The sequence below is a fragment of the Pseudacidovorax intermedius genome (genome assembly GCF_003350475.1).
In the GTDB taxonomy this organism is placed as follows: domain Bacteria; phylum Pseudomonadota; class Gammaproteobacteria; order Burkholderiales; family Burkholderiaceae_C; genus Xenophilus; species Xenophilus intermedius.
Genome location: NZ_QQAV01000001.1, coordinates 1,028,072 through 1,251,418, shown reverse-complemented (window position 1 = coordinate 1,251,418; position 223,347 = coordinate 1,028,072). Strand labels below are relative to the sequence as shown.

The following is a 223,347-nucleotide window of genomic DNA, read 5'->3' as shown; positions in this document are numbered from 1 at the left end:
CCTTGGCCTGGGCCAGCAGCGTCCCCGCGTCGCTCACCTCGAACTTGCCGGGACCCTCGACGTTGAGCGCCGCCACCTTGCCGTCCTTGACCAGCATCGAATAACGGTTGCTGCGCAGGCCCATGCCACGTGCGGTGAGGTCCAGCGTCAGACCCGTGGCCTTGGCGAAGTCGGCGCTGCCATCGGCCAGCATGCGCACCTTGCCGTTGGTCTTCTGGTCGCGCGCCCAGGCGCCCATCACGAAGGCATCGTTCACGCTCAGGCACCAGATCTCGTCCACGCCGGCCGCCTTGAAGGCATCGGCGCCTTCCACGTAGCCCGGCACGTGCTTGGCCGAGCAGGTGGGCGTGAAGGCCCCGGGCAGCGCGAAGAGCGCGATGGTCTTGCCGGCGCTGGCCTTGGCCACATCGACGGGGTTGGGACCGATGCTGCAGCCCTCGCCCTCGACCTCCGAATACTCGTACAGCGTGACCGCAGGAATCGTGTCGCCAACCTTGATCATGAAAGCTCCTCTGGGGATTGATGAAAAACAAAAACGGCCCACATTGTGGGCCGTTTTGCTTGCACCGCGAGGGTGGTGGGGATCAGACCGCAGCGGCCTTCTCGACCAGACGCGTGGCGATCCAGTTCTTGGATTTGGAGATCGGGCGCGACTCGGTGATCTCGATCACGTCGCCCAGGTGGAACTGGCCGTCTTCGTCGTGCGCGTGGTACTTGCTCGACTTGATCATGATCTTGTTGTAGATCGGGTGCTTGACGCGGCGCTCGACGAGCACCGTCACCGTCTTTTCGCGCTTGTCGCTGACGACCTTGCCGACCAGGGTGCGCTTGAGGGATTGCTTGGCTTCCGTCATGTTCACTCCTTACTTGGCAGCAGCGGCAGCCTGCTTCTGCGCCAGGATGGTCTTGGCTCGGGCGATGTCGCGGCGAGTCACGCGCAGGCTGGCCACGTTGGCGAGCTGTTGCGTGGCCTTCTGCATGCGCAGGCCGAAATGGGCCTTCTGCAGATCCTTGACTTCGGCCTGGAGGCCGGCGACGTCCTTCTCGCGCAGGGTAGCGGCCTTGGACACCTTGGCTGCATTCTTCTTGGTTGCCATGAGAGTTCTCCTATCAGGCGCCAAGCTGGCGAGCAACGAAGGTCGTGCGCAGCGGCAGCTTGGCTGCAGCCAGGCGGAACGCTTCACGAGCGAGTTCTTCGGGCACGCCGACGATCTCGTAGATGACCTTGCCCGGCTGGATCTCGGCCACGTAGTACTCGGGGTTGCCCTTGCCGTTACCCATCCGGACTTCGGCGGGCTTGGTCGAGATCGGCTTGTCGGGGAACACGCGGATCCAGATACGGCCACCGCGCTTCACATGGCGCGAGATGGCACGGCGAGCGGCTTCGATCTGGCGCGCCGTCAGGCGGCCGCGATCGACAGACTTCAGGCCGAAGTCACCGAAAGCCACCGAGTTGCCCCGGGTGGCGACGCCGGTGTTGCGGCCCTTTTGTTCCTTGCGGAACTTTCTGCGTGCAGGTTGCAGCATTAGATTTCTCCGTCTTTCTCAGGGCCGGGTTTATTCGGCCTTGGCGCCGTCCGCTGCTGCAGCGGGCGCGGCTTTGCGGACGCGCTTAACGGCGGGCTTGTTGGGGTCCACGGCTTCGGCGGGCTTGTCGCTGCCGTCGGCCGGGGCGGTGTTGCCACCGATCGGACCACGGGCACCGGCACGCGGGCCACCGCGGCGGTCGTTGCCGCCCGGACGGCCGTCACGGCGCGGACCACGCGGACCGCGACGCTCTTCGCCCTCAGGGCGCGGCGTGCTGTCCAGCGAGGGCGCATCGTTGCGGCCCAGGGTGTCGCCCTTGTAGACCCAGACCTTGACGCCGATCACACCGTAGGTGGTCTTGGCTTCGGAGGTGCCGTAGTCGATGTCGGCGCGCAGGGTGTGCAGCGGCACACGGCCTTCGCGGTACCACTCGGTACGAGCGATTTCGATGCCATTCAGGCGGCCGGCGGACATGATCTTGATGCCCTGGGCGCCCAGACGCATGGCGTTCTGCATCGCGCGCTTCATGGCGCGACGGAACATGATGCGCTTCTCGAGCTGCTGCGTGATGCTGTCGGCGATCAGTTGGGCATCGACTTCAGGCTTGCGCACTTCTTCGATGTTCACCGCCACCGGCACGCCCAGCTGCTTGCCCAGGTCGCGCTTCAGGTTTTCGATGTCCTCGCCCTTCTTGCCGATCACCACGCCCGGACGTGCCGAGAAGATGGTGATGCGGGCGTTCTTGGCGGGGCGCTCGATCAGCACGCGCGAAACGGACGCATTCTTGAGCTTCTTCTTCAGGTACTCGCGAACCTTGATGTCCTCGGCCAGCATGCCCGCGAAGTCGCGGTTGTTGGCGTACCAGCGGCTGGCCCAGTTGCGGCTGACCGCAAGGCGGAAGCCGGTCGGGTGGATTTTCTGTCCCATGTTTCTTCCAGACCTTAGTTGCCGACGGTCACGTACACATGGCACGTGGGCTTGCTGATGCGGTTGCCGCGGCCCTTGGCGCGCGCGGTGAAGCGCTTGAGCGTGGCGCCCTGCTCGACGTAGATCGTCTTGACGCGGAGCTCGTCGATGTCGGCTCCGTCGTTGTGCTCGGCATTGGCGATGGCCGACTCGAGCACCTTCTTGACGATCACGGCGGCCTTCTTCTGGGTGAATTCCAGAATGTTCAGCGCTTGATCGACCTTCTTGCCGCGGATCAGGTCGGCAACGAGACGGCCCTTGTCCACAGACAAGCGCACGCCGCGGAGAACTGCACGTGTTTCAGACATGTTCTCTGCTCCTTACTTCTTGGCTTTCTTGTCCGCCGGATGACCCTTGAACGTACGGGTCAGTGCGAACTCGCCCAGCTTGTGGCCGACCATCTGGTCGGTCACATAGACGGGCACATGCTGCTTGCCGTTGTGCACGGCAATGGTGAGGCCGATGAACTCGGGCAGCACCATCGAGCGGCGCGACCAGGTCTTGATCGGCTTCTTGTCCTTGGTCGCGATGGCCTTCTCGACCTTGGCGATCAGGTGGTGGTCGACGAAGGGACCTTTTTTGAGAGAGCGAGTCATGGCTGCCCCTTACTTCTTGCGACGCGACACGATGAAGACCTGCGTGCGCTTGTTGTTGCGGGTACGGTAACCCTTGGTGAGGTTGCCCCACGGGTCGACCGGATGGCGGCCTTCGCCGGTCTTGCCTTCACCACCACCATGCGGGTGGTCAACCGGGTTCATCACCACGCCGCGGACGGTCGGGCGAATACCACGATGGCGGGTCGCGCCAGCCTTGCCGTACTGGCGCAGGCTGTGTTCTTCGTTGGCCACTTCACCGATGGTGGCGCGGCACTCGATGTGGATCCGGCGCACTTCGCCCGAACGCATACGCACCTGGGCGTAGATGCCTTCGCGGGCCAGCAGCGTGGCCGAAGCACCGGCGGAGCGCGCGATCTGCGCACCCTTGCCGGGCTGCAGCTCGATGCAGTGGATCGTCGAACCGACGGGGATGTTGCGGATCGGCAGCGTGTTGCCAGCGCGGATCGGGGCTTCCGAGCCGCTCACCAGGGTCGCACCAGCTTCCACACCGCGCGGGGCGATGATGTAGCGGCGCTCGCCGTCGGCGTAGCACACCAGCGCGATGTGGGCGGAACGGTTCGGGTCGTACTCGATGCGTTCGACCTTGGCCGGGATGCCGTCCTTGTTGCGCTTGAAGTCGACCACACGGTAGTGGTGACGGTGACCACCGCCCTTGTGGCGGGTGGTGATGTGGCCGTTGTTGTTGCGGCCGGCCTTCTGGAACTGGGGTTCCAGCAGGGGCGCGTAGCCTTCACCCTTGTGCAGGTGGTCGCGCGAGATCTTGACCGCGCCACGTTGGCCCGGGGAAGTCGGCTTGAGCTTGATGACGGCCATGATTACGCGGCCTCCGAAACGAGGTTGAGCTCCTGACCGGGCTTGAGCGTCACGTAGGCCTTGCGAACGTTGTCGCGGCGACCCACCGAGCGGCCGAAGCGCTTGGTCTTGCCCTTGATGTTGGCGACGGACACGCCCTTGACCTCGACCTTGAACATCAGCTCGACTGCGGCCTTGATCTCGGGCTTGGTGGCGTCCTGGAGAACCTTGAAGGTGATGGCGTTCGACTTCTCGCCGACCATCGTGGCCTTCTCGGAGACGATCGGTGCGACCAGCACGGCCATCAGGCGGCCTTCGTCGAACTCGCGCTCCGCGGGGGTGGGATTCATGCGGCTCATGCGAACATCTCCTTGAGCTTGTCGACGGCCGCCTTGGTCACCAGCACCTTCTTGTAGTGCACGAGCGACACGGGATCGGCATAGCGCGGCTCGACCACCAGCACGTTGGCCAGGTTGCGCGAGGCGAGGTACAGGTTCTCGTCGACTTCTTCGGCGATCACGAGCACGGACTCGAGGTTCATCGCCTTGAACTTGGCAGCCAGCTGCTTGGTCTTGGGCGAGTCGACCTTGAGGGACTCGACAACGGCCAGGCGGCCTTCACGGGCCAGCTGCGAGAAGATGGACGCCATGCCGGCGCGGTACATCTTCTTGTTGATCTTCTGCGAGAAGTTTTCGTCAGGCAGGTTCGGGAAGATCCGGCCGCCCCCACGCCACAGCGGCGAAGAGGTCATACCGGCGCGGGCGCGGCCCGTACCCTTTTGCTTGAACGGCTTCTTGGTGGAGTGCTTGACCTGCTCGCGGTCCTTCTGGGCACGGGTGCCCTGACGCGCGTTGGCCTGGTAGGCGACGACGATCTGATGGATCAGGTCTTCGTTGTAGGCACGACCGAACACGGTTTCGGGCGCGTCGTACTTCGACGCGGCCTGGCCCTGCTCATTCAGGAGTTCGAGTTCCATTACTTCGCTCCTTCTGCCTGGGGCTTGGCCTTGACGGCGGGACGCACGGTCACGAAGCCGCCCTTGGCGCCGGGGATGGCACCCTTGATCAGCAGCAGCTGACGGGCTTCGTCGATGCGCACGATGTCCAGGTTCTGGGTGGTGACGGTCTCGTCGCCCATGTGGCCGGTCATCTTCTTGCCCGGGAACACGCGACCCGGATCCTGGGCCATCGAGATGGAGCCCGGGACATTGTGGGAACGGCTGTTACCGTGCGACGCGCGCTGCGACGCGAAGTTGTGGCGCTTGATGGTGCCAGCGAAGCCCTTACCGATCGAGGTGCCTTGCACGTCGACCTTTTGACCCGCGGCGAACACGGCGTTCGCGGCGATCACGCCACCGGCCTGGTGCTGCGCAGCAGCTTCGGCGGTCACGCGGAATTCGCGGATGATTTCACCGGCCTCGACGCCAGCCTTGGCCAGATGGCCAGCCTGGGGCTTGGTCACGCGGGAAGCGCGACGGGCACCGAACGTCACCTGCAGAGCGACGTAGCCGTCGTTCTCTTGGGTCTTGACCTGGGTCACGCGGTTGTTGGACACGTCCACCACGGTGACGGGCACTGCATCGCCGTCGTCCGTGAAGAGGCGCATCATGCCCACCTTGCGGCCCAGCAACCCGAGGGAGTTGCTTTGACTCATGGTTTTTCTCCAAAACTCCCGCCGCTGCCACTGCAATTGGCGACAACGTTGAACGCCCGCGGAAATGCAGGCGGATACGAGAGAAGGGTTGATGAATTTTCGTGCCGCCCGGCACCCTGAGGAACCGGTACGTAGCGAACTGCGCACTGTAGCACGAAGCAGGAGGTCGCGCAATGCGGGCCATCCACCGCCGGCAGGACGCTACTTCACTGGCATCAAGATCATCTTCTCGCCGCCCGGGGCTTCCTTGAGCTGACTCGACGGCGGCAGACTCTTCGACGGTGTGCCAATCTGGATGGGAATCGAGGCTGCCGTGGTGGCGCCACCCTGAGTGATGAATACGTTGAGATAGGCCGTCCCAGTGGCCTGAGGCGTCACGTGAACGGTCCACGAGGAACGCCCGGCGGGCAGTGACCACTCGGGAGACGGCAAATCCAGTGTCAACCCGGGCTCGGGCTGCAGCTTCACGATCGCCCCTTGGCTGCCGACGCCGGAAAACACGAGGAGAAGCGACACCGTCTCGCCGGCTCGAGACGCCGCAGCCACGCTGTGCTGCAGGATCACGCCAGAGCCGTTCATCTTGACGGGGGCCGTGACCAATCGAGGGCCAAGCGCCGTGGGCGCGGAGGTCCCGCCGCCTTGGACGCCCAACGCAAAAGCGAGAAGGGAGGCCGCACAGCCGCAGGCCTTGAATTTGTTGCGCATGCTCTTCCCTTTCAGTTGATCGTCACCGTGAAACAGGTGTTTGAGGAAGCGTTGTTGTAATCATTGATGGCCAGCACAGCCTGGCCGGCGGCCAGACCGACCGTCCCCGACTCCGTACCGGAATTCGCGTTGACGGCCTCTCCCACTTTTCCGCGCTGGTAGACGACGAAGTCGGGGTCCGAAGCCGCCGGCCCCCGGATGCTGATCGTGTAACTGCGCGCCTGTACCACCGGAAGAACCAGGAAGGCATAGCTTCCGAGCTTGTTGCCGTCCGACCCAGGGTCGGCCCGGTTGGTGACGCATGCCTGCTGAGGCGCCGCCAGACCGACGGCGGTGTACAGGGGCAAAGCAAAGGCGCCCAACCCTCCATCATTGGTTTCGTTGGGACCAAAGGCATCCGTTGGCGGGACGACGCCCTGCGCAGCAAGCAGGCCGTTCAGCGACGCGGTCTGACCGGGCGTGGCCACCGCATAGAACGCGGTCGCGAACGCATGGACAGACGTCACCGCCGCCGTGCTTTTCAATCCCTGCGTCATTGCCTGGTGAATCGGCGCCAGACCGACCCCGGCATTCAATTTCCACAGAATGGACTGCACGGACATTTCATTGAACCAGCCGGGCGAACTGGCCGCGCCGGCATCCAGGGCAAAGGCAAAACCCTGCGCTTGCCGCTGCCCCGCCGAATCCGAATAGGAGCTCCGGTCCAGCGCGATGCCAGACCAGGCATTGCCCCACCCCTCTGAAAAGGCGAGCCGCCGATCAAGAAGGTCACCAAAGCTGTGCGTACCGCCAGGAGAGTCGTCTCTGGAGAAGGCCGATTGGTAGTAGTGCCCCCACTCATGGGCGACCACCGAGCTGTCGTACTCGTCCGTGTCCACGTTCTCGCTGCCCAGGACGAAGATGGCGCGCGTCCCGCCACTGGCGGTGTAGTCGCTGAAATGCGAGGTGCCGATCTGCCCGAGGGTCACGGAGCCCGATGCAGGCCTGTTGCTGGGGCTCCAATAGACATTCAGGATGGGAAACGATGCACCCGGCGCAACGCCAAGGATCTTGGCTTGCGCCGTGTAGATTGCATCGAGCAGCGCGAAGGGCGCCGCCACCCGCTCGCTCCCATACGACGAGCCGGACCAACCCGAGGGGGCGTGAAGATCCTTTGCCTGGGCGCTATCGGTAGCGACAAAGTATCCACTTTGCATGCCGTAAAGGCCGCCGGACTGGGTATTGTCCCGAACCGCGACATCCCAACTGCCATCGGTCCCACTGTGCTGCAGCCGGGCCATGACGCGCACCGCGAGCGACGTCGCAGTCGGAATCGCGACCGAATAGCGCCCGTCGGAATCGGTCACGGTCGACGCCTTGACCGCGCCCGTGGCATCCACGACGTCGAGCAGCGCGCCCCGTACCGGCTTGGCTACGATGGCTGCATAGTTCAACGCGCCATTGAGACTGGGCACCGAGTCGAAGGTGATGCGCCCGGAAAGTGTCGCCGTGACCGCGGTGCCTGACGATCCTGCGCCACCGCTCGTGAGGGGCAATACAGCGCCGCCCCCGCCGCCTCCACCTCCGCACGAGGCCAGCAACATCGCACAGCCCAGCAACGCTGGGCCTGACCACCATCGACGAGTCATTTGGCTTCTCTCCCTGACAGCAAAGGGCAAGAAGCTTAGAGCCCACGGGCGTCAAGCCAAAGAACACAAAAGCCCGCGGCCTGAAGGCACGCGGGCTCTTTTCACGAAGCTGCCGAAAAACTTACTGCAGCTTGATCTCGACGTCCACGCCGGCCGGCAGGTCGAGCTTCATCAGCGCGTCCACCGTCTTGTCCGTGGGATCGACGATGTCCATCAGGCGCTGGTGCGTGCGGATCTCGAACTGGTCACGGCTCGACTTGTTGACGTGCGGCGAACGCAGGATGTCGAAACGCTTGAAGCGCGTCGGCAGGGGCACCGGGCCCTTGACGATGGCGCCGGTGCGCTTGGCGGTGTCGACGATCTCGGCAGCCGACTGGTCGATCAGCTTGTAGTCGAAGGCCTTGAGGCGGATGCGGATCTTCTGCTTATTGGTAGCCATGGCGGTCCCGCTCCTTACTCGATGATCTTGGCCACGACGCCGGCACCGACGGTACGGCCGCCTTCGCGGATGGCGAAGCGCAGACCTTCTTCCATGGCGATCGGAGCGATCAGCTTGACCGTGATCGACACGTTGTCGCCAGGCATGACCATTTCCTTGTCCTTCGGCAGCTCGATCGCGCCGGTCACGTCCGTCGTGCGGAAGTAGAACTGCGGGCGATAGTTGTTGAAGAACGGCGTGTGACGGCCACCTTCGTCCTTGGACAGCACATACACCTCGGCCGTGAAGTGCGTGTGCGGCTTGATCGAGCCGGGCTTGCACAGCACCTGGCCGCGCTCGACTTCTTCACGCTTCGTGCCGCGCAGCAGGATACCGACGTTGTCGCCAGCCTGACCCTGGTCCAGCAGCTTGCGGAACATTTCCACGCCGGTGCAGGTGGTCTTGATCGTGGGCTTGATGCCGACGATTTCGATTTCCTCGCCAACCTTGATCACGCCACGCTCCACGCGGCCGGTCACCACGGTGCCGCGACCGGAGATCGAGAACACGTCTTCCACGGGCATCAGGAAGGTGCCGTCCACGGCGCGCTCGGGCGTCGGGATGTAGGTGTCCAGGGCGTCGGCCAGCTTCATGATGGCTTCTTCACCCAGCTTGCCCTTGTCACCTTCCAGGGCCAGCTTGGCGCTGCCGTGGATGATGGGGGTGTCGTCGCCCGGGAAGTCGTACTTGTCCAGCAGTTCGCGCACTTCCATCTCGACGAGCTCGAGCAGCTCGGCGTCGTCGACCATGTCGCACTTGTTCAGGAAGACGATGATGTAGGGCACGCCCACCTGGCGGGCCAGCAGGATGTGCTCGCGGGTCTGGGGCATCGGGCCGTCGGCGGCCGAGCACACCAGGATGGCGCCGTCCATCTGGGCGGCACCGGTGATCATGTTCTTGACGTAGTCGGCGTGGCCGGGGCAGTCCACGTGCGCGTAGTGGCGGTTGGCCGTCTCGTACTCGACGTGGGCGGTGTTGATCGTTATGCCACGGGCCTTTTCTTCGGGCGCCGCGTCGATTTCGTCGTACTTCTTGGCTTCGCCGCCAAACTTGGCCGACAGCACCGTGGCGATGGCCGCCGTCAGCGTCGTCTTGCCATGGTCCACGTGACCGATGGTGCCCACGTTCACGTGCGGCTTCGTACGTTCGAACTTACCTTTTGCCATTTCTCAACTCCAAAAAGAGCAATGCCCGTGTGGTGGTTTTACGTCTGCACCGCATTGCTGATTCCCTCGCCACGGGCAACGAGGGGCATGCGATCGCAGACAAGATTTGCGCCTCCGCCGCTCCGCGTCTTCGACCAGTCGAAGGGCCGCGGCGCAGGCCATCCCGGCAGCACTCGCGGAACTGGCTTTGCCAGGCCGCAGAGTGCGCCCCCGGAAGGGGGGTGCCGGCGCGGACGAAGTCCGCAGAGGCTGGGGGTGAGCTTTACTTCGCCCGGGCGGCCACGATGGCTTCGGACACGTTGCGCGGAGCTTCAGCGTAGTGCTTGAACTCCATCGTGTACGTGGCGCGGCCTTGCGACATCGAACGCAGGGTGGTCGAGTAGCCGAACATTTCGGACAGCGGGACTTCGGCCTTGATGACCTTGCCGCCGCCAACCATGTCGTCCATGCCCTGCACCATGCCGCGACGGGACGACAGGTCGCCCATCACGTTGCCGGCGTAGTCCTCGGGCGTCTCGACTTCCACGGCCATCATCGGCTCGAGGATGACGGGGCTCGCCTTGCGGGCGGCTTCCTTGAAACCGAAGATGGCGGCCATCTTGAACGCCTGCTCGGACGAGTCCACGTCGTGGTACGAACCGAAGGTCAGCGCAACCTTGACGTCCACCACCGGGAAGCCGGCGAGCACACCGGTGTTCAGCGCTTCGATCACGCCCTTTTCCACGGCCGGGATGTACTCGCGCGGCACCACGCCGCCCTTGATCTCGTCCATGAACTCGAAGCCCTTGCCGGCTTCGTTGGGCTCCAGGCGGAACACCACGTGACCGTACTGGCCCTTGCCGCCCGACTGGCGAACGAACTTGCCTTCGACATCCGACACCGACTTGCGCACGGTCTCGCGGTAGGCCACCTGGGGCTTGCCCACGTTGGCTTCCACGCCGAACTCGCGCTTCATGCGGTCCACGATGATTTCGAGGTGCAGTTCGCCCATGCCGGAGATGATGGTCTGGCCAGACTCTTCGTCGGTGCGCACGCGGAACGACGGATCCTCCGACGCCAGACGCTGCAGCGCCAGGCCCATCTTCTCCTGGTCGGCCTTGGTCTTGGGTTCCACGGCCTGCGAGATCACCGGCTCGGGGAAGACCATGCGCTCCAGCGTCACGATGGAATCAGGATCGCACAGGGTTTCGCCCGTGGTCACGTCCTTCAGGCCCACGCAGGCAGCGATGTCGCCGGCGCGGATTTCTTCGACTTCCAGGCGCTCGTTGGCGTGCATCTGCACGATACGGCCGATGCGCTCCTTCTTGCCCTTGACGGGGTTGTAGACCGTGTCGCCCTTGGAGAGCACGCCCGAGTACACACGCACGAAGGTCAGCTGACCGACGAACGGGTCGGTCATCAGCTTGAACGCCAGGGCGGAGAACTTCTCGCCGTCGTCAGCCTTGCGGCTGGTTTCCTGCTCGTCCTCGTCCGTGCCGGCAACCGGGGGAATGTCCACGGGCGACGGCAGGTAGTCGATCACGGCATCCAGCATGCGCTGCACACCCTTGTTCTTGAACGCGGTGCCGCACAGCATCGGCTGGATTTCCGTGGCGATCGTGCGCTGGCGCAGGGCGAGCTTGATCTCTTCCTCGGAGAGGTCACCCTCTTCCAGGTACTTGTTCATCAGCTCTTCGTTGGCCTCGGCCGCAGCCTCGACCATCTTCTCGCGCCACTCCTTGGCGGAGGCAACGAGGTCGGCCGGGATGTCGACGTACTCGAACTTCATGCCCTGGGACGCTTCGTCCCAGAGGATGGCCTTCATCTTGAGCAGATCGACCACGCCCTTGAAGTTGTCCTCGGCGCCGATCGGGATCACGACGGGCACGGGGTTCGCCTTCAGGCGCAGCTTCATCTGGTCATAGACCTTGAAGAAGTTGGCGCCGGTGCGGTCCATCTTGTTGACGAACGCGAGGCGGGGCACCTTGTACTTGTTGGCCTGGCGCCAGACGGTTTCCGACTGGGGCTGCACGCCACCCACGGCGCAATACACCATGCAGGCGCCATCGAGCACGCGCATGGAACGCTCCACCTCGATGGTGAAGTCCACGTGGCCGGGGGTGTCGATGATGTTGAAGCGGTGCTCCGGATAGGACATGTCCATGCCCTTCCAGAAACAGGTGGTGGCGGCCGACGTGATCGTGATGCCGCGCTCCTGCTCCTGTTCCATCCAGTCCATGGTCGCCGCGCCATCGTGCACTTCGCCGATCTTGTGGTTCACGCCGGTGTAGAACAGGATGCGCTCGGTCGTGGTGGTCTTGCCGGCGTCGATGTGGGCCGAGATACCGATGTTGCGGTAGCGCTCGATGGGGGTCTTGCGTGCCATGAGAAAACTCCTTTAACGGCATAGAGCCCGCCCGCCGGTTGCGGCGGGTCGGGCTCCAAGCCTCTGAGATATGGGGACGAAAATCAGAAGCGGAAGTGGCTGAAGGCCTTGTTGGCCTCGGCCATGCGGTGCACTTCGTCGCGCTTCTTCATCGCACCGCCACGGCCTTCGGTGGCCTCGAGCAGCTCGTTGGCCAGGCGCATGGCCATCGACTTCTCGCCGCGCTTGCGGGCGGCTTCCTTGAGCCAGCGCATTGACAGGGCCAGGCGACGCACGGGACGCACTTCGACAGGCACCTGGTAGTTCGCACCACCGACGCGGCGGGACTTCACTTCGACCATCGGCTTCACGTTGTTGATGGCCGTGGTGAAGATTTCGAGCGGATCCTTGCCGCTCTTCTTTTCGATGGTGTCGAGGGCACCGTAGATGATGCGCTCGGCCACCGCCTTCTTGCCGCCTTCCATGATCACGTTCATGAACTTCGACAGCTCGACATTGCCGAACTTGGGATCCGGCAGGATTTCACGTTTGGGGACTTCGCGACGACGTGGCATGTTTCAAACCTCTTTGCTTCAGTTGGCACCGCCTTCCGGCACTGCCGCGAGAGCCAGCAGGACTCTCACTTACTCGACCCGCACAGACCTCTGCGCTTGGGGTCACTACGTCCGGACGGCCCGCCAAGGCTGCCGAACACCGAATGATCCGGAGATCAGGCCTTCTTGGGACGCTTCGCGCCGTACTTGGAGCGGGATTGCTTGCGGTCCTTGACGCCTTGCAGGTCAAGCGAGCCGCGCACGATGTGATAACGCACACCGGGCAGATCCTTCACACGGCCGCCGCGCACGAGCACCACCGAGTGCTCCTGCAGGTTGTGGCCTTCGCCGCCGATGTAGGAAATGACTTCGAAGCCGTTGGTCAGGCGCACCTTGGCGACCTTACGCAGTGCGGAGTTCGGCTTCTTGGGCGTCGTGGTGTAGACGCGGGTGCAGACACCGCGACGTTGCGGCGAGTTCTGCATGGCCGGGCTCTTCGACTTGGTCTTCTCGACCTCGCGACCCTGGCGCACCAGTTGGTTGATGGTTGGCATGGATAAATGGTCCCAAAAATCCCCTGAAGCCCCGTGACAGGCAACCCGGCTCGGCGAGCGGGTGGGGAAACGACAAAAACGTGAAACCCTTCGGAAAATTCCGAAAAGCCCTCGATTCTAGCGCGGCCCGCGAAGGCTGGCAACCTGCGGACGCGGTCATCCCGCCCAGGCCGGACGTTCAAACCCACATTAACAGGCACCTGGGCGCCCTGGCGCGCTGCCAAGCCGGAACTCCGGCGGCAGGCGCTGCGTGCGAGGCGGGTTACTTGACCCAGAGGCGGATCGCATCCCAGGCCCGGCCCAGGACACCCGCCTGCTCGACAGGCTCCAACGCCAGCAGCGGCACCTCGGTTACCGGCTGGTCCGCCAGGGATATCTTCAGCCGGCCCACCACTTGGTTCTTCGTGAAGGGCGCGACCAACGGGTCCGGACGCACCACCTCGGTCTTGACCTTGTTCGCCGATCCTGACGGCACGGCCACGACGATCGGCTCAGGACGGCCGAGCTTGAGCGTGTTTTCCTTGCCCTTCCAGACCGCCGGCGTGGCGACGGGTTGGCCGCCATCGAACAACTTGACGGCGTCATAGGCCGTGTAGCCCCAGTTCACCAGCTTCTGCGACTCGTTGGCACGAGCGTTCTCGCTGTTCGTGCCCAGCACGATGGACAGCAGCCGCCGGCCGCCCGCCAGGTTGGGGAAGTCACGCTTGGCCGTGACGATCATGCAATAGCCGGCGGCTTCGGTATGGCCGGTCTTCAGGCCGTCCACCGACGGGTCGCGGAACAGCAGCAGATTCCGGTTGGTGTCGTTGGAGGCTGGCGTGCCCGGGTAACGGTACTTCTTGATCGAGTAGTAGTGCAGGTACTCCGGGAAGTCCTTCATCAGCCGCGTCGCCAGGATGCTCAGATCGCGCGCGGTGGTGGTGTGGCCGGGCGCCGTCAGGCCTTCAGGGTTGCGGTAGCCGGTGTTCTTCATGCCCAGGGCCTTGGCCTGCTCGTTCATGAGGCGAACGAAGTTCTCGGCCGAGCCGCCCACGCCCTCGGCGAGCGCCATGGTGGCATCGTTGCCCGACTGGACAATCATGCCCTTGATCAGGTCGTCCACCGGCACCTGCATCTTGGGATCGATGAACATGCGTGAGCCGGGCATCTTCCAGGCGCGCGTACTCACAGGCAGCGTCTGGGTCAGGCTGATCTTCTTGGCCTTCAGCGCGTCGAAGACCAGGTAGGCCGTCATCAGCTTGGTGAGCGAGGCCGGCTCGACCGGCGAATCGATGTCCTTCTCGGCCAGGATCTGGTTGGCCGTCACGTCCAGCAGCAGATAGCTTTTGGCAGCGATTTCGGGCGGGATGGGAGCCTGGGCACCGGCCAGCGTGCTCACCGTGGCGGCCACGACGAGAACCAGCGATCGAAGAAAACGGATCATGCGTTGGAAATGGGAAGCGTCCGAAGACGAAGGAAACGAAGGGCGCGAAGGTGTGGGCGGTCGGTTCGGCGGGCCATGTCGCCGCACCAGGGCGCATCACGGCCGTCGCCGACGATGGCCCTCGGCATGGAAACGGCCCGCCCGTCTTCATGACACGGTGCAGGCCGATTGGTTCACATCTCAGTCTGCAGACGACAGATGCCGCACCACCAGCGACTTCAGCAGCGGCAATTGTCCGTGAAAGAAATGCCCGCCCCCGGGCACCACGGTGATCGGCAGCGCCTGCGGGCGCGCCCAGTCCATGACCGCAGCGAGCGGCACGGTGTCGTCATGCTCGCCGTGCACGACCAGCGTGCGCTCATGCAGCGCCGCCGGCAGGGTCGCGACCTCGAAGCGAGACGCGGCCGTGCCCACGAGGACCAGTCGGCGGATGTCGCGCTCGCCGTCGAGCCGGGCCGTGGCCTGGCTGGCCACGAAGGCCCCGAAGGAGAAGCCGGCGATCGCAAGCGGCCCTTGCGGCGCCAGTTCCCCCACGACCTGCAGGAAGTCGTCGGTTTCGCCCCGCCCCTCGTCGTGCACGCCGGCACTGCCACCCACGCCGCGGAAGTTGAAGCGGATGGCCGTGTGGCCGCAGGCCACGAAGGCGCGGGCCAGGGTCTGGACCACCTTGTTGTCCATCGTCCCGCCGAAGAGCGGATGGGGGTGGGCGATCACGGCGACACCGGCGTCCGGGACACCCTCGGCACCGCGGTCGCGCAGCACCTCGATGGCGCCGGCGACACCGGCAAGACTCAGTCGTTCGGTCTGTGCGTTCATGTGAGCAATCGGGCCCGGCCGGCAGACGTGCGAGCCCGGGCAGCAAGAGGAACAGGCGGCCGATGCAGGGCCGGTTCAGCGCCCCACGTCGGGCGGAAGCACTAGGCGCTCCACCACCTCGCCGCGCTTGAGGTGGGAGTCGACGATCTCGTCGATGTCGGCCTTGTCCACGAAGCTGTACCAAGTGCCTTCGGGATAGACCACCGCCACCGGGCCGCCCGCACAACGGTCGAGGCACCCCGCCTTGTTGACGCGGACCTTGCCCGGCCCGGCCAGGCCCTCCTTCTTGACGCGGGACTTGCAGTGGTCGAAGGCCGACTGCGCGTCGTGCAGGGCGCAGGAGTCTTCGCCAGCCTTGCGCTCGTTCAGACAGAAGAAGATGTGGCGGGCGTAGTACTGCGGCATGGTCGGGCGATTCTAGGAGCGGCCTCGCCGGCTCAGGGCGTGGAGCGAATAGCCCATGGCAGCAAAAGGCCAGAGCCAGCCCAGCCATTGCGCGAGGCCATGAAAGCGGATGAATCGGCCCTGCTCCCAGGTGGCCAGCGTCTGCGCGAAGTAGGCACTTTCGGGCGCCTGGTTGAGCAGGCCCAGATGCAGGCCCAGCGCGAGCAGCATCAGCCCCATGGTCAGGCGCCGGCGCGTAGCGACCAGTCCCCCGGCCAGCAGAAGGGCGAGGCCGATGCCCACCTGGACAGGCAGGCTCAGCCAGGCCCAGGCATGCTCCGGCCCATAGCTCAGCGCAGCGGAGAGCGCGCTGGCACCCACGCCCGCCACCGCGACGATGGCGAGCATCAGCAACCGGGCCGGACGCGAACGCGTGATGGAAAACGCCAACAGGCAGGGCACGAGCAGCCCCAGCATGGCGCACAGCATCTCCGCCGCAGGCACCAGCGGTTCGAGCTCGAATTCGCGCATGGGCAGCCAGTCGAGGAAGGGCGTGTCCACCAGCCAGTCGGCCACGGCCGCCTCCAGCCGCTCGAACACCTGCCCCAGCCCGAAGGGCACTGCAGCCGGAAAGAGCAAGGCGGCGGGCCACAGCGCCAGCAGCACCAGCGCCCCCCGGGCTTCGTCGATGAACCAGGCTTCGCGCAATCGGCTCCACCGCTCCAGCAGGCCGAGCCTGACCAGCGCCGCAGCGATCAGCGCGCCAAGCAGCGCGCCCACGGCGTTCAAGCTCAGGTCCACGTTGGAGGGAATGCGCGAAGGCAGGTAGCTCTGCAGCGTCTCCATGACCAGCGACAGCAGCAGTCCGGCCACGAAGGCGCGGCCGGTGGCCGTCCAGCCGCCGGTGGCCACGCCACCGCGCAGCACAGCCGTGGCCACGAGAAAGCCGAAGGGCACGTAACCCGCGACGTTGATGCCGAGGTCGAAGCCGGTCCAGTACTTCGGCCAGGGCGCGCTCAGGAAGGCCCAGGGCGCGATGCCCTGGTCACGCCACTGGTCGAAGGGATAGAGGCTCGCATAGACGATCAGCGCCGCATAGGCCAACGCCAGCGGAAGTGCCGTCGTCTTGCGCGCTGCGGCCGTCACCGGGCCGGCCGCTCAGAAGGGCTTGACCACGGCCAGCACCACGATGGCCAGCAGCAGCAGCACCGGCAGTTCGTTGAACCAGCGGAACCAGCGGTGACCCAGGCGGTTGGTGTCGGCCTCGAAGCGGCGCAGCAGGCGCGCGCACACATGGTGGTAGCCGATGACCACCAGCACCAGCGCCAGCTTGGCATGCAGCCAACCGCCGCCGATGCCGTAGCCCAGCCAAAGCCAGGCCCCGAAACCCAGCGCCGGCACTGCCAGCAAGGTGGTGAAGCGCAGCAGCTTGCGCGCCATCAGCAGCAGGCGCGCGCGTTCGGCCACCGAGGAGGCGGGCACCATCGCCAGGTTGACGAAGATACGCGGCAGGTAGAACAGGCCCGCAAACCAACTGGCCACGAAGACGATGTGAAAGGACTTCACCCAGAGCATCGGCGCAGTGTACGGAGCCCCGGCTTGACGGGGCTGCGGACAAAAAAAAGCCCGGCGTCTTTACGCCGGGCTGGGAAGCCCTTTTGCTGTCACACATCAAGGCACCCGCTCAGGGAGGAAAAGCGGGGAGCGGCAAGCCGCTCAACCGGGAATCTAACAAGATTGCCGGCCTTCTTCAACATTTGATCAAGTTTTTTTACCATCTGGTTGAGCAGTAAGAAAAAGAGCCTCATCCTGAAGCTCCCTGCCCGCCCCGCCAGGACGGCGCAGGCCTGGGGCACAATTTTCGGATGACCTTCCACGCCCCCTACCCCGCCGGACGCCCGCGCCGTCTGCGCCGCGACGGCTTTTCCCGCAACCTGGTGCGTGAGAACGTGCTCACGGCGCACGACTTCATCTACCCCGTGTTCGTGCATGAGCAGACCGGACGCGCGCCGGTACCTTCGATGCCGGGCGTGGAGCGCGTCTCGATCGAGGAACTGCTGCGCGTCGGCGAGGAGGCCCTCGAACTGGGCGTGCCGGTGCTGGACCTGTTCGGCGTGCCCGATCCCACGGCCAAGACCGCCGACGGCGCCATCGCCTGGGACGAGAACGGCATCATCCCGCGCGCCATCCGCGCGCTGAAGTCGCGCTTCCCGGAACTGGGCGTGATGACGGACCAGGCGCTGGACCCCTACACCACCCACGGCCAGGACGGCCTGATCGACGACAGCGGCTACATCCTCAACGACGAAACCATTGAGGCCCTGATCAAGCAGTCGCTTGCGCATGCGGCCGCAGGCGTGGACATCCTCTCGCCCAGCGACATGATGGACGGCCGCATCGGTGCCATCCGCTCAGCGCTGGAGGCCAACGGCTTCATCCACACGCGCATCATGGCCTACAGCGCCAAGTACGCCAGCGCCTTCTACGGCCCCTTCCGCAGTGCCGTCGGCAGCGCCGGCAACCTGGGCAAGGGCAACAAGTACACCTACCAGATGGACCCGGCCAACACCGACGAGGCCCTGCGCGAGGTGGCCATGGACATCGCCGAGGGCGCCGACATGGTGATGGTCAAGCCCGGCATGCCCTACCTGGATGTCGTGCGCCGGGTCAAGGAGACCTTCCGTGTCCCCACCTTCGCCTACCAGGTCAGCGGCGAATACGCCATGCTCAAGGCCGCCGCCCAGAACGGTTGGCTGGACCACGACGCGGTGATGATGGAAAGCCTGCTGGCCTTCAAGCGCGCCGGTGCCGATGGCGTGCTGACCTATTTCGCCCTCGACGCCGCGCGGCTGCTGCGCGCGGCCTGAGGGCGTCGCGACAGCGCTGCAATGCGGGTCCTCGACATCAACAGCGTGCAGGCGCGCGAACTGCCGCCCTGTTCCGCGCACACGCTGCCCGAGCCGCCGGCGCCCGGTCATTTCTACTGGCTCTCGGTCACCCGGGCCGAGCTGCACGAGGGCCTGCCCCCCTTGCAGACCTGGCTGCAGGCCCTGACCGGCGTGCGGCTGGTCGACCTGCATGTGAGCGACCTGCTCAACGAGCACCTGCCTTCGCACTACGACGCGACGTCCGCCTACGACGTGCTGGTCCTGCGCCGGCTGGCCAGTGCCCCGCCGGGCGAAGCCACGCCCGTGACGGCAGCGCCAGCCCTGCGCAGCGGCCCGCCGGTGCTGCGCCACATCGACACGCGGCCCGTCGGCTTCGTCGTCTTCGAGCGCCTGCTGCTGACCGTGCATCCCGAGGACGGCAGCGTGCGCGACGCCGTGGCCGAACGCCTGATGACGGCCGACGCCCAGCCGCTGGACGTGCGGGCCGTCTCCAGCCGCCTGCCCGCCGGACCTGCCGACCTGATGCTGCGCGTCGCCAACCAGATCGTGGACGGCTACCTGGCCCTGCGCCGCGAACTCACGCGCCAGCTGGACCATTGGCAGGCCGAGCTGATCGATCCCAAGACGCGCTTCACCAACTGGGGCGCCTTGATGCAGGCGCGCCAGGGTCTTCACCACCTGGACGAAATCTGCGAGGACCAGCAGACGGCGGTGCAGGACTGGATCGACACGCTGGAGGCGCTCCCCGTGCCCGACGAGGCCGGCGCGCGCCGCGACCATGAACTGCTGCTCGTGCGCAGCCGCGACGTGCTGGAACACATCGAGCGCGTGGTGCGCCATGTGCGCCGGCTCGAGCAGAACGCCGAACTGGCGGTGCAGCTGCACTTCAACGTCCAGAGCCACCGCACCAACGACATCATGCGGGTGCTCACGGTGCTGACCGCCGTCTTCCTGCCCCTGAATTTGATCGCCGGCATCTTCGGGATGAACTTCGAGTTCATCCCGCTGGTGCATGCGGCAGACGGGTTCTGGGTGGCGCTGGTGGCGATGGTGCTGATTGCCGCAGCGCTGGTGGTCGTGTTCTGGCGCAAGCGCTACCTGGCGCGCACCACGCACTGAGCAAGGCAGCATCCCTCAACGCCGAAGGGCCGGACACGCTCATCGCGCAGCCGGCCCTTCGGTGGAAGCAGCCTGCCGCGGGGGCGGCAAGCCTGTCTTGGGAGGTCTTAGAACTTGCTGGCGCCGGTGCTGCGGGCGGCGGCGTCGACCGGGTTGGCCAGCGTCGAGACGACCTTGCTGTTGAAGCGCGAGCCGCTGCTCACGTTCTGGTCGGGGGCGTAAGCGGCGCGCACGGCTTCGGCCTGCACGGTGGCACGGGGTTGCGACACGGCCACGGTTTCGGCGCCGCGCGAGCCGCGCACCACGTTTTGGTTGGCGGCCTGGGCGGCGGCAACGGCCTGGGCCTGGACGTCGGTGCGGCTCAGGGCCGACACCGGCGCTTGCACGCCTTCGTAGGTTTCGGCCTGGGCGCCGGCAATGGCGGCGAAGGACAGTGCGGCGGCGGCGAGGATCTTCGATGCGTTCATGGTTCAACTCCTGACATTTGACGGAACGCGAACGAAGCTCCTGTTTTGGAAGCACTCACCCTTTGTGGTGCCTTGCTTTCGTCCGCCGGACCCGCAAATCGCTGAGCCCGTGGAACGAATTGTGTCGTTGCGACTCCGTAGAAACCCGGCCTGTCGAGAACCACGCTGTTCGCGTATTTGAAACAATGATGGCCACTTCTTCGAACCCACTTCCGCACGCGCCATGGACAGCCTCGACCTTCTCCGCACCTTCCGTGAAGTCGCCGTGCAAGGCAGTTTCTCCAAGGCGGCCAAGCGCATGGGTCTGTCCAAGGCCACGGCCAGCAAGTACGTGGCGGAACTGGAGTCACGATTCGGCGTGCGCCTGCTCAATCGTTCCACCCGCTCCGTCAGCCTGACCGACGCAGGCTCCTTGTTGCTGGAGCGCAGTCAGCCGGTGATGGAGATGGTGGAACTCACGCAGGTCGAACTGCAGGAGCGGGCCAACCAGCCGCGCGGCCGGCTGCGCATCGCCGCGCCAGTCGGCATGGCCAGCGGCGACCTGCCCAACCTGCTGGCGGAATTCATGGGCTACTACCCCGACGTCAACATCTCGCTGCAATTGAGCAACCACGTCGACCTGGCCGAGGAAGGCATCGACGTGGGGCTGCGCTTCGGGCCCATCGAGGACGAGAACCTCATCGTGCGCCGCCTCCTGTGCATGCAGATGGTGGTGTGCGCCTCGCCGGTGTACTGGCGCAAGCACGGCATGCCGCAACGGCCGGAGGACCTGGCCGGACACACGGCGCTCACTCTAGTGCGGCAGGGCATCGATCCAACCTGGCGCTTCGAAGAGCGGGGCCGCAAGATCGATGTGCCGGTCAAGAGCCGGATGGAAGCCTCCGAGGCCGGGCCGCTCATCCATGTGGCGATGCGCGGGCTGGGCGTGATCTATGTGCCCGCCCTGGTGGTGCAGCCGCATCTGGACCACGGCGAGCTGGTGCCCGTGCTGGGGGAGTTCAGCCGCAAGGACATGTGGCTGTCCGCGGCCTACCTGCAGCGGCGCCACAACAGTGCGGCGCTGCGGGCGCTGCTGGACTTCCTCGAATCGCGCATCGGCCCCAAGAGCAACTACGCCAAGCGGCAGGCGCAATGCCAGGCCCTGCAGAAAGAGGCCGAGGGCAAGGCCACCGACAAGACCGCCAGCCCGGCCGCCCCCGCCGCCTCGGCTACCGTCTGAAGGCGTCCGCCCGGAACGCGGCTGCGCGCGGACGGAAACGGCCTTGGACCGGGGCCGCTTCCGCGGTCGTCAGCCGACGTGCTTGGCGAAGAAGGCCAGCGTGCGCTCGCGCGCCAACTTGGCCGAGGGCGCGTCGTAAGAGCCGCGCTGGTCGCAGTTGAAGCCGTGGTTGGCCTCGTAGATGTGCACTTCCACCTCGGGATGCGCCTTCTTGAAGGCTTCCACGGTCTCCAGCGGAATCCAGTGGTCCTGCTTGCCGAAGTGGGCCATGACGGGCACCTTGGGCTGGCGGGCCGATTCCTCGGGGGTGGTCATGCCGCCGCCGTAGTAGGGCACGGCGGCCGACAGGCCCGCCAGCTCGCTGGCGCCGCGCCAGGTCAGCAGGCCACCCCAGCAGTAGCCCACCAGGCCGACCTTGCCGGCACGGCCGGCGTATTCGATGGCGGCCTGGATGTCCTGCAGGACGCCGGGTGCGGGCAGCGCCTCCACGGCCGTCTTGAGCTCGAAGCCGGCCTTCATGTCCTCATCCGCGTAGCCCAGCTCCACGCCCTGCTTGACGCGGTGGAAAGTGGCCGGCGCCACGGCCAGGTAGCCCTCGGCCGCGTAGCCGTCGGCCACCGAGCGGATGTGCGAGTTCACGCCGAAGATTTCCTGCACCACCACGACGGCGCCCTTCGGCGTGCCGGCGGGTTCGGCCACGTAGGCGGGGAAGGTGAAGCCATCCTTGGCAGTCAGGTCGATGAATTGGCCCATGGGGGTCAGCTCCTTTGGGTACAAACGGGGGGGGTTGGACACGTGCGGCCGGTCAGGCGTCAGGCCGCCGGCAGGTGCTGGCGGCGCACCGCCACCAGCGGCCGGGCGCGAGTTTCACCCGAATCCTCGAACCACGTCGTCAGAGAAGGAGTCGACCTTGGAATCCGGAGTGCTCTTGGTCACCGGCGCGAGCCGCGGCATCGGTGCCGCCGTCGCGCTCGAAGCAGGTCGCCGCGGCTGGGCGGTGGCGGTCAACTACGCCAGCCAGTCGCTGGCGGCCGACGAGGTGGTGCGCCGCATCCGCGAAGCGGGCGGCCGCGCCATGGCCGTGCGGGCCGACGTGGGCGACGAGGCCCAGATCGACGCCATGTTCCGCCAGGTCGACGCCAAGTTCGGCCGCCTGACGGGCCTGGTCAACAACGCCGGCGTGGTGGACGTGCAGACCCGCGTCGACGAGATGCAGGGGGCGCGGCTGGAACGGATGTTCCGCATCAATGTGACCGGCAGCTTCCTGTGCGCGCGCGAGGCGGTTCGGCGGATGAGCACGCGCCATGGCGGCAGCGGGGGCGCCATCGTCAACCTGAGCAGCGCCGCGGCCCGCCTGGGCTCGCCTGGTCTGTACGTGGACTACGCCGCCAGCAAGGCCGCCATCGACACCATGACGCTGGGCCTGGCGCGCGAGGTGGCGGCCGAAGGCATCCGCGTCAATGCCGTTCGGCCGGGGCTGATCGACACCGACATCCATGCCTCTGGCGGCCTGCCCGACCGGGCCTTCCAGCTCGCCGGCACCGTGCCGATGCAGCGCGTGGGCACGGCCGAGGAGATCGCGGCCGCCGTGCTGTGGCTGCTCTCGCCCGAGGCCAGCTACACCACCGGCGCGCTGCTGGACGTGACGGGCGGGCGCTGAGCGATGACCGGCATGGGCCACTCGATGGACCTGATCAAGCCGCTGATCACGCTGATGGCCATCGTGAATCCGCTGGCGATCGTGCCCTTCTTCATCCACTACACGCAGGGCTACAGCGACCGCATGCGCCAGCGCACCGCCCGCGTGGCGGCCTTCAGCGCCTTCGTGGTGATCGCGGTGAGCGCGCTGATCGGGCTGCAGCTGCTGTCCTTCTTCGGCATCTCCATCGCCAGCTTCCAGGTGGGTGGCGGCATGCTGCTGCTGATGAGCGCACTGAACATGCTCAACGCGCAGCCGGCCGAGGCCAAGACCAGCCAGGAGGAGATCCGCGCGACCGAGGTGAAGGCGTCGCTGGGCGCCTCCATCGCCGTGGTTCCGCTGACCATCCCGCTGCTGACCGGCCCGGCCACCATGTCGACCATGGTGATCTATGCCGAGAAGGTGCAGCACTGGTGGCAGATGCTGGTGCTGGTGGGCTACGGCGCCGTGATCGCCCTGGCCACGCTGCTGGCGCTGCTGATGGCCGAGCCCATCGCACGCGTGCTGGGCAAAACGGGCATCAACGTGATGACGCGGTTGATGGGCCTGATCCTGGCGGCGCTGGCCGTGGAGGTGATGGCCGACGGGCTGGGCAAGCTGTTTCCGGTGCTGGCCCGCGCCATGCCCTGATCAGCGGCGGCTGTTGACCCAGCGGACCATGTCCGCGATCACTTCGTCGCTGGCGGAAGCCAGGGCCTTGGCGCCGCCGGCCGCATCTGCCGTGGCGGCCGGACGCTGAACCACGAAGACGCGCTGGCCCAGCACCCGCTCGCCGGTGGGCGACAGCGACAGCAGCGTGGCGCGCACGCGCACCAGTCCGCTGCTCAACGTGGGCGAGGCGAAGTAATGGCTGAACTCGTCGAGCGAGATGCGCAGCACCTCGCTGCTGCGGCCTTCGCGCGCCAGGTTGCCGGCTTCGAGCGTGCCGAGCACAGTGCGCTGCTCGGCGAGGGCATCACGCAGCCGTTGGCGGAAGAGCTGCAGCGGCGGCTGCGTCCAGCGCGCCGTGGCGTAGGGCCGCAGCGCCTGCGCTTCCTCGTAGCCCAGCCGATAGTTGAGAGCCGTGCCTTCCAGGCGCGAAGCGGACGTGTCCAGGTCGGCCAGCGTGATCGGTGGCAGCGCGGCCGTGGCTGCGGATGCCGTTACGGCGGGAGCCAACGGGCCGGGGCCGAAGTCGTAGCTGATGCTGCGGTGGGGTTTGTCGGGCAGCGCGCTGCAGGCGGCCAAGGCCAGCGCCGCGGCAGCGAGCAGTGCCTGGCAGGCGACGCTCGCACGACGTGCGATCCCGCCGCCAGGGCCTTGTGGCTCGGAAGCGGAGCTGCGGCGTGGCGCGACAGGCACCTCGAACAGGGAACGAGGGTGAATCAGGCGGGACATGGAAACGCTCCTTCGCATCAGCGGCCGGCCGCCGCAGGCACCGGCGCCACGAAGCCGGGCTCGCCTGGGCCGGGCGCCGGCACGCCCGTGCCATAGATCAGCGATTGCGGACTGTCGGCAATGGTGTCGGCTACGCGGCCGAGGCGGCGAGCCGCCAGCGAGGTGTCGTCGGCCGCGCGATTCAGGCGCGGCAACGTGGTGGCATTGACCGACTCCAGCGTCTGCTGCAGCGCGGCCGTGCCGCTGCCCAGTCGGGCCAGCGCGCCGTCCTCGGCATTGAGGCGCTGCAGCGTGGCGTTGAGCGACTGCGCCGCCTGGCCGAAGTTCTGCGCGGTGCCGCGCACCGTCTGCGCCAGCGGCGGAATGGCGGCCAGGGCCGGGTCCACCCGCGTGCGCAAGGTCTGGTCGAGCGTGCGGGTGAGGTCGTTGGCATGGGCCGTGACCTGCGCGATGTTCTCCAGCGCCTGGGCGATGCGCTGCTGGTTCTGGTCGCTCAGCAGGGCGTTGGCGCGGCGCGTGGCCTCTTCCACCTGGTTCAGGATCGCCTCGCCGCGGCCCTGCAGCTGCGAGAACATGGACGGGCGCAGCGGGATCTGCGGCGGGTCGTCGTTGTTGGGCAGCAGCGGCTCCTGCGACTCGCCCTTGTCGTCCAGCGCCACGAAGGCCAGGCCGGTCACGCCCTGGTAGCTCAGGCTGGCGAAGGTGGACTTGGTGAGCGGCACCCGCTCATCGATGGCCAGCCTCACCCGCACGTTGCCGCGCTTCTCGGGGTCGAAGTCGATGCTGGCCACCTTGCCGACCATGATGCCGCGGTAGCGCACCGCCGCCTGCGGCTGCAGGCCGCTCACAGGGTCGCGGGTGCTCAGCTCATAGGTGTTGCGCACCGTGCTGTCGCGGGTGAACCAGAGCACCAACGCCACCAGCAGGGCCAGCATGCCGAAGACGAAGGCGCCAGCGGCCAGGGCATGGGACTTGTTTTCCATGGTGTTCCTCTTCCCGTTCAGGATGGCAGGGCGAGCGCGGCGCGGTGGCCGCGTCCGCCCAGGAAGTACTCGCGGATGAAGGGATGGTCCACCGCCATCACCTCGCGCGCGCTGCCCAGTGCGATCACGCGCTGGTCGGCCAGCACGGCGATGCGGGTGGACAGGTCGAACAGCGTGTCCAGGTCATGGGTGACCATCACCACCGTCAGGCCCAGTTCGCGGTGCAGGCCGCGCAGCAGCTCGCAGAAGCTGTCCGAGGCCGCCGGGTCCAGCCCGGCGGTGGGCTCGTCGAGCAGCAGCAGGGGCGGGTCCATGATGAGCGCCCGCGCCAGGGCCACGCGCTTGATCATGCCGCCCGAGAGGTTGGCCGGCATCTTGTGCGCATGCTCGGGGCCCAGGCCCACCATCTGGAGCTTGACCAGCGCCGCATCGCGGATCAGCTCGTCGGGCAGCAGCTTGAGTTCGCGCAGCGGAAAGGCGATGTTCTCCAGCACGCTGAAGGCCGAGAACAGCGCGCCGTGCTGGAACAGCATGCCCACGGCTGCAGCGCCGCGCGCACTCAGCTCGGCAGGCGGGGCGCCCAGCACGCGCACCGTGCCACGCGTGAGCGCCTGCAGACCCAGGATCTGCCGCAGCAGAACCGTCTTGCCGGTACCCGAGCCGCCCACCAGCGAGAGGATCTCGCCGCGCCGGATGTCCAGATCCAGGTCGCGGTGCACCACCTGCACCTGGCCGCGCCCGCGTGGGAATTCGGTCCACAGGCCGCGGATCTCGACCATGGTGCCGCGCTCATGCAGGCGGTGGATCATCGGAAGCCCACCCCGCGGAACAGCAGGGCGAAGAGCGCGTCGACCAGGATGACCATGGTGATCGCCGCCACCACCGAGGCGGTGGTGCGCCGGCCCAGGCTCTCGGTGTTGGGCTCCACCCGCAGGCCGTGGTGGCAGGCGATGAGGGCGATCATCACGCCGAACACCGCCGACTTGGCCAGCGCGATGTAAAGGTTGACGAAGGGCACCGCCCGCGGCAGCTGCTGCATGAAAAACACGGGCGCGATGTCCAGCGCCGACCAAGCCGCGAACATGCCGCCCGCCAGTGCCGAGAGCGAGGTCCACAGCGCCACCAGCGGCATCACCACGGCCAGGGCCAGCACCCGCGGCATGACCAGGCGGTAGCCGGGCGGGATGCCCATAACGCGCATGGCGTCCAGCTCCTCGGTCACGCGCATGACGCCGATCTGCGCCGTGATGGCCGAGCCGGAGCGGCCCGCCACCAGCACCGCCGCCAGCACCGGCCCCAGCTCGCGCAGGATCGACAGGCCCAGGATGTTCACCACGAAGGATTCCGCGCCGTAGTTGCGCAGCTGGTTCGACATCAGGTAGGCCAGCACCACGCCGATCAGCAGGCCGACGAGCGCGGTGATCGGCAGGGCCGTGGCGCCAATGCGGTAAAGATGGCCCGAGAAGTCGCGCCAGGGTCCGCGCTGCGGTGCGCGTGCCAGCCGCAGCAGGTCCAGCGCCAGCTGACCGACCAGCAACAGGGTCTGGCGGCCCAGGCGCAGCAGCGCCGGGCCCTGCGCCAGCAGCCGCGCCGGCCAGGTGGCCCAGCCCTGCGCGGCGGGCGGCGGCAGCGGCACCGTGTACTGCGCGACCTGGTCGAGCACGGCCTTCTGCGAATCGCTGAGCTGGAGCTGCGCCGGCCACTGGCGGCCCCAGTGGTTCCACAGCAGCTGGGCGCCGACATGGTCGAGCTGCTCGATGCCGCGCAGATCCCAGCCGCCACCCGTGCCGGCTGCCTCGTCAAGGCAACGCTCCAGCGCCAGCCACTGCTCGCGCGAGGAAAAGGCCAGCACTGTCCACCGCCCCGTAGGCGCCCACGGCCCATGCTCCTCGGCCTGGGCGCGGTCCACGCGCGGCCATGCGTCGTCGCTCGGAAGCTGGATGTGGGAGGAAAGCATTCGTTGGCGGTGTGCCCGACCGTGGACCGGCCGGCGGCGGGCAACCGGTGAATGCTACCCGCTGACCCGCCACTGACGCTTGACCGCACGGGGCGCGATCGGCAGTGGGGCCACTCCCACAAACACTGGCGGCGCGAGGGCCGGGCAGCTCGCCCCTGTCTACCGGCGCGGCCGGTCAGACCGGGGATTCAGCAGGCACTGCGTGCACCGAGAAGCCCTCCGCAAAGACCTCCCGCAGCCAGGCGACGAAAGCCGCGACGGCCCGCGGCACATGCGGGGCGTAAGGGCGGATGGCGAACAGCTGCTCCGCGAAGGCGCCCACCGGCTGCCAGGCCGGCAGCACCTCCACCAACTGGCCGCTGCGCAGTCCGGCCTGTGCGCTGAAGTCGGGCAGCAGCGCAATACCGAGACCTGCGGCAGCGGCGTCGCGCAAGGCCTCGCTGTTGTTGGCCGCGAAAGGCCCGGCCACCGGCACGGTGATCCGCTCGGTGTCCGCCTGCGCCGGTCGGGGCAGGAAATGCCAGGCGGGCTGGTCCTGGCGCGGGTAGTACAGACAGTCATGGCTGCCCAGGTCCGCCGGCACCGCCGGCTCCCCGCGCTGGCGCAGGTAGGCGCGGCTGGCCACCAGCAGGCTGCGGGTCTGGCACAGGGGCCAGGCCACGTGCGTGTCGGGCGGCGCGGCGCTGTGGCGGATGGCGAGGTCGAAGCCTTCCATGGCCAGGGCGCTCAGGCGGTCGGAGAGCTCCAGTTCGATGCGCACCTCGGGATGGGCGCGCAGGAAGTCGGCCAGCCGCGGCACCAGTTGCTGCCGGGCCAGCGCGACCGGCGCCGTAACCCGCAGACGGCCACGCGGCACGCCCGCCAAGTCGCGCACGCCGGCAAAGCTCTGGGCGATGGCGTCGAAGGCGGTGCGCGTTTCCTCCACCAGCCGCTGGCCGGCCTCGGTCAGGCGCACGCTGCGGGTGGTGCGCTGCACCAGCGGCACGCCAGCCTTGCGCTCCAGCTCGGCGATGCGCTGGCTCATGCCGGCCTTGCTCACGCCCAGGCGGCGGGCCGCGGCGGTGTAGCTGCCCTGCTCGGCCAGCACGGTCAGCCAGTGCACATGGGCCCAGAGGCCTTCGATCTTGGAATGATCCATCGCGCCATTGTTCGTCAGATTGAACAATCAGTTCAACCGTGGCGGCTAGGCGGCCGAGGGGGGCAGTCCTAGACTGCCAGCCATCCCACCCCTTCCACCGACGAAATTTCCGATGAAGAACAGCATTGCCGCCATCGACCACTACATCCACGGCCAGGTCGTGGCCAACGCCTCGGGCCGCACGCAAGACGTGTTCAACCCCGCCACGGGCGCCCTAACCGGCCGCACCGGCCTGGCGGACGTGGACCAGGTGAACGCCGCCGTGGCCGCCGCGCAGGCCGCCTTTCCGAAGTGGGCCGACACGCCGCCGATCCGCCGCGCGCGGGTGATGTTCAAGTTCCTGGAACTGCTGAACCAGCACCGCGACGAACTGGCCCACCTGATCACCGCCGAGCACGGCAAGGTGTTCACCGACGCGCAGGGCGAGGTCACGCGCGGCATCGACATCGTGGAATTCGCCTGCGGCATTCCGCAGCTGCTCAAGGGCGACTTCACCGAGCAGGTCTCCACCGGCATCGACAACTGGACCCTGCGCCAGCCCCTGGGCGTGGTGGCGGGCATCACGCCCTTCAACTTCCCGGTGATGGTGCCGATGTGGATGTTCCCGGTGGCCATCGCCGCGGGCAACACCTTCGTGCTCAAGCCCAGCCCGACCGACCCGAGCCCCTCGCTGCGCATCGCCGAGCTGCTGAAGGAAGCAGGCCTGCCCGACGGCGTGTTCAACGTGGTGCAGGGCGACAAAGTGGCCGTGGACGCGCTGCTGACGCACCCCGACGTCAAGGCCGTGAGCTTCGTCGGCTCCACGCCCATCGCCAACTACATCTACGAGACCGGTGCCCGCCACGGCAAGCGCGTGCAGGCCCTGGGCGGCGCCAAGAACCACATGGTGGTGATGCCCGACGCCGACATCGACCAGGCCGTGGACGCGCTGATCGGCGCCGGCTACGGCTCGGCTGGCGAGCGCTGCATGGCCATCAGCGTGGCGGTGCTGGTGGGCGACGTGGCCGACAAGCTGATCCCCAAGCTGGTCGAGCGCACGAGGACGCTCAAGGTGCTGGACGGCGAGAACCTCGACGCCGAGATGGGCCCCATCGTCACCAAGGCGGCGCACGAGCGCATCCGCGGCTACATCGACCTGGGCGAGCAGGAAGGCGCGAAGCTGCTGGTGGACGGCCGCGGCTTCGACGGCAAGCAGGCCGGCGAAGGCTGCGAAGGCGGCTTCTGGCTGGGCGGCACGCTCTTCGACCATGTCACGCCCGAGATGCGGATCTACAAGGAAGAGATCTTCGGCCCGGTGCTGGGCTGCGTGCGCGTGAAGGACCTGGCCGAGGCCGTCGACCTGATCAACGCCCACGAATTCGGCAACGGCGTGGCCTGCTTCACCCGCGACGGCAACGTGGCGCGCGAATTCGGCCGCCGCATCCAGGTGGGCATGGTCGGCATCAACGTGCCGATCCCGGTTCCCATGGCCTGGCAGGGCTTCGGCGGCTGGAAGCGCTCGCTCTTCGGCGACATGCATGCCTACGGCGAGGAAGGCGTGCGCTTCTACACCAAGCAGAAGTCGATCATGCAGCGCTGGCCGGAGAGCATCGGCAAGGGCGCCGAGTTTGTGATGCCCACGGCCAAGTAAGGCCCGCGGGAGGCGGTGCTACCATGGTGTTACCCGATTGAGATCGATTGGAGAACGCGATGGGCACCACCTCCTTGAAGCTGCCTGAGGACCTCAAGCAGACGATCCAGCAGTTTGCCGAGCAGGACCGGGTCTCGGCACATGCCTTCATGCTGCGGACCCTGCAGGACGAAGTCCGGCGGCGCCAGCAGCGCGCCGAGTTTGTGGCGGATGCGATGGCGGCGGCTGCGGAGATCGACGCCGGCGGACCGGTGTATGACGCCGAGGATGTTTTCGACTGGCTGCACGCCCGGATTCGTGCTCGCGGCACGGACGAAGTGGTTCCGGAGCCGGTGCCCGTTCGGGGTCGAGGCTCGAAGCCAAAGAAAAAGGCTGCATGAGTCGGCTCACGCTGAGCCCTCGGGCGCGCCAGGATTTGCAGCGGCTGGTGGACTTCCTGTTGTCGAACGATCCCGACGCCGCGGCCGACACCGTCACCGTGATCCGTCAGGCGTTGAGCGTTCTCACCCACCAGCCGCGCATCGGCCGACCGGTGCAGGGCCGGTTGCGCGAACTGGTCATACAGCGTGGCAATACGGGCTACATAGCGCTCTACCGCGTCAGCATCGATCTGGCGGAAGTCGAAGTCCTCGCCATCCGCCATCAACGCGAATCCGGCTACCACCCGGGCGATCTGTAGCGCCCCACTCACCCCCTTTTCGCCCCCCGCACAAGGCCCGCCAGAGGCCAAGGAGACAACCGTGAGCGACACCACCTTCGACTACATCGTCATCGGCGCCGGCACCGCTGGCGCGCTGATGGCCAACCGCCTGAGCGCCGACCGCGGCAAGCGCGTGCTGCTGCTGGAGGCCGGACGCAAGGACGACTACCACTGGATCCACATCCCGGTCGGCTACCTCTACTGCATCGGCAACCCCCGCACCGACTGGCTCTACCAGACCGAGCCCGACGCCGGCCTCAACGGCCGCGTGCTGCGCTACCCGCGCGGAAAGACGCTGGGTGGCTGCTCCAGCATCAACGGCATGATCTACATGCGCGGCCAGGCCCGCGACTACGACGGCTGGGCGCAGATCACCGGCGACGACGCCTGGCGCTGGGACAGCGTTCTGCCCGCCTTCAAGCGCCACGAGGACCACTACCTGGGCGACGCCGGCCAGCCCGGCGCGGATGACCCCGAATTCGCCCGCTTCCACGGCCACGGCGGCGAATGGCGGGTGGAGAAGCAGCGGCTGCGCTGGGACATCCTCGACGCCTTCGCGCAGGCCGCGCAGGAAGCCGGGATTCCGCACTCCACCGACTTCAACCGCGGCAGCAACGAAGGCGTGGGCTACTTCCAGGTCAACCAGAAGGCCGGCTGGCGCTGGAACACGGCCAAGGCCTTCCTGCGGCCGACCTGCTTCGGGCGGCCCAACTTCGAGCTGTGGACCGGCGCCCAGGTGGCCCGCCTTCTGATCGAGCCCACGCCCGAGGGCGGCCGGCGCTGCACCGGCGCACGGGTGTGGAATGGCCGCGAGATGGTGGAGGTGCGCGCCACGCGCGAGGTGATCCTGTGCGCCGGCGCCATCGGCTCGCCGCAGATCCTGCTGCTGTCGGGCATCGGCCCGGCCGAGCTGCTGCACGCGCAGGGCATCGAGGTGCAGGCGGACCTGCCCGGCGTGGGCGCCAACCTGCAGGACCACCTGCAGATCCGCGCCGTGTTCAAGATCGACGGCGCGCCGACGCTGAACGTGCTGGCCTCCAGCCTCGTGGGCAAGGCGCGCATCGGCCTGGAATACGTGCTGCGCCGCAGCGGCCCCATGAGCATGGCGCCCTCTCAGCTGGGTGCCTTCACCCGCAGCACGCCCGACCGGCCCTGGCCCAACATCCAGTACCACGTGCAGCCGCTGTCGCTGGACGCCTTCGGCGATCCGCTGCACAGCTTCCCGGCCTTCACGGCCAGCGTGTGCAACCTCAACCCGACCAGCCGCGGCACGGTGCGGCTGAAGACGCCGCGCTTCGAGGATGCGCCGGCCATCGCGCCCAACTACCTCTCCACCGACGAGGACCGCCAGGTGGCGGCCGACTCGCTGCGCGTGACGCGCCGCATCGCCGCACAGCCGGCGCTGGCCCGCTACCAGCCGCAGGAATGGAAGCCGGGCCCGCAGTACGAGAGCGACGAGGACCTGGCCCGCCTGGCGGGCGACATCGCGACGACCATCTTCCACCCGGTGGGCACCGCGCGCATGGGCGCGGACGGCGACATGCAGGCCGTGCTGGATTCACGGCTGCGCGTGCGCGACGGCCGGGGCGGCCTCATTGCTGGGTTGCGCGTGGTGGATGCGAGCGCGATGCCCACCATCACCAGCGGCAACACCAACAGCCCGACGCTGATGATTGCCGAGAAGGCCGCGGGCTGGGTGCGGGAAGCGGCGCAGGGCTGAACGCGGCACCCGGCTCAGGCCGCCCGCGCCGCGGCCTCGCCCGCAAGATGCCCGCGGGTGAAGGCCTCCTCGAAGATCGAGTAGCCGGACCAGTCCGCATGCGCGAAGTGCAGCCGGCCGGCTTGCACTTCGCCGCCGGGCGCAGTCCGCGCCAGCCGCGCCCGCAGGCCCGGCGCGGGCACCGCCATGGCATGCCCGTAGCGCGTGATCGCCAACCGCGTCGCACGCTCCGCCAGGTCGGGATGGGGCACCGACAGCTCGGCGAGCATTTCGTCGCGCCAGGCCTCCCATGGGCGCTCGGCCAGCAGGCGGCGGCCATCGCCGCCGTCGAATTCACTCGGCCCTAAAGGGCGGTACCAGCTCAGCACCGTGGGCGCGGGCGTCGGGTCCAGCCGCTGATGTCCCGCATCCACGTAGCCCAGGCCGCGTGTGCCGTATACCACGTTGTCCCAGCTGGGCGCCGCGCCCGGCCGGTCCCGCAGCGGTGACGACAGGTGCAGGTTGGCCACCAGCCAGGGCGAATAGGTCAGGCCGGCCGCGAGCTCCGACAGGAAGGCCGACGGCGACACCACCACGCGCGCCGCGACGAAGACCGGCAGCGCGACGATGCACTGCGTGGCCTGCCAGCGCACGCGCTGCTGGGCCGCCGCGTCCCAGGCATCGACCGCCACGCCGCTGCGCGTCTGCTCGATGCGCAGCACCACCTGCCTGGTCTGCAGGCGCCCTGCCAGCGGCGCGGCCAGGCGGCGGGTGAGCCAAGCATTGCCCTCGGGCCAGGTCAGCACGGCCTCGCGCTCGGCATCGAGACCATCGCCCGGCGCATGGAAGCCGTGGCGGCTGGCGAAGTAGTGCAGCCCCGCCCAGGCCGAAACCTGCGCCAGACCCGCGCCGTAGTCATCGCGGCAGCAGTAGCCGAGGTACCAGCGCAGTTGCGGGTCATCCAAGCCCTCGGCCTCGAGCCAGGCGCCGAAGCTCAGCCGGTCCAGATCGACCAGCGGCGCCGAAGGGGCGGCCCGCAACGTGGGGATGGCGAAATGCGCCGCGCGGCGCAGCGCCTCGACCTTCTGCGCGAAGCGGCGGTATTGCGCGAGCGTGTCCGCGCCTACCCCGGTCAACGGCAGCAGCCCGTCCTGCCACTCGCCCTGGAAGAAGAGCCGCTCCTGCGGGCTGTGGCACAGGTACCGCTCGTCGTAGACCCACCGGCCGGCCTCGCGGCGGCGCAGGCCCAGTTCTTCCAGCAGGTCCTGCACCTCGCGCGCATCGTCGCCGGGCACCGGCAGGTAGTGCGCGCCCAGAGGACACGCCAGGCCGCCGAGCTGGCCGCCACGGGCATTGCCGCCGGCTTCGTCCTCCAGCTCGAGCAGGGCGAAGTCATCGATGCGGGCCTGCCGCAGCGCGCGTGCCGCCGCCAGCCCGGCGACGCCGCCGCCCGCGATCAGCACGCGGGTGCGCCGCTCCTTTGCCACGGGCTGCGACGCCCAACGGCCCTCACGCAGCGCATGGCCGCGCGCCATGTCGATGCCGGCGAAGCCGCCTTCCAGCGCAGGCGACGCGCGGCCGCAGCCCGCCAGCCACGCCGGCAGCCCGACCGTCGTCGCGCCTGCCGCGGCGACACCGACGAAGCGACGGCGTCCGCCGTTCAATGGCCGCTGACCTTGCCCCATTCCTGCTCATAGGTATGCACCAGCACCTGGTTCGACAGCCGGTTGACCTCGGCCGGCACGCGCGCCATGTCGCGCGGAAAGTCGAACAGCAGCGGCAGCGTTTCCGGCGACAGGAAGCGCAGGCCCTCGGGCAGCGCCGTCGGCATGCGCCAGGGTCGGCGACTGGCGATCACATAGCCCCATTCGCCGAAGCTGGGCACGTGCGCGTGGTACGGCGTGGCCGTGAGGCCGGCGGCCTCGATGGTCTGGACCACCGTCCAGAAGCTGCGCCGCGCCACCAGCGGCGAGGTGGTCTGCACCACCGCATAGCCGCTGGCCGACAGGCGCTGGCCCAGCAACGCATAGAAGCTCTGCGTGTAGAGCTTGCCGATGGCGAAGTTGGTGGGGTCGGGGAAGTCCACCACGATCACGTCGTAGAAGCCATCGTCGCCCGCCGGGGGCAGCTGCTGCAGCCACTGGAAGGCATCGGTATTGACGATGCGCAGCTTCGGTGAACGCAACGAATGGCCGTTGAGCACCGCCAACTGTGCGTGGTCGCGGAAGAGCGCGGTCATGTTCGGATCGAGCTCCACCAGCGTGACCTGTTCGACCGAGGGGTACTTGAGGATCTCGCGCACCGCCATGCCGTCGCCGCCACCCAGCACCGCCACCCGGCGCGGCGCGCCCTGGGCCGCCATGGCCGGATGCACCAGCGCCTCGTGGTAGCGGTATTCGTCGCGCTCGGCGAACTGCAGGTTGCCGTTGAGGAAGAGCCGGTGGCCCGCATTGCCGCGCGTGACCGCGATGCGCTGGTAGGGCGAACTGGCGGCGAAGACGATGCGCTCCTGGTAGAGCTTGTCTTCCGCCAGGCTGCTGATGCGCTCCGCCCCCACGAAGGCGCCCGCCAGCGCGGCCAGCGTCAGCACGCAGGCCATCGCATGCGCGCCGAAGCGCCGCAGCTCGTGCCGGAACAGCCACAGCGCCCACAGCCCCACGGCCCCGTTCATCAGTCCGAACAGCAGCCCCGTGCGCACCATGCCCAGCTGCGGCACCAGCACCAGCGGAAAGGCCACGGACACGGCCAGCGCACCGAGGTAATCGAAGGTGAGCACCTGCGAGACCAGGTCCTTCAGCTGGATGTCGCGCCGCAGGATGCGCATGACCAGCGGGATCTCCAGCCCCACCAGCGTGCCCACCACCAACACGCCGCCGTACAGCAGCAGGCGGAAGGCGCCCGGCACATAGGCATTGGCCAGGAAGAGCATCGCCGGCAGGCAGCCGCCGACCAGCGCCACCAGCAACTCGATGCGCAGGAAGTGCGCGGGCAGCTGCCGCTCGAAGTAGCGAGACAGCCAGGAGCCCACGCCCATCGCGAACAGGTAGGCGCCGATCACGGTGGAGAACTGCAGCACCGAGTCGCCCAGCACGTAGGAGCTGAGCGCCGCCGCGCTGAGCTCGTACACCAGCCCACAGGCGGCCACGACGAAGACGCTGGCCAGCAGCGACACCGCCACCGGCGACGGCGCGCGCGCCTCCGCCATCACGGCCGGCTTCCTTCATCGATCAAGGCAGCAAGGCTTGATGCGGCCGCCGCCGGGCCGCCCCAAGGCGGCCGCACCTCCCCCTCGGGGGGTGGCGTTACACGTCGCGGAGCGACGTGAAAAGCCGGGGGGCTCAATGGATTGCTGCCGCCACGATGATCGAGATGCCCAGGCACATCGCCGCAACCACGAGCGCCAGCGCCCGGTTCTGCTTCTCGACGATCTCTGCCCACAGGTCGTAGGGCGTGATCTTGTCGATGATGATGAAGGCCACCCAGAACACGATGATGCCGATCAGCGCATACAGCAGGGTGCCCGCGATGGACACGGGGTGGAGCCATTCGAATTTCGCCATGTGTCTCTCCGCGAAGGGATGAAGAAGGGAAAGGCGCCACCTACTTGTGGCCGCCGCCGCTGGAATAGCCGCCGTAGGAGCCGCCCGTGCTGCGCCAGCTGCTGCCCGACGAGCCCGAGCCGCCGCTGCAGGTCGACAGGATCAAGAGCAGGATGATCACCACCACCACGATCAGGATGATCGTCCCGCAGCCGAGGCCCGAGGCCGCGCTCAGCGGGGCCGCATCGGCCCGCTTGAACTGGTCCTTGCGCGCATCGAGCTTGAAGGCCTGGGCCACGGCCGCGCCGTCCAGCCGGTTGCCGAGCGACCAGGTCAGCTCCTTGTCGGCCCGCTCCAGCGACAGCACCGCGCCCTTTGGGCCGGCGTAGTCGCGGTTGCTGGTGCGCTGGCCGCGCTCGACGCGCCAGTAGAACTCGCCGGCCACGTAGGTGGTCTCGGCGTCGTAGCTGTACTGCTGGCGGTAGGTGGTGCCCAGGTAGCGCGCGCTGGCGCCGCCGCCCGACACCACCGGCGCGCCAGTGGTCGGCCGCACCAGGCTCCAGCCGTCCTCGGCGTCGACCAGGAAGCAGAAGCCCTTCTGCCGGTTGTAGAGCAGGTATTCGCTCCAGCCGAACTGCTCGTCCTCGCCGGGCGAGCGGCCCATGCGGTGCTGGAAGCCCACCACCTGCCAGTCGCTGCCCTCCAGCCGGCCCGTGCTGCCCAGCGCGATCAGCGGCTTCACCGGCTCGTCCTGCACCGCGTACTTCAGCTCGGCGCCGATGCCGGCGCTCAGGTCGATCAGGCTCTTGCAGCTGCCGCAGGTGACGCTCTTGCTGCTCTCCAACTGCGCCGTCACCGGCGCGCCGCAGTTCGGGCAGTTGAAGGCGCGGCCTTGCTCTTCCTTACCGGATTCGCTGCGCAGGCCGGTGAGCTGCAGGTCGGCCAATGCCACCTGTCGTCCCAGCCAGGCCGTGGGCGGCTGGCTGCCGTACTCCAGACTGAGCACAAGGCCCTTGTCGTTGCGCAACTCGACCACGCGGAATGGCTGGCCCATCTCGGGCAGCCGCGGCAATTCGCCCTGGGCCGAGAGCAGCGCCGCCTCTTCGTTGGAGGCCACGGTGTACGACTGACCGTTGAGGGCCGTCGTCATGCCCACGCGCAGGGCGTCGGCGGGCGGCGCCTCCTGCGTCAGCGCATAGGGCAACGAGAAGACATAGCTGCCGTTGTCCTCGCTCAGCGTGCCCTGGCGCTCGCCGTCGAGCTGGGCGATCCATTCGGTCCAGCGGCCGCCGGCATAGGCGTACTGCAGCCGGCCGACCAGGGTGAAGGGCTGGTCCTGCAGGCGGCCGGCGGCAAAGAGCTGCAGCGGACTGAAGTCCTCGAACAGCTCGGCCATCTTGCCCACGCGCGCCAGCTGCTCGCCCCGGCGGACGACCGTGCTCTGGCAGTAGGGGCAGACGGCATAGACCGACTGCGCCGACCGGAACTCTACGGGCGCGCCGCAGCCCGGACAGGGTGCGCGGTAGTGGCGCTGGGTGCCGCCGGCCTCAGCCATGGCGGGAGCGTGCGGCGCGAATCACGTCAGCTTTTTCAGCAGTTCGGTCTTCTTGGCGTCGAACTCTTCCTGGGTCAGGATGCCCTTGGTCTTGAGTTCGGCCAGCTTCTCGAGGGTGGACATCACCTCGGCGGGGCTGACGGTCGGCGCCGCAGCCGCCGCGGCAGCAGGCGCCTGGGCCGGCTGCTGCAGGCCCTGCGCCAGCGTGTTGGCCATCACCTGCCCCAGCGCGACACCCGCGCCCAGCCCCATGGCATCGCCGGCCACGCCACCGCCGTGGCCGCTGTTCTCGGCGAAGACCGGGATGGCCTGGCCCGCCTGGTACTGCATGAACTTGCCCATGTCGTTGCCGACCATGCCCATGCCGATCTTCTGGTCGAGGACCTTCTGAAGCTCCTCGGGCAGCGACAGGTTCTGCAGCGTCATCACGTCCAGGCGCAGGCCGATCTTCGCGAACTCGGGGGCGAGCTGCGCGGCCAGCGCCTGCGCAAACTGGTTCTGGTTGGCCGCCAGGTCCAGGAAGGGCACGCCGCTCGCGGCAATGGCATTGCTGATGTTCTGCAGCACCAGCCCGCGCAGTTGGCCGTCGAGGTCGGCCACCGTGTAGCGCTCGCGCGTGCCCGAGATTTCGGTGTGGAAGAGCTTGGGGTCGGCCACCCGGTAGCTGTAGTTGCCGAAGGCCCGCAGCCGCACCGCGCCGAAGTCCTTGTCGCGGATGGTGATGGGCTGGGGCGTGCCCCACTTCTGGTCCACCTGCTGGCGGGTGCTGAAGAAGTAGACGTCACTCTTGAAGGGCGACTCGAAGAGCTTGTCCCAGTTCTTCAGATAGGTCAGCACCGGCAGCGTCTGGGTTGTGAGCTTGTACATCCCCGGACCGAAGACGTCCGCCACCGTGCCCTCGTTGACGAAGACCGCCATCTGCGACTCGCGCACCGTGAGCGAGGCGCCGTTCTGGATCTCCATGCCTGCCATCGGGAAGCGCCAGGCGAGCGTGCCGTCGCCCTCTTCCGTCCATTGGATGACGTCGATGAACTGCTTCTTGATGAAATCCATCAGGGCCATGCGTTGCTCCGTGCTCGCAAAATGAGGAGCCGCAAATGTTGCCACAGCCCGCGCGGACGCCGGCCGTGGCCGCCCTGGCCATGCAGCCTATGGCAGCCGGGACAGCGACAGGGGCAGGCCTACAATCGGCGCCCTTTTCCAGTGAGCCAGGCAGCGGCGGCGCCTCGACAGCCCGCCGTTTGCGTCGAGGAGCAGCGTCCCCATGTCCGAGTCCAAACCCCTGAGCGCCGAAGACAAACGCGCGGAACTTCGCCGCGCCGCACTCGAGTACCACGAGTTTCCGGTGCCGGGCAAGCTGGCGATCAGCGCCACCAAGCAGATGACGAACCAGCGCGACCTGTCGCTGGCCTACTCGCCCGGCGTGGCTGCGCCCTGCGAGGAGATCGTCAAGGACCCGGCCGCCGCCTTCCGCTACACCTCGCGCGGCAACCTGGTGGCCGTGATCTCCAACGGCACCGCCGTGCTGGGCCTCGGCGACATCGGCCCGCTGGCCTCCAAGCCGGTGATGGAAGGCAAGGCCGTCCTGTTCAAGAAGTTCGCGGGCGTGGACGTCTTCGACATCGAGATCGACGAGAAGGACCCGGCCAAGCTGGTCGAGGTGATCGCCGCGCTGGAGCCCACCTTCGGCGCCATCAACCTCGAGGACATCAAGGCCCCCGACTGCTTCTACGTCGAGCGCGAGCTACGCAAGCGCATGAAGATTCCGGTCTTCCACGACGACCAGCACGGCACCGCCATCACCGTGGCCGCCGCCATGCTCAACGGCCTGAAGGTGGCCGGCAAGGACATCGGGCAGGTCAAGCTGGTGGCCTCGGGCGCCGGTGCCGCCGCCCTGGCCTGCCTGAACCTGCTGCTCAAGGTGGGCCTCAAACGCGAGAACGTGTTCGTCACCGACCTGGCCGGCGTGGTCTACGAAGGCCGCACCGAACTGATGGACGAGGACAAGGCCCGGTTCGCGCAGAAAACCGAGGCCCGCACGCTGGGCGAGGTGATGGAAGGCGCCGACGTCTTCCTGGGCCTGTCGGCCGGCAACGTGCTCAAGCCCGAGATGGTCGCCAAGATGGCGGCCCGGCCGGTGATCTTCGCGCTGGCCAACCCCAACCCGGAGATCCTGCCGGAGCTGGCCCACTCGGTGCGCGGCGACATCATCATGGCCACGGGCCGTACCGATTACCCGAACCAGGTCAACAACGTCCTGTGCTTCCCGTACATCTTCCGCGGAGCCCTGGACTGCGGCGCGACCACCATCACCGACGAGATGGAGATCGCCGCGGTGCGCGCCATCGCCGATCTGGCGCAGGCCGAGCAGAGCGAGCGCGTGGCCGCCGCCTATGTGGGCGAGAAGCTGAGCTTCGGCCCCGAATACCTGATCCCCAAGCCCTTCGACCCGCGCCTGATGATGAAGATCGCGCCGGCCGTGGCCAAGGCAGCGGAAGAAAGCGGCGTGGCCGCCCGTCCCATCAAGGACCTGGACGCCTACCGCGACAAGTTGCAGAGCTTCGTCTATGCCTCGGGCACGACGATGAAGCCGATCTTCGACGCCGCCAAGCGCGCGGCCAAGAAGCGCGTGGCCTATGCCGAAGGGGAAGAAGAGCGCGTGCTGCGCGCCGCCCAGATCGTGGTGGACGAAGGCATCGCACGCCCCACGCTCATCGGCCGCCCGGCCATCATCGCCCAGCGCATCGAGAAGTTCGGTCTTCGCCTGAAGGAAGGCCAGGACTACGACGTCGTCAACGTCGAGTGGGACGAGCGCTACCGCGACTTCTGGCAGACCTACCACCGCATGACCGAGCGCAAGGGCGTGACGGTGCAGGTCGCCAAGATCGAGATGCGCCGCCGCTTGGCGCTCATCGGCGCCATGCTGCTGCACAAGGGCCATGTGGACGGCATGATCTGCGGCACCTGGGGCACCACGCACGCCCACCTGCCCTACATCGACAACGTGATCGGCAAGCGCAGCGGCGCCTCGATCTATGCCTGCATGAACGCGCTGCTGCTGCCCGAGCGGCAGGTGTTCCTGGTCGACACGCACGTCAACTACGACCCCAGCGCCGAGGAACTGGCCGAGATCACCATCATGGCCGCCGAGGAAATGATGCGCTTCGGCCTCAAGCCCAAGGCCGCCCTGCTGTCGCACTCCAACTTCGGCACCAGCGCCCATCCCAGCGCGCTCAAGATGCGCCAGACGCTCGCCCTGCTGCGCGAGCAGGCGCCCTGGCTCGAAGTCGACGGCGAGATGCACGGTGACGTGGCCCTCGACGGCCGCCAGCGCATGAGCGTGATGCCTCACAGCGCGCTCGCTGGCGACGCGAACCTGCTCGTCTTCCCCAACATCGACGCCGCCAACATCTCCTACAACCTGCTCAAGACGGCCGCCGGCGGCAACATCGCCATCGGCCCGGTGCTGCTGGGCGCGGCCAAGCCGGTGCACATCCTCACCGCCAGCGCCACGGTGCGCCGTATCGTCAATATGACGGCCCTGACGGTGGCCGACGCCAACGCCGATCGCTGATCGCTGATCGCCCGGGCGGCAGGCGCGCAACGCGCCTAGCCCCGCACCATGCTGGTGCCGACTCTGCGGAGCGTCAACTTTTTGGCACGTCGCAGGGCATTCCCATTGCCCAATCCTTGGGCATTCGCTTGCTATTTAGGCAGCACTGGGGCACACTGGCGGGCTTGAATTTACGGGTTAACCCGTAAATCGCAGTCCCGTTCTTTAGCCTTCCGGTGCCTCATGGCGGTTTTCGCCTCGATTTCTTCCCCGGTTTCCAAGTTCACGCGCGTTGGCGTTCTTGCGGCAGCCTTGTGGGGAGGATTGGCGGGGATGCCCGCCGCATCCGCCCGGGAGACGACGGACCGGGGCACTTCGATCGCACTGGCGGAACTGCCTCCCCAGGGCCAGCAAACCTACCGAACCATCCTGCAAGGCGGCCCCTTCCCTCACGAGAAGGACGGCACAGTCTTCGGCAACCGCGAGCGACTCCTGCCTCGTGAACCGCGCGGCTACTACCGCGAGTACACAGTCAGGACGCCGGGCGCGAGCAACCGCGGCGCGCGCCGGATCGTGTGCGGGGGCCAGCAGCCCAGCCGACCCGATGGTTGCTGGTACACGGCCGACCACTACGCCAGTTTCAGAAAGATCGTGCCCTGATGCGCACGTCATGGATTGACGCACCAACGCGTCCGGAACAAGTCTTGACCATCATGGAAAGAACAGCGGAGATGAATGAGCAGCCTCTCAAGGGCGTGCGGCCGAACATCGTGCAGTCGATTCGCGCCTTTCGCGTGGCCGATCTGCAGCAGGCGGCGCAAGAAGCGGGCCACCACTTCCTCTATGCCAACCTGGCCGTTGCCCAGAGCAAGCAGGACGTGCTCGACCTGATCGCGCAGCAGTTCACCTTCCCGGCGCACTTCGGCAAGAACTTCGACGCCCTCTACGACTGCATGACCGACCCGCTGTACAAGTCGGGCCCGCAGCCGGGCTTCGTCGTGGTGCTGGAGCAGATCCCGGCGCATGCCAAATTCGACAAGGAAGCGCGCGAGCAACTGCTCGACATCTTCCGGGACGCCGCCGACTACTGGGGCGACCGGAAAGTGCCCTTCCGGTGCTTCTATTCTTTTCTGTAGCCCGTTCTGCACAAGCCGGCCAAGCAGAACGGGCCAGCGAGGCCCCGGTGACCACCACCGCCCCCGTCGATGGCATCGACCTGAGCGGCGAAGAGAAGATGCCCACCGACAAGCTGGTGGACGTCTCCCCGCAGGCGCTGCGCATGAGCAGCCCTTTCAACAGCAGCTACTGGCTGTCTGCCGCCTGAGCCTCCGGACCGGGCGCTGACGAACGAAGCCCGCCGAACGGCGGGCTTTTTCTTGGGCGCGACGCAAGCCTCGAGGACTACTGCGCCATGGCGCACCGAGGCGCCGGCCTTCTTTCAGGACACCGAAGGCAGCGCCTGCGCAAGCGCTACGTACTCGTCCACCGGCACCTCCTCGGCGCGGCGCTGCACGTCGAAGCGGCCCTCGAAGTGGCGCTCGTCCAGCCAGCGGCCCAGGGTATTGCGCAGCAGCTTGCGGCGCTGGCTGAAGGCCAGCTGCACGAGGCGCTCGAGCAGAGCTGGGTCCAACGCCGCCGGCGCCTCGCGCGGGACCATCCGCACCACCGCGCTGTCCACGCGGGGCGGCGGGTCGAAGCTTTCCGGTGGCACGAAGAGCACGTTCTCCATGGCGTAGCGCCACTGGAGCATCACCGACAGGCGGCCGTAGTCGGAGGTGGCAGGGTCGGCCACCATGCGGTCGATCACTTCCTTCTGCAGCATGAAATGCTGGTCGGCGATCCGATCTGCAAAGCGCAGCAGATGGAAGAGGATGGGCGTGGAAATGTTGTAGGGCAGGTTGCCCACCACCCGCAGCCGCTGGCCCGCCGTATCGGCCAAGACACCGAAATCGACCGTCAGAACATCCGCCTCGACGACGGTCAGCTGTGGATGGCTGCGCAGCCGTGCGGCCAGGTCGCGGTCCAGTTCGACCACCGTCAGGCGCCCGAGCCGCTCGACCAGGGGCTGTGTGAGCGCGGCCAGGCCCGGTCCGATCTCGACCATGGCGTCGCCGGGACGCGGCGCGATCTCGCGGACGATGCCGTCGATGATGGCATCGTCGGTCAGGAAATGCTGTCCGAAGCGCTTGCGCGGGGCGTGGGGTTTCATGCGGGCGGGGGGGCGCGGCGGCGATCACGCTCAGGAGGCCGGCGCCTCGCGCATTTCCACGTAGGCACGCTGGCGCACTTCCTGGGCCCAGGCCTCGTAGGCGTCTTCCATCTTGCGGTCGCGCAGCACATTGCGCGCCGCTTCGCGCAGTTCGGCGGGATTGAGCTTGGCCTCACGCCGGCCCTCCACCTGGATCAGGTGGATGCCGAACCGGGTGACGATGGGGTCGCTGATCTGGCCGGGCTGCAGGCGGCTCATGGCCTCTTCGAACTCCGGCACGAACTGGCCCGGCGTGGACCAGCCCAGTTCTCCGCCCTCGCGGGCGCTGACGGTGTCCTGCGAGTTCTCGCGGGCCAGCGCGGCGAAGTCGGCCGTGCCGGCCTGGATGCGCCGCTTGAAGTCAGCCATGAGTGAAACGATCTGCTCCGGCGTGCGGCGCGTGTCGGGGCGCATCAGGATATGGCGCACCTGCGTCTGCGTGACCACGGAATCCGGCGACGCGGCATTCTGCTTGGCCAGCACCTTCAGCACATGGAAGCCCGCGCCCGAGCGCACCGGTCCCACGATGCCGCCCACGGGCGTGGACTGCGTCGCCTCGACGAACAGCGGCGGATAACGGTCGGCCGCACGCAGCCCCAGCACGCCGCCGGTGCCCTTGGCATCGGGTGCGTCGGACAGCTGGGTCGCCAGCTGGGAGAAGTCCTCGCCAGCGCGGGCGCGACGGGCGATGTCCTCGGCCCGCTTCTGCGCCTCGGCGATCTGCGCCGCCGTCGCCTTTTCGGGCACCGTGACCAGCACTTGGGCGAGATTGATGTCGGGCGCGGCGCTGCTCGCGGCCGCGCGCTGCTCGCGCAGGAACTGGTCGATCTCGTCGTCGCTGACCTTCACGCGGCCTTCCAGCTCGCGCTCGCGCAGACGGGTGAGCAGCAACTGGTCGCGCAGGTTGTTGCGGAACTCGTCGCGCGAGATGCCCGCCTCGCTCACCCGGCGACGCAGCTCGGGCAGGCTGACCTGATTCTGCCGCGCGACCACTTCCTCTGCCTGGTCGATGGCCATGGCATCCACACGCACGCCCAGTTCCTTGGCCAGCTGCAACTGCGCACGCTCGGCGATGATCTGCTCGAGCACCTGGCGGTTGATCTGGTCGCGCGGGATCCGCTGCGCCTCCGGCCCGGCCTCGCGCAGGATGCGCTCGACCCGCTTCTGGACCTGGGTGTTGGTGATCGGCTCGGAATTGACCAGCGCCACGATGTATTCCGCGGCCCGCTGGCCCTGCGGCTGTGCCGCCGCAGAAACGGGCGGCGGCAACGTGGAGGTGGCAGGACCTTCACGCATGATGTCGGTGATGCCCCGACGCGGTGTGGCCGCCTGGGCACTGCGGCCTTGCTGGGCCGAGGCGCCCTGGCGTGTGGCGGCGCCACCCTGCTGGGCCTGCGCGGCCGGCGTGGCGGCCAGCAGGGCCGCGCACGACAGGGCGAAGACGGAAAGCTGGAATCTCATGGCGTTGGCCTCCTGGATCAAGCGCCACGCCCGGACAGGCGGGCGGGCTGGAGAAAGCCCCCGTCGCCGGCGAGGCGGGCGGGGTCTTGCTCACTCATAGTTGGTGAAACGGCTCGGCGCCAGCGTGGGCTCGCGCAGCGAACGGTAGCGCGGCACGTTGGTTTGAAGCGTGCGCATCGGGCTGGTTCCGAGGCTGGTGAAGCCCATGAACTCGATCTGGAACATGATGCGCTTGGTGGCCGTGGCCACCCCGGTGCTGACCTTCTCCAGCACGACGCGGCCGATGTAGCAGCAGCCGTCGTACTCGACGCCCATCACCGCATCGGTGACCACCTTGTCGCGCAGGCTGTAGTTGACGCGGCCGACGGCATACCAGCGCCCGCCGCCCAGCCCGCCGCCGGCCTTGGGCGAGCCCTTGTCGCCCCACAGGTCGTTCAGCGGCCATTGCCAGCCCAGGTCGATGGATTCGTAGCCCGAGTTGTTGACGGAGATGCGGTCGTCCTGGTAGCGGTACGAGGCACTGAGCGAGCGGTACGGGCCGGGCGTGTAGCGCGCGGTGATGGCGCGGCGCTCCGACTTGTCGATCTGCGGGTTGTACTGGACCGCGCCTTCGACACTCCATTGTGGATTGATGTTGATCTGCGCGCCCGTCACCACGTCGGATGCCCGGTCGGTGGAGGCGGTGCCGCCCGGCAGCGTCACCAGCTGGTCGGACAACCGCCGCCGCTGCGCAATGCCGAAACGGGCCCGTTCGAAGCCGGTGTCGGGGTCGATCAGCCGGGACGTCACGCCCAGGGTGACCGCCTTGGTGGCCGAGATGCGGTCATTGCCGGTGAATTCGTTCTCGGTGAAGAGCGACGCCAGGCTCAGGTCGCTCTTGGCGGTGTCGTAGACCGGCAGCGTGCTCTGGTCGCGATAGGGCGTGTTGACGAAGAAGGCGCGCGGCTCAAGCGTCTGCGTGTAGGCCTTGCCGAAGAGACTGGTCTCGCGCTCGAAGGTCATGCCCGTGTCGAGGCTGAAAGTCGGCACCGTGCGGTTGGCCGAGGTCGCGCCGTTGGACAGCGGGCCGTCGAAGCTGTAACTGGTACCCGACAGCGTGAGCTTGGGCGTGACGTAGTAGCCCGGCCGCACGAAGGGCCGCGACAGCTGCACCTGCGAGAACAGCCGGTCGGCGTTCGGCTGGCCCTGCTGGGTCGAATTGGCGCTGAAGCGCGTCAGCTCGTTGTTGAAGCTGAAGTCGAAGCCGTTCCAGTCGTACAGCGCGTAATTGGCCGTGAGCTGGGGCAGGCGGTCGTAGGCCGGCGTGATCGGCGCCTCGGTGTAGGTGAGCGTCTGCCACTTCTGGGCGAACAGGCGGCCGCTCCAGTCGCCCTTGCTCCAGTTGACCGTGCCGTCGGCCGACAGCTGACGCGAGGTCAGCGTGGGCGTGCGGGTGAAGTCGCGCCAGTAGTCGTCGTCGCTGACCCGGTCCACCGACAGATTGGCACTGAGCGTGTCCATGCCGAGGGTGCCGGCGTTGAAGTTCTGCCGGTGGCGCAGCCACAGGCCCCAGCGGTCGCGGTTGCGCAGCTGGTCGTCAGGCATGAGGTCGAAGCGCACCTCGCCGCTGTAGTCCTTCTCGAGGTAGCGGAACTCGTTCGCGATATTGATGCCCCGCTTGCTCATCACCGAGGGCGTGAAGGTGGCGTCGCGGTTGGGCGCAATGTTCCAGTAGTAGGGCAGCGTCAACTCCAGGCCGTTGACGCTGTCCATGCCGATGACCGGCGGCAGGATGCCGCTCTTGCGCTGGTCGTCCAGCGGAAAGCTCACGCTGGGCAGGGCCGGCGAACTCATGCCCATGAAGTGCAGTTGCACGTTCTCGGCGACGCCGACGCCCTCGGCGCTGTCGGTGCGGAGGTTCTCGGCACTCAGGAACCAGGCCGGCTTCCAGCCCGGCTGGTCGTCCTCGCGGCGGCAGGTGGTGTAGGTGGCCCGGCGCGCGATCGTGCGGTCGGAATCGACGAAATCGACGCGGTCCGCCGTGCCATGGGCGCCGTTGGTCAGCAGCTGATAGCGAACGCTGTCGAAGAAGCCCTCGAAGGTCTCCAGCTTGAGCTGCAGCCGCGGCCCCTCGTAGATGTTGCCGGCCTGGTTGACGCGCACCTCCCCCTCGGCGGTGGCCAGATCCTGCGGCTGGTCGTAGTTGAGACGGTCGGCGCGGATGACAGTGTCACCGCGACGCAGGGAGGCGTTGCCCTCCACGGTGGTCTCCAGGTCGGGACGGCCGGAGATGCGGTCGCCCTGGACGATGCTGGGACGCTGGCTGCGCTCTGTCGGAAGGATGTTCTCGGTGAGCTGGGGGCTGCGGCGCAGCACCAAGGGCGGCTCGTCGGGCAAGGCGGGCGCGGACTGCGCCCAGGCGCCCTGGACGGCCGCAAGCGCCAGCGTCAGCAGCGCAAGGGGCAGCGGCGGCAGGCGTCGGTGCCCGGGGGCGCGGCTGTGGTCTGGCATGGATGCGTGTGGCAAGCGTCTCGGCGCTGGAGGCGGCCGGTCCTGCGCCCGGCACGCGCCCATCTAGAGAGGGCAGATTTGTAGAATGTTGATTATCCATGACCGCTTCAGCGCCCCCTTCCGGCCCGGCTTCCATCGCCTGGGCCGATGCGTCCCGGGGCCGGGTGTTCGAGGCCTGGCTGGCCCGCATCGCGCCGGCCCACGCCCTGCAACCCGCCACCCTGCGCCCCGCCTCCGCCGACGCCAGCTTCCGCCGCTATTTCCGCATCGACGGCGCGGCGCCCGGCCTCTCCCGCATCGTGATGGATGCGCCCCCCGCCCAGGAGGATGCCCGCCCCTTCGTACAGGTCGCCGCGCTGATGCGCGAGGCCGGCGTGCGGGTGCCGCAGATCCTGGACTGGGACGAGCCCAACGGCTTCCTGCTGCTGGACGACCTGGGCACGCACACCCTGCTGGACGTGATCGACCGCGAGCAGCCCGCGGCCAACCTGCCCCGCTACCAGCAGGCGGTGGACGCGCTGGTGCGCTGGCAGCAGGCCTCCCGCCCCGGCGTGCTGCCTGCCTATGACGAAGCACTGCTGCGCCGCGAACTCGCCCTCTTCCCCGACTGGTATCTGGGGCGCCACCGGGGCGTGATGCTCGACGCGGCGCAGACGGTCACGCTGCAGCAGGCCTATGACCTGATCGTGCGCACCAACCTGGCCTCGCCTGCGGTGTATGTGCACCGGGACTTCATGCCCCGCAACCTGATGGTCGGCGCAGACCCCGACGTGCTGGGCGTGCTCGACTTCCAGGACGCGGTGCATGGCCCCATCACCTACGACATCGCCAGCCTGATGCGCGACGCCTTCCTGAGCTGGGACGAGGAATTCGTGATCGACGTGACGGTGCGCTACTGGCAGGCCGCGCGAAAGGCCGGGTTGCCGGTGGGCGACGATTTCGGCGAGTTCTACCGTGCCGTCGAATGGATGGGCCTGCAGCGCCACCTGAAGGTCGCAGGCATCTTCGCCCGCCTCACCCTGCGCGATGGCAAGCCCAAGTACCTGGCCGATGCGCCCCGCTTCATCGGCTACATCCGCACCACCGCCAGCCGCTATCGCGAGCTGACGCCGCTGCTGCGGCTCATCGACCGGATCGAGGGAACCGAAGCGCCCACGGGCTTCATGTACGGCCGGCCCTGAGGCCGGCACGGCTTGCGGCAGGATGTGCGGCCGCGCTCCGGACAACCAGGGTCCTCAGGCCGGCCCCGGCATGTGCACCGAGCGGTCGGTGTGGATCAGGTCCAGCGGATGCCGCTGACCTGACAGGTAGTCCTCCACGCACTGCAGCAGCAGCGGGCTGCGGTGGCGCTCGACACTGGCACGGATCTCCTCCGGCGTCATCCAGAGCGTGCGCACGATGCCCTCGTCCAGCGCCCGCCCGGGATCGAGCGCGCCGACCTCCCCGGCAAAGGCGAAGCGCAGATAGGTGATGTCGGTGTCGCCCTCGTCGCCGGGCGAGCGGCGCTCGAAGCGGGCCATGTAGATGCCCACGATGGACGTGGGCGTGAAGGCATGGGCCGTTTCCTCCAGGGCTTCGCGGGCGCAGCCTTCGGCGGGCGTCTCGCCGGCTTCGAGGTGGCCGGCCGGGGTGTTCAGGCGCAGGCCCCGGTCCGTGTTCTCTTCCACCAGCAGGAAGCGGCCTTCCTTCTCGATGACCGCCGCCACGGTCACATTGGGTCTCCAGCGCATGAAAAGATCTCCGGACAGGTTGCATGCCCGACGGGCGAGGCAGAGCGTCGCTCAGCAGGCCGGGCAGTGCCGCGGACGCCCGCATGAAGGGCAGCACGGCGTGGAAAAGCCGCGCACTTTAGCGCGCCTGCCCTCGCAGGCATGTCTGCCGCGGCAGGAGGTTCGCGCCGGACAACAGGCGGTCCACCTCGCAAGGCAGGGAAGCCCGCCCGTCAGCCGAATGCGCGCAGCGAGGACGGGGGCATCTCCGACGGGTCCACGGATTCGAGGCGGTAACCCATGCCGTAGGTGGCGGTCAGCATGAATCCATGTTCGGGGCGCAGCGCGAGCTTGCTGCGGACCCGGGAGATGTGGGTGTCCAGCGAGCGGGAACCGTCCTCGCGGGCACTGCCCCAGATGGTGGCGCGCAGATAGTCCCGGCTCAGCAGCCGTCCCAGGTTCTGGAACAACAGCAGGGCCAGTTCGTACTCGCGGTTCTTGAGCTCGACGGGCTGGCCGTCCATCAGCAGTTGGCGGGCGGCGGGCAGGAAGCGGTAGCGTCCATAGTCCTGAGGCTGGTCGCCGCCGACCGAGAAACGTGCCCGCCGCATCAGCGCTTCGGCGCGGGCCTGGAGTTCGGCGACGCGAAGGGGCTTGCTGATGAAGCCGTCGGCGCCGGCCCCCAGCGCCTCGACCAGGTCCGCCTCGTCGCACCGGTGCGTGAGCAGGATCACCGGCACCGAGGTGCCGAAGCTTTCCCGCACGAGCCGCAGGAGGGCGCGGATGTCGAAGTTGGGCAGGTCCCAGTCGAGGACGAGCAGATCGAACTCCTTGGCACGCAGGCCGGGCTGCAGATCGGCACTGCGGTCGAAGCAGTGGCACTCGTGGCCTGCTTCGGTCAGCGCCGCGCTGATCAGCGCCTGTTGATCCAGTTCGTCGTCCAGCACCGCAATGCGCATTCCCTCTCTCCCATTCGCCTCGGGTCTGTCGAGCATCATGTCTTCGCCCAGGCGGCGCGGCATGCTACCCACCCAGGGCCCTCCGCGTGAAGGAAGTTCCGCACGGAAATCGTCTCCTGCCGTCGGCGTGGCGGTCGGTGGCACGGCGACGGCTTGTCGCCCAGGCGCGCCGGGGCCCGTCAAGTTACTGTAAGCTTTGGCGAAGTTGGGGCGGCCGAGCCGCTGTGGTGACGAGGAGATTCCAAGATGCTGATCGGAGTGCCCGCCGAGTGCGTGGCCGGTGAATCGCGCGTGGCCGTCACGCCCGAGACCGCCAAGAAGCTGGTGGCCCAAGGCCACCAGGTGCTCATCCAGTCCGGGGCCGGCCTTGCCGCCAGCGCCCCCGACGCCGCCTATGAGGCCGCCGGGGCGCAGACCACGGATGCCGCGGGGGCGCTGGGGGCCGAACTGGTGCTCAAGGTTCGCGCGCCCACCGACATCGAATGCGCCGCCATGAAGCCCGGCACGGTCGTGGTCGGCATGCTCAATCCCCACGACGCGCCCGGCCTGCAGCGACTGGCTTCGGCCGGGCTGACCGCCTTCGCGCTGGAAGCCGCACCGCGCACCACGCGCGCGCAGAGCATGGACGTGCTCTCCAGCCAGGCCAACATCGCCGGCTACAAGGCGGTGATGATGGCCGCCAACGCCTACCAGCGCTTCTTCCCGATGCTGATGACGGCCGCAGGCACCGTGAAGGCAGCCCGCGTGGTCGTGCTGGGCGTGGGCGTCGCAGGGCTGCAGGCCATCGCCACCGCCAAACGCCTGGGCGCCGTCATCGAGGCCAGCGACGTGCGCCCCAGCGTCAAGGAGCAGGTCGAATCGCTGGGCGCCAAGTTCATCGACGTGCCCTATGAAACGCAGGAGGAGCGCGAAGCCGCCGAAGGCGTGGGCGGCTATGCCAGGCCGATGCCCGCGAGCTGGCTCATCCGCCAGCAGGCCGAGGTGGCCAAGCGCGTAGCCCAGGCCGACGTGGTGATTTCCACCGCGCTGATCCCCGGCCGGCCCGCGCCCACGCTGATCACAGAGGCCATGGTGCAGGCCATGAAGCCCGGCGCGGTGATCGTCGACATCGCCGCCGGCCGCGGTCCGGACGTGCACGGCGGCATGACCGGCGGCAACTGCCCGTTGACCGAGGCTGACCGCACGGTGGTGCGCCACGGCGTGACGCTCATCGGCGAGACCAACCTGCCGGCCCTGGTGGCCGCCGATGCCTCGGCGCTCTACGCCCGCAACGTGCTGGACTTCCTCAAGCTGATCCTGCCGAAGGAGGGCGGCCTCAAGATCGACCTCGAGGACGACATCGTCGCCGCCTGCCGCGTGGCGCAGGACGGCCAGGTCACCCGCACGGCTTGATTGAAGGAACGCGCACCATGGACATCGTCAACCCGACCCTCATCAACCTCACCATCTTCGTGCTGGCCATCTACGTCGGCTACCACGTGGTGTGGACCGTCACGCCCGCGCTTCACACGCCGCTGATGGCGGTGACCAACGCCATCTCGGCCATCGTCATCGTCGGCGCCATGCTGGCGGCGGCGCTCACCACCACGCCGCTGGGCAAGGTGATGGGCGTGGCAGCCGTGGCGCTGGCCGCGGTCAACGTCTTCGGCGGCTTCCTGGTCACGCGCCGGATGCTGGAGATGTTCAAGAAGAAGGAGCGCAAGGCGCCCGCTTCCTCCACCGGCGCCGAGGGGAAATGACACCATGTCGATGAACCTCGTCACGCTGCTCTACCTGGTGGCCAGCGTCTGCTTCATCCAGGCGCTCAAGGGCCTGTCGCACCCGACCACCTCGATCCGCGGCAACGTCTTCGGCATGGTGGGCATGACCATCGCCGTGCTGACCACGGCGGCACTGATCGTGCGCCTGGCCGGCTCGCCGCTGGGACTGGGCTGGGTCCTGGTGGGCCTGGTGATCGGCGGCGGCGCCGGCGCCTTCATGGCACAGCGGGTGGAGATGACCAAGATGCCCGAGCTGGTCGCCTTCATGCACAGCATGATCGGCCTGGCTGCGGTCTTCATCGCCGTGGCGGCGGTGGTGGAGCCCTGGGCCTTCGGCATCGTGCCTCCGCCGGCCACGGGCATGGTCACCTACACCACCCAGGCCGGCATCGTGATCACCCAGGGCGTGGCGCGGATGCCGATTCCCTACGGCAACCGGCTGGAGCTCTTCCTCGGTGCCGCCATCGGCGCCATCACCTTCAGCGGCTCGGTCATCGCCTTCGGCAAGCTGTCGGGCAAGTACAAGTTCCGCCTCTTCCAGGGCGCGCCGGTGCAGTTCAAGGGCCAGCATACGGTCAACCTGGTGCTCGGCCTGGCGACCATCGGCCTGGGCCTGGTGTACATGGCCACCGAAAGCTGGAGCGCCTTCCTGCTCATGCTGGCCCTGGCCTTCGTGATGGGCGTGCTGATCATCATCCCCATCGGCGGCGCCGACATGCCGGTGGTGGTGTCGATGCTCAACAGCTATTCGGGCTGGGCGGCGGCGGGCATCGGCTTCTCGCTCAACAACAGCATGCTGATCATTGCCGGCTCGCTGGTGGGCAGCTCGGGCGCGATCCTGAGCTACATCATGTGCAAGGCGATGAACCGCTCCTTCTTCAGCGTGATCCTGGGCGGCTTCGGCGGCGAGGCCACCGCGGCCACGGCCGGCAGCGCGGTGCAGCGCCCGGTCAAGAGCGGCAGCGCCGACGATGCCGCCTTCGTGCTGGGCAATGCCGAGACGGTGATCATCGTGCCCGGCTACGGCCTGGCCGTGGCGCGCGCCCAGCATGCCGTCAAGGAACTGGCGCAGAAGCTCACCGACAAGGGCGTCACCGTCAAGTACGCCATCCATCCGGTGGCCGGCCGCATGCCCGGCCACATGAACGTGCTGCTGGCCGAGGCCGAGGTGCCGTACGACCAGGTCTTCGAGATGGAGGACATCAACAGCGAGTTCGGCCAGGCCGACGTGGCCATCATCCTGGGCGCCAACGACGTGGTGAACCCGGCCGCGCACACCAAGGGCAGCCCGATCTACGGCATGCCGATCCTGGAGGCCTACAAGGCCAAGACGGTCATCGTCAACAAGCGCTCGATGGCGGCCGGCTACGCGGGCCTGGACAACGAGCTCTTCTACATGGACAAGACCATGATGGTCTTCGGCGACGCCAAGAAGGTGGTCGAGGACATGATGAAGGCGGTCGAATAAGGCCGCTGCCGCGCCCCCGGCAGCGGCCTCACCGCCACCGCCGCTTTGCTACGATTTCAAGAGCCCCGGCCGCCGCCGCAGCAGCGGCCGCTTTTCATTCAGGACACTGGAGACTTCGCACATGACCGACCGCCCCTGGCTCAGCAGCTATCCCCCGGGCGTGCCTGCCGACATCGACCCCGCGCAGTACGCCTCGCTGGTGGCCCTGATGGACGAGAGCTTCAGCCGCTATGCGGACCGCCCGGCCTACAGCTTCATGGGCAAGCTGGTGAGCTATGGCGAGGTGGACCACGCCAGCCAGTCCTTCGCCGGCTACCTGCAGGGACTGGGCCTGGCCAAGGGTGACCGCGTGGCGGTGATGATGCCCAACTGCCCGCAGTACCCCATCGCCGTGGCGGCCATCCTGCGCGCGGGCCTGATCCTGGTGAACGTGAATCCGCTGTACACGGCGCGCGAACTGGAGCACCAGCTCAAGGACAGCGGCGCCAAGGCCATTGTGATCATGGAGAACTTCGCGAATACGCTGCAGAAGTGCATCGCGAATTCGATGGTCAAGCATGTGGTGCTGGCTTCCATGGGCGACCGGCTGGGCCTGCTCAAGGGCGCCATCGTCAACTACGTGGTGCGCAACGTGAAGAAGCTGGTGCCGGCCTTCAGCCTGCCAGGCGCGGTGCGCTTCAACGACGCGCTGTCGCAGGGCCGCCGCCGCGGCCTGCAGGCGCCGACCATCGGCGGCGACGACGTGGCGGTGCTGCAGTACACCGGCGGCACCACCGGCGTGAGCAAGGGCGCGGTGCTCCTGCACCGCAACGTGATCGCCAACGTGCTGCAGTCCGAGGCGTGGAACAGCCCGGTGATGCAGCGCGTGCCCCAGGGCGAGCAGCCCACCACCGTGTGTGCGCTGCCGCTGTATCACATCTTCGCCTTCACGGTCGGCATGATGCTGTCGATGCGCACAGGCGGGTTGCTGATCCTCATCCCCAATCCGCGCGACCTGGCAGCCACACTCAAGGATCTCTCCAAGCACCGCATCCACAGCTTCCCGGCCGTCAACACGCTCTTCAACGGCCTGGCCAACCATCCGGACTTCAACACCGTCGACTGGAGCCATCTCAAGATCTCGGTGGGCGGCGGCATGGCGGTGCAAAGTGCCGTCGCCAAGCTGTGGCTGGACAAGACCGGCTGTCCGATCTGCGAGGGCTACGGCCTGTCCGAGACGTCGCCCTCGGCCACCTGCAACCCGACCACCAGCCAGGAATACAGCGGCACCATCGGTGTTCCGCTGCCCAGCACCGAGATCACGCTGCTGGACGACGCGGGCCAGCCGGTGCCGCTGGGTCAGGTGGGCGAAATTGCGCTTCGCGGCCCGCAGGTGATGGCGGGCTACTGGCAGCGTCCGGACGAGACGGCCAAGGTCATGACCGCGGACAGCTGGTTCAAGACCGGTGACCTGGGCGTGATGGACGAGCGCGGCTACACCAAGATCGTGGACCGCAAGAAGGACATGGTGCTGGTCAGCGGCTTTAACGTGTACCCCAACGAGGTCGAGGACGTGGTGGCCGCCCTGCCCGGCGTGCTCGAGTGCGCGGTGGTCGGCGTGCCCGACGACAAGACCGGCGAGGCCGTCAAGCTGGTGATCGTCAGGAAGGATCCGGCGCTCACCGAGGAGCAGGTGCGCAGCTTCTGCCACGACAACCTGACCGGCTACAAGCGACCCAAGATCATCGAGTTCCGCACCGACCTGCCCAAGACGCCGGTGGGCAAGATCCTGCGGCGCGAACTGCGCGACGCGCGCAAGTAGGCCGACAGCCGGAGCGGGACGGCGCGGCGCTTGCATGGCGCCCGTGCCGTCCGGCCGCCCGACGGGCATGGCCCGCACGTCCAGCGGGACGACGGCCAACCGGGTACAACAGGCGGCGGTACGTGCAACCCCCTTTCCCTCCACGGAGACACCCATGCTGGACAAAGTGCATTCCGCCGCTTCGACCCCCTCTGCTGGCCGCTTCGGTAGCGGCCAGGCCGTGCGCCGGCTGGAAGATGAAGCCCTGCTCGCCGGCCGCGGCCGCTACACCGACGACATCCGGACGCCGGACTGCGCCGCGCTGGCCTTCCAGCGCTCACCCCATCCGCATGCGCGCATCCGCAGCATCGACGCCGACGCCGCGCGGGCAATGCCGGGCGTGCTGGCCGTCTACACCGGCGCCGACCTGGTGGCCCAGGGCGTCCAGCCCATCCCCGGCGTGGCCGGCTTCGTGCGCGCCGACGGCTCGCCCGGCGTGACCGCGGCGCGGCTGCCGCTGGCGCACGAGGTGGTGCGCTTCGTCGGCGAGGCGGTGGTGGCCGTGGTCGCCACTTCGCTGCAGGCCGCCAAGGACGCCGCCGAGGCGGTGTGGGTGGACTACGAAGACCTGCCTGCCATCCCCACCCTCGATGCCGCACTGGCCGAAGGCGCGCCGGCGCTGTGCGACGCGGCCCCCGACAACATCAGCGCCGAGATGCGCCACGGCGACGCCGAGGCCACGGCTCGCGCCTTCGCCCAGGCCGCGCACGTCGTCGAACTCACCGTCGACAACCAGCGCGTCGCCGCCGTCACGCTGGAGCCGCGCGCCGTGCTGGCCGAGATCGATGCCCAGGACGGCCGCCTCAGCCTGCAGATGAGCACCCAGATGCCCACCGGCGTGCGCGGCACGCTGGCGACGGTGCTCGGCCTGCCGGCCGAGCAGATCCGCGTGCGCGTCAGCGACGTGGGCGGCGGCTTCGGCATGAAGACCGGCCTCTACCCTGAGGACGCGGTGGTGGCCTTCGCTGCCAAGGCACTCGGCCGCGGCGTCAAGTGGACCGGCGAGCGCTCCGAGGAATTCCTCACCACCACCCATGGCCGCGACGTGCGCGCCCGCGCCGCCATGGCGCTGGACGCCGACGGTCGCGTGCTCGCCCTGCGCGTGCACAGCGACGCCAACGTCGGCGCCTACCCGACGGGCACGGGCGTGGCCATCCAGCTGCTGATCGGGCCCTGGGTGCAGACGAGCGTCTACGACATCCCGGTCATCGACTTCCACTTCCGCGCGGTGATGACCAACCAGTCGCCCACCGGCGCCTACCGCGGCGCCGGCAGGCCGGAGGCCATCTTCCTCATCGAGCGGCTGATGGACGAGGCGGCGCGGCAGACGGGCATCGACCGCGTGGTGCTGCGCCGGCGCAACTTCATCCGGCCGGAGCAGATGCCCTACACCAACCCGATGCGCCAGACCTACGACACCGGCGCCTTCGAGCACATGATGGACCGCGGCCTGGCCTTCGCCGACTGGGACGGCTTCGACGCGCGCGCCGCGGAGTCGGCCGCGCGCGGGCTGTGGCGCGGCCTGGGGCTCGCCACCTTCCTCGAATGGACGGGTGGCAATGTCTTCGAGGAACGCGTGACGGTGGACGTGCAGGCCGACGGCGTGATCGAGGTCTATTCGGCCGTCAACGCCATGGGCCAGGGCATCGCCACCACGCTGGCGCAGCTGGTGGTGGACGCCTTCGGTGTGCCCATCGAGCAGGTGCGCGTGGTGCTGGGCGACACCGACCGCGGCAATGGCTTCGGCAGCGCCGGTTCGCGCTCGCTGTTCACCGGCGGTTCGGCCATGCGCACCGGCGCCGACCGCACGCTGGCCCGCGGTCGCGAACTGGCGGCCGAGGCGCTGGAGGCCGCGGCCGCCGACATCGACTACGGCCAGGGGCGCTTCACCGTGCGGGGCACCGACCTGGGCATCGGCCTGTTCGAACTGGCCGGCCGGCAGGCCGAGGGCCGCATCTTCGTGGACTCCACCAGCAAGGTGGACGGCCCCACCTGGCCCAACGGCTGCCATGTCTGCGAGGTGGAGGTCGATCCGCAGACCGGCGACGTGGCGGTGGTGGCCTATGCCTCGATGAACGACGTCGGCCGCGTGGTCAACCCGATGATCGTGCGCGGCCAGCTCGATGGTGGCGCCGTGCAGGGCATCGGCCAGGCGCTGCTGGAGCAGGTGGTCTACGACGACGCGACCGGCCAGCTGGTCACGGGCAGCCTGATGGACTACGCCCTGCCGGTGGCGGGCACGGCGCCGGACTTTCGCACCGAGATGGACGAGTCCGTGCCCTGCAAGAACAACCCGCTGGGCGTGAAGGGCGTGGGCGAGCTGGGCACCATCGGCGCCACGCCGGCGGTGGTCAATGCGGTGGCGGACGCCCTGGCGCGCAATGGGCGCGGTGCGCTGGCAGCCAGGTTGCAGATGCCGCTGACGCCGGTTCGGGTGTGGTCGCTGCTGCAGCAGGCGGATTGAGCGCGGCTGGTGCTCGGGGCGGGCTTCGACAAGCTCAGCCTGAACGGGTCGGGGGTGTGCTTGGGTTCCTGGGGCTCAGCCTGAACGGCATAGGTGTGTGTTGGGCTCCTGGGGCTCGGCCTGAGCGCTTGGTGGGCCGCAGGCTCGGCCCGAACGGTGGACGGCTCGGTGAGGCTCTGCAAGCTCCGGCCGAGGCGGCACGATCCCCTCGCCCTGCCCCGGGCACGGGCCCGGTGAGAAAATCGCTTCCATGAATGCGATCTCCACCCTCGAACTGATGAACACGCTGGGCGCTCAGGCGCGCGCGGCGTCGGCGCAGATGGCCAAGGCCGGCGCCGCGGCCAAGGCGCGTGCGCTGCGTAGCCTGGCCGAACGGCTGCGGGCGAGCGTGGGGCCATTGGCTGAACACAACGCCCGCGACCTGGAGCGTGCCCGCGCCGCGGGCCTGGCCGAGCCGATGGTGGACCGCCTCAAACTCACGCCCAAGGTCATCGCCACCTGCGCAGAAGGCTGCGAGCAGCTGGCGGCCATGCCCGATGCGATCGGCGAGATCATCGGCATGAAGCAGCAGCCCAGCGGCATCCGCGTGGGCCAGATGCGGGTGCCGATTGGCGTGTTCGGCATGATCTACGAGAGCCGGCCCAACGTGACCATCGAGGCCGCCAGCCTGGCCATCAAGAGCGGCAATGCCGCCATCCTGCGCGGCGGCTCCGAGGCCATCGACTCCAACAAGGCCCTGGCCGCCCTGGTGCGCGCCGCCCTGCTGGACGCCGGCCTGCCCGAGGATGCAGTGCAACTCGTGCCCACCACCGACCGCGACGCCGTCGGCCGCCTGGTGGCCATGCCCGAGTACGTGGACGTGATCATCCCGCGCGGCGGCAAGGGCCTGATCGAGCGCATCAGCCGCGAGGCGAAGGTGCCGGTCATCAAGCACCTGGACGGTAACTGCCACACCTTCGTCGATGCCAGTGCCGACCTGGACATGGCCGTCACCCTCGTCGACAACGCCAAGACGCAGAAGTACAGCCCCTGCAACGCGACCGAAGGCCTGCTGGTGGCCCGCGCCATCGCGCCGGCCTTTCTGCCGCGCATCGGCGCCGTGTTCGCCGCCAAGGGTGTGGAGATGCGCTGCGATGCCGAGGCCGCGGCCCTGCTGGCCGGTCAGCCCCGCGTGGTGGCCGCCACCGAACAGGACTGGTCCGAGGAATACCTGGCGCCGATCATCAGCATCAAGCTGGTGGACGGCGTGGACGAGGCCATCGACCACATCAACCGCTACTCCAGCCACCACACCGACGCCATCGTCACCAACGATCACAGCCATGCCCAGCGCTTCCTGCGCGAGGTCGACTCGGCCAGTGTGATGGTGAATGCGAGCACGCGCTTCGCAGATGGCTTCGAGTACGGGCTGGGCGCCGAAATCGGCATCAGCACGGACAAGTTCCACGCCCGCGGCCCGGTCGGCATCGAGGGGCTGACCTCGCTCAAGTACATCGTTCTGGGCCAGGGCGAGATCCGCCAGTAGCCCGGCTGCGTACCAAATACCGGCCGCTGCACTGTCACGAGGCGGCCAGGGCCGGCTGCCTACAATCGCCGGTCCGCCTCTGGCCGCAAACCCGCATAACAAGGCAGCCGCATGGTTCCGCATCTCGTCACCGCCCTGACCGGCCCGATCAACGAACTCGAGCAGCGCATCCTCGACAGCATGCCCGCCATCGAGCGCTGGTTCCGGCTCGAGTGGATGGAGCACACCCCGCCCTTCTACACAGCGGTCGACGTGCGCAACGCCGGCTTCAAGCTGGCGCCGGTTGACGCCAATTTCTTCCCCGGCGGCTGGAACTACCTGACCACCGAGATGCTGCCGCTGGCGGTGCAGGCTGCCCAGGCCGCGATCGAGAAGATCTGCCCCGAGGCCCGCAACCTGCTGGTCATCCCAGAGAACCGTGGCCGCAACACCTCGTACATGGCCAATGTGGCCCAGCTGGTGCGCATCTTCCAGATGGCCGGCCTGAACGTGCGCGTCGGCTCCATCGACCCGGCCATCAAGTCGCCCAAGAAGGTGGAGCTGCCCGACGGCAGCACCGTCTGCCTGGAGCCCGTGGTGCGCAGCAAGCGCCGCCTGGGCCTGAAGAACTTCGACCCCTGCACCATCCTGCTCAACACCGACCTGGCCGCCGGCACGCCCGGCATCCTGGAAGACCTGCATGAGCAGTACCTGCTGCCGCCGCTGCATGCCGGCTGGTCGGTGCGCCGCAAGAGCAACCACTTCCACAGCTACGAGGAAGTCTCCAAGCGCTTCGGCAAGCTGCTGGGCATCGACCCCTGGCTGATCCAGTCGATCTATGGCCGCGCCGAGGGCGTGGACCTGGCCCGCGGCAAGGGCGTCGAGGGCCTGACGGCGGCGGTCGACCAGGTGCTGACCAAGGTGCGCCGCAAGTACAAGGAATACGGCATCAACGAGAAGCCCTTCGTCATCGTCAAGAGCGAGAACGGCGCCAGCACGCTGCCGATCTCGACCATCCGCGATGTCAAGGAACTCGAGGCCCTGACCAAGAAGCCGCGCCAGAAGGCCATGGTCGGCGCCACCACCGACGACGCCGGCCCGACCGACGTGGTCGTGCAGGAAGGCGTGCTCACGCGCGAGCGCGTGCACGACGGCATGGCCGAGCCGGTGGTCTACATGATGGACCGCTACGTGGTGGGCGGCTTCTACCGCGTCCACCCCGACCGCGGCCCGGACGAGAGCCTGGCCCTGCCGGGCGCGAGCTTCGTGCCGCTGGCCTTCTCGCAGAGCGGCCATCTGCCCCAGCCGGGCGCCAAGCCGGGCGCCAGCGCGCCCAACCGCTTCTACATGTACGGCGTGATCGGTCGGCTGGCCATGGTCGCCGCCTCCTACGAACTCGAGGCCACCAACCCCGAGGCCGAGGTCTACGAGTGATCCGGCGCCGCCCGGCCGACGCCCGCGCGGGCTTGCGGCGACATGGGCGGCGCGCACAATCCACACTTCCACAGCAACGGAAAAACGAGGGCGGAGCTTGGCTCCCCGGCGCCGCCAGGCCGCCGGCGGGGTGAGGCGCGGCCCAGCCCTTTCCTCGCCACTTCGTGTCTGCCTCCAAGTCTTCCATGCCGGCGCTCGTGCTCGGCGCAATCGGCATCGTCTATGGCGACATCGGCACGAGCGTGCTGTACGCCATCAAGGAAATCTTCGGCCACGGCCACGTGCCGTTCACCATCGAGAACGTGTACGGCATGCTCTCGATGATCTTCTGGACGATGACCATCATCGTCTCGCTGAAGTACGTGGTGCTGGTGCTGCGGGCCGACAACGAGGGCGAAGGCGGCCTGGTGGCCATGCTGGCACTGGCCTCGCGCGCCGTGGCCGACAAGCCGCGCCTGCGCAACGGCATGCTGGCACTGGGCATCTTCGGCACCGCCCTCTTCTATGGCGACGGCGTGATCACGCCGGCCATCTCGGTGCTCTCCGCGGTCGAAGGCCTGGAGGTGGTGTCGCCGCACTTCACCGGCTACGTCATCCCGATCACGCTGGTGGTGCTGTTCTGCCTGTTCGCGGTGCAGAAGCGCGGCACGGCCGGCATCGGCCGTTTCTTCGGACCGATCACGCTCACCTGGTTTGGCGTGCTGGCCCTGCTGGGCGTGGCACAGATCCTGACGCACCCCGAGATTCTGAAAGCCGTCAGCCCGCACTACATGCTGCGCTTCATCTGGGACAACCCGGGCACCAGCTTCATCATCCTGGGCGCGACGGTGCTGTGCGTGACGGGCGCCGAAGCGCTGTATGCGGACATGGGCCATTTCGGCAAGGGGCCGATCCGCATCGCGTGGTTCTCGGTGGTGATGCCAGCGCTGGTACTCAACTACTTCGGCCAGGGCGCCTTGCTGCTGGGCAATCCGGCGGCGGTGAAGAACCCCTTCTTCCTGATGGCGCCCGAGTGGGCGGTGGTGCCCGTCGTGCTGCTGGCCACGGCCGCCACGGTGATCGCCTCGCAGGCCATGCTCACGGGTGCCTTCAGCGTCACGCGGCAGGTGATCCAGCTGGGCTACCTGCCGCGACTGCGCATCGAGCACACCAGCGCGCGCTCGGCCGGGCAGATCTACATCCCCTTCATCAACTGGTCGCTGTTCGTGGCCATCGTGCTGGCGGTGGTGATGTTCCGCAGCTCCAGCAACCTGGCCGCGGCCTACGGCATCGCCGTGACCACCGACATGCTGATCACGACGATGCTCACCTTCTTCGTGATCCGCTATGCGTGGAAGCTGCCGTTGCTGCTGTGCATCGGCGCGACGGCCATCTTCTTCGTCATCGACTTCGCCTTCTTCGCCTCCAACCTGCTCAAGCTGCCGCAGGGCGGCTGGTTCACGGTCATGATCGGCATGGGCGTTTTCACGTTGATGATCACCTGGAAGCGCGGACGCAGCCTCATGGGCGATGCCCAACGCGCCGACGCCATCGATCTGCGCAGCTTCCTGGAGGCGGTGTTCGTCAGCCCGCCGGCGCGCGTCGAGGGCACGGCCGTCTTCCTCACGTCAGAGGCCGGCGTGGTGCCCACGGCGCTGCTGCACAACCTCAAGCACAACAAGGTGCTGCACGAGCAGAACCTGTTCGTCACGGTGCGCAACCACGAGGTGCCCTGGGTGCCCATGGAGCGCCGGGTCGAGATGGAGCCGCTGGGCCACCACTGCTGGCAGATCACCATCCACTACGGCTTCAAGAACGACATCGACCTGCCCCGCGCGCTGGAGCAGGCCAAGCTGCGCGGCTGCCAGTTGGAGCCGATGACGACCAGCTACTTCATCTCGCGCGACACCGTGATCCCGACGCTCGGCAGCGGCATGGCACCCTGGCGCGAGAAGCTCTTTGCGCAGATGCACCACAACGCCAGCGGCGTGGCCGACTTCATGAGCCTGCCGAACAACGCGGTGGTGGAACTGGGCTCCAAGATCGAAATCTAGCCGCGCATCCGCCCCGCGCGCGCCGACGGGGATGCGTGCGCCTGGACGGCACCCCCGATGCCCACGCGCTGCCCGAATCCGGGCCACGGGTTAGTCCCAATGCACTACCGCGGTGCAGGACCTAAAGTCCTGCCACTCGCAGCAGGCACTGCCCTGCTGATGCGCGAGGGTCTGAGGAGACAAATCCAGAAAAATCAAAATTCATGAGATTCCCAAAGGCCTCCGTCCGACGAGAAGCCAGACAACTTTCAAAGCGCCGCTCAGTCGGCGCTTTTTTTTGTCCCTTCCCCGAGCAAACCCGCCCGCTTCTTGCCGAGAGCGCCATCCACCGCTCGCTGTGACGCTCCCAAAACAGGAGCAATTCCGCTGCGACAATCGCGCCCCTATGGAATGGGCATGGATGGCATTGGCCTCGCTGACGGCGGGATTCATGGATGCGATCGTCGGCGGGGGTGGGCTGGTGCTGGTGCCGGCGCTGTTCGCCGCCTTTCCCGACACCGCCGGGGCCACGCTGCTGGGCACCAACAAGAGCGCCTCGGTATGGGGCACGGCCGCCTCGGCCGCGCAGTACCTGCGGCGCGTGCGCCTGCCCTGGCGCTCGTTGTCGGTGGCGGCGGTGCTGGCCTTCGGCGGCTCGCTCACGGGCGCCTGGGTGGTCACCTGGGTGCCGACCGATGCGCTGCGCAAGGCGCTGCCCGTGGTGCTGGGGGCGCTGCTGCTCTACACCCTGGCCCGCAAGGACCTGGGCCTCACCCACCAGCCGCGCTTCACGGGCAAGGCCGAACTGGCCGCCACCGGTGCCGTGGGCCTGCTGCTGGGCTTCTACGACGGCATCTTCGGGCCGGGCACAGGCAGCTTCCTGATCTTCCTGTTCGTGCGATGGCTGGGCCACGACTTCCTGCATGCGTCGGCCAGCGCCAAGGTCATCAACATCATGACGAACCTCGGCGCGCTGCTGCTCTTTGGGCTCAAGGGCCATGTGATCTGGACGCTCGGGCTGGCGATGGCCGTGGCCAACATCAGCGGCAGCCTGATCGGCACGCGGCTCGCGCTGCGGCATGGGGCCGGCTTCGTGCGCGGCGCCTTCATCGCCGTGGTGAGCGCGCTGATCTGCAAGACGGCTTACGACGCGTTCCTGCGGTGAGCGGTGGGTGGGAGGAGTGGGCGGTCGCGCCCGCGCGTCGATGCGCACCACGGCTGAAGACGCCGGCATGGCACCGCGGGCGCGCGCCGGAAGCGCCCTGCTGCGTCGAAGGTGCCGCGCTCAGGGCGCCGTGGCGGCCGACGCGGCCGAGGACGGCAACGCCACCTCTGTCGCCGGCAGCGGCTGCCCGATGGGTGCGGCCGCCTTACCCGCGCGCACCGCGGCCATGTCCTGCTCGTTGGGGTACTGGCCCAGCAGCCAGTAGTCGAACACCCGCCGCACGATGGGCGCCGCCGCGGCGGCGCCGAAGCCGGCGTTCTCCACGATCACGGCGAGCGCGATGCGCGGGTTCTCAGCCGGCGCGAAGGCGGCGAACAGCGAGTGGTCGCGCTGGTGCTCCTCCAGCGCCTTGGCGTTGTACTTGACGTTCTGGCCCAGGCTCACCGCCTGGGCGGTGCCGGTCTTGCCGGCCGAGGTGTAGGGCGCGCCGGCAAAGATGCGCGTGCCCGTACCGGCCTTGTTCACGGCCACCAGGCCCGCCCGCACGATGTCGATGTTCTTCGCCTTGAAGCCGAGGTTCTCGCCCGGCGGCTGGATCTCTTCCTGCACCTGCCCGGTCACGGTGTTCTTGATGGCCTTGACCAGATGCGGCCGGAACTTGGTGCCGCCGTTGGCGAGCGTCGCCTCGGCGGAGGCCAGTTGCAGCATGGTGAAGTTGTTGTAGCCCTGGCCGATGCCCAGCGACACCGTCTCGCCCGAGTACCAGCGCCGGGCCTCCGGCCGCTTGTTGACGCTGCGCTTCCACTCGGTGCTAGGCAGCACGCCGCGCACCTCGCCGGGCAGGTCGATGCCCGTGATCTGGCCAAAGCCCAGCGGCTTCATGAAGTCGTGGATGGTGTCCACGCCCATGTCCACCGCCAGCGAATAGAAGTAGGTGTTGCTGGAGAACTGGAGGGCCCGCACCATGTCCACGCCGCCCAGGCCACCCTCGTGGCTGCGGAAGGTGTGGCCACCATAGGTGTAGTAGCCAGGATCGTTGATCACCAGCGTGGGCGAGCGCTTGCCCAGCTCCAGCGCGCCCAGCGCCATGAAGGGCTTGTAGGTGGAGCCGGGCGGATAGGTGCCGCGCAGGGCGCGGTTGAGCAGCGGCTTGTCGATGGACTCGTTGAGCGCGGCCCAGCTCTCGCTGTCGATGCCCTCGACGAAGAGATTCGGGTTGAAGGTGGGCTTGCTGACGAAGGCCAGCACCTCGCCGTTGCGCGGATCGAGCGCCACCAGCGCGCCGCGCCGGTCGCCGAACATGTCTTCCACCAGCTTCTGCAGCTTGATGTCCAGCGACAGCATGACCGTGTTGCCCGGCGTGGCCGGATGGCTGGCCAGCCGCCGCACCGCCCGACCACCCGCCGAGGTCTCCATCTGCTCGACGCCCGTCTGCCCGTGCAGCACCTTCTCGTAGCTCTGCTCGATGCCCAGCTTGCCGATGTAGTCGGTGCCCTTGTAGTTGGCCTGGTCCTCTTCGGGCCAGTCCTCCATGGCTGCCTTCTCGCGCTGGTTGATGCGGCCGATGTAGCCCAGCACATGGCTGGCCAGCTCGCCCATCGGGTAGCTGCGGAAGAGCCGCGCCTTGATCTCCACACCCGGGAAGCGGTAGCGCTGCGCGGCGAAGCGGGCGACCTCCTCGTCGCTCAGCCGGGTACGGATGGGAATGGAGTCGAAGCTGCGCGAGTCCTCGCGCAGCCGCTTGAAGCGGCGGCGGTCGCGCGGCTGGATCTCGACGATCTTGGCCAGTTCGTCGATGGTCTGCTCCAGGTCGCCCGCCTTGGAGGGCGTGATCTCCAGCGTGTAGGCCGAGTAGTTGGAGGCCAGGACCACGCCGTTGCGGTCGAGGATCAAGCCGCGGTTGGGCACCACCGGCACCACGGCCGTGCGGTTGCTCTCGGCGCGCTCGGCCAGTTCCTCGTGGCGCGTGACCTGCAGGTGGAACAGGCGCAGGCCCAGCAGGACGAAGGCCGTCAGCACCACCAGCCCGATCACCAGCACGCGGCGCTTGAAGCGCGCGAGGTCGGCGGCGACGTTGCGGATCTCGGTCATGGCAGGCGCAGGGCGGGCAGGCGCGCGAAGCTTAGGGCTGCAGAGAGGGCATGCATAGCAAGACCCGCACTCACAGAGGGCGGTTCTCGTCCTGCTCGGGCGGCCGGCGCTGCGGGATCAGCAGCAGCCAGGTCACCACCGGCCACAGCATCGCCTCGATGGCCGCGCCCAGCAGCGTGATCCAGCCCGGAAAGATGCCCCCGCCGATCAGCCGCACGCCCAGCTCGATCAGCCGCGACAGCGCAAAGAGCGGCACCAGCTGCAGCGCCTGGGCCGAGAGCCGATACCACAGCAGCCGCCGGTGGATGATGATGGCGAAGAAGCTCAGCGTGGCATAGGACAGCGCATGCTGGCCCAGCAGCGAGGACTCGTGCACGTCCATGGCCAGACCGAACACGAACGCGGCGCCCAGCCCGATGCGGGCGGGCTGGTGCACGCCCCAGAACACCAGCACCACGGCCAGCAGGTCCGGCATCCAGGGCAGGCGGCCCAGGGGCAGCATGTTCAGCAGCAGCGCGACGAACAGGCTGCCCCAGATGAAGAGCGGCCGCACGGGCAGCAGCAACTGCTCCTGGCCAGGGCGCATGATCATGGCGCGGCGCCTCCTGCCGCCGGTGGGCGGCTCGTCGACGCGCGCGGCGTCTGGGCAGGCGCCGCCGGCGCGGGGGACACCGCCGGCGTACCGGGCCGGCTGGCCGGGGCGGGCAAGGTGGAGGCCGGCGTGTCGTTCCTGCGGCCCGGCCGGTCGGACTTGCGCGCGTCGCCCGTCGCGGCCGCAGGGCTGGGCCGGACCACGGGCGGCGCCTCGCCAACGGGCGTGAGCACCATCACGTAGCGCGCCGCGCCAACGCGGGCCAGCGGCACACAGTGGATGCGCGCGAAGGCGGTGTCGGCCCGGCGGTCGATGCGGTCCACGCGCGCCACCGGCAGGCCGGCGGGGTAGACACCGTCCACGCCGCTGGTGGAGAGCATGTCGCCCTCGCGCACATCGGCGTTGGCGGCGGTGAAGCGCAGTTCCATGCCCGCGCTGTGCGGACCGGCATCGCCGAAGGCCACGCTGCGCGCACCGGTGCGCGTGTTCTGCACGGGAATGGACAGGTCACGGTCGATCACCAGGGTCACCTCGCTGGAAAACGCCATCACCCGCGTCACCTGGCCCAGCACGCCCTGCTCGTCGATCACCGGCGAGCCCGCGGCAATGCCATGCACCTGACCCTGGTCGATGACCACCTTGCGGGTGTACGGGTCGGCGGCGTCATACAGCACCTCGGCAGCGCGGCCGGGGGTGGGTGCGTTCTGCCGCAACTCCAGCAGCGTGCGCAGGCGGGCGTTCTCGCGCGCGAGCGCATCGGCCTGGCTGGCGCGCTCGGACTGCAGCACCAGTCGGCGCCGCGCATCGGCCTCGTTGCGCTGGGCGGTGGCCAGGTCCTCGAACTGCCGATTGGCGGCCGATACCCACTGCACCGGCTTGAGCACCGCCCACTGCAGGGGAAACAGCAGCGTGCCCAGCGCCGTGCGCACCGGCGCCACCACGTCGAAGCGCGCATCGGCCACCATCAGGAAGACCGCCAGCGCGCTGCAGAAGACGAAGCGCGACAACGCCGACGGCCCCTGGTTGAACAGAGGCGGCGCGGAGCGGTCGAGCGTGCCGAGCGGCATGGGGTCGGACCTTGCGGAATGGCTGGGCGTCTATATGGCAAAAAGGCCGGCCCGTACAACCGGGCCGGCCTGTGGATGCAGTCCTGGCTTACTCGCTGGTGAAGATGCTGCCCAGGCGGTCCATGCGCTCCAGGGCGATGCCGCAGCCGCGCACCACGCAGGTCAGCGGATCCTCGGCCACCAGCACCGGCAGGCCGGTCTCCTCGGCGAGCAGACGGTCCAGGTCGCGAAGCAGCGCGCCGCCACCGGTCAGCATCATGCCGCGCTCGGCAATGTCGGCGCCCAGCTCGGGCGGCGTCTGCTCCAGCGCGTTCTTGACGGCCGACACGATGTTGTTGAGCGGATCGGTCAGGGCCTCCAGCACCTCGTTGGAGCTGATGGTGAAGCTGCGCGGCACGCCTTCGGAGAGGTTGCGGCCCTTGACTTCCATCTCCTTGACCTCGGAGCCCGGGAAGGCCGAGCCGATGTTCTTCTTGATGGTCTCGGCCGTGGGCTCGCCGATCAGCATGCCGTAGTTGCGGCGGATGTAGTTGATGATGGCGTCGTCGAAGCGGTCGCCGCCCACGCGCACGGAGCCCTTGTAGACCATGCCGCCCAGCGAGATCACGCCCACCTCGGTGGTGCCGCCGCCGATGTCGACCACCATGGAGCCCGAGGCTTCGGACACCGGCAGACCGGCGCCGATGGCGGCGGCCATGGGTTCCTCGATCAGGTAGACCGAGGTGGCGCCCGCGGCCTCGGCGGCGTCCTTGATGGCGCGGCGCTCGACCTGGGTGGAGCCGCAAGGCACGCAGATGATGATGCGCGGGCTGGGCGTGAGCAGCGTGCGCGGGTGCACCATCTTGATGAACTGCTTGATCATCTGCTCGGTGATCACGAAGTCGGCGATCACGCCGTCCTTCATCGGGCGGATGGCCTCGATGTTGCCGGGCACCTTGCCCAGCATGGCCTTGGCTTCGGCGCCCACCGCCTGGATGACCTTCTTGCCGTGCGGACCACCCTCGTGGCGGATGGCGACGACCGAGGGCTCGTCCAGCACGATGCCCTTGTTGCGGGCGAAGATCAGGGTGTTGGCGGTGCCGAGGTCGATCGCGAGGTCGGTCGAGAAATACCGACGGAATGCTCCAAACATGGGCGATGTCCTTGCGGAGGGGCACGGCGGGCGCTTCGGACCGGCGTCGCCCCTGAGGTGAAGAGAGAAAAGGGAGAAGTTGGGTGGCTTTGCCGCTCGCCGTGGCGGCCATGCCGGCACATTGGCGGCAGTTGCGGCAAAGGCGGGATAATACCCGATTCCCCCTGGCGCTTTCCCTACTTGCAGGCCCTTCTGCACGCAAACGGGGCGCCTGCTCTCTGGGTTTTTCCGATGTCTCTCTCCACCACCGATACCGCGCGCATCGCGTCGCTGGCGCGGCTGGCGCTGGCGCCCGACGAAAGCGAACGCCTGCGCGGCCAGATCAACGGTTTCTTCGACCTCGTCGAGCGCATGCGCGCCGTGGACACCACCGGGGTCGAGCCGCTGTCGCACCCCGTCTCCGCCATCGAGGACATCGTCCTTCGCCTGCGCGAGGACGCGGCCACCGAGCCGAACCAGCGCGAGGCCAACCAGAAGAGCGCCCCCGCCGTCGAGAACGGCCTGTTCCTCGTGCCGAAGGTGATCGAATGAGCGCGCCAGACCTGCACCACCGTGGTGTGGCCGACCTGGCCCGCGCCCTGGCCGCCCGCGAAGTCTCGGCCGTGGAGACCGCCCAGCACTTCCTGGGCCGCATGGCCACCCGGCAAGACCTGGGCGCCTTCGTGGCCGTCGATGAAGACGCGACGCTCGCCCAGGCCCGCGCCGCCGACGCCGCCCTGGCCGCCGGCAGCGCCGGTGCGCTGGCCGGCGTGCCCATCGCCCACAAGGACATCTTCGTGACCACCGGCTGGCCCAGCACCGCCGGCTCGCGCATGCTGGCGGGCTACCAGTCGCCCTTCGACGCCACCGTGGTGCGCAAGCTGGGCGAGGCCGGCATGGTCACGCTGGGCAAGCTCAGCTGCGACGAATTCGCGATGGGCTCGTCCAACCAGAACGTGGCCGTGCCCGCCGTTGGCGCCGACCAGCCCGTGCCCGTGCGCAACCCCTGGGACACGGCACGCGTGCCCGGCGGCTCTTCCGGCGGCAGCGCGGTGGCCGTGGCCGCGGGCCTGGCGCCCGCCTCCACCGGCACCGACACCGGCGGCTCGATCCGCCAGCCGGCCAGCTTCTGCGGCATCACCGGCATCAAGCCGACCTACGGCCGCGCCAGCCGCTACGGCATGATCGCCTTCGCCTCCAGCCTGGACCAGGCCGGCCCCATGGCCCGCTCGGCCGAGGACTGCGCGTTGCTGCTGTCGGCCATGTGCGGGCCCGATCCCGACCGCGATTCCACCTCGCTGGACCGCCCGGCCGAGGACTTTTCCCAAGGCCTGGCCGGCTCGCTCGGCGGCCTGCGCATCGGCGTGCCGAAGGAGTTCCTGGGCGACGGCGTGGCCCCCGGCGTGCGCGCCGCCATCGACGCCGCGCTGGCCGAGTACGAAAAGCTCGGTGCAAAGCGCGTCGAAGTGAGCCTGCCGCGCACCGAGCTGGCCATCCCTGTGTACTACATCATTGCCGCCGCCGAGGCCAGCTCCAACCTCAGCCGCTTCGACGGCGTGAAGTTCGGCCACCGCGCCAGCCAGTACAAGGACCTGGCCGAGATGTACATGAAGACCCGCGCCGAAGGCTTCGGCGACGAGGTCAAGCGCCGCATCATGATCGGCACCTACGTGCTCTCGCACGGCTACTACGACGCCTACTACCTGCAGGCGCAGAAGGTGCGCCGCATGATCGCGGACGATTTCCAGGTCGCCTTCCGCGACTGCGACGTGATCGCCGGCCCCGCCGCGCCCACCGTGGCCTGGGCCCTCGGCGCGCACAGCGACGACCCCGTGGCCGACTACCTGGCCGACGTCTTCACCCTGCCCGGCTCGCTGGCCGGCCTGCCGGGCATGAGCCTGCCCTGCGGCTTCGACGGCGGCATGCCCGTGGGCCTGCAGCTGATCGGCAACTACTTCGCCGAAGGCCGGCTGCTGAACGCCGCGCACCGCTTCCAGCAGGCCACCGACTGGCACCAACGCACGCCCACCGGCTTCTGAGATGAGCACCGAGACCAACACCTTCGCCGCCGCCCAGGAGGGCCGCCCCACCGGCCCGCTGGTGCAGGGCTATGAAGTCGTCATCGGCTTCGAGACGCATGCCCAGCTCTCCACCGAGAGCAAGATCTTCAGCCGCGCGCCCACCGCCTTCGGCGCCGAGCCCAACACGCAGGCCTGCGCGGTGGACCTGGCCCTGCCAGGCACGCTGCCGGTGATGAACCGCGGCGCGGTCGAGCGCGCCATCCGCCTGGGCCTGGCGCTGGGCAGCACCATCGCGCCGCGCAGCATCTTCGCGCGCAAGAACTACTTCTACCCCGACCTGCCCAAGGGCTACCAGATCAGCCAGTACGAGATTCCGGTCGTGCAGGGCGGCTCGGTCAGCTTCTGGCTGGGCGAGGAACGCAAGACGGTGCGCCTGGTGCGCGCCCACCTCGAGGAAGACGCCGGCAAGTCGCTGCACGAGGACTTCGTCGGCCAGTCGGGCATCGACCTCAACCGCGCCGGCACGCCCCTGCTCGAGATCGTGACCGAGCCCGACATCCGCTCCAGCGCCGAGGCCGTGGCCTATGCGCGCGAGCTGCACAAGATCGTCACCTGGATCGGCATCTGCGACGGCAACATGCAGGAAGGCTCCTTCCGCTGCGACGCCAACGTGTCGGTGCGCCGGCCGGGCCAGCCGCTGGGCACGCGCCGCGAGATCAAGAACCTCAACAGCTTCCGCTTCATGCAGCAGGCGATCGACTTCGAGATCCGCTGGCAGATCGAGCAGATCGAGGACGGCCACGCCATCCAGCAGGCCACGGTGCTGTTCGACCCCGACACGGGCGAGACACGCGCCATGCGCACCAAGGAAGACGCGGCCGACTACCGCTACTTCCCCGACCCCGACCTGCCGCCGCTGGTGATCGGCCGCGACTGGGTGGATGCGGTGAAGGCGCAGATGCCCGAGTTGCCGCGCGCCATGGCCGAGCGCTACGTGCGCGACTTCGGCCTGACCGACTACGACGCGACGCAGCTCACGCAGAGTCCGGCGCATGCCGCCTACTTCGACGCCGCCGTGGCCGCCGGCGCCACGCCCAAGCTGGCCAGCAACTGGCTGTCGGGCGAGATCGCCAAGCGCCTGAACACGCAGGAGACGGCCATCGACGCCGCGCCGGTCAAGCCCGCGCAGCTGGCGCAGCTGATCGGCCGCATCGGCGACGGCACCATCTCCAACAACGCCGCCCGCCAGGTCTTCGACGCACTCTGGAGCGGCGAGGGCGAGTCGGTCGATGCCCTCATCGAGGCCAAGGGCCTCAAACAGATGAACGACACCGGCGCGCTGGAGAAGATCGTCGACGACGTGCTCGCGAAGAATGAGAAGAACATCGCCGAATACCGCGCCGGCAAGGAAAAGGCCTTCAACGCCCTGGTCGGCCAGGTGATGAAGGAGAGCAAGGGCAAGGCCAACCCGGCCCAGGTCAACGCACTCTTGAAGGCACGGCTGGGCGGCTGACGCCCCACAGCTGGTCCAGGCGCTGGCGCTCCTCGTCGAAGCGGGCGTCGATGCGCTGCCTTTCGCTGACCTGCTCCTTCAGCAGCCGCTCCTGCAGCGCGACGGCCGACGTGTTCTCGGCGAGGCGCGCCTTCAGGGCCGCCGGGACCGGGGACGGGTCCTTGCTGTAGAACTCCAGCTCGCCGTCCAGCTTGCGGCGCGCCTCGGCCAGTTCGGCCAACCGCTTGCGCGCCGCCCCGATCTCGGCCTCGGCGTGGGCCAGTGCCTCCGCGCGGCGACGGTCGTGCGCCGCGGCATCGGGATAGCGCGCGACAAGGGCCAGGTCGCGCCGACGCTCGTCCCTGCGCTGGGCCTCGGCCCGCTCTTCGTCCTTGCGGCGCTGGTCGCGCTCTGCCTGCTGCTGCGGCGACAACGCAGGCTCGATACGGCGCCGCACGCTGCCGCCAGGCGACAGCTCCAGCTGCAGCCGGTCGGCGCATTCGGGGATGAATCGGTCGGAGGTCAGGCGCCGGCCGCTCGCATCGGTGCAGGTGTAGATGCTTCCTGGCGACCCCGCGGCGGGAGCCTGGGCCTGAGAAAGCCCGCCGAAGGCGAGCGATGCAAGGCCTGCCAGCGTGCGCAGCGCCCGCGCAATGGCGGGGCTGCGCGGATCAGGCACCGTAGCGCTCGCGGTAGGCCTGCACGCTGGCACGGTGGGCGCGCAATTCGGCACCGGCACGCTGGTCCAGGTAGGCCAGCAGGTCGTCGAGCGTCGCGATGGCCACCACGGCCATGCCCAGCTGATCGCGCACGTACTGCACGGCGCTGTGGGGCACGTCCTGACCGTTCTCGGTGGCCTGCTCCTGGCGGTCCAGCGCGATGGCCACCGCATGCGGCGTGGCGCCGGCGGCGCGAATGGTGGCGATGGACTCGCGCACGGCAGTGCCGGCGGACATGACGTCGTCCACGATCAGCACGCGGCCGGCCAGCGGTGCGCCCACCAGCGAGCCGCCTTCGCCGTGGTCCTTGGCTTCCTTGCGGTTGTAGGCGAAAGGCACGTTGCGGCCACGGCGCGCCAGCTCGGCCGCCACCGTTGCGCCCAGCGGGATGCCCTTGTAGGCGGGGCCGAAGATCATGTCGAACTCCAGGCCGGAGTCGATCAGGCGCGCTGCATAGAATTCTGCGAGCCGCGCGATGCGGGCGCCGTCATTGAACAGGCCCGCGTTGAAGAAGTAGGGACTCAGGCGCCCGGCCTTGGTCTTGAACTCGCCGAAGCGCAGCACGCCAGCCTCGATCGCGAACGCCACGAAGTCCTGCGCCAGGCGCGCGTTCTGATGCTGCTGCTTCTCGTCCACTGCCATCCGGATTCCTCGAAACGTGTTCAAACTCACCAGCCTCAACCTCAACGGCCTGCGTTCCGCCTCGACAAAAGGGGTCGCCGACTGGGTGGCCGAAGCGGCGCCGGATTGTATTTGTATGCAGGAGATCCGCGTCCAGGCCAGCGACGTGCAGGGCCGCTTCGAAAAAATGGCCGGACTGCAGGGTCACTTCCACTTCGCCGAGAAGAAGGGCTACGCCGGCACCGCCATCTACACGAAGCACGAGCCCACCGACATCGTGATCGGCTGGGGCAACACCGAGTTCGACGCCGAGGGCCGCTACCTGGAACTGCGCTTCGACACGCCGGCGCGCAAGCTGTCGATCATCAGCTGCTACTTCCCGAGCGGCAGCTCGGGCGAGGAGCGGCAGGCAGCCAAGTTCCGATTCCTCGAAGGCTTCATGCCCTACCTGGTGGAACTGAAGCGCACCCGCGAATTCATCCTGTGCGGCGACATCAACATCGCCCACAAGGAAGCCGACCTGAAGAACTGGAAAGGCAACCTCAAGAACAGCGGCTTCCTGCCCGAGGAGCGCGCCTGGATGACGCGCCTGCTCGACGCCGGGGCCGAGGGCGCGGGCCTGGTGGACGTCTACCGCCACCTGCAGCCCGACACCACCGACGCCTGCTACACATGGTGGAGCAACCGCGGACAGGCTTACGCGAAGAACGTGGGCTGGCGGCTGGACTACCACCTGGCCACGCCGGCCATGGCACACCTCGCGCGCAGCGAGCACATCTTCAAGACGATCAAGTTCAGCGACCACGCGCCGATCACGATCGACTACGACTTCACGCTCTGAGCGGCCCCGACCCGGCCGCAAGGCGACGGACTTGCAGCGGCCGGCTCAGCCCAGGCTGAACACCACGTCCTGCGCCCCCTCCCACAGCACGCGGCGGCCCAGCTCGGGCAGGTGCTCGCGGCCTTCGACGATGGTGAGGAAGTGGTTGCCGGCCAGCGTGCCCATGCGGCTGGCGAAGCTGCAGGCGCCGTAGGCCAGGATGATCTCGGTCTCGCTGTAGCCGCCGGGGTAGAACAGCACGTCGCCGCGCGAGGGATGGCTGGTGTGGTTCTCGAAGCCCACCGGCGCGCCGTCGTTCGTCAGGCGGAACTCGCCCAGCGGGACCCAGCAGCCCTCGCCGCTCCAGCGGACGTGGATGAGCTTCTGCCGGTAGGGCAGCAGCTGCAGGAAGGCGGCCACGGTCTGCGGTGCGTCGGGATGGGTCTCGGCGACGAAGTCGAAGCCGGCGGCCTGGATGCGGATACGGGTCATGGAGAAGGATCGCGGAAGAAGGGAAGGATCAACAGCAGCCGCCCAGAAAGCGGCCGTCGCGGCAGAAGGGGGCCATGTCCTCGGCGAAGGCCTGGACCGTCCGCCGCCAGCCGGCATGGCGAGTGTCGGCGACCAGGGCCGAGCGCATGCGCGCGCGCAGCTCGACCTGCAGGGCCACCTCGTCCACGCCCAGGACGCGCCCCGCCAGCACCACCGTGCGGCCACCGGCGATGACGGTGTGCACATGCCGGCCGCTGCCGCGGGCGAGCAGCAGCTGCAGCGGGTCGACGTCGTCGAACAGGGCGTCGTCGTCCAGCGCGTCCCAGTCGAGCAGCACGAGATCTGCCCGCTCGCCCGGTGCGATGCGGCCGCGCGAGGCGAAGCGCCAGAGCTGCGCCGGCGTCATGGTGCTGTCGTAGCCCCAGCCGCGATGCAGCGCATAGGCAAGGCGGGCCTCGCGCAGGGCGTCGTCATCCTCGTCGAAGGCCATGCCGTCCAGCCCCATGGCCACGCGGCAGCCCTGCGCCAGCATCTGCGCGAGCGGGGCGATGCCCGATTTCAGGCCCAGGTTGGAGCTGGTGTTGACCGCGATGGTCGCGCCGCGCTCGGCGATCAGGGCCAGCTCCTCCGGCCGCGCCCAGGTGCAATGCGCCAGCGTGAGCCGCGGGCCGAGCAGGCCGATGTCGTCCAGGAAGCGCACGATGCCGCCCGGGTGCGCGGCATCGGCCCAGGCGCGCTGGTACTGCGTTTCCAGCAGGTGCATGTGCACGCGGCGGCCGGTGTCCGCCGAGGCCTGGGCGATGGCTTCGAGCAGCGGCGTGCTGCACCACTGCACGCCGGTGGGGCCGTACTGCAGGTCCGCGTGGGCATCCAGCCCTTCGGCGGCGAAGCGCTGCGCCACCTCTTCCACCAGCGCAAGCTGCAGCGCAGGCGGCACGGAGGGGGCAGACAGCCGGCGGGCGATGTCGTCGCGGATAGCCGGGCGCAGCGCAGCCAGCACCGTCGCGTCATCCGCGTAGCCCAGCCCGTGGCGGTCGCGCAGGGCGACGGCAAAGCCGATGCGCACGCCCACGTCGCGCGCGGCCCGGCCCACGGCTTCTGCCTCGTCGACATAGGGCAGGCCGCCCTGCAAGCGGGTGTAGTGCACCATCAGGTCCACCACGCCGTTGCGCAGCGAGCGGGCGAAGGACGTCGCAGCGCACAGGTACGGGTCCATGCCCGGCACCACGCCCAGGAAGGGCAGCCAGCTTTCGAGCGGCTGCCCGAAGGCGCCCAGCGTGGCGCTGCGCACGGTGCGCGCATGGTCGTGCGCATTGGCCAGCGCCGGCAGCGCCAGACGGCGACGGCCGGGCACCGGGTCGGGCAGCGCTTCGATGGCGGCCACGCGCCCGCCTTCGAGGTGGATGCGCCGGTCGCGCTGCGCGGGCGCAGCACCGGGCTCGCCCAGCAGCCAGGCGCAGTCGATGGCGGTGGGGGCGGCGGCGCTCATCGCCTGGCGACCGTGCGCTCGGCCAAGGGCGGCAGGAAGCGGCGGTCGAACACCTCGGCGGCCGTCGGCACGCGCGGCAGGTCGAAGGCCTCCTTGAGCTGCAGGAAGGCGCGGGCGAAGCGGGCATCGCCGATGTCGCCCAGGCCCTGCGTCGCCACCTCGGGCGTGAGCATGACGGTCTTGAGCGTGTAGAGCAGACGGCGCTTCTCCAGGTCCTTGTTGAGCAGCGGTTCGCGCTTGACCAGGGCTGCGATGGCGACGTCAGGATCGGCGATGGTGTCGCGCACCGCGTGGTTGATCGCCCGCACCAGGCCGGCCACGGCCTCGGGCCGCTCGCGCAGCAGCTGCTGCGACACCATCACGCCGTTGCCATACAGCTCGACGCCATAGTCGCCGTAATGGAACCAGCGGATGTCCTTGTCCGGGTCGATGCCCTGCGCCACCAGGTTCATGTAGCTGGTGACCGAGAACACCGCCGCGGCGTCCACATGGTCCTTGAGCAACAGCTGCTCCTGCAGGTTGGGCGCGACGTTGGTCCAGGCGACCTTGGTGGCATCGATGCCGGTGCGCGCCGCGATCACCGGGAACATGCGGGCCGCGGCGCCCCCGGCCGGCGTGCCGACGGTGCGGCCCTGCAGGTCCTTGGGCGTGCGGATGGGCCCGCTGGCCTTGGCGATGAGCGCGAAGGGCGCGCGGTTGTAGAGCATGTAGACCATCACTGGCGCCTGGCCCGGCTTGGCGGCGGCGTTCTGCACGATGGCGTTCACATCGCCGAAGCCGGCCTGGTAGGCGCCGGCCATGATCTTGGTGACGGTGGCGGCCGAACCCTCGCCCTGGTCGATGGTCACGGCCAGCTTTTCGCGGGCGAAATAGCCGCGGTCCTGCGCGAGGTAGTACCAGGCGTGCACGCCTTGCAGCTTCCAGTCGAGCACGAACTTGATCGGGGTCTCGGTCTGTGCGGCGGCCGGTGCGGGTGCCAGTGTGGCGCCGAATGCCATCAGGATGGACAAGGCCGACAGCGCCAGGCTGGCGGCGCGACGAGAGAGGTAGCGGGACATGGAAGCTCCTTGCAAGGCGAAAGAAGAGGGGCCCCGCATCTCAGGCGCCCGTGGCCGCCAGGTCGGTCTTGCGCTGCGACCAGCCGGTCACGCGCCGCTCCACCAGCGCCGACAGCGCATAGAGCACCACGCCCATGGCCGCCAGCAGGAAGAGACCGGCGAACACCATCGGCACGTCGAAGTTGCCGCTGGCGATCATCATCACGGTGCCGATGCCGCGGTTGGAGGCCACGGTTTCGGACAGCACCGTGCCCACGAAGGACAGCGTGATGGCGATCTTGAGCGAGGCGAACAGGTAGGGCATGGCGCGCGGCAGGCCCACGTTCCAGAGGATGTCGCGCTTGCGCGCGCCCAGCACGCGCAGCACGTCCTCCAGCTCGGGCTCGGTGCTCGCCAGCCCGGTGGCCACGTTGACCACCACCGGGAAGATGCTGATGACCATCGAGGTCAGCACCGCCGGCACGGTGCCGGCCCCGAACCACACGACGAACAGCGGCACCACCGCCACCTTCGGAATGCTGGAGAAGCCCACCAGCAGCGGATAGGTGACGTCATAGGCCAGCCGCGACGAGCCGATGCCCACGCCGATGACGATGCCCGCGGCCACGCCCAGCGCAAAGCCGAGCAGCGTGGTGTAGAGCGTCTGCACCGTGTGCGGCCACAGCAGCGGCATGCGCTCGATGAGCACGCGGGCGATCTGGCTGGGCCGGGGCAGCACCAGGTCCGAGATGCCGCTGGCCAGGCAGATGAGCTCCCAGGCCAGGAAGAAGCCGATCAGGGCCAGCGCGGAGAGCAGACGCTGGCGCGCCAGGGGAGACAGCCGCGGCGTGGCGAGGCCTGTGGGTTCGCCTGCGGATGCGGATGCGGATGCGGACATGGGTTCGGCCGCGTCCGCGATGTTCACGCGGGCGTTCATGCGGCCACCCCCTGCAGTGCAGGCACCGACACGGGTGAGGGCGTGGCGTCGCCCTCGCAGCGCGCCTCCGCGATGCGCATGCGCAGCTGCTGCACCAGCGCGCCGAAGGCCGGGTCGTAGCTGGACTGCAGCGTGCGCGGCCGTGCGAAGTCCACGTCGCGCGTCTCCAGGATGCGGCCGGGCCGCGCGCTCATCACGCAGATCCGGTTGGCCAGGTAGGCCGACTCGCGCAGGTCGTGCGTGACCAGCAGCACGGTGGGCCGCTGGGTCATCCACAGCGTCTGCATGATGTCCCACAGCTCCTCGCGGGTGAACTGGTCGAGGGCGCCGAAGGGCTCGTCCAGCAGCAGCAGCTCGGGCTGGTGCACCAGCGCGCGGCACAGCGAGGCGCGCTGCAGCATGCCGCCCGACAGCTGCCAGGGCCGCTTGTCGCCGAAGCCGCGCAGGCCCACCTGAGCCAGCAGCGCGTCGGCGCGCTCGGCGTATTCGCCGCGCTTCTTGCGCGCGTAGTCCTGGCGGAAGGGCTCGACGATCTTCAGCGGGATCATCACGTTCTCGCGGATCGTCAGCCACGGCAGCATGGTCGGGTTCTGGAAGGCCAGGCCGATGCGCAGTGCCGGCCGGCCGGCCGCCGTGGGGCGTGCACCCGCCGGCCCGACCTCGCGGCCGCCGGCGATCACCGCACCCGAGGTGGGCCGCAGCAGTCCGGCCAGCAGCTTGAGGATGGTGGACTTGCCGCAGCCGCTGGGGCCGACCAGCGCGACGAAGTCGCCGCGGTCGATGCCCAGCGTGGTGTGGTCCAGGGCGATGGTGCCGCCGCCGTAGCGCAGCATCACGTCGGAGAGTTGGATGAAGCTCTGGCTCATGAGGTGTTCCTGCAGAAAAGAGGACGTTCAGGCCACGCGCACCAGCGCCGCCACCGGGCCGCCGCCGGGCGGGCCCTGGTGCTCGGCACCGCCGGAGACGTAGAGCGCCGTGCGGCCGACCACCGAGGCCAGCACGGCCCCGACGGCGGCACGCGCATGGCGCGTCGAGTGGATGTCCGAGTCGTTCAGCATGGTGTGGCGCGCCTCGCGCACCCGGCCGTCGGGGCTGGCCTCGGCCTTGGCCAGCAGGTTGACCAGCCGCTGCGCGATGAGGGCCGCGTCGGCTTCCGGATCCAGGCCGAAATGCTCGCGCAGCAGCGTGCGCAGGCCGGCGGTGTCCACCGCGTCGCGCATCAGCGCATGGCCGATGCGCAGCGGCGAGGCGCTGCCCGCCGCCTCGCCCAGCACGATGACCACGTTGCCTTCCAGCTCGATGCCGGCCGACACGGAGGCGCGGGCCGAATGAAGGCTGAGGTCGTGCAGCACGGCGGCGTCGGTGGCGCGCGCCGGGTCGATCTCGCCCAGGGCCACGCCCACGCCCAGGGCCGAGGCGGCGCGCGAGTAGCCCATCGACTCGTAGGTGTCGCGCGTGACCGTGTCCTGCCCGCGGCCGAGCGCGTCGTCTACTTTGGCCGAAGTGAGCAGCGGGCACTTGACCTGCACGAAGTGGACGTCGGCGGCGCTGTCGATGCCGGCGTCGCGCATGGCGGCCTGCACCGCCTCGGCCGTGGCGGCGATCTGCGCCTGGCGGCCCATCTCCTCCGGCGCGAAGTCGCGCGTGTGGGCAATGCCGACCACCAGACGCTTCTCGCCTTCGACCACCTCGTGCGGCAATGCCGCGCGGCGGGTGAACACGGTGAAGTGCGGCGACAGCACGCCCTCGGTGCCGCCGGACATCACCAGTGCGACCTGCGCATGCACCGCCTGCGGCGTGCAGCCGCGGTGCGGCGCCAGGTAATGGCACCAGGCCATGGCGGCGAAGTCGCGGGTGTGGTCGTTGACGCAGCCGTTGCCCTCGGTCTTGCCCATCACAGCCACGATGTGGCGCGGATCGAGCGTGCCGGCCTCGACCAGGGCCTGCACGCCGCTCAGGTCGCCGGGGCCGCGGCAGGGCACCACGTGCGCGTCCACATGCTGGGGGACGGTGCCGCTCATCTCGCGCTCCAGTCCACCTCGCCCACCGGCACCGCGGTTGGCGGCACGCCGGGCGGCGTCTCCAGGATGGCGCGGCTGTAGTGCTCGGTGTTGCGCGGCCGGGGCGTGGGCATCTTCTGCACCGCCTTGACCGAACGGCCCCAGCCCACGGCGTCTTCCACGAGGCGACCCTCGCGCATGACGAAGCGCCCGCGCAGCAGCGTGTGCAGCGGATAGCCCTGCACAGGCCGCCCGTGCCAGGGCGAGATGCGGCTGATGCTCTGCAGCCGGTTCTGCGACAGCACGCCCTGGCGCGCCATGTCGACGATGGCGATGTCGGCATGGGCGCCGGGCGCGATCACGCCCTTGGTGCCGTACAGGCCCCAGGCCCTGGCCGGGGCGACGGCGCTCCAGCGCACGTAGTCCATGAGCGTGGCGCGGCCGCGGTTGACTTCGGTGAGCATCAGCGGCATCTGCGTCTCCACCCCCGGGAAGCCGCAGTCGCAGTCCCAGATGCTCTCGCGCGTCTTCTCCTCGGGCGCATGCGGCGCATGGTCGGTGGCGATCATGTCCAGCGTGCCGTCCATCAGCGCGTCCCACAGGGGCTGGTTGTGACGCGGCTCGCGGATGGGCGGGTTCAGCCGCATCACGCCGCCGAGCTTCGACATGTGCCCGGTGTTGAGCAGCAGGTACTGCGGGCAGGTCTCGGCCGTCACGTCCACGCCGCGGCGCTTGGCCTCGCGCAGCAGGAAGAGCGAATCGGCCGCGCTGTGGTGGGCGATGTGCACCCGCGCGCCGGTCCATTCGGCCAGCGTGAGCACGCGGCCGATGGCCTCGATCTCGGCCACGGCGGGCCGCGCCGCCAGGTGGGCCATGGCGTCGATGCGGCCGGCCTCCTGCATCTTCTTCTGGCGGCGGAACAGGATGGACGAGTTCTCGGCATGCACCACCGTGCGGATGCCCAGCGGCGCCAGCGTCTCGAAGCCCTCCAGCAGCGCACCGTCGGTGGGCGCGGGCAGGTTGCCGAAGGTGTTGCCGACGAAGGCCTTGAAGCTGGTGACGCCGGCCTCCAGCAGCTCTTCCAGCCGCTCGATGGTGTCGTCGCCCAGCAGGCCGTGGATGCCGAAGTCGCAGTACGAGGCCTCGGCCGCCTTCTGCTTGAGCCGCAGCGCCTCCACGGTGCCCGTGGCCGGCGAGGTGTTGGGCATGTCGAAGACGGTGGTCACGCCGCCGAGCGCGGCGGCGGCCGAGCCGGTGCGCCAGGTCTCCTTGTGCGGATAGCCCGGATCGCGGAAGTGCACATGGCTGTCGATGGCCCCGGGCAGCAGGAACAGGCCGTCGGCGCGCAGTTCTTCGCGTGCGGGCGGCATGGTGTCGTCGTGGCCCACGGCCACGATCTGCTCGCCGGCGATGGCCACGCTGGCGGGCACGATGGCGTCGGGCGAGACCACGCTTGCGCCGCGGATGACAAGGTCGACGTCGGGTCGCATGCTGCTCACTCCCCGGCTCACAGCGCGGCCCAGCCGCCGTCCACCGGCAGGTCGGCGCCGGTGATCTGCCGCGACACCTCGCTGGCCATGAACAGGCAGGCGTTGGCGATGTCTGTGTCGGTGGAGACGCGGCGCAGCGCGTAGTCGGCCGCGTGGCGCTGCATCGCCTCTTCCCGCGTGATGCCCAGGCGCTGGGCCATGTTGGCGCACACCTTCTCGCGGAAGCGCGGGCCGTCCACCATGCCCGGCGCGACGTTGTTGACGTTGATGTTGTGCGGCCCGGCCTCCAGCGCAAAGCTCTTGGTGATGCCGCGCAGGCCCCACTTGGAGGCCGAATAGGCCATGCGCCCGGCACGCCCGCGCAGGCCGAAGGTGCCGCCCACGTTCACGATCTTGCCGCTGCGCTGCTCCACCATCGCGGGCATCACGGCGCGGATGGTGTTGAAGCAGCCGGTCATGTTCAGGCGCACGATCTCGTCGAACTCTTCCGTCGTCGTCTCCCAGCCGGTCTTGCCGATGGGGCCCGAGCCGCCGGCCACGTTGACCAGGATGTCGATGCGGCCGAAGGCGGCCAGCGCCGCCGTGGCCAGCGCCTCGGTCTGGCTGGAGACGGTGAGGTCGCAGGCCACCACCTGCGCCGCCACGCCCAGCGCGCGGGCCTCGGCGGCCACGGGTTCGATGGCGGCAGTGTCGCGGCCGGCCAGCACCAGCTTCGCGCCTTCGCGGGCGAAGGCCAGCGTGATGGCGGCGCCCATGCCCTTGGCCGGGCCGGTGATGATGGCGACCTTGTCGCGCAGTTGCAGATCCATGGCGGTCTCTTCTTTCTTCAGAGGGGCTTGTCGGTGATGTTCAGGGCGCGACGGTGCTGGACGGGCGCTCGGCGCGCGCCGGCAGGAAGCGGCGGTCGAAGACCTCGCCCACCTCGGGCTGGCGCGGCAGCTGGTTGGCCTCGGCCACGATGCCGATGGACTTCTTGAGCCGCTCGTCGTCCACGTCGCCCAGGCCGATGCGGGCGATCTCGGGGTGGCTCATGTCGTTCTTGAGCGTGGCCAGGAGCTTCTCTTTCTCGACGTCGCGCTTGAGCAGCGGCTCGCGCTTCATCACGGCGTCGATGCCGGCATCGGGGTTGGCCAGCACGTCCTTGATGGCGCGGTTGAGCGCCTTGACGAAGCCGGCCACGGCCTGGGGCTTGTCCTGCACGAAGCTGCGCGAGAAGAAGACGGTGTTGGCATAGAGGTCCATGCCGTGGTCGCCGTAGCGGATGAAGCGCAGGTCCTTGGCCGGGTCCAGCCCCATGCCGCGGGCGCTGAAGCTCACGGTGGTGACATAGCCGAAGGCGCCGTCGATCTGGCCGCGCACCAGCATCTGCTCGCGCAGGTTGGGCGCCATGTTGGAGATGGTCACCTTGGCGGCGTCGATCTTGGCCAGCTTGGCGAAGGCCGGGAAGAGCTTGAGCGCGCCATCGTTGGCCGGGCCGCCGATGGTCTTGCCTTCGAGGTCCCTGGGGCTTTTGATCGGGCTGTCGCTGCGCACCACCACCGCGAAGGGCGGCGTGTTGTAGAGCATGTACACGCCCACCGGCGCATCGGCCGGCCGCTTGGAGGCCAGGTCGATCAGCGCATTCATGTCGCCGAAGCCGGCCTGGTAGGTGCCCGCGGCCACCTTCGGGATCGAGGCGGCCGAGCCCTCGCCCTGGTCGATGGTGACGTCCAGTCCTTCCTGCTTGAAATAGCCGCGGTCCTGCGCCAGGAAGAACCAGGCCTGCGGGCCTTCGTACTTCCAGTTGAGCACCAGCTTGATCGGCGTCTGCGCGGCGGCGGGCAGCGCAGCCAGCGCCAGGGCCGCAGCGCCGATGAGCGGCCGCGTCCAGCGTGCGAGAAGGGAGAGGGTCGAGGTCATGGCGAAGGTTCCTCAGTCGGGTTGGGAAGGAAGGTCGGTGAGCGCCGCGCCCAGGTCGGCCGCGGTCGCGGTGAAGCCGTGCAGCAGGCGCACGAGGTAGAGCACGCCGTCGGTCACGTAGTCGGGTGACGAGGTGCTGCAGGCGTCCTCCAGCAGCACGCAGTCGTAGCCCAGGAAGGCCGCGTCCTGCAGGGTGGAGAACACGCAGCGGTCGGTGTTGATGCCGGCGAACAGCAGGGTGGTGATGCCGGCGTTGCGCAGCACGCTGTCGAGCTCGCTGTCCCAGAAGCCCGAGAGCCGGTGCTTGTGCGCCAGGATGTCGCCGGGCTCGGCTGCGAGTTCCTCGACCAGCGCCGCGCCCCAGCTGCCCTGCACCAGCGACGGACCGTGGTCGATGGGCGAGCGCTCGCCATAACCCACGCCCTCGGCCGTCCGCTTGCCCTTGAACTGCACCGTGGGGCCGAGGTTGCGCCGGTCGGCGCGGATGCCCCAGTTGCACCAGACGAGCGGGCTGCCCGCGCGGCGCCAGGCGGGCAGCAGCGCCTGCAGCACCGGGATGGGCCGCCGCGCGGCCTGCACGTCCAGGCCCTTCTGGCCGAACCAGCCTTCGGGATGGCAGAAGTCGTTCTGCATGTCGACCACCACCAGCGCGGTGCGGGCCAGGTCGATCACGAGCGATTCGGGCTGTGCCGGCAGCGCCAGCGGCCGCGGGGCCGGCGGCGTGCGGACCAGGCTCAGGCGCCCGTCCTGCAGCTGCCAGCGGTTGCCGGCCGCGGGGCCGAAGCCGGGGGCGTCACCGGGGGTCGTGTCCAACTTGGTGCCGGGAATGCGTTCATCGCTGTGCATGCGTCAGTGGCACGCATCGCCCGTGCCACGGGCGCTCACTTTCCGGCGCTTTATCGCGGGTGCGCCGTTGCCGGATTGGCAACGGTCCGGGCATGCGGCTTGCACGGCACAGGCATGCGCCATTGCCCTTCACCCCGCCTGCCATGAACCACCTGCGCCTGCTGCGCTACGTCGACGAGGTCGCGCGCATCGGATCCATCCGCCAGGCGGCCGAGCGGCTGCATGTGGCGCCCTCGGCGGTCAACCGCCGCATCCAGGACATCGAGGAGGAGCTGGGCACGCCGCTGTTCGAGCGGCTGCCGCGGGGCATGCGGCTCACGGCGGCGGGCGAGCTGTTCGTGCGCTATGTCCGCGACCGGGGCGCCGAGCTGGAGCGCGTGCGCTCCGAGATCGAGGAGCTGCAGGGCCTGCGCCGCGGCCGGGTGCGGCTGGTGGCCAGCCAGGCACTGGCGCCGCGCTTCCTGCCCGCGGCCATCGCGGCCTTCCGCGAGACGCATCCACTGGTGGCCTTCGACGCCCGCATCGGCGACCACGTGCAGGCGGCCGAGGCCCTGCGCAGCCTGGACACCGACCTGGCCCTGGTGTTCAACCTGCCGGCCGAATCGGACATCCAGCGCCTGGACGTGGCCGGCCAGCGGCTCATGGCCATGATGCATGCCGAGCATCCGCTGGCCGGTCGCAGCGCGCTGCGCCTGCGCGATTGCGCCGACTATCCCCTGGTGCTGCCCAACCGCGACATCGGCGGGCGTCAGCTGCTGGAGCGCTTTCTTTCGCGCAGTTCCATCCGCTTCCAGCCCATGGTGGAAAGCAACAGCTTCGAGTTCCTGCTCGGCTGCCTGGCCGACCGGCAGTCCATCACCTTTCAGATGGCCATCGGCACCGACCTGGCGACGCCCGACCTCGTGGCCCGCGCCATCGAGGACCGGGCCTTTCCCCAGGGCGAACTGGTGCTGGGCTGCCTCCGGGGGCGGCAGCTGCCGGTGATCGCCTACGCCTTCGCCGAGTTCCTGCGCGAGCGGCTGACCGCGCTCGGCGCCGACGGCTGAGGGCCGGCGCGCACTGCGCGGCCTTGGCCGTCCTCGGGGAAGGCGCCCGCGTCTGGCTGCTCACCGGGGCGCGTGCCGCCGCAGGCACAAGGCCGTCAACGCCGCCGTGACGGCCGCCGTGGCGGCCAGCGTGCCCAGCGACATCGACCGCGCCATGGCCGAGGCAAGCTCGCCGGTGCGTGGCACCAGCAGCTCCATGCGCCGCTTGGTCATGGCCAAGCCGAGTTCGCCCAGGCGATCGTGCAGCCGACGCTCGGCCAGCGGCAGCAGGATGGTCTCTTCGTCCGCCACATGGTGCAGCACGTCGCGCAGCAGTTCCATGAAGGTGTCGTCGAAGGCCGCATCGTCGGCCGCCATGCCGCGCAGGCGACCGATCAGGCGCTTCATCTCGTCGTGCTCGGGCACGCTCTTCTGCAGAGCCTCCTCGTCGCCCGCGACGGCGCGCAGCGCGGGATAGAAGATCTCTTCCTCCAGCTGCGCATGCACCTCCAGCGCCAGGCAGACCTGGTCGACCAGCCCGCGCTTGACGCGCGGGCTGTCGGTGGTGCGGTACTGGTGGAAGGCGGTGACCAAGTGCGTGTGGTCGAGCCGGATCATGTTTGTGGCGTGGGGCGCGAGGTATTCGGTGGCGGTTCGCATCATGGGAGGCTTTCGTTCTTGAAGGATCGTCTTCCTGGGGAGCGCGGCGAGGTCCCGCGCGGCTACTCAGCGCATCCGCCGGTTGCTGCGCTTGCGGCCCATCAGCCAGCACAGCAATACGGCGCTGCCGGCGGTCCAGGCCAGCTTGCGCACCAGCCTCGGCCGGTCGTGTTTCCAGGCGGCGCCCAGGCCCATCTCGGCCACCACGTTGGGTACATGACCACGGCGCAGGTCGTCGATCACGCCTTCGACCATGTCGGTGCGGTCGGCCAACAGCAGGATCAGCCAGTGGCGCAGGTCGTTCTCGCTGAAGCGGAAGGCCGCGCGCCGAAGCCCGCCGCTGGCGCCCTGCGGCGGCAGCGTGCTGCCGAAGATGGGCGTGATCGTGCTGTCGCGCTCGGTGGAGCACAGCACCTCCACCCTCTGCGGCTGCTGCGCGGGCTGCGTCCAGTGCACGCCCTCCAGCCGGGGCGGTGTGCGCTCCATGGGCACGGCGGGACGGCTGTTGCGGTCGCGGTCCACGCCCCAGCCGGGGATGTGGGCATGGCGCGTGGACGGCTCCGCGGAAGAAGACGTCGGGTCGGTGTTAGCGGTGTTCGTGATGTCTGCCATGGGGCCTCCGTGTCCGTTCGTCAGGCGCGCGCCGAGGGCGGCAGAAGCACGACCTTGATGCAGTCGTCCAGCTTGCTGCTGAACAGGTGGTAGCCCTCGGCCACCTCCTCCAGCGGCAGGCGGTGGGTGATGATGTCGCTGGGCCGGATGCGGCCGGCCTGGATGTGCTCGATGAGCTTGGGCAGGTGGCGCTTGACCGAGGCCTGGTTCATGCGCAGCGTCAGGCCCTTGTTGACCGCATTGCCGATGGGCAGCGCGTTGAAGGTGGGGCCGTATACGCCCACGATGGACACATGCCCGCCCTTGCGCACCGAGTTGATGGCCCAGTGCAGCACCGTGGCGGCGCCGCCCTGCAGTTTGAGCTTCACGCCCGTCAGCGTCTGCGCGAAGCTGCCGGCCGCCTCGGCGCCCACGCAGTCGATGCAGACGTCGGCGCCCAGCCCATCGGTCATCTTCTTGATGTGGATGGCCATGTCGCGCACCGACTTGAAGTCGACCGTCTCGCAATGGGCGAACTCGCGCGCGAAGGCCAGGCGGTATTCGACGTGGTCCACCACGATCACCCGGCCCGCGCCCATGAACCAGGCCGAGCGGGCAGCGAACAGGCCCACCGGCCCGGCACCGAACACCACCACCGTGTCGCCCTCGCGGATGCTGCCCATTTCCGCCGCCTGGTAGCCGGTGGGAAAGACGTCGGTCAGCAGCACGGCGTCGTCCTCGTCCAGGCCCTCCGGCAGTACCGTGGGGCCGATGTCGGCCATGGGCACGCGCACGTATTCCGCCTGGCCGCCGGCATAGCCGCCGGTGGTGTGCGAGTAGCCGTAGATGCCGCCCACCGCCGTCGCCTCGGGGTTGACGTTGTGGCAGTTGCTGAACAGCTCGCGGCTGCAGAAGAAGCAGGTGCCGCAGAAGATGTTGAAGGGCACGAGCACCCGATCGCCGGGTTTGAGGCGCTGCACGTCGGGCCCCACACGTTCGACCACGCCAGTGAACTCGTGGCCGAAGGTCGTCCCCACGCGCGTGTCGGGCACCAGCCCGTGGTAGAGGTGCAGGTCCGAGCCGCAGATGCAGCTGCGGGTGACGCGCACGATGGCGTCGCCCGGGTGCTCGATCTCGGGCTCGGCGCGTTCGTCGATGCGCACCCGGTAGGGGCCGCGGTAGTTCATGGCAAGCATGGGGTCGGGGTCCTTCGCGTGAGGGAAAGGTCGACACCCATGGTTGCGGGGCCTGGGGCGGGCCTTGTAGGAAGCCGGCGAGGCGCCGGTAGGCGGCCGCACTCGCCGCACGCCGGGCGCGAAGCCGGGCCCGCGTGGCTGCTCAGTCGGTGCCGCGCGCCGCGCGCCGCACCACCTGCGGTGGCACGCCGAAGCCGCGCAGGAACACCTCGCGCAGATGGCGCGCGTCGCGAAAGCCCGTCTCGCGCGCCACCACCTCCAGCGGATGGCGGCTGCGTTCCACCATCAGCCGCGCCGACTCCAGCCGCAACTGCTCAACCGCCTTGGCGGGCGACTGGCCCGTCTCCGCCGCGAAAACGCGGCTGAACTGCCGCGGGCTGAGGTGCGCCACTTCGGCCAGCTGCTCGACGCCCAGGGGCGCGGCCAGGTGCGCACGGGCGTATTCCAGCGCCTGCTGGATGCGATCGGACTTGGGCGCGAGGCGCAGCAGTTCCGAATGCTGCGATTGCCCGCCCGAGCGCCGCTGCGGCATCACCAGGCCACGGGCCACGCTGCCAGCGACATCGCTGCCCAGGTCCTTCTCGACCAGGCCCAGGGCCAGGTCCAGCTCGGCGGTCATGCCGGCCGAGGTCCAGAGGGCCCCGTCGGTGATGAAGATGCGGTCGGGCTCGACCTGGATCGAGGGATGGCGCTTCTGCAGCGCATCGGTCCAGGCCCAGTGGGTGGTGGCACGGCGCTGGTCCAGCAGGCCGGCGTCGGCCAGCAGGAAGGCGCCGGTGCACAGGCCCGCCGTGCGGCGCGCGCGGCCGGCGGCGCGGCCGAGCGCCCGCACCAGCGCGGGCGCCGCCCCCGCGTCGACCGGATCGCGCGTGCCGGCCACCAGCCAGGTGTCGACGGCGGTGCGTGCGGACAGCGGCCGGCTCAGCACGCGCGTGCCTGCGGAGGTCCGCACCTCGCCGCCGGCCAGCGAATAGTTCTCGACGCTGTAGACCCGCTCTCGCGCGGCCAGGTTGGCGAACTCGAACACGGCCTGGGTGGCCAGGGCCATGACCTGGAAGCCTTCTGGCAGCAGGTAGCCGATGCGCAGCATGGTGTCACCTCATTGATGTCTTGAATCATGTCTTTATACGTCATTTGAGACATCGACTGCCGGTCGCATCATTCGTCCATGCCGCCGCATCCGGCGGCCTCACGGGACCCAGACCATGACTTCCATCGCTTCCGGCACCGCCCTCGTCACCGGTGCTTCCTCCGGCATCGGCGCCCTCTATGCCGACCGCCTGGCCCGCCGCGGCCACGACCTGATCCTCGTCGCCCGCGACCGCGAGCGGCTCAACGCACTGGCACGCGACATCACCAGCCGCACCGGCCGCAATGTCGAGGTGCTGGCCGCCGACCTGACCGACGCGGCCTCGCTGGCCACCGTGGAGGCCAAGCTGCGCCAGGACGCCAGCATCCGCCTGCTGGTCAACAACGCCGGCATCGGCACCCACACGCCGCTGCTGGACAGCGATGTGGAGGCCATGACGCGCATGGTGGCGCTCAACGTCACGGCGCCGATGCGCCTGGCCTATGCGGCGGTGCCCGGCTTCGTGGCGCGCGGGGGCGGTACCGTGGTCAACATCGCCTCCATCGTGGCGCTGGCGCCCGAGATCCTCAACGGCGTGTACGGCGGCACCAAGGCCTTCGTGCTGGCCTTCAGCCAGTCGCTGCAGCACGAGCTGGGCGCCAAGGGCCTGCGGGTGCAGGCGGTGCTGCCCGGCGCCACCGCCACCGACTTCTGGGCCACCGGCGGCCTGCCGGTCGAGAACCTGGACGCCCGCATCGTGATGCGCGCCGAAGACATGGTCGACGCCGCCCTCGTCGGCCTGGACCGCGGCGAGACCGTCACCCTGCCCTCGCTGCACGCCGCAGAGGCCTGGGACGCCTACGAAACCGCCCGCCGCGCGCTGGCCCCGCAGCTGTCGAGCAACACGCCAGCGCCGCGCTACCTCGCGCTGCACTGAAACCCGACCCGAGACAGGAGACCCACCATGCAGATGCAGCCACTCACCTTCGGCCGCACCGGACTGCGGCTTTCCCGGCTGGCGCTGGGCACCGCCAACTTCGGCCAGCGCTGGGGCCACGGCGCGGACGCCGAGCAGAGCGCCGCCCTGCTCGACGCCTATGCAGAGGCCGGCGGCAACGTCATCGACACGGCCGACGTCTACCAGTTCGGCCAGTCCGAGGAGATCCTGGGCGGCCTGCTGGCCGGCCGCCGCGACGACTTCTTCCTGGCCACCAAGTTCAGCAATGGCGCATCGCCGAAGGCCGGCCCGCTGGTCACCGGCAACAGCCGGCGCGCCATGGTGGCGTCGGTGGAAGCCAGCCTGCGTCGGCTGAAGACCGACCGCATCGACCTGTACTGGGTGCACCACCCCGACGGCGTCACGCCGTCGGAGGAGATCGTGCGTGGCCTGGACGACCTGGCGCGCGCCGGCAAGATCGTCTACGCGGGCCTGTCCAACTTTCCCGCCTGGCGCGTGGGGCGCGCCGTGACGCTGGCCGAGCTGACCGGTGCCGTGCCGATTGCCGCGCTGCAGTTCGAGTACAGCCTGGTGCACCGCGCGCCCGAGTCCGACCTGCTGCCCGCCGCCCAGGCGCTGGGCCTGGCCGCCGTCACCTGGTCGCCGCTGGGCGGCGGCATGCTCACCGGCAAGTACCGCCAGGGTGAGCGGGGACGCGCCGAGGCGCTGGGCGGCAAGGTGTTCCAGGCCGAGAACTCCGCCGAGCGCACTGCCCTGCTCGATGCCGTGCTGGCCGTGGCCGCCGAGTTGGGGGCCACGCCCGACCAGGTCGCCATCGCCTGGCTGCTGACCCGGGACGTGCAGCCGCTGCTGGGGCCGCGCACCCTGGCCCAGCTGCAGTCCAACCTGGGCGCGCTGCAGATCACGCTCTCGGCGGAGCAGCGCGGCCGGCTCGACGCCGCCAGCGCGCCGCACACCGCCGCATCCGCCCCCGCGGCGGCAGCGGCCTTCACGCCGCCCGCCACGCCGGTGGCCTGAACGCCAACACGCCCCAAAACCGACAGGCCAGGAGATCCCATGAAAGCCGTCATCGCCGCCTACGCGCGCTCCCCCTTCCACTTCGCCCGCAAGGGCCGCCTGGCCGAGGTGCGGCCGGACACGCTCGCCGCCACCGTGGTGCAGGGCCTGCTGCAACGCACCGGGCTGGACCCGGCGCTGCTGGAGGACGTGATCCTCGGCTGTGCCTATCCCGAGGCCGCGCAGGGCAACAACCTCGCGCGCATCGTCGGCCTGCTGGCCGGCCTGCCACACGAGGTCGGCGGCATGACGGTCAACCGCTTCTGCGGCTCGTCGATGCAGGCGGTGCACATCGCCGCCGCGCAGATCGAGGCCGGTATCGGCGACGCCTACCTGTGCGTGGGTGTGGAGTCGATGACCATGGTGCCGCAGGGCGGCTTCAACTTCTCGGCCCATCCCGGTCTGCTGACGGACACCGACGCCTACATCTCCATGGGCGAGACGGCCGAGAACGTGGCCGAGCGCTGGGCCGTGAGCCGCGCCGACCAGGAGGCGCTGGCCGTGCAGTCGCACCGCAAGGCCGCCGAGGCGCGCGAGGGCGGCCGGCTGGCCCAGGAAATCGTGCCCATCGCGCTGCCCGACGGCAGCTGGGTCGACAGCGACGGCTGCATCCGCCCGGCCACCTCGGCCGAGGCGCTGGCGGCGCTCAAGCCGGCCTTCCGGCCCGATGGCGTGGTGACGGCGGGCACCTCCTCGCCGCTCACCGACGGCGCCGCGGCGGTGCTGGTCACGCGCGACGACTTCGCCGAGCGCCACGGCCTGGCCGCGCTCGCGCGCATCCGCAGCTTCGCCACCGTGGGCGTGGACCCGGCCATCATGGGCATCGGCCCGATCCCCGCCACGCGCAAGGCGCTGGCCCGCGCCGGCCTGTCGGTGGCCGACCTGGACGTGGTGGAGATCAACGAAGCCTTCTCCTCGCAGGCGCTGGCCTGCATCCGTGACCTGCGGCTGGACATGGGGACGGTCAACATCGACGGCGGCGGCCTGGCCATTGGCCACCCGCTGGGCGCAACGGGGGCGCGCATCACCGGCAAGGCGGCATCGCTGCTGGCGCGCGAGCGTGGCCGCTGTGCGCTGGCGACGCAGTGCATCGGCGGCGGGCAGGGCATCGCGACCGTGCTGGAACGCGTCTGAGGAGAGGGGTCGGAGGTTCGCGGGGCGCCGCTGCGGCGGCGCTCAGCCGCCCTGCTGCCGCGCCAGGTAGACCTGGTGCAGCGTGATCTTGCGCACTTCGGACTGGCTGGTCTCGATGTGGGCGCGCAGCATCATGGCGGCCTGATCGCCGCGGTTGGCGCGCACGGCCTTGAGGATCTTGGCGTGCTCTTCGTAGGTGGCGTCGATGCGCGGCTGCTGGGTGAAGTCGAGCCGGCGGATGATGCGGATGCGGTCGGTCACCTCGCGGTGCACGCGCGCCATCTCGGCATTGCCGGCGGCGGCCACCAGCTGGCAATGGAAGTCCTCGTCCCAGCCCGCGACCTGCGCCGCATCGCTGCTGCGCTGGTCGACCGGCACCAGCCAGATGGCGGCCAGCGCATCGAGCTGGGCGCGGTCCACGGCGCGGCCCGACTCGCACAGGCGGTGCACGGCGGTGGTCTCCAGCACCATGCGCAGGTCGTAGAGCTGCTCGAACTGCTGGAAGTCGAAGGGCAGCACGCGCCAGCCGGCGCGGAACAGCACCTCGACATAGCCTTCCTGCTGCAGCCGGATCAGCGCCTGACGCACCGGCGTGCGCGAGACGCCCAGGCGATCGCAGATCTCGTTCTCGGTGAAGCGGTCGCCGGGCACCAGGCGGAAGTCGGCGATGTCGCGCTTGAGCTGGTCGTAGACCTCGTCGGCGCGCGAGCGGAAGGGAAGCTCCGCCTCGGCAGGAGCGGCTTTCTTGGAACGGGCGGGAGCAGCGACAGGCACCATCGGATCGTAGCGGGCCGCTCAGCCCCCTGCCGCTGTCAGGGCCGCCATCAGCTGCGGCCCGGTCGCGGTCCAGCCGACGATGGCGCCCTGCGCGCGGATCATCTCCACCGCCGCGGCCTTGAACTGCGGGAAGTAGCTCTCGGTGCAGTCTTCCAGCAGCAGGCAGTCGTAGCCGCGGTCGTTGGCCTCGCGCATGCTCGTCTGGACGCAGACCTCGGTGGTCACGCCGCCGAAGACGAGGTGCGTGATGCCGCGGGCCTGCAGCCGCTCGTGCAGGCCGGTGGCATAGAAGGCGCCCTTGCCGGGCTTGTCGATGACCCACTCGCCCTCGATGGGCGCGAGCGCGTCGATGATCTGGTTGCCCGGCTCGCCGGCCACCAGGATGCGGCCCATCGGGCCTTCGTCGCCGATGCGAAGCGACGGGGCGCCCCGCAGTCGCTTGGCAGGCGGGCAGTCCGACAGGTCGGGCCGGTGCGCCTCGCGCGTGTGGACCACCAGGCCGCCGGCCTGGCGCCAGGCGGCCAGCACGGCCTGCGTGGCCGGGACGATGGCCGCCAGCAGCGACACGTCGTTGCCCAGCGTCTCGCCGAAGCCGCCGGGCTCGATGAAGTCGCGCTGCATGTCGATCAGCACCAGGGCCGTGCGGTCCAGGTCGAAGTCGTAGGCGAAGGGGCGGGCGTCGTTCAGGCGCATGAGGGTCTCTCCTTGCTCAATGCCCGCCGCCCATGTGGGCGCCCAGGACGTGTCTGTCGGCTGATGCGGCAGGCGTCTCGTACACGATGCGGCCTTCGCTCATCACCACGATGCGGTCCGACAGGGCCAGCAGCTCGTCCAGGTCCTCGCTCACCAGCAGCACGGCGCCGCCGCGCTCGCGCACCTGCACGATGCGGGCATGGATCTCAGCCACGGCCGCGAAGTCCAGGCCGAAGACGGGGTTGGCGGCGATCAGCACCTGGATGTCGCCGGCCAGCTCGCGCGCCAGCACGGCCCGCTGCACATTGCCGCCCGACAGGCTGCCGATGGGCGCACGCTCGCCGCGGGTCTTGATGCCGTACTCGGCGATCCACTGCCGCGCCCGGGCGCGCCAGCGGCCGAAGCGCAGCAGGCCGCCGGCCGCCAGCGGCGGCTGGTCGAAGTCGCGCAGGGCCATGTTCTCGGCCACGCTCAGGCCTGCGACGCAGGCATTGCGCAGCGGCTCCTCGGGCAGGCTGCGCACGCGCAGCCGGCGGTTGTCGCCGCGGCTGGCGCGGTAGGGCTGGCCGCCCACACGCACGCGGCCGGCGCTGCGCGGCCGCTGGCCCACCAGGGCCTCGACCAGCTCGCGCTGGCCGTTGCCCGAGACGCCGGCCACGCCCAGGATCTCGCCCGGGCGCACCTGCAGGCTGAGCGACTGCACGGCGGGCGTGCCGCGGTCGCCCGGCGCGGACAGCGCCTCGACCGCCAGCGCCGGCGCGGCACTGGCCACGACGGGCGTGCGCGGGGTGGCATCGCTCGCGCCCTCGCTCGCCTCGTCGGGTGTGGCGCCTGCACCCATCATGGCCTGGGCCAGGCGCGTCGGGTCGGTGTCGCGCACCGCGGCATGGTGCACCGCGCGGCCGCGGCGCAGCACGGTCACGGCGTCGGCATAGGCCATCACCTCGCGGAACTTGTGGGTGATGATGAGCACGGTGCAATGGCCGCCCTGCGCAAAGGCGCGCACATGGCCCAGCACCTCGTCGGCCTCCTGCGGCGTGAGCACCGAGGTGGGCTCGTCCAGGATCAAGAGGCGCGGCTTGAGGTAGAGCTGCTTGAGCAGCTCCAGCTTCTGCTTCTCGCCCGCGGCCAGCTGCGAGGGCCGCGCGTCCAGGTCCAGCCGGAAGGGCGTGGTCGCCAGGAAGGCCTGCAGCTCGGCGCGCTTGGCCTTCCAGTCGATCAGCGTGGGCACCTGGCCGCCGGCCAGCAGCAGGTTCTCGGCCACCGTCATGCCAGGCGCCAGCGTGAAGTGCTGGTAGACCATGCCGATGCCCAGCTGCCGCGCCACCACCGGGTTGGCGATGGCCTGCTCGCGGCCATCGATGAGGATGCTGCCTTCCTCGGGCCGCTGGAAGCCGGCCACGCACTTGACCAGCGTGCTCTTGCCGGCACCGTTCTCGCCCAGCAGCGCATGCACGCTGCCGGGCGCGACCTGCATGCTCACGCGGTCCATGGCGGTGAAGTCGCCGAAGCGCTTGGTGAGCTCCAGCGTGTCCAACGCCAGCGCGCCCTGGGCGCGCGGATGGGGGGTGACGGGCGCGATCATGACGCCAGCGCCTTGATCAGCGCGGTCGACGGCGCATGCGCACCGAACACCCCGCCCTGCATGGTGATCATCTTGAGTGCCGCCGCATGGTTGCCCGGATCGGTGGCGGCCGTGCAGTCCGACAGCAGCAGGCATTCGAAGCCGCGGTCGTTGGCGTCGCGCATGGTGGTGTGCACGCACACGTCGGTGGTGATGCCGGCCAGCACCAGGTTCCGGATGCCCCGCGTGCGCAGGATCATCTCCAGGTCGGTGGCATAGAAGGAGCCCTTGCCGGGCTTGTCGATCACCACCTCGCCCGGCAGCGGCGCCAGCTCGGGAATGATCTCCCAGCCCGGCTCGCCGCGGATCAGGATGCGGCCGCACGGCCCGTCGTCGCCGATGCCCACGCCGCCCTCACCGATCTGGCGCGAGCGCCAGCGCTTGTTGGCCGGCAGGTCCGACAGGTCGGGCCGATGGCCTTCGCGGGTGTGGATGATGGTGTAGCCCAGCGGACGCATCACGGCCAGCAGGCGGCGGATGGGTTCGATGGGTGCCTGCGTGAGCGAGATGTCGTAGCCCATCACGTCCACGTAGCCGCCCTTGCCGCAGAAGTCGGTCTGCATGTCGATGACGATGAGCGCCGTGTTGTCGGGGCGCAGGTCGCCGTCGTAGGGCCAGCGGTAGGGTTCGGCGGCCGCGAAGCGCGCCGCGGCGGCAGCGGAGGAGGTCGTGGCGTCCATGGTGTCAGTCCAGGGTCTTGAGTCGCTCTTTGTCGGGCACCGGCGGTGTGGGCGCGGGCACCAGCGGATGGCTGCCGGCGCCGCCGTAGAAGCGCACCGGCGGCGCGAAGCCGAAGCCGCTGCCGTCGGTCACCTGCACCTGGTCGCTCCAGGGCAGGCGGTAGCGGCCGGCGGCCATGTCGTGCATGTAGGTGTAGGGGCAGTCCTGCGCGCCCCCCTTCACCGCCACGTAGCCGCGGTGATAAAGCTGGTAGATGTTGTTCTCCACGCCCCAGCCGGTGCGTGCCTCGCGCACCAGGTCGGGCCGCAGCTCGGCGGTGATGATCTCGTCGGGGCGGCCGCCGCCTTCCACCATCACGGTGCCGTCGAAGCTGCAGAACATGCCCTCGCCCATGGAGTCGAAGGTGCCGTCGCTGCCGCACATGCAGACGCTGGCGGTGTAGGCCAGGTTGCAGAAGGCGTTGGCCTGGTTGGTGATCTTCCAGGCATGGCGGATCGGCGCGGTGTAGCCGGCCGTGCGCAGGATGATCTCGGCGCCCTTGTAGGCCGCCTCGCGCGCCATCTCCGGGAACATGCCGTCGTGGCAGATGATGAGCGCCAGCTTGCTGCCGTTGGGGCCGTCGCACACGGGCACGCCCAGGTTGCCCGGCTCCCAGGGCTCCACCGGCACCCAGGGATGCAGCTTGCGGTAGTACAGGCGGATGGCGCCCTGGTCGTCGATGATCAGCCCGCTGTTGTACGGGTTGCCCTCGGGATTGGCCTCCATGATGGAGAAGCAGCCCCAGATGCGGTGTTCCACGCAGGCAGCGCGGAAGGCCGCCACCTCGGGGCCGTCGAGCGTGCACATGATCTCGGGGTTGGTGTCCATCGAGAGCCCGTGCAGCGCGTACTCCGGGAACACCACCAGGTCCATGGTCTGCTGGTTGCGGCGGGCCTTGCCCACCAGATCGCAGATGCGCTGCGTCTGCGCCGCCAGTTGCTCGCGCGTGGCGACCACCGGCAGCTGCAGCTGCACCAGGCCCACCACCACGCCGTTGGCCGATTTGTTCAGGCCGCCCAGTCCGCTCATGGATGACTCCTTTTATTTGGATGAAAGCTCGCCCGGACTGCCCGCCGCCACCTGCCCGGGCCGGCACGAGGCCACCAGGATGAGCAGCGTGAGCACATAGGGCACGGTGTTGAAGAGGTGGTAGCCCCAGCCGATGCCGATGGACTGCAGCGCCGGCCCCACGGCCCCGGCACCGCCGAAGAGCAGCGCCGCGCCCACGCAGCGCAGCGGGCTCCAGCGCGCGAAGATCACCAGCGCCACGGCGATCAGGCCCTGGCCGCTGGAGATGCCTTCGTTCCAGCTGCCCGGGTAGAACAGCGTGAGCGAGGCGCCGCCCAGCCCCGCGATGGCGCCACCCGCCGTGGTGGCCGCGATGCGCAGCGCCGACACCGAGTAGCCCAGCGCCCGCGCCGCATCGGCCGAGTCGCCGGCCAGCCGCACCAGCAGCCCAGCGCGCGTGCGTGCAAAGCCCCACCACAGCAGGCCGGCGAGCAGCAGGCCCAGCGGCACGAGCGCATTCACCTGGAGGGCCGCGCGCACCGCCGAATTGCTGCTCCAGTCGCCCAGCGGCAGCGCCGGGATCTGCGGCGCCTGCGGCTGGATCAGCGGCTTGCCCAGGTAGAAGGCCAGGCCGGTGCCGAGCAGCATCAGCGCGATGCCGGTGGCCACGTCGTTGACGCCGCGCAGCGAGCACAGCAGCCCGTGCAGCAGCGCCAGCAGCGCGCCGGCCACGGCGCCGGCCAGCACGCCCAGCCAGGCCGAGCCGGTGAGGTACGCGCCGCCGAAGGCCGCCATGGCCGAGAGCACCAGCACGCCTTCCAGGCCCAGGTTGATGCGGCCCGACTTCTCGGTCAGGCACTCGCCCAGGCTCACGAAGAGGAAAGGCGTGCCCACGCGCAGCGCCCCGCCCACGATGGCGGCGACGAAGGCGGTCATCATCTCGGCGGTCATGGCTGCACCTCCTTGAGGGCCGGCGCCGGCTTGTCGCTGCGCAGCCGGCGCAAGGGTGTGAGCCAGTCGCGCCCGCGCAGCGCCTCGCTGGCCAGGATGAGCACGAAGGCGATGCCCTGCAGCACCAGCACCGACGCATCGGGCAGGCCCAGCCGGCGCTGCAGCAGGCTGCCCGCCGCACCAAAGCCGCCGAAGAGGATGGCCACCGGGATCACCGCCAGCGGGTTCTGCCGCGCGATGAAGGCCACCAGGATGCCCGCGTAGCCGTAGCCCGCGATCAGCGAGGCATTGGCGCTGGTATGCACCGCCGCCACCTCCACCGCGCCGGCCAGACCTGCGCAGGCGCCGCCCAGCGCACAGGCCAGCAGCACCAGCCGCGTGGCCGGCAGGCCCACCAGCTGGGCCGCGCGTGGGTTGCCGCCCACCACCCGCACCGAGAAGCCGGTGGGCGTCCAGCGCAGCCACAGCGCCAGCAGCACGCAGGCCGCCACGCCAAGGGCCAGGCCCCAGTGCACGTCGCTGCCCGCGATGCCGCCGATGCGCAGGCCCTCGGCCAGCGTGTTCGTCGAGGGCTTGTTCAGGCTGGCCGGATCGCGCAGCGGCCCTTCGACCAGATGCTTGAACAGGCCGATCGCCACATAGGCCAGCAGCAGGCTGCTGATGGTCTCGTTGATGCCGCGGTACTGCCGCAGCGCCCCCGCCAGCATGATCCACAGCGCGCCGGCCACCATGCCGGCCAGGCAGATCGCCACGGTGCCGGCGATGTTCTCGGGCAGCGCCACCGCATAGGGCAGCGCCGCCGCGGCCAAGCCGCCCAGCACCAGCGCGCCTTCGCCGCCGATGATGACCAGGCCGGCGCGTGCCGGCAGTGCCACGCACAGCGCGGTGAGCATCAGCGGCGCCGCGCGCTGCAGCGTGTTCTGCCACGAGAACCAGCTGCCGAAGGCGCCCTGGTAGAGCACCGCCCACACCTCGGGCGGTGAGCTGCCGGCCGCCACGGCCGCAAAGACGCCGAACAGCGCCACCGCGGCCGCGATGCTGAGCACCGGCAGCGCCAAGTCCTGGCCCATGGATCGCATGGCAGGTCTTCCTTGCAACGAAGGGCCGGCCTCAGACCGAGCCGACCACGCCGTCGACCAGGTAGTTCATCTGCTCGAGCTTGAGGTCCGTCTGCTTCTGCACCTGGCCGGCGGCGATGACTTGATTGCCCTTGTTGTCCTTGAGCGGGCCCTTGAAGATGTCGAAGCTGCCCGCGACCATCTTGGCCTTGATGTCGTCGGCCTGCTTCTTGGCGGCGTCGGTCACCATGGGGCCATAGGCCGAGGTCTTGACGTAGCCTTCCTTGAGGCCGCCGCGCAGGAAGTTGGGATGCGGCTTGCCGGCCTGGGCGGCTTCGAGGATGGTCTTGTAGGCGGTGAGCCAGTTCCATTCGGCGCCGGTGAGGTAGGCATTGGGCGCCAGCTTGGCCTGGCTGGCGTGGTAACCGCAGACCATCTTGCCGCGCTTGGCGGCGGTCTCCACCACCACCTTGGGGCCGTCCACGTGCATGGTGAACACATCGCAGCCCTGGTCGGCCAGGCTGTTGGTGGCCTCGGCCTCCTTCACGGCCATGGACCAGTCGCCGGTGAAGATCACATGGCAGGTGATGTTCGGCTTGACCGAGCGCGCACCCAGCGTGAAGGCGTTGATGTTGCGCAGCACCTGCGGGATGGGCTTGGCGGCCACGAAGGCGATCTTGCCGCTCTTGCTCATGTGGCCGGCGATCACGCCGTTGAGGAACTGGCATTCGTCGATGTAGCCGAAGAAGCTGCCCACGTTCTTGGGGTTCTTCTCGGTCCACAGGCCGCCGCAGTGCGAGAAGCGCACGTCGGGGTACTTGGGCGCCAGCGCCAGGATGTGCGGGTCGAAGTAGCCGAAGGAGGTGGGGAAGAGCAGCGAGGCGCCGTCCTGCTGGATCATGCCGGTCATGGTCTTCTGCACGGCGGCGGTCTCGGGCACGTTCTCCTCTTCGACCACCTTCACGCCGGGCAGCTTCTTGAGCTCGGCGGCGGCCTGGGCATGGGCCTGGTTGTAGCCATAGTCGTCGCGCGGGCCGACGTAGATCACGCCCACGGTCAGCGGCTTCTGGGCCCAGGCCAGGGGGCCCAGGCTGCCGGCGGCGCCGAGGGCGGCCAGGGTCTTGAGGGATTCGCGGCGATTGAAGGCGGTCATGCGAAAAGCTCCAGCGGAAGGTTGGGTGAGGGAAGGGGGGACAACGAAATCAGGGCAGCAGGGCCACGGGCGCCTGCGTGATGCCGGTGGCTTCCAGGGCGGCGGCGGCGCGCAGGGCGAGGTCTTCGCGCCAGGGCGCCGCGATCAGTTGCACGCCAACCGGCAGCGCCGCATGGGCGCCCCACACGGGCACGGCGCACACCGGCAGGCCGATGCAGGAAATGGGCTGCGTGAGCGCACCGAAGCTGGGCCGCAGCGGCTGGCGGCGGCCGTCGAGCTCCAGCCATTCGGTGCCGATGGGCGTGGCCGAACAGGGCGTGGCCGGCGCGAGCAGCAGGTCGAAGTCCTGCATCACCGCGGCCACGGCCTCGGCATAGCGGCGGCGCACCCGCTGGGCGCGCATGACCCAGGCCGCGGGCAGCAGCGCGCCGGCCAGGAAGCGGTCGCGCGACAGCGGCTCGAAGTCCTGCGCACGGCGGCGCAGGTCCGGCAGATGCAGGGCCGCGCCTTCGGCATTGCTGATCAGGAAGGCGGCGGCGCGGCCGGCCTCGACCAGCGGCAGTTCGACGGTGCGCGTGGCACCCAGGGCCTCGGCCACGCGGGCGACGGCAGCCTGCGCCTCCGGCAGCGCATTGCGCGCGAACCAGCCGCCCAGCACGCCGATGCGCAGGCCGGCGATGCCCTGTGGCAACGTGCCGATCACCGGCTCGACGGGGCGCTGGGCGCAGCCCGGATCGCCGGGGGCGCCGTCTTCCGGGCCCTGCATCGCGTCGTAGGCCAGGGCCAGGTCGCGCACCGAGCGGGCGAAGGGGCCCAGGTGGTCCAGGCTGCTGACGAAGGGATAACTGCCGGTGCGCGGCAGCCGGCCGAAGGTGGGCTTGAGGCCGTACACACCGCACAGCGAGGCCGGCACGCGGATGGAGCCGTTGGTGTCCGAGCCCAGCGTGATCGGCACCTGCCCGGCCGCCACCGCGGCACCGCTGCCGCCGGAGGAGCCGCCGGCGATGCGCGACAGGTCGTGCGGATTGCGCGTGGGGCCCTCGTGCGAGTTCTCGGTGGTGAAGCCGTAGGCGTACTCGTCCATGTTGAGTGCGCCCACCAGCACGGCACCGGCCGCTTCGAGCCGGCGCAGCAGCAGGGCGTCGTTGGTGGCCGGCGGCGCTTCGCGCTCGATCTTCGAGCCGGCCAGTGTGGGCAGGCCGGCGACGTCGAACAGGTTCTTCACCGCCACCGGCACGCCGGCCAGCGGCAGCGCGGCGCGGGCCTCGGCCGGCAGGGCATCGAGCGCAGCGGCCCGCTGCAGGGCACGCTCGCCCGTCACGGCGGTGAAGGCGTTGACGCGGCCATCGGTGGCGGCGATGCGGTCCAGTGCGGACTGCACCACGACAGTGGCGCTGGCCGTGCCCCCATGCACCGCGGCGGCGATGGTGGCGGCGTCTGCCTCGAACCAGGGCTGGGCAGCGCTCATGAATGCCTCCCCGGCGCCACCGGCTCAAAGCGCAGCGCGGACTCGTCGTGCGGCGCCAGCGCCACGGCCTCGGTCAGCGCCGCCATGTCGGCAGCGAGCGCGAAGTAGCGCAGCACGCCCGGCCGGTGCTCGGGCGCAATCGGCAGGTCCAGCGCCGCGGAGGCGGCGTCCACGTAGGCTTCGATCTGTTGAGGCGTCATGGGCAGTTCGGTGGCGGTGGGTCAGCGGCGCACTTCGCGCTGGAAGATTTCGAGGCTCTGCTTCTTGGTCGCGACGAAGCTCGGCTGGCTCAGCGTCTCCACGGTGCGCGGCCGCGGATCGTCGTAACGCAAGATCTCGGCCACCCGCGTCGGCCGCTTGGTGAGCAGCAGCACCTCGTCGGCCAGGTACACCGCCTCTTCCAGGTCATGCGAGACCAGCAGCATGGTGGTGCCCGTCTGCATGAACACCTCCTGCAGCTTCTCGCGGATGAACAGCGTCATCTCGAAGTCCAGCGCCGAGAAGGGCTCGTCCAGGAACAGCACCTCGGGCCCGGGCGCCAGCGCCCGCATGATCGAGGCCGTCTGCTGCTGGCCGCCGGAGAGCTCGTAGGGGAAGCGGTGGAGGTCGAACTTGACGTCGAAGCTGGCCACCAGCTCCTCCATGCGGCGGTCCACCTCGGCCTTGCTGCGGCCTTCGAGCTTGAGCGGGTAGGCGATGTTGTCGATGGTGCGCATCCACGGGAACATCGCTTCGCGGTAGTTCTGGAACACGTAGCCGATCTTGGTGTCCTTGAGCGACTTGCCGTCGAACAGGATCTCGCCGCGGTCGATGGGAATGAGTCCCGCGATCATGTTGATCAGCGTGCTCTTGCCGCAGCCGTTGGGCCCGAAGACCGAGACGATCTTGTGCTTGGGGATGTCGAGGTCGAAGTCCTCGTACAGCGGCCAGCCGGCGAAGTACTTCGTCAGCCCGCGGATGGTGATGTGCGTGCCGGCCGGGCCGGGGCGGAACTTCGGTGCCGGGACATCGGCGACCACGGGGGCGTTGATCACAGCACTCACTTCAGACCTCCATGGAATCGGACAGCTGGCCGCGGAGCAGGCCATGCGGGAGCACCCGCGGAACTGGCTTTGCCAGGCCGCTGGGTGCGCCCCCTTGAGGGGGTTGGCGAAGCGCGGAGCGCGCAGCCTGGGGGTGGGCCATTACCTTCCACTCCAGTGCACGATGCGGCGTTCGATGACCAGGAACAAGACGTTGAGCGCATAGCCCAGCGCACCCGCCGCCAGGATGCTGGCGTACATGCTCTTGACGTTCAGCACCTGCTGCGAATTGATGATCCGGTTGCCCAGGCCGCTGTCGGCGCCGATGAACATCTCGGCCACGATGACGATCACCAGCGCCATCGACACCGCCGAGCGCAGGCCCACGAAGCTGGGCTGTAGGCTTTCCCACAGCAGCACGTCCTTGAAAATCTGCCAGCGTGTGGCCCCCATCACCTTGGCCGCCATCACCCGCTGCTTGCGGGCGTTGATGACGCCATAGGCGCTGTTGAACACCACGATCAGCATGGCGCCGAAGGCCGCGATGGCGACCTTGTTGATGTCCGAGGTGCCGAAGATCATCAGGAACAGCGGGATCAGCGCCGACGAGGGCGTGGAGCGGAAGAAGTCGATCAGGAACTCCACGCTGCGGTACGCCTTCTCGTTGCTGCCCAGAAGCACGCCCAGCGGCATGCCGACCGCCGCGGCAATCAGGAAGGCCTGCAGCGTGCGCCACACCGTGACCAGGAAGTCGTTCAGCAGCGGCCCGCCCGCCAGGCCCGTGATCAGCGTCTGGAAGGTGGCCAGTGGCGGCGGCAGCAGGATGGGCTTGATGAAGCCCAGCCGCACCACCAGGTCCCACAGCACGAAGAGCGCGATGGGCCCGATGGCCGGCAGCAGCTTGTTCCATACCGGCGGACGGGGCAGCGCGGGCGCGACGTCAGTGGCGGGCGGCTTCCAGGCGCCCGCCGTGGCGGAGGATGGCGCGTTCATGGCGCTCAGCCCCGGTAGAGCAGCCCGTCCACGCCCACCTTCTTCTCGAAGATGCCCTTCTCGGTGAACAGGTCGAAGAACTTCTGGAAGTAGGCGATGTCGGCGGGCTTGAACTCGTCGTGCAGCATGTACGAGGCCAGCGGCACCTCGTTGGTGAGCGCGCCCTCGATGGCGGTGTAGCCCTTCATGTACTGGCGCGCGTCGGCCGGGTTGTTGCGCACCAGCTCGATGCCGCGCTTGTAGGCGGCGATGTACTTCTTCGCGACCTCGGGGTTCTTCTTGATGAACTCGGTGGTCAGGCTGGCCGAGCCGCCGTGCCACGGGGCCATCGGGTCGCCCAGGATGTAGTGGGCCACCACGCCCGCCTCCAGCACGCGCGTTGTGCCGTTGAGCCGGCCCACGGTGCCGGTGGGCTCCAGGGTGTAGACGGCGTCGATCTGGCCGGCGGCCAGGGCCGCGACGTGCTGGCCGATGGGCAGCTCGGTGACGTTGATGACGCCCGCGCCGGCACGCTCCAGCATGGTCTTGGCCAGCGTCACGTTCTGGATGCCGGGGCCCGAGGCCACGCGCTTGCCCTTGAGCTCGGCCACGCTCTTGACGGGGCTGTCCTTGGGCACCAGGAACTCCTCCAGCACGTACTTGGCGTTGCTGGGGTTGGTGCAGAAGATCTTGAAGAGGCCCGGCTGCGCGATCTCGCCGATGGCCAGGTTGGCGCTGCCGGTGCCGTTGGCACTGCCGTCGGAGCGGCCGGAGAGCATGGCCTCCATCACCTGCTGGGCGCCGGCGAACTTGAGCGGCTCCACGTCCAGGCCGGCTTCCTTGAAGTAGCCCTTCTCGACCGCCGCGAAGAAGGGCAGGCCCGCGGCCACCGGCCAGTAGCCGATGCGCAGCTTGGGGCCGCCCTGCGCCCGCACGATGGCGGGCGCGGCCAGCGCGCCGAGGGCGGCACCGCCGGCCTGCAGCACATGGCGGCGGGAGGGACGGAAGGACGACGATGGGCTCATGCGAAGACTCCTGCGGACGAACGAAAGGAAGGACGGAATGAGAAAGACGGTGCGCGAGGGCGCAGTGGGTTCAGGCGCTGCGCGAAGCGATGTAGGCGCGCCAGCCGCCATGCGCGCTGACGTCCTCGGCGCCCTGCAGCGCATGGGCCTCGCAGATGAAGCTGTGCACCCAGCGGCCATCGGCCAGCTCGACGCTGCCCAGGCCCAGCGGCGGCGGAATCTGCGCCAGGAAGGCGCCGACCTCGGCGCGCGGCACGTTCCAGACCTCCAGCGCGATGGGCACGCCCTGCCCCGGCTCGCGCTGCAGGCCCGGCTTGGGCGGCGTGGTGCCCGGCAGCGCGTAAAGGCGGTAGTGGGGCGCGGTGGCGGTGGCTTCGACCAGGGTGGCGCCGCGCGCGATGAGCTGATGATTGAGCGGCATGCCGGTGAGGTGCGCGCCGACCACGGCGATGGGCATGCCTTCGCCTTCGGCCAGCGGCGGCCAGACCGGCGCCTCGGGCGGGGGCAGCGGCCCGCCGGTGGCGCCCATGGGCAGGTCCGTGGCGTGGTGGAAGCGCTGGCCCAGCTCGGCCAGGCGGAAGTCGCTGCCGCAGGGCCCGATGAAGGTCACGCCGAAGGGCAGGCCATCGGGCCGCAGGCTGGCCGGCACCGACAGGGCCGCGTAGTCCAGCAGGTTGACGAAGTTGGTGTAGTGGCCCAGCTCGCTGTTGCGCCGCACCGGCTCGGCGCGCATGGCGTCCAGCGTGCAGTGCGTGGGCGCGGTGGGCACCAGCAGCACGTCGATGCCAGCCCACAGGGCGGCGGCCTGCTGGCCGAGCGCATGCAGCTGGCTCTGCGCATCGACCAGGTCGGCGGCATCGAAGCTGCGGCCCCGCGCCAGGATGCCGCGCACGGGCTCGATCACCGCGTCCTCGTGTTCGTCGAAGAAGGGCCGCACGGCGGCATAGCGCTCGGCCACCAGCGCGCTGTCGTAGAGCAGACCGGCGGCGCGGGCCAGGGGCGCGTAGTCGACGGGCACCGGCTCGCCACCCAGCTCGCGCAGCTGCGCGATGGCGCGCTCGAAGGCGGCGGCGGCCAGGGCATCGCCGTGGAATTCCAGCGGCTGCGGCACGCCGAAGCGGAAGCGCGCGGGCAGCGGCGTGCGCGCGAGCTCGAGTCGGCGCGAGTACGGATCGCCCGCGTCCGGCCCCATGGCGCAGGCCAGCACCCGCGCGGCCAGCGCCACGGTGGACGCGAAGATGGAGACGCAGTCCACGCTCTGCGCCGCCGGCACCACGCCCTTCGCGCTGATGAGGCCCTTGCTGGGCTTGAGGCCCACGATGTTGTTGAGCCCCGCCGGCACGCGGCCGGAGCCGGCGGTGTCGGTGCCCAGCGAGAAGTCCACCTGCCCCGTGGCCACCGCATAGGCCGAGCCCGAGCTGGAGCCGCCCGACACGTAGCGCGCATCGAAGCTGTTGGGCACCGCGCCGTAGGGCGAGCGGCTGCCGTTGAGCCCGCAGGCGAACTGGTCGAGGTTGGTCTTGCCCGCCACCGACGCACCGGCCGCGAGCAGGCGCTGCACCACGGTGGCGTGCGCTTCGGGCGCATAGGCGAAGGCCGGGCAGGCGGCGGTGGTGGGCAGGCCGGCGACGTCGATGTTGTCCTTGACCGCGAAGCGCAGGCCGGCGAGCGGGCCGGTGGCCGCACCGGCGATGGGCGTGGCCGGGCGGCTGATCCAGGCCGCTTCGGGCCGGCCATCCGGGGCAGGCTGCGGCGCGGGCACCTGGGCGGAACCCGCGGCCGCGAAGGGGCGGGTCAGGGCGTCGGGGGTAGAGGCTTCGTGCACCATGTTCAGGCATCCATTCTTGGATACATGATGTGATGCAAGCGGCGTGCCAGCGCCAGATCCCCTGCGGGAGCGGGTCGCGCCGAAGTGGCAGTGCGGCAGATTGGCGGCCGCTCAGCCCAGCGGGAATGGAAGGGCCAAGCGTGCGCAGGGGTTCAGCGCGGCACCTCCAGCACCAGCTTGCCCATGGCCTGCCCCGATTCGAGGCGGGCATGGGCCTGCGCCGCCTCGGCGAGCGGGAAGACCTCGCTCACCCAGGGCCGAACGCGGCCGGCCGCCACCAGCGGAAGGGCCACAGCACGCAGGCGATCGGCGATCAGCGCTTTCTCGGCCAAGGGCAGCGGGCGCAGCAGCGAGCCGGTGATGCGCAGTTCCTTGGCCAGGATGGGCCGCAGCGGCGCCACGAAGTCGGCGCCATCGCCGGGCGACAGGTGCACCAGCCGGCCGCGGCGCGCCAGCACCTGCACGTTGCGGGCGGCGTGGGCAGCGGCGGCCATGTCCAGCACCACGTCCACGCCCCGCCCGTCGGTCCCATCCAGCACAGCCTGCACCCAGTCCTGCGTGCGGTAGTCGAATGCCGCCGCGGCGCCCAGGGTCCGTGCCTCGGCAACCTTGGCCGCGCTGCCGCAGGTGACGGCCACGCGGTGGCCCAGCGCGCCCAGCAGCTGGAGGGCCAGGCTGCCGACGCCGCTGGTGCCGCCATGGATCAGCACGGTCTCGCCCGGCCCCAGCGCCGCCACGCCGAAGAAGTTGTGCCAGACGGTGAACAGCGCCTCGGGCAGCGCCGCCGCCTCGCGCAAAGCCAAGCCCGGCGGCACGGCGAAGGTGAGCGCGGCGGGCGCCACCACCCGCGTGGCATAGCCGCCCCCATCGACCAGGGCACACACCGCATCGCCCACGCGCAGGTGACCCGCCCGGGCGCCGGCCCAGCGCACGGTGCCGCTCACCTCCAGGCCCGGCACGTCGCTGTGCGCGGGCGTGGGGCCGCGGCGGCGCTGGTTGCAGTCGTGCCGGTTGACGCCAGCCCAGGCCACGTCGATCAGCACCTCGTCGGGCGCCGGCGCAGGCAGGGCCAGGCCGGGCGTCCAGCGCAGCACCTCGGGGCCGCCCGGCGCGCTGATGACGAGGCCGTCGGCGCACAGATCGGACAGATTCGTTGCGTCCATGCTCACCACACGCCGATGTGGATGCCGTGGCGCTTCACGGCCTCGGTTCGCTGGGCGACGTCGCTGTCGGGCACCGTCGTGCGGTTCTTGCGGCGCAGGCTCCATTGCAGCAGGCGCTCGCGCATCTCGCGCTCCACGGCGGCCGGCGGATCGGCCCCCAGATCATGCAGTTCGTCCGGATCGTTGTGCAGGTCGAAGAGCTGGGGGCGGAAGCCCTCCCAGTCCACGTACTTCCAGCGCCCGGTGCGCACCATGGTGCCGCGGCACTCGCCAGGTGCGCGGCCCAGCGTCCACCGCGCGGCGCGGTAGGCGTAGTCGGCCTCGGAGAACACGGCATCGCGCCAGGGCGCGGTCCGGCCGTGCAGCAACGGCAGCAGTGAACGGCCTTCCACGCAGTGCTGCCAACCGTCGGGGTCGGCGCCCAGCGCCTCCAGCAGCGTGGGCAGCACGTCGATGGCCTCCACCAGCGGGTCCAGCACCTGCCCGCGGGTGGCATCCGCCTCGGGCCGCGGATCGACCACGATCAGGGGCACACGTACTGCGGCCTCATAGAACAGTTCCTTCTCGCCCAGCCAGTGGTCGCCCAGCATGTCGCCATGGTCGGCGCACAGCACCACCAGGGTGTGCGGCGCCTGGCCGCTGGCCTCCAGCGCAGCCATCACGCGGCCGATCTCCTCGTCCAGCTGCGCCACCAGCCCCATGTAGGTGGGCTTGACGTGCGCGGCAATGGCGTCCTGCCCGAAGTTGAGGCTCTCCTCGTGCTGCTGGAAGGCCCGCACCACGGGGTGGGCCTCGGTGCGCTCGTGCGGCGCCTTGACCACCGGGGACTGCGGTGCGCCACGGAACATCGCGTGGTAAGGCGCCGGCGCCACGTAGGGCCAGTGCGGCTTCACATAGGACAGGTGCAGGCACCAGCGCTTCTCGTCCTGCGCCTGGATGAAGTCGATGGCGCGATCGCTGAGATAGGCGGTCTCGGAATGCTCGGCCCGCACGCGCGCCGGCAGGTGGGCGTGACGCATCGACCAGCCGGAGTGCACGCTGCCGTCCGGCGCCTGCACCGAAATGGCGTGCGCGCTCCACGGGTCCTCGCCCGCATAGCCGGCCGCCCGCAGGAAGTCGGCATAGCCGCTGCGCCCGTCGGGGCGACTGTGGCCGTCGAAGCGCTCGATGGGCGTGAAGCCGCCCTCGCGCAGCAGGGCACCGCGCTCGGACTCGATCTCGATGCCTGCGCGGTCCAGGGCATCGGTGTCGGGCAGGACATGCGACTTGCCGGCCAGCGTGGCGCGCACGCCCAGCGGGCGCAGGTAGTCGCCCAGCGTCTTCTCGGCGCTGGACAGCGGCACGCGGTTCCAGCGGGCACCGTGGCTGAGCACATAGCGGCCGGTGTAGTAGGACATGCGCGAGGGCCCGCACACCGGCCCCTGCACGAAGGCATGGCGCATCAGCGCGCCGCGCCGGGCCAGCGCGTCCATGTGCGGCGTGGGCACGGAAGAAACGCCATAGGCGCCCACATGGTCCCAGCGCAGTTGGTCGACCATGATGAACAGCGCATTGCGCAGGACGGTCATGGCGCTCACTCCAGCCGGATGCCGGCGCGGCGCACCACCTCGGCCCACTTCGGCAGCTCGGCGCGGATCAGCGCCTGGAACTGCTCGGCGCTGCCGGTGTGCAGGTAGGTGCCCATGCGGGCAAAGCGCTCGGGCACCCCGGGCTCTGCCAGGGCCTGCACGATGGCCTCGTTGAGCGGGCCGATGCGCTCGGCCGGCACCGACCGGCTGGCGACGATGCCGGCCCAGTCGCGCACGTCGAAGTTGGCAAAGCCCTGGGCCGCGAAGGTGGGCACGCCGGGCAGGGCCTCCAGCGGCTCGCGCGACGTCACCGCCAGGGCTTTGAGCCGGCCGCTCTGCACATGCGGCACCGCGGCGGCCACCGACGCGAACATCAGGTCGGACTGGCCGCCCACCAGGTCCTGCAGCGCCGCCACCGGCCCGCGGTAGGGCACGTGCAGGATATAGGTGCCGGTGAGCTGCTTGAAGGACTCGCCCATCACATGCGCGGGCGAGCCGTTGCCGCCCGAGCTGTAGCTGAACTTGCCTGGGTTGGCACGCACCTTGTCGACCAGCGCACGCACGCTGTCGACGCCCATCGATGGGCGGGTGACGAGCACGTTGTAGGTCCACTGGGTCTGGGCCACGGGCGCCAGGTCGCCCAGGGTGTCGTAGGGCATGCGCGCGTGCAGCGCGGGCAGCAGCGCATGCGGCATGAACATGACGCCCAGCGTATGTCCGTCGGTGGCCTTGGCCACCAGGTCCATGCCGATCAGCCCGGTGGCGCCGCCGCGGTTGTCGACGACGAAGGGCTGACCGAACTTCTGCGCCAGCCGGTCGGCCAGGTGACGGGCCACTGGATCCCAGGGACTGCCGGCGATGGAGGGAATGATGAGCCGGACCGGGCGGTTGGGCCAGGCCGGCGCCTGGGCGCGTGCGGCACCGACCACGGCGGCCGCGCCCGCGCACGTCCAGCGCAGCACGTCGCGGCGTCGGGCACGGGCGGGTAGGGCAATGTTCGAACAGACAGAAACGAGCATGCGGCCGCCCCTCAGTCCAGCTTCACGCCCGCGGCGCGCACGACCTTGCCCCACATCGCGCGGTCGGCCTGGATGAAGGCGGTGAACTCGGCCGGCGTGTTGCAGCGCAGCTCGCCGCCATAGTCGCGCCACTTCTTGGCCAGCTCGGGCGACTGGCAGACCTTGCCCATGGCCGCGCTCAGCTTCTCCAGGATGGCCGGCGCCGTGCCGGCCGGCGCCAGCAGGCCCTGCCAGGCGATGGGCGTGTAGTCGGGCAGGCCCTGCTCGGCGAAGGTGGGCACGTTGGGAAAGCTGGGATGCCGCTCGCGGCCGGTGATGGCCAGCAGCTTGAGCTTGCCCGCCTGCACGTTGGTGGCCGCCGCGGGCAGGCCGTCGAACATCAGCTGGATCTGGCCGGCCAGCAGGTCGGCATAGGGGCTGTTGCTGTTGTAGGGCACCAGGTTCGACTTCACGCCCGCCACGCTGTTGAACCACACGGCCGACAGGTGCGAATAGCTGCCGATGCCCTGCGTGGCCACGGTGACCGAATCGGGCTTGGCCTTGAGCTGGGCGACCAGTTCGCGCGCGTCCTTGGCCGGCACCGACGGCGTGGCGATCAGCCCCGTGTTGAGCACGCCCAGCAGGCTGATGGGCGCGAAGTCGCGCTCGGCATTGAAGGGCAGCTTGCTGTAGAGGTGCGGCACGACCGACAGCGAGCTGGTGGTGCCGATGTAGAGCGAGTAGCCGTCGTTGGCGGCCTTGGCCGCCACCTCGGTGCCAATGATGTTGGAGGCGCCCGGGCGGTTCTCCACATAGAAGGACTGGCCCAGGATCTTGGTGAGCTCCGCGGCCAGCTCGCGGGCGTTGGCGTCGGGGCCGCTGCCCGCGGGGAAGGGGGCAATGATGCGCACCGGCTTGCTGGGGTAGTCGGGCTGGGCGCCCGCGCCGGTGGGCGCCAGAGCGAAGGCCGCCACGAGCGGCAGGGCGGCCGCGCTGGCGGCGAGCCTCTTGAGGATGGTCATGAATGTCTCCGTTTGCGAACCCGTGCCGATTGCACGGGGTCGGATCATACGAATACATTGTTTATTGTCAAAATACGATAATCACAATACGATTCGTCCAATCGAATGGCCTGCCAGGCCTTCCGTTCTCGTTCGGAGACAAAGTTGACCCTTCAAACACCCCTGCAGCTGCAGTTCAGCCACATCGGCCTGTACGTCACCGACTTGGCCCGCATGGCCGGCTTCTACAAGCGCGCCCTGCGCTTCACCCAGACCGACGCGGGCGACCTGGGTCCGGTGCAGTTGGTCTTCCTGAGCCGCGATCCCAGCGAGCACCACCAGCTGGTGCTGGCCACCGGCCGGCCGGCGGACATGGCCTTCAACGTGGTCAACCAGCTGTCCTTCCGCGTGCCCGACGTGGCGACGCTGCGCGCCTTCCATGACCGGCTGCTGGCCGAGGGCGCGAGCGAGATGCTGCCGGTGACGCACGGCAACGCCGTCTCCGTCTACTGCCGCGACCCGGAGGGCAACCGGCTGGAGCTGTTCATGGACACGCCCTGGTACTGCGAGCAGCCGCTGCGCGAGCCCATCGACCTCGCCCAGAGCGACGAGGCCATCCTGGCGCAGGCCGAGGCCATTGCGAAGCGCTTTCCCAAGTTCATGAGCCGCGCGCAATGGCAGGCCGAGGTCACCCGCCGCATGCAGGAAGACCAGCATGGCTGAGCCGGCGCCCGTGTACGACGTGGCCATCGTGGGGCTGGGCCCCACGGGCGCCACGCTGGCCAACCTGCTGGGGGCCGCCGGGCGCTCGGTGCTGGTGGTCGAGAAGGAACGCGACATCTTTCCCCTGCCGCGGGCCATCCATTACGACGGCGAGGTGCTGCGCATCTTCCAGGCGGCGGGCCTGCGCGAGCCGGTGCTGGCCATCTCGCGGCCCGGCACGCAGGGCATGCACTTCGTCAACGGCGCGGGCCAGACGCTGCTGATCCGCGGCGGCACCGCGGCGCTGGGGCCGCACGGTGGCGCCAACAACTACTACTTCCACCAGCCCGAGCTGGAGGCCGTGCTGCGCGAAGGCCTGGCGCGCTTTCCGAACGTGCATGTGCGGCTGGGCACCGCCCTGACCGCCATCGACGTGGACAGCGAAGGCGCCACGCTGCACGGCAGCCAGGGCGGCGACGGCGGCAGCTTCGAGGCCCGCGCCCGCTGGGTGGTGGGCTGCGACGGCGCCCGCTCGCCGGTGCGCCAGCACATGGGCAGCCCGATGGTGGACCTGGGCCTGCGCCAGCCCTGGCTGGTGTTCGACGTGGTGCTGACCGAGCCGGTGGACCTGCCGCCGCACACCGTGCAGCACTGCGACCCGCGCCGGCCCATGACCTACTGCAACGTGGTGGGCAACCGCCGCCGCTGGGAGATCATGGTGCTGCCCGGCGACGACCGCGAGGCCCTGGTGCAGCCCGAGAACCTGTGGAAGCTGGTCGCGCCCTGGGTGCGGCCCGATCAGGCCCGGCTGGAGCGGGCCGCCATCTACACCTTCCATTCGGTGATCGCCGACGGCTGGCGCCAGGGCCGGCTGCTGCTGGCCGGCGATGCCTGCCACCAGACGCCGCCCTTCCTGGGCCAGGGCATGTGCGCCGGCATCCGCGATGCCGCCAACCTGGCCTGGAAGCTGGACGCGGTGCTCGCCGGCCGCGCACCCGACGCCCTGCTGGACACCTACGAGTCCGAGCGCAAGCCGCATGTGCGCGCCCTGATCGAGCTGGCCGTGCGCCTGGGCGGCATCATCCAGACCACCGACCCGGCCGCGGCGGCCGAGCGCGACGCCCGCTTCGCCAGCGGCGAGCCGGAGGTCTTCGAGCTGCCGCCGCAACTGCTGGGCGCCGGTGCCTTCGACGCGCTCCAGCAGGACCTGGCGGGCCGGCCCTTTCCCCAGCCGCGGCTGGCCGATGGCCGGCTGCTGGACGAGCTGCTGGGCCGCCGCAGCGCCGTGATCGGCCAGCGCGAACTGCTGGCCGCTGCGGCGCCCGGCACCGCCGAGCGCTGGGCCCGCAGCCAGGCCCTGGTCATCGACGAGCCCGACCCGCCGCTGGCGGACTGGCTGCGCCGCCACCAGGCGGGCGCCGTGATACTACGGCCCGACCGCTACATCGTCGGCGTGGCGCGCACGGGCTCCGAGCTGGACCGCATCTCCCAGTACCTCCCGGTGGCGCCATGACGACCCACATCCCGGGGCCCCACCTTGTCCGAACCTTCGTCCTCGTCCAGCCTGGAACGCATGCTGGGCGTGCTCGACCTCTTCGACGACCACCACGTCACCCGCACCGCCGAGGACATCGCCAAGGCGCTGGAGGTCTCGCTGCCCACCAGCTACCGCTATGTGCGCCAGCTGCTGCAGGTGGGCCTGCTGCAGCGCGTGGAGGATTCGCACTACGCACTGGGGCCGCGCATCATCTTGCTGGACCACTACATCCGCCGTGCCGATCCGGTGCTCAAGGTGGGCCTGCCGGTGCTGCGCGAGCTGGTCGATGCCACCGGCTTCGACTGCGTGGTGACCGAGGCCTTCGGCCAGCAGGTGCTGGACACGCACCGCGAGATGGGCGGCACGCCCGCCACGCTGGCCTACACGCGCGGCCGGCCGCGGCCGCTGTTCCAGGGCGCGGCGCCCAAGGTGCTGCTCGCCACGCTGGGCACGGCGCCGCTGAAGAAGCTGTTCGACGCCCGGCGCGACGAGGCCGTGCGCTGCGGCCTGCCCGGCGACTGGGCCGAGTTCCGGCGCCACTTCGCGGCCATCCGCAAGGCGGGCCACTATGTCTCCAAGGGCGAGCTGGAGCCCCAGCTGGCGGCCGTGGCCGCGCCCGTTCTCAAGTCGGATGGCGGCGCCTGGGCCGCCATCTCCCTCGTGTTCGATACCTCGCGCCTGGCGATCGTCGACCTTGAAAAGATGGTCCGTCTGATCACCGAGGCCGCGACGCGGATCGGAGGTCGGCTGGCCTAGCACCAACCCCTCTCCTCCCAAGGAATCCCATGAGACTCATCAGCTACCAGTACAACGGCCAGGACGGCTACGGCGCCCTCGTCGGCGACCGCGTCGTCGACCTGCATGCGGTGTTCGGCGCGCAGGCGCCGGACCTCAAGGCCTTCATCGCTGCAGGCCTGGCATCGCAGGCGGCAGCCCATGTCGAAGCCGCCCGCGCCACGCTGCCGCTGTCGGAGGTGACGCTGCTGCCGGTGATCCCCAACCCCGGCAAGATCTTCTGCATCGGCCTGAACTACGGCGAGCACATCCGCGAGACCGGCAAGACCGAGACCGAGAAGCCGGTGATCTTCCTGCGCGTGGCCGACTCGCAACTGGCCCATGGCGAGGACATCGTGCGGCCCCAGGCCTCCGAGCGCCTCGACTACGAAGGCGAGATCGCCATCGTCATCGGCAAAGGCGGCCGCCACATCAGCGAGGCGGATTCGTGGTCGCACATCGCCGGCTACAGCTGCTACAACGACGGCAGCGTGCGCGACTGGCAGTTGCACACCTCGCAGTGGGCCCCCGGCAAGAACTTCTGGAAGACCGGCGCCTTCGGCCCCTGGATGGTCACGGCCGACGAGATCGCCCCCGACCAGAAGATGACGCTGGTCACGCGCCTCAATGGCCAGGAGATGCAGCGCGCCACCACCGACATGATGGTGCACAGCATCCCGGCCCAGATCGCCTACATCTCCACCTTCATCCCGCTGGAGCCGGGCGACGTGATCGTCACCGGCACGCCCGGCGGCGTGGGCAACAAGCGCACGCCGCCCGTGTTCATGAAGCCCGGCGACGTCTGCGAGATCGAGGTCGACGCCATCGGCGTGCTGCGCAACGGCATCCGGGACGAGTGAGGGCGGCGCGCCCATGAACGACGTGCTGCATCGCGGCGCGCGGGCCGCCCTCGGCCTGCTGCTGGCCGCCCTTTCGCTCGGCGCCCCGGCGCAGGAGTTTCCCCAGCGGCCCCTGCAGATGGTGGTGCCCTTCGCGGCCGGGGGCGGGCTGGACCTCAACGCCCGCAACCTCGCCGAGGCACTGGCCGAGCCCCTGGGCCAGCCGGTGGTCGTGAGCAACCGCGAAGGCGCGGCCGGCACCATCGGCCTGAACGCGGTGGCGGCGGCCCGGCCCGACGGCTACACGCTGGCCTTCACGCCGGCGGTGCCGCTGTCGAGCGAACCGCACCGGCTCCGGCTGAACTACGGGCTCGACAGCTTCCGGCCCGTGTGCCAGGTGTTCGACAACATCTTCGCCATCGCGGTGCCGGCGGCCTCGCCCTGGCGCAGCGTGGCCGATCTGCTCGCCGCGGCGCGCCGTGAGCCGGGCGCCATCAGCTACGGCACTTCGGGCACCGGCTCCATCCCGCATCTGGGCACGGCCGACATCGAGGCGGTGGCGCACGTCAGCCTGACGCATGTGCCCTACAAGGGCGATGCGCCGATGCTGCAGGACTTGATGGCCGGGCGCCTGGGCTTCGGCGCCGTGCTGGTCAGTTCCATCACCGGCCAGTTGGGCAGCGGAGCCCTGCGCCTGCTGGCCGTCTATTCCGACCGGCGCCATCCCGCCTTCGCCGAGGTGCCGACGCTCCAGGAAGCGGGCGTGGACGTGGTACAGGCCAGCTTCGGCGGCGTCCTGGCGCCGGCCCGCACGCCGGACGCGGTGGTGCAGCGGCTGGAAAGCGCATGCCGGCAGGCCGTGGCTTCGCCGCGCTACCAGGACTGGGCCCGGCGCGCGAACCAGGTGGTGGACTTCCGCCCCGCCGCCGACTTCGAACGGCACCTGCGCGAGGACAGCCGCCTCAAGGCCGCGACACTGCGCCGGCTGGGGCTCGCCACCCCCTGATGGAGAAACGCATGCTGCCCGGACGCCCCGAACCGCCCATCGCCACCCTGCTCGGTGGCCGCCTGCTCGCACTGGACACCACGGCCGGCACGCTGGCCGCCGAATACGAGGCCACGGCCGCCTTCCTCAACCCCGCGGGCACGGTGCAGGGCGGCATGCTCGCCGCCATGCTGGACGACCTGTGTGCCGCCGTCGTGGACGCCCGCGCGGGCGAAGGCGGCGGCGGCGTGGTCACGCTGACGCTGAACCTGAGCTTCCTCGCGCCGGCCCGGCCCGGCCGCCTGCAGGGCCGCTCGGCCATCGTGGGCGGCGGACGCAGCATTTGCTACGTGGAGGCGGTGCTCGAACAGGCCGGCACCGAGGTGGCGCGGGCCACGGCCTGCTGCCGCGTCATCGGCTCGCGCGCGGGCTGAGACGCAGGCGGGCGGTGCGCCGCCGTCGGGGCATGGCGGTCGCGACAATCGCCGGCTCCGACACACGACCGCCTTCGCCATGCTGCGCTACCAGATCCTTCCCGTCACGCCCTTCCAGCAGAACTGCTCGCTCGTCTGGTGCGATGCGACGAACAAGGCCGCGCTGATCGACCCGGGCGGCGAGATCGACCGGCTCATCGCCGCGGCCGAGTCGCGCGGCCTGGCGCTGGAGCAGCTGTGGCTCACGCATGCCCACATCGACCATGCCGGCGGCACCGGCGAGCTGGCTGAGCGCCTGGGCCTGCCCATCGTGGGACCGCACCCGGGTGACCAGTTCTGGATCGACGGCCTGCCGCAGCAGAGCGCGATGTTCGGCTTTCCGCCCGCGCGCCCCTTCACGCCCACGCGCTGGCTGGCCGATGGCGACACGGCGACGCTGGGCGAGGAGACGCTGACGGTGCGCCACTGCCCGGGCCACACGCCGGGCCATGTGGTCTTCCATTCCGCCAGCGCGCAGCGGGCCTTCGTGGGCGATGTGCTCTTCGCCGGCAGCATCGGGCGCACCGACTTTCCGGGCGGCAGCCATCCGCAGCTGATCGACAGCATCGTGCAGCGGCTGTGGCCCATGGGCGATGAGACGGTGTTCATTCCTGGGCATGGGCCGGAAAGCAGCTTCGGTCGCGAGCGGCGCAGCAATCCGTACGTGCAGGGCACCTGAGGCGCGGCCCGCGGCCTTTTCCAAGGGCTCGTGAGGGTCAGGGCCTCGATCACGAAGGAGGCGGCGGGCGCGTCGCACACCCTCAGGCACGGGACTGCGCGGCCCGTCCGTCACGCCCTGAGGGCAAGACGCCCACCAGCGACGAGAGCCCCCGCCTACGTCGCACGGTCCTGGCCGCGCACGCGGCGTCCGGCCGGGCGCGGCGAAGGTATATGCCAGTCCCGCAGCCACCTGGGCTGCGGCCCTGCCGCTCAACACAAGGAACCCTGCCCATGAGCCACGGCGAGCCCAATCCCATCGTCAATGCCGCTTCCAACGCCATCGCCGCCCTGCGCGCCGATGACGACCAGATCGAACTTGCCAAGGCGCACGAGTCGCTCAACACCAAGGCCATCGAGAAGCTGGAGGTGGCCGAAGCCCGCCAGCAGCCAACCGTCAAGGACGCCGTCATCGCGATGCTGACAAAGCGGGGCCAGTCGACCGATCCCGAAGCGCTGGTGCCCGGCGTGACGATGAAGACCATCACCGTCGACGGCGCCGTCGGTGCGCTGCCGGCCAATGTCTACACGCCGCAGGGCGTTGGGCCTTTTCCGGTGATCCTGTACTTTCATGGTGGCGGCTGGGTGATCGCCGACAAGGATGTCTACGACGCGGGCGCCCGTGGCCTGGCCAAGGCGGCCAATGCCATCGTGGTGTCGGTGGACTACCGCCAGGCGCCCGAGCACCGCTTTCCCGCCGCATGGGACGACGCGCTGGCGGCCTACCGTTGGTTGAGTCAGAACGCGGCCTCGCTGGGCGGCGACCCGGTGCGCATGGCCCTGGCCGGCGAGAGCGCCGGTGGCAACCTGGCCGTGGCCACGGCCATTGCCGTGCGTGACGCCGGCCTGCCGGCCCCGCGGCACGTACTGTCGGTCTACCCCGTTGCGCAGACCAGCCTCAACACCGAGTCCTACCTCGAGAACGCCATCGCCAAGCCGCTGAACCGCGCCATGGTGAAGTGGTTCGTGGACCACCTCGTCAATTCGGAAGAGGACCTGAAGGACACGCGCCTGTCGTTGATCGACGCCGACCTGGCCGGCCTGCCGCCGGTGACGATCGTCAATGCACGACTGGACCCGCTGCGCAGCGATGGCGCCAAGCTGGAATCCGCCCTGCGCGATGCGGGCGTGCCGGTCGAACGCCGCGACTACGAGGGCGTGGCGCACGAGTTCTTCGGCGCCGCAGCCGTGCTGCAGAAGGCCCGCGATGCGATGGCCTACGCGGGCGACCGCCTGCGCACCGCGCTGGGCTGAGCCGTCCCCTGCCCGCCGCAGCGCGGACAAAGAAAAAGCGCCTCGTCATCGAGGCGCTTTTTTCATGGAGTCGCAGCGGAAGCGCTCAGCTCAGGATCACGCTCGACAGCCGGCGGCGGTACGTCGCCACCACTGGATCGTCCGGCGGAATCTGGCCTTCGGCCACCTTGGGCTTGGGCGGCTCGATCACGTCGAGGATGGCGATGTAGGTCTTGCGCGCCAGCTCTTCGTTCCAGCTGCGGTCGCGCATGAGGATCTCGAGCAGTTCGTCCATCGCCTCGGTCCACTGCTGCTGCGCCACCAGCGCCTGGGCGCGGGCGTAGCGGGCATCGAAGTCGCGGCGGTTGGCGGCGATGCGGGCGTCCAGCGCGGCGATGTCCGCGCCTTCGGCGGCGTCCAGCGCGTCCATCCAGCGCTGCAGCGAGTCGAAGCGGCGCACCAGCGAGCGGCGGTCGATCACCGGTGCGAAGGCCACCTTGGCGTCGTCCGTGCGGCCCATCTGCAGCAGCAGCTTGACGTAGTCGAAGCGCGCGTCGTCGTTGGACGGGTCGGTGGCCACGGCATGCTGCAGCTTTTCGAGCGCGCCGTCGGTGTCGCCTTCGGCCAGGGCCTCCTGCGCGGCCTCTTCCTCCTGCTGCGCGGCCAGCTCGTCGGCACCGGGCACGTGCTTGTCCAGGAACTCGCGAATCTTGTCGGCCGGCAGGGCGCCGACGAAGCCGTCCACCGGCTGGCCGCCCGAGAACATCACGCAGAAGGGAATGCTGCGCACGCCGAACATCTGGGACAGCTGGCTGGAGATCTGCGGCACCTTGTCGGCGTCGAGCTTGGCCAGGATGAAGCGGCCGCCGTATTCGACCTCCAGCTTCTCCAGCACCGGGCCCAGTTGCTTGCAGGGGCCGCACCATTCGGCCCAGATGTCCAGCAGCACCGGCGTGGCGAGCGAGGCTTCGACCAGTTCGGTCTGGAAGTTGTCGAGGGTGATGTCGATCATGGGTGAGGCTGCGTCGTTGGGGGATGGCCGGGCGCCCGGCCGATTCAGATTCCCGTTCCAGCTGGGGCCGAAACGTAAAATTGAAAGATGAGTGAAACCATCCAGGTCGGCGTGGTCATGGGCTCGAACTCCGACTGGGAGACGATGCGCCATGCGGCCGAGATTCTCCAGCAATTCGGCATCGCCCACGAAACACGCGTCGTCTCGGCGCACCGCATGCCGGACGCCCTGTTCGCCTATGCCGAAAAGGCCGCCTCCCGCGGCCTGACGGCCATCATCGCGGGCGCCGGCGGCGCCGCCCACCTGCCCGGCATGCTGGCCGCCAAGACCACGGTGCCCGTGCTCGGTGTGCCGGTGGCCAGCCGCCACCTGCAGGGCGTGGATTCGCTCTACAGCATCGTGCAGATGCCCAAGGGCATCCCGGTCGGCACCTTCGCCATCGGCACGGCGGGGGCGGCCAATGCGGCCCTGTTCGCGGTGGCCATGCTGGCGGTCAACGACCCGGCACTGCGCCAGAAGCTCGACGACTTTCGTTCCGCCCAGACCCGCGTCGCCGAGGCCATGACGCTGCCACCGCCCGCCGAGGGCACACCGGCCGCCGCAGCGGCGGCGCCCGTGTTCTCGCCCCAGGGCGGAGGCGCGCTGTGAGCCCCAAGGTCACGGCTCCGGGCCGCAAGACCCTGCCCCTGCTGCCCGGCAGCACGCTGGGCGTGATGGGCGGCGGCCAACTGGGCCGCATGTTCGTGCACGCGGCCCAGGCCACGGGCTACTTCACCGCGGTGCTCGACCCCGATCCGGATAGCCCCGCCGGCCGCATCAGCCACCACCACCTGCACGCGGATTACCTGGACAGCGACGCCCTGGGCCGCCTCTCGCGCCTGGCCGATGCCGTCACCACCGAGTTCGAGAACGTCCCGGCCCAGGCCCTGGCCACGCTGGCCGGCGATGTGCCGGTGGCGCCCGCGGCCGATGCCGTGGCCATCGCGCAGGACCGCATCCGCGAGAAGGCGCATTTCGTGCGCTGCAGCGCCGCCAGCGGCATTGGCTGTGCGCCGTATGCGGTGATCGAGAACGCCGACCACCTGGCCGCCGTCTCGGCCGACCTGCTACCCGGCATCCTCAAGACCGCGCGCATGGGCTACGACGGCAAGGGCCAGCAGGGCGTGCAGACCCTGGCCGAACTCGCTGCGGCGTGGGAGGCCACCGGCCGCGTGCCCTGCGTGCTCGAAAAGCGCCTGCCGCTGGCGCTGGAATGCTCGGTGATCGTGGCCCGCGGCCATGATGGCCAGGCGGTGCACTTTCCGCCCCAGCGCAACCTGCACCGCGGCGGCATCCTGGCCGTGACCGAGGTGCATGACCAGGCCCTGCCGCCCGCCGTCGCGGCCCGCGGCGTCGAGGCCGCACGCGCCATCGCCGAAGGCATCGGCTACGTCGGCGTGCTGTGCGTCGAGTTCTTCATGCTGGAAGACGGCAGCCTCGTCGCCAACGAGATGGCGCCGCGCCCGCACAACAGCGGCCACTACACCATGGACGCCTGCGACATCTCGCAGTTCGACCTGCAGGTGCGCACCCTGGCCGGCCTGCCGCTGGTGACGCCGCGCCAGCACAGCCCGGCCATCATGCTCAACCTGCTGGGCGACCTGTGGTTCGCCGAAGGCAGCGACCAGCAGCGCGACCCGGCCTGGGCCCAGGTGCTGGCCCTGCCCGGCACCCACCTGCACCTCTACGGCAAGACCGAGGCGCGGCGCGGGCGCAAGATGGGACACCTGAACATCACCGGCGCCGACGTTGCCGGCGTGCGCGCCGCCGCCGCCCAGGCTGCGGCCCTGCTCGGCCTGCCCGAGAGCACCGCCTGCTGAGCCCGCGATGATCCTCGACGGCCAGGACAGCCACGCCATCGAACGCGCCGCCCTCGCGCTGCGGGCGGGCGAGCTGGTGGCCTTTCCCACCGAGACGGTCTACGGCCTGGGGGCCGACGCGGCCAACGACGACGCCACGCGCGGCATCTTCCGCGCCAAGGGCCGACCCTCGGACCATCCGCTGATCGTGCACCTGCCCGACAAGCTGCGACAGGCCGAGTCGCTGTCGCGCTTCGCGCAGCCGCTGCCGGCCTTCGGGCGCGCGCTGGCCGATGCCTTCTGGCCCGGCCCGCTGACGCTCATCGCCACTCGCCAGCCCGGCGTGGGCGCGGCCGCCGCGGGCGGGCAGGACACCATCGGCCTGCGCTGCCCCGACCACCCGGTGGCGCAAGCGCTGCTGCATGCATGCGCCCGCCACGGCGTGCCCGGGTTGGCCGGCCCCAGCGCCAACCGCTTCGGCCGCGTGAGCCCGACCACCGCCGCGCACGTCGCCGGCGAATTCGGTGACGACCTGCTGATCGTGGATGGCGGCCCCTGCACCGTGGGCATCGAGTCGACCATCGTCGACTGCAGCCGCGGCGCGCCGGTGCTGCTGCGCCCGGGCGTCATCACCCGCGCGCAGATCGAGCGCGTGGCCGGCGAGCGCCTGCGCAGCCAAGCCGAGCTGGCCCAGCCCGACCCGCGCGCCTCGGGCACGCTGGAGTCGCACTACGCGCCGGCGGCCAAGGTGCGGCTGATGGACGGTCGCATGCTGCAGTCCGCGCTGGACGTGCTGGGCGCGCAGGCGGCGCACATCGCCGTGTGGTCGCGCACCCCGCTCAAGAGCCGCTCGCAGCGCCTGATCCTGCGCCGCATGCCCGACGACGCGGCCGAGGCGGCGCGGCAACTGTTCGCGCTGCTGCGGCAGTTCGACGACGAGGGCGCCAAGCTGATCTGGATCGAGACGCCGCCCGATGGCCCGGAGTGGGAAGGTGTGCGGGATCGGTTGATGCGCGCCGCTGCGTGACTTTGCGCGAAAGCCTAGGACGCGCGGCGGGCTTGCGACGGGCCACGCGCGCTTGACCGCCAGTACGCACTTGGGTCATTGAACAATTGCAGGTTTTCGGGGGTCACGAACGGCACAAGTTCCTGGATGTTGCCGCCATATCGGTGATACAGCGCCAAGAACTCCAGAAGGCTTGGCCTGGAAAGGCCACGTGATCGCAGCCGTATGTGCAACTCCTTTCCGCAGCCCCTGACCGACAGGACACCTGGGATCGACTGCAGCCACGTGAAGAACGCGCTTTCATCGCGCGGCGAGCCATAGAACATCGGCGCGCACCAGATCAGCGTGGCCATCCTCTCCTCCTTTGCGGTTGGTATCTGATGGCTGCACGGAACAATGCAGTGCCCTCATCGCTCTGCGACGGCCATGTCGCTCTTGACCCTAGTTTGACCTCGCCACCCACTCCACCAGCGCATCGAACGCCGGCCTCGCCGCCCCAGCCACCGGATCATTGGCAATCGCGACGACCACCCATCTGCGCCCCCCGGCGCCATCCACATAGCCAGCAATCGCCGCCACATCGCGCAGGCTGCCGGTCTTGAGGTGCGCCGACGTGGTCGCCGGCCGATTGCGCAGCGTGCCGTCCACGCCCATCACGGGCAGTGAGGCGATCAGCTCCGGCATGACCGGCGAGCGCCAGGCGACCTGCAGCATGCGCGCCAGGCCAGCCGCGGTGAGCCGGTCCTCGCGCGAGAGGCCGGCGCCGTTGACCATCACCGGCGCCGGCTCGTTGCCGCCCACGCGCGACGTCCACCATTGCCGCACGGCGGCGCGCGCGACGTCGAAGCTGCCGCGCTGGCGTTGCGTCAGGCCCAGCGTCAGGAAGAGCTGCTGGGTCATCACGTTGTTGCTGTACTTGTTGATGTCGCGCACCACCTGGCCCAGGGGCGGCGAGGCGGCCTCGAACAGCAGGCGCGCGCCCGTCGGCACGGTACCCAGGCGCAGCTGGCCGTCGATCTGACCGCCCATCTGCTGCCACAGGCCGCCGATGGCGCGCAGGCCGAAGCGCTGCGGATCGGGCCAGGCCACGGGCCAGCTGCGCGCGCCGCAGGCGGCCGGCAGCGCGCCGGCAAAGCGCGGTTGCGTATGGTCGGTGAAGTCGGCCTGCAGGGCTGTGCGCCAGTCGCCGCATTCGCCGGCAACCAGCGGCACGCGCGTCGGAAAGCTGACGCCCGCGAGCGGCGGCTCGGCGCTCACCAGCGCGAAGCGGCCGCCGGCCTCGGGCGTGAAGTCCAGCGTGACCGAGCGGAAGTTGACGAGGAAGGCATCGGGCGAGGCGTTGTAAGGCCGCAGCGGCTCGCCGTCGAAGGCGGCCGGGTCGCTCTCGACGGCGGCGTCGAAGGCGCTGCGGTCGACCACCACGTCGCCGGCGATGCGGCGGATGCCCAGAGCCTGCACGCGGCGCAGCAGCAGCCAGAGCCGCTCGACCACCATCGTGGGGTCGCCCTGGCCGCGCAGGTACAGGTTGCCCTGCAGGGTGCCGTCGACCACGGCGCCGTCGGCGTACACCGGCGTGCTCCAGGTGTAGGCGGGGCCCAGCAGGTCGAGCGCGGCATAGGTGGTGACCAGCTTCATCACCGAAGCCGGGTTGACCAGCTCCTGCGCCCGCCAGGCCAGGCGCGGGGGCTGTCGGCCCTCGGCGTCGGCCACGAAGAAGGTGACGGCATCGCGCGGCACCTTGGCGCGGGCCAGGGCGGCTTCGACGGAGGGCGGCAGCGCCGTGGACGGCATGGCAGCGCCGGCAGGGACCGCTGGCGAGGGCTGCGCCAGTGCCGGCGCTCCCGCGACTGTGGCGGCCAGCGCCGCGGCGCGCAGCAAGGTGAGAAGCGGGAGGCGGGAAAGGCAGGGAGAGAAGCGGCGCACAGGCATGCGCCGGGATTATCCGGAGCGATGCATGCCCCAGCAGGCCGCGGCACGCTGGTCAGCGCCCCGGCACGGCGGCGGCAGCGCCCTCGCCCTTGAGCGTGCCCCGGCGCGGGCGCTCCGCGGGGAATGGCGGGATGCGACGCGGGCCATCGTCACGCGCGCACCCTGCCCCATTCGCCTGGAACGTGCCCGGCTCAGCCGCCGCGCGGCCCGAACAGGTGCAACTGCGCGTGGTACAGCAGCAGGATCGTCTTCGCATCGGCGATGCGGCCGTCCGCCGTCATGGCGAGCGCTTCGTCGAAAGGCAGCTCCAGCACCTCGATGTCTTCGCCCTCCTCGGCCAGACCGCCGCCGTCGCCGATGCGCATGGCGGCGTCGTAGGGTGCGACGAAGAAATGCAGCTTCTCGGTGACTGAGCCGGGGCTCATGAAGGCCTCGAACAACTTGCGCACCTCGCCCAGGCGGTAGCCCAGTTCCTCCTCGGCCTCGGCGCGGATGCGGGCCTCGGGCGCGGCATCGTCCAGCAGGCCCGCCGCGGCCTCGATGAGCAGGCCGTCGTGGCCGTTGACGAAGGCCGGATAACGGAACTGCCGCACCAGCAGCACGGTGCGCCGCGCCAGGTCGTAGGCCAGCAGGACGGCGCCATTGCCGCGGTCGTAGGTCTCGCGCTGCTGGGTCTGCCAACGCCCGTCCCGGCGCTGCCAGTCGAAGCGCGTGGTCTTGAGCGTGTACCAGTTGTCGGAGAGCAGGGTGACGTCGCGCACCCGGACGCGTTCGCTGGTGGAAGTCATGGCGGCGGATGCTAGGCGCACACTCGTGCAATATCAAGAAATTTCGTGCAACTTCATGCGGCCCTGGCTACCATCGCGCCATGCTCACCCGCCAGCGCCACCAGCTCATCCTCGACGCCCTCCGCCGCGACGGCCAGGTGGTGGCCAAGGCGTTCGGCGAATCGCTGGGCCTGTCGGAAGACACCATCCGCCGCGACCTGCGGGAGCTCGCAGCGCAGGGCAAGCTCCAGCGGGTGCACGGCGGCGCGCTGCCGATGGCGGCCGCCGAGGTCGACTTCGCCGGCCGCGAGCGCCTGGCCCCGCAGGAGAAGGTGGCCATCGGTCGCGCCGCGGCCGCCATGGTGCGGCCCGGGCAGGTGGTGTTCGTCGACGGCGGCACCACGGCCGTGCAACTGGCGCGTCACCTGCCCGCCGCGCTGCGGGCCACGGTGGTCACGCACAGCCCGTCGGTGGCGGTGGCGCTCGTGGAACACCCCGGCGTGGAGGTGGTACTGATCGGCGGCCGGCTGTTCAAGCATTCGGTGGTGGCGGTGGGCGCCGCAGCCACCGAGGCCATCGCCCGCATCCATGCCGACACCTGCTTCCTGGGCGTGACCGGCGTGCATGCGCAGGCGGGCCTGACCACCGCCGACATGGAGGAAGCCGCCATCAAGCGCGCGCTGATGGCCGCCTCGGCCGAGACGGTCGTGATGGCGTCCTCCGAGAAGCTCGGTGCCGCCTCGCCCTATGTGATCGCGCCGCTGGCCGAGGCCGGCACGGTGCTGGTGGCGCCCCAGGCATCCGAGGCGGCGGTGGCCGCCCTGCGCGCGGCTGGCGCGGCGGTGACCGTGGCCGGTCGGCCCCCGCAAGCCCCCGGCGCCGACGACCGCGGCGAGGCCCCTCGATAATCGCCCGATGCCTGCTGCCGACCGACCGCTCCTGCGCCTGTCTCCCCGGGCGGTGGGTGTCGGCTCGGCCGTCATCACCGTGCTGGTGTGGACGGGCTTCATCGTCATCTCCCGCGCCACCGCCGGCCGCTCGCTGGGGCCGCTGGACATCGGTCTGGCCCGCATCCTGGGCGCCAGCGTGGTGCTCGCGCCCTGGGGCGCCTGGCTGGTGGCGCAGGCCCGGCGGGCGGGCGACACCCGGGCCGGGTCGCTGTTCGGCCTGTCGCCCCTCTCGCTGCGGCTCAGCGCGCTGGCCGGCATCTTCGGCGCGGTGCTCTATGCGGGCCTGGCGTATTCGGGCTTCTTCTTCGCGCCGGCCGGCCATGCCGCGGTGCTGATGCCTGGCAGCCTGCCGCTGTGGACGGCGCTGCTGGCGGCGGTGGTGCTGCGCGACCGCATCACGCCGCTGCGGGCCGCCGGACTGGGCCTGATCGTCGCAGGCGACCTGATGGTGGGTGGGCGCAGCCTGCTGCAGGCCTTCGGCGGCGCGGACGCGGGCGGCGCGGCCGATGTGTGGAAGGGCGACCTGCTCTTCATGTCCGCCGCCTTCTGCTGGGCCTGCTACGGCGTCATCGTGCGCCGCCACGCGCTGGACGCGGTGCGCGCCACCATCGCCATCACCATGTTCGCGCTGCTGACCTATGTGCCGCTGTATGCCCTGCTGGTCTGGGCGGGCGTCGTGCACAGCAAGCTGCCCAGCGCCCCCTGGGGCGCCATCGCTTTCCAGATGGCCTTCCAGGGCATCGGCTCGGTGGTGATCTCGGGCATCACCTTCACGAAGATGATCGGCTACTTCGGCCCCGTGCGGACCACCATGATCACGGCGCTGGTGCCGGGCCTGTCGGCGCTGTCGGCGGTCTTCTTCCTGGGCGAGCCGCTGCATCCGGGCCTGCTGGCCGGCCTGGCGCTGGTGACCACCGGCATCCTGCTGGGCGTGCAGCGCAAGGCGCCGGCCGCAGCGGCCGCGGTGCCGGCCTGCGCCACGACGAAGGGTTGCAATGCCTGAACTCCTCGCCTTCGATTGCAGCACCGACACGCTGTCGGTGGCCGTGCAGCACGGCGACCGCGTGATCGCCCGCACACAGGCCGGCGGCGCGCAGGCCTCGGCCGCGCTGATCCCGCTGATCCACGAACTGCTGGCCGAAGCCGGGCTGACGCTGGGCGCATTGCAGGCCATCGTCTTCGGCCGTGGCCCCGGCGCCTTCACCGGCCTGCGCACCGCCTGTGCGGTGGCACAGGGCCTGGGCTATGGGGCGGACATTCCGGTGCTGCCCATCGACACGCTGCAGGCCGTGGCCGAAGAGGCCCGCCATGCCACCGGCGCGGCGCAGGTGCTGGCGGTGCTCGATGCGCGCATGGACGAGGTCTATGCCGCCGCCTGCGACACCGCCGCCGGCCACTGCGAGGCGCCGCGTCTCATGGCCCCCGAGCAGGTGCAGGTACCGCCCGGCTTCCTGCTCGCCGGCAACGCCGTCGCGGCCTATGGCGAGCGCCTGCCCGCCGATGCACCGCGCCATGCCTGCCTGCCCACCGCCACGGCGCTGCTGCGCCTGGCCCCGGCGATGCTCGCCGCCGGCCGCGCCGTGCCCGCCGCCGAGGCCCAGCCGCTGTACGTGCGCGACAAGGTGGCCCAGACCACGGCCGAGCGCGAGGCGATCAAGAGCGCCGCAGGCGCGACGCAGGCATGAGCAGCGCCCGTCACTGCCCGGCCAGCGCCGCGCCCCGGCCTTTCACGCGGAGTCCTCGTCCGTGAGCGCACTGCCCCAACTGCCCGAAGCGCGGCTGGAGCCCATGCGCGTCACCCACCTCGACGCGCTGCTGCCCATCGAGCAGCAGGCCTACACCCATCCTTGGACGCGCGGCAACTTCATCGACTCGATGCATGCCGGCTACCACTGCATGTGCCTGGTCGGGCCCGCGACGCCCGAGGCGCCCGGCTTCGGCGCCGACGCTGCCGGCCGGCGCGCACCGCCCGACACGCTGATCGGCTACTTCGTCGCCATGAAGGGCGTGGACGAGGTGCACCTGCTCAACATCACCGTGGCCCCCGCCTTCCAGCACCAGGGCTGGGCGGCGCTGATGCTGACGGCGCTGGGCGTGTGGTCGCGCGCGCAAGGGGCCGGCTGGCTGTGGCTGGAGGTGCGGGTGAGCAACACGCGCGCCCAGCAGGTGTACGAGCGCCACGGCTTCCGCCGCGTGGGCCAGCGCAAGGGCTACTACCCGGCCGCGCCCGGCCGTCGTGAGGACGCGATCGTGATGAGCCTGCGGCTGGAGGGCACGGCCCCGTGACGCCGTCCTCCGCCCCCATTCAACAGGGCGCGCCGCACGCACGCGCGTTCGCACGCCCAGGAAGCCCGAGATGAGCCTGATGCTCGATGCGCGCCAGCGCGCCATGCTGGAGGAGATGGGCGTCAAGGTCTGGTGGCCGACGCAGACGGCGGAGGTGGCGGCACCGGTCGCTGCGGCTGAGACAGCCCAGGCCACCGCACCCACTGCGCTTGGCGGCGAGCACATTGGCGAGCCCGCGGTCGCCCGCACGGCCCGCCCGCCGATGGATCGCCCGGGCGCCGACACGCCCCACGCGGCGCTTTCGGACGACGGCCCGCCAGCATGGATCGACGACGTGCCGCCGGAGGACATGCCGCCTTCCGCGGCAGCGCCACCAGCCGTGCGCCAGGAGGCGCCGGCTTCCTCCACGCCCGGTCGCCGTCCGGCGGCCGAGGCGCCCTCCTCCGCCACGGCGTCCCCGCCCCCACGAACCGGCGCACCCTCCGCACGGACCGGAACCGCCGCCGTGCGCATCGAGCCGGCCCAACGCCTGTACCTGCCGGCCGGCGCCGGCGGCGACGCGCCCGCACCGGGCGGCTGGCTGGTGCTGGTCGACATGCCGCCCGGCCCCGATGGCCGCCATGGGGCCGCCTTCGCTGGCGACGCCGGCCGGCTGCTCGACCAGATGCTGCGCGCCCTGCGACTGCACACCGGCTCAGCGCCCGTGCACCTGCAGCGGGTGCACCGGCCCGCACCCGGCGTGCCCGAGGGCGAGGACGACGAAGCCTTCGAGGCCGGCTTCGGCCATGCCTGCCGAGAACTCGCGCCGCGCATGGTGCTGGCACTGGGCCCGCTGGCGGCGCAGCAGCTGCTCGGCGCCCAGCCGCTGGGCCGGCTGCGCGCCCAGGTCGGCCGCTGCGCCGACGGCCGCACGGCCGTGGTCGCCAGCTATGCGCCGGCCTACCTGCTGCGCACGCCAGCCGACAAGGCGCGCGCCTGGGCCGACCTGTGCCTGGCCGCCGCCGAGTTCGAGCGCATCGCCGCCGCGGGCAGCTGAGACGCCGGAGGGGCGCCTCCTAGAATCGCGCCCCATGTCTTTCCTCGATCAGCTGCAGGCCGCGCAGCGCCAGAACCGCTCCATGCTGTGCGTGGGGCTGGACCCGGAGCCCTCCCGCTTTCCCGACGGCATGAAGGGCGATGCCACCCGCATCTACGACTTTTGCGCCGCCATCGTCGAGGCCGCGGCCGATCTGGTGATCGCCTTCAAGCCGCAGATCGCCTACTTTGCCGCGCACCGCGCCGAGGACCAGCTGGAGCGCCTGATGGCCCACATGCGGGCCGTGGCGCCGCAGGTGCCGGTCATCCTGGACGCCAAGCGCGGCGACATCGGCTCCACCGCCGAGCAGTATGCGGCCGAGGCCTTCGAGCGCTACGGCGCCGACGCGGTGACGCTGTCGCCCTTCATGGGCTTCGATTCCGTCTCGCCTTACCTGCGCTACCCGCACAAGGGCGCCTTCCTGCTGTGCCGCACCAGCAACCCGGGCGGCGACGACCTGCAGAGCCAGCGCCTGGCCGACGTGCCGGGCCAGCCGCTGCTGTACGAGCATGTGGCCTCGCTGGCGCAGGGGCCGTGGAACCTCAATGGCCAGCTCGGCCTGGTGGTGGGCGCGACTTATCCGCAGGAGATCCGCCGAGTGCGCGAACTGGCGCCGACGGTGCCGCTGCTGATCCCCGGCGTGGGCGCCCAGGGCGGCGATGCGGTGGCCACCGTGCGCGCCGGCTGGCGCGAGGACGCGCCGATCATCGTGAACTCGTCCCGCGCCATCTGCTACGCCAGCAGCGGCGCCGACTTCGCCGCGGCCGCCCGCCGCGAGGCCGAGCGCACGCGAGACGTGCTGGAAGCGGCGAAGCAGGGTTGAGGTTGGGGCGTGCCCCCCTCTCCCCAGCCCCTCTCCCGCGAGGGGAGAGGGGCCTTGAAGTCATCGCCGCCGTCCCGCGAAGCGGCGGGAGGTGTCAGCTGAACAGCAGCGACGCTTCCACCGGCTTGCTGAACAGCCAGCCCTGCGCCAGCGCGTCGGGCGCCAGGGTGTGGAAGTAGGCGGCCTGCTGCTCTTCCTCGATGCCTTCGACCACCATGGTCAGGCCCAGCACCTCGGCCATCACCACGATCTGCGGCGCGATGGTGTCCTGGTCGCTCTGGTCGTGCAGCGCCTGCATGAAGGTGCGGTTGATCTTGATCGCGTCCACCCGCAGCCGCGACAGGTACGACAGGCTCGAATAGTCGGTGCCGAAGTCGTCGATGTAGACCTTGTGCCCCGCCTCGCGCACGCGGGCGATGGCGCGGCTGAGTTCGCGGCTGTTGGCGGTGGTGCGCTCCGTCAGCTCCAGCCCGATGCTGCAGGCCTGCAGCCGCGCCGCCTGCAGCCGCGCCGACAGGAAGGGCAGGAAGCCGCTGTCCATCAGGTCGTCGGCCGAGACGTTGACCGTGACCTGGAAGTCCGGCCGCCGGCGCAGGCCGTCGCCCAGGTCCTCCAGCACGCGGCTGATCACGAAGCGCGTGACCTGCCCGATCATGCCGTTGCGCTCGGCCTCGCTGATGAAGGCGTCGGGGCTCACCGGCTTGCCGGTGGCATCGGTCCAGCGCAGCAGGGCTTCGGCACCCACGCGTCGACGGTCGGACAGGCGCACGATGGGCTGGTAGACCACACGCAGCTCGCCACTGCGCATGGCCAGCAGCAGCTGGCGGCTGAGCGAGCGCGAGCGTCCCAGGAAGGCGCTGAACGCAAAGCCGCCGCTCAGGCCCAGCAGGAGGCCGAAGGCCCCCATCTCGATCATCACCGGCGAGCCCCACACGCCCTGCGGCACCCGCAGCGTGGCCACGATGCAGCCGGTGTAGGCCTGCAGGCAGCGCACCTGGTAGCGCTGGCCGTTGAAGGTGAGCGTGGGTTCGGTGCCGGAGACGCGCTCCAGCCCCTGCAGCGCGGGCGTGTTGGTGAACAGCAGCCGTCCCACGTCGCCGTCCTTGGCCACCAGGGCGAAGTCCAGCCGCGGGTCGGCCAGGTCGATGAAGGTGCGCGCATGGATGGAGACCATGGCGTTGCCTTCGCGGATGACCATCGAGCGGCTGCCGGGCGCGCCCAGCTCGGGCACGTTGAAGGAGATGCGCCGGCCGCCGTCGCCGGCCAGGTCCACCCGCGGGGGCTGCGCCGGCGGGTCCACGCGGCCGATGATCGAGGTGCAGACCACCTGCCCGTTCTCCAGCCGGGAAGCGGCCTTGAGGAAGCGGCTGTTGAGCACCAGGGCCCGCAGGCGCGCGACTTCCTGGGGGCCGCATTCGGCCGGCTCGGCATGGATGGCGTCGATGGTCTCGACCGCCTCGCCGGTGATCCGGCGCGCCAGGTTGACGTAGCTGTCGGCCAGTTCGCCGGCCTGCTCGGCCCGGTCGCGCTGCACGGACCAGGCGCCGAAGGCCAGGCACAGCACCACGGCCAGCACCGCCCCTCCGGACATGCAGAGAACATGGCGCGTCAGGGGCTTTCTGAACATGGGCGCGGGCTAGGGGGACGGCCGCAGGACCGTCATCTGGAGAAAAGCGCGAGTATCGCCGCGGCCAGGGCCTCTCTGCGCGACGGGCCACCGCCTTTATGGGGGGCGCCGTTGCAGCGATGCCGCAGCAGGGCGTCAGCCGGGCCGTCGGGCGCCCAGGCGCGCCGAGATGTCGGCCGCCGCCTCGCGCAGCACCGCCGCCAGGCGGCCGTCCCAGCGCGTGTCGAAGACGGCGGAGGCGCCGATGGCCGTGAGCGCGATGACGATGCGCCCGCCCGCATCGAAGACCGGCGAGGCCATGGCGCTGATGCCGGGCAGCACCTCGCCCTCGGAGCGCGACAGGCCGCGCGCACGCACCTCGCGCAGCTGGGCCTCGAAGGCGTTCCAGTCGGGCAGCGGCGCCGGCGCGGGCATGCCGGCCTCGCCCGGCTGCGCGCGGGCCCGCTCGGCCTCCAGCGCGGCGCGCACGACCGCTTCGTCCAGGTAGGCGCCGAAGAGCCGGCCCGAGGCCGTGCCCGTGAGCGAGAACACGGTGCCATGGCGCATCGCCACATGCACCGCCGCGGGCGACTCGGCCGTGCGCACGATGGTGGCGCCGCGCTCGCCCCACACGGCCAGCGCCAGCGTGTGGCCGGTGCGCCGGGCCAGCGTCTCGATCACCGGCGTGGCCAGTTGCACGGGGTTGGTCTGCGCCATGGCGATCAGCCCCAGTTGCAGCGCCAGCGGGCCGAGCTGGTAATGGCCCGTGGCGCCGTCCTGCTCGATCAGGCCCAGCCGGCCGAAGCTCACCACATAGGGATGCGCCTTGGCCGGCGTCATGCCGGCCTCCTGCGCCAGCGCCTTCAGCGGCATGGGCCGGCCGGTGTGCACCAGGGCCTGCAGCAGGGTGCCGCCCACCTCGATGCTCTGGATGCCACGCTGTGCGCCGCGTTCGCCGTCTTCCGCCATCACCCGCCCGAATTCGTTGATTTGTAAATCGTTAGACATTACCAGATGCGCGGCCTACACTCGCCGCCAGTTCGGCATAGTCGAACTCATTTCATTAAAACTAATTGGAGCCAATCCGGATCGCATGGCCCTGCGGCCTCGGTCCGTCCACCTTTGCGAGGATTCCCATGACCGCCTCCGACCCCTCTTCCTCCCTGCGCTACCAGAGCGGCTTCGGCAACGAATACGCCACCGAGGCAGTGGCCGGCGCGTTGCCGCAGGGCCGCAACAGCCCGCAGCGCGCGCCGCTGCAGCTGTACCCGGAACTGATCTCCGGCACCGCCTTCACCGCACCGCGCCACCAGAACCGCCGCAGCTGGCTGTACCGTCGCCAGCCCAGCGTGGTGGCCGGCCGCTACCAGGCCTGGGCCCAGCCGCTGTGGACCACCGGCGGCGACCGGGCCGCCGCCCTGGCCCCCGAGCCGCTGCGCTGGCACCCGATCCCCTTCGAGGCCGGCGTGGAGGCCGACTTCGTCGAAGGCATGCGCACCCTGGCCGCCAACGGCGACGCCGACGCGCAGACGGGCGTGGCCGCCCACGTGTACCTGGCCACGAAGTCGATGGACCGCCGCGCCTTCGTCAATGCCGACGGCGAGCTGCTGGTGGTGCCCCAGCAGGGCCGCCTGCGCATCACCACCGAGCTGGGCGTGCTGGACGTGAAGCCGGGCGAGATCGCCCTGCTGCCGCGCGGCCTGGCCTTCAAGGTGGCGCTGCCCGACACCGAGGCCGGCGCCGGCCCCTCGCGCGGCTACGTGTGCGAGAACTACGGCGCGCAGTTCCGCCTGCCAGAGCTGGGCCCCATCGGCTCCAACGGCCTCGCGAATCCACGCGACTTCATGGCGCCCGTGGCGGCCTACGAGGACACCGCTGGCCCCTACGAACTCATCAAGAAGTTCGGCGGCCGCTTCTGGCGCGCGCCGGCCAGCAACACGCCCTTCAACGTGGTGGCCTGGCACGGCAACCTGGCGCCGGTGAAGTACGACACCGTCAACTTCATGACCATCGGCTCGATCAGCTTCGACCATCCCGATCCGTCCATCTTCACGGTGCTCACCTCGCCCAGCGACACGCCGGGCACGGCCAACTGCGACTTCGTGATCTTTCCGCCGCGCTGGCTGGTGATGGAAGACACCTTCCGTCCGCCCTGGTACCACCGCAACCTGATGAGCGAGTTCATGGGCCTGGTCTACGGCGAGTACGACGCCAAGCCGGGCGGCTTCAAGCCCGGCGGTGCCAGCCTGCACAACGCCATGGTGCCGCACGGGCCGGATGAAGAAGCCTTCGAGAAGGCCTCCAGCGCCAACCTGCAGCCGCAGAAGCTGGACAACACGCTGGCCTTCATGTTCGAGAGCCGCTACCGTTTCGTGCCCACCGCCTTCGCGATGGAGACCGCCCCGCTGGACCACGACTACGCCGATTGCTGGGCCGGCCTGAAGGACCAATTCAAAGCATGAACAAGCTCCCCCCCGTTTCTTGCTCACTTCGTGTAGCCGAATCCCCCCTCAAGGGGGCGCCGCCAGCGGCCCGGCGAAGCCGGTTCCGCGGCGTCTCCAGCATTGGAGCCGCATGCGTACTGGGCATCGGCGTGGTGCTTGGCGGTCAGGCTCAGGCGGCCGAATTCCCATCCAAGCCGATCCGCTTCATCGTGCCCTACACCGCCGGCGGCACCACCGACCTGGTGGCGCGCACCGTCGGTCAGCGCGTGGCCGAGAGGCTGGGCCAGCCGGTGGTCATCGACAACCGCGGCGGCGCGGGCGGCAACATCGGCATGGACGTGGTGGCCAAGGCCCCGGCCGACGGCTACACCATCGGCTTCGGCGCCATCTCCACCAACGCGCTGAATCCGCACATCTACAAGTCGGTGCCTTTCGACCCGCGCAAAGACTTCACCGCCATCGGCCTGCTGGGCACCTCGACCATCGTGCTCGAAGTGCCGGCCAGCTCGCCCATCAAGTCGGTGCCCGAGCTGATCGCCGCCGCGAAGAAGACGCCCGGCCTGCCCTATGCCACGGCGGGCGCCGGCACGTCGATGAACCTGGCCGGCGTGCTGTTCGCGCAGATGACGGGCACGCAGCTCACGCACGTGGCCTACAAGGGCAGCGGCCCGGCCATCACCGACCTGCTGGGCGGCACGGTGGGCGTGATGTTCGACAACCTGCCGGCCTCGCTGCCGCACATCCAGGCCGGCAAGCTGCGCGCGCTGGCGGTGGCCGGGCCGACGCGCTCGCCTTCGCTGCCCGACGTGCCGACCATCGCCGAGACCGGCCTGAAGGGCTATGCGCTGGAGCCCTGGTTCGGCGTCTACGGCCCGGCCCACCTGCCGCCGGCCATCGTCAAGACGCTCAACCAGGCCTTCGCCGAAGCCCTGGCCGAGCCCGCGGTGCGCGACAAGCTGCTGCAGGCCGGCTTCACGCCGCGTGCCAGCACGGCCGAGGAGCTGGCCGCGCTCACGCAGTCCGAATACCAACGCCTCGGCGAGGTGGCCCGCAAGGCGGGCATGACCGCCGACTGAACCCACTGCACTGCTCTTCCATGACCCTTCTCGACAAGACCCACAACCCAAACCTGCGCAGCTGGGTGGAATCCGCCAACGTGGCGGGCTGCGACTTCCCGATCCAGAACCTGCCCTTCGGCCGCTTCCGCCGCGCCGGCAGCAGCGACACGAGCCTGCGCATCGGCGTCGCCATCGGCGACCAGGTGCTAGACCTGCGCGCCGCCGGCCTGGTGGACCATGACGACATGAATGCGCTGATGGCCGCGGCGCCCGCCGAGCGCGTGGCGCTGCGTCAGCGCCTGTCCGACGGCCTGGCCCAGGGCAGCACGCAGCAGGCCGCCTGGGCCGCGGCGCTGGTGCCGCAGTCGGCCTGCGAACTCGCGGTGCCCTGCAAGGTGGGCGACTACACCGACTTCTACACGAGCGTGCACCACGCCACCAACATCGGCCGCCAGTTCCGCCCGGACAACCCGCTGCTGCCCAACTACAAGTGGGTGCCCATCGGCTACCACGGCCGCGCCAGCTCGATCATTCCGAGCGGCACCGCCTTCAGGCGCCCGCGCGGCCAGACCAAGGCGCCCGACGCCGCCGAACCCAGCTTCGGCCCCTGCAAGCGCCTGGACTACGAGCTGGAGCTCGCCTGGTTCATCGGCCAGGGCAATGCACTCGGCGAGCCCGTGGCCATCGACCAGGCCGAGGACCACCTGTTCGGCGTGGCCCTGTTCAACGACTGGTCGGCGCGCGACATCCAGGCCTGGGAATACCAGCCGCTGGGGCCTTTCCTGTCGAAGAACTTCGGCTCCACCGTCTCGCCCTGGATCGTGACGATGGAGGCCCTGGCGCCCTTCCGCGCACCCTTCAGCCGGCCCGAGGGCGACCCGCAGCCGCTGCCCTACCTGGACGGTGCCGGCAACCGCGCGCACGGCCACATCGACATGCAGCTGGAGGTGCTGATCCAGACCGCCAAGATGCGCGCCGACGGCCAGGCGCCCACGCGCCTCTCGCTCGGCAAGCTCAAGGAAGCGGCCTACTGGACGCCGGCACAACTGGTGGCCCACCACACGGTCAACGGCTGCAACCTGCAGCCCGGCGACCTGATGGGCTCGGGCACGCTGTCGGGCCCGTCGCTGGACACCGCCGGCTCTCTGGCCGAGATGAGCGTGGGCGGCAAGCAGCCGATCACCTTGCCCAACGGCGAGCAGCGCACCTTCCTGCAGGACGGCGACACGCTGATCCTGCGCGGCTGGTGCGAGCGCGAAGGCGCGGTGCGCATCGGGCTGGGCGAGGCCAGCGGCACCGTGCTGGCCTGAAGGCGGGCGATCCCGCGAGCGGCCTGCGTGCCGCTCACCCAAAGAGAAGGCCCTGCCCGCATTGCCGCGGCAGGGCCTTCTTCTTTGCTGTCGCCGTCCGCGCGCGGACCGGACCTCAATCCACCTTCGCGCCCGAATCCTTCACCAGCTTGCCCCAGCGCGGGATGTCGTCGCGGATCAGCTTGCCGAAGTCGGCGGCGCTGCTGCCCTGCACGTCGGCGCCCTGGCCCGACAGCTTCTGCTTGAGTGCGGTGTCCTGCAGCGCCTTGTTGATGTCGGTGTTGAGCTTGGCCACGATGTCCTTGGGCAGGCCGGCCGGGCCCGCAATGCCGAACCAGGTGATGGCCTCGAAGCCCTTGTAGCCGGACTCGGCCACGGTGGGCACCTGCGGCAGGTCCGCCGCGCGCTGCAGCGAGGTCAGCGCCAGCGGACGCATCTTGCCGGACTTGATGTGGGCCAGCAGCGTGGGCACCGACGACACGTACAGCTGCACCTGCCCGCCGATGACGTCGGTGACGCCCTGGGCCGCCCCTTTGTAGGGGATGTGCGTGAGCTTGATGTCCGCCGCCTTCTGCAGGGACTCCATCGCCAGGTGAGCCACGGTGCCATTGCCCGACGAGGCGAAGTTGATGCTGTCCGGCTTGGCCTTCGCGGCCTTCACCAGCTCGTCCAGCGTCTTGTAGGGCGTTGCGTTGCCGGCCACGATCACCAGCGGCGAGGTCGCCACCAGGCTGATCGGCGTCAGGTCCTTCACCGGGTCGTAGGGCAGCTTGCTGTAGAGCGTCGGGTTGATCGCCAGGTTGCTGGTCTGGCCCAGCACCAGCGTGTAGCCATCGGGTGCGGCCTTGGCGGCGGCGTCCACGCCCAGGTTGCCGCCGGAGCCCGGCTTGTTGTCCACCACGAAGTTGTAGCCGTAGCTGGTGAGCTTGTTGGTCAGCTCGCGGGCAATGATGTCGGTGCCGCCGCCGGCCGGAAAGGGCACGATCAGACGGATGGGGCGCGACGGCCAGGTATCGGCCTGGGCCACGGTGGCGGCGAGGAGGGATGCGGCGGCGAACGCCAGCGCGGCGCGGCGGGATGTCTTCACGGGTCTGTCTCCGACTGTGTATTGAACGCAAGGATTGCGTCCGGACCGCACTCTAGGTGTGGGTTTCAATCCATACAATGTCGTTTCGTTCAGCGAACCGAGGTCCGACATGCGCAACGAATCCACCCCAACAGAAGCGACCGAAGCCCGTGGCGATGGGGGCGTGATCGCCGTCACGCGCGCCCTGTCGCTGATGGAGGCCTTCGAGGTGGGCGAATCGGCCCTCACCCTGGCCGAGCTGAGCCGCCGCAGCGGCATGCACAAGACCACCGTGCTGCGGCTGGCCCGCACGCTGGCGCAGTCCCACTACATGGTGCAGACCGACGCCGGGCAATGGCGGCTGGGGCCGGCGGCCGGCTGGCTGGGCGCGCGCTACCAGGCCGGCTTCGACGTCAACAACGTGGTCGAGCCGGCGCTGCACGAGCTGGTCAAGCTCACGGGCGAAAGCGCGTCCTTCTACGTGCGCGAGGGCGACATCAGGGCCTGCGTGGCGCGAGTGGAGGGGCCGCAGTCGGTGCGGCACCACGTGCGCATCGGCGCGCGGCTGCCGCTGGACCTGGGCGCGCCGGGGCGGGTGATCCTGGCCTTCAGCGGCGCACAGGGCGAGCCCTACGAGACGATCCGCACCTGCGGCTTCCATCTGTCGCTGGGCGAACGCGAGCCCGATGTGTCGAGCGTGGCCGCGCCGGTGTTCCGCACCGGCTGGCACCTGCTGGGCTCGATGTGCATCTCGGGCCCCAGCTCGCGGCTCACGAAGGATCGGCTGGAGAAGTACGCGCTCAGCGTGGTGGCGGCGGCCAACCAGCTGTCGTATGCGCTCGCGGGCGGGCGCTCGCCAGCCACGCCGCCTGTCGTGTCGCGCTGGCATCCCTGAGGGGCCGCGCAGCCCTGCTCAGTTCAGCTGGATGCCCGCTTCGCGGATCACCTTGTCCCAGGTGGCGGTTTCGCGGCGCGTGCGCTCGCCCAGTTCCCTGGCCGAGCTGATCGACAGGTCGACGCCCTGGGCCAGCAGCCGCTCGTCGAAGGCCTTGTCGGCGGCAAGGCTGGAGAGTGCGGCACTCAGGCGAACCACCACCGCCGCGGGCAGCCCCGCGGGGCCGTAGAGGCCGTACCAGGTCGTGTATTCGAAGTTGGGGACACCGGCATCCTTGATGACCGGAATGCCCTTGTAGGCGGGCGAGGCAGAAGGGGCCGTGACGCCGATCACGCGAATCGCGCCCTTGTCGATCAGGCCCTTCATCGACGGCAGGCTGCTGAACATGGCCTGGACCTCGCCGCCGGCCAGGTCGGTCATGGCCTGCGAGCTTCCCTTGTAGGGGACATGCCGCGCATCGATGCCCGCGGCGCGCTCGAACAGCTCGGTGCCCAGGTGCGCCAGGCCACCGACGCCGGCCGACGCGAAGTTGACCTGGCCGGGATGGGCCTTGGCATAGGCGACAAACTCCTTGACCGTGTGCACCGGCAGCTTGCTCGACACGACCAGCACATGGGGACTGGTGGTCACCATGGCCACGGGCGACAGCTGCTGGAGCACGTCCACGCGGTTCTTCGTCAGCAGGGGCTGGATCACCACGTTGCCGGAAGCGGCGAAGAGCAGCGTGTAGCCATCGGCCGGCGCGCGCGACACCGTGCCCAGCGCGGGCACGCCCGCGCCGCCACCCTGGTTTTCCACCACCAGCGTCTGGCCCAGCTCCTTGCCCAGCGACTGCGCCATCTCCCGCGCCACCACGTCCGCCGGGCCGCCGGCCGCGAAGGGCACGATGACGCGGATGGGCTTGCTGGGATAGGCCTCCTGGGCCATGGCACCGGGGGCTCCGGCGGAGATGCCCACCCAGAGGGCTGCGGCGAGGAATGGTCGTGGAATGCGCATGAAGTTGTCTCCTGGAGGATTGAGGGTCGTTGGAAGTGCAATGGCTCCGACACCGGCCCCAACTGCACTCCACTGCACTGCACCGCCCGGCACCAGGCCGGGCAAGCGTTCAGCCGCGGCGGTGCAGCGGCAGGCCCGGCACGTCCATCTCGGCGGTCATCACGCGACCATGGGTGGAATCGGTGACGAAGAGCGTGCGCCGCTGAGGACCGCCGAAGGCCAGGTTGGTGATGGACGCGCCCGCCGGGCCGCGCAGCACCTGCACCGGCTCGGCGCGCGTGTTGAGCACCCACAGGTAGCCCAGGCCCGGGTTGGCCACCAGCACCCGGCCCTGTGCGTCCACGGCCAGGCCGTCGGGGCCGCTGGAGCCGTAGGAGGTGAAGAACTGGCTCACCTTCGAGACGCTGCCGTCCGGCAGCAGCGGCACGCGCCAGACGCAGTTGCCGCGGGTCACGGCCAGGTACAGCACCTTCTCGTCCGGCGACAGCGCCACGCCGTTGGGGCTGGGGATGTTGCCCAGCAGCTGGTCCAGCCGGCCGTCCGGCGACAGGCGGTAGAGCCGACCCGTTGGGTCGTGCAGACCGGTCTGGCCCTGGTCGGTGAAGTAGAGGTTGCCGGCGCGGTCGAAGACGAGGTCGTTCACGCCCTTGAAGCGCTCGCTGTTGCGCCGCGCCAGGAAGGGCGTGACGCGGCCGCTGGCCACCTCCAGCTGCATCAGCCCGTTCTTGTAGTCGGTGATGAGGAGCGTGCCGGCATCGACGAACTTCATGCCGTTGGGCTCGCCGTCGTACTCGGTCACCAGCGACCAGCGGCCCTGCGGGTCGATGCGGAACACGCGGCCCCAGGGAATGTCGGTGACGTAGAGATGGCCGTCGTCGCCCAGCACGGGACCTTCCAGGAAGGAGTCAGTGGGCGTGCCGCCGCGGTTGGCATCGGCCCAGTCGCTGCGGCGCGGGCGGCGGAACTCGTCGGGCATGGCGCTGAACAGGGTCAGTTCGCGCACCTGGGGCGGTTGGAGAAGGAACATGGTTCGCGTTCTTTCAGGCGGACGGCACGGGGCCGAAGTCGTAGAGCTTCGCCGGGTTGTGGACCACGATGCGCGCGATGCGCGCCGCATCGCCCTCGCACCAGCGGCCGAGCAGGTCGACCAGGGCGGCATCGTCCACGCTGCCCGGCGTCTCGGTGGTGTGGGGCCAGTCGCTGCCCCAGACCAGGCGCTCGGGCCCGCGGCGCACCAGCGCCTGGCCGGCGGCCAGGGTGTCGGCATAGGTCGGGCCGCCCACCGAGGAGCGCATGTAGGCGCCGGAGAGCTTGACCCAGGTGTTGCCCGCATCGAGCAGGCGGCACAGCAGGTCGAAGGCTTCGCCGCTCGCGCCCTGGGCGGGGTCGAGCCGCGCCATGTGGTCCACCACCAGCGGCACGGGCAAACTGCGCAGCAGCGCGGCCATGGCCAGCAGCTGCTCCGGATGCACGAAGACCTGGATGTGCCAGCCCAGCGGCGCGACCTTGGCCGCCAGCGTGGCGAGCATGTCGGGCGTGGTCGTGCCCCAGGACTGCGGCGTCACGAAGTTGACGCGCAGGCCGCGCACGCCCAGGCCGTGCAGGCGCTGCAGCTCCGCGGCCCCCACGCCCGCCTCGACCACCGCCACGCCGCGCGCGGCCTCGCCCATCTGCGCCAGCGCGTCGAGCGTGCAGGTGTTGTCGGTGCCGTAGGTGGAGGGCGTGACGACCACGGCGCGCTGCGTGCCGATGCGCGCCTGCAACTGCCGGTAGGCCGCCACCGGCGCATCGGGCGGCTGGCGCTTCCAGTGCGTCGACGGCGCGAAGCGCGGGTCGAAGATGTGCATGTGGCTGTCGCAGGCCCCCGCAGGCAATGCGAAGCCCGGCCGCCCGAGGCCGGCCGAATGAGGCACCGAATGCAGGAGCGGCAGCGGGGCGACCATTTCAGTGCTCCATGGCGCCACTCGCATCGCCGTCAGCCGGCGTGCCGCCCATGATCGAATGGCCGCGGAGCAGGCCACGCCAGGGCACCCGTGGAACTGGCTTTGCCAGGCCACCGGGTGCGCCCCCCTCCAAGCCGAAGGCGCCAGAGGGGGGAGCCGCGAAGCGGCATGGGGGGTGCTTGCTCATCAATCCAGCTTGATGTCGCCCTTGCGCACCACCTCGCCCCACTTGGCGTCTTCCTTCTTCAGGAAGTCGGCGAAGGCAGCAGGCGTGGAGCCGATGGGCTGCGCGCCCAGGTCCTTCATGCGCTGCAGCACCTCCTCGTCCTTCAGCACCTCGGCCAGGGCCTTCTGCAGCTTGTCGGCGATGTCCTTGGGCGTCTTGGCGGGTAGCAGCATGCCGTTCCATTCATAGGCCTCGTAGCCGGGCACCACGGTCTCGGCCACGGTGGGCACCTCGGGCAGGCGCGGCGAGCGCTGGGGCGAGGTGGCGGCCAGGGCGCGCAACTTGCCGGACGACACCAGCGGATAGCTGGCCGCCACGGTGGCGAACATGAAGTCCACCTGGCCCGCCATCGTGTCGGTGATGGCCGGGCCGCCGCTCTTGTAGGGCACGTGCACCATGTCCAGCCCCAGCTTCTGGCGGAACAGCTCGGCCGCCAGGCGCTGCACCGTGCCGGCGCCGCCCGAGGCGAAGTTGATCTTGTGGGGCTGGGCCTTGGCCGCGGCCACCAGGTCCGCCACCGTCTTGTACGGCGAATCGGCCTTGGTGATGAGCATGTTGGGCATGGTCAGCACCAGCGACAGCGGCTGCAGCGCATCGGCCGCATAGGGCAGGCGCGGGAACAGGTGCGGGTTGATGGCGTAGGGCGTGGCGTCGTAGAGCACGGTGTAGCCATCGGGCGCGGCCTTGGCTGCATAGGCGGCGCCGATGGTGCCGCTGGCGCCGGCGCGGTTGTCCACGATCACGCTGGTGCCCAGCTTCGGGCCCAGCTTGGCCGCGATCACACGCGCCATGGCATCGGCCGCGCCGCCGGGGGCGTAGGGCACGACGATGGTGATCGGGCGCTCGGGGTAGGCCGCGTGCGCGGCGAAGGCCGCCGTCGCCAGGCTGGCGACGAGCAGGCGACGGATCAACGAGAACTTGGAAGAGGCCACACGCATATCTCCGGAGTCATTGGTTGGAAGGAAAAAAAGGGGGCAGCACGGACGGCCGCCTTCATCGAAGCGAGGGCGGCCTGCACGGCCACCCGGTGGGTGCCCTCGACACCGGCGCCTCGGTCGCGCCGACGCCGGGCCCCGCAGGCTCACTCGGGCTTGAGGTCCAGTTCACGCGCGAGCTGGCCGTAGGCCTTGACCTCGCGCGCCAGCTGTTCGCCGAAATCGGCGCCGCACACATGCTGGCTTTCCATGCCCAGACCGCGCAGCTTCTCCTGCGTGGCGCTCTGGCGCACGAAGTCCTGCGCGGTCTTCTGCAGCAGCGCCAGCACGGCGGGCGACGTGCCGGCCGGCGCCAGCAGGCCGTACCAGGCGTCGGCCCGATAGCCCTTGACGCCCGCTTCGTCGAAGGTGGGCACCTGCGGCAACAGCGGCGAACGCTGCGGCGCGGCCACGGCCAGCGCCGTGAGCTTGCCGGCCTGCACCTGCGGCAGCACCGAGCCGAGGGTGGCGAAGGAGCTGTCCACCTGGCCGCCCACGAGGTCGGTGACGGCCTGCGCCGCGCCCTTGTAGGGGATGTGGTTCATGCGCGTGCCGGTCAGCCGAGTGAACTGCTCGCTGGCAAAGTGGCCCGAGCTGCCGGCGCCCGGGGTGGCATAGGTGCGCTGGCCCGGCGCGGCCTTCACCTGCTGCAGGAAGGTGGCCAGATCGGGCACCTTCATCGACGGGCCCACCACCAGTACCGTGGGGCTCACCGCCAGGCTGCACACCGGCGCGAAGGAGCGCACGGCGTCGAACTTGACGCGGCTGCTGTAGAGCGCCGGGATCATGGTGTGGTTGGTGGCGCCCAGCAGCAGCGTGTAGCCATCGGCCGGGGCGCCGGCCACGGCTTCGGCCGCGAGGATGGTGTTGGCGCCCGGCTTGTTGTCCACCAGGAAGGGCTGGCCCAGCGTGCGAGCGGCGTAGTCCGCGAAGGCGCGGGCCACCACGTCGGTGGGGCCGCCGGCCGAGAAGCCGACGACCAGGCGCACCGGCTTGGTCGGGTAGGCGGGCGGCTGGGCCCGTGCATCGGGTGCGCCGGCCGCAAGGCCGAACACGGCGGCGGCGAGCAGGCCGGAGGCCTTGAGCGAAGTCGTGTTCATGGCGTCAGGGCAGCAGGGCGAATCGGTCCCGCTGGGCCAGCGAGCATTCGTTCATCACGGTCAGCGTGCGCTCGACCGTGGGCTCGCCCACCACGAAGGGGTTGGGGCCGGTGCCAGCGGCCTGGCGCAGCCTGGCCATCTTGCCCTGCGAGCCGTCCACCCGCGAATGGTTGGACAGCATCACGTCGATGCCTTCGGTGCGCACGACCTTGACCATGCGCTGCGTGGAGTTGCCATACGCTTCCATGCGCGGAATGTCGGCGCCGAAGTTGAAGCCGGTGCCGCCCCACAGCAGTACGCGATGCTTCTGGCCCTGCCAGGTCACGTCGAACACCGGCGACAGCGTGCCCCAGGTGTGGCCCGGCGTCACGTACAGCGTGAGGCTGGTGCCGCCGAGCGTCAGCTTGTCGCCGTCCTTGACGCTGATGTCGCGCTTGGGCGGCGCACCCCAGATGGGCGTGGCGAATTCGAGCCGGGTCTCCATCATGGTCCAGTCGGTGTCGCTCATGACCACGCGGGCACCGTACTTCTGCGCCAGGTAGGGCGCGCCGCCGTAGTGGTCGCCATGACCATGGGTGACCACGATGTAGCGGATGCGCGCCGGGTCCAGCCCCAGCTTGCGCATGCCGCCCTCGATCAGCGCCGCGGCCTCGGCCTGGTTGTTGAGGGCGTCGATCAGGATGATGCCCTCGGGCGTGTCCACGGCCCAGGCGCTGGCCCAGTCGCCGCCCACGAAGTACAGGTTGTCGAAGGCCCGGCCCGGGGGCGGCGGCGGCCGGTTGATGAGGGCACGCAGGCCGCGGTCGGAATCCTCGTTCTGCACCGGCCGGGCGGTGGGCACCGGCTTGCACAGTGTGAGCACCTCGCCCAGGTCGCTGCCGGCCGCGCGCGTGGCGGCCTCGACGTGGGCGGCGATGCTGGCCTCGGAAGGTCGCTGCGCGGCGGGCGGCGTGCTGGCGCAGCCCCAGAGGGCGGTGGCGACCGCGGCAGCGAGAAGGCCGCGCGGCAGGCGATGGGTCATGGTCGTTGTCTCCTTGTTGCAAACGCTCCGTCGATGCGGAGTTCCGGCCGTCCGGCCCACTGGCTGTCCGGCGCCCTCTCCCGCGGGGAGAGGGGCTGCCGGTCACTCAGCCCTTGCGGGCCTGCAGCTCAGCCGCGCGCGAGCACGGCCAGCAGGTTCTTCGCCGCGGCCACGCCCATGTTGACGTAGGCGTCGCTGGTCACGCCGCCGATGTGCGGGCTCAGCACGATGCGCTCCTGTCCCTGGAAGGGGTGGCCGGCCGTCATCGGCTCGACCGCGAAGCTGTCCAGGCCTGCACTCGCCACCTGGCCCGAACGCACGGCGGCCAGCAGCGCCGCCTCGTCGATCAGTCCGCCGCGTGCCGTGTTGACGACGATCACGCCGCGCTTGCACTGCGCCAGCGTGTCGGCGTTGAGCATGCCGCGGTTCTCGTCGGTCAGGGGGCAGTGCAGCGAGATGACGTCGGCCTCGCGCCAGATGGTGGCGAGGTCCGCCGTCTGGATGTAGTCGGGCAGGTTCTTGGCGAAGGGGTCGAAGCCGATCACCCGCATGCCGATGCCATCTGCCATGCGCGCGAAGCGCTGGCCGATGGCGCCCAGGCCCACCAGGCCGACGGTGCGGCCGCCCAGCTCCAGGCTCTTGTGCGTGGCCTTGTCCCAGTGGCCGGCGTGCATGCGCGCATCCAGCGACACCACCGACTTGGCGCAGGCCAGCATCAGGGCCAGGGCCTGCTCGGCCACGGCGGCGGCGTTGGCGCCCACGGCGGCCACCACCTCGATGCCGCGCGCCTTGGCCGCCACCTTGTCGATGGTGTCGGTGCCGCTGCCGTGCTTGGAGATGACCTTGAGCGACGGCGCCGCGTCCATCATCTCAGCGGTCACCTTGCCGTAGCGCACGATGATGGCCACCGGATCATGACGCTTGCACAGGGCCACCAGGTCCTCTTCGGTCGGCGTCTTGCCGGCGTAGACCACCTCGAGGTTCTTCAGCAGGTCCAGCGCCTGCGGCGCCAGGTCGGCGGCGGTGACGAGGACCGTGCTCACAGCGACTCCCCTTCCTTCAGGACGCCGGCCGCGCGCAGGGCAGCGGGCAGCCACTTGGCGGCGGTATCGCCCCGCGCGATGGACTCCAGGCGCGCGGCTTCGTCGGCGACCTTCTTGTCGGCCAGGTCCATCATGGCGGGCGCCTTCTCGCGCTCGATCACCACCACGCCGTCGGCATCGCCCACCACCAGGTCACCGGGGTTGACGCTGGCGCCACCGGCCGAGATCGGATGGTTGATGCGGCCGGGCACGAACTTGGTGGGGCCGGCCGGGTTGAAGCCGGCGCTGAAGACCGGGAAGTCCAGCTCCAGCAGCTCCATCTTGTCGCGGATGGCGCCGTCGACGATCACGCCGGCCAGGCCGCGCTTCTTGCAGGCGCTGAGCATCAGCGTGCCCATGAGGGCGGCCGTCTGGTCGCCTTTGCCGTCGATCACCAGCACGTCGCCCGGCTGGGCCAGCGCGATGGCGGCATGGATCATCAGGTTGTCGCCGGGGCGCACTTCGACGGTGAAGGCCGGGCCGGCCACGGCCATGCTGTGGTGCACGGGCGCGACGCGGGCATTCATGGTGCCGCGGCGGCCGGCCACGTCGGCCAGGATGGCGGCCTGGAAGGTGGCGGCCTTGGCGACCACTTCATGGGAGACGCGCTCGATGTCGCGGACGATTTCGGGGAGTTGGCTCATGGCGTTGGCTCGGTTCGGAAGAAGAGGAAGAAGGAAGGAGAAAAAGAGAGCTCAGTCCGCCTTGATGCCACCCTTGCGGATGACCTCGGCCCACTTGGCGGAGTCGGACTTCTGCAGCGCGCCCAGCTGCGCGGGCGTGCCGCCCACCAGCGTGATGCCCAGCTTGTCGGCCAGGGCGATCAGGTCGGGGGTCTTGAGGGCGGCATTGATGTCGCGGTTGAGGCGGTCCACCACAGGGGCGGGCGTGCCGGCCGGCGCGAAGACGGCCTGCCACTGCTCGACGACGAAGTCCTTGAGGCCGGCCTCGCCCATCGTGGGCACGTCGGGCAGGGCCTTGAGGCGTGCGGCCGAGGTGACGGCCAGGGCGCGCAGCCGGCCCGACTGCACATGCGGCAGCGCCGCCGCAGCCGGGGCGAACATGAAGTTCACCTGCTCGCCCAGCGTGTCCTGCAGCGCAGGGGTGTCGCCCTTGTAGGGCACGTGGATGAAGCGGCTGCCGGTCTGCTGCGCCAGCAGCTCGCCCTGCATCTGCAGGATGGTGCCGGTGCCGCCCGAGGCGAAGGCCAGCTTGCCCGGCTGCGCCTTGGCGGCGGCCAGCAGGTCGGCCACGCTGCGGTAGGGCTGGTTGGCGCCCACCACCAGGATGTGCGGGATGGTGCCGATGGTGATCACCGGCGCGAAGCTGCCGATGGGGTCGTAGGGCAGCTTGCCCATCAGGTGCGGCGCGATGGCCTGGGGGCCGATGGAGGTGCCCAGCAGCGTGTAGCCGTCGGGCGCCGACTTGGCGACGTAGGCCGCGCCGATGGTGCCGGTGGCGCCGGCGCGGTTGTCCACGATGACGTTGGTGCCCAGCGAGCCGTTCAGCTTCTGCGCCACGGCGCGGCCCAGCACATCGGTGCTGCCGCCGGGCGGATAGGGCACCACCCAGGTGATGACGCGGCCGGTGGGCCAGTCGCCCTGGGCCAGCGCACCGCCTGCGGCCAGCATGGCGCAGGCGCCAGCGCCGGCGATCAGGCCCCGACGGATGAGGGAAAAGGGAGTGGTGGCGAAAGTCATGGCTCTATGTCTCTGTCTGTTGTGGGAGGTCGGGAAAGGGGCCGAAGCCGTAAAGCGCGGCCGGGTTGCGCACCAGCACCTGCGCGAGGCGCTCGCCCCCGCCGGTCCACTGCGCCAGCCGGTCGAGCTGGCGGGCGTCGTCGGGCAGGGGCTGCAGGCCGGCCGAGGCGGTGGCGTGGGGCCAGTCGCTGCCCCAGACGACGCGCTCGGGCGCGGCGTCGAGGAAGCTGCGGGCAAGGTCGTCCAGCGCCGGGTCCTCGGTGCTGCGCGTGGGGCTCACCAGGTAGCCGCCGGACAACTTGATCCAGGCCCGGCCGGTGCGCAGCAGCTGCAGCACCATGGCATGCGCGGGATGGCGGCCGGCATCGGCGGGCGACAGCCGCGCGAAGTGGTCGAAAACCAGCGGCACGGGCAGTGCGGCCAACACGGCGGCCTGGGCCTGCAGCAGGTCGGCCGGCATCAGCAGCTGCAGGTGCCAGCCCAGCGGCGCGATGCGCTGTGCGATGGGGCCCAGCATGTCCGCATGCGTGCCCACGCCCAGCGAGAGGTTGAGCCGCACGCCGCGCACGCCCTGCGCATGCAGATGCGCAAGCTGCGCGTCGGACTCGCTGCCGTCGATCACCGCCACGCCGCGGGCGGCGGCGCCCAGGGCATGCAGGGCCGCGAGCATCGGTCGGTTGTCGGTGCCGTAGGTGGAGGGCGTGACCACCACGGCGCGCTGCAGGCCGGTGCGGCGCTGCAGAAGCCGGTAGTCGTCGACGGAAGCGTCGGGCGGCAGCAGGCGGGCGCCGGGCACCGCAGGAAAGGCGCCGTCGTAGACATGCAGGTGGCAGTCGCAGGCGCCGGCCGGCAGCGCCACCGCGGGCGGCTGCGTGCCGGCGCTGAAGGGCACGGTGGAAGAGCGACCGGCCTGATCCCGCTGCGCGCCCATGCCCGTGGCCGCGCCGTCGAAGGGCGGCTGCGCGGCAGTCGAGTGCAGGGGCAGGTTCATCCGGTCGTCTCCAGGCGCGGCGTCTTGGCGCTGCGATGCGGCGGACTCTAGGTGCGCGTTGCACTAATCACAATGGCGATTCGCAGAGCGAAACACGTTGTGGTCTGTGAAACGGGATCGAGGCTGACCCCGTTGGCGGCATGCAGCCGAAATGCAGCCTCGCGGGAGCCACGGCCCAGGCACCCGGTCGGCCCGCGGAAGGCGGGAGTCGGCGCGCTGTCCGGCGCGTCCCACATGGCGGCGCGCTTTCAGCCGGCGACCGGCTGGTCCCTGCACCGAGTCGGGAGACAGCGGCAGCGTCCCACAGTGGGCTGCTGCCGCCGCCCGCCTTGCCAGGCATCGCCATCCCCGCCCTCCCTGTTCCAGGCGGCCCATCCCACGGAGTTCCCATGGCCCCCACGTCCAAATCCCCACCGCTGCGCGACCGCGCACCGGAAGCCGCGCCCGGCGGCAACACGCCCGCCGCGGCCCTGCAGACCACCGTCCGCCTGACCGTCAACGGCGAGGCGCGCAGCCTCACGCTCGACAACCGCACCAGCCTGCTCGACGCCCTGCGCGAGCACCTGCATCTGTGCGGCACCAAGAAGGGCTGCGACCACGGCCAGTGCGGCGCCTGCACGGCGCTGGTCGACGGCCGGCGCATCAACACCTGCCTGAGCCTGGCGGTGATGCACGAAGGCAGCGAGGTCACCACCATCGAGGGCCTGGGCACGCCCGAGGCCATGCATCCCATGCAGGAGGCCTTCGTGCGCCATGACGGCTTCCAGTGCGGCTACTGCACGCCGGGACAGATCTGCTCGGCCGTGGGCGCCCTGCGCGAACTGCGCGACGGCGCGCCCAGCCACGCCAGTGCCGACCTGCAGGCCCAACCCCTGCTGTCGCCTGACGAGATGCGCGAGCGCATGAGCGGCAACATCTGCCGCTGCGGGGCCTACAGCAACATCCAGCAAGCCATCGCCGAAGCCGCGGAGGCCACCCGATGAAAGCCTTCAGCTACGAACGCGCGGCCACGCCCGAAGCGGCGGTCGCGGCCCTCGCCCGCACGCCGGACGCCCGCTTCATCGCCGGCGGCACCAACCTGCTGGACCTGATGAAGCTGCAGGTGGAGACGCCGACCCACCTCATCGACATCAACGGCCTGGGGCTGGATCGCATCGAGCCCATCGAGGGCGGCGGCCTGCGCATCGGCGCGCTGGTGCGCAACACCGACCTGGCGGCCGACGCCCGCGTGCGGCGCGACTACGGCGTGCTGTCGCGCGCGCTGCTCGCCGGGGCCTCGGGCCAATTGCGCAACAAGGCCACCACCGCGGGCAACCTGCTGCAGCGCACGCGTTGCCCCTACTTCTACGACACCGCGCTGCCCTGCAACAAGCGAGAGCCCGGCAGCGGCTGCGGCGCGCTGCAGGGCTACAGCCGCCAGCTGGCGGTGGTGGGCGGCAGCGAGCACTGCATTGCCACCCATCCCGGCGACATGTCGGTCGCCCTGCGCGTGCTCGATGCTCAGGTCGAGACGGTGCAGCCGGGCGGCCAGCGCCGCACCATTCCCATTGCCGACTTCCATCGGCTGCCGGGCAACACGCCGGAGCGCGACACGGTGCTGGCGCCGGCCGAACTGATCACGTCGGTGACACTGCCGGCCCCGGTGGGCGGCACGCACATCTACCGCAAGGTACGCGACCGCGCCTCCTACGCCTTTGCGCTGGTGTCGGTGGCGGCCATCGTGCAGCCGGACGGCACGGGCCGCGTCGCCTTCGGCGGCGTCGCGCCCAAGCCGTGGCGCATGGAAGCCGCCGAGGCCGAACTGCCGAACGGTCCGCACGCCGTGACCGAGCGTCTGTTCGCCGACGCCCATCCGCGCCCCGACAACGCCTTCAAGCTGCCGCTGGCGCAGCGCACCCTGGCGGCCGCGCTGGCCGACGCGAAGGAGATGCAGCCGTGAAATTCGATCCCTCCACCACTGCCGTGCCCAGCGAGGACCTGCGCCACGTCGGCCAGGCCACGCACCGCGTCGACGGCCCGCGCAAGACCACAGGCACCGCACCTTACGCCGGCGAATGGCATCCCGAGTTCGATGCCCATGTGCGCGACGCCGCGTACGGCTGGGTGCTCGGGGCCGGCATCGGCAAGGGCCGCATCGCCAGCATGGACCTGGAAGCCGCCCGCGCCGCGCCGGGCGTGCTGGCCATCGTCACGGCCGCGGACGCGGGCTCGCTCGACAAGTCCCAACGCAACACGGCCCGACTGCTCGGCGGCCCCGCCATCGACCACTACCACCAGGCCATCGCCGTGGTGGTCGCCGAGACGCTGGAACAGGCCCGCGCGGCCACCGCGCTGATCCGCGTGCGCTACGAGAGCCTGTCCGGCCGCTTCGACCTGGACGCCGAACGTGAGCACGCCGAGATCGCCGGCGATGACGCCAAGACCGAGGTCGGCGATTTCGACGCGGCCTTCGCTGCCGCGCCCGTGCAGCTCGACGCCACCTACACCACGCCCGACGAGTCGCACGCCATGATGGAGCCACATGCCACTCTCGCGTCGTGGGAGGGCGATCGCCTCACCGTGTGGACCTCGACCCAGATGGTCGACTGGTGCCGCACCGACCTCGCGGCCACGCTGAAGATGCCCAAGGAGAAGGTGCACGTGCGCTCGCCCTTCATCGGTGGCGGCTTCGGCGGCAAGCTGTTCCTGCGTGCGGACGCGCTGTTGGCGGCCCTGGCGTCGCGCGCGGTGGGCCGCCCTGTGCGCGTCGGACTGCATCGTCCGCTGATCGCCAACAACACCACGCACCGCCCTGCCACGATCCAGCGCATTCGCCTGGGCGCGGAGAAGGACGGGCGCATCAGCGCCATCGCGCACGAGAGCTGGTCCGGCGACCAACCCGAAGGCCAGCCGGAGACGGCCGTCAACCAGACCCGGCTGATCTATGCCGGCGCCAATCGGCGCACCGCCATGTACCTGGCCGAGATGGACCTGCCGGAAGGCAACTCCATGCGCGCGCCCGGCGAGGCGCCCGGCATGGCGGCGCTGGAAGTCGCCATGGACGAGCTGGCCGAGCGCCTGGGCATCGACCCGGTCGAGCTGCGCCTGCGCAACGACACAGAGGTAGACCCGGAGCATCCCGAGCGCCGCTTCACCCAGCGTCGTCTGGCGAACTGCCTGCGCGAAGGCGCCCAGCGCTTCGGCTGGGACCAGCGTCCCGCGAAGCCCGGCGTCAAGCGCGAGGGCCGCTGGGCCATCGGCGTCGGCATGGCAGCGGCCTTCCGCAACCACATCCTGATGAAGTCGGCCGCGCGCGTGCGTCTCGCACCCGATGGCAGCGTCACGGTCGAGACCGACATGACCGACATCGGCACCGGCAGCTACACCATCCTGGCGCAGACCGCGGCCGACCTGTTGGGCGTGTCGCTGGAGCGCGTCGCGGTGAAGCTGGGCGATTCGGACTGGCCGGTGTCGGCCGGCTCGGGCGGCCAGTTCGGCGCGGCCAATGCCACGGGCGGCGTCTATGCCGCCTGCGTTAAGCTGCGCGACGCCATCGCCCGCAAGCTGGGACTGGAGGCCGAGGGCGCCGAGTTCGCGGACGGTGAGGTCCGAAGCGGTGGCCGGAGCAGGGCCCTGGCCGAGGCGGTGAAGGACGGCGAGCCCCTGACGGCCGAGGACGGCATCGAGTACGACGAGTCGCTGTCCAAGCAATGGCAGCACTCGACCTTCGGCGCCCACTTCGTGGAAGTGGCGGTGCATGTGGACACGGCCGAGATCCGCGTGCGCCGCATGCTGGCCGTGTGTGCCGCCGGCCGCATCCTGAATCCGGTGACCGCCCGCAGCCAGGTGATCGGCGCCATGACCATGGGCGTCGGCGCCGCGCTGATGGAAGAGCTGGCGGTGGACACCCGCCTGGGCCTCTTCATCAACCACGATCTGGCGGGCTACGAGGTGCCGGTGCATGCCGACATTCCCGAGCAGGAGGTGGTGTTCCTGGACGAGCCCGACGGCATGGCCTCGCCCCTGGCCGCCAAGGGCATCGCCGAGCTGGGCCTGTGCGGCGCGGCGGCGGCCGTGGCCAATGCCGTCTACAACGCCACGGGCGTGCGGGTGCGGGACTATCCGGTCACGTTGGACAAACTGATCGCGCAGTGGCCGGCGGCGGCTTAAGGTGCCGGCAAGGAGCATGCAGCGGCAGCGCCAGCGCCAGCGCCAGCGCCGTGCTGTCTGCTCCTGCCATTCGCCAGACTCCTATTCAGTGACGGCCGCCGCAGCCTCCGGATAGAGGCTTGGAAAGAGGATGTTCAGCGCGTGCAGCGGGAAGGCAAGCCGCAGCGCGCCACGATGGCTGTCGCTCTGCAACAGCCCATCCTTGAGGAAGCGCGAAATCACCTTGCGGGCTGTGCGCTCTTCCAATCCCGTCATACGGCTGAACTCGCCGCGCGACAGGGTCCCAGCGGCGGCGAGCATCTGGAGCGGCAATACCGCTTCTTCGCGGTATTCCGTCGAATCACCGCCCGCTCGTCGCACCAGCACCCAGGCTTGCAGACGTTCGCGCAGGCGACTCAGGTCCAGCATGTGCGCCATGAAGCCGATCTGGTCCGCGCAGACATCCAGGAAGTAACTGCACCAGTCCCAGAGTGCCTTCTCGCTGAGATTGCCGCGACCATCCAGGTCGCCCTGACGCGAGGCGTCAGCGCCGTCGAGCATCAGGTAGTAGCGGTCCCGGTCCCGCGCCAACCCCCGATTGACCGACCAGAGTCCTCCGCTCAGAAGAAACAGGGCGCAGTGCGTCTGCAGGCGCACCGCGCGACCGTTGCCATCCTCGAAGGGGTGGGTCCACATCATCCGGTGATGGGCGGCGGCCACGGTGTAGAGCAGCGCATCGACGCCTTTCAGGCGGCCATACACCTCGTCCATCCGCTCGAGAAATCGCGCAACGGAAGACCAGGTCGGCGGCTGGTGGCGGCCAACCGCCACGTCGTGCCGGCGAAGTTCGCCGGGCAGGATCTCGCGGCCATCGTCGGTACGCCGGTCCTCCGCCGGAAGGCGCTCGTAGAGCTGGCGATGGGCCAGCTGCACAAAGCCGCTGGACAGCGCCTCTGCCTCCGTGCTCACCAGCGGCTCGAGCGCCCGCTCGGCCTCGATGTGCGCCAGCGCCAGCCGCTGCCGCCGCGCCACATCGGGTGTCGCTGAAAAGTCCTGCCGAAGCGCCCGTTCGATGTGGGCGGGATGTGTGCTCTGCCCCTCGATTCGGTTGGAGTAGTACGAGTTCATGGATCGCACGATCTCGCGCAGACCAGCCCGCACCGGCTCGCTGGCCGCAGCTTTGAGGGCGGCCGACTTTTCGAACACCTCCCGTGTCCGCTCCCGAAGCAGGTCCAGCCTTTGGGCGGGAACCAGCGGCTCGAACTGATGCGGCTGGTCGAAGACAGCGATGCGAGTAGACACCACGAATTCCGGTTCAGTTTCCGCTTATTCTATGAATATGTCATTGAATGACAGCAATTTATGAATCAGATAGCCACATGGTGATTCCGGTTCTTTTTCCGGTGACCCCAGCCGCTACTCCTCCCGCCGATACCCCGCCGCATCGATCCCCAGCCGCTTCACCTTGTCGTACAGCGTGGCCTTGGCGATGCCCAGTTCCTTGGCGGCCTGGGGCACGTCGCCCTGCAGGCGGCGCAGGGCCTCACTGAGCAGGGTCCGTTCGATCTGCTCCATGTGCTCCGGCAGCGAGACGCCGCGCTGGCCACCGCCCAGCGCGTCGGAAAAACTGTCGCCCAGCAGCCCGAGCACATAGCGGTCGGCCACATTGCGCAGCTCGCGCACATTGCCCGGCCAGGCATGGCCCAGCAGCGCGGACAGGGCCTGGGTGTCGGGCACCGGCGCCGGCTGGCCGTAGCGCTTGGCGGCCTGCAGCGTGAAGTGCTCGAAGAGCAGGGGGATGTCCTCGCGCCGCTCGCGCAGCGGTGGCAGCTCGATGAAGGCCACGCCCAGTCGGTAATACAGGTCGGCGCGGAAGCGTCCCTGCTCGCTGGCCTCGCGCAGGTCGACCTTGCTGGCGGCGATCACGCGGCAGTCCACCGGCACCTGCTGGTTGGAGCCCACGCGCTCGATGGTGCGCTCCTGCAGCGCGCGCAGCAGCTTGACCTGCACGGCCATCGGCATGCTCTCGATCTCGTCGAGGAACAGCGTGCCGCCGTGCGCATGCTCGAACTTGCCAATGCGGCGCTTGACGGCACCGGTGAAGGCACCGGCCTCGTGGCCGAAGAGTTCGCTATCGACCAGGTTCTCGGGCAGGCCGCCGCAGTTGACCGGCACGAAGTGGCCGCCGCGCCGGCTGCTGCGCTCGTGCAGGCAGCGGGCGACCAGGTCCTTGCCGGTGCCGGTCTCGCCGTAGATGACCACGTCGGCCGGCGTGGCCGCCAGCGTGCGCACGGCCTGGCGCACGCGCTCCATGGCGGCGGAGCGGCCGATGAGCGTGGCCTTGATGCCGCTCCAGTCGTCCAGCGCGCGGCGCAGCGATTCGACCTCCAGCGCCAGCCGGCGCTGCTCGGCGGCGCGGCGCACCACGGCCACCAGCCGGTCGGAGGCATAGGGCTTCTCGATGAAGTCGTAGGCGCCGTCGCGCATGGCCTGCACCGCCATGGCGATGTCGCCATGGCCGGTGACCAGGATCACGGGCAGTTGCGGATCGGCGCGGCGCAGCTCGGCCTGCCAGCCCAGGCCGCTCTGGCCGGGCAGCTGAACGTCGCACACCACCACGGCGGGCACGCCCTCGGTGACGGCGGCGCGGGCGGGCTCGACGGCGCCGAAGGCCTGGACCTCGAAGCCGGCCAGGTCCAGCGCCTGGGCGGCGCCCAGGCGCACGTCCTCGTCGTCCTCGACCAGCAGCACGCGGATGGGATGGGTGGGGGCGTTCATGGTTGTTCGCGGGGGGCGGGGGCGGGTGCGTCGGTGGCCACGTCGGCGGGCAGCTCGATGACGAAGGCAGCGCCAGCCCCATCGGGCATCTCGTCGGGCCGGGCCAGGCGCAGGCTGCCGCCGAAGGCCTGGATGATATGGGCCGACATCATCAGCCCCAGGCCCAGGCCGCGGCCGGCAGGCTTGGTGGTGAAGAAGGGCTCGAACAGCCGCGCCTGCGCCTCGGGCGCGATGGGCGGGCCGCTGTTGGCGACGACGATGCGGCAGAGCACAGTGGCGCTGTCGCGATCGGACTCCTGCCGCAGCCCGACGCTGGCCGTAGACGGGCGCGCACCTTCAGCCGCCGCATCCATGCGCACGGGCTCGCCGCACTGCGCTGTCACGGCGATCCACCGCGTCCCGGCCGGCACTTCGGCCAATGCATCGGCCGCGTTGCCGACGAGGTTGGCCAGCACCTGGACCAGGCGCGTCTCCTCGGCCATCACCGCCAGGGTGGCGGGCAGGCCGTCGGTGCGCAGGTCCACGCCCAGCTCGCGCAGGCGGGGCGCATGCAGCAGGGCGGCCTCGCGCAACGCCCGCTCCAGCAGCACCGGGACGGGCGGCTCGGTGCGCTTGTGCGCAAAGACCTTGAGCTGCGCGGTGAGCCGGCCCAGCCGGTGCACCAGCTGAGCGATGCGTGAGAGATTGGCGCGCGCATCCTCGCTGCGACCGCGCTCCAGCAGCAGCACTGCGTTGTCCGACAGCGTGTGCAGTGCCGCCAGCGGCTGGTTGAGCTCGTGCACCATGCCGGCGGACATCTGACCGAGCACGGCCAGCTGACCCGCGTGGACCAACTCGGCTTGCGCGGCGCGCAGCTCGGCGGTGCGCTCCTGCACGCGGCGCTCCAGCGAATCGTTGGCGGCCTGCAGCGCGGCCCGGCTGGCCAGCTGCTGGCGCACCAGCCGGCGGCGCTGGCGCAGCACGAGCAGACCCAGCAGCAGCGCGGCGGCCGCCAGCGCGGCACCGGCGGCCGCGGCGGCGGCCACGGCCCGCACGGGGCCCTCGTCGCTCAGCAGCACCAGGCGCCAGCGGCCGGCGTCCAGCCGGTGCACGGTGGCCGCATAGGTCCGGCCGTCCAGACGCACCTCGCGCACCGGGCCGGGCTCCAGCGGGCCGTCGCCGGCCATGCGCCACGCCAGTGGCGTGAGCCGGGCGTCGCCGTAGCGCCGCGAGGTGGTGGCCTCGGCCCGCTCGGCCTCGGGCAGCGGCGCGATGGGGCGGTACTTCCAGTCCTCGCGCGAGGCCAGGATGGCGACCTGGTGCTCGTCGAGCAACAGCATCTCGCCGGGCAGCTGGCGCCAGGCCAGCGCCGCGGGGCGCAGGTCGATCTTGACGGTGGCCACGCCGCGCACCGGGCCGCCGCCGCGCGGCAGCGCATAGGCCAGGTAGTAGCCCGGCACGCGGCTGGTGACGCCGATGCCGTAGAAGCGCCCCCGCCCACCGGCCAGGGCCTCGCGCAGATAGGGCCGGTACGACAGGTTCTGGCCGGCGGGTGTGCCGAGCTGGCCATCGTCGCTGGCCGCGGCGGCCACGCCGCCGGGTTCGAGCACGTAGAGCGTCTCGGCCCCGGCGATGGCGTTGAGCGCATGCAGGTAGTGGCTGGCCTGCGCGCGCAGCGCCGGGTCGAAGGGGCTGGCCAGCAGCTGCTGCACCTGGGGCGAGGTCTCCAGCAGCGCGGGCAGGTAGTCGAAGCGGGCCAGCTCGGCCTCGATGCGGCCGACCTCCATGTCCAGCCGGTGGTCGGCCGCCTCGCCCAGGCGGTCCAGCCCGATGCGCAGCGCCAGGGCGTACGCGCCCCAGGCCGCCAGCGCCACCAGGGCGAGCACGGCCAGCGCGGGACCCAGGCGGGTGCGCCCGGCGCCAGTCGGCAGGAACGGAAAAGGGGCGCGACGCGCCCCTGGGGAGTTGGATGCCACGGCGCGAGTATGGCCGTGGCGGGCGGCGGCCGGCGCCGCCGTGGCTTCTCAGGCCGCCTTCGTGGGAAAGCGCGCGGTGGTGGCGTCCAGCACCTGCTCGGGCGCGTCGGCTTCGAGCGTGCTCTCGTTGTTCAGCACCTCGTGCATGCGGCTCTCGTCCAGGTCGCCGGTCCACTTGCCGACCACCACCGAGGCGACGGTGTTGCCCACCAGGTTGGTCAGCGCGCGGGCCTCGCTCATGAAGCGGTCGATGCCCAGGATCAGCGCCAGGCCGGCCACCGGCACATGGCCCACGGCCGACAGCGTGGCCGCCAGCACGATGAAGCCGCTGCCCGTGACGCCGGCGGCGCCCTTGGAGGTGAGCAGCAACACCAGCAGCAGCGTGATCTGGTGCGTGATGTCCAGCTGGGTGTTGGTGGCCTGGGCGATGAAGACCGCGGCCATGGTCAGGTAGATCGAGGTGCCGTCCAGGTTGAAGGAATAGCCCGTGGGCACCACCAGGCCGACGGTGGACTTGCGCACGCCCAGGTTCTCCAGCTTGGCCATGATGCGCGGCAGCGCGGCTTCGGAGCTGCTGGTGCCCAGCACGATCAGCAGTTCTTCCTTGATGTACTTGACCAGCTTCCAGATGCTGAAGCCGTGCATGCGCGCCACGATGCCCAGCACCAGGAACACGAAGACGAAGCAGGTCGCGTAGAAGGTGCCCATCAGGAAGGCCAGCTGCTTGAGCGAGCCCACGCCGTACTTGCCGATGGTGAAGGCCATGGCGCCGAAGGCACCGATGGGCGCCACCTTCATGATGTAGCCCACGATCACGAAGAGCACGTGCGAGGACTTCTCGATCATGTCGAACACCAGCGTGCCGCGGCCACCGAAGCGGTGCAGCGCAAAGCCGAAGAGCACGGCCACCAGCAGCACCTGCAGCATCTCGCCCTTGGCGAAGGCGTCCACCACCGTGTTGGGGATGATGGCCAGCAGGAACTCGGTCGTGCTCTGCATCTTGCCCGGGGCGGTGTAGGCGGCGATGGCCTTGGTGTCGAGCGAGGCCGGGTCGACGTTCATGCCCGCGCCGGGCTTGACCACATTGACGATGATCAGGCCGATGATCAGCGCCACGGTGCTCATGATCTCGAAGTACAGCAGGGCGTAGCCGCCGGTCTTGCCGACCTTCTTCATGTCTTCCATGCCCGCGATGCCGACCACCACGGTGCAGAAGATGATCGGCGCGATGATCATCTTGATGAGCTTGATGAAGCCGTCGCCCAGCGGCTTCATGTCGGTGCCGAGGGCGGGATAGAAGTGGCCCAGGAGCACGCCGATGACGATGGCGACGATGACCTGGAAATAGAGGGACCGGTAAAGCGGCTGGCGGCGGGTGGGGGTCGGGTCTTGCATGCGGGCTCCTGGGGTGTCTCCGTGGCGGAAAGGGGCGCCATCGATGGCGGCCGCTGCTTAGCGCAAGGAGGGTGCCAGCCCGGACGGGCGGCGGAGGCGATGCAAGCTGTTGTTTTTAAATGGCTTTTTGGAGCCTTGCGGCGCGTGGCCAAGCCGCGCCCAGACTGCGTGCGGCAGGTGCGTCCGGCGAACCGGACGCAAGGTTTCGGGAAAACCCTAGTGACTCAGCGTGGAGCGTCCCGGCTTCGACAGGCGCAGCCCGAACGGGTGGGATCGGCTCAGCCCTAACGGGCGGACGTGAGCGGGTTCTTCACTCTTCGCGCCGAGCCGGGTTGTCCACCGTTCGCGCTGAGCTTGTCGAAGCGCCACGGCCTCGGAGGCCGCTCAGTCCGCCGCGCCGCTCAGGCTGGGCGGCGGCGCATCGGCCACCTTGCGGGCGGCGTCCAGGTGGGCGCGGGCGCGCTCGGCCAGGGCGATCTCGCCGGGGGTCTGGGGTTTATAGGCGTCCACAGGGAGCGGCCGGCCGTGCGAGTCGACCGCCACGAAGACGATCAGGCATTCGGTGGTGCGGACCATCTGGCCGCCCTTCAAGTCGCCGCTGCGCACCTCGACCGAGATGTTCATGCTGGTGGTGCCGGTGTAGGCCATGCGGGCCTCCACCTCGACCAGGTCGCCGATCATGATCGGCCGGTGGAAGCGGATGCTGCCGATGAACACCGTGACGCAGTAGTTGTGCGACCAGCCGGTGGCGCAGGCATAGCCCGCCTCGTCGATCCACTTCATGACGGTGCCGCCGTGGACCTTGCCGCCGAAGTTGACGGTGCTGGGTTCGGCCAGGAAGCGCAGGACGATGGAGGACATGGCGGCGAGTCTCGCAAGTGACAGTGGGGTGGAAGCGGCGGATTATCCGGGCGCCGCGCCACCGCCGAACAGCTGCGCCATCGTCCGCCGCAGCCAGGCGTTGCCGTCGTCGGCATGGAAGCGCGCATGCCAGTGCTGCTTGACCGCATAGGCCGGCAGCGCGAAGGGCGGCTCGATGATGCGCACCGGCTCCTGCGTGGCGAGGATCTGGCCCAGCACGCGCGGCACGATCACCACCAGCTCGGTCTGCGCCACGATGCGCGCCACACCCAGAAAGCTGGACAGCCGCACCGCCACCTTGCGCTCGATGCCGGCGCGGGCGATGGTCTTGTCGACGATGGCATGGCCGGTGCCCGACGAGGCGATGACCGCATGCGACGCGTCCGCGAAGGCCTTGCGCGTCAGCTTGCTGCCGATGCGTGGATGGTCCTTGGCCACCAGGCAGACAAAGTTCTGGCGGAACAGCGTCTGGCCGTAGAAGCCGGCCTCCAGCTGCGGCATGAAGCCCACGGCCAGGTCGACCTCGCCATCCTCCAGCCGGCGCGCGCTGGCGGCCGAGACGATCTCGGTCTCCACCTGCACGCCCGGGGCCTCGCGGCCCAGGTGGTCCAGCAGGCGCGGCAGCAGCACCACCTCGCTGATGTCCGTGAGGCAGATGCGGAAGCGCCGCTTCGCCGTGGCCGGGTCGAAGGCCTCGCGGCTGGCGCGGGCCCGCTCGATCTGCGCCAGCGCCTCGCGCAGGGCGGGCTGGATCTTCTGCGCATGCGGCGTGGGCTGCATGCCCAGCGCCGTGCGCTCGAACAGGCGGTCGTCGAAATGCGCGCGCAGCTTGTTGAGCGCCGTGCTGGCCGCCGCCTGCGCGATGCCCAGGCGCTCGGCCGCCTTGGAGACGCTGGCGGTCTGCCAGACCTCGTCGAACACCCTGAGCCATTCCAGATCCAGTTTGGACATGCGCGCACCCCACTATCGAAAAACGCGATGCCAAGTATCGGCCACAGTGCTTGAGGCAATAGTGGGGCCTGCGAACAATCCGCGGCATTGACAGGCATCAATGCAGAACAGCCGGAGACAGGCATGGCATCCCTCGCAGCATCCCCACGCGCTTCCACTTCTTCTTCCGCCCTGCCGGTGCTGGTGGCCGGCGGCGGCATCGGCGGCATCGCCGCGGCGCTGGCCCTGGTTCGCCGCGGCTTCGACGTGATGGTGCTGGAGCAGGCCGCGCAGCTGGGCGAGATCGGCGCGGGCATCCAGCTCGGGCCCAATGCCTTCGCGGCCTTCGACGCACTGGGCATCGGCAGGATCGCCCGAGCCCGCGCCGTCTACACCGACGAGATGGTGATGCACGACGCGCTGGACGAGACGCTGGTGGGTCGCATCCCCACCGGTGAGGCCTTCCGCCGGCGCTTCGGCAACCCCTATGCCGTTATCCACCGCGCCGACGTGCACGGCTCGCTGCTCGAAGGCGCGCGCGCCACCGGCCGGGTGGAGATCGCCACCGCCACGCAGGTGCAGCGCATTGCGCAGGACGACGAGGGCGTGACGGTGGTCAGCAGCGACGGCCGCACTTTCCGCGGCTGCGCGCTGATCGGCGCCGACGGCGTGAAGTCGGCCGTGCGGCGCCAGTACGTGGGCGACGACGCGCGCGTCTCGGGCCATGTGGTGTACCGCGCCGTGGTGGACCGCGCCGACTTTCCGCCCGACCTGCAATGGAACGCCGCCAGCATCTGGGTCGGCCCCAACTGCCACCTGGTGCACTACCCGCTGCGCGGCGGCGAGCAGTACAACGTGGTCGTCACCTTCCACAGCCGCGAGCAGGAGGAGTGGAGCGTGCGCGAGGGCAGCCGCGAAGAGGTGCAGAGCTACTTCGAGGGCATCTGCGCCCGCGCCCGCCAGCTGATCGACCTGCCCAAGGACTGGAAGCGCTGGGCCACCGCGGACCGCGAGCCTATCGGGCAGTGGGTCTTCGGCCGGGCCGCCCTGCTGGGCGATGCCGCCCATCCCACGCTGCAGTACCTGGCGCAGGGCGCCTGCATGGCCATGGAAGACGCCGTGACGCTGGGCGAGGCCCTGCGCGTGAACGACAACCAGTGGGACAAGGCCTTTGCGCTCTACCAACGATCGCGCGTGGCGCGCACGGCCCGCGTGGTGCTGTCGGCGCGCGAGATGGGGCGCATCTTCCACGCCAAGGGCGTGGAGCGGCTGGTGCGCAACGACCTGTGGAAGGGCCGCACGCCGGAACGCTTCTATGACGCGATGGAGTGGCTGTACGGGTGGACCGAAGGCAACTGCCTGGCCACCGGCTGACGCCCTGCCGCCCGCCTCGTTCGCATCACGTTCATCGAAACATCACCCTGCCCGTTGGCGCTCAATCACCCTCAACCGTTGGCGCTGAGCCACGCCCAACCGTTGGCGCTGAGCCACCCCCAACCGTTCTCGCTGAGCCTGTCGAAGCGCCACCCCAACCTGTTCATCCTCTCCCCCGTCACCCCATGACCGACTACCTCTGGACCCCACCCCCCGTCGCCTCCCTGCCCGTGCGCGGCGACAGCCGCCGCCTGCCGGTGAACCGCCTCTTCTTCGTCGGCCGCAACTACCACGCCCATGCGGTCGAGATGGGCCGCCCCGTCGACAAGTCGGTGGAGCAGCCCTTCTACTTCACCAAGGCGCCCTCGACGCTGGTCGAATCCGGCACCACCGTCGCCTACCCGCCCGGCACGCAGAACTTCCACTTCGAGATGGAGCTGGTGGTCGTCATCGGCGCCGCGGGCTTCCGCGTGGCGCGCGAAGAAGCCGGCCGCCTGGTCTACGGCTATGCCTGCGGCCTGGACATGACCCGGCGCGACCTGCAGCTGGTGGCCCGCGACAAGGGCCGGCCCTGGGACCTGGGCAAGGACGTGGAGCAGTCCTCCGTCTGCTCCGAGGTCGTGCCCATGGCCGGTACCGTGCTGTCGCAGGGCGAGATCGCGCTGCAGGTCAATGGCGAGACGAAGCAGAAGTCCGACCTCGACAAGCTGATCTGGAACATCCCCGAGCTGATCGAGGACCTGTCGAAGTACTACCACCTGCAGCCCGGCGACCTGATCTACACCGGCACGCCCGAGGGCGTGGGCCCGGTGAAGACCGGCGACCGCCTCACCGGCCACGTGCAGGGCGTGGGCGAGATCGCGCTGGCCATCGGCCCCGCGGCATGATGGCGGCCGGCGCGCACTGACTGCCCCAACCCGGCGCAAACCCGACAGGAGACACGCATTCCATGGCTGCCGTGATCGACACCCTTCCCTCCCCCGTGCGGCTGCAGGCCGTGGCCGCCCCCGGCCAGCCCGAGCCCACGCCCGCACTGAGCCAGCTCTACCGCGGCTTCGAGGAAGAGCTGCTGGTGCCCCTGTGGACGCAGATCGGCAGCCTGATGCCGCCGCATCCGCGCAGCAAGGCCGCCCCGCACCTGTGGCGCTGGGAGCGGCTCAAGCAGCTCGCGGCCGAGGCCGGCCAGTTGGTGCCCGTGGGCCGCGGCGGCGAGCGCCGGGCCATCGCCCTGGCCAACCCCGCCCTGGGCGGCCAGCCCTATGCCACGCCCACGCTGTGGGCCGCCATCCAGTACCTGATGCCCGGCGAGCATGCGCCCGAGCACCGCCACACGCAGAACGCCTTCCGCTTCGTGGTCGAAGGCGAAGGCGTGTGGACCGTGGTCAACGGCGATGCGGTACGCATGGCGCGCGGCGACTTCCTGCCGCAGGCCGGCTGGAACTGGCATGCCCACCACAACGCCGCCACCGAGCCGATGGCCTGGATCGACGGGCTGGACATTCCCTTTGCGTACTACACCGAGTCGCAGTTCTTCGAGCATGGGCGCGACCATCTGAGCGAGGCCGAATGCGCCACGCCCGAGCGCTCGCGCTCCGAGCGGCTGTGGGCCCATCCGGGCCTGCGGCCCCTTTCGCAGCAAGCCGACACGCCGGCCACGCCGCTGCTGGCCTACCGCTGGGCCGACACGGACCGCGCCCTGGCCGACCAGTTGGCGCTGGAGGACGAGGGCCACCCCGGCGTGCTGAGTCCCGGCCATGCGGCCGTGCGCTTCACCCACCCGGGCACGGGCCGCGACGTGCTGCCCACCATGCGCTGCGAGATGCACCGCGTGCGCGCCGGTGGTCGAACCCGCACCTGGCGCGAGGTGGGTGGCTCGGTGTGGCAGGTGTTCGACGGCACCGGCAGCGTGACGGTGGGCGACAAGAGCTGGCGCGTGCAGCGCGGCGACCTGTTCGTCGTGCCCTCGTGGCAACCCTTCTCGGCCAGCTGCGATGCGCAGGCCGCCTCGCTGGACCTGTTCCGCTTCGGCGATGCGCCGATCTTCGAGGCGCTGAACCAGTACCGCCTTCAGGTCGACGACGCCTCGGCCTGAATCGGCGCGCGCTCCTCCCCCTCTTCACGACAACGACCCCGGAGACATCCTTTGAAATTCCTGCTCCCCGCCCTGGCCGCCGGCCTGGCCACCACTTTTGCGGCTTCCGACGCCTTCGCCCAGGCCGCCGTTGACTACCCCACCAAGCCGGTGACCATCGTCACGCCCTTCGCCGCCGGCAGCGGCCCCGACGCGGTGCTGCGTCTGGTCAGCGACAAGCTGGGCAAGCTGTGGAACCAGCGTGTGACCATCGACAACAAGCCCGGTGGCGGTGGTTTCATCGCCATCGACGCGGCCCGGCGCGCGGCGCCCGACGGCTACACGCTGATCCAATTCGACAGCGAGCACCTGGCCGCGCTGCCGCACCTGTACAAGTCGCGCAACTTCGTGACCCTGCAGCACTTCGACCCGGTGGCCGCGCTGTTCCGCACACCCTTCTTCGTGGCGGTGAGCAGCGAGTCGAAGTGGAAGTCGATGCGCGACCTGATCGCCGACGCCAAGGCGAAGCCGGGCCAGATCACCTACGGCTCCTGGGGCGTGGGCAGCCCGGGCCACCTGGGCGGCCAGCAGCTGGACGCGCTCACCGGCACGCAGATGAACCACGCGCCCTACCGCGAGGTGTCGCAGCTGTATGCCAACGTGGGCACGGGCGAAGTGCCGTGGGCCTTCGCCAGCATCCCGTCCAGCCAGGGCATCTACAAGGCCGGCAAGCTCAAGTACCTGGCCGTGGCGGCCAAGAAGCGCGTGCCGCAGATGCCCGACGTGCCCACCATGGCCGAGTCGGGCGGGCCGGCCGAGCTGGAGGTCAACTCCTTCGTGTCGCTGCTGGCGCCCAAGGGCGTGCCGGACGCGGTCAAGAAGAAGATCAATGCCGACGTGGCCAAGGTGATCGCCGACCCCGAGATCCGCGCCCGCTTCGACACCTTCGCCTTCGAGCCGCTGGACTGGTCGCCCGAGGAGATCGCGCGCCAGGCCGAGATCAAGTCCAAGGTCTACGGCGAGCTGGTGCGGCGCGGGAACATCAGCCTGGACTGATCGGCCAAGCGCTCACGCGTCCTGCAGGTAGGCCGCCGTGAGGCGGCTCCAGAAGGCGGCGGCGGGCGCAATGATGTCGTCGTTGAAGTCGTAACCCGGGTTGTGCACATGGCAGCCGCCCGGCGTACCGGGCGCGCCGTTGCCCACGAAGAGGTAGCAGCCCGGCACCTTCTGCAGCATGAAGGCGAAGTCTTCGCTGGCGGTGAACATCGGCCCCTGGGCATCCACGCGCGCCGGGCCGAAGAGCCCGGTCGCCACATCCACCGCCAGCGCGGTCTCCTGCGCCGTGTTGACCAGCACCGCATAGCCGTCGCGCCAGTCCACGACGGCTTCCACCCCGTAGCTGCGTGCCTGCAGGTCCACCAGCGCCAGGATGCGGGCCTTGACCAGCTGGCGGACGTCCTCGTCCAGCGCGCGGATGCTCAGTTCCAGCCGGGCCTCTTCGGGGATGACGTTGTTGGCCTGGCCCGCGTGCAGCGCCCCCACCGTCACCACGGCGGTCTTGAGCGGATCGACATTGCGCGCCACCACGGTCTGCAGCGCCATGACGATGGACGACGCCGCCACCACCGTGTCGCAGGCCTGGTGCGGAAAGGCGCCGTGGCCGCCGCGGCCCTTCAGCGTGATGGTGACGTTGTCGCTGGAGGCCATGGCCGGCCCGGTGCGGAAGCAGAAGCGGCCGGCCTCGATGCCCGGCATGTTGTGCAGCGCATAGACCGCATCGCAGGGAAAGCGCTCGAAGAGGCCGTCGGCCATCATCGCCAGCGCGCCGCCCGCGCCTTCCTCGGCGGGCTGGAAGATCAGGTGCAGCACGCCGCTGAAGTCCACGTCTTCCGCGATCAGCCGGGCGGCCGCCAGCAGCGTGGCGGTGTGGCCGTCATGACCGCAGGCATGCATCAGGCCGGGCCGCTGGCTGGCCCAGGCGTGGCCGGTGGCCTCGGGCACCGGCAGGGCGTCCATGTCGGCCCGGATGCCCAGGGCGCGGCGTCCGTTGCCGCGCCGCAGCGTGCCCACCACACCCGTGCGGCCCACGCCCGTGGTCACCGCATAGCCCCAGCCGCGCAGCTTGTGCGCGACCAGCGCGGCCGTCTCGTGTTCCTCGAAGGCCAGTTCGGGCCGGGCATGGATGGCGCGGCGGATCTGGATGAACTCGCCCACGCGCTGCGCCAGGGCCTGGCCCAGGTACGGCGCGTCCTGCATCGTCGTCGCGGCCTGCGTCATTGCGGCTGCAGGTGCATGGAGCGGGCGATGGCCTGGTAGCGGGCGGTGTTGTCCGCATACAGCTTGCCCAGTGCAGGCAGCGGCTGCGGCGCCGGCACGACCATGGCCTGGGCCTCCAGCGCCGCGCGCACCGTCGGGTCGGCGGCCACCTCGCTCAGGGCCTTGTGCAGGGCCTGCACGATCGGCTCGGGCGTGTCTTTGCGCACGAAGAAGCCGGCCCAGGTCTCGAACACGAAGCCCTTGAGGGCCTTGCTCTCGTCGAGCGTCGGCACCTTGGGAAACAGCGCCTGCCGGTCGGCGGAGAGCACCGCCGTGGCCTTCAGCTTGCCCTGCTCCACCATGTCCACCTGGCCGCGGCCGTAGGGCGTCATGAAGATGTCGACCTGCCCGGCCATCACGTCCTGCAGCGCGGGCGCGCCGCCCTTGTAGGGCACGTGCGTCATGGGGATGCCGGTGACCTTGGACAGGTGCTCGCCCAGCAGGTGGTACAGCGAGCCGGGACCCACGCTGGCGAAGGTGAGCGGCTTGCCCTCGGCGGCCGACTTGCGCGCGTAGGCGACCAGTTCGTCGCCGTTGGCGGCGGGCAGGTCCTTGCGGGCCAGCATCACCAGCGGGTTGATGGTGATCATCTGCACCAGCCGGAAGTCCTCCGGCTTGTACTTGATGGCCGCATTCGACAGCGGCGCGAGCACGAGCTCGTTGGGCGAGCCCTGGAAGATCATGTGGCCGTCCGCCGGGCTGTTGAGCACCTTCTGCGCCGCGATGCCGCCGCTGGCACCGCCCAGGTTCTCGACGATCACCGGCTGCCCCAGCTGGCGCGCCAGCACGTTGTTGAGGCTGCGCGCGATGACGTCCGACACCCCGCCCGCGGGGTAGGGCACCATGAGCGTCACGGGCCGGGTCGGAAAGCTCTGGGCCCAGGCGCTGGCGCCGAGCAGCAGGCTGAGGAATGCGCCGGTCAGCGCTTTGAACGAGGGCTTCATGCGAGTGGCTCCTGGCCGTGGGGGTGAGGGACGGAGCGGGATCGTAGGAGTGGCCATCCATGTCGTCCAATGCATTGCTGATTGGATATAAATGATCCAAAACGCATGGATGGAACATGACCCTGGTTCAACTGCGGCACTTCATCGAACTGGCCCGCGCCGGCTCCTTCGTGCGGGCGTCGGACGTGCTGTGCATGACGCAGCCGGCCCTCAGCCGCAGCATCAAGGCGCTGGAGGAAGAGCTCGGCCGCCTGCTGTTCGACCGCATCGGCAAGCGCATCGAGCTGACCGCCTTCGGCCAGGAGGTGCTGGCGCGCAGCCAGGCGCTGGTCGAAGAGGCCGAACAGCTGCGCCACTGCGGACGCGCCCTGAGCCCGGAAGACAGCGGGCGCATCCGCGTGGGGCTGAGCTCCGGCCCCGGGGCGCTGCTGAGTGCGGTGATCCTGTCGCACTTCACGCAGCACTATCCCAAGTTCCATGTCGACATCGTCCGCAGCAACACCGCCAGCCTGGCGCAGATGCTGCGCGACCGGCTGCTGGACGCGCTGGTGGTCGACATCCGCTCGCTGCGCCCCGCGCCCGACCTGCGCGTGACGGACATCGCCGAGCTGGACGGCGTGTTCATGTGCCGGCCCGGCCATCCGCTGGCCCGCCTGGCGCGCGTGGGCTTCGCGCAGCTGAACGCCTACCCCGTGTGCTCCACGCCGCTGAGCGAGGAGACGGCCCGCATCCTGGTCGAGCGCTACGGCGAGCAGGCGCATCCGGCGGTGCTGGTCAAGCTCGCCAGCGACGAGATCTCGCACCTCGTGCAGGTCACGCAGGACACGGACGCCGTGCTGCTGGCCATCCGCGCGAGCGCGCCGCACCTGGTGGAGCTGCCCATGTCGCCGCCCTTGAAGACGCAGGCGCGCTTCGGCCTGGTCACCATCGCCAGCAAGTCCGAGCCGCCCTTCCTGCCGGTCATCCGCGGCCTGATGCGAGAGGCCCTGCGCGAAGGCCCCGCGGCTGCCCCGGCGCCCCGGTAGACCATGACGCGGGCGACATGCCAATGCCGGCCAAGCCCCCTAGACTCGGCGCCTTCTTCCTTTCCGGCACCTGACCGATCCCATGTCGATTGCACGCAGAACCCTTCTCGCCACCGCCTGTGCCCTGCTGGCCGCCGGCGGTGCGCAGGCCCAGACCGCTGCCGCGCCCTGGCCCACCAAGCCGATCCGCCTGGTGGTGGGCTTTCCGGGCGGCTCCACGCCCGACATCGCGGCGCGCGTGCTGGCCGAGCCGCTGGCCAAGGCCCTGGGCCAGCCGGTGGTGGTGGACAACAAGCCGGGTGCCTCGGGCAACATCGCGGCCGACACCGTGGCCAAGGCCACCGACGACCACACGCTGGGTATCGTCATCAACGGCAACCTCACGTCGTCGAAGATGCTGTACTCCAAGCTGCCCTATGACCCGGCCAAGGACTTCAGCTACCTCTCGCTGATCGCCACCGCGCCGCTGGTGCTGGTGGCCAGCAACGACGTCCCCACGGGCAAGGACTTCCTCGCCGCGGCGCGCGCCTCGGGCACCAAGTGGAACTACGGTTCGGTGGGCGTGGGCTCGGTGGGCCACCTGGGCATGGAACTGCTCAAGAACCGCATCCCCGGCATGGACGCCACGCATGTGCCCTACGCCGGCAACCCGCAGGTGGTGACCGCCATGATCGGCGGCCAGCTGCAGCTGGCCCTGGTGCCGCCGGCCATCGCCATCCCGCAGGTCAAGGCCGGCAAGCTCAAGGCCATCGGCCTGACCAGCGGCCGCAGCACCCTGGCGCCGGAATACGCCCCCCTGGCCGACATCGGCGTGCGCGACTTCAACCTGGAGGTGTGGACCGCCCTGCTCGGTCCCGCCAGCCTGTCGCCCGAGGCCAAGGCCCGCATCACCAAGGAGATCGCGGTCATCATGAAGAACCCCGAAGTGCGCCAGCAGCTCTTCGACAAGGGCTGGCAACCGGTCGGCACCTCGCCCGAAGGCATGCGCCTGCGCGTGCAGGACGAGGCGGCGATCATGAGCAAGATCATCCAGGCGCGCGGGATCAAGCTGCAGTGAAGGCCTGACTTCATTGCGTTGCAGGCAGCAGCGGCTCTGTGGCTGCTGTCGCCTAAAAGGCGACGAATGTCGCCCGAAAGGCAACACCCCCTCTTACGTCCAGGTGATGCACCCACCTCGAATGAAAACTTGATGACCGACCACACGCCCACACTTCAGGAACCCGCCCGCACCCTCCCCCTCTTCGGCGAATGGGACGTCGTGGTCGTCGGCGGCGGCCCCGCCGGCATCGCGGCGGCGGTGAGCGCCGCGCGGCAGGGCGCCCGCACGCTGCTGGTGGAGCGCTACGGCTTCCTCGGCGGCATGGGCACGGCCGGCGGGGTGACCAACTTCGCGGGCCTGTATGGCCGGCGCGGCGGCGAGATGCAACTGCTGGTGCGCGGCGTGGCCGACGAGCTGCTGGCGCGCATCGACGCGCTGGGCGGCCTCAACCGGCCGCAGGACGGCATGCAGGGCCGCATCCGCGTGCGCTCCTACGACACCTCGGCCTACAAGTGCGCCGCCGACCAGATGCTGGCCGATGCGGGCGTGGATCTGCTCTTCCACGCCTGGGCCGCGGCCGTGGTGATGGAGGGGCTGCGCATCGACGCGCTGGTGGTCGAGACCAAGTCGGGCCGGCAGGCCATCCGCGCTGCAGCCTTCGTCGACGCCAGCGGCGATGCCGACGTGGCAGCCTTCGCGGGCGTGCCCTTCGAGGTGGGTGATGGCCATGGCAGCGGGCTCTTTCCGACCACCATGTTCCGCGTCGGCCAGGTCGAGGCCGGGCCGGCACTGGAGGCGGTGGGCGAGTTCAAGGCCATCAACGACTGGATCGAGCGCGTCAAGGCCGCCAAGCCGGGCGAGTACCGCTTCGCGCGCGAGGGCGCGATCCTGCGGCCCAACATCGACCCGCGTGAATGGCGCGTCAACGTCACGCAGATCCGCAATGCCGAAGGCCGCGCGATGAACGGCGTGGATGCGCGTCAGCTGAGCGAAGGCGAGCTGGAGGGTCGGCGGCAGATCGCCGAGTTCCACCGCTTTCTCAAGGCTGAGATTCCGGGCTTCGCGCAGTCGGCCATCGTGGAGATCGCACCCCAGGTGGGCATCCGCGAGACCCGGCGCATCCGCGGCCTCTATGCGCTGGCGGGCGAGGACATCCTGGGTTCGGCGAAGTTCGACGACGTGATCGGCCTCAGCGCCTGGCCGATGGAGCTGCATGCCGACGGCCGCATCGAGTGGGGCTTTCCCCGCGACGCCGACAACGCCTACCACCACCTGCCCTGGCGCATGCTGGTGCCGCAGGGCGTGGACAACCTGCTGGTGGCCGGCCGCTGCGCCAGCATGACCCACGAGGGCCAGTCCGCCGCCCGCGCCAGCGGCGGCTGCTTCGCGATGGGCCAGGCTGCGGGCACCGCGGCCGCCAACTTGGGCACGGGCCGCTTTGCGGACGTCGATGTGCCCGCGCTACAGCAGCGGCTGCGGGCTGATGGCGCGGACCTGGACGCGCCACGCGGCTGACCGCGCCGTCGCGTCGGCTTCAGCGATACCCCGGTTCGCTGGCGTTGTGAATGATCCAGATCAGGTAGCCGCTGCTAAAGTCCCCCATGCCGCCGCCCGCGAAGATCAGCCGGCCCTGGCCCTTGTAGGTCATCTCGAAGCGGTGACGGTCGCCGCCAAAGTAGAAGGGGATCCAGGCCTTGCCGGTCATGTAGGCGCCCTGGTCCGTGGGCGGGCCGATCAGGTCGGTGACCTGGCGCACGGGCATGCCGATCTGCAGCCGCGTGAACTTGCTGTTGGCGGCCGGGTTGCCGGTGATCTCGCCTTCGTAATCGTTGATGCCCTTGACGGTGATGCCGCTGCCGGATTCGACCTTGGACGAATCGACCACGTTGCCGTTGGCGTCCATGCCCGGCTTGCCGGCCCCGCGGGTGCCCGAGCCCTTGGCGGATGACGCCGCCACGGGCGCCGCCGCGGCGGGGGCCGCGGCAACCGGTGCCGGGGCCGGTGCAGCCGCACGCGCGGGCATGGGCGCCGGCGCAGCGGCCGCCACCTCGGCGCAACGGTCCAGCTCCAGCACGCGGTGCTTCGGCTTGGTCGTGACATGCACCGAACGCACCTTGGCCGTCACCGTGCCGCCCTTGAAGCCACGCTCGGACGTCGCGCAGCGGAAGAAGATGCCGTCGTCGGCATCGACGGCATAGGCGCCGGCAGGTACGCCGCGGCCACTGGCACGGGCGAGTTCCACCGACACGGTCTCGCCGACCAGCGCCTTGCGGATCTTGACGGCGCTGCTGTCGTCCGCGGCATCGCGGATGGCGGCGTAGTCCAGGCCGGGCAGCCTGGGTGGCGCCACAGGAGCGGGTGCCACGGCGGGCGCAGCGGCCGGTGCGGGTGTTGCAGCGCCCGGGGTGGCGGCGCTGGCGGCATTGCCGCTGCTGGCGCTGTTGCCACTGGAGGCACAGCCCGCGAGCAAGGCGGAGGCGGCAGCGGCGGCGAGCAGGGACAGGCGAAGTGTCGATGTCATCAGGAGTTCCCGTCTTTGGTGGTGATGGGCCGACGCCCTGCATGCACGGAGGGCGCCAGTCTGCGGGGTCATTGTGCCAACCCCCCATGGCTGGACGATGCCGGCCCGCGCCGCCTATGCTGGGCCATGATCTCGCACGTCTTCCTGGGCACCAGCGACTTCGAGCGCGCGCTGGCCTTCTACCAGCCGCTGCTGGCGGCGCTGGGCCTGCAGCAGCGCTTCATCGACCACGACCACCCCTGGGCCGGCTGGCAGCAGCCCGGCGTGGCGCGGCCCCTGCTGCTGCTGGGCCGTCCGTATGACGGACAGCCGGCCAGCGCAGGCAACGGCGCGATGCTGGCCCTGCTGGCCGCGAGCCGCCGCCAGGTGGACGAGGTGCATGCGCTGGCGCTGCGATTGGGTGGCCGCTGCGAAGGCCCGCCCGGCCTGCGGCCGCATTACCACGCGAACTACTACGGCGCCTACTTCCGCGACCTCGACGGCAACAAGCTGGGACTGGCCTGTCACGCGCCCGAGGGCGCCCCCATCCAGAGCCCCAGCACCCATTCGTCCACGTAGTGGTCCTGCGCGGCGCGCTTGTAGAAGCCGCGCAGCGTGCCCTCGTGCACGAAGCCCAGCGACTGGTAGAAGCGCAGTGCGCGCGGGTTGTCGCTTTCGGCGAAGAGCTCCACGCGCAGCGCGCCTTCGTCGCGCAGACGGGTGAGGGCATCGTCGATCATGGCCCGGCCCACGCCCCGGCCATGGTGGCGCGGGTCCACCGCCAGCGTGCCGAGCAGGGCCACATGGCTGGCCCGCCCGGCGTAGCGAACGGCGCGGTAGAAGCCCGCCACCTGGCCCTCTACCTCCCACACGAAGAAGCAGCCCGAGGCGAGCAGTTCGTCGAACACCGGCTGGAAGGCTTCCGACGGCATCGGCTCGTGCGTGAGGAAGGGCACCACCTCGGGATGCATGTAGATCGCATGGACGGCGGCAAGGTCGGCGGGCATGGCAGGTCGGCGCATGGCGGGATTGTGGCGGGCGGCTCCCATCCATTCCCGCGGTGCAGCGGACGATGCGGGCCAGTGAACCTGAGACCGTTCGGGCTGAGCCTGTCGAAGCCGGGGCACGGATGCGACCCGCGTCGCCCGCGTGGCTGCCGGCCGGCCCGCGCTTTGCTAAGGTGGCAGCCTGCTCTGCTTTCGCCGCTTTCCAATGACCGACGCCCCCACCACCGCTTGCCTCGTCGAGGATCTCGTCGCCCTCATGCGCATGGAGCCGCTGGGCGACGACCGCTTCCGCGCGCAGAGCGAGGACATCGGCACGCCGGCCGTCTTCGGCGGCCAGGTGCTGGGCCAGTCGCTGATGGCGGCCTGCCTGACGGTCGAGCCCGACCGGCCGGTGCACTCCATGCATGCCTACTTCCTGCTGCCGGGCGAGCATGCGCCCATCGACTACAGCGTGGACCGCGTGCGCGACGGCCGCAGCTTCACCACCCGCCATGTGCTGGCCCGGCAGTCCGGCCGCATCATCTTCGAGATGGCGGCCTCGTTCCAGACGCGCGACCGCGGCGTGGAGCACCAGCTGGCCATGCCCGAGGTGCCCCCGCCCGAGGCGGTGCCGAGCGAACTGTCGCGCCGCCTGGCGCTGGGCGACCGGCTGCCCGCCTCCTTCCGCGTGAAGGGCACGCAGCCGCACGGCATCGAGTTCCGCACCGTCGAGCAGGACGACCTGCTCGCTCCCCTGCCGCGCGAAGGCGGCAGCGCCGTCTGGATGCGGGCCGTGGCGCCGCTGCCCGACGACCCCAACGTGCACCGCGCCCTGCTGGCCTATGCCTCCGACCACGGCCTGCTGCGCGCCGCGATGGTTCCGCACGGCCTGAGCTTCCTCACGGGCCAGGTGCGCGCCGCCAGCCTGGACCACGCCATGTGGTTCCACCGGGACTTCCGCTTCGACGACTGGCTGCTGTACGTGATCGACTCGCCCAGCGCCGGTGGCGCGCGCGGGCTGTGCCGCGGCAGCGTGTTCTCGCGCGACGGCCGACTGGTGGCCTCCACCGCGCAGGAGGGCATGCTGCGGGTGCGCGAGCCGCGCGGCTGAGGCGCGCTACACCCCCAGGTAGCGCGACCAGACGCTGCGGTCGGCATCCAGCGCCGCCGAGTCGCCCTGCCACACCACGCGACCGCGCTCCAGCACCACATGCCGGTCGGCCAGGCCCAGCAGCCGGTCGATGTACTTGTCGACCACCAGCGTGGTCTGCCCGGCCTGCTTGAGCCGGCGCAGGCAGCGCCAGATCTCCTCGCGGATCACCGGCGCCAGGCCCTCGGTGGCCTCGTCCAGGATCAGCAGGCGCGGATTGGTCGACAGCGCGCGGGCGATGGCCAGCATCTGCTGCTCGCCGCCCGACAGCTGATGCCCCAGGTTGTCCGCGCGCTCGGCCAGGCGCGGGAAGAGCGCATAAAGCTTGTCGAGCGTCCAGCCGTCGCGCAGGCCGTTGCGCTGGTCGGCGAAGGCCACCAGGTGCTCGCGCACCGTCAGGTTGGGAAAGCACTGGCGGCCCTCGGGCACGATGGCCACGCCCATGCGCGCGATGGCATCAGGCCGGCGGCCATGCACCGCCTCGCCGCCGAAGCGGATGCTGCCGCGGCGCAGCGCCAGCGCACCGATCAGCGTCTTGAGCGTGGTGCTCTTGCCCATGCCGTTGCGGCCCAGCAGCGTGAGCACCTGGCCATGGCGGATGTCGAGGTCGATGCCGAACAGCACCTGGCTGGCGCCATACCCGGCCTCCAGGCCGCGGGCTTCGAGCAGCAGGGTTGCGCCTTCGCTCATGCGTCCACCTCTTCCGTGCCCAGGTACACGGCCTGCACCTGCGGGTTGCCGCGGATCTCCTCCACGCTGCCGGCCACCAGCACGCGGCCGTAGACCAGCACCGAGATGCGGTCGGCCAGTTCGAAGACGGCCTTCATGTCGTGCTCGATCAGCAGGATCGCCATGTCGCGCTTGAGTTCGTGGATGAGGGCGGTCATCTGCTGCGAGTCCTCCGGCCCCATACCGGCCATGGGCTCGTCCAGCAGCAGCAGCTTGGGGCGCGCGGCCAGGGCCAGCGCCACGTCCAGCTGTCGCTGCGCGCCATGCGGCAGCGTGCCGGCGATGCGGTCCAGCGCCTGCGACAGGCCCACGCGGGCCGCCAGTTCGTCGGCCGTGGCGCGCAGCGCGGCCTCGCGGTTGCGCTCGCCCAGGAAGCGCAGGCTGCTGCCCGCATGCGCCTGGGCGGCCAGCAGCAGGTTCTCCATCACGGTGGACTGGCGGAAGATGCTGGTGATCTGGAAGCAGCGCGACAGGCCGGCGCGCACGCGGGCGTGCATCGGCAAGGGGGTGAGGTCCACGCCATCCAGCCGCACCCGGCCGGCATCGGGCGCGATCAGTCCCGAGATCAGGTTGACCAGCGTGGACTTGCCCGCGCCGTTGGGGCCGATCAGTGCATGGATCTGGCCGGCATCGACGCTGAGCGACACGTCGTCGGTGGCGCGCAGGGCGCCGAAGTTCTTGCGCAGGCCTTCGACCTCGAACAGGCTCATGGCGCGCTCCCTTCGACCACCGCGCCAGTGGCGGCAAGCGTCGAGTTGCGCCGCCGCACCGGCAGGCGCAGGCCCGCCAGTCCGCGCGGCGCGAGGAAGACGATGGCGATCAGCAGCAGGCCCAGCGGCAGGTGCCAGTATTCGGTGAAGCGGCGCACCACTTCTTCGAGCCCGATCCACACCGCCGCGCCCACCGGGCCGCCCCAGCGGTGACCGACGCCGCCGATCACCACCATGACGATCAGCGTGGCCGACTGCGTCCAGTGCATGACCGAAGGGCTGACGAAGTTGTTGTGCGTGACCAGCAGCGCGCCCGCCAGCCCCGCCACGGCCCCCGCCAGCGCGAAGGCCACCAGCTTGAGCCGGAACACCGGATAGCCCATGGCCTGCATGCGCACCTCGTTGTCGCGCAGGCCCGTCAGCGCCTGGCCGAAGCGCGCCCGCGTGGCGCGGTTCATCAGCGTCATCACGGCCGCGAACAGGGCCAGCACCACCCAGTAGAAGGTGGGCTCGCTGGCAAGGTCGAGCCCCAGTCCGAGTTCCGGCCGCTGCATCAGGTTGTAGCCGTCGTCGCCGCCATAGGCGCGCAGCGACACGGCCGCAAAGTAGAGCATCTGCGCGAAGGCCAGCGTGATCATGATGAAGTAGACGCCGCGCGTGCGCAGCGCCACCAGGCCCACCAGCGCGGCGACCCCGCCGGCCGCCGCCGCCGCGGCCGGCCACAGCAGCCAGGCCGACACCTGGCCGGCGTCGGCCAGCGCCACCAGCGTGTAGGCGCCCACGCCCACGAAGCCCATGTGGCCCAGCGCCACCAGTCCGCCGAAGCCGAGGATGAAATTCAGACTGGCCGCGGCCAGCGCGAAGATCAGCACCCGGCGCACGAAGTTGACGTAGTAGTCCAGCCCCACCAGGGGCGCCAGCAGCGGAAAGGCTGCCAGCAGCGCCAGGGCGATCCAGGGGAACACGCGCGCCATGCCGCTCACCCCCGCGCCGGGAACAGCCCGGTCGGCTTGACGGCCAGCACCACCGCCATCAGCGCATAGGTGGCCAGGCCCGCGATCAGCGGCCCCAGGTCCGACACCAGCGTGGGCGGCAACACGCCGCGCAGCGCCATGGGCACGAAGGCGCGGCCGATGGTGTCCACCAGGCCGACCAGCATCGCCGCGACGAAGGCGCCGCGCACCGAGCCGATGCCGCCGATGACCAGCACCACCAGCGAGGGGATCAGGATCTCCTCGCCCATGCCCACCTGCACAGCGGTGAGCGGGCCCATCAGCGCGCCGGCCAGGGCCGCCAGCGCGGCGCCCAGCAGGAAGACCAGCGAGAACACCCGGTCCACCCGCACGCCCATGAACTCGGCCATGGCGCGGTTGGACGCACCGGCGCGCACCAGCATGCCCATGCGCGTGTGGTTGACCAGCGCATACAGGCCCAGGGCCACCAGCACGCCAGCCGCTAGGATGACGAGGCGGTAGGCCGGATAGGGCAGGCCGGGCATCAGCTCGACCGCACCCGACAGCGCCTGCGGCGCCGAGGCCATGACCGGCGCCGGGCCCCAGATCATCTTGGCCACGTCGTCGGCCACCAGGATCACGCCGAAGGTGGCCAGCACCTGCGACAGGTGGTCGCGCCCGTACAGGTGCCGCACCAGCAGCCATTCGAGCAGCACCGCCAGCACCACGACCAGCAGCACCGCCGAGGCCACCGCCATCACGAAGGAGCCGCTGGCCGTGTGCACCGTGGCCGCCACGTAGGCCCCGCCCATGAAGAGCGAGCCATGGGCGAGGTTCATCACGTCCATGATGCCGAACACCAGCGTGAGCCCCGCCGCCAGCAGGAACAGCATCAGCCCGTAGCCCAGGCCGTTGAGCATCTGCTCGATGAAGAGGATGGGGGTCATCGCGGGCGTGCTGTCACTTCAATTTGCACTGCTGCCAATAGGCATCGCGGTAGCCCTTGAGCGGCGTGGAGAGGGTCTTGTTGGTGATCTTGCCTTCGGCGTCCTTGCCGATCACGCGCAGGTAGTAGTCCTGGATCGGGAAGTTGTTGTTGCCGTACTTGAAGGGCCCGCGGATCGACTGGAAGTTGGCGGCCTTCAGGGCCTTGAGCACCGCCTCCTTGTTCTTCACGTCGCCCTTGACGTCGCGGGCCGCAGCATCCATGGCCAGGATGGCGTCGTAGGCCTGCGCGGCATAGAAGGTGGGGTAGCGCTTGTAGGCCTTGCGGAACTCGCTCACGAACTTCTGGTTGGCCGCATTGGGCAGGTCGTGCGACCACTGCGAGGTGGAGAACAGGCCCAGCATGGGCTCGCCCACGGCGGCGATGGTGTCCTCGTCGGCCGAGGCGGGGTTGGTCACCAGCCGCACGTCCTTCGACAGGCCCGAGGCCACGAACTGCTTGATGAAGTTGATGCCCATGGCGCCGGGCAGGAAGAAGAACACCGCCTCGGGCTTGGCGGCACGGATCTGCGCCAGTTCGGCCGCGTAGTCCAGCTGGCCGACCTTGCCGTAGACCTCGGCCACCACGTTGCCCTTGTAGGTGCGCTTGAAGCCGGTGAGGTGGTCGCGGCCCGCCGGGTAGTTGGGCGCGAGGATGAAGGCGCTCTTCAAGCCCTGGTCGCTGGCCCACTGGCCGGCGGCCTCGTCCCAGGTGTCGTTCTGGTAGCTCTGGCCGAAGAAGTAGGGATTGCACTGCGCGCCCGCGTACTGGCTGGGCCCGGGGTTGGCGGTGATGAAGGGCACCTTGGCCGCGAACAGCGCCGGGCCGACGGCCAGGGCCACGTTGGACGGCACGGGCCCGGTGAAGAAGTCGATCTTGTTCTGCTGGATGAAGCGGTCGACGATCTGCTTGGCCTGGTCGGGGCTGCCCGCCGTGTCGGCCTGGATGAATTCGGCCGGGTAGCCGCCCAGCTTGTTGTCGAGCAGCCTGATCGCCAGGTTGATGGCGTCGCGCGTCTCGGCACCGCCGGCCGCAAAGGGGCCGGAAATGTCCAGCGCCAGGCCGACCTTGATGGGATCGGCGGCGAGGGCAGGCGCGGCGAAGGCCAGGGCCAGGGCGGCGGCCAGCAGCGGCCGGGTGCGAACGGGGGTCATGGGCTTCTTCTCCGGGGAATGCGTGAATGAATGGATGGGCAGTCAGCAATCGGCATGCCATCGTGTGCAGGCCGCGAGAGCATTGCGCAGATCAGATGGGCGTGGCCAGCAGCGTGAGCACGCGCGAGGTGTCGTACACCACGCGCCGCTGCGCAAAGCGCCAGCCCGTGGGCGTGCGCAGCACGCGGTCGAGGTAGCGGCCGGCCTGGAAGACGAAGGACTCGCCATTCGTGCGCGTCTGCACCACCACGTACGAGGACTCGGCCGTCACCGTCTGCGCATCGACCGCCGTGATCGTGAGCCCGCTGGTCATGTGGCGGTAGCTGTGCGACTCGTAGATGTTCGCGTGGCGCAGCGCCACCACGCGGTCGCGCAGCATGCCCGCGCTGGTGCAGTGCACGAGGCCGATGGGCAGGCCCATGTCGGCGTTCTCCTTGGGCACGATCTCGTAGAGGCAGTCCTCGGTGAAGAGGGCCGTCCAGTCCTCCAGACGGTCGTTGTCCAACAGGGCGCAGTAGCGCTCGTTCAGCTGGTGGATCTGGAACCAGAGGGCGATGTCGACGTCGGGCGCTGCGGCAGCCGCGGCGGTCTGGGGGGCTTCCATCACGGTGCTCATCTCAATACCCCATCAGCTTCTGATAGCCCGTCCAGAACTTCCGGATCAGGTTCTCGGTGATCATGGTGTCCTCCCGGTTCGGGTCGGTGCGGCCCAGGTCCAGCACCGAGGTGGCGTCGGCATCGCGCGCGGTGCCGCGCTGCACCAGCTCGGTGGCCTCCGTGTCCTCCATCGAGATGTAGCCCGCCGGCCCCACCAGGTTGGCCTGCTTGATGCGCAGCGCGCGCAGCTCGGGCGTGTCGTCCTCGTAGCCGAAGAAGTGGAAGACCAGCTCGAACTCGCCGGGCGCCTTGGGCAGCACCTGCCGCGCCACCAGCGTGTTGTGGATCTGCTGCAGCACCAGCTGCGGAAAGATGGTCTGGATGTGGTTGGTGCAGTCTTCCTCGTACTCCGAGATGAAGCCCAGCACCGAGGCGTCCTCCAGGTGGAAGCCGTCGTCCATCGAGCGGATCGCCTGCTGCTTGTAGGCGGTGGCGGTGTCGGCCTCTTCCTCGATGTTGGTGGCGGTGATGATGCTGTGCAGGCCGTGCGTCTTGTCGGCCAGCGAGCGCGCCTTCATGCCCACGCGGAAGATGTTGAAGGTGGTGTGGAACAGGTGCAGCAGGCTCGCGTGGTACGGGTCCTTGACGTTCTCGTAGTAGAGCTTCCAGTTGCTGCGGGCGTACTGGCGGGTGCAGCCGAGGTACACCACCTTCTTGTGCATCACGCGGTCCACCCAGGGCCGCATCTGCTCGCCGATGTAGTCGGCCAACGTGGGCGCCTCGTCGCTGAAGCTGGCGAAGACCAGGCCCTTGTAGCTGTCCACGCGCAGCTTGCGCAGGCCGTGCGCCTTGTTGTCGAAGTCCGGCGGCATGCCCGGCGCGCCGTCGCGCCCGCGCTTGAAGGGAATGCCCTGCAGGTCGCCCTTGGCGCTGAAGCCCCACTGGTGGTAGACGCAGGTGTGCACCTTGGCATTGCCGCGCGCATTGCGGCAGACCATGGCGCCGCGGTGCGCGCAGCGGTTGACCCAGCAGGCCAGCTCGCCGTCGGGCGCGCGGGTGACCACCACCGGCGTGTCGCCGACGAAGGTGCTCTTGTAGTCGCCGGGGTTGGGAATCTCCGCCTCCAGCGCGACGAAGCTCCAGGTGGGGCCGCGGTAGATGCGCTCCTGCTCGCGCTCGAACACCTCCTGCGAGCTGAACACGGCATAGGGCACGCGCGAGCCGTCGGCCTGCGGAAAGTGCACCACGCGCTGCTCGCGCTCGGCGGCAGCCGCCTGCAGTGCACCAGGATCGACCGGTTGATTCATGGCAAGAACTCCTTCCTTGTGCGGGCCCGGCAAGGGCCGGGCGTCATGGGCCGCATGGTCGAAGGCGCCGCGCGCGGCGGCTATCCGAATCGCGCGGATTCGGTGGCGCGGCTGTCCGGATCGCGCAGGACTTGCAGGTCCGCCGATGCCACAAACGGCTGGCGCGCTTCTTGCGCTGCGTCAGGCCCTGTTCGGAAGCCCCGCCAGACCATGCGTCCAGCCGCCGCCTCCTCTTTCGCCGACCCGCACGACTCCGGTGCCGCATTCGCGCCGGGGCTGCTGCGTGCGCACCGCCTGTTCGAGTCCTCGGACCTGGACGATGCGCGCGAGCGCATCTCGCGCGTGATGCAGCCGCACCGGCTGCAGGCGCTGGAGCGTCCGCGCGGGGGGCGCTCGCACATGGACTTCGTGCGCGTGGGCGGCATCGGCGTGGGCACCATCCGCTTCGGCGAGACCACGCGGGTGGACGTGTCGCCTGTGGAGGACTACCACCTGCTCATGTTCTGCCTGCAGGGCCATGCCGAGGTGCTGGCCGATGACCAGCCCCTGCAGGCCGATGGCCGCCACGGCATGGTGTGCGCCCCCGGCAGCCGCTTCCTGGCCGACCTGTCGCCCGACTGCGAGCAGTTCGTGCTGCGGCTGGACCGCCGCATGCTCGAATCGCACACCGGCCGGCCACTGCGCTTCGAGGCCGGGCTGGACCTGCAGCGCCCGGCCCTGCAAGCCTGGCGCGCCCAATTGCACCTGCTGCTGAGTTCCGAGGCCCTGATGCGGGCCGTGCAGGCCAGCCCCATCGTCGCGGCCGAAATGGAGCGCCTGCTGGTCCACCTGCTGTTGGCCGGCCAGCCCTGGACCGACGACGTGCCGCTGCGCATCGCCGCCCGGCCCGCCGGTACGGGCGCAGGGGCGAGCCAGGCCGCCTGCGTGCGGCGCGCGGTGGCCCACATGGAATCGCATGCCGACGAGCCCCTGCGCCTGGCCGACATCGCCGCGGCCGCGGGTGTGTCGGTGCGTACGCTGCTCGACGCCTTCCGCCGCGTGCGCGACGAAAGCCCCATGCAGACCCTGCGCGACCTGCGGCTGGAGCGCGCCCGCCAGCGCCTGCGCACCGGCGAGGACGGCATCACCGTCGCCATCGCGGCGCTGGACTGCGGCTTCGCGCACCTGGGCCGCTTTGCGCAGGCCTACCGCGCGCGCTTCGGCGAGTCGCCCTCGGACACGCTGCGCGCCGCAGGCTGAACACGCGACGCGGAAAGGCGGCGGGGCGCCCTCAGGCCCTGGCGCGCGTCGGCAGCAGCACCGCGGCGATGGCCACCATCAACAGGGTCATGGCCAGCCAGTCCTGCCAGTAGATGGCTTCGCCCAGCCACAGCGCGCTGCTGAGCACGCCCAGCACCGGAATCATCATCACGCTGATGGTCGACGCCACCGGCGGCAGCCCGCGCGCCAGCACGAACCAGGCGACGTGCGCGAAGCCGAAGATCACCACCGCGTTGTAGACGATGGCGCCCCAGGCCGCCGGCCCGGGCATGTGCCAGCCAGACCGCTCCGCCAGCGCCGAGAGCGCGCCCATCACGATGGCGGTGAGCGTGGTCATCCAGAAGGACAGCGTGAGCGTTGGCACGGGCAGCTGGGTGCGTCGCAGCAGCTGCGTGCCCAGCGCCCAGGTGGCCGCGGCCACCAGCGCCAGGGCCACGAAGCCCGGGCTACCGGCCAGGCCGGTGAACTCGTGCCACAGCAGGAAGGCCACGCCCAGCGCTGCCGCCGCCACACCCATCCAGGCCCGGGCCGACAGGCGGGTGTTGAAGAGCGCCGCCCCCAGGATGGCCGAGAACACCGGCATGGTGTAGCCCAGGATGGCCGCGCGTCCGCCCGACAGGTGGCGCAGCGCGATGATGATGCACACATGCCAGACGAACATGTTGGTGGCCGACAGCCACAGCAGCTCGGGCCAATGGCGACGCGGCACGCGGAAGGGCAGGCGCATCGCCAGCAGCACCACCGCCAGCACCGGCACCCCCAGCCACAGCGACATCGCGCGGAAGGCCAGCGGCGGCAGGTCGCTCACCCCCACCTTCATGATCGGCCAGTTGATGCCCCAGGCGATGGTCAGGGGAATGAGCAGCGCCCATTGACGGCGGGTGAGTGTCTCCATGGGCGGGCGATTGTGGACGTCCACCGCCCCGGACGCCGGAGACCGGGTCAGAGCCCCCGCACCGCGGCGGGCCGCCGCCGCGCCCCAAAGCGCCCACCGAACATCACCACGCCCAGGGCCGCCACCACGCAGGCGCTGCCCGCCCATTGCCAGGCCGTGACGTGCTCGCCCAGGGTCAGCATGCCGGCGGCGAGCCCGATCACGGGCACGCCCAGGCTGAAGGGCGCCACACGGTTGGCGGGATGGCGCTTGAGCAGGCCGGTCCACATGGCATAGGCCACGATGGTGGCGAACCAGCCCAGGTAGGCCACGCCCAGCCAGCCGCCCAGGCTGGCGTGGCGCCACTGGTCATGCGTGGCCGCAGGCTCGAAGAACAGCGCCATCGCGCCGAAGGGCAGGATGGGCACCAGCGACATCCACACGACGAACTGCAGCGGGTCGTAGCCCGGCTGCGCGGCCTGCGCCTTGCGGGCCACGATGTTGGAGGCCGCCCACATGCTGGCGGCGCCCAGGTTCAGCACCAGGCCCAGCACCGTGATGCCGGCGGTGGCGCTGCCGCCCGCGAAGTTGAGGCCGAAGCACAGCAGGCCCACGGCGGCCAGCGCCAGGCCCGCGCGCAGCGGGCCGGACAGCCGCTCGCCCAGCAGGGCCACGCCCAGCAGCGTGGTGAAGAAGACCTGCGTCTGCATCAGCACCGAGGCCAGAGCCGCCGTCATGCCCACCTGCAGCGCCACGAACAGCAGGCCGAACTGGCCCAGCTGCGCGAGGCCCGCCGGCACCAGCCAGCGCCAGGACAGGCGCGGCCGGGGCACGAAGAAGATCAGTGGCAACACCGCGAACACATAGCGGAAGAAGCCCAGCTGGAAGGGCGTGAAGTCGCGCAGCGAATACTTCATCGCGACGAAGTTGAGGCCCCAGATGACGACGACGCCCAGGGCGGCGAGCAGGTCCAGGCCGGCGAAGGTGTTGGCGGGGCGGGTCATGCGGCCTCCTTGATGGCGGCGGCGGCCTGCAGGCGCTGCGCCAGTTCGTGCACCGGGAGGCGGTCGCGCAGGCCGATGGCGACCAGTGTGTCGGCGACGTCGGACGATGCGGCGGGCGCCGCTCGCAGCGCGACGTGGCGGCCGGCGAACTGCAGCTCCACCAGACCCGCATGCGCATCGGTGCGCACCAGGCCCTTGAGGCGCAGCACGCCGGCCGGCATGGCCTTGAGCAGCGCACGCAGGGCCGGCGCGTGGAAGACCGGCGCGTCGCGCAGGGCCCAGGTCTCGAAGAGCTGTGCATGGTCCACGTCGCCGTGGTCATGACCGGGCGCATGGCCATGTTCGTGTCGGTGATCAGCGCCGCAGGCCGCGCAGTGCGCGTGGCCATCGTCGGCCCGCGCCAGTCGGGGTGCCTGCAGCAGCATGGCCGGCACGCGGGCCTGCACGGTCTCGAAGCGCGGCGTGGCGGGCCATTCGGTGTCGAGCCAGCCGCGCAGGTCGGCCAGCGTGGCCTCGTCCACGAGGTCGGTCTTGTTCAGCACCAGCAGGTCCGCCGCATCCAGCTGACGCCGGATGCTGTCGGTCAGCAGCGGGTCCGCCGCCTGTTCGCGCAGCACGGTGGCATCGGCCAGCACCAGCACGGCGTCCAGCGCCAGCGCCGGATCGGCCAGGCCCACCTGGGCGATGCGCCACGGGTCGGAGACGCCGCTGGCCTCGATCACGATGGCCTCGGGCGGCTGCGGCCGTTCGATCAGGCCGATGAGCGCGGTGGTCAGGTCGTCGCCGATGGCGCAGCAGACGCAGCCGTTGGTCAGCTCGATGGCGCCGGCCTCTTCGCTGGCGATGAGCGCGCGGTCGATGTTGATGGCGCCGAAGTCGTTGACCAGCACGGCGATGCGCCGGTCGCCCGACTGCGCGAGCAGGTGGTTGAGCAGCGTGGTCTTGCCGGCGCCGAGGAAGCCGCCGATGACGGTGAGCGGGATGCGCGGCCTCATGCCCGCGCCCCGAGGTGTCGCGTGACGACAGAAGCGCCGCGCCTCACGCGGCCGCCTCGGTCGGCACGCCGCCGATCACCGTGCCGGCCACGCGCAGGTCCTTGAGCGCCTCGGGCGCCACGGCCAGCGGGCTCTCGTCCAGCACGCAGAAGTCGGCCCACTTGCCGACCTCGATGGAGCCGATGCGGTCGTCCAGGCCGAGGGTGTAGGCCGCGCCCTGGGTGATGGCCCACAGCGCCTCGGGCACGCCGATGCGCTCGGCCTCGCCCAGCACCCGGCCACTGGACGTGAGCCGGTTGACGGCGCACCAGGCGGTGAACAGCGGCGCCAGCGGCGTGATGGGCGCGTCGGAATGGATGGCCAGCGGCACCGCATGCGCGAGCGCGGTGGCGCAGGCGTCCATGCGGAAGGCACGGTCGGGGCCCATGGTCTGCGACAGGTGCGCCTCGCCCCAGTAGTAGATGTGGTTGGCGAACAGGTTGGCGCACACGCCCAACGTGGCCATGCGGCGGAACTGCGCCGCATCGGCCATCTGGCAGTGCTGCAGCGTGTGGCGGTGGTCGGCCCGCGGGTGCGCGGCCAGCGCCTCTTCGATGCCGTCCAGCGCCAGCTCGGTGGCCTCGTCGCCGTTGGTGTGGATGTGCAGCTGGAAGCCCTGCGCATGGAAGTCGCGGATGGCGGCCTTGAGCTCCGCCGGCGGCAGGATCCAGATGCCGTTGGGCGCGCCGTTGTGGTAGCCCGGCCAGCGCACACGCGCGGTGAAGCCCTGGATGGAGCCGTCGGCCACGATCTTGACCAAGCCGTAGTGCAGCTTGGCGTTGCCTTCGGCTTGCGCCTGCCGCTCGCGGATGCGCGCGGCGCCCTGCGTGCGGTTGAGGCTGCCGTCCAGGCACAGGTAGGCCGGCACCAGCCGCACCGGAAAGCCGGGCTCGCCGGTGACCTGCATCATGGCCGCATGGTTGGGCTCGGCCAGGTCGTTGACCAGATCGGTGGCGGTGGTCACGCCGGCCAGCCGCGCCATCTGGCCGAACAGGCGAAGGCTCTCGGGCGACGAACCGGTGATGCGGAAGATGTTGCCCACCAGCCGCGTGATGGGGAACATGGCCGCGAACTCCTGCAGTTCGCCATTGGGCTCGCCGTCGGCGAAGCGGGCGATGCCCTCGATGTCGGTGTCGCGGTCGATGCCGGCCGCGGCCAGCGCGGCGCGGTTGACGTTCATCAGGTGCTGGCTGGCATGCAGGATGACCACGGGCCGCGTGGTGGAGACCTGGTCCAGGTGCTCCACCGTCATGCGCTCGGTGCCGAAGAAGAGCGGGTCGAAGCCCCAGGCCAGCAGCGGCGCCTTCGGGTCGGTGAGCGCAGCGTCGGCGGCGCGCAGGCGGGCGATCACCTCGTCGAAATTGCGGCAGCCCTCCCACACGCGGCCATCGGGCGAGGTACGTGCGTGGTAGCCGACGAAGCTGAACTTCCACAGCCCGCCGGCCATGAGGTGCGAGTGGCCTTCGACCAGGCCGGGCATCAGCACCTGGTCGGCATAGCGCGTGTCGAGCGTGAAGTCGCCGAAGGCCTGCATGCGCGCCAGGTCGCCCACGCCCAGGATGCGGCCCTCGCGCACGGCCACATGGGTGGCCTGCGGCTGGCGCGGGTTCATGGTGAGGATCTGGCGGGCCTGGAAGACGGTGATGGAGGACATGGGGATCGTGGTGTCGGATGAAGGACCAGGGCCGCTGTGCGGCAGCCAGGGCGTTGGAGCGTTCAGGCCGCGTCGGGCAGCGCCAGCGGCGGCACCGGCCGGCCCGCCTGCAGCGTGACCTTGTGGCAGGCCACCCAGTGGCCGGGCTGCACCTCGCGCAGCTGCTGCGGTTGGCCGCAGGCCGGCTCGGCCACCGGACAGCGGCCGGCGAAGCGGCAGCCTGGTGGCGGATCGAGCGGGCTGGGCGGATCGCCCACCAGCCGGATTCGCTGCGCCGCCCGCGCGCGGCCGCCGCGCACCGTGGGCACGGCCGACATCAGCGCCACGCTGTAGGGATGCAGCGGCTGGGCGAAGAAGGTGCGGCGCGGCGCGCGCTCCACGATCTGGCCCAGGTACATGACGGCGATCTCGTCGCAGATGTGCTCGACCACCGCCATGTCGTGCGAGATGAACAGGTAGGTCAGGCCCAGCTCGCGCTGCAGCCGCGCGAGCAGGTTGAGGATCTGCGCGCGGATGGCGATGTCCAGCGCCGACACGGGCTCGTCGCAGACCACCAGTTCGGGGTTGGTGGCCAGGGCGCGGGCGATGTTGATTCGCTGGCGCTGACCGCCCGAGAACTGGTGCGGGAACAGGTGCTGCTGCTCGGGCCGCAGGCCGACGGCGTGGAAGAGCTCGTCCACGCGGGCCGCGCGCTCGGCGGGCGTGCCGATCTTCATCAGGTCCAGCGGCGCGCGCACCGCCTCGCCCACGCGCTGGCGCGGGTTGAGCGAGGAGTACGGGTCCTGGAAGACCATCTGCAGCCGGCTGCGCGCGCGGCGCAGGTTCTCGCCGTTGACCAGGCTCAGCTCGGTGGTGCCCAGGCGGATGCCGCCCTCGGTGATGGGCGCGAGCCGCATCACGGCCAGGGCGGTGGTGGTCTTGCCCGAGCCGGATTCGCCCACCACGGCCAGCGTGGTGCCGCGGCGCAGCTCGAAGCTCACGCCGTCCACCGCGCGCACCACGCGGCCACCGGCGCTGGGAAAGTGCACCTTGAGGTCGGTGACGGACAGCAGCACCGGCGGCGGGGGCGTGACGGGAGCGGGCATGTTGGGGAAGGGAATGAGTTGGCTCATGGCGGCACCGGGGGTTCAGGCACGCGCCGCTTCGGCCGCAGACGCTGCAGTGACGGGCGACGCAGCACCCGCCGCCTCGGCCAGCAGCCAGCAGGCGGCGCCGTGGCCGGGCGCACCCTCGGCCGCGAACATGGGCGGCACCTCGGCGGCGCAGCGCGCATGGGCATGCGGGCAGCGCTCGCGGAAGGCGCAGCCCTGGCCCAGCTCCCACAGCGAGGGCACCACGCCGGGAATCTCGGCCAACTCGGTACGCCCCTCGGCCTGGCTGCTGCCCAGCTCGGGCAGGCAGGCGATCAGGCCCTGCGTGTAGGGATGCTGCGGCGCGCCCAGCACGTCGTCCGCCTGGCCCTGCTCGATCACGCGACCGGCGTACATCACCATCACGCGGTCGGCCATCTCGGCCACGGCGCCCATGTCGTGGGTGATGAGCACGATGGCCGTGCCGCGCTCGCGCTGCAACTCGCGCAGCAGGTCGAAGATCTGGGCCTGCACCGTCACGTCCAGCGCCGTGGTGGGCTCGTCGGCGATCAGGATGTCGGGCCGGCAGGCCAGGGCCATGGCGATCATCACGCGCTGGCGCATGCCGCCGGAGAGCTGGTGCGGGTACTCGTCCACGCGTCGCTCGGGTGCGGGAATGCCCACTTGGCGCAGCATCTCGATGGCGCGGGCATGGGCGGCCTTGCGGTCGAGTTGCGCATGCAGGCGCAGCGACTCGGCGATCTGCTCGCCCACGGTGTAGACCGGGTTGAGCGAAGTCATGGGCTCCTGGAAGATCATCGAGATGCGGTTGCCCCGCACCGCGCGCATCCGTTCGGGCGTGGCGCTCACCAGGTCCTCGCCCTGGAAGCGCACCGCCCCGCCGGCTACGCGGCCCGGCGGCTGCGGCACCAGGCCCAGGATGGCCAGCGCGGTCATGCTCTTGCCGCAGCCCGATTCGCCGACCACGCACAGCGTCTCGCCCGCGTGCACCTCGAAGCTCACACCGTTGAGCACCATCGCCTTGCCGCGGCGGGTGGCGAACTCGGCACGCAGGTCGTCGACCTGGAGAAGGGCTTCGGTCATGTCAGCGTTCTCTGAGCTTGGGGTTGAGGGCATCGTTGAGCCCATCGCCGATCAGGCTCACGGCCAGCACGGTGAGGAAGATCGCCACGCCGGGGATCGCCACCGCCCACCAGGCCGAGAGCACGTACTGCCGGCTGCTGCCGATCATCATTCCCCAGCTCATCAGGTTCGGATCGCCCAGGCCCAGGAAGGACAGGCCGGCCTCGAACAGGATGGCCGCACCCACCGCCAGCGTGGCCGAGACCACCAGCGGCGCGATGGTGTTGGGCAGGATCACCTTCCAGATCAGCCGCGCATTGCCCGCGCCGATGGCGCGCTCGGCCCGCACGAACTCCAGGTCGCGCACCTTCATGAACTCGGCCCGCGTCAGCCGCGCGGTACCCGGCCAGCTCACCAGGCCGATGGACAGCACCACCGTCACCAGGCTGGGCGAGAACAGCGTGACCACCACCATGGCGAAGAGCAGCGCCGGCAGCACCTGGAAGAACTCGGTCACGCGCATCAGCAGCGCATCGACCCGGCCACCGTAGAAGCCGGCCAGCGCGCCCAGCGTGACGCCGATGGTGACCGACAGCAGTGCCGCCACCGCCCCTACCAGCAACGTGGCGCGCCCGCCATAGAGCAGCGCGATGCCGACATCGCGGCCCAGCTGGTCGGTGCCCAGCCACACGTCCTCGGTGCCCGGCGGGCTGAGCGGCGCGCCGCGGATCTCGAAGGGGTCGGCCTGCACCAGCCACGGCCCGACGACCGCGATCAACACGATGAGCGACAGCAGCACCAGCCCGGCCACCGCGGCCGGATTGCGCATGAACATGGCCAGCGCCTCGCGCGCGGGCGAAGGCGCGGCCGGCAGCGGCATGGCGGCCGGGGTGGGCTCGCCAGGGGAAATGGGAAGGGCGGACATGGCTTACTTGCTCTTGATGCGGGGGTCGATGAGGCGGTAGCAGAGGTCCGTCAGCAGGTTCATCACCAGCACCACCACGGCCGACAGCAGCAGCACGCCCAGGATGGTCGGGTAGTCCCGCCGCAGCACCGACTCGTAGGCCAGGCGACCGAGGCCGGGCCAGTTGAAGACCGTCTCGACCAGGATGGCGCCCGCCAGCACGTTGCCGAACTGCAGGCCCAGCACCGTCACCACCGGCAGCACGGCGTTGCGCAGCGCGTGCTTGTAGAGCACCACGCCCTCGGCCAGGCCCTTGGCGCGTGCGGTGCGGATGAAGTCGGCGCCCAGCACCTCCAGCATGCTGGCGCGCGCCAGCCGGCTGTACTGCGCCAGGTACACCATCGACAGCGTGAACATCGGCAGCACCAGGTGCCACAGCACGTCGATCACGCCGGCCAGGCCGCGGCCGTCGCTGTCCACCGAACGCATGTCCGACACGGGCAGGATCGGCCACACCGAAGCGAACAGGATCATCAGCATCATCCCGCTCCAGAACACCGGCGCCGCGAAGCCCACCAGCGAGAACACCGTGATCGCCTGCGACAGCCAGCCGTTGGGCTTGCGCGCGGCCAGCACGCCCAGCGCAGTGCCGATGAGGAAGGCGCAGACCACCGAGCTCAGCACCAGCAGCAGCGTGGCCGGGATGCGCTCGGCAATCAGATCGACCACCGGCAGGTTGAAGATGTAGGACTGGCCCAGGTCCAGCCGCGCCACCCGCGCCAGGTAGATGCCCAGCTGCACCGGCAGCGGGCGGTCAAGACCGTAGCTCTGGCGCAGCTCAGCCTTCAGCTCCTCGGACATGCCACCGCTCATGCCGGCGATGGTCTCCACCGGATCGCCGGGCGCGGCATGCACCAGCGCGAAGTTGAGCACCACCACGGCGAGCACCAGGCCCAGGGCCTGGAGCAGCCGCGAGGCCAGGGGCTTGAGCAGCTTCATGTGAAAAGTTCTTTCATGGATGGAAGCAAGCCTTGCTCGCCAGATCGCCACCTACAGGGCAAGGAGGCGGGAACCACCGCGGAACCGGCTTTGCCGGGCCGCTGGTGGTGCCCCCTTGAGGGGGGATTCGGCTACACGAAGTGAGCAAGAAACGGGGGTGTTATTTCAAGTACACGTCGTCCATGGGCGACGCAGGGCCCCAGATGGTGGTCGGCAGGTTGCCCACGCGCTTGCTGGCCACCGTGTGGTAGGGCGCCAGGTTGATGTAGACGATGGGCACCTCGTCCGTCACGATCTTCTGGAAGGTGGCGTAGTAGGCCTTGCGCTTGACCGGGTCCATGATGCCGCCGGCCGCATTCAACAGCTCGTCCACCTTGGGGTTGGCATAGTCCTGCGTGTTGGTCCAGACGATGGGCTTGATGTTGGTCGACAGGTAGGTGCGGTGCACGCCGATGACCGGGTCGCCCCAGTTGAAGACCGTGTCCATGGTCATGTCGAAGTCACGGCTGGCGATGCGCTTGGCCCAGGCCGGGAAGTCGGCCGAGGCGCGCACCTCCACGCCGATGCCCACCTTCTTGAGCTGCGAGCGCAGGTACTCGGCCACGTTCTTCTGCTGCTCGTCGTTGCCGGGGATGTAGTCGATGGTGAGCTTGAAGCGCTCGCCACCCGCGCCGGGCTTGAGGCCGGCGGCGTCCAGCAGCTCGGCCGACTTCTTCAGGTCCAGCGGGTACTTCACCAGGTCGGGCACGGCAAAGGGGCTGCTGGGCACGATGGGACCGTCGTCCACGGTGGCGAAGCCGCCCATCAGCGCCTTGGTGATGAAGTTCTTGTCGATGGCATAGGCGATGGCCTTGCGCACGTTGACGTCGTTCAGCGGCTTCTTCGCGGTGTTGAAGGCCAGCCAGTTGATGGGGCCGATGCCCTCGAAGCCCTTGTCGGTCATCACCAGGTTTGGGTTGGCCTTCAGGCGCTTGAGGTCCACGGCGCCGGCGGCGTAGGGCAGCATCTGCAGGTCGCCGCGCTCCAGGCCCAGCACCAGGCTCTGCGTGTCGGGCACGATGTTCAGGATGATCTTGTCGAGGTAGGGCTTGCCGGGCAGGAAGAACTTGTCGAACTTCTCCATCACCACGCGCTGGCCGGCCTTGAACTCCACCAGCTTGAAGGGCCCGGAGCCCACCAGGTTCTGGCTGTTGCGCGGGTTGTTCTTGAGGTCGGTGCCGTCGCCGTAGATGTGCTTGGGCATGATCGGGCACAGGGCCGGCGACATGGCCAGCACGATCGCAGGGTGCGGCGTGCTCATGCGGATGATGGCGGTGGTGGGGTTGGGCGTCTCCACCTTCTCCACCGGCGCGAGCATGGTCGAGAAGGGGTGGTTGGCCTTGATCGCCATGATGGAGAAGGCCACGTCCTCCGACGTGATGGGCTTGCCGTCGTGGAAGACGGCGTCCTTGCGCAGGTTGAGCGTGAGCGACTTGCCGTCCTCGGCCAGCTTCCAGCTTTCGGCCAGGTAGGGCTGCGGGTTCCACTTGTCGTCGAAGCGCAGCGGACTGGCGAAGAGCTGGGTCGACGGCACGGCCGTGGCGATGCCCGACTGCACGGCGCCGTTGAGGTGGCGCGGCGCCTGCGTGGTGCCGATCACCAGCGTGCCGCCCTTCTTGATCTCCTGGGCCTGGGCAGCGGTGCCGAGCAGGCTGCTGCCGGCCAGCACGGCGGCCGCCGCGAGCGACAGGGCACGGCGGGTGAGGAACGGGGTGGTCATGGAATGCACTCCTGGATCGAATGGAAAGAAAGGGGACGCCGCGGCTCAGAGCACTTCGTCGCGCAGCCAGTACCAGCGGTAGAGCAAGCTTTGGCCCAGGCGGCGGAAGGGCGCGGCCCATTCGCCCTGCGCCGGAAAGGGCAGCGCGCCCTGGTAGATGGGCAGGCCGAAGGCGGCATCGGCCTGGCCGGCGATGCGCTGCGCCATGCGGCGGCCCGCGTGGGCAGAGAACGAAACGCCGTTGCCGCCATAGCCCAGCGCATAGAAGACCTGCTGCGCGGCATCGGGCTGCACGATGCGGGGCATCATGTCGTGGCTCACGTCCACCCAGCCCCACCAGGAGTGGGCAATTTCGATGTCCTTGAGCGCCGGGAACTTGCGCGCCAGCCCTTCGGTGAGCAGGCGGTAGTGCGCCTCGCGGTGCGCGTCCGCGCCGGTGATGGCGCTGCGGCTGCCGATCTGCACGCGGTTGTCGGGCAGCAGGCGGTAATAGAAGCGCAACGTACGCGTGTCGGTGATGGCGATGCGCGTCTTGAAGCCCGTGGCCTCCAGCTCGGCCGGCGTGAGCGGGCGCGTGACGATGGAGTTGGACAGCACCGGGAAGTAGCGGTTCTTCAGCCCCGGGTACAGGCCCGGCGCCGTGTACGCCCCGGTGGCGATGCCCACGGCGCGCGCGCGCACCGTGCCGCCGGGCGTACGCAGATGGTGCACGCCGTTCTTCGTCTCCCAGCCGATGACCGGGCTGGCCGGGTGAACGCGGGCGCCCAGTTCGCGCGCCATCTTCAGGTAGCCGTGGGCCAGCTTGAGCGGATGCACCGAGATGCCTTCGGACTCGTACTGCGCGCCCTTGGCGTCCTGGTCGCCGCACCAGTCGCGGCGCACTTCCTCGGCCGACAGCATGCGGGCGTCGTAGCCGAAGTGCTGGCGCATGACCTCGGTCTCGCGGCGCAGGAAGTCCATCTTCTTGTCGCGGTGCGCCACGAACAGGTGGCCGCCCGGCTGCGCGTCGCAGTCGATCTGCGCCACCAGGTCGGCGAAGGTCTGGAAGCCGAAGCGGATCTCGGCATCGAGCTTCTTCGCCACGTCCAGGCCCCAGCGCTCGATCCATTGCGAGCGGTAGAGCCGGCCGCTGGCGTTCTGACCCTGGCCGCCGTTGCGGCTGGTGCAGCCCCAGGCGACGCGGTTGGCTTCGAGCACCGTGGCCTTGATGCCATGCTCTTTCGCGAGAAACAGGGCCGCGGCCAGGCCGGTGAAGCCCGAGCCGATGATGACCACATCGGCATCCACATCGGCGGTGATGGGGCCGTCGTCGTCCGGCGGCGTGCCGGCGGTGGCGGCCCAGTAGGTGGGCGCGTAGTCGCGGTTGTGGCCGGGGCCGGGCGAGACCAGCGGGTCGTAGGCCGGGTCGTAGGGCGCGAAGACTTCGCGCGGGGTGGTGATGGCCATGGTGCGGTGCTCCGACTTGGCTCAGGCCTTGGGCAGCGCGGGGCGCATCTTGCGGAAGGCGTTCTTCACCAGGATCTTTCCGTCCTTGAAGGTGAACACGTCCACGCCATCGGCCTCGACGCGCGAGCCGTCGGCGGCGGTGCCGGTGAACGTCCATTCCGAGACGCCGCGCTCGCCGGCCACGAAATGCCGGCCGTTGCGCCACTGCGCATCGGGGAAGTTCTTCCACGCCGCCTCGAAGGCCGCGGCCACGGCCTCGGGACCGCTGTGGCGTGCGCCGCAGACCTCGGGACCGGCGGCGGTCTCGAACACGCAGTCGGCATGCATGAAGCCCATCAGCGCGGGCAGGTCGTGGCAGTTCCAGGCGTCGGAGAAGGCGGCGAGCATCTCCACGGTGACGGGCGAAGAAGGAGCAGAAGTCATGGCAGGGGCAGCAGGCAAGGCGTGGCGCGAAAGATGCAGGCCAGTCTAGGAAGCGACCGCGCAGCGCCATAGAGCCAGAGCCGGCCCATCGGCCAAGCCACGGGGCGCCAGCGACGCACCAACAGCGTGATCGCGCCCCGCTTGTGTGCATGCGCACGCATTTCCTCGACCCATCCGCCATGCCCGCCACCGACGATCCGAACCGCCCCTTGTGGGCCCGCCTCTTCCGCCTGCCGGAGCAGCCCGGCCTGCCGATCCAGGTGCGGCTGCGCGCGGTGATCGTGCAGGCCATCCTCGATGGCCGGCTGGGCGCGGGCACGCCGCTGCCCTCCTCGCGCGACTTGGCACAGGCCCTTTCCCTCAGCCGCAACACGGTCACGGCGGCCTACGAGCAACTGGTGGAAGAAGGCTTTCTGGAGGCCCGCCCGCGGCGCGGCGTGTTCGTGGCGGCCGATGCCTCGCCGCTGCAGGCGGCGCCGGCCGAGGCCAATCCCTTCGCGCCCGAGGCCACGGCCGGAAACACGCCGCGCCCGCCCGACTGGCGCGCCCGCGTGCTGCGCTCGCAGCGCGACCGGCCCACGCTGGCCAAGCCCGAGCGCTGGCACGACTACCCCTACCAGTTCGTCTACGGCACCTACGACCCGGAGCTCTTTCCCACCGACGACTTCCGCGAATGCTGCCTGCGCAGCCTGGCGCGGGTACAGCTGCCGCACTGGACACCCGACTTCGAGCAGGTGGACGTGGACGACCTGGTCACGCAGATCCGCCAGCGGCTGCTGCCCAAGCGCGGCGTGTATGCGCTGGCCGACGAGATCCTGATCACCGTGGGCTCGCAGCATGCCTTCTACCTGCTGGCCGAGGCCCTGTTCGATGCCCGCACCCGCGTCGGCTTCGAGGAGCCGGGCCATCCGCATGCGCGCAATTCCTTCCGCGTGCGCGACCCGCGCTTCGTCAACATCGCGGTGGACGACGACGGCCTGGTGGTGGACGCCATGCCGCAGGTGGACTACGTCTTCGTCACGCCCAGCCACCAGAGCCCGACCACGCGCACGCTGAGCCTGGAGCGGCGCCAGTGGCTGCTGCGCAAGGCCGAGCTGCAGGACTTCGTCATCGTCGAGGACGACTACGAGGCCGAGAACCTGTACGCCGGCATGCCCATGCCCGCGCTCAAGAGCCTGGACACGGGCGGGCGGGTGATCTACATCGGCTCGCTCTCCAAGAGCCTGTCGCCGGCCTTGCGGCTGGGCTACATCGTGGCCTCGCGCGAGCTGATCGCCGAGCTGCGGGTGCTGCGCCATGCCATGGTGCGCCACCCCAGCGCCTTCCTGCAGCACGCCTATGCGCTCTTTCTCTCGCTGGGGCACCACGAGTCGCATGCGCGGCGGGTCAACCAGATCATGCAGGAGCGCCTGGCGCGGGTGGCGCAGGCGCTGCGGCAGTACCTGCCGGACTTCCGCTTCACGCCGCCGCAGGGCGGCGCTTCGGTGTGGGTGGAGGGGCCCGACTGGCTGGATTCCGCCGAGCTGGCCGACGTGGCCCGCGGCCATGGCGTGCTGATCGAGGCGGGGCGCGTGTTCTACGACCAGCCGCCCTATCCGTGCCCGCAGTTCCGGCTGCGGCTGTCGTCCATCTCGGGGGCGCAGATCGAGGCCGGCGTGCGGGCGCTGGCGCTGGCGGTGCACGAGCTGGCCGCCGCGCGGGGGGTACGGCGGGCGGCGCCGGTGCATTGACCGTCGGGAACGGCGCCGCCCCCTCGCAGAGCGTGCGCATGCACGCATCGTCATGCGCTCCGCCCAAGACTCCGAAGACAGTGACACCCCTATTGGGCGTGGCCAAGTCAGGCCATGCGACGCGTCATGCATCCCGCCTTGCCCGGCGAGCCGGGGCATGCCTTATGGCGCCGCGACGTCACAGGGGCATCCGGGCTGTACGCCGTCGAGTTGGAGCCCGTCGCGCAACAATCGCCCTCCCCTTTCTTGTCAGCGCTGCAGCTCTTCGGCCTCGCCCTGTCACCCCACACGAAATCCATAGGAGTACTGCTTTGCCTCATTGGGCCATTGGCATCGACATCGGCGGCACCTTCACCGACCTGGTCGCACTGAACCACGCGAGCGGGGAACAGCGCAGCCTGAAGGTCCTGACGACCTACGCGGACCCCACGCTGGCAGTGGCCGAGGGCATCGGCCAACTGCTGCAGCGCAACGGCATTGCCGCCGCGGACGTGCGGCAGGTGGTGCACGCCACCACGCTGTTCACCAACGCGCTGATCGAGCGGCGCGGGGCCTGCACGGGCATGCTCGCGACCCGCGGCTTCGGCGACATCATCGAGATGGGCAACGAGCGCAAGTACGACCTGTACGACCTGCAGATCGACCGCGCGCCGCCGCTGGCGCCCCGCCATCTGCGGGCCGAGGTGGCGGGGCGGATGGATGCGCAGGGGCAGGAGATCGAGGCCCTGGCCATCGAGCCGGCGCTGGCCGAGGTGGGCCGCCTGGTGGACGCGGGTGTGGAGTCGCTGGCCATCTGCCTGCTGCATGCCTATCGCTCGGATCGGCACGAGCGCCAGCTCGCGCAGGCCATCGCGCAGGCCTTTCCCCAGCTCACGCTGACGCTGTCCAGCGCGACGGCGCCGGTGATCCGCGAATACGAGCGCATGAGCACGACGCTGGCCTGCGCCTACATCAAGCCCATGGCCCGGCGCTATCTGGACGTCCTCGCGCAGCAGCTGGGCCGCATCGGTCTGCCCGAAGACGTTCTGATGATGCTGTCCAACGGCGGCCTGGCACGCATCGACTATGCGCGCGAGCACCCCATCGCCCTGCTCGAGTCGGGGCCTGCGGCGGGGGCCATCTCGGCCACGTACCACAGCCTGCGCGAGCAGATGGCCAACCTGCTGGCCTTCGACATGGGCGGAACGACCGCCAAACTCTGCCTGGTCAACGAGGGTACGCCGTCGATCGCCTTCGGCTTCGAGGCGGCCCGGCGCAAGCGCTTCGCCGAGGGCAGCGGCATGCCGATCAACATCACCACGGTGGACCTGATCGAGATCGGGGCCGGCGGCGGCAGCATCGCGCAGCGCGACCCGCTGGGCCTGCTCAAGGTGGGGCCCCGGAGCGCCGGCTCCGAGCCGGGACCGGTGTGCTACGGACGCGGCGGCCTGGAACCCACGGTGACGGACGCCAACCTGCTGCTGGGCTACCTGAATGCCGACTTCTTCGCCGGCGGATCGATCGCCATCGATGCCGCGCCGGCCCGCGCAGCCTTCTCGGCGCTGGGGCAGGCGCTGGGCCACGAGGCCACGGCGGCAGCCTGGGGCGTGCACAACATCGTGGCCGAGAACATGGCCGCGGCCGCGCGCGTCCATGTGGCGGAGAAGGGCCAGGACCCACGCCGGTACATCCTGGTGGCCACCGGCGGCGGCGGGCCGCTGCACGCCTACTACGTGGCCCGCAAGATCGGCATCTCGACCATCGTCTGCCCGCCGGAAGCCGGCGTCGCCTCGGCATTCGGCCTGCTGGTGTCGGCAGCCAGGGCCGACCGGTCCCGCACGGTGAGCTTCAAGCCCGTCAGCGACGACCTGCGGCAGCTGGAGCAGGCCTTCGCCGAACTCGAGACCGAGGTCGCGCAGCCCCTGGCTGCGCTGGAGGTGGGTTTCGGCCCGCGGCATCTGCAGCGCCGGGCCGATGGGCGCTTCGTCGGGCAGGGCTTCAATCTGACCGTTGCGCTGCCCGATGGCCCCTACGCCTTCGACGACGCGCAGGGCGAGCAGCGCTGGCGCGACGACCTGGATCAGGCCTTCCGGGCCGAGTACCGGCAGAAGTTCGGCCGGGTACCGCCGGACGTGCCGGTGGAACTGGTCAACCTGCGCGTGGCCGGCAGCGCGCCGCCACGGCAGCGCTTCGAGCCCAGGCCGCTGCCGCCCGGCGAGCCCGCGCGGCCCAGGGCCACCCGGCCCGTCTATTTCCAGGAGCGCCAGGGCTTCGTGGACACGCCCGTGTACGCCCGGGAAGACCTGCGCCCGGGCCAGCGCATCGCCGGGCCGGTGCTGGTGGAAGAGGCCGGCACCACCACGGTGGTGGGCCCCCTGGGCACCCTCAGCGTGAGCCCCAACGCCAATCTCGTGATCGACATTCAGGAGCGCCAGGCATGACGACGCAGACTCCCTCTACGGCCGCGCAGGACGTGGACCCCATCTTCCTGGAGATCTTCTGGACGCGGCTGCGCTCGGCGGTCAGCGAGGCGGCCAAGCTCATCGTGCGCACCTCGTTCTCGACCCTCTCGTCGGAGGCCAACGACTTCGCCGTCGTCATGACCGACTCGCAGGGCCGCACGATCGCGGAGAACGCGGGCGCCATTCCCTCCTTCATCGGCACGCTGGGCAACACGGTGCGGGCGATGCTCGAAGCGATCGGTGCTGCCAACATGCGCCCGGACGACATCTACATCACCAACAACCCCTGGATCGGGACGGGCCACCTCAACGACGTGTGCCTGGTCAAGCCGCTGTTCCATGCGCAGCGCCTGATCGGCTTCGCGGCCACGGCGGGGCATGTGCCCGACATCGGCGGGAAGATCCGCTCGGTGGACGCGCGCGAGCTGTTCGAGGAAGGCTTCCACATTCCGCCGATGCACTTCCTGCGCCAGGGCGAGCCCGACGCCACGCTGCTGGGCCTGCTGCGCAGCAACGTCCGCACGCCGGAGCAGACCGTGGGCGACATCTGGTGTCATGCCGGGGCGACGGAGCTGATTGCCCAGCGCGTGGGCGATCTGCTGGCCGAGTATGGGCTGGCCGAAGTGGACAGCCTGGCCGCCGCGCTCTTCGAGCGCAGCGAGCAGGCGATGCGCCAGGCCATCCGCCAGCTGCCGGCCGGCGAATACGCCTACCGCATGGAGACGGATGGCTTCGACCAGCGCTTCGAGTTCCAGGTCAAGGTCGTGGTGGGCGATGGCGAGATCGTCTGCGACTACGCGGGCACCTCCGGCGAACAGCCCCGGGCCGTCAACTGCGTGCTGCCCTACACCCATGCGATGACGGCCTATGCCATCAAGTGCATGCTCGTGCCGGACCTGCCGAACAACCACGGGCTGCTGCTGCCCATCACTACGCTCGCACCGCAGCGGTCGCTGCTCAACCCGGTGTCGCCGGCGCCCGTCGGCGGCCGCTCGTGCACCGGCCACTACGTGCCCATGCTGGTCTTCGGGGCGCTGGCGGACATCCTGCCCGGGCGGGTCATGGCGGGCGTGGGCTCGCCGGTGTGGATCACCAACCTGAGCGGGCGCCGCGCCAATGGCAAGCCCTTCGCCACCGTGCTGTTCTTTAACGGCGGCATGGGCGGCACGCAGGGCAAGGACGGCGCGTCGGTCATGTCCTGGCCCAGCAACATCTCGCCCACGCCGATCGAGGTGGCCGAGCGGGACTCGCCGCTGCACTTCAGGCGCAAGACCTTCGTGGCCGGCTCGGGCGGTGCCGGACAGCACCGGGGCGGCCTGGGCGAGGAGATCAGCTTCGTCAACCAGAACCCGACGCCGCTGACCGCGGTGTTCCTCACTGAGCGCATCCACGTGCCCGCGCCCGGACTGCATGGCGGCGCAAGCGGGCAGCTGGGGGCGGTGCTGATCAACGGACAACCCGTCGATTCGCGCGTCCCCCAGGTACTCCAGCCTGGCGACGAGGTCACCTTGCGCACGCCCGGCGGCGGCGGCTACGGGCCCGCGGCCGAACGATTGCCGCAGGCCATCGAGAGCGACCGGCGCCTGGGCTATCTGTAGGTGGGCAGCGGCCCGGACTGCTGCGCCGGGCACCCCGCTTGCATCCGCAAGTTCACGCATTCCGCTATCCCATAGGACTCACCGCCATGCCTTCCAGAAGACATTTCCATGCTGCATTGCTCGCCGCCGCGCTCGCGGGGGCAAGCATCGGCAGCAGCCGGGCCGATACCGCCTATCCCAGCCGGCCCATCACGCTGGTCGTCGGCTTCTCCGCCGGCAGCAGCATCGACATGGTGGCCCGCGCCGTCGCCCAGCGGCTGGGCGAGAAGCTCGGGCAGGCCGTGGTGGTCGAGAACCGCGCGGGCGCGGGGGGCAACGTGGCCGCGCAGCAGGTGGCCCAGGCCGCGCCGGACGGCTACCGCCTGCTGGTGGTGGCCAACAGCATCGCCATCGGCCCGGCGATCTACGACGACCTCAAGTTCGACGTCAAGAAGGACCTGCGGGGCATCGCCTACATCGGCGCCGGGCCGGTGATCCTGAAGGTCAGTGCCGGCAAGGGCATCGATTCGCTGCCGGCCCTCGTGCGCGAAGCCAAGGCGCATCCGGGCAAGCTCAATTTCGGCTCGTCCGGCGTCGGCGGCACGCCGCACATGGCCGCCGAACTGTTCGATCAGGTCGCCGGCATCCGGATGACCCACATTCCCTACAAGGGCGGCTCGGACGCGCTGACGGCGCTCATGGCGGGTGAGATCAACGTGCTCATCAATCCGCTGCTGGGCGACGTCAGCTCGGACAAGGTCAAGTCGCTGGCCGTCAGCGGCAGCGCCCGCTCGCCCCAGGCGCCCGATGTGCCCACCTTCGCCGAGCTGGGCTACCCGAGCTACGACATGAACGTGTACTACGGCCTGATGGGGCCGTCCGGCCTGCCCGACGACATCGTCGCCAAGCTGAACAAGGCGGTGAACGAAGTCCTGGCTATGCCCGCGCTGGTGGATGCGCTGACCACGCGCAGCGGCATCGCACTGCGGCCAGGCAGCGCCGCCGAGTTCCAGGCCTTCATCGCGCGGGACGTGGAACGCTGGCAGACGGTGGTGCGCAACGACAAGCGCATCCTGGCGCGCTGACAGGCAGCTCCGGCGGGAGTGCGCCTTGCGCGCCCGGCGCATGAGCTTGCGCGCTTTTCTTCGTTGCCGGGCGTTGCGCCCGCTTCCCAGAATAGCCGGCTCTGCGCCGAAGCAGTGCAGTGCACACCGCACAGGCACCAGCCGGGTGCCCGCGCGGGCGGTCTGGCTCTTTCGGTCGCCGGCCTCTGGCACTTGGGCGGCACGGCGTGGGGCGCGACAGTTCGTTCCCACACCCATCCTGCCGGAGGACCTCCATGACCACCACCCCGATCCGCTTCACCCGCCGCACCCTGGCGCTGCTCGCCCTGTCGACCCTGGCTGCCGGTGCACAGGCCCAGGCCGCCAAGGAAGTCACCATCGCCCACCAGGACATGGTGGTGCCCTGGCGCTATGCGCAGGTCACGGGCGAGATCGAGAAGGCCACCGGCTACAAGATCAACTTCCGCAAGTTCGCGGGCGGCGGCGACGTGATCCGCGCCATGGCCTCGGGCCAGGTGCAGATCGGCGAGGCGGGCTCGGCGCCCGTGGCCTCGGCCCTGTCGCAGGGCCTGCCGGTGGAGCTGGTGTGGATCCTCGACGACATCGCCGATGCCGAGGCCCTGGTGGCGCGCAACGGCTCGGGCGTGAACAGCGTGGCCGACCTCAAGGGCAAGAAGATCGGCGTGCCCTTCACCTCCACGACGCACTTCCACACGCTGGTGGCGCTGGAGGCGGGCAAGGTCGATCCGTCGCAGGTCAAGATCCTGAACATGCGCCCGCCCGAGATCGCCGCGGCCTGGGAGCGCGGCGACATCGACGCCACCTTCGTGTGGGACCCGGTGCTCTCCAAGGTCAAGGCCAGCGGCAAGCAGATCACCAGCAGCGGCCAGATCTCCAAGCAGACGGGCAAGGCCACCTTCGACGGCATCATCGCCAACAAGCCCTGGGCCGCGGCCAATGCCGACTTCATGGTCAAGTTCCTGTCGGCCATCGCCAAGGCCGATGCGGCCTATGCCGCCAACAAGGCGCAGTGGGTGGCTGGCTCGCCGCAGGTGAAGGCCGTGGCCCAGGTCACCGGCGCCACCGAGGCCGACGTGCCCGCTGCCATGGCCCTGTACCGCTTCGTGCCGCCGGCCGAGCAGGCCTCGGCCACCTGGCTGGGCGGCGGCACCAAGGGCGGCGCGGCCCAGTCGCTGGCGGCCACGGCGGCCTTCCTGAAGGCGCAGGGCACCATCGGCAATGTGCTGCCCGACTACAGCACGGGCGTGAACGCCAGCTACGCCGCCAAGGCGCAGCCCTGAGCGCCGCGCCGCATCGGAGACCCGCACCATGGACGGATTGCGCATCGAGAACGTGGGCGTGACCTACGCCGGCCGCGGCGGCGCCGAGGTCACGGCCCTGTCGCAGGTGGACCTGGGCTTCGCCCGCGGCGAATTCGTGGTCGCTGTCGGCGCATCGGGCTGCGGCAAGACCACGCTGCTGTCATGCATCGCCGGCTTCATGGCGCCCAGCGAGGGCCACATCTTCGTCAACGGCCGCCATGTGGAAGGGCCAGGCGCCGACCGGGGCGTGGTCTTCCAGAAGCATGCGCTGATGCCCTGGCTCAACGTGATCGACAACGTGGCGCTGGGCCTGCGCCTGCGCGGCCTGGGCCGCGCCGAGCGGCACGAGGCGGCCATGAAGCAGATCCGCGCCGTGGGGCTGGAGCGCTATGCCACGCATCCCGTCTACCAGCTCTCGGGCGGGCAGCAGCAGCGCGTGGGCATCGCCCGGGCCCTGGCCGCCAACCCGGCCATGCTGCTGATGGACGAGCCCTTCGGCGCGCTCGATTCGCTGACGCGCGAGCAGGTGCAGGAGCTGGTGCTGCAGATCTGGGCGCGCGAGGGCAAGCTGTGCTTCTTCATCACGCACGACGTGGAGGAGGCGCTGTTCCTGGCCACCGAGCTGATCGTGATGACGCCCTCGCCCGGCCGCGTCTCGCGCCGCTACCAGCTGGACTTCGGCCGCCAGTACATCGCCGGCGGCAGCGCACGTGCCATCAAGTCGCAACCGGAATTCATCCGCCTGCGCGAAGAGGTGATCGACGCGATCCATGCGGGCGCGACGGTGCATTGAGTGACGGTCTTCATCTTTCCAGGAACACACGATGACCTCCACCGCTTCACCGCTGAACACGACCGACACGGCGGCACTGACGCTGCCTGCCGCCAAGACCGCGCCGGACGCCACCACGCGCCCTGCCCCGACCGCGGCGCGCCGCCGCACCACCCAGGGCCACCGCCGCCCCGGCGAGGGCCCGACCACCGCCATCAGCGTCGCCACCGTGCTGGTGCTCTTCCTGCTGTGGTGGACCGCTGCCGCGCTAGCCTGGCTGCCGCCGCTGGTGCTGCCCTCCCCGGCTTCGGTGTGGGACGCCTTCGTCGCCGCGGCCCAGGGCAAGGGCCAGGGCGGCAAGCCGCTGCTGGAGCACTTTCTGTGGAGCCTGGGCCGCGTGTTCGGCGCCTTCGCGCTGGCCTGCGTCACGGCCGTGCCGGTGGGCATCCTGATGGGCGTGTCGCGCACGCTGCGCGGCATCTTCGACCCCATCATCGAGTTCTACCGCCCGCTGCCGCCGCTGGCCTACCTGCCGCTGGTGATCATCTGGTTCGGCATCGAGGAGACCTCGAAGGTGGTGCTCATCTACCTGGCCTGCTTCGCGCCGCTGGCGGTCGCCGCGCGGGCCGGCGTGCGCTCGGTGGGCAGCGAGCAGATCGACGCCATCCTCTCGCTGGGCGCCAACCGCTGGCAGGTGATCCGCCATGTCGTGCTGCCCGCCGCCCTGCCCGACATCCTGACCGGCATGCGCATCGCCATCGGCTTCGGCTGGACCACCCTGGTCGCCGCCGAGATGGTGGCCGCCACCGCCGGGCTGGGCCAGCTGGTGCTCAATGCCTCCAACTTCCTGCGCACCGACGTGGTGGTGATGGGCATCCTGGTGATCGGCGTCGTGGCGCTGCTGTTCGACCTGCTGATGCGGCGGATCGAGGGGTGGGCGGTGCCGTGGAAGGGGCGGATGTAGGCGAGCAGGGGGCCGGCGGCGGCGACCCGGGCGACAAATCTACGTCCCGCAGGGCGCGCTGCTATTCATTTGCCCTGGGGCCGTGACCGCCGTCGGGGCACCTCCTGCATGTCGGGCTGCGCGGTACCCAAGGCAGCCAGACGCTTCGCTGCTTGCACTCGAACGAAAGTCTCGATCGCTACGCGGAACAGCTCGGATTTATCCATGCCGGGCTCTGCCATCTCCAGCGCCTGTTCGTAGAGCTTGTCGTCGATGGTTATCTTGGTCTGCATGCGGGGATGCTCGCTCGGAGAGAATCTATTTGATGCATGGCGACATCTTCGGGACATTACAACTCTTGAGCGCGCGCGATAGTGGCACTGTCGCCTCATAGAAGGGCGATTCGCATGCCACTGCGTGCGGAGGTCGCGGGAACTACCGCGGCCCCCAAGTACTGACCACCTAGAGAATGAAACTACGGAATCGTCCTAGGAACCTCGTTAGCCCGGTCGGCACCGCTCGAAGTGAGTAGATCAACCCAAAAGGGCGATCCATTTTGCTTAGGGCGCGGGCGCTGTATCAACCCTTAAGCATGTATACGATGGAGCTTTAAGACTTGTCAGTTGCCAGGAGACTACTAGATGAGCGAACGCGACGATCTGCTTTCTTCCGTTGCTAACGAGATCAGGACCTACCGAAATAAGGACCTCCCTGAGCCGACCCCTGAGCATGTTGATCGTTGGCTTCATCAGTTCACCCCCGCCCAGCAGTTGCCATTCCTGCGCGAGTTTGAACATGTCATCAAGCAGACCTTCATCACACGAGCGAACGTGAAGGACTTCCTTCGCATGCTCGTGACCAACGCCAAGCTCGCAGGCGCAGATCCAGCTTCGTACTGGAAATCCGCGAACTTCCTGAGCATCCAGCAGAACGGGCAGAGCCAGAAGGAAATGCTGAAGCTTTTCTCCAGGTGCCTCAAGGACGAATGCGGCCTCGACCTAGATGACTGCGGAGAAGAAGGTGGCGACTTCATCTACCTCGATGACGTAATGTTCAGCGGCAACCGCGTGGGTAATGACCTTGAGCCATGGATCATTAACCAAGCGCCCCGGTCAGCCTGCGTCCACGTCATAGTTGCTGCCCTTCACTCGGGAGGCCGGTACTTGGTTGATCGGAGGCTCACGAACGTGATCGCACAGTCCGGGAAAAAAATCACCGTTAATTACTGGCGGGCCCTCGAGATTGAGAACCGCAAGTGGCACAAGAACAGTTCGGGAGTGCTTTGGCCAACCGCAGTGCCCGACGTGGCCGAGATCCAGGCCTATATGGCTCTGCCAGCGAGGTTTCCCTTCGAGCCTCGGCAACCAAGTACAGTGGCAATTGAGCCATTCTCCTCTGAAGCGGGCCGTCAGGTTTTAGAGAGTGAATTTCTTATCGCTGGTGCCAAGATTAGGGCGATGAGCGAGAACCCTAAGCAGTCCATGCGTCCGCTCGGTTTCAGCCCGTTTGGGGTAGGCTTTGGCTCGATGATCGCCACGTACCGAAACTGCCCTAATAACTGTCCTCTTGCCATATGGTGGGGAGACCCAGAGGCAACCTCGGGCGCCCTACATTGGTATCCGCTGCTACAGCGTGAGGGCTATTCCTCCGCCAAGAACATGTTCGATGACCTCACGCCTTAGTACCGATAAAGATGAGGGGCTCCTGCGAACTTACGTCCGCAGCGAGATTGTTGTCTTTTACAAGACTAAAGACGAGTTCGGCGGCCTGTCGAACATGGCCTCAGGCTACCCATTGCGTATCAACCGCGTCCGCATCCTGACAGCGGAAGCCCTATATCAGGCGTGCCGGTTTCCGCACATGCCGGACGTCCAGCGGGAAATCATTGGGCAGTACAGCCCTATGACCGCCAAGATGAAGAGCAAGCCACATCGCAAAGACTCTAGGCCAGACTGGGATGATGTTAGGTATAAGGTTATGCGCTGGTGCCTGCGCGTGAAGCTCGCGCAGAACTACGAAGAGTTCGGTCGGCTCCTGCTTGCAACACGCGATCGGCCGATCGTTGAGCAGTCACGCAAGGACGATTACTGGGGCGCCAAATTGGCGGATGAGACCGGCGCCACCCTGATCGGCCAGAACGTCCTAGGGCGGCTCCTGATGGAGTTGCGGGAGAAGCTCAAGGACGACACGGAAGGCGCTCTTAAAACAGTCCTTCCGCTCAGTCTCCCCGACTTTTTACTTCTGGGCAGGCCCATTGAGACGGTTAGGGCCGGGGGTGCGGGGAACGACCGGATGCCGCAGCCCGCGCTGTTCTAGAGCAGACCGCGCAGGGGTTTCTGGCAGCGTAAGCTGAAACATGGGCCGGCCTTTGCCAGCTCGCGCATTGCCCCGTGCGTGACCAAGTGTCCATCCCGAGCAGCAGCGTCGTGGTGTTGGCGGTGGGAATGTTCCGGTAGAGCTGGGGCTTGCCCTCCTCCGTCACATACTCGACGTGGCCACCGTTCACCAGGCCCGGCAATGCTCTAGGTAGTACAGGTTGGCCCGTTTGGAGTGCAGGATCGCCTTGAGGTCGGAGGGGCTAAGGTCATCCATGGAGCCGCGCTGGTTGGGACAAAAAGATTCTGGACCGGCCGGGACATGTCTAGCAACCGCCGTTTGTCAAAGCGCGGTATCGAAGCGCGCTCGTCACATGGGCACAATCCGCGACCAGGTTCAGCGCCCCGCCCCACCCGCCATGAAACCCTCGACGCTGTTTCAACAGAAGCGATCAGCCATCCGCACCGTGATGGGCAGGCACCGCGTCGCCAATCCTCGCGTATTCGGCTCCGTGCTGCATGGGGATGATCAAGAGGGCAGCGATCTCGACCTGCTTGTCGATCCGCTTCCGGACACCACCATGTTCGATATAGGCGGACTGAGGGGCGATCTCGAAGCACTGCTCGGAATCAAGGTCGATGTGCTGACGCCGGACGCCCTCCCGGACAAATTTCGCGCCGCTGTGCTGGCCGAGGCGCAGCCGGTATGAAGCAAGCACCGCGGTTCAGAGACATCCGTCCGCGCGCCATTTGGCGCAGCTGTTGAGCAGCGAAGCCATCGCGCCATGGCCCGCCAGCCAGCGCGAACTTGCTTGGTGCCGGAAGCCCCGCCTTACAACAACCGCTTCAAATACCGCCCCGTGTGGCTCGCCTCGCAGGCCGCCACATCTTCCGGCGTACCCGCCACCACCACCTGCCCGCCGCCCGCTCCGCCTTCGGGGCCCATGTCGATCACCCAGTCGGCGGTCTTGATGACGTCGAGGTTGTGCTCGATGACGACGATGGTGTTGCCCGCGTCGCGCAGCTGGTGCAGCACAGCTCGATGTCGGCGAAGTGCAGGCCGGTGGTGGGCTCGTCCAGGATGTAGAGCGTGCGGCCGGTGTCGCGCTTGGACAGTTCCAGCGCCAGCTTGACGCGCTGGGCCTCGCCGCCCGAGAGCGTGGTCGCGCTCTGGCCCAGCTTGATGTAGGAGAGGCCCACGTCCAGCAGCGTGCGCAGCTTGCGCTCGATGGTGGGCACGGCCTGGAGGAACGCGTGCGCGTCCTCCACCGTCATCTCGAGGATCTGCGCGATGTTGCGGCCTTTGTACTGCACCTCCAGCGTCTCGCGGTTGTAGCGCTGGCCGTGGCAGACCTCGCAGGGCACGTACACGTCGGGCAGAAAGTGCATCTCCACCTTGACGACGCCGTCGCCCTGGCAGGCCTCGCAGCGGCCACCCGCCACGTTGAAGCTGAAGCGGCCCGGGCCGTAGCCGCGCTCCTTGGCGGTGTTGGTCTCGGCCATCAGCTCGCGGATGGGCGTGAACAGGCCCGTGTAGGTGGCCGGGTTGCTGCGCGGCGTGCGGCCGATGGGCGACTGGTCGACGTTGATGACCTTGTCGAAGTACTCGATGCCCTCGATGGCCTCGTGCGGCGCGGGCTCGTCGTGCGAGCGGTACAGCGTGCGCGCCACGGCCGCGTAGAGCGTGTCGTTGACCAGCGTGGACTTGCCCGAGCCCGACACGCCCGTCACGCAGGTGAGCAGGCCCACGGGAAAGGCGGCGCTCACGTTCTTGAGGCTGTTGCCGGTGGCGCCCAGCACGCGGATCTCCTGCAGCGCGCCCTGGGTGAGCAGATGCTGCGCCTCGCGCTCGGCGCGGCGTTCCGCGGCGGGGCTCATGGGGAAGCGGGAGGGCTTCTTCTTGGTCTCGGCCGGCGTGGGCGCAGCGGCCACCACGGGCAGGCGCGGCGTGCGGCGGGCCGGCACCTCGATGCGGCGCGTGCCGCTCAGGTACTGGCCGGTGAGCGATTGGGGGTTGTCCGCCACCTGCTGGTGCGTGCCCTGGGCCATGACCTCGCCGCCATGGATGCCGGCGCCCGGGCCCATGTCGATGACGTGGTCGGCCGCGCGGATCATGTCCTCGTCGTGCTCGACCACGATCACGCTGTTGCCGATGTCGCGCAGGTGCTGCAGCGTGCCGATCAGCCGGTCGTTGTCGCGCTGATGCAGGCCGATGCTGGGCTCGTCCAGCACGTACATCACGCCCGTGAGGCCCGAGCCGATCTGGCTGGCCAGGCGGATGCGCTGGGCCTCGCCGCCCGACAGCGTCTCGGCGCTGCGGTCCAGGCTCAGGTAGTTGAGGCCCACGTCGTTGAGGAACTTGAGCCGCAGGCCGATCTCGCGCACCACCTTGTCGGCGATCTCGGCCTTGCTGCCCTGCAGCTTGAGCTGTTCGAAGTAGGCCAGGCTGTCGCGCAGCGTGAGGTGGCTCAGCGCATGGATGGAGCGCTCGGTGGGCGGCTCGGCCGCGTGGTCGACCAGGAAGACGTTGCGCGCCTCCACCCGCAGGCGCGAGCCGCCGCAATCGGGGCAGGGCTGCAGGCTGCGGTAGCGGGCAAGATCGTCGCGCACCATGGCCGAGTCGGTCTCGCGGTAGCGGCGCGCCATATTCGGGATGATCCCCTCGAAGGGATGCTTCTTCGTGACCTTCTTGCCCGCGAAGTTGCCCGACTCCATGGTGTAGCTGAACTTGATCTCCTCGCCGGCCGAGCCATTGAGCAGCACCTGCTGGATCGACGAGGGCAGCGACTCGAAGGCCGTGTCCAGGTCGAACTTGTAGTGCTTGGCCACGCTCTCCAGCATGCTGAAGTAGTAGCCGTTGCGGCGGTCCCAGCCCTTGATCGCGCCGCTGGCCAGGCTGAGCGAAGGGAAGGCCACCACCCGCGCCGGATCGAAGAACTCGCGGTGGCCCAGGCCGTCGCAGCTGGGGCAGGCGCCCACCGGCGAGTTGAAGGAGAAGAGGCGCGGCTCCAGCTCGGTGATCGAGTAGTGGCACAGCGGGCAGGCGAACTTGGCGTTGAAGAGGTGCTCTTTCTCTTCCTTGCCTTCGCCGCCCAGTTCCAGCGCGATGGCCCGGCCCTCGGCCAGGCGCAGCGCGGCCTCGAAGCTCTCGGCCAGGCGCTGCTGCATGTCGGGTCGCGCGCGCAGGCGGTCGATCACCACGTCGATGTCGTGCTTCTCGGTCTTCTTGAGCGCGGGCAGGTCGCTGTATTCGTAGACCTGGCCATCGACGCGGAAGCGCACGTAGCCCTGGGCCTGCATCTCGGCGAAGAGCTCCAGGAACTCGCCCTTCTTCTCGCGTGCCACCGGCGCCAGCACCATTAATCGCGGCTCGTCAGGAATGGCCAGCACCGCATCCACCATCTGCGACACGGTCTGCGCCTGCAGCGGCAGGTGATGGTCGGGGCAGTAGGGCGTGCCCGCGCGCGCGAACAGAAGGCGCAGGTAGTCGTGGATCTCGGTCACCGTGCCCACGGTCGAGCGCGGGTTGTGGCTGGTAGCCTTCTGCTCGATGCTGATGGCGGGCGACAGGCCCTCGATCAGGTCGACGTCGGGCTTGTCCATCAGCTGCAAAAACTGCCGGGCATAGGCCGACAGGCTCTCCACATAGCGCCGCTGGCCCTCGGCATACAGCGTGTCGAAGGCCAGGCTGGACTTGCCCGAGCCCGACAGCCCGGTGATCACCACCAGCTGGTTGCGCGGGATGTCGAGGTCGACGTTCTTGAGGTTGTGGGTGCGCGCACCGCGGATGCTGATGCGCTGCTGGGCCAGCAGGCGGCCCAGGTAGGCGCTGTCGGCCGCGGCCGGGGCGGAGTCGTCGAAGGCGTCGTCGTGGGGGGCGGTCACAGGCGGGCGGTTCGTGCAGGGCAACCGGGCATGATAGACCGCGTGGGGTTTTCAGCGCTCCGGCGCGGATTGCGGCCCGGCTGGCGACGGGGGCTCCGGCGTGGGCTCCGACGCAGACGCCGGTGCGGCGGCAGCGACCGGCGGCTCGGCGTCGGCTTCGGTGGGGGGCTCGGTGGCGACCGGGGCCACCGGCGGCGGCACCGGCTGGGGCCGCACCACCGCTGCCACCATGTGCTCGGCCAGCGCCTCGTACAGCGGCCGGCTGATCATGCGCGAGACCAGGCTGGCGAGCATGGCGCTGGCCATCAGGCTCAGCACCATGGCATGGCCGTCCACCATCTCCATGACGATGATGAAGGCCGTCAGCGGCGCCTGCGTCACGGCGGCCAGAAAGCCGGCCATGCCCATGGCGATGAGCGCCGGCCCCAGGCCATGGCTCGTGACCGAGGCCACCGCATCGCCGATGCCGGCGCCAATGGACAGCGAGGGCGCGAAGATGCCGCCGGGCACGCCGCTCCAGGCCGTGATCCAGGTGGCGATGAACTTGAGCAGGGTGTAGACCGGCGTCAGCTGGTCGTGGCCTTCCAGCATCAGCTTGACCGCCTCGGAGCCGGCGCCGAAGGTGGCACCGCCCGAGGCGAGGCCCATCGCCGCCACCAGCAGACCGCAAGCCGCCGCGAAACGCACCGGCGCCCGCGCGCGCAGCCGGGTGAGGCGCTGCGGCGCATTGGTCAGCGAGGCGATCATCAGCCGGGAGAACACGCCGCCCGCCACGCCGCAGGCCAGGGCCACGCCCAACCCGGGACCGGCGATGTCCCAGCCCAGCCGCGGCACCTGGATCCGGCCGAAGTAGCTGAGGTTGCCAAAGGCCGACACGGCCACCAGGCCAGCCAGCACGATGGCGGCGATCACCACGCCGCTCGCGCGCGCCTCCAGCCGGCCGGCCAGCTCCTCGATGGCGAAGACCACTCCCGCCAGTGGCGCATTGAACGCCGCGGCGATGCCCGCCGCGCCGCCCGCCACCAGCAGCGCCCGCGCGTCGATGGTGGTGCGCGGCGACAGCCAGCGCCGTGCGTGCTGCATGACGCCGGCCGCCACCTGCACCGACGGCCCCTCGCGGCCGACCGACAGCCCCGCCGCAAAGCTGGCCGTGCCCAGGACGATCTTGCCCAGCGTGAGTCGCAGCGAGACGAAGCGGCTGCGCTCCGATGGCGGCAGCTCGTCGTCGAGCGCGGCCTTGACCTGCGGAATGCCCGAACCCGAGGCCGACGGAAACCAGCGCCGGGTGACGGCCACGATGCCGGCCGTGGCCAGCGGCGTCCAGATCAGCACCGCCCAGGGCTGAGCGTGGTAGAGCCGCTCGAACAGGCCGAAGGCCCATTCGGCCGCCAGCGTGAAGCCCACCACGAAGAGGCCGGCCAGCACCGCATAGCCCAGCACGATGGCGCGATCGAACCACATGCGGAAGCTGGAGAACTCGGTGCGCAGGTTCTGGAGGAAGTCGGGTTCGCCATTCATGAAGCGGCCCATTCTCCCTGCTTGGTCGCGACTGGCCGCCTGCGCACAGAAGTTCACGGCCACCGGGGCTCGTACCGGCCCGCGCCGGCGTCCGGACAAGGCACATCGGGCACAATGGCCGGCTCGTTTTTTTCCGCAACCTTCCTCTTTTTCCACTCAGCAGGGGCAGCGAACACACCATGGCATCGGTCAACAAAGTCATCCTCGTCGGCAACCTCGGCCGCGATCCCGAAACCCGCACCTTCCCCAGTGGCGACCAGGTCTGCAACGTGACGCTAGCCACCACCGACCGCTGGAAGGACAAGCAGTCCGGCGAGATGCGCGAAGCCACCGAGTGGCACCGCCTGGTGTTCAACGGCCGCCTGGCCGAGATCGCCGCGCAGTACCTGCGCAAGGGCTCGCAGATCTACGTCGAAGGCGCCATCCGCACCCGCAAGTACACCGACAAGGACGGCGTCGAGAAGTACGCCACCGACATCCGCGTCGACCAGATGCAGATGCTGGGCAGCCGCCAGGGCATGGGCGGCCCAGGCGGCGGCGGCGGTGGTGGCGACGACGAATACGGCATGGGTGGTGGCGGCGGTGGTGGTGGCGGCTACGGCGGCGGCAATGGCGGGGGTGGTGGCGGTGGCGGCTATGCCCCGCGCGCTGCCGCGGCGCCCCGCGCACCCGCACCCCGTCCGGCCCCGGCGCCCGCGCCTTCGCGTGCGCCTACGGGCTTCGACGACATGGACGACGACATCCCCTTCTGATCGCCCACTCACGACGTCGCCGACCGGCCGGCGTCGATACGCACCAGGAGCAAGGCCCGCGCCTCCTTCATCGGAGACGCGGGCCTTGTCGTATTTAGGCGCGCCCGGGCTCCAGAGGCTTGGCCCCCATTGCGGCGGCGGGGCGGCCGCTCAGGCCCAGAAGCCGTCGATGCCGCCCTCGGGCTCGAAGCGTCCCGGCCCCTTGACGAACAGCCGCAGCGGCCCGGGCATGGCGCGCTCGGGCACCTCATGCGCCGGGTCCCCCGGATAGGCCATGGCCTTGCCGCCGTCGGGCATGTCCATCACATGCGGCCGCACGCAGTAGGGGCCACGTTCGCGCGTGGCCTCCATCAGGTTCGCCAGGTCGCCCTGCGCGCTGGCATGGGCCAAGTGCACCAGGCTCATGATCTGCGGCGGCGCCAGGGCCATGCGGCCGTCCCAGTACTGCTGCAGCGCCTCGCGCGGCGACAGCCAGGCGCTGGCGACGGCCTCGTGGTCGTCGTGCTCGGCGATCTGACCCAGCGGCAGCGCGGCGATGAAGAAGCGGGTGTCGAAGCGCCGGCCCTGGAAGGACACCGAGCGCTCCGGCGTGATCCAGCGCGAGAAGGGATGCAGCGACAAGAGCTGCGGCTGCAGGCCGGCCTCGGCCATCGCGGCGTCCAGCCGCAGGCCGTCGTCGCACAGCGCATGCACCCGCGCCACCCAGGCCGCCGGCGTGGCGCCGCTGGCGCCATGCGCGAAGAGCACGCCGCATTCCTCGAACACCTCGCGCAGGGCCGCCATGTGCAGCGCCAGCGCGACCGAGGCAGGCAGTTCCGGCTCGGCCAGGCGGAAGGGCAGGGCCTGCGGGTCGGCGTCGGGGGCGACCTCGGGATGGGCATCGGCCAGGTCCACCTTGCCGCCCGGAAACACCCAGGCGCCGCCGAGCACCGAGGAGCGGTCGTGCCGCCGCACCATGAACACTTCCAACCCGCCCGGCCCATCACGCAGCAGCAGCACGCTGGCGGCGGCTTCGATGGGCAGGACAGGCGGCGTGGAATGCGGCGGCATCGGAGGGTTCCTGAACCCGCCCCGTCGGCGGAGCGGCAGCAGCCATTGTGCCGGCCGGGCCTGCCTGTGGCGTCCTACAGGCGACATGCTGCACCGCAGCTAGGCTGACCGCCTCGCCCAGGAGCGCACCGGCTGGCGGTCGCCAGCCTTCCCCTGTGGGGGCACACGCCCGGGCATGCTGCCATCCTCCAAGGAGCCCCCACCATGTCTCTCGAAGTCCGGGAAGGCCTGCCCCATCCCCTGGGCGCCACGTTCACCGGCGACGGCGTCAACTTCGCCGTCTTTTCCGCCCACGCCACCCGCGTGGAGGTCTGCATCTACGACGAAGCCGGGCAGAACGAGACCGGCCGCGTCACTCTGCCCGAATACACCGACGAAGTCTGGCACGGCTTCGTGCCTGGACTGGCGCCGGGCGCCCGCTACGGCCTGCGCGTGCATGGCCCCTACGAGCCCGAGAACGGCCACCGCTTCAACCCCAACAAGCTGCTGCTCGACCCCTATGCCAAGGCGCACATGGGCGAGCTCAAGTGGGCGCCCGAGATCTTCGGCTACACCGTCGGCCACGAGGACGGCGACCTGAGCTTCGACGAGCGCGACAGCGCGCCCTTCGTGCCCAAGTGCGTGGTGGTGGATTCGCGCTTCGAATGGAAGCAGCCGCGTGCACCGCGCGTGCCGTGGGAACGCACCATCGTCTACGAGACCCATGTGCGCGGTCACACCATGCGCCACCCTGCGGTGCCGGAGCATCTGCGCGGCACCTTCGCCGGCCTGGCCAACGACGAGGTGATGCGCCACATGCGCGAGCTGGGCGTGACCAGCGTGGAGCTGCTGCCGGTGCAGCGCTTCATCACCCAGTCCTTCCTCGAAGAGAAGGACCTGCGCAACTACTGGGGCTACGACACCATCGGCTTCTTCGCGCTGGAGCCGCGCTACCTGAGCGAGCCGTCCATCGACGAGTTCAAGGGCATGGTCGACCTGCTGCACGGCCAGGGGCTCGAAGTGATCATGGACGTGGTCTACAACCACACGCCCGAGGGCAACGAGCTGGGCCCGACGCTCAGCTTCAAGGGCATCGACAACGCCAGCTATTACCGCCTGATGCCGGGTGGCGAGGGTGGCCCGGGCCCGCGCTACTACATCAACGACACCGGCACCGGCAACACGCTCAATCTCAGTCATCCGCGCGTGCTGCAGATGGTGACGGACAGCCTGCGCTACTGGGTGACCGAAATGCATGTCGACGGCTTCCGCTTCGACCTGGCGACCATCCTGGCGCGCGAGCCCTACGGCTTCGACGAGGGCCACGGCTTTCTGGACAGCTGCCGGCAGGACCCGGTGCTCAGCAGCGTGAAGCTGATCGCCGAGCCCTGGGACTGCGGCCCGGGCGGCTACCAGGTGGGCGGCTTCCCGCCTGGCTGGGCCGAGTGGAACGACCGCTTCCGCGACACGGTGCGTGCTTTCTGGAAGGGCGACGAGGCCATGGCCCCGGCCCTCGCCAGCTGCGTGACGGCCAGTGCCGACCGCTTCAACCGCCGCGGTCGCCGACCGTGGGCCAGCGTCAACTTCCTGACGGCGCACGACGGCTTCACGCTGGCCGACTGGGCCAGCTACAACGACAAGCACAACGACGCCAACGGCGAGGGAAACCGCGACGGCCATTCGGACAACCGCAGCTGGAACTGCGGTGCCGAGGGTCCGACCGACGACGAGGCCGTGCTGGCCCTGCGGGCCCGCCAGCAGCGCAACATGCTGGCCACGCTGCTGCTGTCGCAGGGCACGCCGATGGTGCTGGCCGGCGACGAGTTCGGCCGCACGCAGCAGGGCAACAACAACGCCTACTGCCAGGACAACGAGATCTCCTGGTTCGACTGGGAGGGCATCGACGACCGGGGCCGTTCGCTCATCGCCTTCTTCAAGCGGCTCACGCACCTGCGCCAGACGCTGCCGGTGCTGCGGCGCAACCGCTTCCTGACGGGGGCCTTCGACGAGGAGCTGCAGGTCAAGGACGTGACCTGGCTGTCGTGCGATGGCACCGAAATGGAATCGAGCCACTGGGACGATTCGCGCACGCGCTGCTTCGGCATGCTGCTGGAGGGCCACGCCCGCGCCACCGCCATTGCACGCCGCAGCCTGGACCGCAGTGTGCTGCTGGTCTTCAACGCGTGGGAAGACGCGCTGGACTTCAAGCTGCCCGAACATGGCGAAGGCACGCAGTGGACGCTGGCCATCGACACGGCGCATGACGTCGATCCGCAGGCACCGGTGGATCAGGTCGGGGCTGCGTTCGAGGCAGGGCAGACGTATACGGTGACGGCGCGGTCGATGATCGTGATGGTGGCGGGCTGAGGCGTTCGCGCGTCCGGGTAGCCGGGTGCCTCGGTACCTGGGTGCCTCGGTAGCTGGGCCCTGGAGTGGTCGCGCTTTCGGGACACTGAGGCGCATTGCCTGTCGGGGCGCGCGCCGGCGCCGGGCCCAGAGCGCGCGGGCTCATACGGGGTCGGTCGGCCCTTCGGGCCGACTCCGCTGCGGTGCTCGAATGGACGGGCCGCGGCAGAACTCGCTACGCGCTTCGCGCTGCGCTCAGACAACTGCCGCGAGTCAGTTCACGAAGCGGGCCTGTCCTTCGGCAGGCCCGCAGCCCGTCCATCCTGCGCTCCTCGCCGACCCCGAAATCGCCCGCGCGCCCTGGGCCCGGCGCCGCCGCGTGGGGCGTGGCGTTGTGCATCCAGGGGCATCACCGTCCGCGCGATATCGCGGTATGCCCTCTCCGCCCGCTTCCCGTACTGCCTGCCCGTTCCCACGCGCCGCGCCTGCTTCCTGCTCTTCTCGCATGTTCCCTGCGCTCTGCCGACTTCCCGTACTCCCGCCTGCTTTACATCCTCTCTGCCTGCCCCCACCGTTCGGGCTGAGCCTGTCGAAGCCGGGCACGAGCTGCGACAGAGCCCTTCAACAGCTCAGGGCGACCGGTTCCATTGCCTGGCATTGCGCGAGGGGAGTCACCGGCACAGCACGCATGCCGGCCGATCAACCGCAACGCAGGCCCTGGTGCCGGTGAGGGTGTGGCGGCGCGCCTGTGGGGCGCCAAGGAGCGCAGGGCGGACGGGCTGCGGGCCTGCCGAAGGACAGGCCCGCTTCGTGAACTGACTCGCGGCAGTTGTTCGAGCGCAGCGCGAAGCGCGTAGCGTGTTCTGCCGCGGCCCGTCTGTCCGAGCACCGGAGGGAAGTCGGCGCGCAGCGCCGACCGCCCCACTTGAAGCGCCGCCACGCCCTCAGCGGCGCCAGGGCCGGACCACCGGGCACCCGCCCCCCAACTCAGCACTCAGGATACAGGACACAGGACACAGGACACCGGACACAGGAACCTCGCTCCGGCAAGCCCTCAGAACTTCGCCCGCAAGGTCAGCATGATGTTGCGCGGGTCCGCGTAGTTGGCGTAGTCCAGATTGGCCCAGTACTTCTTGTTCGTCGCGTTGTTGATGTTCAGCGTCGCGCTCAGCCGCTCGTTGAACTTCCACGTCGCCCGCAGGTTCAGCACCGCCACCGGCGGATCGGTCACCGTCACCGTGCCCAGGATCGGATGCGGGATGTTGAAGCCTTCGATCTTGGTCTGCCACTGCAGCCCACCACCCACCGACAGCGGCGCCAGCGCGCCGCTCAGTTGGTAGTCCGTCGACAACTGCAGCAGATATTCCGGGAAGTTGGCGTAGATCAGGTCGCTCGCATTGCGCTCCACCTTCGTGCGCGTCAGGCCCGCACTCACGCGCCAGCGCGGCGTCACGAAGCCGGCCAGCTCGGCCTCGAAGCCGTACGAGCGCGTGCCGTCCACCGCGCGGTAGGCGGAGCTGCCATCGGGCAGCGTGCCGGCCGGCACGCTGGTGTCGCGCACACCGAAGTTGTCCTGCTTGGTCTCGTAGATGGCGAAGTTGCCCGTCAGGCGACCATCCAGCAGGTTGCCCTTGATGCCGATCTCCGCATTGCTGCCCGTCACCGGCGCCAGCGGGTTGTTGTTGGCGTCGCGGTAGTTCTGCGGGTTGAAGATGCGGCCGTAGCTGGCATAGATCGACGCATCCGGCGTCACGTCGTACATCAGGCCCACGAAGGGCGTGCTCTTGCGCTCCACCTTCTGCACGCCGGTGGTGCTGACGTACTGGGCCGCCGTGTTGAAGTTGCTGGTCGAGCGCTCCCAGTTGGTCAGGCGAACGCCCGTCATCAGCGACAGCGCATCGGTCAGGCGCCAGCGGCCCGAGGCGTACAGCCCGGTCTGGTCGGTCGTCTGCTCGCTCCAGGCGCCGGTCTTGCGGTAGTAGGGCTGCGGCGCATAGCCGTTCCAGGCGTAGATGTTGGGGATGTCGTAGCGCCAGCTGGACAGCGAGGTGTAGCCGTCCGTGCGCGTCACCGTGTGGTAGTCGGCAACGCCCAGCACCACGTCGTGCGTGCGGCCGCCGATGTGCAGCTTGCCCGACAGGTAGGTGTCGATGGCATTCTGCGTCTCGGTGCCGCCGCCCACCGCGCCGTACAGCGTGATGCCGGAACCGGTCAGGCGGTTGATGAAAGGCGCCGACGACGTGGTGCGGCCATAGCCATAGGTGCGCAGGCTGAAGGTTTCGCCCTCGGTGCGGGCAACGCTCGCGCGCAGGCTCCAGTCGTCGTTGAACTGGTGCTCCAGGTTGGCGTACAGCGTCTCCGACTCCCGGCTCCAGCGCGTCCACGACGGCGAGAAGCTGGTGGAGACCGGCAGGTCGATCTTGCCGCCGTCCGAGGCAAAGCGCGGGATGGTTCCCCAGATGGGCGCGGTGGGGTCGTTCTTCTGCCGCTGGTAGCCGATGGAGGCCACGGTGCTGCTGCCCAGGTCGGCCTCGACCACGGCCAGCATGGCGTTCTTGTCTTCCGAATAGCGGTCGCGGAAGGAGTCCTTCTTCTGCGGCGCGATGACGAAGCGGCTGCGCACGCTGCCGTCGGCATTGAGCGGCACGTTCAGGTCGAGCTCGGCGCGCTTGAAGTCCCAGGAGCCGGCCGACAGCGACACCGAGCCGGCGAACTGCCGCTGCGGCCGCTTGCGTGTCAGGCTCACCGTGGCCGAGGGCGTGCCCACGCCGGTCAGGATGCCGTTGGCGCCGCGCACGACGTCGATGCGCTCGTACAGCGCGGTATCGAACTCCTGATTGGTGCTGCTGCTGTAGCTGGGCAGGCCATCGATCTGGAAGTCGGTGATCTGGAAGCCGCGCGCAAAGTACAGCGGGCGCTGCGTGTCGTAGAAGCTCACGGCCACGCCGTTCACGTTGCGCAGCACGGCATCGATGCTGGTGAGCGACTGGCGCTCGATCTGCTCGCGGGTGATGCTGGTGACGGACTGCGGCGTCTCGCGGGCCGTGAGCGGCAGGCGGGTGGTGGCACTTTCGCGCGCACCCTGCACAGTGACCGCATCGAGGGACTTCTGGGGCGACCGCCGCCCGGCAGGCGCCTCGGCAGCTTCGGCGGCCGGTTCCGTGGTCTCCGCGGTCGTCTGCGACCAGGCGGGCAACGCACCCAGCGCGAATACGGCCAGGGCCAGCGGACGCAGGGGGAGGCGCGGGGAGGAGAAAGAAGAAGGGACGGCCGAACGCGACCGGCGGCAAGCAGGCATGCAGATGCTCCTGGGGCAGGAATGAAAGGGCTGGCTGGCAGCGCTTTCCCCACAGGGACGCACAGCTTGCTATGGCGAAAAACGGCAGATTGTAAGAAGCCGTGCCAAGCCCCCACAGCGGGGCCGGTGCGTCGGCCTCCGGCGCGCAAGGACCCACGCCGGCAGGATCAATCCGATCGGTTCATGATCGGCAGCATGTCCGATTCGCCGCTGCCCCTGTCCATCCTCGACCTGTCCCCCATCCGCGACGACGGTGACGCAGGACAGTCCTTCCGCCATTCGCTCTCGCTCGCCCAGCATGGCGAGGCGCTGGGCTTTCGCCGCTACTGGCTGGCCGAGCACCATGGCATGCCGGGCATCGCCAGCGCGGCGACCTCCACCCTGCTGGCCTACATCGGCGCCGGCACCCGGTCTATCCGCATCGGTGCCGGCGGCGTGATGCTGCCCAACCATTCGCCGCTGGTCATCGCCGAGCAGTTCGGCACGCTGGAGTCGCTCTACCCCGGCCGCATCGACCTGGGCCTGGGCCGCGCCCCCGGATCGGACCAGCGCACCTCGCGCGCGCTGCGGCGCGACCTGGCGAGCGACGCCGACCAGTTCCCGCAGGACGTGCTGGAGTTGATGGATTTCATGAGCCCCGAGCCGCGCCAGTCCGTGCTGGCGGTGCCGGGACGCGGCCTGCAGGTGCCGGTGTGGATTCTGGGCAGCAGCACCTTCGGCGCGCAGCTGGCGGCGCACCTGGGCCTGCCCTATGCGTTTGCCTCGCACTTCGCGCCGCAACAGCTGATGCCGGCGTTGCGCATCTACCGCGAGACCTTCAAGCCCTCCGCGCAGCTGGCCAAGCCCTACGCCATGGCGGGCTTCAACATCTTCGCGGCGGACGACGAGGCCCAGGCGCACCTGCTGGCCAGCTCGTGGCAGCAGTCCTTCGTCAACCTGCGCAGCGGCCGGCCGGGACGGCTGCCGCCGCCGGTGGCGGGCTACCGCGAGCGCATCGGCCCGTCAGAGAACATGCTGCTGGACAGCGTGCTTTCGTGCGCGGCCATCGGCACCAGGGAAACCGTGCGCGCCGGCCTGCAGGAGTTCGTGGACCGCACCGGCGTGCAGGAGGTGATCGTCGCCAGCGGGGTCTACGACCATGCCGCGCGGCTTCGCTCGTACGAGATCGCGGCCGAGGCCGCCCGCGACTTGCGCATGCCGGCCTGAGCACTGCCGCCGGCTGCCGCGGCAGCACCCGCCTTTCGCGAAGGCGAGTGTGCCGTGCTGGCGATCAGAACCTGGCCTTGACCGCGGCCACCGGCCCCTGGAACTTGATCCGCAGGCCCTGCAGGCCCGGGTCGTCGCGCTTGAGGTCCACGTCGGTGACGGCATAGGCCAGCGACACGCCCACGTTGCGCCAAGGGAACCACTCCGCACCCAGCTGTGCGTTGTAGATGCTGCCGTGCACGCCGCTGCTGCCGCCCTTGCGGATGCCCGAGGCATCGAAGAACAGGCGCAGGTCGGGCGAGATGGCGTGCCGCACGCCCACTTCCAGCATGGGGGCGACGGCGTCGTCGCTGTCCTGGCGGCTGTAGTTGCCGCTGGTGCCGTAGAAGCCCAGGCTGGGCAGGTTGGCGCTGGCCGCGGCGAAGGCATTGGTCTCCAGCTTGACCTTGTAGTAGCCGATGCCGGCGCCGATGCCAACCACCGTGTTGCCCGAGCCGAACCAGTAGCGGTAGCCCAGACGGGCCACATCCAGGTCGAAATTCAGGTTCAGGCCGGCGGTGCCGGTGATACCGAAGGGGCCGCTGGTGTAGCCGGTGGTGCCGAAGTTGGAGTAGTTCTGGCTGTAGCGGAAGGCCTCGAAGGAGATGCCGTGGTTGTCGCCCAGCAGGACCTCGCCGGCGATGCGCGGCAGCGCCTTGCGGTCGGCGGTCACGTCGCCGGTATTGAAGGAAGCGAAGGAATTGCCCACGGTCGCGCTGACCTTGGGCTCGGCATAGAAGGCGCCAACCGACAGGCTGATGCGGTCCAGCGCGGGCGAGACCGTCGGGCGCAGGGCCGGATCGGTGGCCATCGCCGTCTGCTGCTGGGCCAGGGCGGACAGGGGCAGCAGCACGGCGCTGGCCGCCAGGGCCAGGGGCACGCCGGCGCGGCGCAGCGGACGGGGCGAGGAAGTGGAGGGCGAGAAGCGGGGCATGGTGCCGGTTCCTTCGACGGAAAGGGAAGACGAGCGCGGAGGTGCGGAAAGAAGGAGCGGACGGAAGCCGCCCGACCCCCGCGGTGCCAGCAGGGCCGGGACGTGCAAGCCGTCCACTCGAATGCAGCCTATCGGTCGCGAGGCCGTGGCCAAGCGGAACGCGTCTTTCCTCGGTGTAGGACGGCCGCTGAGCCGCGTCCGTCCGGCGCGGTCAGAGCCTGGCGAGCGCCCGTCGCACGATGGCCGCGCTGAAGGGGCTGGCGACGCGTGCGACGAAGCGGCCGAAGTCCGCATGGGCCGCGTCGTCGGCCCGGTCGGAGATGGTGCGCACGGCCGCGAAGGGCACGCCCCAGTCGTGGCAGACCTGGGCCACGGCGGCGCCTTCCATTTCCACGGCCAGCGCGTCGGGCAGCGCGGCGCGCAACGCGGCACTTTCGGCCGCCGTGGCGACGAAGCGGTCGCCGCTCACGATCAGGCCGCGGTGCAGCCGCGCCTGCGTCAGCGCGAACTCGGCCTGCACCTCGGCCGGCAGGTGCGTGGGCAACGCGGCCAGCACCTCCTCCGCCGCGGCGGCCAGGGCGCCGGCCAGCGCGGCGTCGGCCGCAAAACGGGCGATGCCGGTCAGCGGCACCTCGTGGCGCGGAAAGAGCGGCGAGGCATCCATGTCGTGCTGCAGCAGCTCGCGCGCCACCACCACGTCGCCCACGGCCACGCCGTCGCCCAGGCCGCCGGCCACGCCGGTGAAGAGCACGGCCCGCACGCCGTAGCGCGCCAGCAGCACGGCGGCCGTGGTGGCGGCGGCGGCCTTGCCGATGCGCGAGAGCACGACCACGACAGGGCGCCCTTCCAGGTGTCCACGCCAGAACTCTCGGCCGGCAATGGTCTCGGGCTGTTCGTCGGGCATGACGGCGAGCAGGGCCGCCAGCTCCTCGTGCATGGCGCCGACGATGGCGATGGGGGCGTCTTCGGCAGCGCTCACGCGCACAGCTTCGCCGTCATCAGCCCCAGCCGCTGCAGCGCCTGCCAGGGGTCGGCGGGCCAGTCGGGCTGCTTGAGGCCCTTGACGATGCCGTCGGTGACATGCGCGGCGCGCAGCAGGCGGGCCAGCGCGCGCGGCGTGAGGCGCGGCAACACGCGCTCGAAGGCGCGCTCGCGCGGGCCCCAGATGCGGTTCTCGCGCAGGGCCATGGGCAGGGGGCGGCCCGCGTCCATGGCGTCGCGCACGCGCTTGAGGGCGCGGATGTCCTCAGCCAGCGTGTAGTGCACCAGCACCGCGGCCTCGCCCTCGGCCTGCAGGCCGCCGAGCATCCGGGCCACGCGCGAGGCGTTGCCCGAGAGCACCGCATCGGACAGCTTGAACACGTCGTAGCGGGCCACGTTGTTGACGGCGGCCTCGACCTGTTCCCAACCCAGCTCGCCGGGCGGGTGCAGCAGGGCGAGCTTCTGGATCTCCTGATGGGCGGCAAGCAGGTTGCCTTCCACCCGGTCGGCGAAGAACTGCAGCGTGCGCTGGCCCTCCTCGCCGGCCTTCACGCGCTGGCCCTGGCGCGCCAGGCGCTGGGCGATCCATTGCGGCAGCGCGCCACGTTCGACCGGATCGACCTGCAGCGTGACGCCGTGCGACTCCAGGGCGCCGAACCAGGCGCCGCTCCTGGTCATCTTGTCCAGCCGCGGCAGGAAGACCAGCGTGAGCGTGCCGTCGCTGGCCGAGGCCCCCTCGGCGATCTGCTGCAGGGCGGTGCTGCCGTCCTTGCCCGGCTTGCCGGAGGGGATGCGGATCTCGATCAGCTGCCGGTCGGCGAAGAGGCTGAGCGAGCCACCGGCCGCCAGCACGCCGCTCCAGTCGAAATGCGCCCCCGCGACGGTGAAGCTGCTGCGCTCGGTATAGCCGGCCGCACGGCCGGCCGCGCGGATGGCATCGGCCGCTTCCTGCACCAGCAGCGGCTCGTCGCCGTGCACGGTGTAGAGGGTGCGCAGGCCCTTGGCCAGGTGCGCGTCGAGCTGGGCGGCGGCCAGTTGCATCGGCAGCGGATCAGGATGCGGCCGGCGGCTTGGCCGCGGCCAGGCGGCGCACCAGCTGCTGCGCCATGTCCTGCATCATGTCGCGGTAGAGGAAGTTCTGCTCCGCTTCCTTGGCCAGCACGGTGTTCTCGTTGTAGCTGATGTCGCGCGACAGCAGGATCGCCGTCTTGGGGATGAGCTCGCGGCCGTCCTTGGTGCGCAGGCGGTAGCTCACCTGCAGCGTGATCGACAGGTCGCGCGCCTGGCCCGTGGAGTTGGTCGACAGGATGGCGCTGTTGCGCGCCTCGTCGCTGAGCTCGCACACGGCCTCGGC

At 69.8% G+C, this 223,347-nt stretch carries 209 protein-coding genes and 1 pseudogene (2 of these 210 only partly in view); 78 read left to right on the top strand and 132 right to left on the bottom strand.

The genetic code is table 11. From position 1 onward, the window contains the following. The 23 genes from DFR41_RS05550 to DFR41_RS05440 form a co-directional block, all read right to left on the bottom strand. Window positions 1-502, bottom strand: partial view of a peroxiredoxin gene (locus DFR41_RS05550; protein ID WP_017758387.1) — the 5' portion only. Its footprint begins 5 nt before the window's first position; the window shows 502 of its 507 coding nt (coding positions 1-502); it begins with the start codon at window positions 500-502; the stop codon falls past the left edge of the window. 82 nt (window positions 503-584) lie between these two features. Next, entirely contained in the window at window positions 585-854 is a 270-nt protein-coding gene (gene rpsQ / locus DFR41_RS05545) for a 30S ribosomal protein S17 (RefSeq protein WP_017758386.1), read from the bottom strand. A 9-nt stretch (window positions 855-863) separates the two neighbouring features. Next, the gene (gene rpmC / locus DFR41_RS05540) at window positions 864-1,070 is read right to left on the bottom strand and encodes a 50S ribosomal protein L29 (RefSeq protein WP_043118357.1); all 207 of its coding nucleotides are present in this window, start codon (window positions 1,068-1,070) and stop codon (window positions 864-866) included. Between the two features lie 40 nt (window positions 1,071-1,110). Beyond that, entirely contained in the window at window positions 1,111-1,527 is a 417-nt protein-coding gene (gene rplP / locus DFR41_RS05535) for a 50S ribosomal protein L16 (protein WP_017758384.1), read from the bottom strand. Between the two features lie 30 nt (window positions 1,528-1,557). After that, complete coding sequence (rpsC, locus tag DFR41_RS05530) at window positions 1,558-2,454, bottom strand: 30S ribosomal protein S3 (protein ID WP_017758383.1); 897 nt, start codon at window positions 2,452-2,454, stop codon at window positions 1,558-1,560. Between the two features lie 14 nt (window positions 2,455-2,468). Further along, on the bottom strand, window positions 2,469-2,801 hold the full coding sequence (gene rplV, locus DFR41_RS05525) for a 50S ribosomal protein L22 (RefSeq protein WP_017758382.1): 333 nt from the start codon (window positions 2,799-2,801) through the stop codon (window positions 2,469-2,471). A gap of 12 nt (window positions 2,802-2,813) precedes the next feature. Further along, complete coding sequence (rpsS, locus tag DFR41_RS05520; protein ID WP_017758381.1) at window positions 2,814-3,089, bottom strand: 30S ribosomal protein S19; 276 nt, start codon at window positions 3,087-3,089, stop codon at window positions 2,814-2,816. Window positions 3,090-3,098: 9 nt separating this feature from the next. Beyond that, window positions 3,099-3,923 carry a 50S ribosomal protein L2 gene (gene rplB, locus DFR41_RS05515; RefSeq protein ID WP_017758380.1) on the bottom strand — a complete coding sequence of 275 codons (825 nt, stop codon included), beginning with the start codon at window positions 3,921-3,923 and terminating at the stop codon, window positions 3,099-3,101. Window positions 3,924-3,925: 2 nt separating this feature from the next. Then, window positions 3,926-4,252, bottom strand: a complete 327-nt coding sequence (gene rplW / locus DFR41_RS05510) for a 50S ribosomal protein L23 (RefSeq protein ID WP_193758146.1) — start codon at window positions 4,250-4,252, stop codon at window positions 3,926-3,928. A gap of 5 nt (window positions 4,253-4,257) precedes the next feature. Next, window positions 4,258-4,878, bottom strand: coding sequence for a 50S ribosomal protein L4 (gene rplD / locus DFR41_RS05505; RefSeq protein ID WP_017759512.1), 621 nt, complete (start codon window positions 4,876-4,878; stop codon window positions 4,258-4,260). Further along, complete coding sequence (gene rplC, locus DFR41_RS05500; RefSeq protein ID WP_043118345.1) at window positions 4,878-5,555, bottom strand: 50S ribosomal protein L3; 678 nt, start codon at window positions 5,553-5,555, stop codon at window positions 4,878-4,880. Before rplC ends, rplD begins: the two co-directional genes overlap by 1 nt. Before the next feature lie 201 nt (window positions 5,556-5,756). Next, window positions 5,757-6,260 (bottom strand): hypothetical protein, encoded by a 504-nt coding sequence (locus DFR41_RS05495; RefSeq protein ID WP_114801964.1) that lies wholly within the window; start codon window positions 6,258-6,260, stop codon window positions 5,757-5,759. An 11-nt stretch (window positions 6,261-6,271) separates the two neighbouring features. After that, window positions 6,272-7,795, bottom strand: a complete 1,524-nt coding sequence (locus DFR41_RS05490; protein WP_244917655.1) for a hypothetical protein — start codon at window positions 7,793-7,795, stop codon at window positions 6,272-6,274. A 214-nt stretch (window positions 7,796-8,009) separates the two neighbouring features. After that, window positions 8,010-8,327, bottom strand: a complete 318-nt coding sequence (gene rpsJ, locus DFR41_RS05485) for a 30S ribosomal protein S10 (RefSeq protein ID WP_017759508.1) — start codon at window positions 8,325-8,327, stop codon at window positions 8,010-8,012. Window positions 8,328-8,341: 14 nt separating this feature from the next. After that, complete coding sequence (gene tuf / locus DFR41_RS05480; protein ID WP_114801962.1) at window positions 8,342-9,532, bottom strand: elongation factor Tu; 1,191 nt, start codon at window positions 9,530-9,532, stop codon at window positions 8,342-8,344. A 262-nt stretch (window positions 9,533-9,794) separates the two neighbouring features. Next, window positions 9,795-11,897, bottom strand: a complete 2,103-nt coding sequence (gene fusA, locus DFR41_RS05475; RefSeq protein ID WP_017761205.1) for an elongation factor G — start codon at window positions 11,895-11,897, stop codon at window positions 9,795-9,797. An 83-nt stretch (window positions 11,898-11,980) separates the two neighbouring features. Further along, on the bottom strand, window positions 11,981-12,451 hold the full coding sequence (rpsG, locus tag DFR41_RS05470) for a 30S ribosomal protein S7 (protein ID WP_017759705.1): 471 nt from the start codon (window positions 12,449-12,451) through the stop codon (window positions 11,981-11,983). A gap of 155 nt (window positions 12,452-12,606) precedes the next feature. Next, complete coding sequence (gene rpsL, locus DFR41_RS05465; RefSeq protein ID WP_017759704.1) at window positions 12,607-12,984, bottom strand: 30S ribosomal protein S12; 378 nt, start codon at window positions 12,982-12,984, stop codon at window positions 12,607-12,609. A 262-nt stretch (window positions 12,985-13,246) separates the two neighbouring features. Continuing rightward, a complete protein-coding gene (locus DFR41_RS05460; RefSeq protein WP_043118031.1) occupies window positions 13,247-14,407 on the bottom strand; it encodes a D-alanyl-D-alanine carboxypeptidase family protein in 1,161 nt (386 codons plus the stop codon). A gap of 180 nt (window positions 14,408-14,587) precedes the next feature. Then, window positions 14,588-15,223, bottom strand: a complete 636-nt coding sequence (locus tag DFR41_RS05455) for an alpha/beta hydrolase (protein WP_017759702.1) — start codon at window positions 15,221-15,223, stop codon at window positions 14,588-14,590. A 75-nt stretch (window positions 15,224-15,298) separates the two neighbouring features. Beyond that, window positions 15,299-15,628, bottom strand: a complete 330-nt coding sequence (locus DFR41_RS05450; RefSeq protein WP_017759701.1) for a (2Fe-2S) ferredoxin domain-containing protein — start codon at window positions 15,626-15,628, stop codon at window positions 15,299-15,301. Between the two features lie 12 nt (window positions 15,629-15,640). Further along, entirely contained in the window at window positions 15,641-16,753 is a 1,113-nt protein-coding gene (locus tag DFR41_RS05445) for a VanZ family protein (RefSeq protein WP_017759700.1), read from the bottom strand. A gap of 12 nt (window positions 16,754-16,765) precedes the next feature. Beyond that, the gene (locus tag DFR41_RS05440; protein WP_017759699.1) at window positions 16,766-17,182 is read right to left on the bottom strand and encodes a CopD family protein; all 417 of its coding nucleotides are present in this window, start codon (window positions 17,180-17,182) and stop codon (window positions 16,766-16,768) included. A gap of 290 nt (window positions 17,183-17,472) precedes the next feature. On the opposite strand from DFR41_RS05440, the gene hemB reads away from it, so the two are divergent. Continuing rightward, a complete protein-coding gene (gene hemB / locus DFR41_RS05435) occupies window positions 17,473-18,474 on the top strand; it encodes a porphobilinogen synthase (protein ID WP_017759698.1) in 1,002 nt (333 codons plus the stop codon). 21 nt (window positions 18,475-18,495) lie between these two features. Further along, complete coding sequence (locus DFR41_RS05430) at window positions 18,496-19,614, top strand: magnesium transporter CorA family protein (RefSeq protein WP_114801961.1); 1,119 nt, start codon at window positions 18,496-18,498, stop codon at window positions 19,612-19,614. Between the two features lie 107 nt (window positions 19,615-19,721). Here DFR41_RS05430 and DFR41_RS05425 read toward each other — a convergent pair whose 3' ends face one another. After that, complete coding sequence (locus DFR41_RS05425; RefSeq protein ID WP_017759696.1) at window positions 19,722-20,081, bottom strand: hypothetical protein; 360 nt, start codon at window positions 20,079-20,081, stop codon at window positions 19,722-19,724. 223 nt (window positions 20,082-20,304) lie between these two features. On the opposite strand from DFR41_RS05425, the gene DFR41_RS05420 reads away from it, so the two are divergent. Further along, complete coding sequence (locus DFR41_RS05420) at window positions 20,305-21,300, top strand: LysR family transcriptional regulator (protein ID WP_017759695.1); 996 nt, start codon at window positions 20,305-20,307, stop codon at window positions 21,298-21,300. Between the two features lie 69 nt (window positions 21,301-21,369). Here DFR41_RS05420 and DFR41_RS05415 read toward each other — a convergent pair whose 3' ends face one another. Continuing rightward, window positions 21,370-22,053 (bottom strand): dienelactone hydrolase family protein, encoded by a 684-nt coding sequence (locus tag DFR41_RS05415; RefSeq protein ID WP_017759694.1) that lies wholly within the window; start codon window positions 22,051-22,053, stop codon window positions 21,370-21,372. 157 nt (window positions 22,054-22,210) lie between these two features. Between DFR41_RS05415 and DFR41_RS05410 the strand changes: the two genes are divergently transcribed. Together DFR41_RS05410 and DFR41_RS05405 are read left to right on the top strand one after the other, a co-directional pair. Then, complete coding sequence (locus tag DFR41_RS05410; RefSeq protein WP_244917654.1) at window positions 22,211-22,960, top strand: SDR family oxidoreductase; 750 nt, start codon at window positions 22,211-22,213, stop codon at window positions 22,958-22,960. 12 nt (window positions 22,961-22,972) lie between these two features. Beyond that, complete coding sequence (locus tag DFR41_RS05405) at window positions 22,973-23,629, top strand: MarC family protein (protein WP_425326680.1); 657 nt, start codon at window positions 22,973-22,975, stop codon at window positions 23,627-23,629. Here the strand turns inward: DFR41_RS05405 and DFR41_RS05400 are convergent, their stop codons facing one another. The 5 genes from DFR41_RS05400 to DFR41_RS05380 all read right to left on the bottom strand — a co-directional run bounded on the left by DFR41_RS05400 (window position 23,630) and on the right by DFR41_RS05380 (window position 28,454). Continuing rightward, on the bottom strand, window positions 23,630-24,376 hold the full coding sequence (locus tag DFR41_RS05400) for an ABC-type transport auxiliary lipoprotein family protein (RefSeq protein ID WP_114801959.1): 747 nt from the start codon (window positions 24,374-24,376) through the stop codon (window positions 23,630-23,632). It lies immediately after the preceding gene. A 17-nt stretch (window positions 24,377-24,393) separates the two neighbouring features. Beyond that, on the bottom strand, window positions 24,394-25,359 hold the full coding sequence (locus DFR41_RS05395) for an MlaD family protein (protein ID WP_017759690.1): 966 nt from the start codon (window positions 25,357-25,359) through the stop codon (window positions 24,394-24,396). A 17-nt stretch (window positions 25,360-25,376) separates the two neighbouring features. Further along, the gene (locus DFR41_RS05390; protein WP_017759689.1) at window positions 25,377-26,168 is read right to left on the bottom strand and encodes an ABC transporter ATP-binding protein; all 792 of its coding nucleotides are present in this window, start codon (window positions 26,166-26,168) and stop codon (window positions 25,377-25,379) included. After that, window positions 26,165-27,316 carry an MlaE family ABC transporter permease gene (locus tag DFR41_RS05385; protein WP_114801958.1) on the bottom strand — a complete coding sequence of 384 codons (1,152 nt, stop codon included), beginning with the start codon at window positions 27,314-27,316 and terminating at the stop codon, window positions 26,165-26,167. Before DFR41_RS05385 ends, DFR41_RS05390 begins: the two co-directional genes overlap by 4 nt. A 175-nt stretch (window positions 27,317-27,491) precedes the next feature. Then, window positions 27,492-28,454, bottom strand: a complete 963-nt coding sequence (locus DFR41_RS05380; protein WP_043112561.1) for a LysR family transcriptional regulator — start codon at window positions 28,452-28,454, stop codon at window positions 27,492-27,494. A 112-nt stretch (window positions 28,455-28,566) separates the two neighbouring features. Between DFR41_RS05380 and DFR41_RS05375 the strand changes: the two genes are divergently transcribed. The 4 genes from DFR41_RS05375 to DFR41_RS05360 all read left to right on the top strand — a co-directional run bounded on the left by DFR41_RS05375 (window position 28,567) and on the right by DFR41_RS05360 (window position 32,504). Further along, entirely contained in the window at window positions 28,567-30,084 is a 1,518-nt protein-coding gene (locus tag DFR41_RS05375) for a CoA-acylating methylmalonate-semialdehyde dehydrogenase (RefSeq protein ID WP_114801957.1), read from the top strand. Window positions 30,085-30,143: 59 nt separating this feature from the next. Next, complete coding sequence (locus DFR41_RS05370; RefSeq protein WP_147284319.1) at window positions 30,144-30,464, top strand: hypothetical protein; 321 nt, start codon at window positions 30,144-30,146, stop codon at window positions 30,462-30,464. Then, a complete protein-coding gene (locus DFR41_RS05365) occupies window positions 30,461-30,763 on the top strand; it encodes a type II toxin-antitoxin system RelE/ParE family toxin (protein WP_017758966.1) in 303 nt (100 codons plus the stop codon). Before DFR41_RS05370 ends, DFR41_RS05365 begins: the two co-directional genes overlap by 4 nt. 61 nt (window positions 30,764-30,824) lie before the next feature. Beyond that, window positions 30,825-32,504 (top strand): GMC family oxidoreductase, encoded by a 1,680-nt coding sequence (locus DFR41_RS05360; RefSeq protein ID WP_114801956.1) that lies wholly within the window; start codon window positions 30,825-30,827, stop codon window positions 32,502-32,504. A gap of 14 nt (window positions 32,505-32,518) precedes the next feature. On the opposite strand, the gene DFR41_RS05355 is transcribed toward DFR41_RS05360, so the two are convergent. The 5 genes from DFR41_RS05355 to DFR41_RS05335 form a co-directional block, all read right to left on the bottom strand. Further along, window positions 32,519-34,168, bottom strand: coding sequence for an FAD-dependent oxidoreductase (locus DFR41_RS05355; RefSeq protein WP_114801955.1), 1,650 nt, complete (start codon window positions 34,166-34,168; stop codon window positions 32,519-32,521). Next, entirely contained in the window at window positions 34,144-35,688 is a 1,545-nt protein-coding gene (locus DFR41_RS05350; protein WP_114801954.1) for a polyamine aminopropyltransferase, read from the bottom strand. The genes DFR41_RS05355 and DFR41_RS05350 overlap by 25 nt, the downstream gene beginning before the upstream one ends. A gap of 133 nt (window positions 35,689-35,821) precedes the next feature. Beyond that, on the bottom strand, window positions 35,822-36,043 hold the full coding sequence (locus tag DFR41_RS05345; RefSeq protein WP_017757264.1) for a DUF350 domain-containing protein: 222 nt from the start codon (window positions 36,041-36,043) through the stop codon (window positions 35,822-35,824). A gap of 40 nt (window positions 36,044-36,083) precedes the next feature. After that, window positions 36,084-37,577 (bottom strand): DUF4178 domain-containing protein, encoded by a 1,494-nt coding sequence (locus DFR41_RS05340; protein ID WP_114801953.1) that lies wholly within the window; start codon window positions 37,575-37,577, stop codon window positions 36,084-36,086. A gap of 21 nt (window positions 37,578-37,598) precedes the next feature. Next, window positions 37,599-38,639, bottom strand: coding sequence for an SPFH domain-containing protein (locus tag DFR41_RS05335; RefSeq protein ID WP_114801952.1), 1,041 nt, complete (start codon window positions 38,637-38,639; stop codon window positions 37,599-37,601). A 202-nt stretch (window positions 38,640-38,841) separates the two neighbouring features. On the opposite strand from DFR41_RS05335, the gene DFR41_RS05330 reads away from it, so the two are divergent. The 4 genes from DFR41_RS05330 to DFR41_RS27650 all read left to right on the top strand — a co-directional run bounded on the left by DFR41_RS05330 (window position 38,842) and on the right by DFR41_RS27650 (window position 42,454). Further along, the gene (locus DFR41_RS05330) at window positions 38,842-41,151 is read left to right on the top strand and encodes an NADP-dependent malic enzyme (RefSeq protein WP_017759372.1); all 2,310 of its coding nucleotides are present in this window, start codon (window positions 38,842-38,844) and stop codon (window positions 41,149-41,151) included. A gap of 312 nt (window positions 41,152-41,463) precedes the next feature. After that, the gene (locus DFR41_RS05325; RefSeq protein ID WP_017759371.1) at window positions 41,464-41,790 is read left to right on the top strand and encodes a guanyl-specific ribonuclease; all 327 of its coding nucleotides are present in this window, start codon (window positions 41,464-41,466) and stop codon (window positions 41,788-41,790) included. Between the two features lie 53 nt (window positions 41,791-41,843). After that, window positions 41,844-42,266 (top strand): barstar family protein, encoded by a 423-nt coding sequence (locus DFR41_RS05320; protein WP_043112550.1) that lies wholly within the window; start codon window positions 41,844-41,846, stop codon window positions 42,264-42,266. Window positions 42,267-42,313: 47 nt separating this feature from the next. Further along, on the top strand, window positions 42,314-42,454 hold the full coding sequence (locus tag DFR41_RS27650; RefSeq protein WP_017759369.1) for a hypothetical protein: 141 nt from the start codon (window positions 42,314-42,316) through the stop codon (window positions 42,452-42,454). A 114-nt stretch (window positions 42,455-42,568) separates the two neighbouring features. Here the strand turns inward: DFR41_RS27650 and rsmA are convergent, their stop codons facing one another. The 3 genes from rsmA to DFR41_RS05305 form a co-directional block, all read right to left on the bottom strand. Then, window positions 42,569-43,339 carry a 16S rRNA (adenine(1518)-N(6)/adenine(1519)-N(6))-dimethyltransferase RsmA gene (rsmA, locus tag DFR41_RS05315; RefSeq protein ID WP_017759368.1) on the bottom strand — a complete coding sequence of 257 codons (771 nt, stop codon included), beginning with the start codon at window positions 43,337-43,339 and terminating at the stop codon, window positions 42,569-42,571. 30 nt (window positions 43,340-43,369) lie between these two features. After that, window positions 43,370-44,839 (bottom strand): peptidylprolyl isomerase, encoded by a 1,470-nt coding sequence (locus tag DFR41_RS05310; protein WP_043112548.1) that lies wholly within the window; start codon window positions 44,837-44,839, stop codon window positions 43,370-43,372. 90 nt (window positions 44,840-44,929) lie between these two features. Continuing rightward, a complete protein-coding gene (locus DFR41_RS05305) occupies window positions 44,930-47,329 on the bottom strand; it encodes an LPS-assembly protein LptD (RefSeq protein WP_114801951.1) in 2,400 nt (799 codons plus the stop codon). A gap of 98 nt (window positions 47,330-47,427) precedes the next feature. Here DFR41_RS05305 and DFR41_RS05300 point away from each other — a divergent pair, with 98 nt between their 5' ends. Further along, complete coding sequence (locus DFR41_RS05300) at window positions 47,428-48,510, top strand: aminoglycoside phosphotransferase family protein (protein WP_114801950.1); 1,083 nt, start codon at window positions 47,428-47,430, stop codon at window positions 48,508-48,510. Window positions 48,511-48,564: 54 nt separating this feature from the next. Here DFR41_RS05300 and DFR41_RS05295 read toward each other — a convergent pair whose 3' ends face one another. Then, on the bottom strand, window positions 48,565-49,059 hold the full coding sequence (locus tag DFR41_RS05295; protein WP_114801949.1) for an NUDIX hydrolase: 495 nt from the start codon (window positions 49,057-49,059) through the stop codon (window positions 48,565-48,567). A gap of 212 nt (window positions 49,060-49,271) precedes the next feature. After that, window positions 49,272-50,060: a response regulator transcription factor gene (locus DFR41_RS05290; protein WP_342354291.1), complete on the bottom strand. Its 789-nt coding sequence runs from the start codon at window positions 50,058-50,060 to the stop codon at window positions 49,272-49,274. Window positions 50,061-50,243: 183 nt separating this feature from the next. Between DFR41_RS05290 and DFR41_RS05285 the strand changes: the two genes are divergently transcribed. From DFR41_RS05285 to DFR41_RS05245, 9 genes are all read left to right on the top strand, one after another. Further along, window positions 50,244-51,389 (top strand): Re/Si-specific NAD(P)(+) transhydrogenase subunit alpha, encoded by a 1,146-nt coding sequence (locus DFR41_RS05285; RefSeq protein WP_017759013.1) that lies wholly within the window; start codon window positions 50,244-50,246, stop codon window positions 51,387-51,389. Window positions 51,390-51,406: 17 nt separating this feature from the next. Beyond that, a complete protein-coding gene (locus tag DFR41_RS05280; protein ID WP_017759014.1) occupies window positions 51,407-51,736 on the top strand; it encodes an NAD(P) transhydrogenase subunit alpha part 2 in 330 nt (109 codons plus the stop codon). Window positions 51,737-51,740: 4 nt separating this feature from the next. Next, complete coding sequence (locus tag DFR41_RS05275; protein ID WP_043112536.1) at window positions 51,741-53,225, top strand: NAD(P)(+) transhydrogenase (Re/Si-specific) subunit beta; 1,485 nt, start codon at window positions 51,741-51,743, stop codon at window positions 53,223-53,225. A gap of 121 nt (window positions 53,226-53,346) precedes the next feature. Then, window positions 53,347-55,026: a long-chain-fatty-acid--CoA ligase gene (locus DFR41_RS05270; RefSeq protein WP_114801947.1), complete on the top strand. Its 1,680-nt coding sequence runs from the start codon at window positions 53,347-53,349 to the stop codon at window positions 55,024-55,026. Between the two features lie 154 nt (window positions 55,027-55,180). Next, a complete protein-coding gene (locus tag DFR41_RS05265) occupies window positions 55,181-57,529 on the top strand; it encodes a xanthine dehydrogenase family protein molybdopterin-binding subunit (protein ID WP_114801946.1) in 2,349 nt (782 codons plus the stop codon). Window positions 57,530-57,770: 241 nt separating this feature from the next. After that, window positions 57,771-59,054, top strand: a complete 1,284-nt coding sequence (locus DFR41_RS05260) for a glutamate-5-semialdehyde dehydrogenase (RefSeq protein ID WP_342354296.1) — start codon at window positions 57,771-57,773, stop codon at window positions 59,052-59,054. Between the two features lie 111 nt (window positions 59,055-59,165). After that, window positions 59,166-60,467, top strand: coding sequence for a glutamate--cysteine ligase (gshA, locus tag DFR41_RS05255; protein WP_017759040.1), 1,302 nt, complete (start codon window positions 59,166-59,168; stop codon window positions 60,465-60,467). A 164-nt stretch (window positions 60,468-60,631) separates the two neighbouring features. Continuing rightward, window positions 60,632-62,500 (top strand): potassium transporter Kup, encoded by a 1,869-nt coding sequence (locus DFR41_RS05250; protein WP_114801944.1) that lies wholly within the window; start codon window positions 60,632-60,634, stop codon window positions 62,498-62,500. Window positions 62,501-62,885: 385 nt separating this feature from the next. Further along, window positions 62,886-63,644, top strand: a complete 759-nt coding sequence (locus tag DFR41_RS05245; protein WP_114801943.1) for a TSUP family transporter — start codon at window positions 62,886-62,888, stop codon at window positions 63,642-63,644. A gap of 120 nt (window positions 63,645-63,764) precedes the next feature. Here the strand turns inward: DFR41_RS05245 and mrdA are convergent, their stop codons facing one another. The 4 genes from mrdA to DFR41_RS05225 form a co-directional block, all read right to left on the bottom strand. Continuing rightward, entirely contained in the window at window positions 63,765-65,735 is a 1,971-nt protein-coding gene (mrdA, locus tag DFR41_RS05240; RefSeq protein ID WP_114801942.1) for a penicillin-binding protein 2, read from the bottom strand. Window positions 65,736-65,805: 70 nt separating this feature from the next. Continuing rightward, window positions 65,806-66,327, bottom strand: a complete 522-nt coding sequence (mreD, locus tag DFR41_RS05235; RefSeq protein ID WP_114801941.1) for a rod shape-determining protein MreD — start codon at window positions 66,325-66,327, stop codon at window positions 65,806-65,808. Beyond that, complete coding sequence (gene mreC / locus DFR41_RS05230) at window positions 66,324-67,394, bottom strand: rod shape-determining protein MreC (protein WP_114801940.1); 1,071 nt, start codon at window positions 67,392-67,394, stop codon at window positions 66,324-66,326. Before mreC ends, mreD begins: the two co-directional genes overlap by 4 nt. 88 nt (window positions 67,395-67,482) lie before the next feature. Beyond that, window positions 67,483-68,526 (bottom strand): rod shape-determining protein, encoded by a 1,044-nt coding sequence (locus tag DFR41_RS05225; protein ID WP_017757081.1) that lies wholly within the window; start codon window positions 68,524-68,526, stop codon window positions 67,483-67,485. Between the two features lie 231 nt (window positions 68,527-68,757). Between DFR41_RS05225 and gatC the strand changes: the two genes are divergently transcribed. The 3 genes from gatC to gatB are packed head-to-tail and all read left to right on the top strand — an operon-like array spanning window position 68,758 to window position 72,039. Then, window positions 68,758-69,057: an Asp-tRNA(Asn)/Glu-tRNA(Gln) amidotransferase subunit GatC gene (gatC, locus tag DFR41_RS05220; protein ID WP_058642685.1), complete on the top strand. Its 300-nt coding sequence runs from the start codon at window positions 68,758-68,760 to the stop codon at window positions 69,055-69,057. After that, entirely contained in the window at window positions 69,054-70,544 is a 1,491-nt protein-coding gene (gene gatA / locus DFR41_RS05215; RefSeq protein ID WP_114801939.1) for an Asp-tRNA(Asn)/Glu-tRNA(Gln) amidotransferase subunit GatA, read from the top strand. The genes gatC and gatA overlap by 4 nt, the downstream gene beginning before the upstream one ends. Before the next feature lies 1 nt (window position 70,545). Next, on the top strand, window positions 70,546-72,039 hold the full coding sequence (gatB, locus tag DFR41_RS05210) for an Asp-tRNA(Asn)/Glu-tRNA(Gln) amidotransferase subunit GatB (RefSeq protein WP_114801938.1): 1,494 nt from the start codon (window positions 70,546-70,548) through the stop codon (window positions 72,037-72,039). Here the strand turns inward: gatB and DFR41_RS05205 are convergent. Next, window positions 72,005-72,697: a DUF4124 domain-containing protein gene (locus tag DFR41_RS05205; protein ID WP_114801937.1), complete on the bottom strand. Its 693-nt coding sequence runs from the start codon at window positions 72,695-72,697 to the stop codon at window positions 72,005-72,007. The genes gatB and DFR41_RS05205 overlap by 35 nt on opposite strands. Beyond that, the gene (pyrE, locus tag DFR41_RS05200) at window positions 72,690-73,379 is read right to left on the bottom strand and encodes an orotate phosphoribosyltransferase (protein ID WP_017757167.1); all 690 of its coding nucleotides are present in this window, start codon (window positions 73,377-73,379) and stop codon (window positions 72,690-72,692) included. Before pyrE ends, DFR41_RS05205 begins: the two co-directional genes overlap by 8 nt. Window positions 73,380-73,395: 16 nt before the next feature. Between pyrE and DFR41_RS05195 the strand changes: the two genes are divergently transcribed. Next, entirely contained in the window at window positions 73,396-74,199 is an 804-nt protein-coding gene (locus DFR41_RS05195; protein WP_043117787.1) for an exodeoxyribonuclease III, read from the top strand. Window positions 74,200-74,244: 45 nt separating this feature from the next. On the opposite strand, the gene DFR41_RS05190 is transcribed toward DFR41_RS05195, so the two are convergent. The 10 genes from DFR41_RS05190 to DFR41_RS05145 are packed head-to-tail and all read right to left on the bottom strand — an operon-like array spanning window position 74,245 to window position 84,368. After that, window positions 74,245-74,670: a DUF3830 family protein gene (locus DFR41_RS05190; RefSeq protein ID WP_017757169.1), complete on the bottom strand. Its 426-nt coding sequence runs from the start codon at window positions 74,668-74,670 to the stop codon at window positions 74,245-74,247. A 28-nt stretch (window positions 74,671-74,698) separates the two neighbouring features. Further along, a complete protein-coding gene (locus tag DFR41_RS05185; RefSeq protein WP_114801936.1) occupies window positions 74,699-76,159 on the bottom strand; it encodes an amidohydrolase family protein in 1,461 nt (486 codons plus the stop codon). Further along, window positions 76,156-77,217 (bottom strand): ABC transporter substrate-binding protein, encoded by a 1,062-nt coding sequence (locus tag DFR41_RS05180; RefSeq protein ID WP_017759752.1) that lies wholly within the window; start codon window positions 77,215-77,217, stop codon window positions 76,156-76,158. Before DFR41_RS05180 ends, DFR41_RS05185 begins: the two co-directional genes overlap by 4 nt. 40 nt (window positions 77,218-77,257) lie before the next feature. After that, a complete protein-coding gene (locus DFR41_RS05175; RefSeq protein WP_244917652.1) occupies window positions 77,258-78,133 on the bottom strand; it encodes an ABC transporter permease in 876 nt (291 codons plus the stop codon). Then, window positions 78,130-78,999 (bottom strand): ABC transporter ATP-binding protein, encoded by an 870-nt coding sequence (locus DFR41_RS05170; RefSeq protein ID WP_114801935.1) that lies wholly within the window; start codon window positions 78,997-78,999, stop codon window positions 78,130-78,132. The genes DFR41_RS05175 and DFR41_RS05170 overlap by 4 nt, the downstream gene beginning before the upstream one ends. 27 nt (window positions 79,000-79,026) lie before the next feature. Continuing rightward, complete coding sequence (gene atzD, locus DFR41_RS05165; RefSeq protein ID WP_114801934.1) at window positions 79,027-80,154, bottom strand: cyanuric acid amidohydrolase; 1,128 nt, start codon at window positions 80,152-80,154, stop codon at window positions 79,027-79,029. Then, window positions 80,151-81,623 carry a dihydroorotase gene (locus tag DFR41_RS05160; protein WP_114801933.1) on the bottom strand — a complete coding sequence of 491 codons (1,473 nt, stop codon included), beginning with the start codon at window positions 81,621-81,623 and terminating at the stop codon, window positions 80,151-80,153. Before DFR41_RS05160 ends, atzD begins: the two co-directional genes overlap by 4 nt. Before the next feature lie 17 nt (window positions 81,624-81,640). Continuing rightward, entirely contained in the window at window positions 81,641-82,432 is a 792-nt protein-coding gene (locus DFR41_RS05155) for an SDR family NAD(P)-dependent oxidoreductase (RefSeq protein WP_114801932.1), read from the bottom strand. 40 nt (window positions 82,433-82,472) lie between these two features. Continuing rightward, a complete protein-coding gene (locus DFR41_RS05150) occupies window positions 82,473-83,522 on the bottom strand; it encodes an ABC transporter substrate-binding protein (protein WP_114801931.1) in 1,050 nt (349 codons plus the stop codon). Window positions 83,523-83,534: 12 nt separating this feature from the next. Then, window positions 83,535-84,368, bottom strand: a complete 834-nt coding sequence (locus DFR41_RS05145) for a cysteine hydrolase family protein (RefSeq protein WP_114801930.1) — start codon at window positions 84,366-84,368, stop codon at window positions 83,535-83,537. Window positions 84,369-84,511: 143 nt separating this feature from the next. Between DFR41_RS05145 and DFR41_RS05140 the strand changes: the two genes are divergently transcribed. Then, entirely contained in the window at window positions 84,512-85,414 is a 903-nt protein-coding gene (locus tag DFR41_RS05140; RefSeq protein ID WP_114801929.1) for a LysR family transcriptional regulator, read from the top strand. 60 nt (window positions 85,415-85,474) lie between these two features. On the opposite strand, the gene DFR41_RS05135 is transcribed toward DFR41_RS05140, so the two are convergent. The 4 genes from DFR41_RS05135 to DFR41_RS05120 form a co-directional block, all read right to left on the bottom strand. Beyond that, window positions 85,475-86,056 carry a hemerythrin domain-containing protein gene (locus DFR41_RS05135; protein WP_342354289.1) on the bottom strand — a complete coding sequence of 194 codons (582 nt, stop codon included), beginning with the start codon at window positions 86,054-86,056 and terminating at the stop codon, window positions 85,475-85,477. A 63-nt stretch (window positions 86,057-86,119) separates the two neighbouring features. Then, complete coding sequence (locus tag DFR41_RS05130; protein WP_114801928.1) at window positions 86,120-86,665, bottom strand: hypothetical protein; 546 nt, start codon at window positions 86,663-86,665, stop codon at window positions 86,120-86,122. A 20-nt stretch (window positions 86,666-86,685) separates the two neighbouring features. Continuing rightward, window positions 86,686-87,840: a zinc-dependent alcohol dehydrogenase gene (locus tag DFR41_RS05125; RefSeq protein WP_114801927.1), complete on the bottom strand. Its 1,155-nt coding sequence runs from the start codon at window positions 87,838-87,840 to the stop codon at window positions 86,686-86,688. A gap of 142 nt (window positions 87,841-87,982) precedes the next feature. After that, complete coding sequence (locus DFR41_RS05120) at window positions 87,983-88,930, bottom strand: GlxA family transcriptional regulator (RefSeq protein WP_114801926.1); 948 nt, start codon at window positions 88,928-88,930, stop codon at window positions 87,983-87,985. Between the two features lie 115 nt (window positions 88,931-89,045). Between DFR41_RS05120 and DFR41_RS05115 the strand changes: the two genes are divergently transcribed. From DFR41_RS05115 to DFR41_RS05105, 3 genes are read left to right on the top strand one after another with little or no spacing between them, the layout of a single operon-like run. After that, window positions 89,046-89,846 carry an SDR family NAD(P)-dependent oxidoreductase gene (locus tag DFR41_RS05115; protein ID WP_017760559.1) on the top strand — a complete coding sequence of 267 codons (801 nt, stop codon included), beginning with the start codon at window positions 89,046-89,048 and terminating at the stop codon, window positions 89,844-89,846. A gap of 33 nt (window positions 89,847-89,879) precedes the next feature. Beyond that, complete coding sequence (locus tag DFR41_RS05110) at window positions 89,880-90,884, top strand: aldo/keto reductase (RefSeq protein ID WP_114802195.1); 1,005 nt, start codon at window positions 89,880-89,882, stop codon at window positions 90,882-90,884. 39 nt (window positions 90,885-90,923) lie between these two features. Continuing rightward, entirely contained in the window at window positions 90,924-92,057 is a 1,134-nt protein-coding gene (locus DFR41_RS05105) for a thiolase family protein (RefSeq protein WP_114801925.1), read from the top strand. Window positions 92,058-92,099: 42 nt separating this feature from the next. Here the strand turns inward: DFR41_RS05105 and DFR41_RS05100 are convergent, their stop codons facing one another. The 18 genes from DFR41_RS05100 to DFR41_RS05015 all read right to left on the bottom strand — a co-directional run bounded on the left by DFR41_RS05100 (window position 92,100) and on the right by DFR41_RS05015 (window position 111,107). Next, window positions 92,100-92,834, bottom strand: a complete 735-nt coding sequence (locus DFR41_RS05100) for a GntR family transcriptional regulator (protein WP_114801924.1) — start codon at window positions 92,832-92,834, stop codon at window positions 92,100-92,102. A gap of 18 nt (window positions 92,835-92,852) precedes the next feature. Further along, window positions 92,853-93,527, bottom strand: coding sequence for a cysteine hydrolase family protein (locus DFR41_RS05095; protein ID WP_114801923.1), 675 nt, complete (start codon window positions 93,525-93,527; stop codon window positions 92,853-92,855). Between the two features lie 16 nt (window positions 93,528-93,543). Beyond that, window positions 93,544-95,112, bottom strand: coding sequence for an ABC transporter ATP-binding protein (locus DFR41_RS05090; protein WP_114801922.1), 1,569 nt, complete (start codon window positions 95,110-95,112; stop codon window positions 93,544-93,546). Beyond that, window positions 95,109-95,831: a biuret amidohydrolase gene (biuH, locus tag DFR41_RS05085; protein ID WP_114801921.1), complete on the bottom strand. Its 723-nt coding sequence runs from the start codon at window positions 95,829-95,831 to the stop codon at window positions 95,109-95,111. Before biuH ends, DFR41_RS05090 begins: the two co-directional genes overlap by 4 nt. Before the next feature lie 4 nt (window positions 95,832-95,835). Further along, on the bottom strand, window positions 95,836-96,900 hold the full coding sequence (locus tag DFR41_RS05080; RefSeq protein ID WP_114801920.1) for a formamidase: 1,065 nt from the start codon (window positions 96,898-96,900) through the stop codon (window positions 95,836-95,838). 12 nt (window positions 96,901-96,912) lie between these two features. Beyond that, window positions 96,913-97,830, bottom strand: coding sequence for an ABC transporter permease (locus DFR41_RS05075; RefSeq protein WP_114801919.1), 918 nt, complete (start codon window positions 97,828-97,830; stop codon window positions 96,913-96,915). Then, window positions 97,827-98,909, bottom strand: coding sequence for an ABC transporter permease (locus DFR41_RS05070; protein ID WP_114801918.1), 1,083 nt, complete (start codon window positions 98,907-98,909; stop codon window positions 97,827-97,829). Before DFR41_RS05070 ends, DFR41_RS05075 begins: the two co-directional genes overlap by 4 nt. Before the next feature lie 31 nt (window positions 98,910-98,940). Then, window positions 98,941-100,041: a BMP family ABC transporter substrate-binding protein gene (locus DFR41_RS05065; protein ID WP_114801917.1), complete on the bottom strand. Its 1,101-nt coding sequence runs from the start codon at window positions 100,039-100,041 to the stop codon at window positions 98,941-98,943. A gap of 49 nt (window positions 100,042-100,090) precedes the next feature. After that, window positions 100,091-101,509, bottom strand: coding sequence for an AtzE family amidohydrolase (locus DFR41_RS05060; protein ID WP_114801916.1), 1,419 nt, complete (start codon window positions 101,507-101,509; stop codon window positions 100,091-100,093). Next, window positions 101,506-101,709: a DUF4089 domain-containing protein gene (locus tag DFR41_RS05055; protein WP_114801915.1), complete on the bottom strand. Its 204-nt coding sequence runs from the start codon at window positions 101,707-101,709 to the stop codon at window positions 101,506-101,508. Before DFR41_RS05055 ends, DFR41_RS05060 begins: the two co-directional genes overlap by 4 nt. A 21-nt stretch (window positions 101,710-101,730) precedes the next feature. Continuing rightward, window positions 101,731-102,552 carry an ABC transporter ATP-binding protein gene (locus DFR41_RS05050; protein WP_114801914.1) on the bottom strand — a complete coding sequence of 274 codons (822 nt, stop codon included), beginning with the start codon at window positions 102,550-102,552 and terminating at the stop codon, window positions 101,731-101,733. 141 nt (window positions 102,553-102,693) lie between these two features. After that, the gene (locus DFR41_RS05045; RefSeq protein WP_114801913.1) at window positions 102,694-103,524 is read right to left on the bottom strand and encodes an ABC transporter permease; all 831 of its coding nucleotides are present in this window, start codon (window positions 103,522-103,524) and stop codon (window positions 102,694-102,696) included. 5 nt (window positions 103,525-103,529) lie between these two features. Next, complete coding sequence (locus tag DFR41_RS05040; protein WP_114801912.1) at window positions 103,530-104,528, bottom strand: ABC transporter substrate-binding protein; 999 nt, start codon at window positions 104,526-104,528, stop codon at window positions 103,530-103,532. 70 nt (window positions 104,529-104,598) lie between these two features. After that, complete coding sequence (gene atzF / locus DFR41_RS05035) at window positions 104,599-106,356, bottom strand: allophanate hydrolase (RefSeq protein ID WP_114801911.1); 1,758 nt, start codon at window positions 106,354-106,356, stop codon at window positions 104,599-104,601. A 152-nt stretch (window positions 106,357-106,508) separates the two neighbouring features. Continuing rightward, complete coding sequence (locus DFR41_RS05030) at window positions 106,509-107,519, bottom strand: NAD(P)H-quinone oxidoreductase (protein ID WP_114801910.1); 1,011 nt, start codon at window positions 107,517-107,519, stop codon at window positions 106,509-106,511. A gap of 2 nt (window positions 107,520-107,521) precedes the next feature. After that, window positions 107,522-109,087 carry a sulfatase-like hydrolase/transferase gene (locus DFR41_RS05025; RefSeq protein ID WP_114801909.1) on the bottom strand — a complete coding sequence of 522 codons (1,566 nt, stop codon included), beginning with the start codon at window positions 109,085-109,087 and terminating at the stop codon, window positions 107,522-107,524. 5 nt (window positions 109,088-109,092) lie between these two features. After that, window positions 109,093-110,106 (bottom strand): Bug family tripartite tricarboxylate transporter substrate binding protein, encoded by a 1,014-nt coding sequence (locus DFR41_RS05020; RefSeq protein ID WP_114801908.1) that lies wholly within the window; start codon window positions 110,104-110,106, stop codon window positions 109,093-109,095. An 11-nt stretch (window positions 110,107-110,117) separates the two neighbouring features. Continuing rightward, window positions 110,118-111,107, bottom strand: a complete 990-nt coding sequence (locus DFR41_RS05015) for a Bug family tripartite tricarboxylate transporter substrate binding protein (protein ID WP_114801907.1) — start codon at window positions 111,105-111,107, stop codon at window positions 110,118-110,120. Window positions 111,108-111,251: 144 nt separating this feature from the next. Between DFR41_RS05015 and DFR41_RS05010 the strand changes: the two genes are divergently transcribed. From DFR41_RS05010 to DFR41_RS04975, 8 genes are all read left to right on the top strand, one after another. After that, window positions 111,252-111,809, top strand: a complete 558-nt coding sequence (locus DFR41_RS05010; protein WP_114801906.1) for a VOC family protein — start codon at window positions 111,252-111,254, stop codon at window positions 111,807-111,809. Further along, the gene (gene mhpA, locus DFR41_RS05005; RefSeq protein ID WP_114801905.1) at window positions 111,802-113,301 is read left to right on the top strand and encodes a bifunctional 3-(3-hydroxy-phenyl)propionate/3-hydroxycinnamic acid hydroxylase MhpA; all 1,500 of its coding nucleotides are present in this window, start codon (window positions 111,802-111,804) and stop codon (window positions 113,299-113,301) included. The genes DFR41_RS05010 and mhpA overlap by 8 nt, the downstream gene beginning before the upstream one ends. Window positions 113,302-113,325: 24 nt before the next feature. Continuing rightward, on the top strand, window positions 113,326-114,081 hold the full coding sequence (locus tag DFR41_RS05000) for an IclR family transcriptional regulator (protein ID WP_244917651.1): 756 nt from the start codon (window positions 113,326-113,328) through the stop codon (window positions 114,079-114,081). Window positions 114,082-114,110: 29 nt separating this feature from the next. Continuing rightward, window positions 114,111-114,959 carry a fumarylacetoacetate hydrolase family protein gene (locus DFR41_RS04995; RefSeq protein ID WP_114801903.1) on the top strand — a complete coding sequence of 283 codons (849 nt, stop codon included), beginning with the start codon at window positions 114,111-114,113 and terminating at the stop codon, window positions 114,957-114,959. Window positions 114,960-114,972: 13 nt separating this feature from the next. Beyond that, window positions 114,973-115,944 (top strand): tripartite tricarboxylate transporter substrate binding protein, encoded by a 972-nt coding sequence (locus tag DFR41_RS04990; RefSeq protein WP_114801902.1) that lies wholly within the window; start codon window positions 114,973-114,975, stop codon window positions 115,942-115,944. Between the two features lie 11 nt (window positions 115,945-115,955). Beyond that, complete coding sequence (locus DFR41_RS04985; protein ID WP_244917650.1) at window positions 115,956-116,357, top strand: PaaI family thioesterase; 402 nt, start codon at window positions 115,956-115,958, stop codon at window positions 116,355-116,357. 79 nt (window positions 116,358-116,436) lie between these two features. After that, window positions 116,437-117,075, top strand: a complete 639-nt coding sequence (locus DFR41_RS04980) for an MBL fold metallo-hydrolase (protein WP_114801900.1) — start codon at window positions 116,437-116,439, stop codon at window positions 117,073-117,075. A gap of 272 nt (window positions 117,076-117,347) precedes the next feature. Beyond that, complete coding sequence (locus DFR41_RS04975; RefSeq protein ID WP_114801899.1) at window positions 117,348-118,367, top strand: alpha/beta hydrolase; 1,020 nt, start codon at window positions 117,348-117,350, stop codon at window positions 118,365-118,367. Window positions 118,368-118,452: 85 nt separating this feature from the next. Here DFR41_RS04975 and DFR41_RS04970 read toward each other — a convergent pair whose 3' ends face one another. After that, entirely contained in the window at window positions 118,453-119,358 is a 906-nt protein-coding gene (locus DFR41_RS04970; protein ID WP_114801898.1) for a tetratricopeptide repeat protein, read from the bottom strand. Window positions 119,359-119,445: 87 nt separating this feature from the next. Between DFR41_RS04970 and purE the strand changes: the two genes are divergently transcribed. From purE to DFR41_RS04955, 3 genes are read left to right on the top strand one after another with little or no spacing between them, the layout of a single operon-like run. Beyond that, window positions 119,446-120,006: a 5-(carboxyamino)imidazole ribonucleotide mutase gene (gene purE / locus DFR41_RS04965; RefSeq protein WP_017757929.1), complete on the top strand. Its 561-nt coding sequence runs from the start codon at window positions 119,446-119,448 to the stop codon at window positions 120,004-120,006. Further along, window positions 120,003-121,217, top strand: coding sequence for a 5-(carboxyamino)imidazole ribonucleotide synthase (locus tag DFR41_RS04960; RefSeq protein WP_017757928.1), 1,215 nt, complete (start codon window positions 120,003-120,005; stop codon window positions 121,215-121,217). The genes purE and DFR41_RS04960 overlap by 4 nt, the downstream gene beginning before the upstream one ends. 7 nt (window positions 121,218-121,224) lie before the next feature. Beyond that, entirely contained in the window at window positions 121,225-122,223 is a 999-nt protein-coding gene (locus DFR41_RS04955; protein WP_114801897.1) for an L-threonylcarbamoyladenylate synthase, read from the top strand. 14 nt (window positions 122,224-122,237) lie between these two features. Here DFR41_RS04955 and DFR41_RS04950 read toward each other — a convergent pair whose 3' ends face one another. From DFR41_RS04950 to DFR41_RS04940, 3 genes are all read right to left on the bottom strand, one after another. Continuing rightward, a complete protein-coding gene (locus DFR41_RS04950) occupies window positions 122,238-122,555 on the bottom strand; it encodes a hypothetical protein (RefSeq protein WP_017759221.1) in 318 nt (105 codons plus the stop codon). 88 nt (window positions 122,556-122,643) lie between these two features. Further along, window positions 122,644-123,993 (bottom strand): D-alanyl-D-alanine carboxypeptidase/D-alanyl-D-alanine endopeptidase, encoded by a 1,350-nt coding sequence (dacB, locus tag DFR41_RS04945; protein WP_114801896.1) that lies wholly within the window; start codon window positions 123,991-123,993, stop codon window positions 122,644-122,646. A gap of 329 nt (window positions 123,994-124,322) precedes the next feature. After that, entirely contained in the window at window positions 124,323-124,919 is a 597-nt protein-coding gene (locus DFR41_RS04940; protein ID WP_114801895.1) for an NUDIX hydrolase, read from the bottom strand. An 80-nt stretch (window positions 124,920-124,999) separates the two neighbouring features. Between DFR41_RS04940 and DFR41_RS04935 the strand changes: the two genes are divergently transcribed. The 6 genes from DFR41_RS04935 to pyrF all read left to right on the top strand — a co-directional run bounded on the left by DFR41_RS04935 (window position 125,000) and on the right by pyrF (window position 130,032). Then, entirely contained in the window at window positions 125,000-125,806 is an 807-nt protein-coding gene (locus DFR41_RS04935) for a DeoR/GlpR family DNA-binding transcription regulator (protein WP_114801894.1), read from the top strand. A 7-nt stretch (window positions 125,807-125,813) separates the two neighbouring features. Continuing rightward, window positions 125,814-126,851, top strand: coding sequence for a DMT family transporter (locus DFR41_RS04930; RefSeq protein ID WP_114801893.1), 1,038 nt, complete (start codon window positions 125,814-125,816; stop codon window positions 126,849-126,851). Beyond that, window positions 126,844-127,533, top strand: a complete 690-nt coding sequence (tsaB, locus tag DFR41_RS04925; protein WP_114801892.1) for a tRNA (adenosine(37)-N6)-threonylcarbamoyltransferase complex dimerization subunit type 1 TsaB — start codon at window positions 126,844-126,846, stop codon at window positions 127,531-127,533. Before DFR41_RS04930 ends, tsaB begins: the two co-directional genes overlap by 8 nt. A 61-nt stretch (window positions 127,534-127,594) precedes the next feature. Further along, window positions 127,595-128,134 carry a GNAT family N-acetyltransferase gene (locus DFR41_RS04920; protein ID WP_017757592.1) on the top strand — a complete coding sequence of 180 codons (540 nt, stop codon included), beginning with the start codon at window positions 127,595-127,597 and terminating at the stop codon, window positions 128,132-128,134. A 70-nt stretch (window positions 128,135-128,204) separates the two neighbouring features. Next, the gene (locus DFR41_RS04915; RefSeq protein WP_114801891.1) at window positions 128,205-129,170 is read left to right on the top strand and encodes a uracil-DNA glycosylase family protein; all 966 of its coding nucleotides are present in this window, start codon (window positions 128,205-128,207) and stop codon (window positions 129,168-129,170) included. A 34-nt stretch (window positions 129,171-129,204) separates the two neighbouring features. Further along, window positions 129,205-130,032 carry an orotidine-5'-phosphate decarboxylase gene (gene pyrF / locus DFR41_RS04910; RefSeq protein ID WP_114801890.1) on the top strand — a complete coding sequence of 276 codons (828 nt, stop codon included), beginning with the start codon at window positions 129,205-129,207 and terminating at the stop codon, window positions 130,030-130,032. 94 nt (window positions 130,033-130,126) lie between these two features. Here pyrF and DFR41_RS04905 read toward each other — a convergent pair whose 3' ends face one another. Both DFR41_RS04905 and DFR41_RS04900 read right to left on the bottom strand, forming a co-directional pair. After that, entirely contained in the window at window positions 130,127-131,659 is a 1,533-nt protein-coding gene (locus DFR41_RS04905; protein WP_114801889.1) for an EAL domain-containing protein, read from the bottom strand. A gap of 135 nt (window positions 131,660-131,794) precedes the next feature. Continuing rightward, window positions 131,795-132,607: an IclR family transcriptional regulator gene (locus tag DFR41_RS04900; RefSeq protein ID WP_170159324.1), complete on the bottom strand. Its 813-nt coding sequence runs from the start codon at window positions 132,605-132,607 to the stop codon at window positions 131,795-131,797. Between the two features lie 167 nt (window positions 132,608-132,774). On the opposite strand from DFR41_RS04900, the gene hmgA reads away from it, so the two are divergent. The 3 genes from hmgA (at window position 132,775) to fahA (ending at window position 136,450) form a co-directional block, all read left to right on the top strand. Beyond that, the gene (gene hmgA, locus DFR41_RS04895; protein ID WP_114801887.1) at window positions 132,775-134,100 is read left to right on the top strand and encodes a homogentisate 1,2-dioxygenase; all 1,326 of its coding nucleotides are present in this window, start codon (window positions 132,775-132,777) and stop codon (window positions 134,098-134,100) included. 101 nt (window positions 134,101-134,201) lie between these two features. Further along, window positions 134,202-135,158: a Bug family tripartite tricarboxylate transporter substrate binding protein gene (locus DFR41_RS04890; protein WP_425326687.1), complete on the top strand. Its 957-nt coding sequence runs from the start codon at window positions 134,202-134,204 to the stop codon at window positions 135,156-135,158. A 20-nt stretch (window positions 135,159-135,178) separates the two neighbouring features. Further along, window positions 135,179-136,450 carry a fumarylacetoacetase gene (gene fahA / locus DFR41_RS04885; RefSeq protein ID WP_017758269.1) on the top strand — a complete coding sequence of 424 codons (1,272 nt, stop codon included), beginning with the start codon at window positions 135,179-135,181 and terminating at the stop codon, window positions 136,448-136,450. A gap of 115 nt (window positions 136,451-136,565) precedes the next feature. Here fahA and DFR41_RS04880 read toward each other — a convergent pair whose 3' ends face one another. After that, window positions 136,566-137,537, bottom strand: coding sequence for a Bug family tripartite tricarboxylate transporter substrate binding protein (locus tag DFR41_RS04880; RefSeq protein WP_244917648.1), 972 nt, complete (start codon window positions 137,535-137,537; stop codon window positions 136,566-136,568). Window positions 137,538-137,646: 109 nt separating this feature from the next. Between DFR41_RS04880 and DFR41_RS04875 the strand changes: the two genes are divergently transcribed. Further along, window positions 137,647-138,411, top strand: coding sequence for an IclR family transcriptional regulator (locus DFR41_RS04875; protein WP_114801884.1), 765 nt, complete (start codon window positions 137,647-137,649; stop codon window positions 138,409-138,411). Between the two features lie 18 nt (window positions 138,412-138,429). Here the strand turns inward: DFR41_RS04875 and DFR41_RS04870 are convergent, their stop codons facing one another. From DFR41_RS04870 to DFR41_RS04825, 10 genes are all read right to left on the bottom strand, one after another. Then, a complete protein-coding gene (locus DFR41_RS04870) occupies window positions 138,430-139,407 on the bottom strand; it encodes a Bug family tripartite tricarboxylate transporter substrate binding protein (protein WP_114801883.1) in 978 nt (325 codons plus the stop codon). A gap of 109 nt (window positions 139,408-139,516) precedes the next feature. Beyond that, entirely contained in the window at window positions 139,517-140,434 is a 918-nt protein-coding gene (locus DFR41_RS04865; protein WP_114801882.1) for an SMP-30/gluconolactonase/LRE family protein, read from the bottom strand. Window positions 140,435-140,447: 13 nt separating this feature from the next. Then, window positions 140,448-141,350, bottom strand: a complete 903-nt coding sequence (locus DFR41_RS04860; RefSeq protein ID WP_114801881.1) for an amidohydrolase family protein — start codon at window positions 141,348-141,350, stop codon at window positions 140,448-140,450. Between the two features lie 186 nt (window positions 141,351-141,536). Continuing rightward, a complete protein-coding gene (locus DFR41_RS04855; RefSeq protein WP_425326679.1) occupies window positions 141,537-142,508 on the bottom strand; it encodes a tripartite tricarboxylate transporter substrate binding protein in 972 nt (323 codons plus the stop codon). Window positions 142,509-142,657: 149 nt separating this feature from the next. Continuing rightward, on the bottom strand, window positions 142,658-143,650 hold the full coding sequence (locus DFR41_RS04850; RefSeq protein WP_114801879.1) for a Bug family tripartite tricarboxylate transporter substrate binding protein: 993 nt from the start codon (window positions 143,648-143,650) through the stop codon (window positions 142,658-142,660). 4 nt (window positions 143,651-143,654) lie between these two features. After that, window positions 143,655-144,671 carry an MBL fold metallo-hydrolase gene (locus tag DFR41_RS04845; protein ID WP_114801878.1) on the bottom strand — a complete coding sequence of 339 codons (1,017 nt, stop codon included), beginning with the start codon at window positions 144,669-144,671 and terminating at the stop codon, window positions 143,655-143,657. Between the two features lie 128 nt (window positions 144,672-144,799). Then, window positions 144,800-145,714 (bottom strand): hydroxyacid dehydrogenase, encoded by a 915-nt coding sequence (locus DFR41_RS04840; RefSeq protein WP_114801877.1) that lies wholly within the window; start codon window positions 145,712-145,714, stop codon window positions 144,800-144,802. Beyond that, window positions 145,711-146,397, bottom strand: coding sequence for an RraA family protein (locus tag DFR41_RS04835; protein ID WP_017760092.1), 687 nt, complete (start codon window positions 146,395-146,397; stop codon window positions 145,711-145,713). The genes DFR41_RS04840 and DFR41_RS04835 overlap by 4 nt, the downstream gene beginning before the upstream one ends. A 51-nt stretch (window positions 146,398-146,448) precedes the next feature. Next, a complete protein-coding gene (locus tag DFR41_RS04830) occupies window positions 146,449-147,453 on the bottom strand; it encodes a Bug family tripartite tricarboxylate transporter substrate binding protein (protein ID WP_017760093.1) in 1,005 nt (334 codons plus the stop codon). A 4-nt stretch (window positions 147,454-147,457) separates the two neighbouring features. Next, window positions 147,458-148,384: an amidohydrolase family protein gene (locus DFR41_RS04825; RefSeq protein WP_114802194.1), complete on the bottom strand. Its 927-nt coding sequence runs from the start codon at window positions 148,382-148,384 to the stop codon at window positions 147,458-147,460. Window positions 148,385-148,833: 449 nt separating this feature from the next. Here DFR41_RS04825 and DFR41_RS04820 point away from each other — a divergent pair, with 449 nt between their 5' ends. From DFR41_RS04820 to paoC, 3 genes are read left to right on the top strand one after another with little or no spacing between them, the layout of a single operon-like run. Continuing rightward, window positions 148,834-149,427, top strand: a complete 594-nt coding sequence (locus DFR41_RS04820) for a 2Fe-2S iron-sulfur cluster-binding protein (RefSeq protein ID WP_017758725.1) — start codon at window positions 148,834-148,836, stop codon at window positions 149,425-149,427. Next, complete coding sequence (locus tag DFR41_RS04815) at window positions 149,424-150,383, top strand: FAD binding domain-containing protein (RefSeq protein ID WP_017758724.1); 960 nt, start codon at window positions 149,424-149,426, stop codon at window positions 150,381-150,383. The genes DFR41_RS04820 and DFR41_RS04815 overlap by 4 nt, the downstream gene beginning before the upstream one ends. Next, a complete protein-coding gene (gene paoC, locus DFR41_RS04810; RefSeq protein ID WP_114801876.1) occupies window positions 150,380-152,593 on the top strand; it encodes an aldehyde oxidoreductase molybdenum-binding subunit PaoC in 2,214 nt (737 codons plus the stop codon). Before DFR41_RS04815 ends, paoC begins: the two co-directional genes overlap by 4 nt. An 81-nt stretch (window positions 152,594-152,674) precedes the next feature. On the opposite strand, the gene DFR41_RS04805 is transcribed toward paoC, so the two are convergent. From DFR41_RS04805 to DFR41_RS04780, 6 genes are all read right to left on the bottom strand, one after another. Beyond that, entirely contained in the window at window positions 152,675-153,874 is a 1,200-nt protein-coding gene (locus DFR41_RS04805) for a Fic family protein (RefSeq protein WP_244917647.1), read from the bottom strand. A 114-nt stretch (window positions 153,875-153,988) separates the two neighbouring features. Further along, window positions 153,989-155,350 (bottom strand): sigma-54-dependent transcriptional regulator, encoded by a 1,362-nt coding sequence (locus DFR41_RS04800; protein WP_114801874.1) that lies wholly within the window; start codon window positions 155,348-155,350, stop codon window positions 153,989-153,991. Further along, window positions 155,347-157,305, bottom strand: coding sequence for an ATP-binding protein (locus DFR41_RS04795; RefSeq protein WP_147284318.1), 1,959 nt, complete (start codon window positions 157,303-157,305; stop codon window positions 155,347-155,349). Before DFR41_RS04795 ends, DFR41_RS04800 begins: the two co-directional genes overlap by 4 nt. A 48-nt stretch (window positions 157,306-157,353) precedes the next feature. Further along, window positions 157,354-158,700 (bottom strand): dicarboxylate/amino acid:cation symporter, encoded by a 1,347-nt coding sequence (locus DFR41_RS04790; RefSeq protein WP_114801872.1) that lies wholly within the window; start codon window positions 158,698-158,700, stop codon window positions 157,354-157,356. A gap of 384 nt (window positions 158,701-159,084) precedes the next feature. Then, complete coding sequence (locus tag DFR41_RS04785) at window positions 159,085-159,561, bottom strand: acyl-CoA thioesterase (protein WP_017760526.1); 477 nt, start codon at window positions 159,559-159,561, stop codon at window positions 159,085-159,087. Window positions 159,562-159,603: 42 nt separating this feature from the next. After that, entirely contained in the window at window positions 159,604-160,512 is a 909-nt protein-coding gene (locus tag DFR41_RS04780) for a LysR family transcriptional regulator (protein ID WP_114801871.1), read from the bottom strand. A 123-nt stretch (window positions 160,513-160,635) separates the two neighbouring features. On the opposite strand from DFR41_RS04780, the gene DFR41_RS04775 reads away from it, so the two are divergent. The 4 genes from DFR41_RS04775 to DFR41_RS04760 all read left to right on the top strand — a co-directional run bounded on the left by DFR41_RS04775 (window position 160,636) and on the right by DFR41_RS04760 (window position 164,992). Beyond that, a complete protein-coding gene (locus tag DFR41_RS04775; protein ID WP_114801870.1) occupies window positions 160,636-161,865 on the top strand; it encodes a 3-hydroxybenzoate 6-monooxygenase in 1,230 nt (409 codons plus the stop codon). A 185-nt stretch (window positions 161,866-162,050) separates the two neighbouring features. Next, entirely contained in the window at window positions 162,051-162,752 is a 702-nt protein-coding gene (locus DFR41_RS04770; protein ID WP_114801869.1) for a fumarylacetoacetate hydrolase family protein, read from the top strand. 62 nt (window positions 162,753-162,814) lie between these two features. Beyond that, window positions 162,815-163,957, top strand: a complete 1,143-nt coding sequence (locus DFR41_RS04765) for a cupin domain-containing protein (RefSeq protein WP_114801868.1) — start codon at window positions 162,815-162,817, stop codon at window positions 163,955-163,957. Window positions 163,958-164,029: 72 nt separating this feature from the next. Beyond that, window positions 164,030-164,992, top strand: coding sequence for a Bug family tripartite tricarboxylate transporter substrate binding protein (locus DFR41_RS04760; protein WP_425326686.1), 963 nt, complete (start codon window positions 164,030-164,032; stop codon window positions 164,990-164,992). A 12-nt stretch (window positions 164,993-165,004) separates the two neighbouring features. Here the strand turns inward: DFR41_RS04760 and DFR41_RS04755 are convergent, their stop codons facing one another. Together DFR41_RS04755 and DFR41_RS04750 are read right to left on the bottom strand one after the other, a co-directional pair. Beyond that, window positions 165,005-166,192: a M20 aminoacylase family protein gene (locus DFR41_RS04755; RefSeq protein ID WP_114802192.1), complete on the bottom strand. Its 1,188-nt coding sequence runs from the start codon at window positions 166,190-166,192 to the stop codon at window positions 165,005-165,007. Window positions 166,193-166,209: 17 nt separating this feature from the next. After that, window positions 166,210-167,196, bottom strand: a complete 987-nt coding sequence (locus tag DFR41_RS04750; protein WP_017758682.1) for a Bug family tripartite tricarboxylate transporter substrate binding protein — start codon at window positions 167,194-167,196, stop codon at window positions 166,210-166,212. 116 nt (window positions 167,197-167,312) lie between these two features. Between DFR41_RS04750 and DFR41_RS04745 the strand changes: the two genes are divergently transcribed. From DFR41_RS04745 to DFR41_RS04735, 3 genes are all read left to right on the top strand, one after another. After that, entirely contained in the window at window positions 167,313-168,221 is a 909-nt protein-coding gene (locus tag DFR41_RS04745) for a LysR family transcriptional regulator (protein WP_114801867.1), read from the top strand. A gap of 82 nt (window positions 168,222-168,303) precedes the next feature. Further along, window positions 168,304-169,278: a Bug family tripartite tricarboxylate transporter substrate binding protein gene (locus DFR41_RS04740; RefSeq protein WP_114801866.1), complete on the top strand. Its 975-nt coding sequence runs from the start codon at window positions 168,304-168,306 to the stop codon at window positions 169,276-169,278. A gap of 132 nt (window positions 169,279-169,410) precedes the next feature. Continuing rightward, window positions 169,411-170,775, top strand: a complete 1,365-nt coding sequence (locus DFR41_RS04735; RefSeq protein WP_114801865.1) for an FAD-dependent oxidoreductase — start codon at window positions 169,411-169,413, stop codon at window positions 170,773-170,775. Between the two features lie 19 nt (window positions 170,776-170,794). On the opposite strand, the gene DFR41_RS27940 is transcribed toward DFR41_RS04735, so the two are convergent. Further along, complete coding sequence (locus DFR41_RS27940) at window positions 170,795-171,781, bottom strand: hypothetical protein (protein ID WP_244917646.1); 987 nt, start codon at window positions 171,779-171,781, stop codon at window positions 170,795-170,797. 126 nt (window positions 171,782-171,907) lie between these two features. On the opposite strand from DFR41_RS27940, the gene DFR41_RS04725 reads away from it, so the two are divergent. Further along, a complete protein-coding gene (locus DFR41_RS04725) occupies window positions 171,908-172,339 on the top strand; it encodes a VOC family protein (protein WP_114801864.1) in 432 nt (143 codons plus the stop codon). Here DFR41_RS04725 and DFR41_RS04720 read toward each other — a convergent pair. Then, window positions 172,285-172,782: a GNAT family N-acetyltransferase gene (locus DFR41_RS04720; protein ID WP_114801863.1), complete on the bottom strand. Its 498-nt coding sequence runs from the start codon at window positions 172,780-172,782 to the stop codon at window positions 172,285-172,287. The genes DFR41_RS04725 and DFR41_RS04720 overlap by 55 nt on opposite strands. 190 nt (window positions 172,783-172,972) lie before the next feature. Here DFR41_RS04720 and DFR41_RS04715 point away from each other — a divergent pair, with 190 nt between their 5' ends. Continuing rightward, window positions 172,973-173,857, top strand: coding sequence for an acyl-CoA thioesterase (locus DFR41_RS04715; RefSeq protein ID WP_114801862.1), 885 nt, complete (start codon window positions 172,973-172,975; stop codon window positions 173,855-173,857). Window positions 173,858-173,863: 6 nt separating this feature from the next. Here DFR41_RS04715 and DFR41_RS04710 read toward each other — a convergent pair whose 3' ends face one another. From DFR41_RS04710 to andAc, 7 genes are all read right to left on the bottom strand, one after another. Continuing rightward, window positions 173,864-174,586, bottom strand: coding sequence for an ABC transporter ATP-binding protein (locus tag DFR41_RS04710; protein WP_114801861.1), 723 nt, complete (start codon window positions 174,584-174,586; stop codon window positions 173,864-173,866). Next, window positions 174,583-175,335, bottom strand: coding sequence for an ABC transporter ATP-binding protein (locus tag DFR41_RS04705; RefSeq protein ID WP_114801860.1), 753 nt, complete (start codon window positions 175,333-175,335; stop codon window positions 174,583-174,585). The genes DFR41_RS04710 and DFR41_RS04705 overlap by 4 nt, the downstream gene beginning before the upstream one ends. After that, entirely contained in the window at window positions 175,332-176,309 is a 978-nt protein-coding gene (locus tag DFR41_RS04700; protein ID WP_114802190.1) for a branched-chain amino acid ABC transporter permease, read from the bottom strand. Before DFR41_RS04700 ends, DFR41_RS04705 begins: the two co-directional genes overlap by 4 nt. A gap of 5 nt (window positions 176,310-176,314) precedes the next feature. Next, entirely contained in the window at window positions 176,315-177,235 is a 921-nt protein-coding gene (locus DFR41_RS04695) for a branched-chain amino acid ABC transporter permease (protein WP_114801859.1), read from the bottom strand. A 13-nt stretch (window positions 177,236-177,248) separates the two neighbouring features. Beyond that, on the bottom strand, window positions 177,249-178,427 hold the full coding sequence (locus DFR41_RS04690) for an ABC transporter substrate-binding protein (protein ID WP_114801858.1): 1,179 nt from the start codon (window positions 178,425-178,427) through the stop codon (window positions 177,249-177,251). Window positions 178,428-178,518: 91 nt separating this feature from the next. Further along, window positions 178,519-179,031 carry an anthranilate 1,2-dioxygenase small subunit AndAd gene (andAd, locus tag DFR41_RS04685; protein ID WP_244917645.1) on the bottom strand — a complete coding sequence of 171 codons (513 nt, stop codon included), beginning with the start codon at window positions 179,029-179,031 and terminating at the stop codon, window positions 178,519-178,521. A 13-nt stretch (window positions 179,032-179,044) separates the two neighbouring features. Beyond that, complete coding sequence (gene andAc, locus DFR41_RS04680; protein WP_114801856.1) at window positions 179,045-180,331, bottom strand: anthranilate 1,2-dioxygenase large subunit AndAc; 1,287 nt, start codon at window positions 180,329-180,331, stop codon at window positions 179,045-179,047. 210 nt (window positions 180,332-180,541) lie between these two features. Between andAc and andR the strand changes: the two genes are divergently transcribed. After that, window positions 180,542-181,570 (top strand): anthranilate 1,2-dioxygenase regulatory protein AndR, encoded by a 1,029-nt coding sequence (gene andR, locus DFR41_RS04675; RefSeq protein WP_114801855.1) that lies wholly within the window; start codon window positions 180,542-180,544, stop codon window positions 181,568-181,570. 31 nt (window positions 181,571-181,601) lie between these two features. On the opposite strand, the gene DFR41_RS04670 is transcribed toward andR, so the two are convergent. The 11 genes from DFR41_RS04670 to DFR41_RS04620 form a co-directional block, all read right to left on the bottom strand. Then, complete coding sequence (locus DFR41_RS04670) at window positions 181,602-182,486, bottom strand: DMT family transporter (RefSeq protein ID WP_114801854.1); 885 nt, start codon at window positions 182,484-182,486, stop codon at window positions 181,602-181,604. Between the two features lie 47 nt (window positions 182,487-182,533). Continuing rightward, the gene (locus DFR41_RS04665; protein ID WP_017759207.1) at window positions 182,534-183,469 is read right to left on the bottom strand and encodes an EamA family transporter; all 936 of its coding nucleotides are present in this window, start codon (window positions 183,467-183,469) and stop codon (window positions 182,534-182,536) included. Then, entirely contained in the window at window positions 183,466-184,464 is a 999-nt protein-coding gene (locus tag DFR41_RS04660; protein ID WP_114801853.1) for a CobW family GTP-binding protein, read from the bottom strand. Before DFR41_RS04660 ends, DFR41_RS04665 begins: the two co-directional genes overlap by 4 nt. A 43-nt stretch (window positions 184,465-184,507) precedes the next feature. Beyond that, window positions 184,508-186,157, bottom strand: a complete 1,650-nt coding sequence (locus DFR41_RS04655; protein ID WP_017759205.1) for an amidohydrolase — start codon at window positions 186,155-186,157, stop codon at window positions 184,508-184,510. A 62-nt stretch (window positions 186,158-186,219) separates the two neighbouring features. After that, window positions 186,220-187,269: an ABC transporter ATP-binding protein gene (locus DFR41_RS04650; RefSeq protein ID WP_244917644.1), complete on the bottom strand. Its 1,050-nt coding sequence runs from the start codon at window positions 187,267-187,269 to the stop codon at window positions 186,220-186,222. A gap of 15 nt (window positions 187,270-187,284) precedes the next feature. Next, entirely contained in the window at window positions 187,285-188,331 is a 1,047-nt protein-coding gene (locus DFR41_RS04645; RefSeq protein WP_017758607.1) for an ABC transporter ATP-binding protein, read from the bottom strand. A gap of 1 nt (window position 188,332) precedes the next feature. Next, window positions 188,333-189,235, bottom strand: coding sequence for an ABC transporter permease (locus DFR41_RS04640; RefSeq protein WP_114801852.1), 903 nt, complete (start codon window positions 189,233-189,235; stop codon window positions 188,333-188,335). A gap of 3 nt (window positions 189,236-189,238) precedes the next feature. Then, window positions 189,239-190,213: an ABC transporter permease gene (locus tag DFR41_RS04635; RefSeq protein ID WP_114801851.1), complete on the bottom strand. Its 975-nt coding sequence runs from the start codon at window positions 190,211-190,213 to the stop codon at window positions 189,239-189,241. Between the two features lie 160 nt (window positions 190,214-190,373). Next, a complete protein-coding gene (locus tag DFR41_RS04630) occupies window positions 190,374-191,972 on the bottom strand; it encodes an ABC transporter substrate-binding protein (RefSeq protein ID WP_114801850.1) in 1,599 nt (532 codons plus the stop codon). A 45-nt stretch (window positions 191,973-192,017) separates the two neighbouring features. Then, on the bottom strand, window positions 192,018-193,418 hold the full coding sequence (locus DFR41_RS04625) for an NAD(P)/FAD-dependent oxidoreductase (protein WP_017759547.1): 1,401 nt from the start codon (window positions 193,416-193,418) through the stop codon (window positions 192,018-192,020). Between the two features lie 21 nt (window positions 193,419-193,439). Next, entirely contained in the window at window positions 193,440-193,841 is a 402-nt protein-coding gene (locus DFR41_RS04620; protein WP_043113674.1) for a nuclear transport factor 2 family protein, read from the bottom strand. Between the two features lie 179 nt (window positions 193,842-194,020). On the opposite strand from DFR41_RS04620, the gene pdxR reads away from it, so the two are divergent. The 7 genes from pdxR (at window position 194,021) to DFR41_RS04580 (ending at window position 203,711) form a co-directional block, all read left to right on the top strand. After that, window positions 194,021-195,571 (top strand): MocR-like pyridoxine biosynthesis transcription factor PdxR, encoded by a 1,551-nt coding sequence (pdxR, locus tag DFR41_RS04615; protein WP_114802188.1) that lies wholly within the window; start codon window positions 194,021-194,023, stop codon window positions 195,569-195,571. A gap of 311 nt (window positions 195,572-195,882) precedes the next feature. Continuing rightward, complete coding sequence (locus tag DFR41_RS04605) at window positions 195,883-197,991, top strand: hydantoinase/oxoprolinase family protein (protein WP_114801848.1); 2,109 nt, start codon at window positions 195,883-195,885, stop codon at window positions 197,989-197,991. Beyond that, the gene (locus DFR41_RS04600; protein ID WP_114801847.1) at window positions 197,988-199,610 is read left to right on the top strand and encodes a hydantoinase B/oxoprolinase family protein; all 1,623 of its coding nucleotides are present in this window, start codon (window positions 197,988-197,990) and stop codon (window positions 199,608-199,610) included. Before DFR41_RS04605 ends, DFR41_RS04600 begins: the two co-directional genes overlap by 4 nt. An 86-nt stretch (window positions 199,611-199,696) precedes the next feature. Next, on the top strand, window positions 199,697-200,674 hold the full coding sequence (locus DFR41_RS04595) for a tripartite tricarboxylate transporter substrate binding protein (protein WP_114801846.1): 978 nt from the start codon (window positions 199,697-199,699) through the stop codon (window positions 200,672-200,674). Between the two features lie 254 nt (window positions 200,675-200,928). Further along, on the top strand, window positions 200,929-201,954 hold the full coding sequence (gene tauA, locus DFR41_RS04590; protein WP_114801845.1) for a taurine ABC transporter substrate-binding protein: 1,026 nt from the start codon (window positions 200,929-200,931) through the stop codon (window positions 201,952-201,954). A gap of 28 nt (window positions 201,955-201,982) precedes the next feature. Next, window positions 201,983-202,768 carry a taurine ABC transporter ATP-binding protein gene (locus DFR41_RS04585; RefSeq protein ID WP_017757066.1) on the top strand — a complete coding sequence of 262 codons (786 nt, stop codon included), beginning with the start codon at window positions 201,983-201,985 and terminating at the stop codon, window positions 202,766-202,768. Between the two features lie 31 nt (window positions 202,769-202,799). Then, window positions 202,800-203,711, top strand: a complete 912-nt coding sequence (locus DFR41_RS04580; protein WP_114801844.1) for an ABC transporter permease subunit — start codon at window positions 202,800-202,802, stop codon at window positions 203,709-203,711. A 65-nt stretch (window positions 203,712-203,776) separates the two neighbouring features. Here the strand turns inward: DFR41_RS04580 and DFR41_RS04575 are convergent, their stop codons facing one another. Beyond that, window positions 203,777-203,983 carry a type II toxin-antitoxin system VapB family antitoxin gene (locus tag DFR41_RS04575; RefSeq protein ID WP_114801843.1) on the bottom strand — a complete coding sequence of 69 codons (207 nt, stop codon included), beginning with the start codon at window positions 203,981-203,983 and terminating at the stop codon, window positions 203,777-203,779. Window positions 203,984-204,331: 348 nt separating this feature from the next. Here DFR41_RS04575 and DFR41_RS04570 point away from each other — a divergent pair, with 348 nt between their 5' ends. The 3 genes from DFR41_RS04570 (at window position 204,332) to DFR41_RS04555 (ending at window position 206,715) form a co-directional block, all read left to right on the top strand. Next, entirely contained in the window at window positions 204,332-205,372 is a 1,041-nt protein-coding gene (locus tag DFR41_RS04570) for a phosphoribosyltransferase-like anti-phage protein (RefSeq protein ID WP_114801842.1), read from the top strand. Then, window positions 205,356-206,006, top strand: coding sequence for an NADAR family anti-phage protein (locus DFR41_RS04565; protein WP_114801841.1), 651 nt, complete (start codon window positions 205,356-205,358; stop codon window positions 206,004-206,006). The genes DFR41_RS04570 and DFR41_RS04565 overlap by 17 nt, the downstream gene beginning before the upstream one ends. A 418-nt stretch (window positions 206,007-206,424) precedes the next feature. Beyond that, window positions 206,425-206,715, top strand: coding sequence for a nucleotidyltransferase family protein (locus DFR41_RS04555; RefSeq protein ID WP_114802187.1), 291 nt, complete (start codon window positions 206,425-206,427; stop codon window positions 206,713-206,715). A 122-nt stretch (window positions 206,716-206,837) separates the two neighbouring features. Here the strand turns inward: DFR41_RS04555 and uvrA are convergent. After that, window positions 206,838-209,890, bottom strand: a pseudogene (gene uvrA, locus DFR41_RS04550) (excinuclease ABC subunit UvrA). A gap of 51 nt (window positions 209,891-209,941) precedes the next feature. Then, complete coding sequence (locus tag DFR41_RS04545) at window positions 209,942-211,408, bottom strand: chloride channel protein (protein WP_114802186.1); 1,467 nt, start codon at window positions 211,406-211,408, stop codon at window positions 209,942-209,944. Between the two features lie 179 nt (window positions 211,409-211,587). Here DFR41_RS04545 and ssb point away from each other — a divergent pair, with 179 nt between their 5' ends. Beyond that, on the top strand, window positions 211,588-212,160 hold the full coding sequence (gene ssb, locus DFR41_RS04540) for a single-stranded DNA-binding protein (RefSeq protein ID WP_114801840.1): 573 nt from the start codon (window positions 211,588-211,590) through the stop codon (window positions 212,158-212,160). A 150-nt stretch (window positions 212,161-212,310) separates the two neighbouring features. Here the strand turns inward: ssb and DFR41_RS04535 are convergent, their stop codons facing one another. Next, window positions 212,311-213,210, bottom strand: coding sequence for an NUDIX hydrolase (locus DFR41_RS04535; protein ID WP_114801839.1), 900 nt, complete (start codon window positions 213,208-213,210; stop codon window positions 212,311-212,313). 204 nt (window positions 213,211-213,414) lie between these two features. Between DFR41_RS04535 and glgX the strand changes: the two genes are divergently transcribed. Continuing rightward, window positions 213,415-215,556 (top strand): glycogen debranching protein GlgX, encoded by a 2,142-nt coding sequence (glgX, locus tag DFR41_RS04530; RefSeq protein WP_114801838.1) that lies wholly within the window; start codon window positions 213,415-213,417, stop codon window positions 215,554-215,556. 1,033 nt (window positions 215,557-216,589) lie between these two features. On the opposite strand, the gene DFR41_RS04525 is transcribed toward glgX, so the two are convergent. Then, window positions 216,590-218,833, bottom strand: a complete 2,244-nt coding sequence (locus tag DFR41_RS04525) for a TonB-dependent siderophore receptor (RefSeq protein WP_114801837.1) — start codon at window positions 218,831-218,833, stop codon at window positions 216,590-216,592. A gap of 195 nt (window positions 218,834-219,028) precedes the next feature. Here DFR41_RS04525 and DFR41_RS04520 point away from each other — a divergent pair, with 195 nt between their 5' ends. After that, on the top strand, window positions 219,029-220,039 hold the full coding sequence (locus DFR41_RS04520; protein ID WP_114802185.1) for an LLM class flavin-dependent oxidoreductase: 1,011 nt from the start codon (window positions 219,029-219,031) through the stop codon (window positions 220,037-220,039). Between the two features lie 64 nt (window positions 220,040-220,103). On the opposite strand, the gene DFR41_RS04515 is transcribed toward DFR41_RS04520, so the two are convergent. The 4 genes from DFR41_RS04515 to DFR41_RS04500 all read right to left on the bottom strand — a co-directional run. Then, a complete protein-coding gene (locus tag DFR41_RS04515) occupies window positions 220,104-221,012 on the bottom strand; it encodes a hypothetical protein (RefSeq protein ID WP_244917643.1) in 909 nt (302 codons plus the stop codon). A 211-nt stretch (window positions 221,013-221,223) separates the two neighbouring features. Beyond that, window positions 221,224-221,949, bottom strand: coding sequence for a 5'-methylthioadenosine/adenosylhomocysteine nucleosidase (locus DFR41_RS04510; RefSeq protein ID WP_244917676.1), 726 nt, complete (start codon window positions 221,947-221,949; stop codon window positions 221,224-221,226). A gap of 38 nt (window positions 221,950-221,987) precedes the next feature. Then, the gene (holA, locus tag DFR41_RS04505) at window positions 221,988-223,034 is read right to left on the bottom strand and encodes a DNA polymerase III subunit delta (RefSeq protein ID WP_114801835.1); all 1,047 of its coding nucleotides are present in this window, start codon (window positions 223,032-223,034) and stop codon (window positions 221,988-221,990) included. Window positions 223,035-223,044: 10 nt separating this feature from the next. Further along, on the bottom strand, window positions 223,045-223,347 hold the 3' portion of the coding sequence (locus DFR41_RS04500; RefSeq protein WP_244917642.1) for an LPS-assembly lipoprotein LptE. 261 nt of this gene lie beyond the right edge of the window; 303 of the gene's 564 nt are visible here — the last part of the coding sequence; its start codon lies beyond the right edge, outside the window; it ends in the stop codon at window positions 223,045-223,047.

Excerpts from the sequence above, each read along its gene's own strand:
- DFR41_RS04860 (WP_114801881.1), bottom strand. The coding sequence starts at position 141,350 with ATGGTCGCCCCGCTGCCGCTCCTGCATTCGGTGCCTCATTCGGCCGGC.
- DFR41_RS04975 (WP_114801899.1), top strand. The coding sequence starts at position 117,348 with ATGAGCCACGGCGAGCCCAATCCCATCGTCAATGCCGCTTCCAACGCC.
- holA (WP_114801835.1), bottom strand. The coding sequence starts at position 223,034 with ATGCAACTGGCCGCCGCCCAGCTCGACGCGCACCTGGCCAAGGGCCTG.
- DFR41_RS04770 (WP_114801869.1), top strand. The coding sequence starts at position 162,051 with ATGACCGACTACCTCTGGACCCCACCCCCCGTCGCCTCCCTGCCCGTG.
- DFR41_RS04785 (WP_017760526.1), bottom strand. The coding sequence starts at position 159,561 with ATGTCCTCCATCGTCCTGCGCTTCCTGGCCGAACCCAGCACCGTCAAC.
- DFR41_RS04640 (WP_114801852.1), bottom strand. The coding sequence starts at position 189,235 with ATGTCCGCCCTTCCCATTTCCCCTGGCGAGCCCACCCCGGCCGCCATG.
- DFR41_RS04995 (WP_114801903.1), top strand. The coding sequence starts at position 114,111 with ATGAGACTCATCAGCTACCAGTACAACGGCCAGGACGGCTACGGCGCC.
- DFR41_RS04710 (WP_114801861.1), bottom strand. The coding sequence starts at position 174,586 with ATGAGCGAAGGCGCAACCCTGCTGCTCGAAGCCCGCGGCCTGGAGGCC.
- DFR41_RS05160 (WP_114801933.1), bottom strand. The coding sequence starts at position 81,623 with ATGCGACCCGACGTCGACCTTGTCATCCGCGGCGCAAGCGTGGTCTCG.
- DFR41_RS04620 (WP_043113674.1), bottom strand. The coding sequence starts at position 193,841 with ATGACTTCTGCTCCTTCTTCGCCCGTCACCGTGGAGATGCTCGCCGCC.
- mrdA (WP_114801942.1), bottom strand. The coding sequence starts at position 65,735 with ATGACCGAGATCCGCAACGTCGCCGCCGACCTCGCGCGCTTCAAGCGC.
- DFR41_RS05110 (WP_114802195.1), top strand. The coding sequence starts at position 89,880 with ATGCAGCCACTCACCTTCGGCCGCACCGGACTGCGGCTTTCCCGGCTG.
- pdxR (WP_114802188.1), top strand. The coding sequence starts at position 194,021 with ATGCCCGCCACCGACGATCCGAACCGCCCCTTGTGGGCCCGCCTCTTC.
- DFR41_RS05040 (WP_114801912.1), bottom strand. The coding sequence starts at position 104,528 with ATGAGCCCATCGTCGTCCTTCCGTCCCTCCCGCCGCCATGTGCTGCAG.
- DFR41_RS05495 (WP_114801964.1), bottom strand. The coding sequence starts at position 6,260 with ATGCGCAACAAATTCAAGGCCTGCGGCTGTGCGGCCTCCCTTCTCGCT.
- DFR41_RS04545 (WP_114802186.1), bottom strand. The coding sequence starts at position 211,408 with ATGAATGGCGAACCCGACTTCCTCCAGAACCTGCGCACCGAGTTCTCC.
- DFR41_RS05340 (WP_114801953.1), bottom strand. The coding sequence starts at position 37,577 with ATGGCTGAGGCCGGCGGCACCCAGCGCCACTACCGCGCACCCTGTCCG.
- DFR41_RS05365 (WP_017758966.1), top strand. The coding sequence starts at position 30,461 with ATGAGTCGGCTCACGCTGAGCCCTCGGGCGCGCCAGGATTTGCAGCGG.
- DFR41_RS05420 (WP_017759695.1), top strand. The coding sequence starts at position 20,305 with ATGGACAGCCTCGACCTTCTCCGCACCTTCCGTGAAGTCGCCGTGCAA.
- DFR41_RS05145 (WP_114801930.1), bottom strand. The coding sequence starts at position 84,368 with ATGCACAGCGATGAACGCATTCCCGGCACCAAGTTGGACACGACCCCC.
- DFR41_RS04700 (WP_114802190.1), bottom strand. The coding sequence starts at position 176,309 with ATGGCGCGCGTGTTCCCCTGGATCGCCCTGGCGCTGCTGGCAGCCTTT.
- DFR41_RS05090 (WP_114801922.1), bottom strand. The coding sequence starts at position 95,112 with ATGATCGCGCCCGTCACCCCCCATCCGCGCGCCCAGGGCGCGCTGGCG.
- DFR41_RS04825 (WP_114802194.1), bottom strand. The coding sequence starts at position 148,384 with ATGGGCGCGCAGCGGGATCAGGCCGGTCGCTCTTCCACCGTGCCCTTC.
- DFR41_RS05070 (WP_114801918.1), bottom strand. The coding sequence starts at position 98,909 with ATGCGATCCATGGGCCAGGACTTGGCGCTGCCGGTGCTCAGCATCGCG.
- DFR41_RS05265 (WP_114801946.1), top strand. The coding sequence starts at position 55,181 with ATGCTGGACAAAGTGCATTCCGCCGCTTCGACCCCCTCTGCTGGCCGC.
- DFR41_RS04905 (WP_114801889.1), bottom strand. The coding sequence starts at position 131,659 with ATGTTCAGAAAGCCCCTGACGCGCCATGTTCTCTGCATGTCCGGAGGG.
- DFR41_RS05300 (WP_114801950.1), top strand. The coding sequence starts at position 47,428 with ATGACCGCTTCAGCGCCCCCTTCCGGCCCGGCTTCCATCGCCTGGGCC.
- DFR41_RS05115 (WP_017760559.1), top strand. The coding sequence starts at position 89,046 with ATGACTTCCATCGCTTCCGGCACCGCCCTCGTCACCGGTGCTTCCTCC.
- atzF (WP_114801911.1), bottom strand. The coding sequence starts at position 106,356 with ATGGTGCACGAAGCCTCTACCCCCGACGCCCTGACCCGCCCCTTCGCG.
- DFR41_RS05325 (WP_017759371.1), top strand. The coding sequence starts at position 41,464 with ATGCCCGCCGCATCCGCCCGGGAGACGACGGACCGGGGCACTTCGATC.
- rplW (WP_193758146.1), bottom strand. The coding sequence starts at position 4,252 with ATGAATCCCACCCCCGCGGAGCGCGAGTTCGACGAAGGCCGCCTGATG.
- DFR41_RS04580 (WP_114801844.1), top strand. The coding sequence starts at position 202,800 with ATGACCTCCACCGCTTCACCGCTGAACACGACCGACACGGCGGCACTG.
- DFR41_RS04565 (WP_114801841.1), top strand. The coding sequence starts at position 205,356 with ATGACCTCACGCCTTAGTACCGATAAAGATGAGGGGCTCCTGCGAACT.
- rplB (WP_017758380.1), bottom strand. The coding sequence starts at position 3,923 with ATGGCCGTCATCAAGCTCAAGCCGACTTCCCCGGGCCAACGTGGCGCG.
- DFR41_RS04705 (WP_114801860.1), bottom strand. The coding sequence starts at position 175,335 with ATGAGCCTGTTCGAGGTCGAAGGCCTGCGCAAGAACTTCGGCGCCCTG.
- DFR41_RS04695 (WP_114801859.1), bottom strand. The coding sequence starts at position 177,235 with ATGACCCCCATCCTCTTCATCGAGCAGATGCTCAACGGCCTGGGCTAC.
- DFR41_RS05350 (WP_114801954.1), bottom strand. The coding sequence starts at position 35,688 with ATGGCGGAGGCGCGCGCGCCGTCGCCGGTGGCGGTGTCGCTGCTGGCC.
- DFR41_RS04650 (WP_244917644.1), bottom strand. The coding sequence starts at position 187,269 with ATGAGCCAACTCATTCCCTTCCCCAACATGCCCGCTCCCGTCACGCCC.
- gatC (WP_058642685.1), top strand. The coding sequence starts at position 68,758 with ATGTCTCTCTCCACCACCGATACCGCGCGCATCGCGTCGCTGGCGCGG.
- DFR41_RS05290 (WP_342354291.1), bottom strand. The coding sequence starts at position 50,060 with ATGCCGCGCCGCCTGGGCGAAGACATGATGCTCGACAGACCCGAGGCG.
- DFR41_RS05395 (WP_017759690.1), bottom strand. The coding sequence starts at position 25,359 with ATGGAAAACAAGTCCCATGCCCTGGCCGCTGGCGCCTTCGTCTTCGGC.
- andAd (WP_244917645.1), bottom strand. The coding sequence starts at position 179,031 with ATGGAAGCCCCCCAGACCGCCGCGGCTGCCGCAGCGCCCGACGTCGAC.
- pyrE (WP_017757167.1), bottom strand. The coding sequence starts at position 73,379 with ATGGCAGTGGACGAGAAGCAGCAGCATCAGAACGCGCGCCTGGCGCAG.
- biuH (WP_114801921.1), bottom strand. The coding sequence starts at position 95,831 with ATGGACGCCACGACCTCCTCCGCTGCCGCCGCGGCGCGCTTCGCGGCC.
- dacB (WP_114801896.1), bottom strand. The coding sequence starts at position 123,993 with ATGCCGTCCACGGCGCTGCCGCCCTCCGTCGAAGCCGCCCTGGCCCGC.
- rplP (WP_017758384.1), bottom strand. The coding sequence starts at position 1,527 with ATGCTGCAACCTGCACGCAGAAAGTTCCGCAAGGAACAAAAGGGCCGC.
- tauA (WP_114801845.1), top strand. The coding sequence starts at position 200,929 with ATGACCACCACCCCGATCCGCTTCACCCGCCGCACCCTGGCGCTGCTC.
- DFR41_RS05015 (WP_114801907.1), bottom strand. The coding sequence starts at position 111,107 with ATGACCATCCTCAAGAGGCTCGCCGCCAGCGCGGCCGCCCTGCCGCTC.
- fusA (WP_017761205.1), bottom strand. The coding sequence starts at position 11,897 with ATGGCACGCAAGACCCCCATCGAGCGCTACCGCAACATCGGTATCTCG.
- rplV (WP_017758382.1), bottom strand. The coding sequence starts at position 2,801 with ATGTCTGAAACACGTGCAGTTCTCCGCGGCGTGCGCTTGTCTGTGGAC.
- DFR41_RS05060 (WP_114801916.1), bottom strand. The coding sequence starts at position 101,509 with ATGAGCGCTGCCCAGCCCTGGTTCGAGGCAGACGCCGCCACCATCGCC.
- rpsJ (WP_017759508.1), bottom strand. The coding sequence starts at position 8,327 with ATGGCTACCAATAAGCAGAAGATCCGCATCCGCCTCAAGGCCTTCGAC.
- mreD (WP_114801941.1), bottom strand. The coding sequence starts at position 66,327 with ATGATCATGCGCCCTGGCCAGGAGCAGTTGCTGCTGCCCGTGCGGCCG.
- purE (WP_017757929.1), top strand. The coding sequence starts at position 119,446 with ATGAGTGAAACCATCCAGGTCGGCGTGGTCATGGGCTCGAACTCCGAC.
- DFR41_RS04845 (WP_114801878.1), bottom strand. The coding sequence starts at position 144,671 with ATGACCCATCGCCTGCCGCGCGGCCTTCTCGCTGCCGCGGTCGCCACC.
- DFR41_RS04520 (WP_114802185.1), top strand. The coding sequence starts at position 219,029 with ATGTCCGATTCGCCGCTGCCCCTGTCCATCCTCGACCTGTCCCCCATC.
- DFR41_RS05425 (WP_017759696.1), bottom strand. The coding sequence starts at position 20,081 with ATGAACGCATCGAAGATCCTCGCCGCCGCCGCACTGTCCTTCGCCGCC.
- DFR41_RS05025 (WP_114801909.1), bottom strand. The coding sequence starts at position 109,087 with ATGACCGTCCTGCGCAATGCGCTGTTCATCATGGTCGACCAACTGCGC.
- gatB (WP_114801938.1), top strand. The coding sequence starts at position 70,546 with ATGAGCACCGAGACCAACACCTTCGCCGCCGCCCAGGAGGGCCGCCCC.
- DFR41_RS05390 (WP_017759689.1), bottom strand. The coding sequence starts at position 26,168 with ATGATCCACCGCCTGCATGAGCGCGGCACCATGGTCGAGATCCGCGGC.
- DFR41_RS04575 (WP_114801843.1), bottom strand. The coding sequence starts at position 203,983 with ATGCAGACCAAGATAACCATCGACGACAAGCTCTACGAACAGGCGCTG.
- pyrF (WP_114801890.1), top strand. The coding sequence starts at position 129,205 with ATGTCTTTCCTCGATCAGCTGCAGGCCGCGCAGCGCCAGAACCGCTCC.
- DFR41_RS04830 (WP_017760093.1), bottom strand. The coding sequence starts at position 147,453 with ATGACTTTCGCCACCACTCCCTTTTCCCTCATCCGTCGGGGCCTGATC.
- rplD (WP_017759512.1), bottom strand. The coding sequence starts at position 4,878 with ATGGAACTCGAACTCCTGAATGAGCAGGGCCAGGCCGCGTCGAAGTAC.
- rplC (WP_043118345.1), bottom strand. The coding sequence starts at position 5,555 with ATGAGTCAAAGCAACTCCCTCGGGTTGCTGGGCCGCAAGGTGGGCATG.
- DFR41_RS04800 (WP_114801874.1), bottom strand. The coding sequence starts at position 155,350 with ATGAACGCCCCCACCCATCCCATCCGCGTGCTGCTGGTCGAGGACGAC.
- DFR41_RS04915 (WP_114801891.1), top strand. The coding sequence starts at position 128,205 with ATGAGCCTGATGCTCGATGCGCGCCAGCGCGCCATGCTGGAGGAGATG.
- DFR41_RS04900 (WP_170159324.1), bottom strand. The coding sequence starts at position 132,607 with ATGGCGGAAGACGGCGAACGCGGCGCACAGCGTGGCATCCAGAGCATC.
- DFR41_RS05075 (WP_114801919.1), bottom strand. The coding sequence starts at position 97,830 with ATGACCGCCGAGATGATGACCGCCTTCGTCGCCGCCATCGTGGGCGGG.
- rpsQ (WP_017758386.1), bottom strand. The coding sequence starts at position 854 with ATGACGGAAGCCAAGCAATCCCTCAAGCGCACCCTGGTCGGCAAGGTC.
- DFR41_RS04985 (WP_244917650.1), top strand. The coding sequence starts at position 115,956 with ATGCTGCCCGGACGCCCCGAACCGCCCATCGCCACCCTGCTCGGTGGC.
- DFR41_RS04555 (WP_114802187.1), top strand. The coding sequence starts at position 206,425 with ATGAAACCCTCGACGCTGTTTCAACAGAAGCGATCAGCCATCCGCACC.
- DFR41_RS05400 (WP_114801959.1), bottom strand. The coding sequence starts at position 24,376 with ATGTCCCGCCTGATTCACCCTCGTTCCCTGTTCGAGGTGCCTGTCGCG.
- DFR41_RS05135 (WP_342354289.1), bottom strand. The coding sequence starts at position 86,056 with ATGATGCGAACCGCCACCGAATACCTCGCGCCCCACGCCACAAACATG.
- DFR41_RS05430 (WP_114801961.1), top strand. The coding sequence starts at position 18,496 with ATGCGGGTCCTCGACATCAACAGCGTGCAGGCGCGCGAACTGCCGCCC.
- DFR41_RS05150 (WP_114801931.1), bottom strand. The coding sequence starts at position 83,522 with ATGACCTCGACCCTCTCCCTTCTCGCACGCTGGACGCGGCCGCTCATC.
- gatA (WP_114801939.1), top strand. The coding sequence starts at position 69,054 with ATGAGCGCGCCAGACCTGCACCACCGTGGTGTGGCCGACCTGGCCCGC.
- DFR41_RS05285 (WP_017759013.1), top strand. The coding sequence starts at position 50,244 with ATGCTGATCGGAGTGCCCGCCGAGTGCGTGGCCGGTGAATCGCGCGTG.
- gshA (WP_017759040.1), top strand. The coding sequence starts at position 59,166 with ATGGTTCCGCATCTCGTCACCGCCCTGACCGGCCCGATCAACGAACTC.
- DFR41_RS04870 (WP_114801883.1), bottom strand. The coding sequence starts at position 139,407 with ATGCGCATTCCACGACCATTCCTCGCCGCAGCCCTCTGGGTGGGCATC.
- DFR41_RS05175 (WP_244917652.1), bottom strand. The coding sequence starts at position 78,133 with ATGAACGCCCGCGTGAACATCGCGGACGCGGCCGAACCCATGTCCGCA.
- hemB (WP_017759698.1), top strand. The coding sequence starts at position 17,473 with ATGACCTTCCACGCCCCCTACCCCGCCGGACGCCCGCGCCGTCTGCGC.
- DFR41_RS05055 (WP_114801915.1), bottom strand. The coding sequence starts at position 101,709 with ATGACGCCTCAACAGATCGAAGCCTACGTGGACGCCGCCTCCGCGGCG.
- DFR41_RS05460 (WP_043118031.1), bottom strand. The coding sequence starts at position 14,407 with ATGATCCGTTTTCTTCGATCGCTGGTTCTCGTCGTGGCCGCCACGGTG.
- DFR41_RS05450 (WP_017759701.1), bottom strand. The coding sequence starts at position 15,628 with ATGCCGCAGTACTACGCCCGCCACATCTTCTTCTGTCTGAACGAGCGC.
- DFR41_RS05170 (WP_114801935.1), bottom strand. The coding sequence starts at position 78,999 with ATGAGCCAGAGCTTCATCCAACTCTCCGACGTGATGCTGCGCTACGGC.
- DFR41_RS04850 (WP_114801879.1), bottom strand. The coding sequence starts at position 143,650 with ATGAACACGACTTCGCTCAAGGCCTCCGGCCTGCTCGCCGCCGCCGTG.
- DFR41_RS04720 (WP_114801863.1), bottom strand. The coding sequence starts at position 172,782 with ATGCGCCGACCTGCCATGCCCGCCGACCTTGCCGCCGTCCATGCGATC.
- DFR41_RS05095 (WP_114801923.1), bottom strand. The coding sequence starts at position 93,527 with ATGCGCCTGAACGACGCCCGCCCCTTCGCCTACGACTTCGACCTGGAC.
- DFR41_RS05180 (WP_017759752.1), bottom strand. The coding sequence starts at position 77,217 with ATGTCCCGCTACCTCTCTCGTCGCGCCGCCAGCCTGGCGCTGTCGGCC.
- DFR41_RS04535 (WP_114801839.1), bottom strand. The coding sequence starts at position 213,210 with ATGCCGCCGCATTCCACGCCGCCTGTCCTGCCCATCGAAGCCGCCGCC.
- DFR41_RS05415 (WP_017759694.1), bottom strand. The coding sequence starts at position 22,053 with ATGGGCCAATTCATCGACCTGACTGCCAAGGATGGCTTCACCTTCCCC.
- DFR41_RS05320 (WP_043112550.1), top strand. The coding sequence starts at position 41,844 with ATGGAAAGAACAGCGGAGATGAATGAGCAGCCTCTCAAGGGCGTGCGG.
- DFR41_RS04645 (WP_017758607.1), bottom strand. The coding sequence starts at position 188,331 with ATGACCGAAGCCCTTCTCCAGGTCGACGACCTGCGTGCCGAGTTCGCC.
- rpsG (WP_017759705.1), bottom strand. The coding sequence starts at position 12,451 with ATGCCACGTCGTCGCGAAGTCCCCAAACGTGAAATCCTGCCGGATCCC.
- DFR41_RS04715 (WP_114801862.1), top strand. The coding sequence starts at position 172,973 with ATGACCGACGCCCCCACCACCGCTTGCCTCGTCGAGGATCTCGTCGCC.
- DFR41_RS04600 (WP_114801847.1), top strand. The coding sequence starts at position 197,988 with ATGACGACGCAGACTCCCTCTACGGCCGCGCAGGACGTGGACCCCATC.
- DFR41_RS04635 (WP_114801851.1), bottom strand. The coding sequence starts at position 190,213 with ATGAAGCTGCTCAAGCCCCTGGCCTCGCGGCTGCTCCAGGCCCTGGGC.
- DFR41_RS04940 (WP_114801895.1), bottom strand. The coding sequence starts at position 124,919 with ATGACTTCCACCAGCGAACGCGTCCGGGTGCGCGACGTCACCCTGCTC.
- DFR41_RS04990 (WP_114801902.1), top strand. The coding sequence starts at position 114,973 with ATGAACGACGTGCTGCATCGCGGCGCGCGGGCCGCCCTCGGCCTGCTG.
- DFR41_RS05225 (WP_017757081.1), bottom strand. The coding sequence starts at position 68,526 with ATGTTTGGAGCATTCCGTCGGTATTTCTCGACCGACCTCGCGATCGAC.
- DFR41_RS04690 (WP_114801858.1), bottom strand. The coding sequence starts at position 178,427 with ATGACCCCCGTTCGCACCCGGCCGCTGCTGGCCGCCGCCCTGGCCCTG.
- DFR41_RS04625 (WP_017759547.1), bottom strand. The coding sequence starts at position 193,418 with ATGGCCATCACCACCCCGCGCGAAGTCTTCGCGCCCTACGACCCGGCC.
- DFR41_RS05270 (WP_114801947.1), top strand. The coding sequence starts at position 53,347 with ATGACCGACCGCCCCTGGCTCAGCAGCTATCCCCCGGGCGTGCCTGCC.
- mhpA (WP_114801905.1), top strand. The coding sequence starts at position 111,802 with ATGGCTGAGCCGGCGCCCGTGTACGACGTGGCCATCGTGGGGCTGGGC.
- DFR41_RS05245 (WP_114801943.1), top strand. The coding sequence starts at position 62,886 with ATGGAATGGGCATGGATGGCATTGGCCTCGCTGACGGCGGGATTCATG.
- DFR41_RS05440 (WP_017759699.1), bottom strand. The coding sequence starts at position 17,182 with ATGCTCTGGGTGAAGTCCTTTCACATCGTCTTCGTGGCCAGTTGGTTT.
- DFR41_RS04875 (WP_114801884.1), top strand. The coding sequence starts at position 137,647 with ATGCGCAACGAATCCACCCCAACAGAAGCGACCGAAGCCCGTGGCGAT.
- DFR41_RS05455 (WP_017759702.1), bottom strand. The coding sequence starts at position 15,223 with ATGAACGCACAGACCGAACGACTGAGTCTTGCCGGTGTCGCCGGCGCC.
- DFR41_RS05080 (WP_114801920.1), bottom strand. The coding sequence starts at position 96,900 with ATGAGCGGACTGGGCGGCCTGAACAAATCGGCCAACGGCGTGGTGGTG.
- DFR41_RS04835 (WP_017760092.1), bottom strand. The coding sequence starts at position 146,397 with ATGAGCCAACTCCCCGAAATCGTCCGCGACATCGAGCGCGTCTCCCAT.
- tuf (WP_114801962.1), bottom strand. The coding sequence starts at position 9,532 with ATGGCAAAAGGTAAGTTCGAACGTACGAAGCCGCACGTGAACGTGGGC.
- DFR41_RS05345 (WP_017757264.1), bottom strand. The coding sequence starts at position 36,043 with ATGGCGAAATTCGAATGGCTCCACCCCGTGTCCATCGCGGGCACCCTG.
- ssb (WP_114801840.1), top strand. The coding sequence starts at position 211,588 with ATGGCATCGGTCAACAAAGTCATCCTCGTCGGCAACCTCGGCCGCGAT.
- DFR41_RS04980 (WP_114801900.1), top strand. The coding sequence starts at position 116,437 with ATGCTGCGCTACCAGATCCTTCCCGTCACGCCCTTCCAGCAGAACTGC.
- DFR41_RS04725 (WP_114801864.1), top strand. The coding sequence starts at position 171,908 with ATGATCTCGCACGTCTTCCTGGGCACCAGCGACTTCGAGCGCGCGCTG.
- DFR41_RS04820 (WP_017758725.1), top strand. The coding sequence starts at position 148,834 with ATGGCCCCCACGTCCAAATCCCCACCGCTGCGCGACCGCGCACCGGAA.
- DFR41_RS04815 (WP_017758724.1), top strand. The coding sequence starts at position 149,424 with ATGAAAGCCTTCAGCTACGAACGCGCGGCCACGCCCGAAGCGGCGGTC.
- DFR41_RS04755 (WP_114802192.1), bottom strand. The coding sequence starts at position 166,192 with ATGCAGGACGCGCCGTACCTGGGCCAGGCCCTGGCGCAGCGCGTGGGC.
- DFR41_RS05355 (WP_114801955.1), bottom strand. The coding sequence starts at position 34,168 with ATGGGGCAAGGTCAGCGGCCATTGAACGGCGGACGCCGTCGCTTCGTC.
- DFR41_RS05100 (WP_114801924.1), bottom strand. The coding sequence starts at position 92,834 with ATGGTGCCTGTCGCTGCTCCCGCCCGTTCCAAGAAAGCCGCTCCTGCC.
- andAc (WP_114801856.1), bottom strand. The coding sequence starts at position 180,331 with ATGAATCAACCGGTCGATCCTGGTGCACTGCAGGCGGCTGCCGCCGAG.
- DFR41_RS04790 (WP_114801872.1), bottom strand. The coding sequence starts at position 158,700 with ATGCAAGACCCGACCCCCACCCGCCGCCAGCCGCTTTACCGGTCCCTC.
- DFR41_RS05020 (WP_114801908.1), bottom strand. The coding sequence starts at position 110,106 with ATGCTCGTTTCTGTCTGTTCGAACATTGCCCTACCCGCCCGTGCCCGA.
- mreC (WP_114801940.1), bottom strand. The coding sequence starts at position 67,394 with ATGCCGCTCGGCACGCTCGACCGCTCCGCGCCGCCTCTGTTCAACCAG.
- DFR41_RS04670 (WP_114801854.1), bottom strand. The coding sequence starts at position 182,486 with ATGGAGACACTCACCCGCCGTCAATGGGCGCTGCTCATTCCCCTGACC.
- DFR41_RS05125 (WP_114801927.1), bottom strand. The coding sequence starts at position 87,840 with ATGCTTGCCATGAACTACCGCGGCCCCTACCGGGTGCGCATCGACGAA.
- DFR41_RS05190 (WP_017757169.1), bottom strand. The coding sequence starts at position 74,670 with ATGACCCGTATCCGCATCCAGGCCGCCGGCTTCGACTTCGTCGCCGAG.
- DFR41_RS04750 (WP_017758682.1), bottom strand. The coding sequence starts at position 167,196 with ATGAAGCCCTCGTTCAAAGCGCTGACCGGCGCATTCCTCAGCCTGCTG.
- DFR41_RS04970 (WP_114801898.1), bottom strand. The coding sequence starts at position 119,358 with ATGATCGACATCACCCTCGACAACTTCCAGACCGAACTGGTCGAAGCC.
- DFR41_RS05030 (WP_114801910.1), bottom strand. The coding sequence starts at position 107,519 with ATGGACGCAACGAATCTGTCCGATCTGTGCGCCGACGGCCTCGTCATC.
- andR (WP_114801855.1), top strand. The coding sequence starts at position 180,542 with ATGCGTCCAGCCGCCGCCTCCTCTTTCGCCGACCCGCACGACTCCGGT.
- hmgA (WP_114801887.1), top strand. The coding sequence starts at position 132,775 with ATGACCGCCTCCGACCCCTCTTCCTCCCTGCGCTACCAGAGCGGCTTC.
- DFR41_RS04780 (WP_114801871.1), bottom strand. The coding sequence starts at position 160,512 with ATGTCCAAACTGGATCTGGAATGGCTCAGGGTGTTCGACGAGGTCTGG.
- DFR41_RS05310 (WP_043112548.1), bottom strand. The coding sequence starts at position 44,839 with ATGAGATTCCAGCTTTCCGTCTTCGCCCTGTCGTGCGCGGCCCTGCTG.
- DFR41_RS04630 (WP_114801850.1), bottom strand. The coding sequence starts at position 191,972 with ATGACCACCCCGTTCCTCACCCGCCGTGCCCTGTCGCTCGCGGCGGCC.
- DFR41_RS05375 (WP_114801957.1), top strand. The coding sequence starts at position 28,567 with ATGAAGAACAGCATTGCCGCCATCGACCACTACATCCACGGCCAGGTC.
- DFR41_RS05280 (WP_017759014.1), top strand. The coding sequence starts at position 51,407 with ATGGACATCGTCAACCCGACCCTCATCAACCTCACCATCTTCGTGCTG.
- rpsC (WP_017758383.1), bottom strand. The coding sequence starts at position 2,454 with ATGGGACAGAAAATCCACCCGACCGGCTTCCGCCTTGCGGTCAGCCGC.
- rsmA (WP_017759368.1), bottom strand. The coding sequence starts at position 43,339 with ATGAAACCCCACGCCCCGCGCAAGCGCTTCGGACAGCATTTCCTGACC.
- DFR41_RS04510 (WP_244917676.1), bottom strand. The coding sequence starts at position 221,949 with ATGCACGAGGAGCTGGCGGCCCTGCTCGCCGTCATGCCCGACGAACAG.
- DFR41_RS04745 (WP_114801867.1), top strand. The coding sequence starts at position 167,313 with ATGACCCTGGTTCAACTGCGGCACTTCATCGAACTGGCCCGCGCCGGC.
- fahA (WP_017758269.1), top strand. The coding sequence starts at position 135,179 with ATGACCCTTCTCGACAAGACCCACAACCCAAACCTGCGCAGCTGGGTG.
- DFR41_RS05130 (WP_114801928.1), bottom strand. The coding sequence starts at position 86,665 with ATGGCAGACATCACGAACACCGCTAACACCGACCCGACGTCTTCTTCC.
- rpsL (WP_017759704.1), bottom strand. The coding sequence starts at position 12,984 with ATGCCAACCATCAACCAACTGGTGCGCCAGGGTCGCGAGGTCGAGAAG.
- DFR41_RS04930 (WP_114801893.1), top strand. The coding sequence starts at position 125,814 with ATGCCTGCTGCCGACCGACCGCTCCTGCGCCTGTCTCCCCGGGCGGTG.
- DFR41_RS04950 (WP_017759221.1), bottom strand. The coding sequence starts at position 122,555 with ATGGCCACGCTGATCTGGTGCGCGCCGATGTTCTATGGCTCGCCGCGC.
- DFR41_RS04585 (WP_017757066.1), top strand. The coding sequence starts at position 201,983 with ATGGACGGATTGCGCATCGAGAACGTGGGCGTGACCTACGCCGGCCGC.
- DFR41_RS05405 (WP_425326680.1), top strand. The coding sequence starts at position 22,973 with ATGGGCCACTCGATGGACCTGATCAAGCCGCTGATCACGCTGATGGCC.
- DFR41_RS05335 (WP_114801952.1), bottom strand. The coding sequence starts at position 38,639 with ATGGCCCTGATGGATTTCATCAAGAAGCAGTTCATCGACGTCATCCAA.
- DFR41_RS04775 (WP_114801870.1), top strand. The coding sequence starts at position 160,636 with ATGGCATCCCTCGCAGCATCCCCACGCGCTTCCACTTCTTCTTCCGCC.
- DFR41_RS04595 (WP_114801846.1), top strand. The coding sequence starts at position 199,697 with ATGCCTTCCAGAAGACATTTCCATGCTGCATTGCTCGCCGCCGCGCTC.
- atzD (WP_114801934.1), bottom strand. The coding sequence starts at position 80,154 with ATGAGCGGCACCGTCCCCCAGCATGTGGACGCGCACGTGGTGCCCTGC.
- DFR41_RS04515 (WP_244917643.1), bottom strand. The coding sequence starts at position 221,012 with ATGCCCCGCTTCTCGCCCTCCACTTCCTCGCCCCGTCCGCTGCGCCGC.
- DFR41_RS04865 (WP_114801882.1), bottom strand. The coding sequence starts at position 140,434 with ATGTTCCTTCTCCAACCGCCCCAGGTGCGCGAACTGACCCTGTTCAGC.
- DFR41_RS05295 (WP_114801949.1), bottom strand. The coding sequence starts at position 49,059 with ATGCGCTGGAGACCCAATGTGACCGTGGCGGCGGTCATCGAGAAGGAA.
- tsaB (WP_114801892.1), top strand. The coding sequence starts at position 126,844 with ATGCCTGAACTCCTCGCCTTCGATTGCAGCACCGACACGCTGTCGGTG.
- DFR41_RS05155 (WP_114801932.1), bottom strand. The coding sequence starts at position 82,432 with ATGGATCTGCAACTGCGCGACAAGGTCGCCATCATCACCGGCCCGGCC.
- DFR41_RS05275 (WP_043112536.1), top strand. The coding sequence starts at position 51,741 with ATGTCGATGAACCTCGTCACGCTGCTCTACCTGGTGGCCAGCGTCTGC.
- DFR41_RS05370 (WP_147284319.1), top strand. The coding sequence starts at position 30,144 with ATGGGCACCACCTCCTTGAAGCTGCCTGAGGACCTCAAGCAGACGATC.
- DFR41_RS05305 (WP_114801951.1), bottom strand. The coding sequence starts at position 47,329 with ATGCCAGACCACAGCCGCGCCCCCGGGCACCGACGCCTGCCGCCGCTG.
- DFR41_RS05140 (WP_114801929.1), top strand. The coding sequence starts at position 84,512 with ATGAACCACCTGCGCCTGCTGCGCTACGTCGACGAGGTCGCGCGCATC.
- DFR41_RS05330 (WP_017759372.1), top strand. The coding sequence starts at position 38,842 with ATGTCCGAGTCCAAACCCCTGAGCGCCGAAGACAAACGCGCGGAACTT.
- DFR41_RS05380 (WP_043112561.1), bottom strand. The coding sequence starts at position 28,454 with ATGGATCATTCCAAGATCGAAGGCCTCTGGGCCCATGTGCACTGGCTG.
- glgX (WP_114801838.1), top strand. The coding sequence starts at position 213,415 with ATGTCTCTCGAAGTCCGGGAAGGCCTGCCCCATCCCCTGGGCGCCACG.
- DFR41_RS05385 (WP_114801958.1), bottom strand. The coding sequence starts at position 27,316 with ATGCTTTCCTCCCACATCCAGCTTCCGAGCGACGACGCATGGCCGCGC.
- DFR41_RS04665 (WP_017759207.1), bottom strand. The coding sequence starts at position 183,469 with ATGACCCGCCCCGCCAACACCTTCGCCGGCCTGGACCTGCTCGCCGCC.
- DFR41_RS27940 (WP_244917646.1), bottom strand. The coding sequence starts at position 171,781 with ATGACATCGACACTTCGCCTGTCCCTGCTCGCCGCCGCTGCCGCCTCC.
- DFR41_RS04525 (WP_114801837.1), bottom strand. The coding sequence starts at position 218,833 with ATGCCTGCTTGCCGCCGGTCGCGTTCGGCCGTCCCTTCTTCTTTCTCC.
- DFR41_RS04935 (WP_114801894.1), top strand. The coding sequence starts at position 125,000 with ATGCTCACCCGCCAGCGCCACCAGCTCATCCTCGACGCCCTCCGCCGC.
- DFR41_RS04740 (WP_114801866.1), top strand. The coding sequence starts at position 168,304 with ATGTCGATTGCACGCAGAACCCTTCTCGCCACCGCCTGTGCCCTGCTG.
- DFR41_RS04955 (WP_114801897.1), top strand. The coding sequence starts at position 121,225 with ATGATCCTCGACGGCCAGGACAGCCACGCCATCGAACGCGCCGCCCTC.
- DFR41_RS04655 (WP_017759205.1), bottom strand. The coding sequence starts at position 186,157 with ATGTCCTCCATCACCGTCTTCCAGGCCCGCCAGATCCTCACCATGAAC.
- rpsS (WP_017758381.1), bottom strand. The coding sequence starts at position 3,089 with ATGACTCGCTCTCTCAAAAAAGGTCCCTTCGTCGACCACCACCTGATC.
- DFR41_RS04765 (WP_114801868.1), top strand. The coding sequence starts at position 162,815 with ATGGCTGCCGTGATCGACACCCTTCCCTCCCCCGTGCGGCTGCAGGCC.
- DFR41_RS05185 (WP_114801936.1), bottom strand. The coding sequence starts at position 76,159 with ATGAGCGCCGCCGCCCCCACCGCCATCGACTGCGCCTGGCTGCTGGGC.
- DFR41_RS05045 (WP_114801913.1), bottom strand. The coding sequence starts at position 103,524 with ATGAACGCGCCATCCTCCGCCACGGCGGGCGCCTGGAAGCCGCCCGCC.
- DFR41_RS05065 (WP_114801917.1), bottom strand. The coding sequence starts at position 100,041 with ATGACCGCCTTCAATCGCCGCGAATCCCTCAAGACCCTGGCCGCCCTC.
- DFR41_RS04660 (WP_114801853.1), bottom strand. The coding sequence starts at position 184,464 with ATGAGGCCGCGCATCCCGCTCACCGTCATCGGCGGCTTCCTCGGCGCC.
- DFR41_RS04735 (WP_114801865.1), top strand. The coding sequence starts at position 169,411 with ATGACCGACCACACGCCCACACTTCAGGAACCCGCCCGCACCCTCCCC.
- DFR41_RS05105 (WP_114801925.1), top strand. The coding sequence starts at position 90,924 with ATGAAAGCCGTCATCGCCGCCTACGCGCGCTCCCCCTTCCACTTCGCC.
- DFR41_RS05120 (WP_114801926.1), bottom strand. The coding sequence starts at position 88,930 with ATGCTGCGCATCGGCTACCTGCTGCCAGAAGGCTTCCAGGTCATGGCC.
- DFR41_RS04570 (WP_114801842.1), top strand. The coding sequence starts at position 204,332 with ATGAGCGAACGCGACGATCTGCTTTCTTCCGTTGCTAACGAGATCAGG.